This window comes from Pedobacter sp. UYEF25 (assembly GCF_054061655.1).
Genome location: NZ_JBSSEL010000010.1, coordinates 1 through 174,033, shown reverse-complemented (window position 1 = coordinate 174,033; position 174,033 = coordinate 1). Strand labels below are relative to the sequence as shown.

Genomic DNA, 174,033 nt, shown 5'->3' with positions numbered 1-174,033 from the left:
ACCTGAGGAGCGGAGGCCGTTAGAAGGCCCTGTTCCAAAGGAAATCTTTTGATCTTTCTTTAAAAAAAGGTAATATTAATCATAGGAGGATTTCCATTTCTATCGCTAACGCGTACATGATCCATAAAGAAATACCTTTTCTAGAAATTAATTTCCGCTGTCTACCAAGTTAACTTCAAAGCGGTACCATCATCCTGTCCCTTACGTAAATGATTTAAAAACCCCCAAATCTAAAATGAAATTATTATAAACTATTTAGCGGAGGCGCTTAGGATATTATAATCCTTTCGCTATCAATCAATTCCACCTGCTTTCCCATTTTCTTTTGGATCACTCCGAAATGATCGAGCTCGTCTGAACTTACAAGCGATATCGCATCGCCATGCACCTCTGCACGTCCGGTTCTGCCAATTCGGTGGATGTAGTCTTTTGGGGAGCGTGGCAATTCATAATTAATTACGAAAGGCAACGAACTAATGTCTATTCCCCTTGCCATTAAATCGGTTGATACCAAGACACGAAGCTTGCCTGATTTAAAATGAGCCAAAGATTCTGTTCTAGCACCCTGACTTTTTTTGCTGTGAATTGCCTTCGCGTCAATGTTGTTTTTTTTCAACTTATTCACAATCGCATCCACTTGATGCGTGGAAGATGCAAATATCAACACCTTTTTCATCTCATGGTGATTGATCAAATAACGCAAAAACGGTCCCTTTTTCTCGTTTGAAACAATATAGGCCGCTTGTTTAATTAAGTCGAGCGATACTTCTTCTGCCTCAATTTTAATGACAACGGGCTCTTTTAAAAGCAGCCTATTAATTCCCTGTAAATCTTTGCTTAGCGTCGCAGAGAACAAAATATTCTGACGATCTATTGGGAGAAGACTTATAATTTTATCTACTTCTTCTTTAAATCCTAAATTTAGCATTTTGTCTGCCTCATCTAATACTAAAGTTTCAATAGCAGAAAGCGAAACTGCATTTGAATCTAGTAAATCCAATAACCTACCGGGAGTAGCAACAAGTACATTAATGCCTTGCATTGCCATCATTTGTGGGTTTATGGAAACGCCGCCGTATACTGCCAACGTTTTTATTGGTTGCAGAAGATTTTTACCAAATGTCTTAAACACATCTTTCACCTGCTCTGCCAGTTCACGGGTAGGCACAATAACCAACACATTTGCCTGGCGATCTTTTATCAACGGTTTTTCCTGCAAGTTCATTAAAATGGGCAAAACGTAACCTGCAGTTTTTCCTGAGCCGGTTTTTGCGATGCCTAAAACATCTTTTCTATTTAAAATTGCAGGTATACATTCTTCTTGGATTGGGGTAGGTTCTATAAAATTTTGATCAGTTAACGTTTTTAATAAAACAGAAGAAAGACCTAATGAACTAAAGGGCATAGATTATTTTTTTTGTAAAAATAGCAAAATAGGTTTGATATGTCTCGCAAATGCCCTCGGATGATCTACTTCTAAACGAGAGAGTCTTTTCAACTTGTTTGCTAGATCTATTTAAACATACACCATGGCATTTGCTTTAAACTTCATCTTGATAATGATAGCCAAAACAGAATATTTAACAACGATTTTGGAGGTACTGATTCTCGCCATAGCTTTGCGACTGAAAAATGAAAGGTATTCAGTTTATAACAGCCTGTAAAATAAGTGATTATTCCCTATTTTGTGAGTGGATTTTAACCTTTTTGCCTTAAGCAACTCGAGGTAATTGATAAAAATGAATTGAGTAGCTTAATTGGGGAGATGGTAAAATAACTTGGGGAAATGGAGGTTCGGTAACTGATAGTTTAATTCAATTTTTGGAAATCGTTTGTTTCTGGTACTGATGCAGACGGGAATTGGTTAATTAAAGTTGGCAGACATGATCCAATACTCCCTTCGACTATAGGTCTAATTAGACTAAGAAAAATTACTGCGAACTGTGAATAAATTAAAGCTTTTCCAACCACATCAGGCCTCCTTATCCAAAAATAGTAAGTAATCTAGCCAAATTAAATTAAGAATAGTCTTTTGGTCCTCATCCAATTCTAAACGATCAATTAATTGTTCATATATTTCTTCATGATAAAGCTTTTCTATGAGCGCATATATTGATGAGCATTACACAAGGTTCTATATAGATCAAATTTCAATTGCTATTGAGTTGTATCTGTTGGTGCCGCTGTTTTTTCGTCAGCTTTTTTTGCAAAAGGATTAGTACCAAACCTAAAACCCAGCGTGACGTATAATCCAGGCAGCCAAACTTTCTCGTGGAGGCTATCAAAATTTAGGTTTTCTTTAATAATTTGCCCTTCCTTGTACTTTCCCATTAGTTTATATTTCTGCCTCATCACGATACCGCTGCCCAGAATTACATTATCGCCGATAATCAACGAAAGGCCTGTTTGTCCGGATAACTCAAATCCTGCGCTTAGGCCGAAACCTGCCGTAAATCCTAAATCAAAATCTCTAGGCTCAGCATGAAAAGGGTAAGTAAAATTTATGGTCGCGGAAATATTTTCCCAAGGTTTAGGACCATTATCATTCTCTTTGGTCACGGTAAATTTATTGGCCACACTGGTATCAGCAGAGGAGTAATAATGGTCAGTTTTGCTGATCAATGACGGAGAATAAGTTAATCCATAGTGAACTAGCCAACGGGATTTTTCGGGGGTTTTTAAAACGAAAGTCCATTTGCCGTCCTCTACCTGTTCGCCTTTTTTATCAACTTTAGTTACGGTTAGAGTGATAACTTGATTGTTTTTTAAAGGCGAATAGGGTATTGGAAAAATTTGTTCTGTTTCAGCTATTGAACTTTTAAGCGCAGCGATACATTTAGAATCAGTTAAGGTACTCATCAAAGTATTTGCTTTGTCAACGTATTTTTTAATTGAGTCCTCCGATATCGCAGTTTCTAATATATTTTTGATTAGGTCAAAAGCCTTTCCACAATTTGCCGTAGATTCTTCTCCACCTACATTTTTCAGCGGCGGGGTAATATTTTGAACAAACTGCCATTCAATTTTGTACCTAAACTGTTTGGAACAGTTTATAAGTTGGATTTGTTTTTCATTGATTAAAATAGTTCGTTCAAATCCTTTCTTTATCGAAAGATCTATTTTGACCTGTGTCATAGCTATATGAGAAATTAGAAGGCCTAGTGCGGTTAGTATTATTTTCATTTTCAAGTTTTTAAAATTTTAATAAATTTGATAACGTTAAATGCTGGAATTTCTACCGTTAGCATTGATTGGGAGTTGAAAAAGGTTATAGAGTCAAATTTTCTCAATTCGTCCTGTATATATTTTGTTTTATTTAGGGATTTTATAGATTTATATCCACGAGCCAAGCAGCCCGTAATCAATGCGGTTGCACTAGAAGTGCCAAATGATTTTTCAAATTCTTCTTCACCAAAATAATATTCAGAACACATACACGTGTTAACGCCTATCCAAAAGTCTGATTTTATATAGGCTGTGCGATCAAAATAATGACCTGCAACAGAAATCACACCTGTATATGCAGCAGGGTAGAAAAATGGAAATCTGTTATCTCTGTTACCAGTCGCGCAAATCACCATACATCCTTTTCCTGCAAGTTCATCAATTTTCTCAATCAATAGTTTTGCTTTCGAAAAAACCTCATCAGACCTTGTATAACTTATATTTATGAGTTGAACCCCAACTGAGTCCATCTCCTTCAAAGCTGCCAAGAACATTTCGGGCGTCGCAGCGTCAGGTGGTAATGTGTAAGAATAAATTTTTTCAATCCCTGGCGCTACGCCAATAATTCCGTTCTCTGGATCGTCTCCTGCAATAATACAAGCCATCGTGGTTGCATGATTCGGATTTCCATCTATGGAAATCGGAATGCCTTTATTTAAGTTTAAAACCTTTCCTTTTAAAGCAAAGTGTTTTTCATCAACCCCAGTATCTATTATTCCAATTTTTAAACCCTCTTGCATCGGCAATTCCCACAGTTCCCCCAAATGAAAATCCATAAAAATCTTTGGAATTTTATCATGATATTTTACCAATTCAGGCGGAATATCCCCGTCGAGTTCAGAAACAAAGTTATCTGAAATAGTAGTGCCATTTTCACCAATATGCCATTTCCCCAATTCGTTCTCTATTACGGCCACACTTTCAAAAACCGCATCTTTATGCAACACGCCTACAACATTCTCTTTGTTAGCGAAATCGGTTGCCGGACCGATGCGCAGATTTAGTTTATTTACGTTGACTTTAAAAGTGGCCATAATTCGGTGCATAGTTATTGATGGGGTATTTTTTGCGTGATAGAGACTTCAGTGGGAAATTAAGTTCGTTTCCTGATCCAGTCTAAAAATTGCATCACATTGTTTGCATAATTTTCTGCCCTTAAGCCCGCGCCATTGTAAGCTTTCACAGTATTAAATAAATCATTCGGGTGTGCGGCCCATTTACTTTTTAACTCTTTTATTACTTTATCTAGGCAATGGTCTATTTGGTACCATTGTTTCTCCATGAAAAATATTTCGTCGGTTTGGATGTATTGTAAATCATATTGGAACAATCCATATCCGGCATACACCCATTGCTTCGGGCCGTAGCCACGCAGGGCCCGGGATTTATTGGCTTCGGCTATCAGCATATCGGCTTTGGCCTGGCCATATTTTGCGGTAAAAGCAGCGGTGTTTTTTGGGAAAGCGGAACGTGTTCCATTGGCATCTCCAGAGGCGTCAAACACACATAACCCCAATACTTCCTCTGGCGTATGTTCTTTTGTCCAGTCATAAAAATAAATCGCGGTTTCTTGGCATGCAATGGCGTATAAAAGTTCCTTGGTAAAGGGAGTGCCTTCTGTTGCGGCAGCACATTGATCGCCATAATGTAACTCCAGCCAATCTGCGGTTAAAAAACATCTTTCACGGCTAAGCGGCAGGTCATGCGGTGTTGATTGTGGCAGAGGGATAGTCGCCTTGCCAGTTGACATAGGCCTTGAATTTGGCTGCGGGGATATAGGATTCTCTGCACTTATAATTGCAAGTCCGCCGCCCCAATAATAATTGCCATCTTTGTCTATATACCAAGTGCCTAATGTGTTTTTTTCATCTCTTACGCTCATAAATTGAAAACCCTTATACACAACCCCGCTCACATTTCCCTTTTCAGCAAAATCGTTTATCGGCGTTCTCCTCCGATTCAGTTTACCGACTATAACTTTTAATTGTGCCATAATTATCCGACAGCCTCCAGTTCTGAATTAGGGTTAGGTGATGGGTTTTTAGTTGTAGATGCAGCATCACCCGAACTTGGTGTTTGATTGGAGGACTGCGCCGCGTTTATTTTTGTACCTGTTCCCCGCAAACTAATCAGTTTACTTAGTAAGTCGAACCAAAAAGGTGCACCAAGCATAATTGCTAGAGCGGTAATAATCCATCCAAAAAAAGTTTCCCACCCGCCAGACTGGTTGGGGCTATAAAGAAACCACTTATCTCCAACTTTTTGTTTAATGTATTCACTGCGCTCTTTTAAAAAACTAATGCGATTGTATTCTAGCAGAGGGGCTGAAATTTTTTCCAGAGCTTTTTTATTTTTTTGAATGGAAAGCCGAATAGAATCACTGCTGTTACTTAAACGACTGAAACTGGCAATTTGGTCACTGTCATTAGTGCTGATTTTTAAAGATGCTTTTTCTGATGATATTGCCTCCAATAAACTACTAGATTGACTTAATGCCTTTTTTACGTTAAAAATATCAGTATTTGTTGTTGATAGTTGTTGCGCTAATCTTGCAAGCCTATTTTTAAAATCAGGGCATTTCATGCTGTCTTCCCACATGTTTAGTGTGTCTTTCCAAGGTTTCCCCAGGCCGAGAATATTATTTGCTTCTTCTGCATCTCCCGCTACCAATTTGTAAGTAGAATCTAGCAAACTGCTGTCTTTCCCGACAATTTTGCTTGGGTCTAACTTCTGATAGTTCGCAATGGCCATTGATACCATTTGTTCTCGCGCCGGTTTGTTTTTGGTAAGGATTCGTTTAATTGCTATGGTGTCCACATTTCCAAAATACGCGAGTCCAAAACCAATGAAGAAGAGAACAATCCGAGTATATCTTTTAAACCAGCCTTGGGCACGTTCCATGGTATCGTCAAACCATTGTTCTAATTTGGTTTGAAACACTGCCACATCTGCGCCAGAGTCTTCCCAGAGAGATTTAAGAAAGCTTGCGGTACTTTCATTTATTGCAATCGTACCTTTTTTATTAAGGTCGGAAACCGTTTCGAGCGCTTTAATGGCAGGGTTGGCCATATCTGGTTTTGCTATTTCGATTTTATGTATCGTTCCATTAATAATAGAATGATGTATGGCCTGGAGACTTTGCGATGCTGGCAGGTCCAGTCCTTTAAGCAAATCGAGGATGACCTTTGAAAAATTTGCAGAACTGATGTAGGCCGGCTTGCTGTACCAATTGTCTTCTGCTAGATATTTTATTAATGGGTGAGCGTAAAACCACGGAGCAACTGTCTTCCCCCTCATTAAACTCATAAGATTAAAAATATGGAGAAACCCATAGATCCTATCTAAATAGGGGATGTCTTTGGTGGTTTTTCCATCTTCCAGCATCCTTATAATTGCTTTTTCCAAAATCTTGGCCCGGAAGGCAAACCGTGTGGCAATTATCTCCTGAAGAATGGTCGCCATCAGGCTATAGAGCAGGAATACGAATATTAGTCCAATAAAAACATCTAAAGAGATATTACTAAACATAAATCAGATTTTAATTTCTAAATGCAACAGTGAGTTTACCAACACCTGCATATTTTTGGTATGGAAAAATTGAAATTTAGCGCGTTTGTATCCCAAATATAGAATTGGTCAACGCACAAAAAAATAGCTAGTTTTCACTATTTTTTAAAAGAAATGGATTGTAGAAAACGACTACTTAAGACGTTAGGCAAGAGCAATGTAGGTGTTAGATTCTGTGCCATAATAAAGAGAAAATATTTCCCAGTTTTCGTCTGATACTCAGGCTTCCCGAATCTTATATATGATAAATGTTTTTATAACACCTGATGAAAACTAAGCCATACCTCAAGGAATCAATTTATCAACAATGTTCATTCCCAACTTTCGGTAACTTTCGAATTGCTCTTCATCAAAAAACTGATCTGCAGTTGTTTGATGCGGATACGTTGGGTTTCTCTTTTTATACTCCTGCAGGTCGATACTTTCTTTTATGGTGGTTGATGCCTTAATATAGATCAGAATCCCTTCCTTATCTACATTCTCCGGGTACGTAATTTTTCCAATCGTGTAGTTTTTTTTAGAAAAAAATTCTTTGTTTACTACTGTGATATCTTCTATTTCATCAAACGTGATCTCGACGCCAAAATCGATTCTGCATCTTCTTACCGCATTAGCTAGTCCTTCGCACAGAAGACTTTCATCCTGTTCAGCATCTGATAGAATGATGTACTTGCATCTCCTTCGAACCAGTTCATACAAACCCATATTGTCGAAGTGCCCGCCGTCAGACAGGCACACGAAATTTTTGCAAGTATCTGCGTTACCTGTCAAATCTGAAATTAGGTAACCTAACCCAAATTCTGGATCGGCTTTTTGCCATTTAGACATTCTTGGGTTACCCATCCACCAACCAAGCCTAATGTTAAAAACGGATAGCAAAAATGCAGTAAGGGGAGAGGTATGATAGCCCATGTTTGGGTTAGCGGCCGCCCCAGATATTGCCATGGCAGTACCAAGGTTCGGACCTCCTGGTTCGCTGTATTTGTCTGTTGGGCGGTAAGCATAGTCATAAGACTTAGCCATGGCGTTTGCAGATTCTCGGGTACGACTGAAATCAAACCCTGAGAATTTAGGTGAAAAAATAAAAGATTCTGCTTTTCTGTCTTGGCGGTCTAGTACTGTATTGCTGCTGGCACTCATTGTGGCATTGATTATTGGATAGGGTCCAAAATAATCGTATTCGTTTAACAGCGTTGCTAATGGCAGGTCATCATTATTATCAAAACCAGTAAATGGATTGGCGGAACGCTGACGCTCTAGGCGGATTCTTGTTGCTCCTAAAAAAGCCCTAACCAACCGATTTCTGTAAAATAGATGCAATGAGAATTGGTTTACGCCAATCTGCCTGGCGAGAATAAAAGTTATTATTCCCAATGCGAGAGTGAGCAATAGAACGGTTAAATATTGATCCATGCCAAACCGTATGCAAACAAATGTAAATAAAGTTTCTACTAGCTGTGGCAGAATGGTCATCAAAGCAAAAACAAATAAGTATGGCGCAATAAATGTCAATATTTCTTTTGCTCCGACAGCTTTGCTTTTCCCATTTTCTTTGCCTGAAGTACTTCCACTAAATGCATATTTTATACCCAGTAACAGTGTTGCGCCCCAGCCAAGTACAAAAAAATTCTGAATTTTAGGCCAGTTTACTCCCAGCTCACTAATAAACTCTATTCCCATCATAGAAATTCCGAATAGTACGATCCAAATCAAGCAAATGCGATGTATCAAGCCGCCTATTCTTCCCCACCACTCTCTGCGCTCATCTGGGAAATTAATCCCAAGGAAAGCCATTCGTAGAACAACTGTAATGCTAAAAACTTCAATAATTAAAGGTGGCAGAAAAATGAAACAAAGCTTTTCGCCATATTCATCAATATAATGTATGTCTGTAAGTGGATTAGCCAAAATAACCGCGATGTGCCCAACAGCTGCAAGTAAGGCGCCCCCGATTGCCACGGCAACCCCGCTGAGCAACGTGGCGAGAATGTATTCCCCATAAAGTCGCTCACCTTTATATCCGAAACTTCGATCATATCTACCGAATAAGGCTATTAATAAAAGTGCTATAAATGCAGTGCCCATTAACCAGTAGAAGTAAGCGAACGTGGTGGAGAAATCTTTAAAGATTGCCAGATTTTTAGGTTGTGCATTGCCGAAAACCCAGGCGCTAAAAGCAAGTGCAGCAATGCAGGCAGTCGCAATTAGGAATTGACTAAGTCTGTTCTTTACCGAAGCCTTAATACTAATGTTTGGAAACCGTTCTTTATGATAACACTGCATGCCTAGGCCAGCAAAAATAGCAGCCAATAGTAGCACGATGCTGCCGACAGTATTGAAAACTGTTTTGGGAGTAAAAAATACAGAGTCGAGAAGCTTGATTCTAGTTAAGTACTCCCAACTCATAAATGTAGTTTTCCCCAAAGCAATCAGCGTTAGAAACAAAAACAAAATGACCAGTTGATTTATGAGCATATTTCTCATAAAAGTCATTCCAACCGTCCAAGAATCTGCAGACATAATACCCGTTCTTGGCGTAAGGTAATTGCTGTACATCCTTAACCAACGAATTGGCAAGACCTCATCTGCAAGCGGATCTGACGATTTTTTTGGGTCCAAGCGGTCACTAACTTTAATTACAGAACGGTTCCTAGCTATCCAAGATACCAGCCAGCTTCCAATATATCCTCCTCCAGATACCGTAGAGAGATAGTCGAATTTACCGAGTAATCCTTTTTTAGCAAGACCCTGCAGCACGCCAAGGTTAAATGTAGCAGAACGGATTCCACCACCAGAAAATGCCAAAGCCCATAAATCCATTTTTTCTGCACTTTGCAACACATCTTTTCCATATTTGTGTTCGTAATCGTTATCTGGAACATGGTTTGTTTTTAAATCGGGATCTGTGGGTTGCTTCGTTATCTGTTCAAGGATAACTGAACTTGAAGGTTTATTAAGCGCAAATCGAAAGATATTCTCAAAATTATTCCCCTTGTTTTTTTTGCTAGATTCTTCAGAGTTTTTTGTTACTTCAGTTAGAGCGATTTCGCCGTTCAGTGTTAATGTAAATAGCTGATCGCTGTTTTGAATCTCATTTTTACGGCAAATTCTTGATTTATAAATTTCAAGCAACTCGCAATTGAATATTTGTAGAAACGAAAGAGGAACTTTTTCGATCCGCAATTTGCTGATCAGTTTTTTCTCATCTATCAAAAACTCGCTAGCCCTAGATTTGATGATATTGCGACTTGCTTCCAGCTTATCGTATACTACCATATCATCTGGGGAAATAATCTTACAAAGTTCATCGGCACTCGCCACATTCCATATTTGGAGAAAACGTTGTTGTTTGGCATCCAACTTTGCTGCTACATTTTCTGCTGTCAGCACAATCTGAATTGGCAGATATTGTAAGGCGTCTGCAAGCTTAATTCGTTCCTCGTTATGCGCGTAAAGTAGTTTCCTTATCGCATTGCGCCACTGTTCGGGTCCAGGAAAATACCTACTTAATGAAAAGTTTTGTTGAAAGATAGATAGGTTTTCTTTTTTGTTAATCCATTTAATTAGATGTAAACAACGATCGTAACAGTATTGGTTGGTCAAATCTTCGTTTGATAAGGGTTCGACACTAATCCAACTAATTTTGGTGCCATTGTCTTTAAAATATTGGAGGGCAATGATGTTTTTGTGATGAATCACAAACTCATGGAATAGATCATCTCCAGTAGATTGACTTACATTTTCGTGGCTGTTTTTTTTTATGCGAAGAAGGCTGTCCTGGATCAATTCAATTAGTGACACAGCACGAGAGGTTAAATCTAAAATGGCGTCCATTGATGATTATAAATATTTCTCTATATACTTGAATTTGTTAAATGCTGTTGTTATGGTGGGCTAAGAAGTATGCATTAATGTTTTAGTCATGATTAGCTTAACTAAATTTAGATGGTTGTAATAAAATAGTCAATAGTTAATTGTAACTAATTTTGTAAGAAAAATTACATTATAAATTGCGTTTTTTAAGTCAGAATGTCGTCGCTGTTCTTTGCCAAAATGGGTTAAGATCCAAATTAATCGTTAAGATTTTAAATATTCAAACTATTCATCTGGCGGTTTATTAAACTAATATATTTAATTGTTTTAACGAACCCGACACTAGGTGTCTGGACAGATTATTTCAACAGCGAAAGTTTAATACCACTTCTTAGACTATTCCAAAACGGTATTTTTTTGAATAAGTAAAATTCTCGAATCAGTCTATATTGCTGGTTCAAAATGATCGATAGAGATTTAAATTTTATTTTTTTTGAGTTGAAATTTAGGATCTCTAAATCGTTGTCAGTATTTTCTTCAGCGGCGCCATATCCTCGCTTACCATAATATCCAAAATCTTCGCACAATGCTGTGTTGTCCTAATGCTCGTAGGCCCAAGAATCTTCGAAACACTTTCGATCGGCGCATCATTCAAAAGTATTAATGTTGTGGCAAAAGTACGTCGTGCAATATGCGGGGTCAGTTTTCTGTGTATTCCGCACAAATCGCCGATCTCTTTCAGACATTCGTTCATCTTCTGGTTGCTGGGAACGGGAATAGCATGCCTTTGTTGAGGCAGGCCTTATCACTTACATATCTATCTATGGGCTCAACTGCCCTAGGCAGTAGGGAAGCAGAAGATCTTGTCCTGGTTTCTGCCTATTCGTAAATATCCAGCCCTCGTCATCAATCCCCGTTCTGATATTCTCCTGTTTCAGTTTGAAAACGTCCACATAAGCTAAACCAGTAAAACAGCAGAAGATAAAAACACCCGAACCTGTTTCAATCTTCCTGACAAGAGTTCTTTTCCGATAATGTTCGCCAGCTCTTCTTTGTTTAGGTAAAAACGATCAATGTTCTTGGTTTTGGCCCTATATGCTATAAAGCGCGATTTATCTATCCATTCATTCTCCAGACAGATCCTAAGGATTTTTCCGAGATTCTTGATATTCTTTACCACATAGCTGTTTGCGCAATTTTTATCCGACCTTAGATAATGGTCAAATCCATTAACAAAAGTTTGGTCGATGGATTTGATATCCATGTCTGCTGCACCATATTTCACCCGGATGAAAGTTTTCAGGTGTGTCTCCAGCACCCGATAACGGTTCAGTGTGCCACGGACACAATCTTTTCCCACCAGCTGTTCCAATTTGTCGTCATGATCGGTAACTGCTTCGAGAAGGGTATAGGAATTTGAAAGCGTACCCAGATAACTGGACTTGATTGCATCTGCAGTAATTGGCAGACCCATATTGAAACACGCTAATCTGCACAATAAATTCAATTCTGCGCTTGATCGAGATGGGTGTTCATCGCTTTGAGCGCTTTTTTGCAACCGACGGCCCGACCGCCATTAGCATTCGATCGTTTGGGGTGGCAGTCTCAATTGTTTACCAATTAGGAAGGATTTCCTTGACGGCAATCCTCAGATTGATCGCACGTTTCCAGTTACATGGTTTTTTTTCTTCTCAGATTGAAAGCAGGTTAAAAGTCTCACAATTAAAGTATTTACGGATTGAAAGAAAGATAGCCGAGTATTTATTAGAATTCTATGCTTCCTTCACATCGTAAACGAGTACTTTATCCCACAAATGACTGTAATTCTCAATAAACTTTAAGTGGATAGGGTGCGTTTGATAGAAGGCTTGACCTTCAACATCGCTAAAAAACATCAGCTCAGAAACGTCCCAGCTATTGTCTACCACATCACGCTTTTCTGTGCTGGCTGAAACACCAACATGTAATTCGCGTACGGTTGGTATTGTGGAGAGTGATTTTACTCCTTCTATCAATTGAGTAAGATCTTTTTCTGAATTTGGATTCTTTAGCCAAAAAAATACATGGTGTACTATTGGATATTTATCTTTCATACGTTTTATCAGTAAGGTGCTTGCGAACGGAATATTTTAAATAGTGGTGGCGTTGCTACAAATTTCACATTAACCAAGGGTTAAATCTATGAAAAAAGCGTGTGTTTTATTAATTTAATTGTACTTCGGTATCATGTAATACATTGATAAAATAACATTTTCCAGATTTAATCGAACTGGCGTTGAAAAACTAATACATATATAATATATTGCTCGTGCTGAGTTTTGTATTCTATTTCTCAAGTTCAAAAATCCGGTTTTTCTACATTTCTACAAGGAGCCAGCCAACGGTAATTCAAAAAAAAAGATAAAATGAGCAATTTCTCTGGGACAATTTTTCGGCTTTTTTAAAATGTATATGCTAAAATTAGTTTTCATAATCTCTCGATTTTAGTTAACAAATGTAGCTTTGCTTCTAAAAATATACAAGATGGTAAGTTTATAACAACCTGTTAAATAGGTGATTATGTGATATTCGGTGAGCCAGTTAACCTTTTTGCCATACTCACCGAATCACTCACCAAAGTTTTGTGAAAACAAGTGAATTTTGGCATTCTCCCAAAAACAAAAACCCTGCTGATCTTACGATTGCAGGGTTTTATACATTTTGATAGTGATATATGTGATCCCGCTGGGATTTACACCTAGTGTAAAAATCAGGGTTTGCAATATTTAGAGTGGCTTTTTTAATTCGACTCCCCGAATGACGCGCCTTTTATTTAATAGGTAATAGCTGCAAATGCTATATTTAAATATAAGAATTTATTTCAGAAACATCAAACAGAATTAATATTCATGTATCACAGACTTCTAATATGGCTATAATTGGAGAGAGGAGAATCGAACCCTCAAGCCAGCATTTTGGAAAGCTGATGTAACTTTGGCCTACACTCCCCTAAATTTTCTTGAGCTGGTATTTATGCCAATATCTCCCCTAACGGCTCACACCAGATTTTTTCGCAAATAGTTTTATATTCTACATTCATAATTCTTTGTTTTTAATACTAATTCTAATATTTCATGGAGCATAAATTAAACACCACCCTAAAAACCCAATGAAGTAAATGGTCTAAACATACTTCAATCCCCAATATCTTTACTGATTTTAATTCAGCGTTTGAACATGGCTTGGCTGCTCGTGATTTGCCAGCTGATCTTTCCAGCTTGTCAGAACAAATGTAAGGATTCATGTTTTATTTATTGAGCAATTCTCGCTGAATTTAAAAAATCGATTTTTGTATATAGTATGTAGATATTGCAATTCATTAGTAAAGGAAACTTAAATTAGTCATTAAGGTTTCTGCTGATAATTGGCTAATTTAGCGAACGCTCTTGTTAATTCTAAGGGACGATGCTAAGAATCCTAATATGCCGACTATACAATTCACTACACCACAAGTCTTAAAGGAGGATAACAATCCAATTGCTATAGCGAACAAAGGTTTCCCCTACAGGGATATTGCTGATCCCAGACGACTGGAAGAACTTGTTTATAGTATTTTCGGTGCCAAGATTGGCAATGGAGCTTTAGTAGATTTTGATAAGGTAAGTTTGATGTCGGGAGTGCGGGACATGGGAAAGGATTGTGCACTGTTTAAGGATGACATACTTAGAGGCGTAATACAATGTAAGAAATATCAAAAGAGCATTAGCAAAACAGATTTTGGCGAAGAGATCATAAAATATGTACTCTACAGTTTACTTGAACCTCAGCTGATTCCAGAAGCAAAGGATTTCACCTACTATATCGCTGCTACGGGTGGATTTGTTAGAGACTGCAGCGATCTAATAGATGAATTTAATATCAGGATCTGCAATGTGCCGGATCTTGACAGTTGGATACAAAAGCTTCTGCTCAATCCTACACTCAGCGGTCTGAAAAACGTCAATGTGGTCAGTAAAGTAAAGGATATTTTAAAGCAGATCAAAGTATTGAAGATCCATTCTCAGGATCTTGATGCTTACCTGATGGAGCCATGCTGTAAGAATTTGATACCACTTTTTTTCGAAGTACGTACAGTTACGGATAATTCAAAAATTGATGCACTGAGGTCAGACCTTTCGAGCTATTTTGAGAAGCATGTAGACGAGGCCGAGATCAGAGATGCACTCGGTAGAGGTTCTTCTGCACTTTCCCATCAGCGCAATGAATTCGATGATATACCCGATTCGCATATCCAAAGAGCGGAAACTGCAGAATTATTGCAGTGGATCAAATCTGAACCTCAAAAGGATAAATCCGGTAAAGAGCTCAATCTTTGTGTGTTGTCAGGTAATGCTGGAATGGGAAAGACTGTGATTTTAAAGGATCTTTACGAACAGCTTAAAGGAGAAGGTACTGCTGTCTTAGGGTTAAAGGCTGACCGTTTATATGCTGCAAGTATTCCACAGCTTCAGGGACTAATAGGTATTCCACTTCCACTGTTTGAATTTATCGAACAATGTAAACAGCAGTTCGGGAAAACGGTAATCATTATCGACCAGATCGATGCTCTTTCGCAGACAATGTCCTCTGACCGGAATTTTCTAACTGTTTATAAATCCCTGATTGATAACTATGCCCACGATTCTAGCGTTCGGATTGTTTTTTCGGTACGAATTTTTGATCTGTATTATGACCCCTCACTCAGGCAATATAAAAATATCAAGACTGTTTCTGTAAAACCGTTGCACGAAGAACAGGTGTTGAAACAGTTGGAGAAGATTGGCGTTTATCAGGGACGGATTTCTGGAAAATTGATGGAGCTACTCAGAACGCCTAATCACCTGAATATTTTCTCCAGGATCGTTGGAGACTTACCAACAGATGAGGGTATCATTTCTATACAAGGGTTGTACATTGAGCTATGGCGGCAAAAAATTCTTTCTATGCCTTCTGGTTCTGGACTGGAAATCAAGGTGGTAAAAAAACTACTTTATAAAATTGCTAAGGAGATGTTCAAGGTACAGCGTATCTCTCTGAATGTACACCTGTTTGATGAGGACAGCAGAGAAATAAACTACCTGGAAAGCCAGCGTCTTTTAAAAAGGGTAGGGCAGCAAATTCAGTTTTTTCATCAGACTTTTTACGATTTTATATTTGCCAAAAGGTTTGTCGAAAAAGGTGATGACCTTATCAGTTATATCAAGTCGCAGGAGCAAAGCATCTTTGTGCGCTCGGCGGTTAAAATGATCACTGGCTATCTCCGTGATTACGATTTTGATAGTTACATCACTATACTTAAGGAACTTTTAGAAGATACAGAAATTTTCTTCCATTTCAAACACATGATTTTGTTAACGCTTGCATCACTGGAATCTCCAGAAAAGGATGAAGTCGATCTGGTCGAGCGAGGGCTGTCGAAGTCATTTCTGCTCAGGGGACTATTTTTTCAGCATGTTCGGTCTGTTGTTTGGTTTGATGAACTGTTGGCTCGTGGACTGATGGACCTACTTCTTACACCGTTGGACAAGAGAAAGTATGTTTTTGATGACCTGGATGAAAATCCTGTTGAGAGGGATGCACAGATTGAATTTGCCCATTGGGCTGCAACGCGCCTACTGATCGCCCATCTTAACAATAGTAATCCGCTAGCCTGGAAGTTTGCAGAAAGGGTTACCGATCAGGCACTTTTAAGGAATCTGGCTTTTGGGCTTAATCTTTGGGGACATACCGGTGCACTGAATTTATTTGAGCGGTGCGAGAAATTTCTTGATAGAGATCAGTTTGGCTATTATTCGGTGCTAGAACAAATGTCGAATATTCATCCCCAGCTAGTCATTGATAAAATGAAGGTTCTGATGCAGACCAAAGATACAGTTGAACCTGAGGAACAGAGGGAACACGAATCGGTACTCAAAAAACTTGCAGAAGCGAAGCCGGAAAAGCTCATTGATATACTGTACCCAGTAGTTTCAGCAAAATTCAATAAACAAAATATTCTTGAAGATACATTGATCTTTGATTATGTATTTGACCGGATTGATTTAAGGGAAGAGAATCATTTGCAGGGGAGAGAATTTCGTTATAGGCTGCTAGCGATCTGTTTGCGTAAGGCTGCTGCGAAAAGCGATCCGGAATTTGTTGCTTTTTTAAAGAAACATGGAAGATCAAAGCAAAAAGCGGTGCTGAGACTGATCGTATTTGCTGTGAAGTCTAATGAGCACAAATATGCGTCACACGTATATAGTCTGTTCCTTTACCTCCAAGAGTGTGGTCAAATCAAAGTGAGAGATGATTTTGGGGTGGAGTTCCGAGAATTGTTAGAAACCGCGTTTCCCATGTTGGATGTTAATATGCAGGATTATATATGTAATGCTATACTTAATCTGAAGGTTCGTGATGAAGTGTGGATAGACAAGGGCTTTGAAAAACCGCTCCGTAGAGGGAAGTTTGGGCTTAGCAAGTATGTCTACCTCTGTCGTGTGCCCAGAGAAAAGATTTTAAGAGAACCTTCACTCAAAAGGTCGTTTCAGGAACTTGAACGTAAATTTGGAGTTTACCGGGATATTTCTAACTTGGGAAACGTTATGGCGGGTGTGGTCAGACGGCCTCTACCAACAAAGGCTTATCAAAAGATGTCTAAAAAAGAATGGATAAAATCGTTTAGAAGATACGACAGAGAACGAGAAAGATTTTCAGGTGATTATCTGAAAGGTGGATTGGAAGAGCATTCCTGGGGATTTCGGGATGCTGCAAAGTCCTCCTCTGCCGATATGATTCTCGATATCATAGAAACGGTAATCGGTGATGATTCCATTCCAGTTGAGTATGCTATTTTAGGACTATTGGGGATTAGTGAGCAGGCTTTGGATCATAATCGCTGTTTACATTTGCTAAAAAGGATCGTGGCTGAACGGGATTATAAAGACTGTTTTTGGGCGTGTGTGGACATCGCTGGAAACCTTGTTGGTAGCGAAGAGGAAGATCCTTCACTCATTGATCTTCTCCAAAATGCCGCTTTTGATGTCAAAGAAAAAGAATTTGAATCGGAACTAGTGGAGTCCGATGTCGGCGGATTGGTAATGCGTGGTATTAATACTGTTTATGGAAGGGCAGCGAGAAGTCTTGTGGAAGTGAAAGACAAACGTTTTGCCGACCAGGTATTTGGTACGCTTGAACGTATTTTCGAGGATGGCCCTAAGGAATCCAAGGCCGCAGTACTTTATCGGTATGCCTCTTTGAATCATTTAGATCAAGTACGTTCGTTTGAGCTTTTTCTAAAGACATTAATCGACGAGGAAGATATTTTCGTGCTTGCTTCATCTATTTGGTCGCTTCAGTATATGGGCAACCATGATTTTGGAAGACTCAAACCTGTGTTTCAGAAACTAGCAGTTGCGAAAAACTTGTGCAGGGATGATAGCCAGTTTTTGGTTTCCATTCTATATTTTTCCCATCTTTATGATAGGGTAGGCGCCAAGGAATTGCTATTGACCACAATAGGGAACAATACCTACGCGGGTGATTGGTTAATTAATCTGATTGTTAAACATATTTATCATGATGATGACTCCAAAACGAAATCTGTCGGTTTATTAGAAGTTTTTTTTGCTACTAATCATCCGTCCGCCCCCGCCGTATCAGATCTGAACTTTGTTCATGCGGACCATTTAAGAATTGAAGATGTTTCTGGGTTTTTAAGACATTACATCGGTTCAACTACCTTTAAATTGGGTACATATCTGATCAAATACCTGACTGCACAGTGTAGCAGAGAGCCATTTATGTCTGTGGAACTGTTCCACATGGCAATGAAAAGAAGAACCGATTCTGATTGGGAAAAAGGTGTTTTCAGGGAAGATGATGATATAACAAAGTTCATAGTCGGCGCATTTAATTCTATTCGGGGAAATGACAAAAAGAGCAAAGAGATGCGAAGAATTCTGTTACAGTCGTTCGATATGGCTTTAATGGATTATAAACGAAGGGGGAAGATCGAAGAAATACTGGAAGAGCTGGTGTAACCACAAGATATAGCTGCATCTTCAAAATACACAATCATCTGCAAATTCGTCGATTTGTAGTTTCCTTTTTTGGCAAATGGTTTTTTGGTTAGATTCCAAATATACTCTCCAACTTTTGTAGCGACACCATCCCGTATTTTTTCGAGAAAGGATTTTGCTGATATAGGGGCTGTAAATGCGAGGGTTAAAATATCGAGAGTATTTTAATGTAAGTTCTAAAAGTAGAAAAAAATTTATGTTATCGTATTTTTCTCAGGATGTATTAATTTTCACCATAATCAGCTCAGCAGCTGTCAGTTTTCTTAAAATACATCATAGATAAAAACGATTAATTATGGTTTATTAAGTGTTAGATTTGAGTAGAAAGTAACATTATAGTTTATGTAAAGAGAGCTAATTCCCGACGCCATGCCCAACAAATATTTCAAACCGCACGAAGCCTTTAACCTCAGCCCACATTCCTATGATATCGGAGTTTTTACCGGGCTTAAAAACGGCTTTTAAGATAATCTTTTTATAAAAAAGCTGTTCACTTTATCAGAACGGAATTACGCCGAGTATTACCAATATCATCTAACCTTTTTTTTAGAAAAAGAGCCAGAGGGAGAGGAAGAGTTTTTCTCTTTTGTATGGCAGATCGTGTTGAGACGTATAAATTATATTGAGCATAAGAATCCATTTAATTCAAGCCATGCCTCGGATATGGAGATATTGGACAAGCTTACGAGTTTTCAAAAATATCTTCGCTCGATTGACCAGTGGCATACCCAAAAGACTCTACCTGAAATTATTGCAGATCAGGTCGAACTTATCAGGAGACAGCAATCGGAGATTGCAGATTTAAAGGCAGAACTAAAAGAAGCCCGCCAATGGGATGGCGAAATCAATATCAGGGACGGGCAGGCTCTGGCCATATTGGATCTTTGCCTGCAGATGCAGAAGCTGAAAGCTCCCGATGGGAGCGAACTGTTGATCACCCCTGCACAAAATACCTGGGCCAAGATGATCAGCAAGTATTTCAGGGAGTATGACAAGGAAAACGTAGGCCAGGTCAAAGAAATCAAGATAGATAAATTACGGTATTATCTGAGAGGTCTCGATCCAAAAGATCCCTTAAAAAGAGAGAACGAGATCCCCGAAAAACACAGACTTTACACCATAACCTCTGCAAAGAAGCGGAAATAATTTTTTTTTAGCATTTCAACAGGTATAAACGAAACCGTTTCCCATCAATCTTACAATTGATGTTTTTATTGCGCTCTTCAACCAGATCCAAACCACCCCAATTTACCACGCCGTTTTCGTGGTAACATGAAGTTAGTTCCATACTGTTCTTTTGTTCCAAAACAAAGAATATGGAAATCGTCAATCAGCAAGCGCTTAGCAGCTACATCCGAGATGCACTGCGGGAAGAATTAAAACAACATTTCAAAACAGCTAGCGGTTCCAACCCGGAACTGGAGGAACGTCTATTGTCCAAACAGGAACTAGCTACCGAACTCGGGGTGTCTCTTGTCACTTTATCCGACTGGATGAAAAAAGGGCTACCTTTTTTACGCCTGCACAGGCGTGTGTATTTCAAGAAGAGTGAAGTACTCAAGATCATGCAACAGGAAATCACCCATGAAATTTAAGGAGGAAACAATTATGAACCTAGAGATCATCACAAAGGAAGATTTAAAACAATTAAAGACTGAGATGCTGGACGAGATCAGGCAGCTGATCAAACCTGAAGACAGGGAGCGAAAACAATGGCTTAAGAGCGCAGACGTACGCAAGCTGCTGAGTATCTCACCGGGCACCCTGCAAAACCTGCGCATCAACGGTACGCTGAGGTTTACCAAGATAGGCGGTATGATGTATTATAAAATGGCAGACATCAGTAGATTGTTAGAGGGAGGTAAGCCATGACCGAACTTAGCATTAAGAACAAGACAGCAGACTATGGTAAAAGGATCAGACGCATGGGTGTCGACAAGAGGATAATTGCCACCCATATCAGTCTGTTTACCGCACTTTTTGTATGCTGGCAACATAGTGGCTATACCAGTCCGTTTGCCGTTACCCGTAAAAAACTGATGGCCTATAGCCGCATTGCATCAACCGCTACCTATCACAAATGCATCCGGGAATTGGATGAATTCGGGTACATCCGATACAGGCCGTCCTATCATCCAAAGCTTGGAAGCCTTGTCTATTGGCCACTGAAATAGCCGGCTCAGTAGACCATTAAAAAAAAATTAGAAATGCAGCAAAGTATTATATCAGAAAACAGAAAACCCTTTTCAACAGAAATAAAAGAGTCGGAAATCACAGAAGAAACGCTCAGTCTTTTGGCACATCAAACTTATGCGATTGTTAGGGAGCAAGTTTGTGTTTTTGTTACACAAAAACCTTTTTCGCCCTGCGAAAAAGAACTTGTCTTTTTACTCCCGGTGGTCGCAAAAAGTAGGAAAAGGAAAATGTATGGAACCTCGGGAAACGAAAATAGATCTGCCCAAAAAAATGGGAGGTAGGCCTGTAAAGAAAATCAAGAAAGAAACCGGCATCAGGATCCGCCTCACCAAGACCGAGGATTTTATGATCCGGGAAAAGGCCAAGAAAGCTGGGATGAGGGTAAGCGAATGGTGTCGGCAATCTGCAAAATCAGCAAGGATAACCCCGAGGTTGAGTGCCGAAGATCTTCAACAGTTCAGGGTACTTTCCGGTATGGCGAACAATCTGAACCAGCTCACCAAACTTGCGCACCAGCAGGGGATATTATTGTTGCAAAAGAAATGTAGGGAACTGATTGCCGAGATAGATGCTCTGATCAAAAAGTTAATTAAAGAATGATAGGGAAAATAGTGATCGGGAAAAGCTTTGGCGGGTGCGTGAGGTATGTGGTGGAGAAAAAAGATGCTATACTGCTACATATTGATGGGTTAAGGATGGACAAAATTTCCAGTACGATACAGGACTTCAATATTCAGCGAATGGCCAATCCAGAACTTTCAAAAGCGGTCGGGCATATCTCCTTGAACTGGAGTGAAAGAGATCTCCATCTACTCAGTCCGGAAAAGATGTTGGATATGGCAATGGAATACCTAAAACTGATGGCGATCAAAGATACCCAGCTACTTATCGTTCAGCACACGGACAACCATCATCCGCATTTACATATTATCTATAACAGGGTTGACAATAATGGAAAAACCATTTCAGATCAGTTCCAGTTCAAGAAGAACGTGGCGGCCTGCAAAACCATCACGATGAAACACGGGCTGTTCATCGCCAGCGACAAATCACAGGTAAACAGGAAAGCGCTCAAGGGAACCGATAGGGAAAAGTATAGAATCTTTGATCAGGTGAAAAGAATTAAAACCACAAGTAGAAACTGGAACAACTTTGAGCAGCAGCTGTCCAAAGTTGGAATTACATTGTCATTTAAATACAAAGGGCAAACGGATGTAGTTCAGGGAATCTCTTTTCGCTCAGGGGAATTCAATTTCAAGGGCTCAGATCTTGACAGATCATTAAGTTTTGGAAAGATTGATGGGTATTTCAATCAGCTTGATACAATTCAGAGCGAGACAAAAAATATGGGGAGAGAAGTCAAATCAGGTTATATAGAAACCCCATCGTCTAATTGGAGCAAAGAACCATCTACAGAAAACTTATTGGAGACTCTATTGGAACCCGGCTATTCTCCGATAGTGGCAGATCCCGAACCAAGGCCAAAGAGAAAAAAGAAGAAGGGTAAAGAACAGGAAAGAAATATGGGTATGCGAAGATAAAATTAACACGAAAATACAATGGAAAAAACGGAAGAAAAACTGGAACACATCGAGCAGCTCCTAGAGCTTTTTATTAGCCGATCGAAAACACAGCAGGAACAGCTCGAGTTGATTATCGGCAGGGAGATTCCCAATTATGAAAAACAGCTGTCCAAGATCTTAGAGGTATTGGCAGATCAGGAACAGATTGAAAATCTTGAAAAGATAAACAAACAGCTTCAGCTATTGGTAAAAAATGTACCCGCCATTCCCAAAGTTATTCCGGTGAGGCACCACCACAATTTTGATCTCAGATCAAGGCCGTATTTTATAGGAGCGGCAATTGTTTTCATAACGATGGCACTCGCATTCGGTGGGCTACTTTTTCTTGGCTTTGATAGAAAAGAATTGACCAGAGAGGCAGAAAAGTTCAGGGTGGTCAGGGGAAGTGATCCTTTAATGGCACTTGCCATCGATTCATTGTATCTGCAGGATAGAGAATCGCTTATGGAAAAGGCAGAAAAAGAGATTCTTGAACGGGAACAGCTGCTGACGGCACAGGCAAAAGAACTAAAAGCAAGAACGGACTATGAAAAAGCAAAAGGCGATACAAAGAAACTTAGGCATAAAGTTCCAAAGAAATAGTTTTTAGGATAAGTGCTGCCGATGTGTATTTTCGGCCTTCTAATCCCTACCCGCAGGCCACATCATCTCGCTCTCACCGTCTACCACAGTTGTTTGAGGAGAAAATCCCGAGAAGATAAATATGCTGTTTATTTATTCTTGTTATTTATCTTAACCTCGTAAGCAAGACTGATTTCATCCATCCAATATCTAACATGGCTCTGGTGATGTTTTTTAAGGATCAGCATCTTAAAGTTTTTCTCTGAAAAATAGTGTACCATAAAAGCATCTTCAACCGAGGCCAAAAGGTAGAATTTTTTGGGTTCTTTAACGGAAACTGCAAAGTAAAAGACTTGCAGATCGTGTGCGAATGCGAACTCTTTTTTGCCGATCCGAAATTTTAACTCCAGTTGGTAAAAATCTTTTAGTTCGGTTAGCGTAAACAAAAGACTGGGCAGTTCGTTTCCAAAGCAACATAGCTCCATGTCATTCTTTCTTGGTCTGGCTCCAAGGTTTTTCAATCCATAACTGTAATAATAATGGGTAAAATTTTGGGCCATTAATTCAGGAAGTGCACTGTTAAATAAATTGAAGATGTGCCTGATCTTTTCCGCATACTGCTTATTTTCATCTGTTAGCCATCTGATCGAACCGGAAAAGTAAACCATGTCCAAGCTGCAATTTTCTAGCATCTCCATGCAAATTTGGCCCAAGCGAATCTGAGCATTGCTTGAGTCAACGGAAAAAAGATTATCATTCCACGATAGGAACGACTTTATACCTTTTGTAGTTCTGTTTAAAGAGGCCACATAGGGCATTAGAAATGGAAGATGATTGGAGTGGTAACTTTTTAACGAGGTATTGATAAGACAGAACCCGGTCACATTTTGATCTCCGATCCGTACCGATATACTTTCATCAACTTCGGGAAGTGGTTCCCTCTGACTGATCCCAGCTGGAATCTCCGGTAGCCTGATGCCCGGTTTATAAAAGTATGCGTACTTTTTTTTACGATTTATGGTAAGTCCTGACCGATCGTGGATCACATCAAGATATTTAGATTTTCCGGTATTGCTGTCGAAAAAGTTTGGCCAATAATAATAGTCAAAGTCGAAGCCATCCCTATAAAACAAGAGATCATCCAGAAGAAGATAGGCATACCTGCTCAGGTAATCTTCATCGGTATCTACGTTGCAGGTGATCAACAGCTCAGTCTCTGTAATTCTAATGTGAACGATTGCCTCATCTTCCTCCTTACCGATTTTGATGCTGTAAGTCAGGATCTCATTGACGAATGAGATCTTTTTTTTAATTACCAAAAGATACGGTCTTTCTGGTCTTCTGATCTCGGAATGGGCATCCACAGTTTTTTTTAGGAGGATACGTGAATCCTTTTCAAATGGAAGTTTAAAGAAACGGTTTTTAGGGATATGGATGGGCTTATTCAAAACATACCTCGCTCTCTGTCAATCTATATTCCACAGCTTCAAATTCTGCAATTTTTGCTTCGCAGAGCACCTTCGTCAATTCAAGAAAAGCGTACGCCCTTGAAAGAAGTTTATCTGCATCATCTTGTTCAACATTGAAAGAATCATGATAACGGGCATGCGAGTAACTTTTCAACAGGATGTTGAAGAGTCTGATGTCCTCTTTGGTGTTTCTAAAGACCTCAGAGGGAAGTGGAGAAAAGCAGGAGCAGAGATCCAGTTGCCTTCCCAGGTGGTGTATGTCAGACCGGTATGCCAGATTTACCCGAACAAGTGCTATTGTGCACTGTTCGATAACCTGATGGATCATGAATAAACTTACCGCAAAATGCTTGTTTTTGAAACATGCTTCCGCACCTTCCAAAAACCCGATTGCCAATGTAATCCGGTGGCTATAATGTTTTTTTGCTTTTTCTAAGGTTTGGGAAGGATCAAAGGGAAATTTAGGTGATAAATTCACGATTCCATTTGCGCTGTAAAGTTGCTGCGCTTGGTTTAAGACAGAGATGAAAAACCGATTGTTTTTGGCGACGCAGTTATCAATGGTCTCCATACCGTGGGAGAGTATGGTAATCTTTCCAGAAGTAAATTTAGTGTTGCAAAAATCCTGCGCCTCATGTTCATTGCGGGTCGGACTTTCCATAACCATGAGCAGGAAGTAGTGGCAGGTGTTCTGTGAATGGTCTGGATGAAAGCAGCCCGTAGTGCTGACCGATTCTGCAATTTTGCCAAAGCAATAAATCTTCATTGGCTTGAATTTTTCAATCAAAAGCTCTATTAAATCGATGAGTTGTTCTGGTTCGCCCGGGATTGTTGACATGTTACTTCGTTCCATAATGATCTGAATTACATATGCCCAAAGTTCCATATCAGTTTAGAGGTAGCGAACCATAGGCGGTTGTTAATTACAAAGCTTGGGTTGTTTTTTACGATCGGGAAATTTTAGATATATTTGGAATATGGAAACCTCAGAAAAAAATACTCGGATGCATTTGGGACGCAAAGTTAGTCGATTAAGAGAATTAAGAGGTATGAAGCAAGATACTTTAGCCTTAGAATTAGGCGTTAGTCAACAATCTGTTAGCAAACTTGAACAAAGTGAGTTAATAGAAGATTCCACATTGGAGAAAATTGCTTTAGTTTTAGGAGTTCCCGCTGATTCGATTCGAAATTTCGATGAAGAAAAAATGATTTACAATATTCAGAATAATTACGAGAACTCAAATAATAATGGCGCAAATGTTGGTTATCAAGTGACCTTCAATCCACTTGAAAAAGTGATAGAATTGTATGAAGAAAACAAAAAACTTTATGAAAAACTGTTGGCAAGTGAAAAGGAAAAGGTTGAAATTCTGAGGTCCAAATAGTTATAAGTTGCCAAAGTGAGCCTCCTACAGTAAGCCTTTATTTTATCCGAAATCTATTTTGTGATCTTTTATAGTGTTCGTTTTTGGTGACAACATGCTTTTTTTGCTGATAGCATTAGTAGATTTGGCAAAGAATTTCTAAGTTCCGCAATCCCGAAATCTCTAGGTTGAAGAGCATCCTGCAAATATTTTACTTGTACTGATCAATTGTTTGAAAGTGCGATAGCACACAAGTAATTAAATCAATACTCAATTCCAAATGACAAATATTTAAAAATATTAGGCAATTATACAGGTTTTGGTTAATTTTGTATGATGTTAAAGGAGATCAATAAGAGGGTAGTGGTGGTGCACTGGAAAAGGTTTGCAGGAACAGATATAGATGTATTCTCAAGTCTAAAGGGATTTTGCGACAGCTACCCTGCCTATAATTACCACACTCTGAACAACTATCTTTCTAAAAAGAAAATTCCCTTTGAAAATGAGGAGATCAGAATTGAAAGACAGCCATTGATCCGGCAGGTTAAAAGGCCTGATTTACCGAGGGTATTGTTCTGGGACTTTGATTTTGAAAAACTCGATTGGAATAGGAGTTATGAGACCATTATAGAAAGGGTACTTGATAAGGGTAGCGATAGAGACTGGGAGGAGATGATCAGCTTTTATGGAAGAGAAAATGTAATCAAAGCACTTAAAAAGGACATCCCTTTTCTTTCTGACCTCACAACCGACGCCGTGTGCGAATATTTTCAGTTAAGTAAAACAGCGCTCAAATGTTACACAAAGAAACAGTTAAGGCAGGGACACTGGATTTAATCCACGAGCTGATGAAAGACCAGCAGCTAAATTCATTTTATCTTGTCGGCGGTACGGCATTATCTTTAAAGATGGGGCATAGACAATCCATTGATATCGATTTGTTCAGTTCTGCAGATTTTGATGGTGATGAACTGGCCGCCTACTTAAAAAACAATTATGGCGCCGATGTAAAACGCCACAAAAGCAATTACGCCAGTGGAAGTATCGGAGAAGTAGATTTTGATTTCATCAGCCACAAGTATCCTTCTATAAGGCCAATTGAAACCATAGATGGGATAAGGATGATGTCCAATGCCGATATTGCTGCAATGAAGATAAATGCGATCGTGAATAGCGGACAAAGAATCAAGGATTTTATCGATATACACTATCTATTGAAGGAAATGTCATTCAAAGATGTGTTAATGTACTATTGCCAGAAATATCCGGATGTCGATCCAAGTACTGCTAGATCATCTTTGTTATATCATGAGGATATAGACTTTACCGTTCCGATTATGCTGATGGATAGAAAGTTGAAATGGAAGGATGTAAGGGACAATATTTTGAGGGAGGTACAAAAATATGATAACTTGCAGGCGGACCGTGAAACAGGCCTTGAAATGAAAAAAGTGAAAAAGAGCCAAAAAAAAGTTGAATGTCCGTAAAGTTACCCATAATTAAAAACAGCTGCTACCATCAGCCTATCGAACAACCTCTTTCCAAAATATCTCCTGTTGAGCTTATAGACAAATTCGTTGAGATAAAGCTGTAGGTACTTCCCCTTTATCTTGTGGTAGGTGCCCAAGAAATTCCTTTTGGCATTGGAGATCGCGATATGCACCCATTTCAGGGTGGTGGCGGTCACCTCTTTGGTAGATTTTTCGGTTACATGTGCCTCTATATCCTTTTCTATGTCGATATAGGTACTGGCCTTGTCGCTGAGTACGATGCTTTTCTCATCGATGTTCTCCCTTATCGTGTTGTTGATCTCATCTGCGTCTTTTGCGCCCAGCACCTTCATCTTGAAATATCGGCAATGGCTGCTCGTTTTTCCAGTTTCTATATCCTCCAATGGTGTCGATTCTGCCATTACCGCCACATCTCGTTGCCTCTGCGAGCCTTTTCCCCGTTTTAGCGGCTGGTTCGGATTTTTTCTTTCCACCTCAAAGTGTCCCTCGTCAAATTCTATCATATCATCCAGAGTGTACATATCGTCGCGCTTTCCCATCGCCGCACGTAGCTTATGTACCATCTCCCAGACCGGCCGGTAGCGCTTGTGTCCCATCTGCCGCTGTATCTCCAATGTGGAGAAGCCCTTTTTGGTCGCGCTTATAAAGAGCATGGCAATGTACCATTTCCTGAACGGAATGTTGCTCGCCTCCATTACGTACCGCTACGGAGGGTGGTCCTTGTCTTGCAAGCCTTGCACTGGTACTGTTCTTTGTTATGCAGCCAATAATGGGTCGTGCCCGAACATTTTTTGCAGACAACACCTGTCTTATCCCTAACTTGCTTGAAATGAGTCCTGCAACTCTGCTCGTCCGGAAATTTATCGCTGAATTCTAATAGTGTCATAGCATAAATATAAGCATTTTTTACCCCTTAGGAAAGATTACGGACATTCAAAAAAAAAGGTAGGGATCAGGGAATGGGGCTTTAATTTTAGTAAACCTTAAAAAGGCAAATTTGGGTTAAACATTCGACTTATCCGATAAATTTATATAATACATTTTCAGGCTGATCATGGAACATTTCCGATCGAAACCATCGGTCACATTTCGTGCCTCAAAGAAACCGATGCCCTTCGGGTGCCACGGGCCGCTCCATAGCGGCATGGGCAGTTCCGATCTGAAACTTTTTTAGTTGCTCGGATCAATTGCCTACATTGCATTCCGGCCATCCATCCTTTGAAAAAAAAATCTAATCAAAACAGATAAGAAGCATTCCTCGAAATTCCTTTTGGCTTTTTTGCCGAGGCAAAGCTAAATCCCTCCGGCGGTCAAGGCCGAGCCCTTCGGGTCTGGACAAATAAATCTCCGCCCGTCGCTGCGCTCTGGCTGGTATTTTTTTTGCCTCAGAGTCTTGCCCTGCTCGGCCCACCGCATTTTTCTTGCCTCTACAAAAAGCCAATGGAGAGATGTGCCCAATAAATTTTTTATATACACAGGCAACATTTAATTTATACGCGGGGTTTCAGATCCAATGTCTATAATGAAAGTCAGATAAATCAAGTTTATTTTAAGAATTTGTTAGTAGATTTCTCCCTTGATCATTTACTTCGATTTTTTAACAATAAAGTAAAAGACATTTCTCACGAAAACCACAGTTTTATGAGAATAAAGATTTTTTTTCGTTGATGCTAAACTTGGGCAGATAAAAAAAATTTTAGATGCGTTTTGCCTATATTTGCGCCCATGAAAATGTCTATGGTCGGATTATTGTTGAGCAGCTATTTTTTGGCCGGTAGCATAATTTTTCCTCTGAGTGACTTTTCTTTGATTCGGGATCTGCCGGGAATGTACCGTTCTTACAGCGAAGTCCGCTCGGGGCATCCCGACATCTTTGATTTTGTTGGCGACTATCTGCTGCATGGCAAGGAAATTTTCGGCAACAATGCCCATGATGCCCAGCCCAAGAACCCGAGTGCCTTGCAGTTTCAGCACCAACCGACCCTCTCTATCTATTACTCAAAGTATATCCCCAGACATTTTTCTGATCTGGACACTCCACTTTTTCAAGAACCCCACTATCGCATCACGTACTATCTTTCAGAGTACCAGTGCGAGCACTTCAGGCCTCCTATAGTTTAATCGAATTCATCCGATTTTTATTTCTCCATTTTTAACGTTGGCCAATGCTATGCGCTGGCTACACCATATAACTATATCCATGAAAAGAATCTTCATGTTGATGTTCCTTGTGCTAATTGTACAGGGTGTATCAGCTCAAAACACCTTCCGTGCGAAGGTAATCAATGACCAGACCAAGGCTGTGCTAAATGGTGCAACGGTCACCATCCCCGATTTAAATATCGTATCAAGCACCGATACAAGTGGCCTGATAGTCATCTATAATATTCCCGATGGCAAATTTGAGATCGAAATTACCTACCTCGGTTTTGCGAAAAATGAACACGTATACAGCTTTCCCTTGCAAGATCCACGGAAGATACTTCTCATTAGCCTTGGATCTGCCGCAGGTGAGCTGGCAGAGGTGACCGTGCAGACTACGCGAACCAACCAGAACATTCGAGATATCCCTACGCGCATTGAAGCACTCCCGTTGGAAGAACTAGACGAGAAAAGCACTATGAGACCAGGGGACATCAAGATGCTCTTGGGCGAATCCACTGGCATCCATGTCCAACAGACCTCCGCCGTCAGCGGCAACGCGAACTTTCGGATTCAAGGTCTGGATAGCCGTTATACGCAGCTGTTGCAAGATGGTATGCCGCTATATGCGGGTTTTTCCGGTAATCTTAGCTTGTTACAGATAAGTCCGCTTGATCTAAGGCAAGTAGAATTTATCAAAGGTTCATCATCAACTTTATATGGCGGTGGTGCCATTGCGGGCTTGATCAATCTGATCAGCAAAGTACCCGAAAAAGACCCGGAATTAACTTTTTTACTGAATGGTACCAGCGCTAAAGGTGCCGACGCGAGTGGGTATTATAGCCAGAAATGGAAGCATATCGGTACTACCATTTTCGGCTCCTATAATTACAATGGGGCTTTTGATCCTGCGAATACGGGGTTGACCGCCATACCCCAGACCAAACGGTTCACCATTAACCCAAAAGTCTTCCTATATCTGGACAAGAATAATTCAGCTTGGTTCGGGCTGAACACAACTGTTGAAGATCGTTTTGGTGGCGACATGCGGGTGATCTATGGGAATGCCGACAATTTGCATCAGTATTTTGAGCTTAATAAGACTTATCGCTTTTCTACGCAATTGTCGTTCACACATAAGATCGATGAAGAAAGCAAGATCAACTTTAAAAATACAGTCGGCTATTTCGACCGCACGTTGGGCGGGCCGATATTTGATTTTAAAGGCAGGCAACTTTCCTCATTCAGTGAACTGAACTATGTGCGGAATGGCGAAAAGGCATCCTGGGCATTGGGAGCAAACTTGATTACCGATCACTTTACAGCGCAACCTCCGCAAAATAATCTGAGCTACAGCCAGACCACCGCTGGGGTATTCGCACAGAATACCTATAAGGCCAATAAATGGTTCTCATTAGAGAGCGGCCTTCGTCTGGATGGTAATTCGCCTGCACCTTCAAGACCGTCCTCTGGAATTTTTGTCCTACCGAGAATTAATGCGCTTTTTAAGATTGCTGATCATTTGAGTAGCCGGTTGGGTGGCGGCCTAGGCTACAAGATGCCTACCTTATTTAATGATGAAAGCGAACGGGATGGCTATCAGTATATAGAACCTTTAAATATCGGTAACACTCAGGCAGAACAGTCTTATGGCCTGAACGGAGACCTTAATTACCGCGCTCCACTGGGCGACGACGCATTCGTTAGTATCAACCAACTGTTTTTCTCGACACGGGTAAACAGACCGCTCATACTACAGAACAATATTTTATTCAATGCTCCCGGTTATTTGAGCACTCAAGGCGCTGAAACGAATGTTAAGTTGGTGATGGACGAACTGGTCTTTTATCTGGGATATACCTATACAGATACCAGAACACATTTTGATGGGATGAGTATGCGGCAAACATTGACTCCCAAAAATCAGTTGAGCTTCGATGCAACATACGAGATTGAGGGTAGCTTCCGTTTTGGAGCGGAAAGTTTTTACACAAGCAAACAGTTGTTATCGGATGGCACTACGGGAAGGGGTTTTATAACATTTGGCCTGTTGGTTCAAAAGATGTTCAAACATCTGGATATTTTCTTGAACGCAGAAAATCTGACCGATCAACGCCAGACCAAATGGGGCAGTATCTACACAGGGAGCCTAGCTGATCCGAAATTTAAGGATATATACGCCCCTTTGGACGGAATTGTTGTAAATGCGGGGATCAGGATCAAATTGCTGGACAAATATTATCACTAAAATGGGACCCGAATGCAACGCATCCGGGTCATGGTCAACGAAGGTTGCCTGAATTAAGTTAGCCCTGGCGTTTACAGGGCTAACTCTTGCAGGTTTAAAGAAATCTATTTTCTATTGAACTTTCGACTATATACGAATAGACTAAATGGCCGGCAAGTAACGTTTCCAATTAGGTTAAAAGTATGGTAGCCTTTAAGCGGTGCGAACTGGAATCTGAACGATGATGTTAAGTTTGTTTTAAATTATTCTAAATTTGTTTTTGGGGAAGTGGTAGAAGCGAAGCAGACTGTATAAAAAGCGATTATTTCATAGCGGGGGTTCAGTTTTAGGAAAACAATACACGTAAGATATGACAGGCTCTTTTATCGAAAAGATGAAGGCTAAAGTAAAGAGGATGAAGCAGGATACACTCGCCCTTTATTATGCTTACCAACATCCTGCCACACCTTTTACGGCAAAATTGCTCATCGGCATCACTATCGGGTATCTATTAAGTCCAATTGATTTGATTCCCGATTTTATCCCTGTTATTGGGTTGCTAGATGACCTGCTCATTGTTCCATTTCTTATAGTGGTGTCAGTCCGTTTAATACCTAAGGAAATCTGGTTGGAAAGCAAGCTAAAAGCAGCGCAGTCTCCAATAATTTTGAATAAAAAGAACTGGCTTTTTGCAAGTCTTATTGTTGCCATTTGGCTTGCAGTATTGTTCTTCTTTTTCTGTCTTTTTAAGAATCGACATTTAGGAACTAAAAAGGGAATTTGAAATTCTCGTTATTCCCTCGGTCGCTGTCGCAGAACTCTACTAATGTCAATGTTCGCTTTTACAAGTGTGCGAAAATTCGTAAATTAAAGGTATGCAAGGCAGAAAGGATTATACCAAAAAACTCTTCATCAGCTTCCAGTTGTCGAACCGGATTCCAGGGGGGAATAAATAATTTGTTCTTTATATTTTTTGCTCTAACGGGTTGCCCTATTTTTTTCTTGACCTTGTAAACAAGACTGATTTTTTCCGGCCAATGTATAGCGTGGCTCAGGAAATGTTTTTTAAGAATAAGCATCTCAAAGTTTCTCTCTGAAAAATGGTGCAACCAGTTAAGATCTTTATAGCAACATCAATTTATTGGAAAGATTATATTAAAAGTTGTGCCTTCTCCAATTTCCGATTGAATATTAATTTTTATTTGATGGTACATCGCAATACTTTTTACAATGGCTAAACCTAATCCGTATCCCACATCCCCTTCGAGGTTTGTTTTCGTGAAACGGTCAAAAATAAATGGCAAATCCGACTTCGGAATTCCGATGCCTGTATCAATAATGTTTATCTGATACTCTCCGGTATTTAAGTAACTGTCATTTATATAAATCTCCCCCTCCACACGGTTAAACTTTATGGCATTATGAACCAGATTAAAAAGCATTTGAAACAACAGGTCTTTATTGACCGCTTCTAATATTGCCTCAGGCGACACATTCAGGACAATCTGTATGTGCTTTTCTTCAAGTCTATGACTAATCTCTTCTATGATTTCGTTGAATAGCAGTAGCGGTTTAACCTTTTCTTTTCTAATATACTGCTCGTTTTCAATTCTCGAAATCAATAATAGTGACTTCGTGATATTTTTCAACCTGTCTACCGTTTTCATCAGATCTATGATAGCCATTGACGAATGCTCATCAAGTGTTTCGTCTGCAAGCAGGTTTTCTATTTTAGTCTGTAGAATACTAATTGGTGTCATCAATTCATGAGAAGCATTTGAAGTAAATTCCCTCTCCTTGTTAAAGGCCTCATTGATCTGGTTCATCAAAACGAGCAGGGATTCATCCAAGTACTTAAAGTCGGTTGTACTGGTTTGAACCTGTTTCTGCCCATCTTTAAAGGGGAATCTTCTGTTTAATAATTTGGTGCTTATAATTTTTGCGAGCGGACGGATCAGTACACGGATAAAAGTAAGGTCAATTAATATGGTCAGGCCAATCAGGGTTATCAACACATATAAGGTAAAACGTTGTAAGAGTTTGTTGTATTGACTGATACTTGCAGTCGTTTTACCGATCTCTAACAGGTAATTTTTATTCTTGTTTTTAAAGGTATAGCTCAATACCCTGTAGTTTAAGGTATCGCTTTCTATAAGCCGCTTTGAATTTTTGATGGTATCTATTTTTAGATTCTCTTTAACAGGTAATAAGGCTATAAATTCTTCTTTAAGCATGGTATAACTCCCATAACTGTCCTCATCTAGGAGGTAGTAGTCCGCACCTTTTTGTTTTATAATATTGAGGACTTTTTTTCGCTGCTGCTTTAGCGTATAGTTGGTGTATTCTGAAGCGATTTGTTTGACAAGAAATGGCAATGCCAGAACAAATAATAATACAATTACCAGTTTTGATCCGGTAATCAAAAGAGTAAGTTTAGTAGATAGTTTCATCTGCTTATTTTTTGACTCGGTAACCTACACCACGTACGGTTTCCAGCCATTCGGTGCTCGCCCATAGATTTAGTTTCTTGCGGATGTTCTTTATATGTGCATCAATATAATTTGAATCGTAATCATCATTCACAAAGGTGCCCCAAATGTGCTCACTCAACTGAGCACGTGTCAGCACCCGATTTTTATGAAGTAAAAGATAACTCAGCAGATCAAACTCCTTACGCGAAAGTTCAATCTTCTCTTCCTTAAATATGATGATTCTTTTTTGAAAATCTATATTGAATTCACCAATAGGCAATAAATCTTCAGTGATGTTAAATTTCCTTCGGGCAATGGCCTGCATTCTGGATTGCAACTCTAAAAGGTAGAAGGGTTTTGCCAGGTAGTCATCTGCACCAAGATCCAGTCCGATAACCCTGTCTTTTAAGTTCGTTCTTGCAGTTATAATGATATAGGCGGCATCGGGGTTACTTAATTTAGCCCTTTTCAAGATTTCCAATCCATCCCCATCAGGTAAAGTCAAATCTATTAATATAAAATCGTATTTGTTTAGTTCTAGTTGTTCCAGCCCGGCCCTAAAGGTATGCGCAACGTCACATAGATAAAATGCTTTTTTTAAGAAGGCTTCCATTTCATAAGCCAGTGTTTTTTCATCCTCAACGATTAATACTTTCATAGAAGTTGGACTAAAACTGATAGTAAAATGCTAAACCAAAGAACGACTGTTGATGCTTTAACTCCGTTTCAGCCTTAGCCCCCAAAACAGAAAGCTGGTAATTGATTTCTGCAATATAATTTGCCCGGCTTAGGCTAAGTGGGAGTTTAAAATTATAAGATAAAAGATTGAAGCTGTTAGAGGCAACAGTAGCTGTGGTTGTTGAATTCGAACTCCCAGAGGAAATAGGACTTTTACCTTTTCCATTAGCTTTGTCACGTTTGCCCTTTTCTATAGTATAAGTTTCATAAAAATGCCGGGTACCTGCTACCAGTTCAATTGCAGGTTCTAAATAAAATGAATTTTTCTCATTAAACAAGGTGCCAATGCTAATCTCCTTGGAATGGCTGAGACTTATAAAGACATCATTTTGCTGACCAAAAGCATAATCGGCACTAAGCGAGCTTTTGAGCCAGGGCCAAGCATATATTACGGACGCGTTTACATTATTCTCATTCGCAGCCTGTAATAAAGGTGAATTCGCAGGAAAAAAAGAACGTGTATAAGCTACACCCATAGTTAGCTTATCATTAAAGTCGCGATCAAAACCAGCGCCAATATCTGTCTCGGATAAACCTGGTCCATAATTTAATAGTTTATAGGAGCCCGCAGAAATATAGAGACCGAAAGGAAATCTAACTGTCGCATTAAACAGCACATAAGGGAGTTTTTCATTGGTGGCCTGCCCATAGTAACTTACGTTGCTGCTGTAGAGTGTAGCTAAAGTTATTGTCGTTTTTTTAATACTATCTTCTTGCGCCCGGACCTTAAAGGAAGTTATACAGATAAGGAGGAGTAGGGGTGTGAATCTCATTGGTTACGCACTATGGTCTTTTAATTTTTGGACGAATAATCTTAATAGGCCTTACTTTAATATTGGGCTTAACTACAACAATGGGTCTTGTTTGTTTACGTGCTTTAGGTACTTTTTTGATGTCTGGTTTATCCGGTTTTTGATTAGGTTTTTCCTTACTGTTAGATTTATCTTTGTCCTTTTTTTTATCCTGCTGTTGGTGCTTGGCAGTATCAGTACGAAATGCAAAATCTTTCTCTAGAGAGTTGGTAACGGTTTTCATTTTGGTAGGAACCTTCGCCCGAACTATGGGAGATAGCAGCAAAATAAAGATGCCGGTTAATAATGTCCTAAAAATGAATGATCTGTCCATTAGGTAAATATAAAGAAGTTTGTCATATAAAAGTAGTAACGTGCTATTGAGCTATTGCTATGTATCAATATAATCCTAGCAAATATCAGTATTGGAGATGAATTTAAGATGAAATTTTGGGGTCAAATAAACTCAGAATTTCATGTTGAATTCATGTTCGCTCTTCAATTTTGAGTAATGAAAATGTTAATATTTACTAAAATCTAAAATTATGAAAAAGAGAATTATGTATTCTGGCTTAGCCTTGTTTTTTACCGGCTTAGCAATCCTTATCGGATGCAAAAAAGACAACAACAGTTCAGCCAGCGGAACAACTAAAGTGGAGATCAGAATGACTGATGCTCCTGGGAACTTTGACAAGATTAACCTCAACGTTAAAGAAATCGTGCTATTTTCGAGTGGTAAACCTTATACGTTTGCTGCTAAAACGAGCATTTTTAATATTCTCGACTTCAGAATTGGTAGCAACAATCCTGATATTTTGGTAGCTTCAGGAGAAATGCCAATTGGTGAGATCTCGGAAATAAGATTGGTATTGAACGATTCAGGCAATACCATTGTTGTTGGTGGCGTTTCACAGACACTCACTACTCCAAGCGGACAATCTTCTGGCTGGAAAATCAAACTTAACGCGAACCCAACATTAGTACCCGGTGTCACCTATTCATTATTACTCGATTTTGATGCGGCAAAATCTATTGTAAGTACCGGAAATGGAAAGTATTTGCTTAAGCCTGTTGTAAGGGGCATCACTGCAGCTACAACTGGTCTAATATCTGGAACTGTAGCACCCTTGTTGAGCCATCCAGAAGTACTGGTAATTGCGGGAACTGGTACAGTAGGCACAATTGCAGATCCTTTGAGTGGAAAATTTACCGTTGGTGGACTTGCATCAGGTAGCTATTCTGTGAAGTTTGCTCCAGTTGTGGGCTATAAAGACAGTACTGTTACGAATGTTAATGTGACTCTTGGTCAAAACACTAGCTTAGGTCTCATTACGCTTAAACAATAAGTAAAACGATCTAATTATTCATTTAATAAAATAACCCTTTATAATTATGAAAAAAATATTTTTAACTCTTTTAGTTGCAATTGGATTTATTTCCTTAAAATCCTCTGCACAAGTGAGTATAAATGCAAATATCGGATCACAGCCTTTATGGGGTCCTGTGGGTTACGATCATGTAGATTATTATTATCTCCCTGATGTGGAAAGCTATTATTCTGTGCCCAAAAGACAGTTTGTCTATTTGGATAATGGTAGGTGGAATTTTTCAAGATCGCTGCCTTCCAGATACAGAGGATATGATCTGTATAATGGGTATAAGGTAGTCATTAATTCAAGGGATGCTTATCATAATTTTGATAATGATAGGGTTCGCTACGGAAAATACAAGAAAGTAAAAAGGCAAAAGGCGATCAAATATAGTGATGATCCACGCTACTATGTAGTTAAAGGGCACCCTCACGGAATGCCACCAGGACAAGCTAAAAAGATATATTCAAAAGGAAATGGTGCAGGAAATTGGAAGGGTAATGGAGGTAAAAAAGGTAATGGAGGCGGAAAGGGTAATGGAAAAGGGAAACATTAATCATGTCCATTAAGCATTAAGGGTGTCATCTGATAAGGGTGGCACCCTTTTTATGATCAGCGATTATTTTACTAAACCATCACCACTAGATTTATTGATTGACAACTCTAAAATTATAGACCATTTTATTTTTTGAGATGAAAATTTCTGTAACTGCGCTTGTAAAGTCGAGGTGAAAGAATTTAAAAACTCCGAAAGGAGCCTTTAAATTCTTTTTTTTCTGTCGGCCTAGAGCGAAAGATTTAGCAGCTTTCGATCCAGTTCCTTTATTTGTGAATGCTACCGATAATTTGATGTTACAAACATAGGATAGCGCTGCAAACAAATTTATAGATAAATATAAAGCAATTAGCTAAATTAATTTACCTGATATCACCATTCACTGATGCTGTAAATTAAGTTGATACTAGCGATATTAAATTGATTATTAATTCTAGAAGGGAAAGTAAACTGATTTTTGTTTTCAGTTTACTTTTTTCCTTAACTTGCAGTCTGATTTAACGTTCCCAAATGAAGAGAGGTTCAAGGAAATTAATAAAAGCGTTTATCCCTGAATTTTTAAAACGTATTATTCACAGTTTGGGTAATTATCCAAGTTACACGCCATCCCATGGAAACATTGTTTGGGGAGACTTTGATCGCGTAAAACCGCTAAGTAATAAGTTTGGTTTTGATAGAGGCGGAGCTGTAGATCGATATTACATCGAAAAGTTTTTAGTTGAACAATCAGCATTAATTAAAGGTAATGTTTTAGAGGTTGCAGACAATTCATACAGTCTAAAATTTGGAGGAGCGAGAATCATCACAAGCGATATACTCCATATTAACAAAGACGCTCCGGGTGCGACATACATTGCAGATTTGGGACAGGAAAACTCGATGCCATCAAATCACTTTGATTGTATAATTTTAACCCAAACCTTACAGTTTATTTATGACTATAAATTAGCTTTAAAGAATTGTTATAGGATGTTAAAAAAAGGGGGTACATTATTATTAACCGTACCTGGCATAAGTCCAATTGAGTTAGGCGAGTGGCATAAATTTTGGTTGTGGTCCTTTAATGAGGCATCAATACAAAAAATTTGCTTAGAATTATTTCTTGAAGAAAATTACTCGATAAATAGTTTTGGTAATGTTTATGCGGCAATTTGCTTTTTGCATGGTATCGGTTTAACAGAAGTTGATAAAACAAAACTTGACGTTCGCGACCAAGCTTACGACGTTATACTCACTTTGCGGTTGACAAAATCGATATGAATTTTCGATCTCTTTTATCAGATTTTTTCAAGAAAAAATCGGCAAAAAGCGCTGTATTAATGTATCATCGAATCGCTGATGTTTCTTCAGATCCTTGGGAACTTGCCGTAAGTCCATCAAATTTTGAAGAACAACTGAAGGTATTAAAAAAGTATAAGGTTATGACTGTTGATAACCTGAACGAAAATATATCCAAGAATAAACATACAGAACGAGGTCTTGCTATCACTTTTGATGATGGATATAGAGATAATTATTTGATAGCTAAACCTTTGTTAGAAAAGTACAATTTTGCTGCTATGTTTTTTATAACAACAGCAAAAATTGGTGTTCAATCAGAGTTTTGGTGGGACACTTTACAGAGAATTTGTTTTGAAACTCCGCAACTTCCTTTGAGTTTAACTACTAAAACTGATAAGGAAGTTTTTTGGGCAATTGTAGAGAAAGAAAATGAGACTAATCGACTTGATTTATATTACAAACTTTGTGAGTTGTTTAAAAATTTACCGGCGAAAAAACATCAAGATTGGATAGAATATCTTGAGAAATGGTCAGGTAATTTTACGCATCGTTCGGCCTATTTTACAATGAATGAAGAGGAGCTTTTAACGCTTTATGAAAATTCTTTATTCTCTTTAGGCGCTCATACAGCAACTCACCCGTTTTTACCGAATTTTTCTGAGAACTATCAGGAAGAGGAAATTGCTAATAGCTTGAATACTCTAAATAAACTGACTAATAAAAACATTAATTATTTTGCATATCCACATGGAGGTTGTGATGAAAAAACTCTGCAGATTCTCCAAAGATTGGACATTAGATTGGGGTTCACTACTCATCCACAATGTGTTACAGGTAATGTCGAAAAGTTTAAAATACCACGTTTTCAAATAAAAAACTGGAATGGGAATACATTTGAACAACATCTTAAAAACTGGTTAAAGAATTAATATTAATGGCAAATAACGAACTTCAAAGTGAGGAGGTAATTAATTGGGAATGGGAAATAAGCCCTGCGAAAAGCTGGTTTAAAATTGGATTAAAAGATTTATACAACTTTAGGGGTTTAATCTTGCGATTTGTTAAAAGGGATCTTATCGCAAATTATCAGCAGACTATTATTGGACCGATCTGGATATTTTTACAACCTTTATTTACAACCTTAATCTACTTGGTGGTTTTCGGTAATTTCGCAAATGTTTCTACTGATGGTATTCCTAAAATATTATTTTATCTATCCGGTACTATTATTTGGACATTCTTTTTCGATAATATTTCGGGTACCATGTACACCTTTATTTCAAATGCACACATTTTTAATAAAATTTACTTTCCTAGACTAGTTGTGCCAGTTAGCAATATTATCACCCAAAGTGTTAGACTTTCTATTCAAATGGTATTGTTTATCATTATTTTTCTAGTCTATGTTATTTTTTATGACATGTTTCAGTTCTCTTATTCCTTGCTACTTATTCCCTTTTTAGTGATTTTGACAGCTGGATTTGCATTAGGTTCTGGTTTGTTAATAGCTGTTTTTACTGCTCGATATAGAGATATCGATACATTTTTTCAGTATATATTACGCTTAGGGATGTTTATCACGCCTGTTGTATTTCCAAGCACTATTGTTCCAGAAAAGTATCAACTGCTTTTCTGGTTAAATCCATTAACTCCTATTATAGAGACATTCAGAACGATATTTTTTCATCAAAACGACATTCAGTACCATTTTTTGGTTATTGCTACGACAGAAACTGTTGTACTGTTGCTATTGGGTCTCGTTTTATTTAAAAGACGTGAGGTAGAAGTTATGGATATTATTTAAAGAATCAGGATGAGCAACATTATATTGAAAGCAGAAAATTTATCTAAACGCTATAAATTAGGTGTAATTGGTACTCGTTCTTTTAAAGAAGATTTACAAGATATTTGGAAAAAAGCTTTTAAGATTAGGAAAGAGAAGGATTTAAAAAATTATGATTTCGATTCATCACAGAAAAATGAATTTTGGGCTTTAAAAGATATTAATTTCGAAATAGTGCAAGGTGATGTTATAGGTTTCGTTGGTAAAAACGGAGCTGGTAAATCAACCTTATTAAAAATATTATCACGTATAACGTTACCAACTACCGGAACAATAAAGGGTATTGGCCGTATTGCGAGCTTACTGGAGGTAGGTACAGGTTTTCATGCAGAATTAACCGGACGAGAAAATATATTTTTGAATGGTCAGATTTTAGGGATGCACAAACAAGAGATTTTGTTGAAATTCGATGAAATTGTTGCATTTTCCGGGATAGAGAAATTTTTAGATACCCCGGTAAAACGTTATTCGAGCGGAATGTATGTAAGGCTCGCGTTTGCAATTGCAGCACACTTAGATCCAGAAATTTTAATAATCGATGAAGTTTTAGCTGTTGGTGATGCTGAATTTCAAAAAAAGTGTTTAGGCAAGATGAAACAAGTTTCGGAGGAAGAAGGTAGAACGGTGCTTTTTGTGAGTCATAACGCCCAAGCCTTAAAAAGTTTATGTACTACGGCCATTCATTTAGATAAGGGCAAATTATTAGGGATTGGGAAGACGCAACAAATTATTAACAATTACTTAAAAAGCGAGCAGAACAACAATCTAGAGAGGATATATGATGATCCAGATCTCGCTCCTGGTTATGATAGCATTCGTATTAAGAGGTTAAGTATGGTGCCACAATACGTCACTCGCGAGAAGATAATTGACATTAGAACCCCACTGTTGGTTGACTTCGAATTTTGGCACCTTCCATCAGAAATAATTGATTTGGGCGTAAGTTTATCACTGAACACGGTAATGGGTGAATGTATTTTTGATGTCGACTCCATATCTAAGCAGTATAAGAAAGGAATAATTAAAGGGAAATGCCTTATTCCTGGCAATCTTTTAAATAATGGATCCTATACAATTAGTTTGTTTTTTATAAAGAATACGAGTTCTACCATTTTCGAATTTGAAGAATGTTTATCGTTCGATGTCGAGGATTTTAGAGCATATACAGCATGGTATGGAGATTGGCCAGGAGTAATAAGACCACAGTTTAAAGTTCAATTAGAGCAAGAGGAGCTATAGTATGAAAAATTTTATGCCATATCAAATTCTGCATATTCAAATTAAAGATATTCATCAGATTGTTCCTTTAAATAGCAATTGTTATCTAGTTATTTGGTTCAACAGTATTCCACTGGGGCATATCTGGATTGATGGAGAACAGCGTGAAGAAAAATTTAAAAACTTGCTAAATTTGACAATAGATGCTGTACAAGGAACTGTAGGTTTTTATATTGATAGTAAAAAATTAAGTCAATCGAATTGGCGTTTGCATTTCACTGAAAATAATGTCGAAAAGCTTAATCAAGAGTTTAACAAGATATTTTATACTGTTAATGCACAAGAGAGCGATCACAAACTATCGGTTGTGGTATGCACCCGGAACCGGCCGAGGGCAATTGAAGAATGTATAAGGGCGTTGTTGAATTCTAATGATAAAGATTTTGAATTGATAGTAATTGATAATGCACCGGACGACGACCTAACGGAGGAGGTTGTTAAGAAATATCCAGCAGTAAAATACTTAAAAGAGCTACGAAAAGGATTGGACATTGCACGGAATACTGGGGCGAGACATGCGATGTATGAAATTGTTGCTTACACTGATGATGATGTATTAGTTGATATAAATTGGACAAAGCAATTAAAATCACTATTTGTTAACCCTAAAACAATGGCTATAACTGGCTTAGTAATCCCAGTTTCTTTAGATACCAAGGCTCAATATATTTTCGAAAAAGAATGGGGATTTAACAATGGTTATCTACCTAAATTATTTGATGAACATTATTTTGCTGCCCACGTTGATGATGGCGTGCCGGTTTGGGATATTGGTGCAGGCGCAAATATGGCCTTTAGACGAGAGGTTTTTAATTATGTTGGTTGGTTTGATGAGCGATTAGATGTAGGTGCTTCTGGGTGTAGTGGCGATTCTGAATTTTGGTATAGAATTTTGGCTGATGGTTTTCATTGTCAGTATTACCCTCAATTATTTGTATTCCATCAACATCGAGAGGAAATGACATCGCTAAAAAGACAGATTTTTAGTTATATGCGAGGCCAGGTAAGCTCTGTATTAGTGCAATATGAAAATTATCATAATTATGGAGATTTAATTAGAATAAAAAAAATATTGCCAAACTATTATTTTAAGAAAATTTTAGGCGACATTAGACATCTAAGACCGAATTCATTCCTAAATACCATTAATGAAATTAGAGGTTGTATCTCTGGCTGGCTTTTTTTTAGAAGAAATAGAAATTTAATAAGAGAAGGTAACATCCTCTACCTTAAATCATTAAAAGAGGACGTTTTAACTAATGAAAACTCATTAGTTTCGATCATTGTACCTTGTTATAACCATGCACAGTACTTAACTATTGCTATAGAGAGTGTTCTTCGACAGTCCTATAAAAATTACGAAATTATTGTTATTGATGATGGGTCTACAGACCATACCTCAACAGTTTGTAGTAATTATCCTCAAGTAAAGTATATTAGAGCAAACAGGTTAGGTTTGTCGGGAGCAAGAAATCTAGGAGTTTATCATGCAAAAGGTGAATTTTTAGTATTTTTAGATGCTGACGATTATTTATATCCCGATGCGCTAAAGGTTAATCTTGGTTACTTTGTTTTCAATAAAAAAGCAGTATTTGTATCTGGTTCCCATGATAGAGTTAATAATAATGGCGAATTGTTGGATACCGCTGCACAAATCGAAAAGTGGGCTGATAATTATGAAGGCCTCCTTCATGGCAATTATATAGCTATGGAAGGTACAATAATGTACAGAAGTGCCCTTTTCTATACTTTTTACTTCGACCCTTTACTAAAAGCTTGCGAAGATTATGATATTAATTTAAACATCACCCGACATTTTCCTTCAATTACACACAGCGAAAAAATTGCTGCATATCGAATTCATGATCATAATATGTCGGCAGATAAAAAACTTATGCAAAATAACGTAATCAAAGTCTTAGAGCGCCAGAAGGGATATCTCAGAGGTGATAGTGAAATAGAAGCATACAATAAGGGTCTGTACAATTGGAAACACTATTATTCAAGGTAAACGACAGATATAGAACAAATCCTAACATTATGCTTCCACGTATACCTAAAACACCGCCAAAGATTGACTCTCTACCAAAAAATATTGAGAGGCCAGTATGGTCTGTAATGATACCTAGTTACAATTGTATTAATTTTCTGCGCGAAACGATAGAAAGTGTTCTTGAACAGGCCGAATGCGCTGCAACAATGCAGATTGAAGTTGTAGATGATTATAGTAATGATGGCGATGTTGGGGCCTTGGTTCATGAATTAGGAAAGGGCAGGGTCAGTTTTTACAAGCAACCGAAAAATGTTGGTAGTCTAAGAAACTTTGAAACATGTATAAAAAGAGCTAAAGGTAAATATGTACATATTTTACATGGAGACGATTTAATAAAACCGGGGTTTTATCAAGAAATCGGTAAACTTTTTGATGCATATCCAGAAGCTGGTGCAGCATTTACGGGTTGTTCTGACATTAATGAAAAAGGAGATTGGCTCTGGGATGGAACCCAAATATGTTTAAACCCGGGTTTGATTGACAATTGGCTAAGCCGAATTGCTACCGGACAGCTTTTGCAAACGCCATGTATTGTTGTGAAACGTGAAGTTTATGAAAAACTAGGTGGTTTTTTTGCAGTTCATTATGCCGAAGATTGGGAAATGTGGACACGAATAGCTGCATATTATCCAACTGCATACTCGCCTTTAAAACTTGCATCTTATCGAGTACATTCTAATAATATTACTAGTAACTCATTAAAAACAGGGCAGAATTTAAAGGATATATCAACGGTAATTAACATTATACAAGATTACTTACCAAAAGACCAGAGAGCAGCACTTAGAAAAACGGCAAGAATGAATTATGCAATTTATGCTGCTATACTTTCAGATAGAATCTATCACGCTCAAAGAGACCCATCAGCGGCATTAGTGCAGGTTTGGGAAGCATTTAAATTATATCCTTGTAAACGAACCTTAAAAAAACTAATCAAAATATTGGTCAAAAGATCCATTGCTTATAAAAGCTAGGTTATTTTATATAGTTATCTATATAATTTAATACTTCAACATCGATATGCCCATCAAATTTTCTAGCATAAAATTTCTTAGACTTTAATATCTGTTCTGCATCTTTAATAGTTAATACATCTGGTCTGTGTGCAACTGTTTTAAATTTGATAAACCTAAGATAGTTGTTAACTATTTCATCTTTATGCAAAGAATTTAACAAGATAGTTTGAAAGATAATTTCATCCGCACCCCAGGTAAAGAAAAAAAATTTCTCAACTTTTTTATTGATTTTTAAATATTCAATAACGTATTTAGCATGTAAGGGTGTAATACTTAACCATTGAGATAAACCATAAGGTCTTAGTTGAGCGGGAATTTTCTTGTTGGGAAGTATCTTATTCACTAAATATTCTAATCTATACTTAAATGGGAAATTATAATTGCTAAAATCATATTTCTTTAGTCGAGGCAATGCTTCCTTCCATTGCTCAGTTATGCAAAGATATTTCATATAACTAACACCTTGATTAGCTTTAAAAAAATCTGTTATGTGTTGAGAATTCTTCAACGGATAATCTTGACCGCTCAGTAAGTTGATGTGGCTATACGGAATATTTGTATCTAATATTTCTTGCATACTACTCAATGTGGCCTTAACCATGCTAAATGCTCCCCATGTTATTTTACATCTTTCTTTAATGAAAAAAACATTTGGTATTGATGACAAACTAATAAATTGATCTAGATTGACTTTTTTATCAACATGAATATAAACGTCAGCATCTATATTGCTTATAGCGCATATTAAACGTTTAAGTTGTGATGGATTTATATGGGCAAGGATAAGGTGGGAGAGCCTCATTAAATTTAGCGTCTATATAAAAATTATGAATGCTAAAATACAGGTATTTATCATACCGTCAAATTGTTAATTCGATGTATAGCCTCGATGATAATTAAACTTACTTTGTAGATTAGGTGAATGTGTTGCTATCGCTGCGTTACTAAAGTTGAATGCAAAAATTTAAATGCTCCGAAAGGAGCATCTAAATTAATTTTTTTTCTGCTGGCCCGGAGCGAAAGGTTTCGCAGACTTTGATCCAGTTCCTTTCTTTGCTTGTCCAGGGGGCACTTTGCCGCTATTCCCTGATCTTCTTGCTGTGTAACATGAACTAGTTAACATCAATGCCACTACGCCAAATATCAAATAAATCTTTTTTATACTATTCATAAATGAATACTGTGCTAATAACGTGCCAAAAAGGTGCCCCATATTTGTTTAACTACACAAGGTGCATTTCATAATTTCTATCTTTTCTTAAGAGATTTCAGTCATTTTTGAAAATGGTAGGTATTTCTCCCTAATTAAATCCATACCCTTGCTTGTTTTCGATTCTGTAGAGCTATTGGCTTTGGTATGTTGGGCTACAAACTTTCCCATGAGCGGAGCCATGTCCTCACTTACTTTTTTGTCCAATACTTTAGCATATAACTGTGTTGTGCGTATATTGGTATGTCCAAGCATTTTAGACACACTTTCGATAGGCACTCCGTTCGACAAAGTCACGGTCGTCCCAAAAGTCCGTTTGGCTATCCTATTGCCCAATGTTTTATTGATTCCTGAAATAGCTGCAATTTCAACGAGGTATTCGTTCATCTTTTGATTGCTGGAAATTGGTAACGCCCTGTCGTTGCTCAGGCAGTAAGGGTGAGCTTTGTATTTATCCAGAATGCTTGCCGCTATCGGCAGCAACGGAATTGCCGCTCTTGTATTGGTTTTTTTTCTGTAGATAAATATCCAGCGTTCCCCATCAACCCCAATGCCAATTTCTGCCAGTTTAAGTTTTTGAACGTCCGCATAGGAAAGCCCGGTATAACAACTGAACAGAAAAAAGTCACGTACCTGCGATAACCTTTCGGTGGTAAACTGTTTTTCTGTAACCTTTTTTAATTCATCTGCGGTAAGGTATTCTCTTAGGACAGGCTTGGATTTTAATGTATGCCCGAAGAAGGGGTCAGTGCTTATCCACCTATATTGTCGGCAGATGCTAACTATCTTTTTGAGGTTTTTAACATGTTTGTTTGCGGTATTGGTATCATTTTCCTTAACGGTATGGAGGTAGAAGTCAAAACCATCTATAAACTCATGGTCTATGCGCTTTACGTTAAGGTCTGTCCTGTTGTATTTGTAGGCTATGTAATTAGTTACGTGTCTTTCCAACACTTCAAACCTCCTAAGCGTCCCTGGAGCATATTCTTCTTGCTCCACCAATGCTCTCATTTTCACATTGTGGTTTTTAATGGCTTCGAGAATGGTATGTGTTTTTTCTTCTTTCCCCAGATAATAGCATTTAACACTATCAGCCGTTATTTCTTTCCCGTCGGCACTTAGTGAGGTATGGGCTGCATAAACCTCGGCTTTTATATTATCCAGATGTGCATTTAGGATTTTAACATCTTCCTTTGTGCCGATGACTTTTCCTGCCCTTGCATTCCACCGCTCCGGTTCGCAATTTCTGCTTGTAGACATTTCCGCACGAATGCCGTCCACGGTAATTCTTAAAAAAATAAAGTAAGCAGCTCCTTTTGAGTAGTTTTTTGGCTTTTTCAAAAAGAAAAGTACGCTAAAATTAGTTTTCATAACGATAACATTAAGGTTAAACACCCGAGCCCGATTTTCGGGCAAGAGCTGCATCGCCATTAAAAACAGTTAATTGACGATGCAAATTTAGCTTTGCAGTTTTATTTTAACAAGATGTTCAGCTAATGAACTAGCTTACTTTCAATGTCTTGATTCGAATTCGGGGAGTTTGGTAATATAAAGAACGACGCCCCTAATGACGCACATTTTATTTGCGATCGGGTGCATAATTTGATATTTTCCTAAAAGCAAAAACCCTGCAATCATTTGATTTGCAGGGTTTTATTTCTCTTTGATATTGTTTCTTGTGATCCCGCTGGGATTCGAACCCAGGACCACTACATTAAAAGTGTAATGCTCTACCAGCTGAGCTACGGAATCATTCCTCTTGTTTAAGGAGGGGCAAATATAGAAATTATTATCGTTTTTAGCCAAAAAAAAAATTAAAATAATACTCCCATTTTTCTACAGGATTTAATCCTCGTTTAACGCGCTGAAAAACAAATGAAAAGCCTTGTTTATACTAGAATTACACATAATATTAATCACTACAAATGTAGTAAGCCAAAAATATATTGTAGAATGAAAATACCGCTGCTAGGTTAATTTTTGAAATTTAAATTTAAGCGTTATACTAAAAATCCACCTCCTAATAAATCATTCCCTTCGTAAAAAACAGCAGATTGACCTGGCGCAATTGCAGACACGTTATGGTCAAAAACTACACGCACGTTCCCTTTTTCTTGTACAATTGTACTCAACATTCCAGCATCTTTATAACGTATTTTCGTAATCACATCATCCATCGGCTCCTCAATAGTCGCATATTTAACTAGGTTCACGTTACGGACCATGGCTTCTTTTCGCTCCAATTCATCTGCCTTGCCCAACATGACGGTATTGCTTTCAGGCATAATCTTGGTCACATACATTGGCTCGCCAAACGCAAGGCCCAAACCTTTTCTCTGACCGATCGTATAGAAGGGATAACCCTTATGCTGACCTACAATCAGCCCATTGCTCAAGATAAAATTACCTCCAGCTACACGGTCTTCTAAGTCCTCCACTTTATGTTTTAAGAATGATCTGTAGTCATTGTCGGGCACAAAACAGATTTCATAACTTTCTGATTTTTTTGCCAACGCTTCCTGCCCCATGTCTAAAGCCATTTGACGGATTTCTGATTTGGAGAAATTACCCAACGGAAATTTAGTACGCGCCAAATTTTCTTGACTCACGCCCCAGAGCACGTAAGATTGATCTTTATTCTCGTCTTTTCCTTTGGAAATGACATGGCGTTCATTTTCCAACTTTCTTATGTTGGCATAGTGCCCAGTGGCAATAAATTCACAATCGAGTTTATTAGCGCGTTTTAGCAAAGCTTCCCACTTAATGTGTGTATTGCATAAAACACAAGGGTTTGGTGTTCTTCCTGCTAAGTACTCATCCACAAAATTATCGATCACAAAATCTCCAAATTCGCTGCGAATATCTAAAATATAGTGGGGGAAACCGTAGTTTACCGCTAGCGTTCGCGCGTCATTAATGCTGTCCAATGAGCAACATCCAGTTTCTTTACTGCTTCCACCAGAAGTTTCATAGTCCCAAGTTTTCATGGTTAATCCTATAACTTCATAGCCTTCCTCATGCAACATAACCGCTGCCACAGAACTGTCTACTCCACCACTCATTGCCACTAAAATTCTACCTTTTTTACTCATTACGATTTAATCTGCCGCAAAAATAGCTTTTATTTACTTCAATTTTTGGCGATGGAGGTCAACTACTTGTAAAAACAAGGTCGATGACTATATGAAGTTAATCGTTTTAGTTTTGATGAATGCGACAATAGCAATTATTTTTATACCTTAGAATATTCAAATCAAAAAGCTCATCCAACGAAAAAAATATGATGAAAAAACTAATTTTACCGGCTTCTGTGCTACTGATGCTCGCCACTATTTCTGTTTCTGCTCAACAAAATCTGGTGCAGTATGTTAAGCCCATTATTGGCACAGAGAAAATGGGACATACCTATCCAGGAGCCGCAGTTCCCTTTGGATCCGTACAGTTAAGTCCTGAGACAGATAGTATTAGTTATGAAATTAATGGAAAGTACAATGGTAGGGTATACGATTACTGTGCGGGTTATCGGTATGAGGATAAAACAATTACGGGCTTCAGTCATACGCATTTTAGCGGCACTGGTCATTCGGATCTTGGCGATTTCTTAATTATGCCTACACAGGGAAAGCTACAGCTAAATCCCGGCACGGCAGACAATCCAAAAAGTGGTTACCGATCTGCATTCTCGCACAGCAACGAGGTAGTGGAGGCAGGATATTATAAGGTGAAGTTGGACGATGATAACATCACTGCCGAACTTACCACGACGACTAGGGTTGGAATGCACCAATATACTTTTCCAAAATCGGATCAATCTCATATTATTTTTGACTTGACCGCAGGCATCTATAATTATAAAGGTAAAGATGTTTGGACTTATGTAAGGGTTGTAAATGATACTTTGGTAACAGGTTACCGCCAAACAACAGGTTGGGCGCGGACCAGAACGGTTTATTTTGCAATGAGTTTTTCAAAACCCTTTAAGAGCTACGGACAGAAAAATTATGATGAGAAACAAGCATACCATGGATTTTGGGGGAAATTCGATCAGACGAAAAATTTTCCTGAAATCGCTGGTAAAGACTTAAAAATGTATTTCGATTTTAATACTTCCGCGGAGGAAAAAATTAAGATAAAATTTGCCATGTCTCCCGTTAGTCAGGCCAATGCATTAACAAATTTACGGACTGAAATAAATGGTTGGGATTTCGACAAAGTAAAAGCGCAGGCGCAAGCGAGTTGGAATAAAGAATTGAACAAAATCCAGGTAAAAACGTCAGAAGATAATAAAATCAATTTTTACACGGCCATGTACCATGCTTTCATAAATCCGACTACCTATATGGATTTGAATGGGCAGTACAAGGGCTTGGATCAAGATGTGCACCAAGCGGAAGGTTTCACCAATTACACCACATTTTCTCTTTGGGATACGTATCGTGCACTTCATCCGTTTTTTAACATCATCCAACCCTCTAGAAATAGCGACATGGTAAAATCTATGTTGGCGCATTATGATCAGAGTAGTATGCATATGTTGCCTATTTGGAGCCACTATGCCAATGAAAATTGGTGCATGAGCGGCTATCACAGCGTGTCGGTTATTGCGGATGCAATTGTTAAAGGCACCTTTACGGGCGACGCCAATAAAGCGCTCGATGCCTGTGTGGCAACTGCGACGCATAGGGATTATGAAGGGATTGGCTATTATATGGATATGGGTTATATTCCGGCGGAAAAAAGTGGCGTTTCGGTCTCTAACACATTAGAATATTCCTATGACGATTGGGCGATTGCACAACTTGCCAAAAAATTGAATAGAATGGATGTTTATGCCACATTTATTAAACGATCTAACAATTGGAAAAATAATTTCGACAAGAAATCAGGTTTTATGCGGCCAAAATTAGCGGATGGAACATTTAAAAAAGATTTTGACCCATTGGCTACTAACGGACAAGGATTTATTGAGGGTAATAGTTGGAATTATAGCTTTTTTGCTCCTCAAGATCCCGCCGGCCTGGTAGAATTGATGGGAGGGAAGAAAAAGTTCGCAAGCCGGTTGGACACATTATTCACTATGCATTTGCCAGATTCTTTTTTTGCAGAGACAGAAGACATCACGAGAGAGGGAATTATTGGTGGATACGTACATGGAAATGAACCTGCCCACCACGTTGCATATTTTTACAATTGGACTGATCAGCCTTATAAAACGCAGGCAGAGGTAAGGCATATTTTAAATATGCAATATAAACCAACGGCAGACGGTCTCGGTGGAAATGATGATTGCGGACAAATGAGCGCTTGGTATATGTTTTCTTCACTCGGTTTTTATCCTGTAGCTCCCGGATCTGATGAATATTCGCTTGGTAGTCCTTCCGTTGATAATGCTTCCTTACAGTTAGAAAATGGCAAAAAATTCACTGTGCAGGCTGTTAATCAAAGTGATAAAAATGTGTACGTTGACAAGGTAACCATTAATGGAAAAGAAATTAAAAACCATATTTTAAAGCATTCAGACATTGTTAGTGGCGGTAAGTTGGTTTTCTATATGTCTTCGAAGCCAAAGAAATAGTATTTTTTTTTTAAAAACTCTTTGGCAATGTGCCAAGGAGTTTTTGTTTTTTAAGGCCTTTGGTGTTTTTCTGAAGATTCCTTTTTTGCCTCTACCTTTTTTGCGTCTTTGGCAGAGATTACTTTTTCATCAGAGGTCTTGGCACCAACTTTTTCAGTAATTTCGGCTCGAGTGCTTTCCTGCTTTTTTTTAACCTTGTTTATCATAGTATTCTAATTTTGTGGTCAATTATTCAAAATAACCTTTTAAACAGCTGTTAGTTTTAGAGAGAAGGTTGTTTGTAGTAAAAATTTTAGCGTTTTTTAAACAATTTTTAGTAACGGTGAGTTTCTAAAACAACTTCATAAAAACTCTAGTAAAATTATAGCTATAACGCTGTTTAGAAAATTTTTATGGTCGGCTAACTTATTTTGGGCGCTATGCTCCTTTTTTTTGATCTAGACTTTGCATCAATTGATCATACAAATCATCGCTATTGACTTTCTTAGGTGCAAGCTTTTTAATGGTAGCGCGTTTGCCCTTTGCTTTCGCTTTAATTATCTTTAGAAGTTCAACACTATATTCATCTTTGTAGCTGCTTAAATCAAAAGCGCCACTGTACTGCTTAATTAATGCTAGTCCAACATCCATTTCTTTTTTCGTTACAGATAAATCGTCCGGTACAGAAAGCTCAGAGGTATCGCGAACTTCCTGCGCGAATCTTATTTTCGTGATGACAATCACATTCTCTTTTGGATGGATGACACAGAGGTTTTCTGAATTACGCAAAACAAACCTTGCCAAACCGGCTTTGCCCGACTTTACTAATGCTTTTAACAATAAGGCATAAGCCTTTTTTCCTTGCTTTTCGGGCTGGCTATAATAAGAAGTCTCATAGTAGATTGGATTAATCTCCGTAATGTCGACAAAATTTTCAATCTCTATCGTTTTGTTTTTTTCAGGCGCTGCTTCCTCAAAATCATGTTTGTCTAAAACTACGTATCTGTCTTTCAGGTAGTAACCTTTTACAATTTTATCAAATGGTACCTCCTTATGGGTATTTTCATTTACCCTTAAGTACTTAATTTTCGCATGATCTTTTTCATCGAGCATGTCAAAATCCAAATTACTTTGCTGAACTGCAGAGAACAATTTAATCGGAATATTAACAAGTCCGAAACCGATAGAGCCATTCCATATAGACCTCATATTTACGCTATTTTAGAGCTAACAATGTGTGATTTAAAAATGTTTTTCTATTTAAAGAGAAAAAGTGCTGAAGGTCATCAAACTTTTGGTAGAGGTCTGTGTTCTTAAACCAAAGAATTACCTAAACAAGACTATGAAAATTGCTTATATATCAACTTTTCCCCCTCGCGAATGCGGTCTGGCAACTTTTAATCAAAATTTAGTGAAAGCAATAGGTTTAAACGAAAATTACGATGCAAGTAAAAGTTTTATCGTAGCCATGAATGAATCTGACGACTTAAAAGAACACCAATATCCCGAAGAAGTTAAATTTGTTATTAGACAGCAAAATCAACAAGACTATATAGCTGCTGCAGAATTTATAAACAACTCTGACGTAGATACCTGTATCATCCAACATGAGTTTGGGATTTACGGCGGCACAAGCGGGGTTTTTCTGCTTTCGCTGATAAACAAGTTGACAAAGCCTTTCATTACTATTTTGCATACCGTTTTAAAAGAACCAGATTTTATGCAAGAAACTATCCTAAAAGAGATTGCGGGTAAATCGTCAAAAGTGGTGGTAATGAGTAAAAAGGCGGTTTTGTTTCTAAAGAGCATTTATAAAATACCTGCTGAGCGTATTAAAATTATTGAGCATGGTGTTCCAAATTTAGAACCTTCTAAAAACAATCCACTTTTGCAAAGTACTTTGTTTAAAGGTCGTAAAGTGCTATTTACTTTTGGGCTGATTAGCAAAAACAAAGGTTTGGAAACCGTTATTAAAGCGCTGCCAGAGATTGTATCGAAACATCCCGACGTATTGTACATTATTTTAGGAAATACGCATCCTGGTGTGGTGAAACAAAGTGGGGAGAAATATAGAGATAGCTTGCAAAAGCTTGCGATAGATTTAGGCGTGGAGAAGAATTTGTCCTTTGTGAAGAAATTTGTTTCTGAACCCGAGTTGTACGAGTATTTAACTGCAGCGGATTTATACATTACACCTTATTTAAATGAAGCTCAAATTACAAGTGGAACGCTTTCTTATGCAGTTGGCGCAGGTGCTGCAGTTGTATCTACGCCTTATTGGCATGCACAAGAATTACTTGCAGAGGGGAGAGGTAAGCTTTTCGATTTTAAGGACTACCACCAGCTTTCTGAAATTGTCAACAATATTTTAGCCCATGAAGAAGCACATAAAGCATTAAAAGACAACGCTTATAAATACGGCTTAAAGTTAAGGTGGCCTTCTATCGGAAATACTTTTATTAAGGTTTTGCAAGAAGCAGCCGATCTTGGCCAGATAAATAAGCGTAAAACTCCGCCGATTATTGATGTGGATGCGATGCCGACTCTGAATTTAAGCCATGTAGAACTGCTTACAGACGATACCGGAATTGTACAACATGCAAAATTTGGTATTCCAAATTGGAAAGAAGGATATTGTATTGATGACAATGCAAGGGCTTTAATTTTCTGTATTATGGCAAATAACCAACTTAAAGATAAGGTTTCGATGAAGTTGATGCCCAAATACTTGAGTTTTATAGAATTTATGCAGACGCCAGACGGTGGATTTAGGAATTTCTTATCTTATGATCGAAAATATCTAGACGAAGTTGGTTCTGAGGATTCATTCGGTAGAGCGATTTGGTCGCTAGGGTTTTTGATTAGCAATGGCCCAAACAATTCTTACAAAGAATTTGGTAGAGAATTATTTTGGCATTCGTACCCTAATTTTGATAAGCTTACTCATCTTCGGGGAAAAGCAAATACCATGATTGGAATTGCTTATTATCTTAAAACACAGAGCGATGACGAATTATTAGTGCCTCAAATTAATCGCTTGGCAGATTCCATCAAGCTCGCTTATCGGCAAAATTCAGAAAAGAATTGGAACTGGTTTGAGGATATATTAACGTATGACAATGCGATTTTACCGCTGTCTTTGCTCTGTCATTATCAAGCTACAGGGAATAAAGAATCTTATGACATCGCTTTCGAAAGTATAGATTTCTTAGATTCTTTCTCTTTTGCGCAAGGATACTTGAGTTTAATCGGCAATGCAGGTTGGATGAAAAAACATGGTAAAAACCCGATTTATGACCAGCAAGCCATTGATACCATGGCAATGCTGTTGATGTATAGCAAGGCTTATGAGATTACTAAAAAAGCAAAATACTTAGATTACCTACACACCAGTTATCAGTGGTTTTTAGGGAATAATAGTTTACATGTTCCTTTATACGATCGCGAAACAAACGGCTGCGCTGATGGCTTGCAAGCGAACAGCTTAAATAGGAATCAAGGCGCTGAGAGCACTTTAGCCTACTTTATTTCTTATATGGCTGTGCTAAATGCAGCTGAAAAAGAATCTGAAACACTTAATTCATCGACTTTTGATGCCAATAAATCTATTAGAAATTTATAGACGGCTACACGAACTGCCAATAACTTTTTAGTTTGGCGCATAAAAATAGATTTAAACAACATTGAAGCACGTTAGTAATTGATAAAATGTGTAAAACTTATTTCTAATTTTTAAGTTAAATTCCTTGTTAATTCGTCCTAAATACGTATTATTGGAAAAAATAAATCTTATAAACCTTTAAAACATCAATCAGAGATGGAAAAATTTTCAAAAATTAAAGCTGTAGTAGCATCTGTTGAAGCAGATGTAGAAAAATTCTACAATGCAGGTAATGCAGCTGCCGGCACTCGTGTACGTAAAGCAATGCAAGACTTAAAAGTTTTGGCACAAGAAATTCGTTCAGAAGTTACCGATAAGAAAAACACTGACAAATAATTTACTGGATTGACAGCGAGAAGGTTTCAGGCAACTGGAGCCTTTTTTTTTATTAAAATCATATCAGAAACGAAAAATAAATGCCTACTAAATTAAAATGTTACGATTTTAAACGGAAGTTTGGATTTATAAAACGCAGTAAAACTTTCTACATTGTTTATCAATGATTTTCATTTTTATACTCATTGCCCTTACTACAGTAGTGGTATTGATGCTCAATGTTCGATCGTTGGGCAAATCTCCAGAAGGGGGTAGGAAAAAAAGAATTCAGGCGCTACCCAACTATAGAAATGGAGCAATAGAAAACTTAGCCATCACACCAATGCAGATGAAAGGTGTTGGTTTTGGTAAAATGCTGTTTAAATTTTTATTTTCTAAACGGCCAAATGCCTTCCCAATTAGTGAGTTGCCTCATACAAAGCCAAATATTAATGGTTACACCAACGCTGCATCCCCAGAAATTATCTGGTTTGGACACAGTTCTTACCTCATTAAAATTAATGGAAAACGTATTTTGGTCGATCCTGTATTTAGCGCCCGCGCTTCTCCTTTTAGTTTTATGGGACCAAAAGCTTTTTTGGGAACTGAGGTTGTGCAAGCATCTCAAATAAGCAACATAGATATATTATTGATTACGCACGACCACTTTGACCATTTAGATTACGAAACTGTTTCTATAATCCATCCAAATGTTAAAAAAATTATAACTTCTTTAGGTGTCGGAGCTCACCTTATCCACTGGGGAATTCCAGCCAACAAAATCATCGAATTGGCTTGGAACGAGCAAAGCTTAATTGATGGATTAAATTTTACGGCAGTTTCAGCCCGTCATTTTAGTGGCAGAAAGTTTAAGCGTAGTCAGACGGTGTGGTCAGCATTTGTGCTAAAAACTTCCGAATACAATCTTTTCCTTGGTGGCGATTCTGGTTATGAAACGCATTTTAAAGAAATCGGAAAATCTTTTGGTCCATTCGACATCGCTTTGTTGGAGTGTGGGCAATACAATGAATACTGGCCATACATCCACATGTTTCCAGAACAGACTGTACAAGCTGCAAAAGACCTACGAGCTAAGGTGTTAATGCCGGTACATTGGGGGAAATTTAGTTTGGCCATGCATCCTTGGGATGAACCGATAAAACGCATTTTGGTAGAAGCGGAAAAACAAAATGTTCCACTAACTACTCCTAAGATTGGGGAAACAGTAGTTTTAGATCTTGTGTTGCCGACAGAACAATGGTGGATAGATATTTAAAAACTATTGGTAAATTAACATGTTTATTTATTAAAATTTTAGCCAATGAAAACTGATCCAGTAGAAATTTTTCAAACTTTAAAGGCTTCATTATATTCATACCAAACCCGCGGCTATACTGTGCATGAGGATTCAGATCGCGTTTATGAACTTTATAGTGAAAAAAACCGAATAGCTGATAATAAGAAAATAACCGAATTTTTTTTCACAGGATTATATGTGGAAAGGGAAGATGTGGTTCTTAAATTTAATGCAAGTGAATTTAATGCATCAGAACACGGCCTTATAGTTTTCGACGGCCACACAAGTGGATTTAAATTGGAATATCTCGACAACGAAAGAAAACAGAAAATTACAGCCTTCATAGAGATTTTACATGCTCATTTTAAAAAAAAGCAATGGGTTTAACGCTTTAGATATTGTTAATGGAGGTTAGCGAATGGAAAAATCAGGTTAAAAAAAACTTAGAGGAAAGAGGAATTTTGTTTTTTGAGGTTACGGACTCAATATTTTACTTAATCGCCTTACAAAATTTCAAAATAGTTATTAATTTAATTGGTATTAAAGATCGTTTTTCGCCTCAGCAAATTATCGATCTCGAAAATCGGGAAGAATTTAAGTCCTGCAGGTTTGTTCGGCTTTGGGAGGATGTTTGGACGCTAAAGCCAACGCTTGTCATCGATCGATTTTGTTCTTTTTGCAAATTGAATACATCCATACATGGCAGAAAAACCCACTTTGAGCGAATCTCAAAACCAGTTGCAGAAGCTTTCTTAAATGTAAATCATCTTCAAGGTTATGCTTCTTCCAGATTCAAGTATGGATTATTTTTGCAACAGCAACTAGTCGCAGTAGCTACCTTTTCTTCCACCAGAAAAATGAATTACGGGGAAGAATACCTTTCGATAGAACTTATCCGTTTCGCTGTAAAAAGCGGTTGCTCTGTGATTGGGGGTTTATCCAAATTAATTATGGGACATTATCGTCTGCATCCCACAACAGACATTATGACCTATATAGACCGAGATTGGGGTAAAGGATTGGCTTTTGAACAGTTAGGTTTTAAGCAGGTTGATGCAACAGCACCTCAGTTTTTCAGATTGTCAGAAGATTTTCAAAGAAATAAAGCTTCATCATCTTTAATTAACGGAGATGTATTCAATGCTGGGAGCATCAAAATGATTTTAAAATTTGAAAATGACTACGTATAATTCAATTGTTATTTTAGGGGCCACTGCCACTGGTAAAACCAAACTTGCAGTGGAAATTGCGTCAAAGTTAAACGGCGAAATCATTAGCGTGGACAGTCGGCAGGTTTTTAAAGGTATGGACATTGGCACTGGCAAAGATCTAAATGAATACAAGAACAACGGAAAGGCAATTCCCTATCATTTGATCGACATACGGTTGGCAGGTGAAAAATATCATGTAGATTTTTTTAAAACTGATTGCTACATTGCATTCTCAGAAATCACTTCGAGAGGTAAACTGCCTATCATTTGTGGCGGTACCGGTATGTATTTACACAGTATTTTGGTAGATCAGCCTTTCACAGCAGTTCCAGTTGATGCGCTGTTGAGGCAAGAGTTGATTGAGTTAGACATAAACCCACTCAGACAAAAATTTTTAAATTTAAAGGATGATCGATTAAAACACACAGACTTATCTTCTAAAAAGAGGTTGATTAGGGCGATAGAAATTGCCATCTTTTTACAAAATCATCATTTACCCGAAGTTCAAAAAATCGATATTACCCCGATAATCTTTGGACTAAAAAGCGAATTGCTTCAAACCCGAGCCGCTATAAAGTCGCGTTTAGACATTCGTCTGCTTAATGGTTTAGTGGAAGAGGTTGAAGCGTTATTGGCAAATGGCATCCCGCTAGAAACACTTTACTTTTACGGGTTAGAGTATAAGTTCATCGCACAACATTTAAGTGGGATGCTAAATTTCGAGGAATTGCGATCTAAACTGTACACTTCCATTTGTCAGTATGCTAAAAGACAGAATACATTTTTTCGAAAGATGGAAAAGGCCGGCATAGTGATACATTGGTTAGATGCAGCATTGCCACCCAGTACGTTACACGATTTGGTACTTGAAAAATTTTATCATGGCAATATAATAAATCAATCGATTGATTAATAAAATCGATTTTTGGCACATAGTTTGCAAATGAGGTTGTAATCAATACACACACTTATATTACAATAATCATGAAAAAAACAGTTACAAAAATTTTAACTTCAGCTGCGTTTGCAGTTGCAGTATTGTTCACCACAAATGCAAATGCTCAGTCTAAGAACTTCGGGATTGGTTTAAATGCGGGAATCCCTACAGAAAATGGTGGTCAGTTTGCTATTGGAGGAGACCTTAGGTATCAATTTAATATTGATGAACAGTTGTCCATCCCAATTACTGCTGGATATACAAATCTTTCTTATAAGTATGACAGAAACGATGCAAATAGCGGTTATGTAAGTACAAGTAGTATTAAATCATATTTCGGATATATTCCAGTCAAAGTTGGCGCAAAATATTTCTTCGATAAATCCGGTTCTGGCATTTATGGTTTAGGAGAATTAGGTGCGGCTTTTGGCACTGATACAGGTAGCGGCACCTCTTTCGTGTATTCGCCTGCCATTGGTTATTCTTGGAACAATGGAATTGATTTGGCAGCTAAGTACGAAGGATTAGCTCGCGACAGTAGAACTAGCGGATATTTTGGTCTTCGTTTAGCCTACGGTTTCAAATTATAATCTCAAAAAAAAATTGGATTTCTAGCGCTTTTTATCTGTAGTCTAAACATAAAGTTAACATTATTAAAACCAAGTTTAGGTGCAATTCGTATATAGTTCGAAAATCCTTATTATTAATTATTTAATTAAACATTTATTATGAAAACATTTACTAAATTTTTTACAGTTGCTGCAGTAGCTGCGACATTTTTCACCGCATCTAATGTTAAAGCCCAAGAAACTATGACCATGCCTATGGACAATGGTATGGCTTTCAAAGTAGGTGTTGGCGTTTCTGGAGGTATATTCTCAGACAAATCTCAATTTAAAAATGCTTATGGTGCAGATTTAAGATTACAATGGGATTTGATGAAAAATGTAGCAATTACCGCTAGCGGTGGCTATACCAAATTGATGGGTAGAAACAATTCTATCGATGTAGATTTTATTCCAGCAATTGGTGGTGTAAAGGTGTTCGCGATTGACAGGTTCTATTTACAAGGAAACGCAGGTGCTGGCTTCGCAATCCAAACAGGCGCAAAAACCAATTTTATTTATGGTGGTGGTATTGGGTACGAATGGAAAAATGGATTTGAACTAGGTGCAAGATATGAAGGTTACACCAACGACAGTGGATCTTCTACTTATTTCCCTAAAACTGGTCAATATGCATTACGTTTAGGTTACAATTTAAAATTATAATTTTAAAGAAATAATTTATGAGGCCTCGCAATTTGCGGGGCTTTTTTTATTCTATTAAAAATTTAATCTGTATTTTGAGCAAAATATGATAAATGAAAGATAAAATATTTGCACTGGGATTGCTTACTTTCTTTTTTGCTTGCAATCAATCAGAAAAAAAACAAGCTGATGTACAGGATTCCTCTGAAAAGAATAGTGTGTCGTTGATTAACAATGTCGAAATGAAGGACGTTAAAAAGGCTTCTATTTTTAAGGCATACTTGGCTTTAAAAAATGCTTTGGTTCAAACAAACGTAACAGAGACTGCCAGAGCAGCAAAGAAATTGGAGCCTTTGTTACAAACTTATGAGGGTTGTGAGAAGAACGCGAAAATGGCTGGCGACATTGCAAAAAGTGATAATATTGAGGTTCAACGGGCCACATTTACCAATTTGAGCACCGATTTAATTGCGCTACTTAAAAACGCGGATCTTACGAACGGAACAATTTACGTGCAACATTGTCCAATGGCTAATAAAGGGGATGGTGGAGATTGGTTATCAGACAATAAGACGGTGAAAAATCCATATTATGGAGATAAGATGTTAAATTGTGGCGCTGTGGTTGAAGAAATTCACTCTAAATAATTCGTTCCTGTATAGTGCTTCAGTGGCAGCAAAAGTTGAGTAAAACTTTCGTTTCACTTACTTTTTAAGTAATTTTTTTTCTAATTTACAACGATTAAATCATAACACAAATATATGTCAGAAATTGCAGAAATAAAGGTTGATGGTAAACAAATAGAACTTCCAGTTATTACCGGAACGGAGGGTGAAAAAGCGATAGATATTTCGAAATTAAGAGGCTCAACTGGCGTAATTACATTGGATCCGGGATTTAAAAACACTGGGTCGACGGAGAGTAAAATTACCTTTTTAGATGGTGAAAAGGGAATCCTAAAATATCGGGGATATTCTATAGAGGAACTCGCTGCGAAAGCTAGTTTTGTAGAGGTTTCTTATCTGATTATTTATGGAGATCTTCCGACACAAACTCAATTAGAGGATTTTCAAAAACACATTAGTCAGCATACTTTGATTCACGAGGATATGAAGAAATTTTTTGATGGCTATCCATCTAAATCTCATCCAATGGGTCAATTGGGATCATTAATTTTCTCGTTATCAACGTTTTATCCTGAGTGTTTAGATCCAAATCAAAGTGAAGAGCAGCAAAATGAAACCATCATAAAGTTGTTGGCAAAATTTCCTACAATTGTTTCATTTATTTATAAAAAGTCTTTAGGTCATCCGCTTATTTATCCCAAAAATAAATATGATTACGTTACGAACTTCCTTTGGATGACTTTTGGCCAGCGTACCGAGGAGTACGAAGTAAATCCTGTGGTAGTCAATGCGATGAATAAATTACTTATTTTGCACGCAGATCACGAGCAGAATTGTTCTGCATCTACGGTACGCATAGTTGGCTCTTCTGAATGTAATTTATATGCTTCCATTGCCGCTGGGATTGCTGCACTCTGGGGTCCATTGCACGGAGGGGCAAATCAAGCGGTAATAGAAATGCTAGAATTGATTAGGGCCGACGGCGGAGATACTGAAAAATGGATTAACAAAGCGAAAGACAAAGACGATTCTTTCAAAATGATGGGTTTTGGCCATAGGGTTTATAAAAATTTTGATCCTAGAGCAAAAATCATTAAAAAGGCTTGTGATGACATCTTAGAAAACCTCGGTATAAACGATCCTATATTAGCGATTGCGAAAAAATTGGAAGCTGCCGCACTAACAGACCAGTATTTCATCGATCGGAAATTATATCCTAACGTAGATTTCTATTCAGGAATTATCTACAGAGCGCTTGGTTTTCCTTCGGAAATGTTTACGGTGTTGTTTGCGCTAGGCCGTTTACCAGGATGGATTGCCCAGTGGAAAGAAATGAAAGAGAATAAAGAGCCTATCGGCCGCCCACGCCAAGTTTATGTTGGTGAGATCTCTAGAGATTTCATTGAATTAAAAGACAGATAATTTTTAACTTAAAGAAAAGGCCTTTTGAAATTCAAAAGGCCTTTTCTTTTTTAAAGCCTAGAATCCGGATCAAAACTAATCTTTAGCTAAGGTGTATTATAGGTTTGAATATCCGGTTTTTCATGGTGTGAGCGGGCATTTACAGAAATAACAAGCTTAATGGTATTTGGCATCTTTATTTTCTTAATTACCAATAAATCATTTTAGAAATGCCATTTTTTAGGGGTCAATTTTCTAAATTTAAGGATCAATGGATTAAAAGTTAAAATATCAACACTATAAATTAAAAAAAAATGAAAGCGAGTGTAATATTTGTTACAGCTGCGATTTTGAGTTATTACACTCTGCAGCCTGAAAAACAAAAAGCGCCAGATCACATCATTATCGTGGTCGAAGAAAACCACGGTTACGACCAGGTTATTGGATCTAAAAATGCACCATACCTCAACCAACTTGCAAAGGAAGGCGCTCTTTTTACAGATGCGCATGGCGTAACACATCCGAGTCAGCCGAATTATCTCGCTTTATTTTCTGGAAGTACCCAAGGCGTTTTCAATGACGATTGCAATGAACAGATGACTTATCACACGCCAAATTTAGGAGCAGCACTATTAAAAACCGGTCATACGTTTAAGGGCTTCTCACAAGGAATTCCAGAAGTCGGATTTAAAGGTTGCTACTATCTCAAAAGCAAATTGACAAAAATGACTTTGTACGCCAGAAAACATTGTCCTTGGGTGAATTGGCAGGGGATAGGCCTAAACAATATTCCAGACTCGCTTAGTGTGTCGATGACCTCTTTTCCAAAAGATTTTAACAAACTGCCAACAGTATCTTTTGTGATACCGGATATGGATCATGACATGCATAATATTGGCGCTCCGGGAGATGCAGCAGCAATTTTTAGATCAGATAGCTGGTTGAAAGAAAACCTTAATGCGTATGCAAAATGGGCTAAACTGCACAATAGCTTGCTCATCGTTACTTTTGACGAGGACGATTTTAAAACGATTAATCATATTCCTACAATTATAGTTGGCGAAAACGTGATTCCGGGAAAATACGACCAGAAATTAAATCATTACAATGTGTTGCATACCATAGAATCATTCTATAAGCTACCTATGGAAGACAGTACAAAGGCTAATGTGATAACTGATGTTTGGGCAAAATGAGGAGGCAGCAATTTGCGCGTGCTGAAGAAATTCCCCAGGTCCTTTTTAAAGCTATATTATGAAGAGAGATGTTGATAAACCGAGTTTTAATTTTTTTTCATATCCAGTAGTGTTCTACATATTCCTTTGTTTTTGTATATTTTTGTAGCATGAATTTTTCGTCAAAATTGCTTGAAGATGCAGTTGGAGAGTTTGCTAAGCTGCCCGGAATCGGTCAGAAAACAGCTTTAAGACTTGTGCTTCATTTATTGAACAGAGACCAAATTGAAGTTGATCAATTCGGTAATGCCATAATCCATCTCAAACAAAACATTAAACAATGTGCAATTTGCAATAACATTTCGGATTTTGAGATTTGCGAAATTTGTACTTCTAAGAAGCGTGATCGAAGTTTGGTGTGTGTAGTAGAAGACACAAGAGACGTAATGGCTATTGAAAATACAGGTCAATATTTAGGTCTCTATCACGTCTTGGGGGGATTAATCTCGCCAATGGATGGCGTCGGACCAGCAGATTTGTTTATCGAAAGTTTAATACAGAGAGTAGGAGAAGCCGAGATTAAGGAAGTTATTTTGGCTTTAAGCCCAAATATGGAAGGTGATACGACACTCTTCTACTTATATAAAAAACTGAAAGATTTTGATTTGACCATTTCTACAATCGCGCGCGGCATCGCCTTTGGCGGCGAATTAGAATATACCGATGAAATTACACTCGGCAGATCTATTGTAACCAGAGTGCCTTACGAAAGTACATTGATGAACTAAATGGCAAAATTACTTACGCTCTTCTGTGTGCTTTCGGTAGCTAGCATGCTGGCCCACGGTCAGGTTAAAATTCATTCACACAATGATTATGCACATCAAAAGCCTTTTTTTGATGCGGTAAAGAACAAGGTTTTTTCTATTGAAGCCGATATTTTTGTTGTAGGCGACTCGTTATTTGTTGCGCACAGCAGATCTGAAATTAAACCCGGCAACTCTTTACAAAGAATGTATTTAGACCCTATAGCTGCTTTATCAAAAACAGACCAGTTTTACAGTTTTCAATTGATGATAGACGTAAAGGATAAATGGGAATTAGCTTATCCAAGGTTGTTAAAAGCGCTTAAGCCTTATGAGCATTCGTTTTTAAGGGGCCGCAAAAAAGTAAGTGTTTCCATTAGCGGCAATAGGCCGACTAAGAATACTTTTCATAACTATCCAGCATTCATTCACTTTGACGGCTTACCTAATATCGTTTATGCTGCAAGAGACCTAAAGAAAATTTCGATGCTGAGTGATAATTTTGAAACCTACTCTAAATGGAATGGGATAGGCGCAATTTCTGCGACCGATAAAGCTACATTAGGTTTGCTTATCGATAATGCGCATAAAATAGGGAAGCCTTTTCGATTTTGGGGTACACCTGATACGGCATCTTGTTGGAAATTATTGCATAGCCTAGGAGCCGATATCATCAATACGGACAAAGTATTTGAAGCGACCGCTTTTTTTAAAATACAAAACTAGTGTTGCGCAAATTACTATGCTAACTTGAATTATTGAGGACTTAAAATGAAATTAAAAGATAAAGTTATTGTTATTACGGGAGCATCCAGCGGGATTGGAAAAGCTTGCGCAGAGGAGTTTGCAAAGCGTGGTGCCAATTTAGTTCTGGCCGCGCGACAATACGTTACGCTCTGCAACATTACTGCAGATTTAGAAGCTAAGTATCAAATCAGGGCTATTGCCGTACAAACAGACGTGAGTATTGAGAGTGATTGTGAATTGTTAATTAAGCATGCTTTAGTTTCCTTTGGAAAAATCGATGTATTGGTTAACAACGCAGGACTTTCCATGCGTGCATTGTTTGCGGATTTAGATTTAGAAGTACTAAAGAAACTGATGGACGTTAATTTCTGGGGAACCGTATATTGTACAAAGTATGCGCTATCAGAAATCTTAAAAACAAAAGGAACGATAGTTGGTGTGTCTTCAATTGCGGGTTTTAGGGGATTGCCTGGTAGAACTGGATATTCGGCCTCTAAATTTGCAATGAATGGTTTTATGGAGTCGCTGCGCACGGAGTTGTTAAAAACTGGTGCACATGTCCTGATCGCTTGTCCGGGATTTACCACATCTAACATAAGATCTGCTGCTTTGGCTAAAGATGGAGACGCGCATGGAGAAACGAGCATGGACGAGGAAAAGATGATGACTTCTGAGGAAGTTGCGATTATTATTGCTAATGGAATTGAGCAAAATAAGCGTACTTTAATTATGACTGGGCAAGGAAAATTAGCGGTTTGGATGAATAAATTGTTTCCTGCGTTTGTAGATAGGAAAGTTTTTAATTTGTTCGCTAAAGAAAAAAATCCACTTATTAAAAACTAAAGATTTTTTTTTACGTAAGTATCGACACTTAAGTAAATCCTAAAAAAATGTATAAATTCTTGTGCTTGGTCTCTATCAGCTTTATTTCAATTGCTGTATTTGCGCAAGTGAAAAAAGTGAAAAACATAAACTACGCGGCAAACGGTAGCGAAGCAAATACCCTAAACATCTATTATAAAAACGACGGGATTAAAGACAAACCGGTGTTGGTATTTATTCATGGGGGTTCTTGGAGTGCTGGAAAAAAAGAAACATATTGGTGGTTGGGTAGAAACTTTGCCCGCAAAGGCGTTGTTGCCGTAATCATTAATTATCCTTTAGCACCGAATGTCCAATATGAAAGAATGGGAGACGATTGTGCCCTTGCTGTTAAATGGGTGAAGGAACACATAACGGCGTTTCAAGCAAGTCCTGATAAAATTTTTGTAATGGGTCATTCTGCCGGAGGCCATTTAGCAGAACTGATTAATGCTGATCCAAAATACTTTCAGCATGCAGGAATTAAGAATCCAATTAAAGGTGTTATTTTAGACGATCCTTTTGGATTGGACCTCCATCAATATTTAACAGAGAGTAAAAAAGATGATTTTTATTTCGACTTTATCCGAACATTTACAACAACACCAAGTGTGTGGACACTTGCATCGCCAATGCATTATGCAGATGATGTAAAAAACCCACATTTGCTTTTTTATGGTGGAAAAACCTATGAAGCAATAAGAATACAAACCCCAGTATTTTATGAGAAATTAAAAGCAAACGGGATAGATGTAACAATTAAACAAATTAAAGGTAAAAGTCACATTCCTATGATTAGTCAAATGATTTTTGGATGTAACGTTTTATACACAGATATCCTAGCGTTTATAGATCGCATCGCCACTTAAGACAATAAAAATTAAGTTTTTCTAAGGTTAAAATAATTCTTGGTGCGAAAACTTAACTTTGAAGGCAAACTTAGCCACCTACCTTCGCGTAGCATTCCCTACTTTCTGGGATACATGTGTCTTTTGAAATTTTGTTTACCGGCATAGCCAGCTAAGCGAAATATCGTAATATATATTAGTCGACAGGGATGATTTTGTTCAATTTGCTATGGTCCAAAATCATCTTTCCGGCTGCGTTGTGGAAATACATCTTTTCAAATTTCTTATTCATTTCTATCTGTTCGTCCTGATAGCTCGTTCTAGAATGTACAGTCTGTGAAAAAGTTTCATCAAACGCCTTTAACAACACAAACACCTCTACTTCTGCTAGTTGCAAATCTTGTATTGATTTTTGGTAGAATGGGCTGTCTTCTGTAATTGGATGAACTATAGTCCAGTTTAAGGAAAGTATGCTCACTTTATCTCGTTCTAGCGGCAGTGGATAAAACCGTCTGGAATTTTTTCCCTCAACGATCTCATTGTAAGAAAGCACCATTTGAACTTCTATGTCTATTAATTGATTTTTTCTAAGATTTACGAGCCGGCACATCAAACCAAGTGTGTTTTGATAAGGTGCAATAACCATAACGTTGCTAAAAGCAACCTTCGAAGTTGGCCGGCTAAAACGACCATAAAGCAATCCTGTTGCAAGTGCGAAGGCAAGAAGTCCCAACAAACTTTCCAGTGCGGCTAAAATACTTGTGATGAAACCTTGGGGAGAAATATGACCGTAGCCCACTGTAGAAATTGTTTGGGCCGAAAAAAAGAACGCATCGAAGAATTGGTCTACCCGTGTAGTGCCGTTAGCACCGTTTAAATTTTCTATCCCAGCCAGATTATATGCGAAGGCAAAAAGAACATTTACGATTAAATAAACCACGAGTATAATAAAGAAAAACCTTTTCCAACTCATCGTAACTAAACCAGTGTACGTGTCTCCAACTTTAAACCATGGCAGACCAACACGTTCTATATTTGCGCTACCGTCTTCGTTTAAAATACGTTCGTTTTTTATGACCGGATTTGAGCTGAAACCAAGGTCATCATGAAATTGTAGTTTTCTTTTAAAGAAAGCCATTTGTATTGAAAAGATTTGGAATTATAAAAAACTATATTAATATTTGCCTCATACAAACATGAGCAATAAAAACTTAAATAACAATTGGTGGTGGCATAACGAAATTCGTTAGGCAGATTCTATTGTTGTTTTTTTAAAATATTTTAAATACAAACGTAAAGGATTGCCGCAAAGCAGTCCTTTTTTTTATTGCCTTTTTTTTGGTAATAAGTTATGGATTGATCCATTATCAATCAAAATTTCGATAAATTGAAAATTAGTATTAGAGAAAAATATGAAGAAAATATTAAATCATTTGTTCGAAAATAAAAGTTTTAGTAGGGAAGGAGCGAAGGCCATTTTGGTTTCAATGGCGCATGGCGAATTTAACGCCTCTCAGATTGCTGCATTTCTTACTGCCTATGCCATGCGAAACATCACTGTGGATGAGTTGCAGGGTTTTAGAGATGCCATGTTAGACTTATGTTTACGAGTAGATTTAAATGGTTTTGAACTTATAGATCTTTGTGGAACTGGCGGGGATGGAAAAGACACGTTTAACATTTCTACGCTTGCATCTTTTGTAGTTGCAGGTGCAGGTTATAAGGTGGCTAAGCACGGTAATTATGGCGTATCTTCTGGATGTGGATCTTCAAACGTGATGGAATATTTAGGTTATTGTTTTACTAGTGACGAAAGGAAATTGCAACTCGATTTAGAAAAATCTGGCATCTGTTTTCTTCACGCGCCCTTGTTTAATCCGGCGATGAAAATTGTAGCACCAATTAGAAAGGAATTGGGTATTAAAACTTTTTTTAACATGTTGGGACCGATGGTAAATCCTTGTCAACCGAAATTTCAAATGGTTGGCGTGTTTAGTTTAGAGCTTGCTAGGTTATACGCCTATCTTTATCAGGATTTAGAGCGGCAGTATACCATCTTACATGCGCTAGAAGGTTATGATGAAATCTCTTTAACCTGTGACGTGAAAACATTTACCAATACTGGCGAAAGTATCTTATCACTGGCAGAAATGGGTTTTAGTAAGGTCTCGGAACGGGACATTAAGGGCGGCGACACCGTAGAATCTTCTGCTAAAATATTTATGGATGTTCTAAATGGTACCGGCACTACCGTACAAAATAATGTAGTGCTAAGTAACGCTGCGCTAGCCATCAGAACCATAAAACCAAATGAAAGTTTTGCAGATTGTTACTATGAAGCAGAAAATTCATTGTTAGGTAAAAAAGCGCTTAACAGTTTTAAAACATTACTTAACTAATGCAATCTGTCCTAAAAATTAAAGTTTGTGGTATGAAATATGCCTCAAATATTGCAGCATTAGCTGATCTGAAACCAGATTATTTAGGTTTTATTTTTTACGATAAATCGCCGCGCAACGTTTCAGATGTATCCTCCGAATTGATTAGATACATTCCAAAAGAGATTAAAACTGTGGGCGTTTTTGTAGATGAAAATTTGGAAAATGTAATGCGTAAAGTCGCTGACTTGGACTTGTCAGCTGTTCAATTACACGGTAGGGAATCTTCTGAATATTGTCTAGCGTTAAAAAATCATTTTTCATCGTTAGAAATTATCAAGGCTTTTGGTGTAGATAACGCCTTTGAATTTGCAATGTTAGAAAGTTATGAAGAAGCAGTTGATTTCTTTTTGTTTGATACAAAGACAAGCATGCATGGAGGATCTGGAAAGCAATTTGATTGGACTATACTGGAGCATTATAAACTCAACAAGCCTTACTTTTTAAGTGGAGGCATAGATAGCTGCCATGTACCTGATATTTTAAATGTGGATGACGAACGATTAGTGGCTGTAGATGTAAACAGCAAATTTGAAGTTGAACCTGGCTTAAAAAACATAGCTAAACTCGAAGAGTTTTTTACCTTAATAAGATAGTCTTCTCATATGGCTTTAGGGAGAAAAGACGAGCGTTAGTGCAATAAAAATCATAAAAAAAAGTTAGCCAGAAACACTGGTGTTTTAATTATTAATATGAAGTATCAAGTAAACGAAAAAGGATATTATGGCGATTTTGGAGGCGCATATATTCCCGAAATGCTTTATCCAAATGTAGAAGAACTTCGACAGAATTATTTAAAGATTATTGCCGACGTAGATTTTCAAAAAGAATTTCATCAATTGATGAAAGATTATGTTGGCAGACCCTCTCCTCTGTTTTTAGCTAAGCGCTATTCGGAGCGATACGGCGCGAATATTTTTTTAAAAAGAGAAGATCTAAATCATACAGGAGCCCATAAAATAAACAACACTGTCGGACAGATTTTATTGGCTGAGAAGCTCGGTAAAAAAAGAATTATTGCCGAAACCGGTGCGGGTCAACATGGCGTTGCTACCGCTACTGTTTGTGCGCTACGAAATTTGGAATGTGTAATTTACATGGGCAGTGTTGATATAGAAAGGCAAGCGCCAAACGTAGCTAGAATGAAAATGCTGGGCGCAACCGTTATTCCTGCTATTTCCGGAAGCAAAACCTTAAAAGATGCTACTAATGAGGCGATGCGAGACTGGATTAATAATCCGGTAGATACCCATTATATCATCGGCTCTGTGGTTGGTCCACATCCATATCCCGATATGGTAGCGATTTTTCAATCTATTATATCCGAGGAAACGAAAAAACAGCTTTTAGAACAAACAGGAAACGATAAACCTGACTATGTTTTGGCTTGTGTTGGAGGAGGAAGTAACGCAATGGGTATGTTTTACCATTTTATGGACGATGAAAACGTGAAGCTTATTGCGGTAGAGGCTGCAGGAAGAGGAGTGAGTAGTGGATTTTCTGCTGCGACAACATTTCTTGGCAAAGAAGGTGTGCTTCATGGCAGCAGAAGTATTTTAATGCAGACGCCTGATGGACAAGTGGTTGAACCACACTCTGTTTCGGCAGGGTTAGATTATCCTGGAATTGGACCGCAGCATGCACATTTATTTAAAACCGGACGAGGGAAATACGTGTCTATCACCGATGATGAAAGTTTAGAAGCAGGTTTGTTGTGCGCGCAGTTAGAAGGAATTATCCCTGCGATTGAAAGTGCCCATGCATTGGCCTACTTAGAAAAAATGGAGTTTAAAGGCAATGAAAATGTTGTTATTTGTCTCTCTGGGCGAGGCGATAAAGACTTGGACACGTACATTAACTATTTTAATTTGTAATTAGATTTGAGATTTGAGACGTTAGAAAGTTCTCACATCTCATATCTCACATCTCCCCACATGAATAGAATTAAACAACTTTTCGAAAAGAAAAAAAATATCCTATCAATCTACTATACTGCTGGCTATCCCAACACAGAAGATACCGTGCACATTGCCGAGTTGCTAGAGCAGTTTGGAGCTGATATGCTTGAGATTGGGTTTCCATACTCTGATCCCGTTGCAGATGGACCTGTCATCCAAGCTAGTAGTAAGCAGTCTCTAGATCAGGGTATGACTTTAGAGTTGCTTTTTACACAGCTTAAAGACCTACGCAAAACAGTAACTATTCCGGTATTACTTATGGGATATGTAAACCCAGTATTGCAGTTTGGTGTAGAACAGTTTTGTAAAGCTTGCGCTGATGTTGGCGTAAACGGCTGCATTGTTCCTGACTTACCAATAGTAGAATATGAGGAGTTTTACAGACAAGATTTTGAAAAATACAACTTGAGTAATATTTTCTTAATTACACCACAAACCGCAGACGAGAGAATTAGGAAAATTGATGGGTTATCGAATGGATTCATCTATCTGTTATCGTCATCGGCAACAACAGGGAAAAATTTAGAAGTTGGCGACGTTACAGAGAATTATTTCAAGCGAATTAAAGACATGCAACTAGCAAATAAAACAATGATTGGATTTGGAATAAGTGATAGAGAAACTTTTAATAAAGCTTGTAAATATGCAAACGGTGCCATTATCGGAACTGCTTTTGTTAAAGCAATTGCAGATGGAAATCTCGAAGAAAGTGTGTGCAACTTTATGAAAGAATTTACAGAAAAAGTTGAATATTAGTTCGCAAGCATACGTAAACTTGTCTTGATGTTAGATTCCTTGAATTTTAAAATATCTAAAACTTATTTTAAAATTAATGATGGGATTAAATAGAATAAACTTAAAGAGGCCGTCAAACTTCGCTGGACTTATTTGCCGATTAGAGTTTTTGTATTCTAATATTACGATAGAAGACTTCTGCACCTTCCGATTGGAGTAAAATTCTACCTTTTAAGATACTCATTTGATCCCCTTGGTTAACTAAAGTTCCGTTTACTAAAAACTGAAATTTACCGCTGTTCGAAATCACTTCCACCACATTCCACTCTCCGTGCTTTCGCTCTGCATCTTTCATTTTGGGAACGCGCTCGTAGTCTCTGGGCGTTGTTTTTTTGCCGTTAACAGAAACGGTTACTTGGTCAATTAACCATAAATCACCTACGTCGCCTTCCTGAATTTGGCACTCAATAGATTTTGGCCATATTTTATTGTTTGGCTCTACGTTAAAACAGATTCCTGCATCTCTCTTATCGTTTTCCCGTGGAGGATATTTATTGTTGCCCCACTTGAATTCGATAGAAAGGTGGAAATTTTTATATGCTATTTTGGTTGCAACATAGCCAAATTCCTCGCCAGATACGTGAAGCAAGCCATCCTCAATCTTAAAAACTTCATTCGGATCGTTGTTTACACCCTGTTCTTTTATGAAGGAAGTCCATCCTTTTAAATCTTTACCATTAAAAATGGTTTTCATGTTGTTATTCTGCGCATAAATGCATGAACATGACAAGAGAAATATCAGAATCATATAGGTCTTCATAATACAATATGATGTAAATCTCAACAACCTTTTCGGTAAGATTAAGTAGTTAATCTATTTATTGTCTCTGTGCCAAGGGTCTTACTTTGGAAGGTTCGGCAATATTAGCCGCCTCAAGTCCTTCCGGGGCCGGATCGTTGTTCACAAATTTTAATACTAGAAATCCAACGATTCCCGAAAATACTGATGCCACTAGGATCGCAAATTTTGCCTCCAAAATATATTCGACATCAGAAAAAGACAACAGCGCTATAAAAATTGACATGGTAAAGCCGATACCAGCCAACATACCGAGTCCTAAAATATGCTTCCAATTTGCCATGGAGGGTAGGTTTGCAAACTTTAACTTAACAGCCAACCAACTAAATAAGGAGACTCCAACGGTCTTACCAATGAATAATCCACCGATAATACCGAAACCAAGTGGCGAAAATAAACCGGTGATCATTTCTTTTTGGAAAGTTATATTTGTATTTGCAAGTGCAAAAATTGGCATAATGAGGTAATTCACCGGAATAGTAAGTGCATGTTCTAGGCATTCTAACGGAGATTCATCCGCGGTGGTATTTGTTGGGATTGTAAACGCCAACAAAACCCCCGCAACCGTAGCGTGAATACCTGAATGATGAATGAAGTACCATAAAAATACCCCGGGAATAAGGTAAAATACAAGTTTCTTTACGCCAAAATAGTTCATTAAACTAAGCAGTACCACAATTCCGCCGGCCATAAGCAAATACTCGAAATGAATCTGATTTGTGTAGAAAATGGCAATTACCAAAATAGCACCTAAATCATCTACAATTGCTAAAGCAGCTAAAAATATTTTTAAACTTGCTGGAACACTTTTTCCAAGCATCGCAATAATGGCTAAAGCAAACGCTATATCTGTCGCCATCGGTATTCCCCATCCAGAGGCTGTAATAGTACCCTCGTTAAATAAGAAATAGATCATTGCCGGAACAATCATTCCGCCTAGTGCAGCAAATATTGGCAAAGCCGCTTTTTTTGCAGATGATAATTCCCCCTCTATAAGCTCTCTTTTGATCTCTAGGCCGACCAATAGAAAGAATATAGCCATCAAAGCGTCGTTTATCCAGGCCAGAACACTGTAGTTAATTTGACCAAAACCAAGCTTCAGTTCTAAAAAATTGGCAAAGCTATCCTTTGAAGAGGTATTTGCAATAACCAAAGAAATGGCCACACAAATTAATAATATAAAGCCACCAACCTGCCCAGACTTAAAAAAACGTTTGAATACTTCTAAATTGATTATCCTCTCCATTGTCCGTAAAAATATAAAAATTTGTAGGAGTTGACCGTTGTAGTTTGTAAAATGTCCTAATTGGTATAAATTTAACTTTTTTTTGTTAGGCAGATTTATTGTGTAGCACTATTATAAATAGTGGTATTATCAACTTACAATGCGGCTCATAGAACAGGTATATCTAGTCGTTCTCCTCTAAAATACCTTTTCCTTGACGAATAATTTCTACAAAACCATTTGTAAAATCGACTATGGTAGATGGTTCATTGTCACCAAAACCACCATCGATTACCAAATCAACTAAATCTTCAAATTTTTCATGAATTAGTTCTGGATCTGTAGAATACTCAATCAATTCATCATCATCTCTAATAGATGTTGAAAGAATAGGGTTTCCCAATTCTCTTACAATACAGCGTGCGATCGCATTGTCTGGTACCCTAATTCCGACAGTTTTTTTCTTACTACTCAATAACTTTGGAACGTTGTTATTTGCATTAAAAATAAATGTAAATGGTCCAGGTAATGTTTTTTTAAGGATTCTAAAAGTGGTATTGTCTATAGGTTTAATGTAGTCAGAGATGTGACTTAAGTCGTAGCAAATAAAAGATAAGTTTGCTTTATCTGGCTTGACGCCACGGATTTTGCACACTTTCTCGATGGCTTTTTGGTTTGTGATGTCGCAACCTAACCCATAAATGGTGTCTGTTGGATAGATGATTACGCCGCCTCTTTTTAACACGTCTACCACTTGCTCTATTGCTTTGGGGTTTGGGTTTTCAGGATAAATTTTAATCAGCATGACAGAAAATAAGTGACATAAAAAACACAGGAAGTTAAGCTGCTTGGTTGCATTCGGTAAGATAATTCTTTTTTATAAAGTTTTGTGATTTAATACACTAAACATCGCTTCAGCTTTTAGTAGGCATTCATCATACTCTCTTTCCGCTTCGCTTAAAAATGTAATGGCGCTACCAACCTGCACAGAAAGATATTTGGCGGTCGAATTATATAGGATTGTCCTGATGACCACATTAAAATCGAAGTTATTATCCGGTGTAATGTAGCCTATCGATCCGGAAAAGATACCGCGTTTTGTGCTTTCATATTTTTCTATTAATTCCATTGCCCGCAATTTTGGAGCGCCAGTCATAGAACCCATTGGGAAAGTGTTTTTGAAAATATCGATAAAGTCTTTTTTTTCGTCAAAACTGCCAGTAACCGTAGAAATCATTTGGTGTACTTGCGGAAAACTGTAGACTGCAAAAAGCTCTTCAACCTCAATGCTTCCTTTTTTGCAGATTTTTGTTAAATCATTGCGAGTCAAATCTACAATCATTACGTTTTCCGCCTTTTCTTTAATGTTTGTTTGTAAGTCTGATATAGCTTTATTGTCTTCAATTATATTTTTATAGCGTCTGGCGGTGCCTTTTATAGGCTGTGCAATTAGTTTATCTATCCGTTTGCAAAGAAACCTTTCAGGCGAAGCCGATAAAATAAATTTGTCGTAGATTTTAAAATATCCTGAAAACGGATTTGGAGAAAGTTGGTTCAAACGGGTAAAACAGTCCGCTGGATTTATGCTTGCATTTTCTGCAAAAAACTCCTGACAAAAATTTATTTCGTAGATATTCCCCTTTATGATATGCTCCCGCAAATTTTCAACGGTTTCTATATACTTGTGCTTTGCCAATCTACATTCTAATTCAATCTGCTTCTCATAAATCTTTGGTGATGAACTGAGCTTATTGATGTCGTCAATTATTTTCTCATCGCCCAAAACTACGTCAAGTTGCCCATCCTTAAATACAATTAAGTATTTTGGAAGGAAGAAATATAGGGTTGGAAATTTTAGTCGATCTACATTGTTAGATTCAAGTTTTTCTACTTCATTCTTCAAATCATAGCTAAGCAACCCGAACAACCAATTGTTGTTTAAGTCATTGAATTCCTCCAGCTTTTTAAACGACTGGCAAGAACTATCGATACATTCTTTTTGAACGCCACAAGCAATGGCGAAATCAAATTCGCTGTATTGATCTTGATAACCATTCGAATCTAAAAAACAACAAACTTCAAACTGGTTAGCCCAAAGCAATGCCTTCTCTTTAAATACAGAAATGTTCATTGGATTTATCAAAACGATAAAAGGTTATTCATTTAAGTTTACATGTTTTAGATTTCTACTAAATTATAATGGCGGAAAAAGGAATAAAAAAATCTCGTTGGAATACAACGAGATTTACATCGATCTTTATATGAAACTATTTCAATTCTAAAGTTTGTGCTCTATCTGGCCCAACAGAAAGGTATTTAATTGGAACTTTCAGCTCGTTTTCTAAGAAAGAAATGTAACTATTTAGTGCTTCGGGTATTTCATTAATCTGAGTAATTTTCGTAATATCGGTTTTCCAACCTTTCACTTTCCTCAATACCGGAGTTGGCGCGATAGAAATAATATCGTAAGGCATATAATCTATTGTTTTTCCATCGTACTCATAATGCGTACACACATAAATATCGTCGAAACTATCCAATACATCGGCCTTCATCATAATCAACTCCGTTACGCCATTGAGCATAATGGCATATTTAAGTGCCGGTAAATCTATCCATCCGCATCTTCGAGCTCTGCCTGTTGTTGCGCCAAATTCATGGCCAATCTGCCTCAAGCTTTCACCCACTTCATCGTTTAATTCTGTAGGGAAGGGGCCGCCGCCAACGCGCGTACAATAAGCCTTAAAAATACCAAAAACATCCCCTATGTTATTTGGCGCAACACCTAAACCGGTACATGCGCCTGCTGCAGTGGTGTTGCTTGAAGTAACAAAAGGGTAAGAGCCAAAATCTACATCAAGTAAAGTTCCTTGTGCGCCTTCTGCCAATACATCCTTTCCCTCGTTCAAATATTGGTTAACAAAATGTTCACTATCTACGTGAGGAATGGTCTTTAGAAATTCGATCGCTTCGAAAAAAGCAGCTTCTCTATCTTTTAAATCATAGTCAAAATCAAAGTGCGATAGAATTTCACTGTGTTTTTCTACCAGTTTTTCATAACGCTCTTTAAAATCAGGAAGTGTAGTGTCTCCAACGCGCAAACCATTTCTTCCGGTTTTATCCATGTACGTTGGTCCGATCCCTTTTAGCGTCGATCCAATTTTATTTTTGCCCATTTTTGCTTCGTTGGCTGCATCCAACATTTGGTGAGTTGGCAAAATTAGATGCGCTTTGCGGGCAATTACCAGTTTTCCGTCAGCAACAGGATCGTGCCCTGCTTTTTTAAGGTTGTCCAGCTCTCTCTTTAAAATAATTGGATCTATAACTACGCCGTTACCGATTAAATTCATCGTCTTAGGATTGAATATTCCGGACGGGATGGTGTTCAATACGAATTTTTTACCCTCAAATTCTAACGTATGACCAGCATTTGGACCGCCCTGAAAGCGTGCAATAAGATCGTATTTCGGGCTTAAAACATCAACAATTTTTCCTTTTCCTTCATCGCCCCATTGTAGGCCTAGAAGTACATCGACTTTCTTCATTAATTTAAAAAATTATCTAAAATAGGTTTAGTGGATTAAGATTTGGCTTCCTCTGCGCTTCGTTTCACTTTTTGTGCCATGCTGCAATCAGAACAAAAACCATATAAATTGAGAGAGTGGTGTTTCACATCAAATTTTAATAGATCTCCTACCATGGTTTGAATTTGATGGATGCGTGGGTCGCAAAATTCCACTACTTTTCCGCACTCTATGCAAATTACGTGGTCGTGCTGTCGGTACCCGTAAGATTTTTCGAACTGCGCCATGTTTTTTCCAAACTGATGTTTGGTTACCAAATCACAGGAAACAAGTAATTCTAACGTATTGTAAACCGTAGCTCTACTCACTCGATATTTTTGGTTTTTCATGTGGATATAAAGTGTTTCCACATCAAAATGATCGTTTCTAGAATAAATTTCCTCTAAAATTGCAAAACGCTCAGGCGTTTTCCTGAGACTCTTATTTTCTAAATAAGCCTCAAATATTTTTCTAACAAGTTCGTTCGTTTTCTGTTCAGACATGCCTTTTTCCTTCAGATCAAAGGTAAGGAAATTGTTTGAGTTTAGACCGAAAGTTATCTGGTACAAATATAAATTAGGGAGAACACCTAAGCTTAAATACTTTTATAAATTCTTTCGGCTCATTTGGCGATATAACAATCCTTTTGCCATCGTTTAAGTAAAGGAGTATAAGTGTATCTTTTCGTGTAACAAACCAGGTCATTTTACCTATCGACGCGTTGACGAAATGCCCGGTAAAACAAAATAGCCCACCATTTCCAAAGGTTCTGATAGTCCCGGCGATACTGCTTATGCCAATTTGCTGTAAACTTTTTATGTTTTCCTTCTTTATGTGAACTTTGGAGAATATGCGCTCAACCAAAATCTCATTATCGGTAATCGTATAACGCAATGGCATAAGTAAAAGACAGATAATATAAATCCCAAAAACCAATGGCAATACAAAAAATACCGAATTGGCCGCTTCAAACCAGATAAATTGAGAGCCTATAATAAAGCTAAATAACAAAGTTATTGCAATGGTAATTATCCTAGCACCAATTCCTAAGGACGCTTTATAGCTTGTCCTATGAATTACCATTGTCCATAAACATTAATTTAAATTTTTAGATATTGAGTGTTTTTCCACTTGCTAGCGTTAACGACTGTAATGACATCCTTTTTGGCTTTTTTGCCAAAAAGATACAATTGAAGGCGTGTTAAAACGCCCGAATAATTTTGAAGCTTGTTTTTATCGAACAAAATTTAATCTTAAGCATCAAACCTTGTTACTGCGGTAATGCCCTTAATTTCCAAAATATTATTTATTAAACTTTCTAAATGTTCCGTATCGTTTACATAAACCATGATGGATCCCTCAAAAATTCCCTCGTTGCTATCTACGGTAATGGACCTAATATTTACATTAAAATCGGTTGAAATGACGCGAGTAATGTTGTTTATCAATCCCACTTCGTCGATGCCAAAAATCTGAAGACCAGTTAAAAAAGTAAGCTCTTGTTGTTTGTTCCACTTTGCCTTAACGATTCTGTAGCCATAATTGGCCATTAATTGAGCTGCATTAGGGCAATTTGTTCTATGGATCTTAATGCCTTCACTTACAGTTATAAATCCAAAAACATCGTCGCCGGGTATTGGATTGCAACAAGGAGATAGTTTGTAATCTATTTTTTGTAAATCTTCGCCAATCAGTAAGATATCAGATTCGGAGGACTTTATTTTCTTCTTTACGCCGTCTACCGATAAATTTTCGGGTCTTTCAGAACTGCGGTTTTCGATTTCTTTTTCAATGGAGAGGTACTCTTTAATGTCTTTAAGTTCTATTTTACTCTCTGCAACTTGAATAAACAGCTCTTGGGTAGAATTAAGTTTAAAGAAGTAACTGAGTTTTTGTAGATTATCGGTATTGTAGGTAATTTTCAAAGATTTCAGTTTTCTTTCTAAAATTTCTTTACCATTTTCAGCAATTTTTCGTTTTTCTTCTTTAAGAGATGATTTTATTTTAGATTTTGCCTTTGCAGTAACCACAATATTTAGCCAATCCTCTTTCGGTGTCTGCTTGCTAGAGGTAATAATTTCTACTTGATCTCCGTTTTGTAACTTATGAGAGAGGGGTACCAGCTTGTGGTTAACCTTCGCACCAATACAAGTTGCTCCAACATCGGTATGAATTTCAAAAGCGAAATCTAGGGCAGTGGCGCCAGATGGCAATTGTATAAGCGCTCCTTTTGGCGTAAAAATAAAAATTTCATCAGAAAAAAGGTTCATTTTAAAATCGTCCAGGAAATCAAAAGCATTTGCCTCTGGATTGCTCAGCATTTCCCGGACTTTTTGTATCCATTGGTCTAACCCATTGTCGTTTGATGATTCTTTGTATTTCCAATGTGCAGCAAAACCCTTCTCCGCAATTTCGTTCATGCGTCGAGTTCTAATCTGTACCTCAACCCATTGTCCTCTTGGGCCCATAACGGTGGTATGTAAACTTTCGTAACCGTTCCCTTTCGGTGATGAAACCCAATCTCTCAACCTATCGGGATTCGGGCGGTATAAATCGGTTACAATAGAATATGCTTTCCAACAATCTGCTTTTTCATTCTCTGGCTGACTGTCTAAAATTATGCGAATGGCAAAAAGATCATAGACTTCTTCAAAAGGTATGTTCTTCTTTTTCATTTTATTCCAAATAGAGTGAATGGATTTTGGCCTGCCATACATATCTGCTTTTAAACCCTGTTCGCCCATTATTTCAGAAATTGGCTCCACAAATCTTTTTATAAATAGCGCGCGTTCGGCTTTTTTTTCATTCAATTTTCTCGCCACAAACTTATAAGTATCTGGTTCCAAGTATTTCATTGAAAGATCTTCAAGTTCTGATTTAATGGCGTATAAACCGAGCCGGTGAGCCAACGGTGCATACAGATAGATTGTTTCTGAAGCAATTTTCAACTGCTTATGCGGTGGCATAAAATCCATCGTACGCATATTATGTAACCTATCAGCAAGTTTTATTAAAATTACCCTAACATCATCTGCCAAAGTAAGTAACATTTTTCTAAAATTTTCTGCTTGCAAAGAACTGTTTGTGTCAAAAACTCCCGCTATTTTAGTAAGGCCGTCTATAATTTTTGCGGTTTTTTTACCAAATTCTCTCTCTATGTCATCAAGCGTCATCTGCGTATCTTCCACCACATCGTGCAGCAGCGCGCAAACAATAGACGTAGTTCCTAATCCAATTTCTTCTGCAGCAATCTGGGCAACTGCAATTGGATGGTAGATATATGGCTCGCCAGATTTTCTCCGCATATCCTTATGACTTTCGAGTGCTAAATCAAACGCTTTTCTTAGTTCTTTTTTATCACCATGCTGGGTAGTAGGCTTACACGCCCTCAGCAACGCCCTATATCGCTTTAAAATTTCTTTCTTTTCTGCCTCTAGATCAATCAATAACTCCGTTTTCATTTGTTTTTTTTGCGTAAAAAATGCAGAAAATATTCTAATAATATTTATATTGGATTCATATTAAGCGAATGTATGAAATAAGCCCTAATTTTGCTGCAGTATAAATTTATGAATTTTAAAAAATTAATTTTTCTGTTTAGTGTAATCATTTCCGTTTTTGCCGCGCAAGCTCAGCAAACTGTTGATCCCATCTTTCCCGCAAAAGGCAAAAACGATAGTATCCGAGTTGCTTCTACAAATGACAACGGAATTATGATTCCTTGGATTTTGCTAAATGACGTAAACATTAATGCCAACAGGATCTTTAGAAGTGCCCAAGAGAAATTAGCTTTTGATAGATTGCGGTATAATGTTTTAAAAGTAATGCCGTATGCGCTATACGCAAAGAGGAGATATGAAAAATTAGAAAGTGATTTGTCTCATTCTCCAGAAAAGCGGGAGCAAAAGGTTTTGGTAAAAGCCTGTGATCAAGAGATTAAAAATATGTTTAATCGGGAGATAAAGGATTTGACAATTACGCAGGGTCAAATTCTAACGAAATTGATCGATCGAGAAGTTGGCAGAACTACTTTCGACATTGTTAAACAAACAAAAGGTGGATTTGCTGCGTTCTCCTACCAATTAATTGCTAGAGTAGTGGGACATAATTTAAAGGCAACTTATAATAAAGATGAAGATCGGGATATTGAAGCAATCATTCAATCTTCTGGATATTATCAATAAAAGAAAAGATGAATCAGACGCTTCCAAATATCTATTCCTTTAAGGTTAAACTCATCGACGGACAAGAAAAACCACTTTCTGCTTACAGAGATAAGGTGTTGCTAATTGTAAATACTGCATCAGAATGTGGATTTACCTGTCAATTTAAAGACTTGCAACAATTAAAAAAAGAAATTAACAACGACGATTTTGAGATACTGGCTTTTCCGAGTAATGATTTTGGGAAGCAAGAACCCTTGGATGGCATAGAGATTTTAAATTTCTGCGAACGAAACTATGGGGTTTCTTTTCCTGTATTTGAGAAGATTTTTGTACGGGGCGCTCATGCCCATCCACTTTATCAGTTTTTAATCAGCAAAAAACAAAACAATAAATTTAATGTGAAACCGAGGTGGAATTTCCACAAATACCTCATCAATAGAAAAGGGGAGTTGGAAGATTTTTTCTATCCTTTTACCACGCCACAAAACGGGAAGTTAAAAAAGAAAATCATCCGCCTGTTGGCGAAAAATACCGATAAAATTTAATGAAATTAGATATTTTAGTAATTGCGGTGCATCCAGACGATGCTGAGTTAGGCTGCTCTGGAACCATTTTAAAACACACCGCACTTGGGAAGAAAGTTGGTTTGATAGACCTTACACGTGGCGAACTTGGAACCAGAGGAACTGCAGAAACTAGGGAAGAAGAAGCCAGGGCGTCTACAGAAATTTTAGGTTTGCAAGTGCGCGAAAATCTTGGTTTTAAAGATGGCTTTTTTACCAACGATGAGCAACATAGATTAGAAGTTTTAAAGGTAATTAGAAAATATCAGCCAGAGATTATTATTGGTAACGCCCTAACAGATAGGCATCCTGATCATGGTAGGGCGGGGGATTTAGTTAATGACGCCATTTTTCTTTCTGGATTGCAGAAAATAGAAACCTTTCTTCACGGAGAGAAACAATCGCCGCATAGACCGCGTTTATTCCTGCAGTTTATTCAAGATACCTACATTAAGCCAGATATTATTGTTGATATTTCTGAATATATTGATAAAAAGGTTGACAGTATTAAGGCTTTTAAGACGCAATTCTATGTTCCAAGCGCAAGCATTGATGGTCCAGAAACTTACATTTCTTCACCAGAATTTTTCGACAGCGTTTTGGGTAGAGCAAGGGAATTTGGAAAGAGTATTGGCGCCAAATATGGAGAGGGTTTTACCTCGAGAAAATTACTGGGAGTGAACAGTCTTTTCGATCTGAAATAAACTTGACATGGTGGTTGGTAGTAGGTGTTGAGCGCAAATTTGTATATTTGCAAAGATGACTTCTTAGCTCAGCTGGTAGAGCAACAGACTCTTAATCTGTGGGTCCATGGTTCGAACCCCTGAGGGGTCACTAAAATAAAAAAGCCTTGTAAAATTTAATTTTTACAGGGGTTTTTTTTCTTTAAATTGTTTATGCAACCCAGGTTTAATACCATTAAGTATGGAAAAGGTGATTCTCGTACTTTAACGACATCTAACGTTAAAATGAGTCAAAGCTTAAGGTAAAATAGAGCATATTTAAAATTATCGAATTATATTAAGGCATGAAACCTAATGTCTTTTATATCAGCGTCTTATTTATTTCAACTTTATATTTTAGGTCGAATGCCCAAGAAAAAATAAATGTCGGATTCGAAAAGTTAGGCATCTCAGGCGGCGCAGTTGGATGGGACTTCACCCTCAATAATCGAAATACCTATCGAATAGGGTTAGATAGCGTCATAAAAAAAACTGGCAAATATTCGTTATGTATCGACGCCGCAAATGAACCTATCCATGCAAACGCGGTAAAAGGAAGCATTATCCATAAATTAAATGGCGACGTACTTTCCTTAGTTGGAGCCATCAAAACTGAAAATGTATTGGACGGCTTTGCTGGATTATGGATCCGAGTTGATAACGGGGAAGACCAATTGGCTATCGAAACCATGGAAAGTCAAAATTTGAACGGAACACACGATTGGAAAGAATATGTGGTGCAAATCCCTTATGATAAAACAAATGCGACGGGCATAAAATTTGGCACGTTACTTATCGGAAAAGGTAACGCGTGGTTTGATGATCTAAAACTTTATGTTGATGGAGTTCCTATAGACAAGGTAAAGCCAACGCCAATTGCATTAATAAGTGATAGTTTATTTGATCAAACATCTAAAATTGACACTATACTAAATACTACCAGGAACATTAAATATTTAACTGTTACAGGAAAGCTGTGGAGTTTCTTAAAATACCATCATCCTGCTGTAACTGCAGGGAATTTTAATTGGGATCAGAAATTATTCAAACTTATTCCTACTATATTGAAATTAGAGAATGACACATCTTTTAAAGTGATTGAAGGTTGGGTGGAGTCCTTAAGCAATGTTAAAGATACTTCGAAAATTAATAAAAAAAAGGCAGAAGTGTTTTTAGAGCCTGACTATGGAGATTTATTTACCACCGAATTGTTTCCCGAAATCATTAACTTTTCATATTTACTTATTAAAAATGCAAAAAAAAGCCCCATTTCTCAATGAGACTCTCTAATATGCTAATTTTTTACTCTATGCGTCAATTTTGGCATATTTTGCATTGCGCTCTATAAATTCTCTACGTGGTGCAACTTCATCGCCCATAAGCATGGAAAACGTATGATCGCATTCTGCAGCGTTTTCTATGGTTGCTTGCAACAAAGTACGCGTGGCCGGGTTAAGTGTGGTTTCCCAAAGTTGGTCCGCATTCATTTCCCCCAAACCTTTGTACCGCTGAATGTGGACACTTTCTTCCTTACCTGCACCTTTTAAACGTTGGACGGCAGCATCGCGTTCTTTATCGTTCCAGCAATATTCAAAATCTTTACCCTTTTTAACCTGATACAATGGTGGGGAAGCAATGTAAACATATCCAGCCTCTATCAAAGCACGCATATACCGATAAAAAAATGTTAAGATAAGTGTTGTAATGTGCGAGCCATCAATATCTGCATCCGTCATGATTACGATTTTGTGGTAGCGTAGTTTTGAGATATTCAAAACCTTGTTATCTTCTTCGGTACCAATGCTGACACCCAAGGCGGTAAACATATTTTTAATCTCATCATTCTCATAAATCTTATGCTCCATGGCTTTTTCCACATTCAAAATTTTACCTTTTAAAGGTAAAATGGCCTGAATGTTTCTATCGCGTCCTTGCTTAGCAGTTCCACCCGCCGAATCTCCCTCAACAAGGTAGATCTCACATTTTACCGGATCGCTGTCAGAACAATCTGCCAATTTTCCGGGCAATCCAGAACCGCCCATAACGCTTTTGCGCTGAACCATTTCTCTAGCTTTCCTGGCGGCTGCACGAGCAGTAGCCGCTAAGATCACTTTGCCGATAATCATTCTGGCTTCTTTTGGGTTTTCTTCCAAATAAGCACCAAGTGCCTCGCCTACAGCTATATCTACTGCGCCAGATACTTCACTATTTCCGAGTTTTGTCTTTGTCTGCCCCTCAAATTGTGGTTCTTGAACCTTAACAGAAACTACAGCGGTGAGACCTTCACGAAAGTCATCACCTGTGATTTCCATTTTTAGGTTTTTTAACAAACCAGACTTATCTGCATAAGATTTTAAAGTTCGTGTTAAACCTCTTCTAAAACCTGCAATGTGCGTTCCACCCTCATGTGTATTAATGTTATTTACATACGAATGCACATTTTCGGCATAACTGTCGTTGTATTGGAAAGCCAATTCTACGGGTACACCATTTTTTATGCCGTCTATGTAAATGGGCTCGGGTAAAAATGACGCACGAGTACCATCTAAAAATGTAACAAATTCTTTCAAACCTCCATCAGAATGGAAAATCTCTTTGGCAAATTCTCCTTTTTCATCCGGTTCACGTTCATCTGTGAGACTTAACGTAATGCCTTTATTTAAGAAAGCCAGCTCTCTTAACCTACCGGCCAGAGTATCATACTTATATTCTGTTGTTTGAGTAAAGATGCTGGCATCTGGTGTAAAGGTTACAATGGTACCGCGCTTATCAGTCACGCCGATTTCTTTCACATCGAAAAGTGGTTTGCCAATGCTATATTCCTGCAACCATATTTTTCCTTCACGATGCACTTCTGCGCGCAAGTGTGTTGAAAGCGCGTTGACGCAACTTACCCCAACACCGTGAAGACCTCCTGAAACTTTGTAGGTGTCTTTATCAAACTTACCACCAGCGTGTAAAACCGTCATTACGATTTCTAAAGCAGATTTATTTTCCTTTTTCGTAATTCCTGTCGGTATTCCACGACCATTATCTTCAACTCTTATGGAATTGTCTTTTAAAATGATTACATCAATTGTATCGGCATGACCCGCAAGCGCCTCATCTATAGAGTTATCTACAACTTCATAAACCAAATGGTGCAAACCCTTTACGCCTGTGTCTCCAATATACATCGAAGGGCGCTTTCGAACCGCTTCTAAACCTTCTAAAACCTGTATATTATCTGCCGAATAATTTGACTTTGATTCTTGTTCTTCGCTCATTTTTTAATTAAAAACTATAAGTATCAAAAATAAGCAAAATATGCCATTTTACCGAATGTGTTGGTAAGTTTTGACCTAATAAATACGTGAATTTAACCCATTGAAACCTTATTAGATGGGGAAAATTAAGATCGATCGAAATAGGTTTGAAATCGACATTTAAACCTCCTGAATTTTGATCGGTAGCCCTTAAAATTCCGCATTTTTCGGATATCTTGGGAAGGCAATTACGTCGCGTATATTAGTCATACCTGTAACAAAAAGCACTAAACGCTCAAAACCTAAGCCAAAGCCTGCATGCGGTGCTGTGCCGAACCTTCGGGTATCTAAATACCACCACAGTTCTTCTTCAGAAATATTCAATTCCCGCATCCTCTCTGTAAGCATTTCCAAGCGTTCTTCACGTTGAGATCCGCCGATCATTTCACCAATTCCCGGAAATAAGATGTCCATTGCTGCAACAGTTTTTCTTCCTTGTTCATCAGGTTCATTCTGTCGCATATAGAATGACTTGATGTCTGCTGGATAATCCGTTAGAATTACAGGTTTTTTAAAATGTTTTTCGACCAAGAACCTTTCATGCTCACTCTGCAAATCTGCGCCCCATTCATCTATCAAGTATTTAAACTGCTTTTTCTGATTTGGTTTAGAAGATCTTAAAATTGCAATCGCTTCCGTATAGGTAAGCCGCTCAAAGTCATTGTCCAGACAAAACTGAAGCTTATCCAATAGAGTGAGTTCTGATCGTTCGTTTTGGGGTTTTTGCTTCTCTTCTTCCAGCAAACGATTGTTTAGAAAAAATAGTTCCTCCCCACAGTGTTCTTTGGCATAGCTGATGACATACTTCATCATATCTTCCGCAAGTTGCATGTTGTCTTCCAGATCTGCAAAAGCAACTTCCGGTTCAATCATCCAAAACTCCGCAAGATGACGTGTGGTATTGCTATTTTCTGCCCGAAAAGTTGGCCCGAAGGTATAGATTTCCCCAAATGCCATTGCAGCAAGCTCTCCTTCTAATTGACCTGATACGGTTAAATTTGTCGCTCTACCGAAGAAATCTTCTGAGAAATCTACCGCTCCATCTGCACTACGGCGTGTTTTATCAAAATTCAACGTAGTAACTTTAAACATTTCACCCGCGCCTTCCGCATCACTTGCGGTAATAATTGGTGTATGCATCAACACAAATCCTTTGTCATTAAAAAATTTATTAATGGCGAAGGATAAGGCATGCCTTACTTTAAAAACTGCATTGAATGTATTTGTCCTGAAACGAAGGTGGGCAATTTCTCTTAAAAATTCTAAACTATGTTTTTTGGGTTGTAAAGGAAACTTTTCTGCGTTGCTATCGCCTAAAATCTCCAGTGCACTCACTTTAATTTCCACCGTTTGTCCTTTACCCAAAGAGGCGATCAAAGTTCCTGTCGCTGAAATTGCAGCACCTGTAGTGATTCGTTTTATTAAGCTTTCAGGGAAAAGATCAAGGGCGATAACCAGTTGAATGTTAGACAAACAAGACCCATCATTTAAAGCTATGAATTGGTTATTACGAAACGTTTTTACCCAGCCCATAACCGTAACTGTAGCGTTCAGGTCTTCACTAACTAATAAATCTTTAATCTTTCTTCTTTGCAACATTGTTTTTTATATTTTCGGACAAAAGTACAAATCAACAACGATAACCAGAAAAGAGATTAAAAAACTTATGTTAAATCTTCTCCTACTTAGAAGTTTTTAACAACAAAACTCCGTGCGGCGGAATACTTGATTTTGATATTGCAGTAAACTTCCCAATATCTTTTTGTCTCCATACATCTCTACAGTTTAATTCTTTAACGTCGTTCATCTGATCCAAATTTATAGGAATTGTCTGATAGTGATCTGAAAGATTAAAGACGCCAATCGCTTTTGTGCCATCGCTTAAATCTTTAATCCATATTTGATACGCTGGCGTTTTAATTACCTGCCTTGCAGCCAACCCAAGTTCATCCTGGTTGATGGCCAATACTTCATCATTTGTTAACAGATTAAGTGTAAAATTATCCAGCTGACCCATGTCGCATCCGATTAGTAATGGCGCGGCCTGCATAGCCCATAAGCTAATGTGTGTGTATTGTTCATCAGGAGTTAGACGCGTATTGTGCAAATTTGGACCCCAGCCCACTTTACCAACCACCAGCATATCTGGATCGTTAAAATGACCAGGCTCCGCGTCCTTCACCATATTTTCTTGATTAAAACCAATGCCAGACATGCTGCTCCAAGTATCCACAATGTCACCCGTTGTTCGCCAGCTATTTCCACCAACGCTTGCACCCCATTTCCATACATCGCCCCAACCGTATTGACAAAGACTAAATATAATGTCTCGGTTTGCCACATCTAGGGCTGTACGCATTAATTGATATGGTTTTTTTAATGTTGGTAAATCTGGATTCGGACCGGTTATGTCTGAATACGAACACCAATCGTATTTTAAATAGTCAATTCCCCAGTTTGCATAAGTCTTAGCGTCTTGCATTTCGTGCTGATAGCTTCCCAAGTAGCCACCACAGGTTTTTGGTCCGGGCGAAGAATAAATGCCAATTTTTAAGCCTAATGCATGAACGCTATCCGCCAATGCTTTCATATCTGGAAATTTTTCATTCGCGACTATTTCTCCATCCGATGCACGCGCTTCGGCTTCCCAACCATCATCTATGTTTATGTATCCCCAACCATGCCTACTCAATTTATCAGCCATTTGTTTGGCAGAAATCATTACTTTTTCCGAGCTCACGCTAAGTCCCCAAGCATTCCAACTATTCCAACCAAGTGTAGGTGTTAGGCCAATTAAGTTCCCCACTTTAATTTTTAAGGTTTTATCAACTGAACCAAGCTCGTTTTTAACGGATAATGTAACTGCATATTCACCATCCTTTGGGGTTACGCCTGAGATAATACCAGTTTCTTTATCCAAACTCAATCCTGCTGGCAAATTCGCCGCTTCGTAAATTAAAGGAAGTTTGCCCGTCGCAGGTATTTTAAATAAAAATGCATTACCAGCTTTCGCTCCATAAACGGAGGCACCATTTATTTTTGGCTGCAAGCTTACTTTTGGGGTTAAAATATAAGGAGTAAGTATAGTTGCCGTTAGTGTCTTTCCCGAAGTTAGTTCCTTAAAAGCATAAGTTAAGACGTAAGATTTTGCCATAGGCATATTTTCTTTGAACGTAAATTTAAAGGGTTTGCGTTGCGATGTCTGTACAGAAACAAGGCGTTCTGCGTATTTTTTATGGCTTTCAGGATCAGTAAAACTTATAGAAAGTTGACCTCTGTACGTTTTATTCGTCGTTGGAGCAACAGTTATGGTCTGCGAGAAATTATTGCTTCCCGTTAACACCATATCTCCACCTAAATCAATTTTCAGCTCATCTGTAACGTCTATCATACGAATGAAGAAGCCGCTCCCTGTAATCCCTCCCGCGCCGCCGCTATCGTATACACGCACAGCCAACAAATTTTCTTCATCCCAATATAGCGCAGGGTTGTTTGCCGCTATTTTGTAAATCCTTCTGCCATATAAACCGCGTTTTATATCGTCACCGCCGCCGTTGCCGTTTTTCCCAATTAATTGTCCGTTTAAGTAAACTTCATCTCCATCGTCTATATCTCCTAAACTCAACATTACACTGTCTTTTAAGAAGGCCTTCTGTTTCATTACAGATGGCAATCGAAAATGAATTCGATACCAGCCAAAACCATCGTAATTTGCATGTCCCTGCATTTCCCAACTTTCTCCAAGCGCTATGCTTTGCCAAGATGTGTCATCGAATGTTTTCATGTTATACGCACTACTGTCACCGGTTGTAAATTTCCAACCGGTTGAAAGGTTGACAACTTGTGCCTTGGCACAAACTACAAAGGCTGTGAGAATGATTAGAATAGAAAAGGTTTTTCTCATAATTTTTTTCTTAAAAGCGCCCCCAATGTAGTAAAAAAAATTAATTGTTAGCCTGCTTTTTAATCGAGTAATGACTGTGGTGTGGCTATAATTTATGCCTGATTAGTCTGTATAACCATTTTTGCCTGGATTATTTTTAAGCAATTGTTGATAAAATTTTGACAAGCTTAGATGCTATTTTTCCTATTTTTGGAATCGATTTTTACTTCCATCTGGAGAAATTACCCCATTTACCATGTACCTCATTTTTGATACCGAAACAACCGGATTGCCACGTAATTACAACGCTCCAATCTCTGATGTAGAGAATTGGCCTCGTTGTATCCAAATTGCATGGCAGTTGCATGATGAAATGGGTAGGTTGGTAGCGCATGAAAGTTATTTAGTAAAGCCCAAAGGTTTTAACATTCCTTACGATGCGGAAAGAATACACGGTATTTCTACCGAACTGGCAGAGGAAAGCGGAATCGTTATTGAAGAAGTTTTAGAGAAATTTCAGCGTATCCTATTAAAAACTAAGTTTATTGTTGGCCAGAATTTAGGGTTTGACGTAAACATTATGGGCGCCGAGTTTTTCCGCTTTGGCATAAACCAAAACTTAACTGAAATCCCTTTATTAGATACCTGTACAGAAATAACCGCGGGACTGTTAAAACTGCCTGGTGGTAGAGGTGGCAGATTTAAATTACCAACACTTACAGAACTTCATCAATACCTGTTTGGTGTTCCATTTAACGAGGCACATAATGCAACAGCAGATGTAGAGGCTACATCAAAATGCTTTTTTGAACTGATTAGGATTGGCAGCTTTTCAAAAGAGCAGTTATTGGTCGATGCGGAATATTTCCCTAAGTTTAAAGAGACAAATCCTGAGCAAATTAAAAGTTTTGGTGTTAAACACATCAATTTAAAAATCGCATCTGATGAAATTAGGAAACGTTTATACAAAAGCGAAGGCGCAGGTATTTCAAAAGAGGACATCGCCGAAAATAAACAAGAGTTGGTTTCGGCCGATTTTTCCCATCTTCATAACCATACACAGTTTTCTGTGCTACAAAGTACCATAAGCATCAGCGATTTGATTAATGCAGCGGCAGATTTGAAAATGCCAGCCGTTGCAATTACCGATCACGCAAACATGATGGGTGCTTTTCATTTTGTTGCACAAACAATAAACCACAATAAAGCAGTCGAAGAGAAAAATGCAGCTTTGATTGGAGACGGAAAAGAGCCGACAGAAAGTCCTTTGAAGCCGATTGTCGGCGTAGAATTCTTTGTTTGTGATGATCATTTAGATAGAAGTCATAAAGACGACGGCTATCAAATGGTATTTTTAGCCAAAAATAAAAAGGGCTACCATAACTTGGCCAAAATGTCTTCTATCGCCTATACCAAAGGCTTCTATTATGTCCCAAGAATAGACAGAAAAATCGTCGAAATCTATAAAGATGACATCATTGTTCTTTCTGGAAATTTATACGGCGAAATTTCTAGCAAGCTCTTAAATCTAGGCGAAAAACAGGCCGAGGATGCTTTACAATGGTGGAAGCAAACCTTTGAAGATGATTTTTATGTTGAATTGATGCGTCATCAACAAGAAGATGAAGATAGGATAAATAAAGACCTTATCGCGTTGGCAAAAAAACATCAGGTTAAATTAGTTGCCACCAACAATACGTACTACATCAATAAAAAAGATGCAAACGCACACGATATTTTACTTTGTGTAAAGGATGGGGAGAAGCAAGGTACACCAATAGGTAGGGGGCGTGGCTTTAGATTCGGACTTCCAAACCAAGAATATTATTTTAAATCGGCAGAAGAGATGAAAAATCTTTTTGCAGACTTACCTGAAGCAATTTTTAACATCAAAGAAATTGTAGACAAGATTGAAACTTATAAATTAGCTAGGGAAGTATTACTTCCAAAATTTGACATTCCAGAAGCATTTTTGGTTATTGATGATGCATCAGACGGTGGAAAAAGAGGAGAAAACAAATTTTTAAGTCATTTAACGTATGAAGGGGCAGCTAAGCGATACGATGCCATTACCCAAGAGATTAAAGATCGGTTAGATTTTGAATTGGCAACCATTGAAAAAACCGGTTACCCGGGATATTTTTTAATTGTGCAAGATTTCATCGCCGAAGCGCGCCGTAGAGATGTATCAGTTGGGCCGGGTCGTGGGTCTGCAGCAGGCTCTGTTGTGGCTTACTGCCTTGGAATTACAAACATAGATCCACTGAAATACGATCTACTATTTGAGCGTTTTTTGAATCCGGATCGTGTATCGATGCCCGATATCGATATTGATTTCGATGATGAGGGAAGAGGTCGGGTGATGGACTATGTAATTAATAAGTACGGTTCTAGTCAGGTAGCACAAATCATCACTTATGGTACTATGGCGGCAAAGTCTTCCATTAGAGATACAGCTAGAGTGTTAGATTTGCCTCTATTTGAGGCTGATAAGATTGCCAAGCTCATCCCAAACATGAAGCTTGCAAAAATTTTTACTTTAGATGAAAAACAACTAAAAGATGCCCTTAGAGCTGATGAATATGAAAAAGTTGTAGAGTTAAAATCACTGCTTCTCAAAAATGATTTAACCGCAGAAACCATTCAGCAAGCTCAAATTTTAGAGGGCTCATTAAGAAATACTGGTATTCATGCATGTGGCGTAATAATCACACCGAGTGACATTACCAATTTTGTACCTGTTGCAACAGCAAAAGATTCTGATTTATACGTTACCCAATTCGACAACTCGGTTGTAGAAAGCGCGGGTTTGTTAAAAATGGACTTTCTTGGCCTAAAGACGCTTACTTTAATTAAGGACACCGTTAAATTGGTTAAGAAGCGACATGACATTTTGTTAGATCCAGACGAATTTCCGATTGATGACTTGCTGACATATGAGCTTTTTCAGCGTGGAGAAACCATCGGTATTTTTCAGTACGAAAGTCCTGGGATGCAGAAATACATGAAAGAGTTGAAACCGACCGTTTTTGATGATTTGATTGCCATGAATGCGCTTTATAGACCGGGACCAATGGAATACATCCCGAGTTTTGTACGCAGGAAAAACGGTGAGGAACCTATAAAATATGATTTAGATGCTTGTGAAGAATTCTTAAAAGAAACTTATGGCATTACCGTTTATCAAGAGCAAGTGATGCTTTTATCACAAAAGCTCGCGGATTTTACTAAGGGTGAGGCCGATGTGTTGCGTAAAGCAATGGGTAAAAAACAAAAATCAGTTTTAGATAAGATGAAGCCAAAATTTATCGACCAAGCTGAACGGAAAGGCCATGCAAAAGATGCATTAGAGAAAATTTGGAAAGATTGGGAGGCGTTTGCTGCCTATGCCTTTAATAAATCCCACTCCACTTGTTATGCTTGGATCGCTTATCAAACCGCCTATTTAAAAGCCCATTATCCTGCAGAATATATGGCGGCAGTTCTGAGCAATAACATGAGCGACATAAAGCAAGTGGCATTTTTTATGGAGGAATGCCGACAAATGGGTGTTGTGGTTCTTGGACCGGATGTGAATGAAAGCGATCTTAAATTTTCAGTAAATGCAAAGGGGGAAGTCCGATTTGGAATGTCGGCGGTTAAAGGCGTTGGCGAGAAGGCTGTAGAAAGCATTGTAGATGAGCGGGTTAAAAATGGGAATTTTGCGAGTGTATATGATTTTGCAAAACGTTCTAATACTAGGGTTGTGAACAAAAAGGCCTACGAAAGTTTTGTTTACAGTGGTGCATTAGATGCCTTTGGAGGACATAGAGCTCAGTATTTTTACATCGGGCCCAACGATAAAATGAATGGTATAGAAAAAATAATTAAGTATGCGAATGATTTTCAAGCGAATGAAAGTACTTCGCAAGCTTCACTTTTTGGTGGCTCAAAGGCTGATATGATTCTCGAACCAAGTTTACCTGTTTCGCCAGAATGGGCACTGATAGACCGCCTAAAATATGAAAAAGATGCAATTGGAATTTTTCTATCTGGTCACCCATTAGATAACTACAAATTAGAACTTGAGTTATTTTGCACGCATAACGTAAAAAATCTCGCCACCATTAACAAAGTGCGTATGGGCGACAGCAATGAAGAAGTGTTGGCAGATTTTGAGCCCCTAAAGAATAGAGATATTTGTGTGGGTGGACTCGTAGTAGCCGCTTCGCAACGTGTTACTAAAAACGGAAAGCCTTTTGGCACCTTTGTTTTTGAAGACTTCAATGACAGTTGCGAGTTGGCACTTTTTGGAGAGGACTTTATTAAATTTAAATCATTTTTAACAGAAGGATATTTTCTGCAGATTAGAGGAAGGGTAGGTGAGCGCTTTGGAAAAGCTGGCGATTGGGAATTTAAGATAGGCTCTATTGCCTTACTTTCTGATTTGCGAGACAAATTGGCTAAATGCATTACCATTCAAGTTCCATTGGATAAGGTTGATGATCTACTAATGGAGGAAATCGAAATTTTAGTAGAAGACAACAGGGCGACGACAGAACATCAAAATTGTGCACTGAATTTTCTGGTATTCGACTTAGAAAAAAATATTAGGGTAGAACTGCCTTCAAAAAGCATCAAAATAAACCCCAACAATAAATTTTTAGAACAATTGAAGGAGTTACATGTTGTAAATTATAAGTTAAATTAAAACAATAATAAGGGATCTTCTTTATTGAAAACTTTAAAGATTAGACGCCGTCAAATATCGATAAAGGACGCTTAGCGATGCGCTCTCAAAAAAGTGTCAAATTGGCATAGAGGAAGGCTTGGCATTACTATTGAATTACTACATTTGGATAATAAAAGATAAATTATGGCAATAGAAATTACAGATGCAAACTTCGAGGAAGTTGTATTGAAATCAGATAAACCGGTATTGGTAGATTTTTGGGCAGAATGGTGCGGCCCTTGTCGCATGGTTGGTCCTGTGGTAGAAGAGTTGGCTAAAGACTTCGATGGTCAGGCCATTGTAGGTAAAGTTAACGTTGACAACAATCCGCAAATTTCAATGCAATTTGGAATCAGAAACATTCCTGCCTTATTGTTTTTTAAAGGTGGAGAAGTGGTAGATAAACAAGTTGGCGCAGTACCTAAATCAGTTTTAGCTGAAAAACTTAATAAACAGTTGGTTTAGTTTTAAATTAATTATTATAAAATTTACGCCCAGCTCGATGATCTTGCTGGGCTTTTTTTGATTGTCTTTTTATAAAAATACTATGAATTATTTACCGAAAAAGAAAATTAAAATCAGTGCCTTTTCAATACTCCTGCTGATGGGCGCCGGTTCTTTGAATGTTGCCTGTGCTCAAAATCCAGTGGAAACTAAACCCGCCACGGCAGATTTTAAACCTGCTTTCGATGGGCAGACACGTGCTAAAGGCGTTGTAACTAAAACTCCAATCAAGGTAGAAGTAATCAATAGTGCTTTGAAATCGCCTTGGGGATTATCTATTATGCCAGATGGAAGGTTTTTAATTTCTCAGAAGCAGGGGACAATGGTTATTTTAAGCGCAGATGGAACTGCTCAAAAGACGATAGAAGGTTTGCCTAAAGTGAATGCAGATGGTCAGGGAGGATTATTAGATGTGGCAATAGATCCAAAATTTGCTCAAAATAGGATGATTTACTGGACATTTTCAGAGCCACAGGATGATGAATCTGTGTTGTTAGCTGTTGCGAAGGGTAAATTGTCAGCTGACGAAACCGTTGTTGAGGATCAAAAGATTATTTATAGAGCAACGCCATCTTACAAAGGTAAGTTGCAATACGGTTCTAGAATTGTATTCGATAAAATCGGGAATTTATTTGTAAGTACGGGAGAACGTTCTGGTGCTGATATTCGTATGCAAGCACAATCCTTGGATTCTTCGTTGGGCAAGGTAATTCATATTACTCCTGATGGTAAAGCTGTGCCAAACGGTCCATTTGCCGGGATGGCAAATACTAGGTCAGAGATCTACGCCTATGGTTTTCGGAATCCTGATGGTTTTGCAATCAATCCACAAACTGGAGATTTATGGGAAGCGGAGTTTGGCCCCAAGGGAGGAGATGAGGTAAATATCATTAAACCAGGTAAAAACTATGGATGGCCAGTAATCACTTATGGAACAGAATATAGCGGCAAAATGGTTGGTGAAGGCATTACACAGAAAGCCGGAATGGAACAACCTATTTATTATTGGAATCCGAGTATTTCTCCAGGTTGTATGGCTTTCTACGACAGTAATAAAATTCCTGAATGGAAAGGAAACCTATTTATGGGCGCGCTTGGCGGTCAGCACATTGCCCGGCTAGTGATTAAAAACGATAAAGTAGTGGGAGAGGAGCGTTTATTAGTTGATCAAAACGAGCGCTTTAGAGATATGGCAGAGGGAAAAGATGGAGCACTCTATACTGTAACAGATGGCGGAAAATTGTATAAGATATCCAAAAAATAATTATCCTAAATAAAATTTAGCTCCTTGCAGAAATGTCAAGGAGTTTTTTTTGCGCAATTTTTACTCCCTTACGCTATTCCGAATTCGAAAAGTTAATTATTATTTTGTCAAAACAGAATCAAATTGCGAACTCAAAAATCTAGCTTCATCATTTATATAGCCACATTACATTTTTAAATCAACTGATTCAGCTACTAATTATCCCTTCCAAATATTATTTCTTCTGTCACTGTCTGGCAGTTTATGTTCTGGATCTGCAATGACAGACTCTACAGGTTGTGTAGTTGGAAGATGAACGGTGTGAGTGCCGCTCTGCATCCAAGTTTCTACAGGTAATTTCAAAACTGTTTTACTTCCATCTTTTAAAATTACTTCAAGCGTGACTGGCAAAGCCATCTGTTGCAAATTTGCCAAAGTAATGTCGACTCCTTTTGTAACATCCTTATCCGTATATACAACAGATTGAACCGCCACATCAAATTCCCAATTGTTATAAAACCATTCTTTCCAAAACCAGGAAAGATCTTCGCCGCCTTCACTTTCCATCATTCTAAAAAAATCATCAGGTGACGGATGTTTAAAAGCCCAACGTGCTATGTATTTTTTAAAAGCATAGTCAAACCGATCTTTTCCTAGTATTTCTTCGCGCAGCAGCACAAGACCAAATGCCGGCTTAAAGTAAACCAAAGGATGGCGGTATTTCTCAGTGAGCATATCTGCTCTTGCCATCATGTTGGGTGCATCTTTATCCTTTAATAATGGGATAATCTCATCTGCTGGATTTCCCTTGCCAGGCGCATATTCTCCATCTCTTTTTGGCGCATACTCGCCTTTGTTAAAATCATCTGCAGCATAAATGTCTATAAAAGTATTAAAACCTTCATCCATAAATGCATAGCGTCGTTCGTTGCTACCAACAATCATAGGAAACCAATTATGTCCAATTTCATGTGCCGTAACCCAATAAAGTTCATCGCCTTTGTCTTTCCATCCGTCAAATACAATTCCGGGATATTCCATTCCGCCTGCAATACCAGCTTCATTTATGGCGACAGGATAGGGATAAATAAACCATTTATCGGAAAAATACTCCATCGATTTCTTTAAATATTCTGTAGCCCTAGTCCACGCGTCGATCCCCGCACTTTCTACCGGATAAACCGACATCGCCAATGCTGTTTTGCCATTAGGTAAATTTACTTTTGCGGCGTCCCAGATATAGGCTTTTGAAGCGCCAAAAGCAACATCTCGGGTGTTTAACATTTTAAAATGCCAGTTTCTGGTTCCCTTCAGTTCCAATTTATTTTCGCTAATTACGTCCTGTGCCGAACGAATCATTACAGTTTTATCACTCTGCTTAGCGTTTGCGAAACGAGCTGATTGCTGAGTTGACAGCACTTCTTTTTCATTTTGTAAGTCCCCCGCTCCGGCAACAATCACCCCGTTAGGAACATTAACTGTATAGTCGAAATCGCCATATTCACAATAAAATTCGCCGCTTCCTAGAAATGGCAGTGTATCCCATCCGTGTAGATCGTCAAAGACACACATCCGTGGATACCATTGTGCTATTTCGTATATTTTTCCATTTTTAGTATCAAAAAAGTCGGTTCTTCCACCAAATGCACCGGGAATCACATAGCTGTAATCTATATGAATGTCTATCTTTTCTTTCGACGATAAAATTTCCGGTAAGCGAATCTGCATCCTAGTATCATTAACCACATAATCTGCCTTAAACTTTTTTCCTCTGTACGTCAGGTTGACTGTTGTAAATTGATAGCCATTTGTGTGGGTGTTTTCTGAAGCACTGAAATTTTTGGCTGCTTCTAAATAGAAGTTAGTACGTGCATCGGCACGGTACATATTTTGTCCTATTTCTAACCAAAGTGATGAAAGTCCATTTGGACTGTTATTTGTATAATGTATGGTTTCGATACCGGTTAGCGAGTTTTCTAGAGTATCAATAGCTGCACTAAGCTGATAATCTGCCCTATTCTGCCAGTACTCACTGCCCGGCGCTCCGTCCGCAGATCGAAACTCGTTCCCGTTCTTTGTATATGCATTTTGTGCAAACAGATTTAATGGATTGTAAATCGATTTCTCTTTAGTGATTTGCGCTGATATAGAGAAACAAATGCAGGTTAACGCCGATAAAACAGTGATTTTTTTGAATGTCATGTGATTTGGGTTTGCAAATCCAAGTCTTTTATTTAGTATAAAGGTTGATATTGCTCGCGCTAAAGTAGTTGAAATTTAGTAAAGTATTCTTCGAAAGTTCAAGATCTTAATTCAAAATATAAAGAATTTGATATAAAAATAAGATTTTGAATCCACCAGCATTTACTTGCAATTTCAGATAACCTTTGTTCTCGAAATTTAAATTTTATTGTTTAACATCGCACTTATGAAAAAACAACTTTTATTTTTTTTCTGCTCCTCCTTCCTGTTCGTAAATTTTTCGTTTGGCCAAGCTGCCGATTCTGTTAGACTGCAATTAATAATGGGCGAGAAATGGTGGGGCGGGTTAAGTTCGCAGGGCTATAAAATGCCTTATGATCTCAATTCGGATGAAAGTTATGACTTGTGGGGAAACAATTATGAAAACCAAGCAGAATCATTTTTGCTGTCTAACAAAGGCAGATATATTTGGAGTGAACAACCTATAAAATACATTTTTAAGGAAGGCGTACTTACGGTGACGACGAGAGTGGGTAAAATCACCGCAGGCAAGGTTGGTGTCAATTTAAGAGACGTTTATCAGTTTGCTGTTAAAAAAATATTCCCGCCCAGTGGAAAAATCCCGTCTGAAATGCTTTTTATCAGACCTCAATTCAATACTTGGATCGAACTACAATACAATCAAAACGAGGTCGATATCTTAAATTATGCAAAGCAAATAGTCGACAATGGATATGCTCCTGGGGTGTTGATGTTGGACGACACCTGGCAGGAAAATTATGGAGTTTGGGATTTTTCTCCACGACGGTTTAAAGATCCAAAGGCAATGATGGAAAAACTTCATACCATGGGTTTCAAGGTAATGTTATGGGTTTGTCCATTTATTAGTGCCGATTCAAAGGAGTTTCGAGCACTGGAAGAAAAGGGTTTACTCTTAAAAAATAGGGAAAAAGCTGTGCGCAATGGTGACGAAGACAAAAGTTATGCAGCAATAATTCGTTGGTGGAATGGCGCAAGCGCCTGTTTAGATTTAAGTAATCCGCAGGCAGAAAAATGGTTTAAAGGCAAACTAGACTACTTACAAACCGCTTACAATGTAGATGGTTTTAAATTTGATGCTGGCGATGCTAGGTTTTACAGCAATGTTTCCTCATTTATTCCAGGCGTTCCAAACGACCAGACTACCAATTTTGCGAAAATTGGTTTAGCTTATCCGCTAAACGAATATCGCGCATCTTGGAAAATGGCAGGCTTGCCTTTGGCTCAACGGCTCAGTGATAAGGGACATAGTTGGGCTGATTTACAAAAGTTAATCCCAGAAATAAGTTCACAGAGTTTGATGGGCTACGCATATACTTGCCCTGATTTAATAGGTGGAGGCCAATTTTCTTCCTTCACAGAAGGCGCTAAAATAGATGGAGAGTTAATTGTAAGATCGGCACAAGTTCATGCGCTAATGCCAATGATGCAGTTTTCTGTTGCCCCCTGGCGCGTCCTTTCAAAAAAGAATCAAAAATTGTGTTTAGAAGCGGCTAAGTTACATGAAAAAATGGGCCCCTTAATTTTAGAGTTGGCTAAAAATGCTTCAATAACTGGCGAACCGATCGTTAGTCCGATGGCTTTGGCATTTCCGGACAATGGATATGAAGAAATTAAAGATCAATTTATGCTCGGCAAAAATATTTTAGTAGCGCCTGCGGTAGAAAAACAGCATAGACGAAAGGTAATTTTACCTAAGGGCACGTGGAAAAGTGATAAAGGCGAGATTATTAAAGGTGATAAAACCATACAAATTGAGGTACCGCTCGATCGACTTCCTTACTTTTCGAAGGTAAAATAATAAAAAATTGTTGTAGGAGTTTTCCATCAATTGTGATCTTCCCAGCAAGATTAAAAAAAAGGAATTAGAAAAGTAAACTTTTAACTAGTTGTGGGCGCTATCAAATGTTCTAACAACCACTTTGTTTGAACTTGGCTTTACGCTTCTTAGATACGAGTAAATTGCGCCTAAATCGGTCTCTGTCATGCCAGAAAAAACCGTCCAAGGCATTACAGTGTTGTTTACTGTCATTCCTACTTTTGGAGATTTATAATCCTTATCCTCAAAAATCTTAAAACGTTTAATGAAATTTTCTTTACTCCATAAACCAATACCATTTTTTTCGTCACTTGTAATATTCGGTGCTCTTAAGGTGCCAGAGGGCAAGTTAAATTCCATTCCACCACCAAATTCGGTTCCCGCAATTACCTTACCTTTATCTGATTTACTGTGGCATTCTACACAACCCGCGGCGTTTACTAAGTAACCACCATATCTTACAGCATCTGTTGAAGCAGGGCGTTTTTGAAATGAAGCCGGTTTTGGAATCGTTTTAGTTATAAAGTTTACGGGAAAGTTAAGTTTGGTGGTAGGCACTTCTTTATTTATAGGAGCTAACGACCTAACGTAAGCTATAATACACAAAATATCCTCTTTATCCATTCTACCAAACCTTTCGTAGCCCATCAATGGAAAAAGTGCTCTTCCATCGCTTGTTTCTCCAGTGGTAACGGCTCTAAGAATTTCACCGTCAGTCCAGTTCGACAGTCCATGTGGAGTAATATTTGAAGCGAAAATTTTTCCCGGAAAACCCATTTTTTCATCGAACATTTCGCCACCACCACCTAGGCTTTTTGGAAGGATGGGGCCTGCATAGTTTGTCCAATCTCTGGTACTGTGACAGTCCATACAAGCAGTTACATGGTTAGCCAAGTATCTACCTCGCTCAAGTCTTTCGTTCGTACGCGCAATTTGTATTTGTTGCGCAGGCCCAGTGTTTGGCAGCGCAAAGTTAACGTAAGTTCCGGCGGCGATTACGGCTACTAAGACAAAAAGTAGCAAGAAACCAATTGTCTTTAGTATTTTCATCGACATTTAGATTTGGTTAAATAAACTTCCGAAGAAAAAATCGAATTTGCAACACAGAATTGAAAAATACTTAAAAGTAGGTATAACAAATAATTTTTAAGTCGTTGATAATTAAACATTTAAATTTTATTCATTCAGTTATATTGGCAAATTTAGCCAAAAGCATATATGGAATATAAGCACTTAAACTGCTCTAATATTTGTTGAACGAATACTTAGATTTAATGAAAGATGAGATAGGTTTCATCAAAGAAAGTTGCGCAATTAGGAAAACGATTTGGACAATCCCTTGGATAGCCTGAAAAAAATGTCATTTTATGTCTGGTGGAATTACCCCAAATTAGTCACTTTTAATGGAAACAAAGTATTACTCTTTCTGCTGAAACAATTTCAAGGTCCTCGTGTTCTAACAATGCAATTCTACGGCAGGTTTATTTAGGCCATTAGTGAAAAATATATATTTTTAACTCAATAAAATATTTTTCATTCTTTCCCGCAGATCCAGAAGCGATTAAAAGGGCATAATTAAGTCCCATTAATGCCTTACCAGTGGTTTATGAACCTGGTGAATAAAACTTAAGTTTTACCACTTACTATCAAAGCTCGTATGCATGGCAATTATATCTGTTATCGTCTAGTTTTCTGTTAGATTAAAAGACCGTTCGTTTTCGTCTACAATTACATTGCTAAAAATAAAAATAATGAATAAATTTTCAAAAATCGAATTTGCCATTTTAACTATGATCATCGCGATCATTTTTATTTCTGAGTATTATTACATAGTCCTCAAAGATCATGAACGAGCCATTTTCATCGGCTTGTGGCCGCCCACTATGATTGGTTTACTTATTTATTTTAATACTAAAAAGAAAGATTAATATGGAAAACTTAGACCTGATCATCCTCACAGTAATAGTGAGCGTATTGTATATTGGATTTGCGGTTGCACTTTTTTCTGTTCAGATAAAGCAGCAGCACTCAAAAAAGAAATGAACTGCCACTCACTCAATCGTATAAATTAACCCAAACACATGTATACACTTTCAATTTTTGCCCAGCTAATCATAGCTATTTCCATCGCGTACGTTTGGATTATTCGTTACGACAACCTCGTCGTGGAATTTAAAGAATACGGTCTCTCAAACTTGACTAGAAATTTTGTAGGAGCTACGAAAATAGCATTATCGACACTTTTAGTCGCTGGCATTTGGTACCCAAAACTGGTATTAATTCCTGCACTCTTAATGGCAGGTTTAATGTTGTGTGCTCAAGTAGCGCACATAAAGGTGAATCATCCACTATCTAAGTATATCCCGTCTTTTATATTGCTATTGCTTTCGTTATTCGCGGCATGGGTTCATTTTGGAACAACAAATTAAGATGTTGCTAAACTTTTTAACGCTGGTATCTGCTTTTTCATTTCTTTATTACGGATTGACTTTTTTCACTAAGTCGGGTATGAAAGAGGAATTTGAACGCTACAAATTGGAGAAATTCAGAAATTTGATTGGATGTTTACAGTTGCTTGGCGGCTTTGGATTATTGATTGGCTTGATATGGCAACCGGCTTTAAGCATTTCGTCAGGAGGCCTCGCTACGCTCATGTTAATTGGATTTGGTGTACGTATCAAAATGAAAGATGGGTTTTTAGAATCTCTGCCGTCTTTTGCTTTTATGATCATCAATGGCTACATCTGTTTTACTTCTATCGGACTGTAGTTGTTCAAAACAGGCGTAAATATTCCTTGAATTTACAGCTATAATACCCGTTTTTTTAGGATAAAAAATTCTTGTCATTTTATAAAAGTAGATCTGTGTATAATTATTTCTTTTTGAGATAGATACCTGTTGGGATATGAAACGTTTGGTATTTTAGAATAGCCAAATTTTTTTGATGGCGATTGAGATTTGATCCCATTTATTAAAAAGTATAGAATAGTTAGAATCGCAATAAAACAAAATAAGCCGCTCCAAAACTTGAAGCGGCTTTTAACGTGGGCCCACCTGGGCTCGAACCAGGGACCAAAAGATTATGAGTCTTCTACTCTAACCAGCTGAGCTATAGGCCCTGCAAAATTTACTTATTTTTGCGATTGCAATGTTACGAAATTACATGCGATAATTGAAAATATTTTTCACTTAAAACCAAAAAAAATCGCTTTAAACTCACCTTCAATGGATTAAAAAATAATTATTTTCAATTATTTAATGACAATCGGTAATTTTAAAAAGTAATTTTTTAAGAAAAAAAATTAGAGAATTCTTTCTTCATTTTTGATGTGGCTATTTCTATAGTCATAAAAAAAAATCTGTAGTCAGCACTAAATACTACAACTCAGTTTAATTTGTTAATCGATGGATATGATCCGACTTCGCTCACAGACAACAATATTCATCAATAAGGTTGCTCGTTCACAATCGTTCGTTTTTTTTTTTTACAGGCCTGTAAGCATTGATGACTTTTATCCATACCTTTCGGGCACACGTGACTAGTATGTTTTAAGAAAGTTACGACCGGAAATATTTAAACAAATTTCGGTTTGAATAATTAACTGGCTCACAAGATCGCATAAAACATCCAAAAAATAGTAGCTAATACGCGCGCGCTGTCGGCACTAAACAGACCGTAAGTTTAAGTATTTATATACTAAAAAAGGGCATCCGGCAAGCAACTTGCAGCCAGAAATGCCCTATATTATAATTATTTTTTTTTAATTAGGCTGCAAGCACTTTGCTAACCAAATCTGCAGCTTCTTTTAACGCAATCGCAGAATAAACTTTTAGGCCAGAATTATCTATCAATGCCTTAGCTTCCTCGGCATTCGTACCTTGTAGTCTACAAATAATAGGCACAGGGATGTCTCCAATTTCGTTGTAGGCATCTATAACTCCTTGCGCCACACGATCGCACCGGACAATGCCACCAAAAATATTTATTAGAATTGCTTTAACGTTTGGATCCTTTAAAATAATATTGAAGGCTGCTTTAACTGTTTGAGCATTTGCGGTTCCACCCACGTCTAAGAAATTTGCAGGCTCGCCACCGGCGAGTTTTATAATGTCCATTGTTGCCATCGCCAATCCCGCTCCATTAACCATGCAGCCAACATTTCCATCTAAATTAACGAAGTTTAGGTTGCTTGCGCTTGCTTCAACTTCCATCGGATCTTCTTCTGTAACATCTCTCATGGCCGCATAATCTGGATGCCGAAACAATGCGTTCTCATCTAGATTAACTTTTGCATCTACGGCAATCACCTGATCGTCGCTAGTTTTTAATACAGGATTAATTTCAAACATAGAAGAATCTGTCGCGTCGTATGCTTTGTACAAAGAGGTAATAAATTTCACCATGTCTTTGTGTGCAGCACCGGTAAGCCCTAAATTAAACGCGATTTTCCTAGACTGAAAACTTTGTAAACCAACTTTTGGGTCGATTTCTTCCTTAAAAATTAGATGTGGAGTGTGTTCGGCTACTTCTTCAATATCCATTCCCCCTTCTGTACTATACATTATAATGTTACGACCTTTTGCGCGGTCTAACAGTACACTCACATAAAATTCTTTGGTTGCTGAGGCTCCAGGATAATACACGTCTTGAGCAACCAAAATTTTGCTAACCAATTTTCCCTGAGGACCGGTTTGCGGCGTCACCAACTGCATGCCGATAATATCTGTCGCACGTTGTTTAACTTCATCCAAATTTTTAGCCAGCTTAACACCACCACCTTTTCCACGGCCACCAGCATGAATTTGCGCTTTTATCACAACCCAGTCAGAATTATAATCTATTTTAAGTTGCTTTGCAGCTTCAATTGCTTGTTCTGGTGTATCGGCAACTATTCCTTCTTGAATCTTTACGCCGAAACTTTTTAAAATTTGCTTACCCTGATATTCGTGAATGTTCATTTGCTAGAATTTGCTCAAATCTACAATTTCAAAGCCTCTTAACAAATAGATTTGCGGTTTATTTACTCAAAAAGATGGTCATTGTTGATTTTGATTTTTACCTACCTATGGTGGATTCAATAAAACGATATTGTTTTAGGGCATATTGATGAAGGAAATTTAGCGCTTACGAAACTATAACTTAACTTAAAAGCTTCCTCTAATAAAAAGCCCTATAAGAATCAATCCCACGAAAAGCAGCAATAATCTAGAAAAATATTCTCTGATGTACAAACCTGTCATTATCAAAAGCTCGTCATCCGAATTGCTTTTAATGAGCCCACTTCCGGTTCTTGCCTTATAAAATACCTGCTTATCGGTACCGTTATTCAAACTCCATTCAGAAATCCAATTCCTTCGATACAAAAATTTATATTCGTCTCCGTTTGTAAATTTAACCGTCGCATTTAAAGAAATAAGGTTAAAAGAAATTACCGCAAGTACCTGATTTCTATTGTCTACAAGCAAACTCTCTGCTTTACTAAAACCTTGTGTTTTAAAAAGATATATTCCTGTTTGCGTTGTGGCAATAGCCGAATTATGCCAAGACTCGAAATTAAGGGCATATTTCAGCATTCCTTGACTTACCACTTGGTATTTACTATCAAATGCGTCCTTATTCCAATTAAAGTCGTAATTCATTAAAATTCCTTCCGTTATATCGTTACGATCTTTGTATTGTTTTTTTGTTACATCGATTAAATGAAACGTATATCTATTTGACGTTTAAAAGATAATAATACCACATCCTGAGGAAAAAATTATTTCCGAGTCTTAAAAATTGGGTTTAAGTACGTATTTATTGTAGAACCTAAAAATATGCTCTGAAGCCTCTTCAGCAGTATCTACCAAACGAAATAGGTTTAAATCTTCTTCGTGTATGTTATGCTCTGTTTTTAGCATCACATTTTTGATCCAGTCTATTAAGCCTGTCCAATAATCTTTACCAACCAAAATAATAGGGAAGCGCGCAATTTTTCCTGTCTGAATTAGTGTAAGTGCCTCGAACAGCTCATCCATGGTTCCAAATCCTCCGGGTAATACCACAAAGCCTTGGCTATATTTCATAAACATAACCTTGCGGATAAAAAAATAATCAAATTCCAATAGTTTGTTATGGTCAATGTATTTATTGTGGAATTGTTCGAACGGAAGCTCTATATTAAGACCAACAGACTTTCCACCATTGGTATAGGCGCCTTTATTTCCTGCCTCCATAATTCCAGGACCACCACCGGTAATCACTCCGTAACCTCGTTCGGTAAGTAATTTACCGCATTGTTCTGCTATTTTATAGTATTGGTGAGTTTCTGGTGTACGTGCTGAACCGAAAATGGTCACACACGGACCAATTTTGGCTAGTTTTTCGAAGCCGTCTACAAACTCGGCCATTATTTTAAAAATTTGCCAAGAGTCAGTCACTTTTATCTCTTGCCAATCCTTATTTTCAAACGCACTTCTAATTTTTTCTTCACTCGTCATCTAATCGTGTTTAAATTTTAATATTTCGTCTGTTCCAAAGATCTTTTGCCTGTGAACCAAAGTAGTAAAAAGGTAATTAGTCCGTTTAAAACAATAAGTTCAAATCCCAGTGCATAGTTAAACCATTTTACAGAATGTGCAGCTAAAACATAACAAAAAATTGGAGATAACAAACAGATGTATGGTACTATACTGTCTTGAACAGCCCTTTTTGTTAACATTCCAAACATAAACAAACCCAACAAGGGTCCGTAAGTGTAGCCTGCAGCGGTAAAGATAGCATTAACCACAGAATCATCATTTATAATTTTGAAAACCAAAATTACAACGACCATTATTACAGAAAATCCAGCATGTACCCAATGTCTTTTAGTCACTAGCTTTGGGTCGTTTTGATTTTCGTTCTTATCAAAATGTAAAAAATCTAAACAAAACGACGTAGTTAAAGCGGTAAGCGCAGAATCTGTAGTTGCAAAAGTGGCGGCAGTAAGGCCAAGCATAAATATAATTCCGGGAATGATGTTCAGGTGCCTCAGCGCAATTTCCGGATATAGGTTGTCGGGAGTTTTTAGGGCAGTTACGTCTATTCCGTTTTTTGTAGCATATAAATAGAGTAAAGCACCGACGCTTAAAAAGAAAATATTCATTATCACAAATACTCCGGTAAACGTAAACATATTTTTTTGCGCCTCCTTAACCGTTTTCATGCTGAGGTTTTTTTGCATCAAATCTTGGTCTAGGCCTACCATAGCAACGGTAACAAAAATGCCGCCCAAAAATTGCTTAACAAAGTGTAATTTATTTCCCAGGAAGTTATCCCAGAAGAATATTTTAGAATAGCTGCTATTCTTAACCGCTTCAAAAGTTCCTGCAACGTCTAAATTTAAAGATTTAGCAATGAAAACGATGGATAAGATCACGGACATTAATAAGAAAACAGTCTGCAAAGTGTCTGTTATGATAATTGTTTTTAGCCCACCTTTATGGGTATAAGCCCAAATGAGAGTTAAACAAATAACTATCGTGATCCAAAAAGGAACATTCCACGAATCAAAAATAAATTTCTGCAATACAATGGCAACTAAGTAAAGCCTAAATGCCGATCCAACTGTTCTGGAAATTAAGAATATCATTGCGCCAGATTTATAACTGTATTTACCCAACCTCCGATCCAAATAAGTATAAATTGAAACGAGATTTAGTCTATAATAAAGCGGCAAAAGAAATGTTGCAACAATAATAAAACCCACGGCATTACCCAAAATAAACTGAAAATAGCCAAAATCACTCTTTCCAACGGCCCCCGGCACTGAAATAAATGTTACGCCGGATAGGGCGGTACCGATCATCCCAAATGCGACCAAATACCATTTAGAGTTTTTATTGGCAATGAAAAAGGAAGAATTATCAGAACTGTTTCTAGAGGTTAAATAGGATACTGCAATAAGGACAAAGAAGTAACCTATAAGAAAAGACAAAAGTACAAACGGACTCATAAAGTATGATTTTGCCGTTAAATGTAACAAAACGAATTCTAAAAAGATATTTTTAAAATTTTTGGTCGGTACTAATGTGGTTGTGAATAATCTGATCTTTACCGAAATAGAAAAATCAAAGAGTTGAATCAGTTTTCCCGGTGTTAAGGTTTACCTCACTTCCGCTTTAAAAGACGCATACCAAATAAAGGGGTGATCCAGACGGAAGCAATATTCAAATTTCATCGAATGTTAACGCAATCATATTGCTAATTCTATAACTTAATGCCGTTAATACTGAGATCTATCGAACATCTATACGTATTGACAATCATCAATAATGGTTTTTTAAGGGTCTAATTGCCTATTTACATCAATAAAGGCATTTGCTAATTTTTAATAAAACACGTATCTTTGCGCCACATATAATTTATTTTAAATCACTTTAATATTATTCAAGAATGTATTTAAGTTTAGAAAAGAAAGCCGAAATTTTTCAGACCCACGGCGAGGTAGCAACCAACACTGGTTCTGCGGAAGGTCAAGTTGCGTTGTTTACATACCGTATTGCGCATTTAACGGAGCATTTAAAGAAAAACCGCAAGGATTTTTCTACTCAGTTAGCGCTGCAAAAAATGGTAGGTAAGCGTCGTGGTATTTTAGCTTATCTTTACAAGAAAGATATAGAGCGCTACCGTGCCATCATCAAAGCTTTATCGCTGAGAGATATCATTAAGTCGGTGTAAATATCAAAAAAAATTAAAGCCATTCTACTTTAGAATGGCTTTTTAGCTACAAGAAACAAATCAAAATAAACAAGGCATGTCGAAAGAGGAAAATGTGCCACAACCTTAATTAAATGAATGTAATTAAAAAATCGTTAGACTTAGGAGACGGTAGAACGATAGAAATCGAAACCGGAAAGTTAGCTAAACAAGCTGATGGCTCGGTAGTTGTAAAAATGGGCAATACCATGTTGCTAGCAACAGTCGTGTCTTCAATTGGTTCAAAACCGGGAACTGATTTTTTACCGTTATCGGTAGATTATCAAGAAAAGTATGCTGCTACAGGCAGAATTCCTGGAGGTTTTTTACGTAGAGAAGCAAGATTATCTGATTATGAGGTATTGATCTCTCGTTTGGTAGATAGGGCTTTGCGTCCGATGTTTCCTAGCGATTACCACTCTGACACGCAGGTGATGATTTCTTTAATTTCTGCCGATACTAACATTATGCCAGATTGTTTGGCAGGTTTGGCCGCTTCGGCAGCATTAGCTGTTTCCGACATTCCTTTCAACGGTCCGATTTCTGAAGTTAGGGTTGCAAAAATCGATGGAAAATTGGTGATAAATCCTTATGCAAGCGATTTAGAGCGTGCGACTTTAGAATTTATTGTGGCAGGTTCTGCTAACGATATAGGCATGGTTGAAGGAGAATGTGACGAGATTCAAGAAGAGGAAATGATCGAGGCGATGAAATTTGCCCACGATGCAATTAAAAAACAGTGTGCTTTACAAGCAGAATTAACCGAAGCTACGGGCAAAACGGTTAAGCGCGAATACAATCACGAAGATCACGATTGTGATTTAAAAGCAAAGGTTTACGCAGATACGTATGATAAAGTTTATGCAGTTGCTAAGTCTGGTTTAGGAAAAGACGAACGTTCTGCAGGATTTACTGCCATTATTAACGAGTTTTTTGAAGCGATGCCAGAAGGTACGCCAGATTTAACAAAGGCAATGGCGAAACATTATTTCCATGATGTACAATATGATGCAGTTCGAACTCTATTGTTAGACGAAGGCATTAGATTGGATGGTCGGGCTACAAATGAAATAAGACCTATCTGGAGTGAAGTTGGTTATTTACCTGCTGCACACGGATCGGCTGTTTTTACCCGTGGAGAAACACAGTCGTTAACTTCTGTTACTTTAGGTAGCAAAAGCGATGAGCAAATGATTGATGGTGCTTTTTTTAACGGTTACAACAAATTTCTGCTTCACTATAATTTCCCAGGTTTTTCTACAGGAGAAGTTAGACCAAACCGCGGTGCGGGACGTAGAGAAATTGGACATGGTAATTTGGCCATGCGTTCTTTGAAGAAAGTATTGCCAAAGGGAGATGAAAACCCTTATACCATTCGTATTGTTTCTGATATCTTAGAATCAAATGGTTCTTCTTCTATGGCAACTGTTTGCGCAGGTACTTTGGCATTGATGGATGCAGGCATCAAAATTAAAGCACCAGTTTCTGGCATCGCCATGGGTATGATTTCTGATGAGAAGACAGGTAAATACGCTATTCTGTCTGATATTTTGGGCGATGAAGATCATTTAGGGGATATGGATTTTAAGGTAACCGGTACCGAGAATGGTATAGTTGCTTGTCAAATGGACTTAAAAATTAACGGTTTATCTTACGAGGTTTTAGGAAAAGCACTTCATCAAGCTAAAGAAGGCAGGTTGCACATTCTTGGCGAAATGAAGAAAACAATAAGTTCTCCTAATGAAGATTATAAGCCACACGCACCGAGAATTGTATCCCTTACAATCGACAAAGAATTTATCGGAGCAATTATAGGCCCTGGAGGTAAAATTATCCAAGAAATGCAACGTGAAACCGGAGCAACTGTTTCTATTGAAGAGGTGGACAATAAAGGTATTGTGGAGATTTTTGCGGATAATAAAGCAGCAATTGATGCAGTTGTAACAAGAATTAGAAACATTGTTGCTAAACCAGAGATTGGCGAGATTTACCAAGGTAAAGTGAAGTCTATTATGCCTTTTGGTGCATTTGTAGAAGTTATGCCAGGTAAAGACGGTTTACTGCACATTTCCGAAATTTCATGGGATCGTTTAGAAACTATGGATGGCGTGTTTAAGGAAGGTGATAAAATCGAAGTTAAATTATTAGATGTTGACAAGCAGGGTAAAATGAAACTTTCGAGAAAAGTTTTATTGCCAAGACCAGAAAAGCCAGCTACACCACAAGCTTAAACCATTAAATCTCCGTCGGAGAATTTAAATATTTTTAACCCTTTCAGTAAAAACTGAAAGGGTTTTTTATGGCTTTTTGTGTTGTTTAACAATGATTTTGTAACTTGCGTAGCTAGCCGAAATAAAAGGAGAAATGCAACGTTAAGCGCCCACGGCAGATTATGCTAGGGCGAAGTTAGACTTATAAAACAGGATGAAAATTAGGTTACTGAACCAAACTAAATCGCAATCACCAACGGACCTGAAGAGAGATATTTAAATTACATTAAAAATAAGATAATAATAAATGCAACACCTGATAGCTCCTTCCTTACTGTCTGCAGATTTCGGCAATTTACAGCAAGACTTAGAAATGATAAATGAAAGCGATGCTGATTGGTTTCATTTTGACGTAATGGATGGGGTATTTGTACCAAATATATCTTTTGGTTTCCCCATTTTAAAGGTGGTTAAGAAATATGCAAAAAAACCAATCGATGTACATCTGATGATTGCAAACGCAGACAATTATATAGAAGAATTTGCGAATGCCGGTGCAGATTCAATCACCGTGCACTATGAAGCATGCGCGCACTTACATAGAACTGTTGAGGTCATAAAGAATGCAGGTTGCAGAGCTAGCGTAGCCCTAAATCCGCACACGCCTGTAAATCTACTCCAAGACATTATTGGAGAGCTAGATATGGTACTAATTATGTCCGTAAATCCTGGATTTGGTGGTCAAAGATTCATTCAGAATACCTATAAAAAAGTGAGCGATTTAAAAGCTTTAATGAAGGGAACTAATGAACGTTTGGTTATTGAAGTTGATGGCGGTATTGGTTTGGAAAACATGGCTCCTCTGCTTAGCGCAGGCGTAAATGCATTTGTGTCTGGCAATTCGATCTTTGCGTCCCAAAATCCCACCGAAACGATTGCTAAAATGAAGAATTTTTCTGGAAATACACAGCGCATTTAAACTCATCTCTTTCAGCTTTCTACTAGAAATTAAAGTCGTTAATGCTGGATCTCGCAGAATGAATTAAATTAAAAATTTTAAATATGCGCAGAGCAACGCTATTTGTTCTTTTCTTAACTTTGTCATTCGGGTTGGCAAATGCACAGATCGCGGTCAGAATTTCCGGACTTGTGGTTGATTCTAGTGGACACCCACTTTCCCAAGTTACTGTTACTATGCTTGGCCAGTTCTCTTCTTCTGTCACCGACAACCAAGGTAATTTCTCTGTTCATTCTACTAAAAAGAATTTTAGCATCAAATTTTCCCTTCTTGGTTACAATCCAAAAACAGTAAACTTTACTCAAAATACATTGTCAAATATAGTTGTAAATACAACTTTGTCCGTTAATGTAAGTGAGCTAGAGCAGGTTAACATCACTGATAAGAGAAATCAGTTAACTAATGCATCTATTATAAATATCTCTGACGTTGGAGCAATTCCGCTATTGTCAGGCAATTTTGAGAGTATGTTAAAAACCTTGCCAGGTGTTTCTACAAACAATGAATTAAGCGCACAATACAGCGTTCGCGGAGGCAACTTTGATGAAAACTTAGTTTACCTGAACGGCATAGAAATAAATCGTCCTATATTGGTTAGGAATGGGCAGCAAGAAGGATTAAGTTTTATAAACTCAGATCTGGTTAGCAATGCAAAATTCTCTGCAGGTGGTTTTGAATCTAAATATGGCGACAAATTATCTTCAGTTTTGGATGTAAAATATGACAAGCCGGATAGCGATCAATTTCTACTAGGTTTGAGCTTTTTAAATAGCGCCATTTCTAACAAAATGAGATTTAAGAACAGTTTTTTGCTTGTAGGCTTGCGTTATAAAAATAATGCTAGCGTACTATTAAGAAATGAAGAAAAAGGAAATTATAAACCAAATTTTGGAGATGGACAATTCCTCTATCAGTACGACTTTTCTCCCAAATTTAATCTTGCAATTTTTACAACCTTGAATCTTGGGAGATTTCAATTAAATCCTATAAGTAAAGAGACAACTTTTAGCACATTAGGAACTAAATTTAGACTCGCAGTAGATTATGATGGAAAAGAAATAGATGACTATAAAACTTTGGGAACAGCTTTAACAGCGACTTACTCTCCCCAGTCTAATTTGGCTATTAAATTTATTAATAGTTTTTTTAAGACCTTGGAGCGAGAGAATTATAATATTTTGGGTAGTTATTATTTAAATAACGACGAAGAAACTCCCCCGTCAGACGGATCTATAAAACCACTGAGTTATAGGGGAATTTACTTCGATTTTGCAAATAATAACTTAAGTACTTCCGTATTCAGCTCGGAAATTAAAGTGGACCAAAATTTTGGCAGTCATGTATTCTCTTGGGGAATAGGCGCACAAACTAGCAATTCGAAAGATAGATTAAATGAGTTTAATTATGTGGATTCTACAAACAGCACAGCGAAGCCAAAAGTCGAAAATGTGGTTAACGCAACTAACAACTTAATGTTGAATAATCTAAATGGTTATATTCAAGACAGTTATGCAATTTCTAATTTCACAGATTTACAGCTTGGTGTAAGGGGAAGTTACAATTCGTTAAGTCAACAGTTTTTAATTAGCCCAAGGTTGTTGTTAGCCTATCGTCCTAGTGGGGAAAATAAGATTTTAAGATTTAGCGCCGGGGTATTTCAACAACCGCCATCATATCGAACGATAAGGGACGTAAATGGGACTTTAAACCTTCATCAAAGAGCGCAGCGCTCTTACAATCTCTCGTTAGGATATGAATACGCGTTCGATGCGCTTGGCACCCGCCTAAAATTTGTTTCAGAAAGCTATTTCAAATATTCAGATCAACTTATCCCTTATAAAATAGACAACTTGCAAATTAAGTATTTAGCAAATAAAGTGTCTAAGGGTGTGGCTTACGGCACTGATTTTAGCATAGGAGGTGAGTTTGTTAAAGACATGATTTCTTATTTTAGACTTTCACTCATGCATGCGAATGAAAATTTAAGGAGCGACCAAAATGATCTAAATGGTAAGCCAGTATATCTCGGATACATTAAACGGCCGACAGACCAAAGGGTGAATTTTTCTGTTTTCTTTCAGGATAAACTTTTAACTAACCCAAGTTATAAAGTTCATGTAAATGCGGTCTACGGATCCAGATTACCAATTGGTCCACCGCAGGGTTCTAAATATTTAGATAATTTTTTCATTCCTGCCTACAGACGGGTGGACATTGGCTTTTCAAAAGATTTTTTAGATGAAGCTTCTAAAGAAAAACCAAAATTTTTATCTAAAAACTTCAGTTCGGTCATTTTGTTTTGTGAAATTTTCAACCTATTAAATATTGATAACACAGTTTCTTACCTTTGGTTAAAAGATGCAAAGGGCACGCAGTACGCAATCCCAAATTTTTTAACAGACAGGCAAATTAATATTAAGTTAATTGTTCGATTTAGGGACAAAAGCAATACAACTCGATAGCTTTTGCCAAAACGATAATAATTTGAGGTATTCTCGCTAAATTTTTGTAAAAAATTAATTTTTTACCAACGGATTAATTTCTAGGAACTAATCAAAAAAATTACCTTTGCGGCATAAACTTTATAGAAAATGACACATAATTTTGGAGCAGGACCTTGCATTTTGCCGCAAGAAGTTTTTAAACAGGCGGCGAGTGCCGTGTTAGATTTCACTGATGGGTTGTCGGTTCTAGAAATCTCTCATCGCTCGGCAGAATTCGAAGCTGTTATTGAGGAAGCAGGCAAGTTGATAAAAGAGTTAATGAATGTACCGGACGGTTATTCTATACTTTTCTTGCAAGGTGGTGCAAGTTTACAATTTGCCATGGTCCCTCTAAATTTATTGGGAGATGGGCAGACTGCATCTTACTTGGATACTGGCGTTTGGTCTAGCAAGGCAATTAAAGAAGCAAAAATAATTGGTAATGTACATGTAGTAGCCTCTTCCAAGGACGAGAATTATAACTTTATACCAAAGGATTTTGAAATCCCATCAGATAGCGCATACGTTCATTTCACCTCTAATAATACCATATATGGAACAGAGTTTGTAAGATTTCCTGACACTGAGGTGCCTTTAGTGTGTGATATGTCGTCTGATATTTTGAGCAGTGTAATTGATGTATCGAAATTCGGAATTATCTACGCTGGCGCTCAAAAAAACATTGGTCCTGCTGGGTTAACAATTGCTATTGTGAAGAATGATTTATTAGGCAAAATAGATAGAAAAATTCCTTCTATGCTAAATTATAAAGCGCATGCAGACGCAGATTCTATGTACAACACACCCCCTGTTTTTTCAATTTATGTGGCCATGTTAAATTTAAGGTGGTTGAAAGCAAAAGGCGGAGTTGCGGAAATAGAGAAAGAAAACAAGCAAAAATCTGAAGCACTTTATAGAGAAATCGATAGAAATCCCTTATTTAAAGGAACTTGTACCATAGAAGACAGAAGCAGAATGAATGTATGTTTCGTTATGGATAATCCAGAATTAGAAAAACCATTTCTTAAATACGCAGAATCTGAAGGAATTGTTGGAATAAAGGGGCATAGGAGTGTAGGTGGTTTTAGAGCTTCCCTGTACAATGCATTGCCCATTACAAGTGTGCATGCTTTAATTGATGCAATGCAGGAGTTTGAAGAGAAATATCCTACAAAACAATAAATTATTAGATAATATTTAGGCGCCTAACTTTAAGTTCATGATTAAAATATTGGCCAATGATGGCATAGACCCGATAGGGCAGGAGTTGTTAGAGAAAGCAGGGTTTTCAGTGGATACAGAAACAATTCCTCAAGAAAAACTAGCTATGGCATTGTTAAACTACGATGCAATAACTGTTAGAAGTGCGACCAAGATTAGAAAAGATTTAATTGATGCTTGTCCGAATATAAAATTAATTGGCCGCGGCGGTGTTGGTATGGATAATATTGATGTGGATTATGCGCGAAGTAAAGGTATTAATGTGGTTAACACGCCTGCTGCGTCTTCTTTGTCTGTAGCAGAATTGGTTTTTTCTCATCTTTTTACGGGAATCAGGTTTTTGCAAGATGCAAATAGAAAAATGCCAACAGAGGGTGCCACCCACTTTAATGCGTTAAAAAAAGCGTACGCAAAAGGAACCGAATTGAGTGGGAAAACCATTGGTATCATTGGATTTGGTAGAATAGGACGCGCCACTGCAAAAGTTGCCCTTGGTTTGGGCATGAATGTAATTGCATACGATTTACATCCGATAGAAACAGAAATAGAATTGAATTTTCAGGGAGGAAAGTCCATAAAAATTCCGATCAAAACTATTTCCTTAGAGGAGGTTATTCGCCAGTCAGACTTTATCAGTTTACATACACCATTCGCTTCAAAACCTATTTTAGGTAAAGACGAGTTTGAAAAAATGAAAAAGGGTGTTGGTGTTGTGAATTGTTCTAGAGGAGGAACCATTGACGAAGAAGCATTAATTGCTGCAATTGACAATGGAACGGTTGCATTCGCTGGATTGGACGTTTTTAACAATGAACCAACTCCATTGGCAGGTATTTTAACCCATTCGAAAATCTCTCTAACGCCACACATTGGTGCTTCTACAAATGAGGCTCAAGAAAGAATTGGAACCGAGTTGGCTACACTAATTATAGAACATTTTAAAAAATAGGATACTATTTTAATTAGATTTTAGGCCAGCTTCATTGCTGGCCTTTTTGTTTTCAAATTTCATTATCCCAAATGTTAATCCCGCACCTATAATTATTCCTAGCGCCGTCATCCAAATCCCGCTCATAGAAGTCGTATTAATTGACAATTGATCTTGAAGTTTCTTTTGCTGGTCCTGTAGTTTTTTTACGGTGTGCATGTAGCCGATCATTCTCCCCTCGTATTCGCCCGCCTCACTAACCTTTTGTTGATTTTGCAAATCTTTATACTCCATCAGCGATTTTATTTCTCTAAATATTTGGTTATCATCTAATACCACTGTTCTTAAAATATCATTTGATTTTCGAAGGTCTTTTTTAGTTTGAAGACCAAAAATTCCAGAACGCTCTTTTAAACTCTCATCATACTGCCCAAATTTCAAACTTCTTTGATTAAGAAGGCTATTTATTTTTACCCTCTGAGTTTTATAAGACGAGGAGTCATTTTGACTGTATGTTTGCTTTGAGACCAATAAAATAAAGGCAATTAATAATATTTTTCTCACCATCGTATTTGTTGTTTTTCCGAATTATAAATATGGGATTTTTTTTAACAAAGACTCATAAATCAGACATTTTGTCTATATAAACATTTTATATCAGTCAAAATGACGTGATTTAATGATAATTTTGCATTGGTATATAAGTTGATTACTAATCTTCAAAAAACAACAATAAAAAATTATCGATATGACTCTTGCAAATTTTAATCAAAAAGCGCGCGCTAATGCGCCTTATTTTAACAACGGTTTAGAATCATTGTTCAATGATTTAGAGACGAAAAATAGTATAAAAGATAAAGTTCCTTCGGTTAATATCAGCGAAAAAGATGGATGCTTTTTGCTGGACTTGGCGGCACCAGGATTGAGAAAGGAAGATTTTCTAATTAAACTCAAGAAGAATATTTTGACGGTGACTTTTGATGGAAAAGAAGAAAAGAGGAGCGATGATCAGAAGTTTAGCCGAAAAGAATTTTGTTTTAATAGCTTTTCTAGATCATTTAACTTACCCGAAAATGCAGATGTTGATAAAATTTCAGCTGCTTATCTTGATGGCATCTTGACGATAAAAATCGGCAAGCAAGATGAGAAGTTAATACAAAAGGAAATAGCTGTTTCATAATAAATTTTTCATAATGGTTTAAGTTTAGGTTTGGTTTAATAAGAGCGGTGCCGGATGGCACCGCTCTTATTTTTGTGATTCTAAAACACCTCTTAAAATCATTTTGCTTACTTTTGCGCCATGATACCACGCGAGATTTTAGATACCAAGCGCAAAGCATTAAAAATAAATTTAGATCTTAACATTTACGGAACTTTTGCAGAAATTGGTGCGGGGCAAGAAGTGTCTAGAAATTTTTTTAACGCAGGTGCGGCCTCTGGAACAGTAGCAAAAAGTATGTCGGCTTATGATATGGCCTTTAGCGACGCCATTTACGGAGCGGAAGAATCTGGTAGATACGTAAGTCAAAACCGCGTACTTCGCATGTTAGACCATGAATTTGGACTTTTAATAGAGCGTCTTTCTGGAGAAAAATACGAAAGTCGGACTTTTTTTGCATTCGCAAACACAGTAACCACCTTAAATTATAAGCGTACGAATGAGCCACACGGATGGGTAGGGATTCGGTTTCAGACAGAACCCGCGGGTGCGCCCAACGAAATATTTTTTCACATAAGGCTGTTGGATACCGATGTAAATATGCAACAAACCGTACTGGGAATAGTCGGAGTAAATTTAATTTATGCGGCATACTACTATTCAAATGATCCTAAGACGATGGTTGAATCGCTTGCCGATAATTTAAATATCGGATCCGTTGAAATTGATTTAATATCTGTAAAAGGCCCAAAATTTGGTGTCGTTAATAATATTTTACTAAATCTTTATCTCATTGCAAAAGACTTTTCTGCTGCTGCCATATTTGACATGGATGCGCATCCGCGCCAAGCGAAAGATCTGTTGTATAAAAAAGACATCATGATTTTAAGAACAAAGTTTGGACAGAAATCAAATCCAAACTTTAATCTTTTTAATAAGGCTACCGAGCAGTTTATTAAAACTAATGATGTGGAGGATGGCAACCTTAGTTTGATGATAGAGATTTTGCTCACCAACTTACTCACAGATCAGAAAGAAGGCACGGAAGAATTAGATTTAGAATTGGTGGCTAAGAGAACACTTGATATGTGTAACACAGGAAATTTGGTTATTGTATCGAACTTTGCGAGACAAAATAGGTTGGCCATGTATTTGGAAAAATGCAAGCCTCATAGCGTCGGTATTGCGACAAATATTAACAACTTAAAATTTGTATTTAATTCGAAAAACTTCGGAGACAATTATTCGGGAAAGTTATTAAGCTATGTAAACGACATGTTTAGCAAAAATGTAAGGTTGTTTGCCTATCCATTTTTAGATAAAAAAACCAATACCGTCATCACCACTAAAAACATGCCTGTTTCAGACGATGCAAAGCCTTTATTTGATTTTTTAATTATGAACCATTACATTACTGATGTAAAAGATTACAAAGAAGATGAAGTAAACACCGTTTAATTATAGGTTACGCCAGCAAGACCACCTGTTCAGTTTACGGTTATTTTAGAGATGGTATAACCACTTAAAACTAGAAAACTTCAAAATTTAAGCGCTTCAACAACCTAAAATTTTATAAAAAAGCTAAAAAGAGAAAGGGATTTATATCCATAAATCCCTTTCTTTAAAACCAAACAAACTAATCTATATAAGATTATATAAACTGAATACCTTAAGAACCCTAAAGCGCAATAAAAGTTTTAAAACATTTAAATAATTTCAATAAATAATTTTCACGGCTCAATGTTTGGCTCGGCTCGTCATCTTTGTAGTACAGTAAATTAATAATCATGTTTATTTGATTTTTTTAGGGATATTTGCCATTTACATTAATTGAAATAGGTGTCTTTAGAAAAATTAAAACTCAGTAAACCGTTAAACGCGGCCATGTTAGATCTTGGATTTTTAACGCCAAAAGAAATTCAATCAAAAACAATTTCAAGAATGTTGGGTGGGCAAGACGTAGTTGGCATTGCACCTTTGGGTGCAGGTAAAACCACTGCATACTTACTTGCAACATTAATGAAATTGAAATATGCTTTCGAAGAGGCTCCGCGAGCTTTAATATTGGTTCCCGATACAGATCATATGGAAGAAGTATTGAATCAGTTCCACCTGCTTAATCGCAATAAAACGATTCGCATTTTAGGTATTGATCACAACGACACTCTCGCAAATCAAATGAATTTAATTACAGATGGTGTAGATATTATCGTTGCGGTGCCGGATAGGGCGCGAGCACTTTATCTTAAGTTAGCTTTAAACACCAATAAAATACAGTTCTTCATTGTGGATGACGCTCAACTGATGATTAAAAAGGGTTTCCAGCTGCCAATTACAGAGCTTGCAAATAGTGCCTATAAATCTCAACACCTACTTTTTACCGAGGTATTACATAATAAAATTGAGAAAATGATGGCGCCGTTTATGAAAATGCCTGCCATTATAGAAATAGATGAAATTGAAGAAAAAGAAATATTGACGCATCCCATGTCACTTTATAAATTGCCGGACTTTAAGAATAAATTAGCATTTGCTTCTTTTTTACTTAATGATGAAGACGTTTTTGATAAAGTTGTATTATTTGTAGAAACAAAACTTACTGCTCAGAAAGTTTTTGATGCATTGCATAAAAAAGAGTATTCTACTGTCGCAATTTACAAACCACTGTTGAATGCGGATTACGGTTTTGATGATGTGGAAGAGTTTAAGAACAATAACGAGTCCCGTATTTTAATTGTGGCGCAAGAACGTTTAGAAAACTTAGATACTTCTGGTATTCCATTTGTAATCCATCTAGAAGTGCCCGAGAAAATAGAATTATTTACCAATAGGGTAGTTAAAACCGAAGAAGGAGAAAGCAATTTTATAACATTTGCTAACGATATAGAACTTGCAAATATTAAACGAATAGAGCAAGCACTAGGTAAAAAGATGGAACTGTTAGAAATTCCCCAAGATTTTTCTTTCTTGAATTTAAGAAAAACGAAAGCTAAGGTTAAGGTTTCGGAAGTTGGCGATGAAGAAAATACAGCTCATCAAGAAAAAAAAGCTAAAAATACGAAGACTTACAATTATAGTGCGGGCCAGAAAGCCAAGATGACTTTTAAAAATAAAAAGGGCTAAAATTATTGATTAATACAATTTGAACTTGAAAAAATTAAACTAATTTTTACGTTCCCCTGCGGGTAAATATGTAGGTGTTTTGGGTTTGGTTTTTTCGCCAACATTCGTTAGTCAAAACCTAGCTTAATTAAAAGAGTCGGGTTAGTATTGCTATTTATTTTTTAATTTTTCTATAATCTTTAAAAGCGCTTTTCTATTTTTGGCTTCGTGATAAAATTTAGGTAATCTTTCCAGAAGTGTGAAGTGCGTTCGGTTTGAATGTGCTCTCAATTCAGCCGAAATATATTGCTCTAAATGGAGTAGATGTTGTTGGTTAAAGGCCCAGAATATTTCATTTTTAAAAGAAGCTAAATACCATAAATTTACTTCAAAATAAAGATTTGAAGCGGTTTTAAAATTTGCGTTGATGCGATATGTATTTATCTCTGTACTGCTATTTTTATTATAGTTACAAGATGCGCAGAACAAACGAGCTTGCTTTTCCTCATAATTTACGTAGGCGAACGCTTTCTTACAACATTTAGGGCAAACGACGGCTACTTGCTTTTGGAAATCTATTAAGCGTAAATTCAGATCATTAAAACGGGTTTGCTTCATTTTTAATAAATAATAAATCGACAGTTAAAAGCTTAACCGTCTATAATCAAAATGATTTAAATATTTTCATCTGTGTATACCGATTTGAAAAGATCTTAAAATTAAAAATTAGGTACCTCTATAATTTCAGTTTGATAAATAATGCTAATTACTAAAAAAGTCACCTGCATCATCGGAAATCTTATTGTTTTTTTCCTTGACTTTCTACTACAGCTTTATCAGTTTTCTTTAGACATAGTTTCTTTGTAATATGCGTTGAGGTGTAATTCACATAATATATCATCTGGTTTTTTTAAAAAAATTATGCACTAAAATGATTTTATCTTTTGCGTCAACCGGCCAAATCATTTCAATATTATCGCCTTTAGATGGATCCAGATGAGCTTGTATGCTGCGCCGGATTTCTGACTATCATCTTCAAATCTTAACAGGACACTAAACTGCTGTGAACTTAGGGTAGTTTCTTTTGGATTTTTCAGCCACTTGACATCAATTCTTAAAATTTTATCTACTAAATTAGTTAACAGTAATTTGTCATCACAATTTCTTACCAATCCGCCCCTGTATCCACCGATCAATTGAATTGTTCCTCTAGTTTCAGTCTTACCGCTCATATCTAGCGGATTTAGAACAAGCATTGCTTTCAAATCCTTCATATCTTCACTGCTACCCCAATTCTTCTAAAAAACCTCTTTAACTTTTCTGATGCTTGAAGATTACAAAATATTATTACCGCTAAAATACTAGGGTTTTAGAAATTATTCATTTAATGTTGTAGTTAATTTTATTTTTTTAATCGCAACTAATGTCAACCAATATCTGATAACGTTTTCCATTTGCCTCCTCATAACCTTTGTTATCCAACGGAAACCATAAGTTGAATTGGTCCTGTTTATCTTTAAGGAAAAATCGTGTAGCATTTTTTTCAGTGATACTATTGTCATCAGTTTTAGCTTCTAAATCCATATTTTTGTATAGTTCAAAAAGCGTATTTATTAGTTTGTTTAATACGTATGGTTTATTAAGTAAATCACCTGCTTGTGAATAAAATTTACTACCACAGGTTACATACCCGTTAGCATCAAACTGTATTTTTGTTGAGACTTTTCCATTAGGATAAAAAAGCGTTTCAGATGCGTTATTAGCTTGTTCAATAGGTAGTCTTTTAAACATTAATTGATTGTTAGAATAAAAGTGGTCTTCACTACCATCTAAAAATCTGGTTTCCATTTTCGATCCATTTTCAAAAAATTTTTGATACCCTTTTTGTGGTTTCCTTTCACCGTTCTCATATAAGTCAATAGATTTGAGTTTTCCATTTTCATAAAATTTTGAGCACTTTCCATTCTTTTTTCCATCAACATAAAAACTACTTTCTTTTATTTTTCCATTTTCGTAATACCAATTTTTAATAGTCCAATTGCCTTCAAAACCTAGCTTTCCGTTTGGGTAATAATTCTTCTCACTTACTTTTTTGCCCCAATTATTATACTCTGTTACTACTTTACCTCCATTTTTGTTATAACGTGAATACATTACAGGGGTTAAAGTATTGGCAGGTTTAACAAAATTTTGAATTTCTTCATTTAAATTTCCCTGTACTTCATCGTAATTTATTAAATAATTCTCGTTGAGTTCAGTGAAATTTTCCATTTCAGATACTATTTTATTGTTTTCATAAGTTGTAAGGTTATTTAAATAGTCGTTTGCACAGTCCCCTTCAAATACTATTTTCTCATTTTCATCTTTGTAAGCAAATGTACCATTGCAACTTATTGGTCGTAAAGGCAATAGAAAATTTGGTTTATTTAAGGAGTAATTAATCTGAAAAAAAACTTTCTTAGATTTTGGATCCAAATATTGTATTTGGGTTGTCGTTTCAGTTATCTTATTTCTAGCAACATAAAAATCTGCTTTGTCCTTATCGCCTATCTGGACGCCGCCCGATATAAATATATATTTGCCAGAAGGTGGTTTCGCAAAAGTAGTAATATATTGATAAATATTTTTAGCGTAAACGTCTTTGGATAAGGCAGTGGTTGATATAATCTTTTTCTGATTATCTAAATAAATTATAAATGGCTCGCGAGTTGTCCCATAAAAACTATTAAATTCATATAAGTTACCTAAATAGAAAGGTATCTCCAACCATTTAGGGTGTTTTTTTTCAATGGAAGCTCTAAGAGTTTTACTTTCTAGGCCGTTTTTTGGAAATGACTTTGATGCGGGATTGAAATAGTTATTCAAATTAATAATAACTAAGTTAATCTCGTTCATGTTGGAGAGTTTTACCAAACTATCTAATCTTTGTAAATGATAATTTTGAAGTTCATCGCTATTGCTCCAAGTTACTATAACAGAAGGTTTATTCTGCAATTTTGCAATTGCATCGAAGAGCTTAACTTCCTGATTATTGGAGGTATTTATAACTTTGATTTCCTTGTTAATAGGTAAGTCTATATTATACATAGGCAATACCAACGTTGGATATCTATTGTTAAAGGTCTGAACTTGTGCGTAAGCCTTTGTTAACAGGGCTAGAAAACCAATTAAACAGAATGAGAGCGCTTTAATTTTTAAATTTTTCATTAGATTAATATTGAGTCATAACCTATTTTAGGATATTAGTTAGAGATATTCGCTTTTTATCATCCAAATAAAATGGGTCTAACTATTTTTTTTCGAAACCAATATCGTCTGGGCCTAAAAAATGCCCATCTCGTTCCGTATTCATATCAAAATTATACACAAATAAAAAAAGCAGCAATACCTAAAGGTGGTGATTTAAAGTTTTTTTTATTTCTAGAAGTTTGAATATAGCCTCTTGCTTGGTAAAGGAGATTTTAAAATATGACCGGATAAAAAAAGGTTTTAAATTGCCAAAAAACACGACAATTAACCATATTATAGTTTTAAGCAAGGATTTAAAACAAAATTTTCTAATGTTTTTCAGCCGAGATATTTCCCTAAAACAGGTTATTTTTCTAAACTGAAAACAGAAGAAGCCTATCTAATACCTTTAGGTCAGAGCACCTTATAAGTAGCCGCAACTTCCAATCGTTATATGCATAATGTAGAATCTCCCCGATAAAATATAATTACAAATGTACTTACTCGTTATTGACAGAGCTGGATAATAAAATTTTTAAAAGGATGTTTTAAGGGACCATAATTGTAAATTATCAACGCACCAAACTAAATTTTGAGCATGTTTTTCAAAATATTTTCTACAAAAAAAAAGGTTCCGATTTTCATCGGAACCTGCTACATAATTTATTTAATTACTAGTAGATTGTAAACTCTACACGACGGTTTTGTTGGCGACCTTCTGCAGTTTTGTTTGTTGCAATCGGTTGATCTGGTCCGTAACCTGTAGCTTCAATTCTTGATGCGTTGGCACCTTGAGAAACTAAATAAGCTTTAACAGATTCTGCTCTATCTTTAGAAAGACGTAAGTTTAATTCTCTAGAACCTGTAATGTCTGTGTGACCAGCCAATTTTAAACTAAAGTCTTTTTCCATCAATAAGGCAGCTACTCTATTTAGCGTAGTGTAAGATTTTGAACGAATTGTAGATTTACCTAAATCGAATTCAAGGTTTTTAATAGCTTCATCAACAACCCTACGATCGGCCTCTGTTACAACAACTTTTGTTTCCTTGATGATTTGTGGTTTTGGAGCGGCCAAAGGACATCCTGATCCGTCTACAACTATACCAGCGGGAGTGCCAGGACATTTGTCAAATTTGTTAGCTACACCATCATTATCATCATCACCCAGGTCTTTAGCATATTGGGCTCTATCGCGTGCTGCGTTCTCTTCCGCAGAAGACAATGCTCTACGCAACTCCGAACTTTCTGCGGCAGATTTTTTACGCAAATCTGCGATGGCGCTGTAATTTTGCAATTGAGGTTTATCTGCGCTTCCTAAGGCAAATTCTACACCTCCGTGTCCATAAGAAAATTCATATTTACCAATACTAGCTGGAGATTTAACAAAGTTGACATCATAACCAAAATCTAGATTGACACCCTTAGCAACGCCGATTTTAAATCCGACACCAGTAGGTATAAAAAATCCCTCTCTGCCATTAAAGTCGCCGGTAATACCGGTTACATTGGTGCTAAAATCGGACGACATATAACCAGCACCAGCTTTTACGTAAGGAATTAGATAAGCATTCTCATTTCTTCCGCTAAAATTGGCCACATTTAACACAGCAGTTAATGCGCCAGACCATTGAATATTTTGTTCAGTTTCTCCAGGAGTTGCAGCTGTTTTAATTTTTCCTCGCAAAAAATCCGCTTGAATTCCCAAGGATGGAAGAATTTGCTTTTTTACAAATGCTCCGTAACCAATGCTGTTAAACTCTTCCGCTCTAACACTACTGCTACCAAATATGGTATTGTAACTTAATATACCTCCGTGCGCTCCAACACTCCAAGTGCGGAACTCTTGTGGTGAAAATCTGCCTGAAGTCGGGGTGGAATCCTGGGCAAACACTTGTGAAGATAAGCCTAAAAGCGCTATCAACATCGTCGATTTTGTAAGGGTAAGTTTCATTTCTATATCTATTTAAGGCAGCAATTTGCGCTGTCAAGGTCCGTATGCTAAAAAACCTTGCCAATATTCTGCAATCACTCAATTTCTACTTTAAATAGCAGCCGATTTGACAATAATAGCGTTTGCCGGGCGGAAAAGGACTATTGTTAACTAAAATGTGTATATTATTTGGTACATCCGGTTTACCTTGGACATAATAAATAACCTTTAACATTTTTACGAATGTGATGAAGGCGCCGCATTACATTAAAGTGAGTTTTGATACCATATCCCACAACACAATTCCGGCAGAAATCGAAATATTGAAAGAGTGCTTGGTTCCAAATTGTGGTATTTCTATACAATCTTCAATGTTGTCCATCACTGCCTCGCTAACCCCATCTACCTCATTGCCAAAAATTAACGCATATTTTCCGTTTATTTCTGGATGAAATAAGTTCAACATTGTACTGCCTGAAGCCTGTTCGATGGCTAAAATTTTATAATTATTGCCTTTTAAGAATTCAATTGCCTGCAAAGTAGAAGGGAAGTACTGCCAGTTTACAGATTTTGTAGCTCCTAATGCAGCCTTTTCAATTTCACGATGGGGAGGCTGCGCAGTTATTCCGCAAAGTAAAATTTCCTCGATTGAAAAAGCGTCTGATGTTCTAAATATAGATCCGACATTATGCATGCTTCTCACATTATCTAAAACCACTACAATTGGAAGTTTGGCCTGATCTTTAAAACTAGCCACATCAGGTCTATTTAAGTCGCCTAACTTTAATTTTTTCATTTAGAAGTCAAATGGAACTACGTAGTTTAATTAAAGTATTCTTGGTCCATTTCCAATATGACTTACATAAACATCTGTAGAATATCCGATACGGTCTTTGTAGAAATCAGCTAACTTTATTGTAAAATCATGTTCGAAACCTTTTTCTAAAAGTGCAATTGCGCAACCTCCAAATCCTGCACCAGTCATTCTTGCGCCGATTACATGGTCATATCCGCTGCAAAATTCGACAACAGTATCTAATTCTTTACCACTCACTTCATACAAATCTCTCAAAGAATCATGAGAAGCGTACATTAATCGTCCAAATTCCTCTAAATAACCTGCATTTAATGCTTTTGCTGCAAGAGAAACTCTATCATTTTCTTTAACAACATGGGTTGCCCTATTTAAAATGGTTTGATCGGTAATCAAATGATTGTGCAAGAGAAATTTTTCTGCCGTTAGCTCGCACAAGTTATTTAACGTAATCTCTTGGTTTAACAATTTTAATGCTGTCTGGCATTCATCTACTCGTTGATTATATTTTGAATCTGCAAGTTCTCTAGGTTTATTCGTATTTATAATGGCTAGCACATAGTTGCCTAGATTTATATCTACCATCTTATTTTTCAACGTATCGCAATCTAACAGAATCGCTTTATTTTCCTCTCCAAAAGTTACGGCAAACTGATCCATAATACCAGAATTTACCCCAATAAAATTATTTTCTACCCTTTTTGCAATCTTCACCAAGTCTAACTTTTCATATCCCAATTTGAAAAATTCATTCAGTGCAAAAGCGGTGGCAATCTCTATCGAGGCTGAAGAAGAGAGCCCTGATCCAATTGGAATATTTCCATGATAAAGAAAATCTACGCCATCGATCTGTCTTCCATCTTTCAAAAATTCGTTTATCACACCGAGCGGATAGTTAAACCAACGGCCACCATCTTTTTCGTGCAGCACATTACTTTCAACTTCGGCTTGAGCTTCAAAATTTAAACTTTTAAATCTACACTTGCCTGAATTATTTGGAGCAATCGCAACCCATGTGCCTAGCGTTATAGCACATGGCAGCACTAACCCCCCATTATAATCTATATGTTCTCCAATTAGATTCACACGCCCAGGTGTAAAATATATTGCTGATGCATCGGTACTATATTGCTCTTTAAATTTTTCTATTAGTGTATTTTTCATTTGGTTAAATGAGATGAAAACAAGTTTAAATAGTATTTTTGTCGCTTGACATTAAGATTGCTAAGTTACAATTTATGACAGTAAACCAAATACCAACAGGTAAATTTATTGATGGCGAAGAGATTATAGCCGTAGAATTAAAGAATAAAAAAGGCACCTATGTTAAGATTTTTAATTATGGAACCATCATAAGTCATTTTGAAGTTATAAATGGAAGTGGAGCAAAACAAGACATTGTTTTGGGTTTTGATGATGTTTCAGGATATTTTGATAAAGATTATTTAGCCAATGGCGCTTATTTTGGTTCTGTTATTGGAAGATATGCGAACAGAATTAAAGATGGAAAATTTAATGTGAACGGCATAGTTTATGAAGTGTCAAAAAATGCTGATGGAAATATGCTGCACGGTGGGGTGGAGGGCTTTGACAAAAAACTATGGGAGATTACCCAAACAGAGTCTGAAACTAAGGCGTCTGTCACGTTCGAATATGAAAGTGAAGATGGAGAGGAGGGATTTCCGGGGAACTTGTGGGTAAGCCTAAATGTGGAACTTACTGAAAATAACGAGTTGATTTTAAGTTACGAAGCTAAGACAGACCAAACGACACCCATAAACTTAACACATCACGATTATTTTAATTTGTCGACAAATGTCGGAAGCATTGCTAAACATGTTCAACAAATTTTTGCATCAAAATACTTAGAGCAAGACGATACATTTGCCGCAACTGGGAACCTTGCAGAAGTAAAAGGCACTCCGTTTGATTTTTTATCGCTGAAGGAGATCGGGGCAAATTGGAATAATGCGCTGGGTTACGACCATACTTTTGTTTTAGATAAGGTGTACGGCGATCTAACTTTGGCAAGTAAAACTGTAGAGAGGGACAGTGGCTTAATGTTAAGCGTGTACACAACAGAACCTGTTGTTCATTTTTACACAGCAAAGTATTTAGACGTAAAAAAGGCTAAACTTGGAAAAAATTATAGTGCTTTCGATGCATTTTGTATAGAGACCCAGCATCATCCGAATGCAGTTAATGTTCCAAATTTTCCGTCAACTGTGTTAGCGCCTGAATCGCTTTATAGCCAAACAACCATTTATAAAGTCAGCCAAACTCATTGAATTTTTTGCCACCAAATAAAATTAATTAAAATACTTTGGGCTATTATACAATATTTAGCCGCGCAAACTGTTAGTTATTTTCGATGTTTAAAACCCTTCTATTATTTTTTTGTGTTATTTTTTTATTTAGTGGTTGCTCCTCTGTTTATATGCCAAATGTGCCAAATACGCCAATGTTGAGTAAACAGGGAGAATTTAGTGGAGGCGCACACACTTCTTTAAAAGGAAATGCGAGTGTTAATGGCGCCTATGCTGTATCAGATCACATCGGTATTTTAATTAGCGGTTCTACGATGAATAACAGTAGAAGAGCAAAAGATTTTAACCATAGATTGATTGAAGTTGGAGGTGGATATTTTACAACATTCGGTGATGAAAACAAGCGTATTTTAGAAATATATGCAGGAGTAGGGAAGGGCAGTAGCGACATTACATATAGAAAATATACCGATGAGGTGCTAACGAGCAGCGAAGTTCAAAAAGTAGCTTATAGAAAATCTTTCTTGCAAGTAAATTACAGCAGTAAAAAATCGGGCACATTAAAGTTGCTTGGAGCGAAATTCCCGCTCAGCTATGGTACTGCCTTAAGGGTAAGCCAAATAACAATGGATAGATTTTTTATAAATGGCCTTGTACAACCAAAGGAAGACAACGTATTTTTCGAACCAATTTTTTTCACCAGAATGGCTCTGAACAGTACACTTCAGTTGCAATATACAACCAGTAGCAATATTGGTTTGAAAAGCCGGGATTATTTAACTGCAGGAAATTCGATCTTTACAATTGGGCTAATTTTTAACGTTGGGGGGAAGAACCCATAACGTTTAGGGCTTTTGTCTTATTTTGAAAGCGTAAGAACAGTAATATAGAGGCGGTCAATAAGCCAAAGGTTAAGCCGTACCAAATGCCATTTACGCCTAATTGAAAATGAAATCCCAGTAAGTAGCCGATGGGCATCCCCACTACCCAATATGCAAAAAAAGTAATCAATGTTGGAATGTTAACATCACCCAAACCTCTCAAAACCCCTAATCCAATTACTTGTGTGCCGTCGAAAAGCTGGAAAAATCCTGCAATAATTAATAGGTGCCCAGCTATATTTATCACAGCAGTATCATTACTGATTATGTAAGGCAATTGCTTGTTAAACAGGACGAAAATAAGTGCTGTGCAGCACATAAAAGCAATAATGATGTGATAACTTCCTATGGCTGAATGCCTTAAATCTACAAATCGTCTTTTGCCAAAATTATTTCCCGTCTTGATGGTGGCTGCCGAAGCGACACCACTTGCAATCATATATGTCATAGCGGCAAGGCTCATTGCAATTTGATGAGCTGCCTGCTCAACATCTCCAATTGAGCCAATTAACAATGCTGCACCACTAAAGGCACTAATTTCAAATGTATACTGTAAAGCAACCGGCGCCCCAATCTTTATAATTTTCTTTACCCTTAATTTATTTACAAACCTAAATTTAAAACCAAGTAAATATGTTTTAAAGTGCTTTGAGCGAAGTACATATATACTCATAGTCACCGCCATTAAAATCCGATCTATTAGCGTACTAAGACCCACACCGGAAACACCCATTGGCTTAATCCCCAACATGCCCTTTACGAAAATTATTCCTAAAATAATATTGATTACGTTGCCCCAAATAGAAATAAACATCGCCTGTTTGGTAAAGCCAAGCCCTTCTGCAAATTGTTTAAACGTTTGAAAAAACAATAATGGGATGATAGATAACGATAAAAAGTTTAAATAGGGCTTGGCATAAAGAACAACTGACGGGGTCTGATTTAAATGATCGATTATGGCAAAAACGCCAAATCGAACGGATGCGTAGAGAAAAATGCCTATAATTAAATTAATAAGTAAGCTGTTTGCCAACAATTTCCCACAATCCTTGCGCCTTAAACGCCCACTTTCTTGTGCAATTAACGGCGTTAAACCATAAGAAATTCCTAAGCCAAGAACTAGTATTAAGATGAATATACTATTTACTAAAGACACCGCCGCAAGCTGTTCCGTATTTGTAAAATGTCCCACAATTACACTATCTGCAACCTGAACCAACGTATGACCAAGTTGAGAACCGACAATTGGTAAGGCCAAGTGTAAATTTTCTTTATAATAGGGCTTATATTTTAGATAGATTTTTTTTAGCATACTGGCTCGAAATTACTTTGAGTTTACTAAGTTTTAAAATTAATTTACGGCCGTAAAATATTCTTCTTTTTCTAATCCGTTGGCTTTTATCACGTTAGCAACGATAAGATTTACTAAAATTTTTTGCGCTTTCTTGTGTGAGCATCGCAGAAGTTTACTAAACTCTTTAAGCGTAATTTTCCCGTGATCAACTAAAAAACCCATCAACTTTTTTTCGTTATCTGAGTAGGAGATATGAACTCCACTTATTTTTTGGGACTGTTTTAACACTTCTAGCGAAACCTTGCTTGCAAGCAGCGATTTATCTGCAACCCTAATAAATGCCCAATATTTTTGTTGTTCATCCATTGCGTAGTGTGGTTTCTCCTTACTCTCTAAAACGGTTGCTATTAATACTAGTTTTTCATCTACATAAATCTCTTCAAAACTACAGGCTATAATGGGTTTGCAAAATTTACCGGCTGCCGTTAAAATCATATATTTTTCTTCATCCTCTGCCTTAACGCCTGCAATTGTGCCGTTGTCTGAAACGCCTATCAGTAAACTACCTCCCTTATTATTGGCAAATGCCACCAACGTTTTTGCAATTTTAGGAGAACTGCTAATCGTTTTTTTAAAGTCGATTGTATCATTTTCTCCTTCAAGTATCAATTTTTTTATGTTCATAGGTTGAAGGATATTAAATGGATACTTTTTGACTTTCTCCGGCAAACTTATTGCGTAAATATACTTCATTCATCACCGATGCACATAAAACTCCATCTTTATCGAATAGTAAAATTGGATAACTTTTTACAAATTTTCCCGTTGTCTTTAAACTGTTTTCTGCATCTGTGATCATCTCTTCTGTAATCTTTAACGTAAAATACAATGCAGTTGTGCCCGGTTTTAAATATTGAATAGATGCACTCTTGAGCCAAACGCGAACTTTAAATCCTCTACGCTGCATCAGTTGATCAAACAAAACCGCGTAAAAAGGATCAGTTGCGGAAAAAATAGAGCCTCCAAAAATAGAGCCGTTGTAGTTTCTATTTAATAAGCTATTGCTGATCTTTACATCCACGCCTAAAAATCCACGATGAAATTTTATAATCCATATCCGCTGAAACAGTAGTGGAGGGTATAAATTCAATGCCCATCTTAAAGTCTTTTCTGAAACAATCATCTAAATAAAAGCTGCTAATTGACACGTTTATGCATATTGGTATAAAGATATAGGATGTAAAAATACTATAATGTAAAAATTAGCTTAATTATGAAATAAAAAATAAAACTTAAAGTCCTATTCAAACGTATATACTACAAAACAAAAACATAATTTAAAAAACTCAAGAAATGAAAAAGAAATTTTTAAATGTTGCGATGGGTGTGGCGGTTGTTGCCATGGCTGCTGCATGTAACTCTCAGAAAAAGGATGCTAGCACAATGGATAGCAACACAATGAGTTCTACTACCATGACAGACACAACTAAAATGGCGTCTACCGAACAAGGTGTTGAAGTTGGTGGAGCAATGATGGTTCCATCTAAAAACATTGTTGAAAATGCAGTAAATTCTAAGGATCACACAACATTAGTTGCCGCCGTTAAGGCTGCAGGTTTGGTTGAAACTTTGAGCGGTACAGGTCCATTTACAGTATTTGCACCAACTAACGAAGCTTTTGATAAAATTCCAAAAGCCACTTTAGAGGGATTAATGAAACCAGCGATGAAAGCTGATTTGACAAAAATTTTGACTTACCACGTAGTTTCTGGCGCACTTAAAGCAGCAGATTTGAAAGATGGTATGGAGTTAACAACTGTACAAGGTGAGAAACTTAAGGTTTCTGTAAAAGACGGTAAAGTGATGATTAATGGAGCTACTGTAACTATCCCAGACATTATGGATAGCAATGGTGTAACACACGTAATCGACCAAGTATTGATGCCAAAATAAGGTAATTCAAATTGGTTAAAAGCCTCTTTTCGTTTAATCGAAAAGAGGCTTTTTATTTTTATAAAAAATTACTAGTTTGGGCTCCGTTAACTGACAACCAAATGCGCGATAAAGCCAAGCAAAATCGAAATGTTATTTTTTTAGTGATTGTGGCAGCACTAGGCTATTTTGTAGATATTTATGACCTAGTTTTATTTTCTGTTGTTAGGGTACAAAGTTTAACGAGCATAGGAGTTAGTGCGGCGAATTTAAGATCGGAAGGCATCCACATTATCAATTATCAAATGTTCGGCCTCCTTTTAGGCGGGATTTTGTGGGGTATTTTAGGAGATAGATTAGGTCGTATAAAAGTGCTGTTTGGATCTATTTTATTATACTCTCTGGCCAACATTGCAAATGGATTCGCCACCACAGTAGAGAGTTACTCCTGGATACGCTTTTTTGCAGGGGTTGGATTAGCAGGAGAATTGGGTGCCGGCATAACCCTTGTGGCTGAACGATGGACAAAAATAAAAGAGGTTACGGCACTATGATTGTCGCAGGCGTTGGGTTATTCGGCGCGGCGGTAGCTGCTACGGTTGCTGAAAATTTTACTTGGCAAACTTCATATTTTGTTGGCGGATGTATGGGCCTTGTTCTATTAGTGCTTAGATTGGGAACATTCGAATCAGGAATGTTTAAAGACATTATCAAAAATGAGCACGTAAAAAAAGGAGACATTTTCATGCTTTTCTCTGATAAGAAAAGATTTTTAAAATATTTGTATTGTATTCTTATCGGCGTCCCGTTATGGTTTGTAGTTGGTGTGTTAATCACTCTATGTCGAGAATTTGGAATGGAACTTGGCGCAAAAGAAACACTAGATGCGGGTAAAGGCATTATGTTTACGTATTTTGGCATTGCAATCGGTGATGTAGTGACTGGCTTCCTTGCCCAAATTCTGAAATCTAGAAAAAAAACAGTTTTTATCTTCCACATTATTAGTGTGATAAGTGTGGTTGTGTACCTTAATAGTTACGGGTTAACTTCCAATACGTTCATTTGGCTTTGTTTATTTATGGGTTTTTCTGTGGGTTATTGGGCTACATTTGTAACCATTGCAGCAGAACAGTTTGGTACCAACATCCGTGCAACTGTAACAACCACTGCACCGAATTTTGTTAGAGGAGCGCTTATTCCTATTAATTTGCTTTTTGTTTTTCTAGCTCAAAAATATAGCAACATTACCGCTGCCTATATTGTAATGGGATTGCTTACCGCAATAGCCATGTTTGCTTTAAGTAAATTGAAAGAGAGCTTTAATAAAGACTTAGATTATTTGGAGATAAGTTAATTTATCGACCTGTCAATTTATTGTATAATAGAAAGAAAACTTAACTTAACACCTCAAATTGGGCTAGGTTTGTACAAAATGTGGATGAATGGATGATTTTAAAGATAAGGTTGCAGAAAAATACAAAGCGATACAAAACGAGATTTGTAATGCGCTTGAATTGGCAGATGGAGATGGGATTTTTAAAGATGAGAATTGGGAAAGGGAGGGTGGTGGCGGAGGCTGCACGAGAATCATGCAAAATGGTAAAGTAATAGAAAAAGGCGGAGTTAATTTTTCTGCAGTTCATGGCACTTTACCTGAAGCTATGAAAAAAGCATTTGGGGTCACTCAAGATGAATTTTTTGCAACAGGCGTTTCGATCGTTATCCACCCAAAAAGTCCGATGGTACCAATTATTCATATGAACATTAGGTATTTTGAGTTAGATGACAATATGCGTTGGTTTGGAGGTGGAATCGACCTAACACCGCATTATATTGTAGAGAAACAAGCAAAATATTTTCACCAACAACTAAAGTCAACTTGTGATCTTTTTCACCATGATTTTTATCCAAAATTTAAAAAACAGGCTGACGACTATTTTTTCATCAAACATAGAAACGAAACTAGAGGTATTGGGGGAATATTTTATGATAGATTGAAACCAGAAAATACAGCTCTTTCTTGGGAAGAGATTTTAGAATTTTCCGTATCCGTCGGAAAAACTTTCGCACCCGTTTACACGGAACTTATTAATCTTAATAAGAGCACTGAATTTACGGAGGCGCAAAAAAACTGGCAATTCCAACGGAGAAGTCGTTATGTAGAATTTAATTTGGTATATGATTCAGGCACAAAATTTGGATTGGAAACCAATGGCAGAATTGAATCAATTTTAATGAGTCTGCCGCCTCAGGCAAATTGGATTTACAATTTCGAACCAAAGAGGGATTCTGAAGAATATAAAACTTTACAGCTTTTAAAAAAGGGAATTGATTGGGCATAACTTCTATATTTTAGTCAACCCAATTTGATGATACTATTTGTCTTATAATTAATATTATGTTAAGTTGATTGTTTAATACTTGTATTTTCAAATAGGTCGAATCACTTTTATGTTATATACAGCTACTGAATTGGGATGATACCTTATCGCTCTAAATTGTTATGGTTCAAAATTCCCGCAATTTTGCTTTAAGTGCCTGAACTTTGTCTAGTTCGTTTTTTCTGGTGTAAATATCAATGAGCAGTTGGACACATTTTTTATTGTTTGGATCTATCTCATTCGCATGTTCCAAGGCAATTTCTGCTCGGTTAATAAAAGACTTATATTTTTCGCTTTTATCTTGATCGTTACTGGTTAGTTCATTATTTCCTAATTCTATAAATGCAAGTCCAAGTTGATACATTGCATCAAAATAATTTGGATCTTTTTCTAAGGCCTGATTGTATGAGAGGATGGCCTTTGATTTGCTCCCTGCAGACTGCTGTAAATAGCCAGTCAGATAATACAATAATTTATCTCCCTGTTTTGCTTGTATCTGGCCATCAATAAGAACAAGGGCTTTCGGATAATCCTCATTATCTATCAGTAGATTGATGTAATCATTCGTTAAAACACTATTTTGAGGGTTAAGTGTTAATCCTGTCTCTAACGTGGTTACCGCAGTTTTATCGTCGAATTTGGCAGCGTAAATCTGCGCCATTTTTTGATAAACGGCTGGATTTTTAATCCCATTTTCTGCAGCTCGTTTAAAATAAGTCATTGCATCGTCGTACATCTGTAAATTTATGGCGCAAATCGCCGTATTTAAAGCGAGTGTGGTATCGGCAGGAAAATGATCACTAACTTCCTTTAAATTGGTTAAAGCAGATTTAAAATCGTTGTCAACAAAGTACTGATTGCCTATGTCTTGCTTCTTGATTAACAAATTATGGTCAGAAGCTCTTATTAACCCAGAATTATCATCATATCGATCTAATTTTTTTGCTTGTTTAACAGCATCAACTGCGGTGTTGTAAAAATTTTGCGATGCGTTTCCATCTGTTTCAATAATTGAAGCATATGAATTTAAGTAAGATTTGATTGCCCAAGTTTCTGCCCAATCTTTGGTTTTTTTATCTTTTTCAGCAGATTCGATTGCTTTAAGTCCCTCCTTAATGGGATCAAGTTGTTTCTTTCTATCGTCTTTATTTACGATTGATAGCTGTAATTTACCCACCGCATTCCTTGCAATTAGTATTTGAGTCTTTTGTGCAAACGCATTTACAGAAATAAAAATGATTATGGATAAAAAAACTGTTGCAATTTTTCTCATGAAGGCCTAACGTTAAACTTAATTTTTGTAAAAATATACAAAAAAAAAGAGCCCAAAAATTAATTAGAGCTCTTTTTTACAATTCCAAATTTTTATTACTGCTTAGCTGCGCCAGCTTCCTCTATTTTTTTCTTGGTAGCTTCGTAGTTTTTTGTATCATTTTTAAAGAAATAAATGGTTTTTAAACCATCTAAAGCCGAAAGATTTTTTGGATCCAACTCAGTGGCCTTCAAATAAAATGGCATCGCCTTGTCAACTAAACCATCGCGTTCTGCCTTAGCCTTTGTGTATTCTGCTTTTTTCTTTATTTGATCTATATTCCCAAGGTCAGTTTGTTTTTTATACGCTTGTTGCAAGTATACATTCCCTAGGGCTGCTTGATAAAGCGCGTTTTTTGGATCTTTTTCAACCAACTTTAACAGAGAAGATTCAGCTTTGTCTATTTCTCCTTTCCTAATATAAATATCTGCTTCGGTTGTAATAAATCCTATATTATCAGGAAATTTCGCCTTTGCATCCGCTACTGTGGCCAACGCGGCAACAGTATCCTTCTGATTTTTAAGCTGAATATTTAATATGTCATTGTAAATGCCTTCACTCTGAGGATTATTCATCGCTAACAAACGCTTAGAAAGCTCTATCGCTTTAGGATAATTATCTAATGCCTTAGCCATAATACTGGCGTTTAGAACAGATGAGGTGTCATTCGGATTTATTTCTTGGGCTCTGTAGAACTTATCAAACGCCCGTTGAAAATCCTTTTTGTTGTAAGCTATAATTGCAGCATTCGTAGTGGCAATTGATACATTCTTTTCGCTATCGGAAATAAGCGTTTTTAATTCTCCTTTTGTATCTAATTTCTTTGCTTGTACAATGGCATCTTCGGCAAGTTTCAAGTTTGCGTCCGCGTTTGCGTTATCCAAAGTATCTGATATTGCGATGGAAGATGTTATCAATGCCTTGTAAGTCCAAGCCTCAGGAGATTCTTTCGTTTTCTCATTTTCAGTAGCTGTAACTGCGTGTGCTAGTGCTTCCTTAAGCGAAGCTAATTTTCTATCAAGCGGCAAATTTCGACCAACCGCTTGGAACACATCGTAACCTTTTTTCGCATCGGAGATTTCCCCCTTTTGGGCAAAAGCAAAACTCACGACAATAGCAAAACAGATGCTTAAAATTAATTTTCTCATAGTGTTATTCTGTTGTTTATTTGTTTAATTATTCTTCAGCATTTTTGTCCTCTTCAATATTGTCTTCATCATCGCCATCTGCATCTTCAGTAGGTGTTTCGAGCACATCTACATCAGCTGCCGCAATTGCGTCAGAATCAGTTTCTGCATCTTCTTCATGATCTATCTTTGTAACGGAAGCAATTTCATCCTCACCTTTTAACGTAATCAACCGAACGCCTTGTGTTGCTCTACCCATTACCCTCAAGTCTGCAACAGCAATTCGGATAACAATCCCCGATTTGTTGATAATCATCAAATCCTCTTGATTCGTTACGCCTTTTATGGCAACTAGTGATCCAGTTTTTTCAGTAATGTTTATCGTTTTTACACCTTTTCCACCCCTATTTGTCACTCGATAATCATCTATGTCGGTACGTTTTCCGTAACCTTTTTCTGATACCACCAAAACTGTCGTCTCCGAATCATTAACAGCAATCATGCCAATAACCTCATCTTGCTCACTGGCCAACCTCACTCCTCTTACGCCTGTGGCAGTCCTGCCCATGGGTCTAACAGTACTTTCGTTAAATCTAATGGCTCTTCCAGATTTCAGTGCCATAACAATTTCGCTTTCTCCCGTAGTTAAGCAAGCTTCTAATAACATATCGTCCTCATTTATATTTATGGCGTTTATACCATTAACACGCGGACGGGAATAGGCCTCTAAAGAAGTCTTTTTAATAACTCCTTTCTTAGTACACATAATAATAAAGTTATTTTCTAAATAGTCTTTATCCTTCAGATTTTTTACTTTTATATAAGCCTTAATATTTTCTTCTTTCGGTATTTGAATGATGTTTTGAATTGCTCTTCCCTTACTAGTTCGAGATCCTTCAGGAATTTCATAAACCCTTAGCCAGAAACATCGACCAGCTTCTGTAAAGAACAGCATATAATTATGATTGGAGGCGATAAGCATGTGCTCTATAAAGTCCTCATTTCTAGAAGTACTGCCTTTAGCACCCTTTCCACCCCTACCCTGTGCCCTAAATTCTGTTGCAGGCGTACGCTTTACATAACCCTCACGAGAAATCGTGATGACCACTTCTTCGTCTTCGATAAAATCCTCCATGCTCATGTCTTCAGCAGAATGAATAATAGAAGTTCTTCGTGCATCGCCATATTTCTCTCTGATCTCTAATAGCTCACCCTTTATAATCTCCATTCTCAAGCCTTCGTCGCTTAAAATAGATTTTAAATATTCGATGGTTTTCATCAGTTCTGCATACTCTTCTTTAATCTTATCACGCTCTAATCCGGTTAAACGACGCAAAGTCATATCCAAAATGGCCCTAGCTTGGATGTCACTCAACGCAAACTGGGCGATCAAGCCAACTCTTGCATCTTCTGGTGTATTAGATGCCCTAATTAATTTAATAACCTCATCAATATGATCTAGAGCAATTAAATATCCTTCTAAAATGTGTGCACGCTTTTGGGCTTCGGCAAGCTCATATTTGGTACGGCGTGTAACCACCTCATGCCTGTGCTCTACAAAATGAAAAATTAAATCTTTTAGATTGAGCATTTGCGGCCTGCCCTTTACTAAAGCAATATTATTTACGCTGAATGAAGTTTGCAGCGCAGTATATTTGTATAAATTATTTAATACAATCGCAGCATTCGCATCGCGTTTTATCTCATAAACTATCCTAATGCCATCTTTATTCGATTCATCTTTTATGTTGGAAATGCCTTCGAGCTTTTTGTCACCTACCAACTCTGCGGTACGCTCAATCATCTGCGCCTTATTTACTTGATAAGGTATCTCTGTAACAATAATAACTTCTCTATCTTTTACATTTTCGATCTCGGCCTTTCCGCGCATTACAATGCGGCCTCTTCCAGTCTCAAAAGCTTCTTTAACACCGGTATATCCGTAAATAATCCCTCCTGTTGGAAAATCTGGTGCCTTCACAAACTTCATCAACTCCTCTATCGTAATGTCTCTATTGTCGATAAAGTTAACGGTCGCGTCTATCACTTCAGTTAGATTGTGCGGAGCCATATTTGTGGCCATACCCACTGCAATACCTGAGGCTCCATTCACTAATAAATTTGGGATCTTGGCTGGCAGCACCGTAGGCTCCTGCAGTGTATCATCAAAGTTAAATTGGTAATCTACGGTCTCTTTGTTAATATCGGCGAGCATTTCTTCTGCAATTTTTGAAAAACGTGCTTCGGTATAACGCATTGCCGCAGGCGAATCGCCATCTATGTGCCCAAAGTTTCCCTGGCCATCTACCATCGGGTAACGTAAGCTCCAATCTTGGGCCATACGTACCATGGTAAAATAGACAGAAGCATCGCCATGTGGATGATACTTTCCTAAAACCTCACCTACAATCCGGGCAGATTTTTTATGCGGTTTAGAACTGCTTAATCCTAAATCAAGCATGCCATATAATACTCGGCGATGTACAGGTTTTAAGCCATCTCTTACATCGGGCAAAGCCCTAGATACAATAACCGACATTGAGTAATCTATGTAAGCAGATTTCATCTGCTCCTCAATATTGATTTGAATTATTTTGTCGTTCTGTGGATTTTCTAAATCTTCTGCCATAAATATTTTTATCGTTATTAAAAAACGATTTTAAAAAGCTAATAGTTTAACCTTGCGAATTTAACAAAAATCTACTTAAATATGCCATTGTTGATAAGTTTTGAGTGGTCAAAAAGTTGGTCTACTAACCGATTTTGGTCCTTATGTTCTCATAAAAGCAAGAATTAATCAATACTTTTACTATCTTATTTTTGCACATGCCGTCAAAACAAAAATCTGCCTTAAGCTTTATTTTCATCACCGTTTTGGTAGATTGTATTGGCTTTGGAGTGATCATACCCATCATTCCCAAATTAATAGAAACCTTAATTCACGGCGATTTGAATGCCGCCTCGAAATACGGCGGTTGGTTGTTGTTTTCTTACGCAGTTATGCAATTTTTCTTTGCACCTTTTTTTGGCGCTCTAAGCGATAAATTTGGGCGACGACCAGTGTTACTTATCTCTTTATTTGGCATGGGCTTAGACTATTTATTTTTGGCCTTTGCTCCTACCATTTTTTGGCTTTTTATAGGTCGGATTGTTTCCGGGATTACCGGTGCAAGTATTACTACCGCTTCGGCCTATATTGCAGATGTTTCTACACCCGAAAAGCGGGCTCAAAATTTCGGCTTAATTGGCGCAGCTTTTGGATTGGGATTTATCATCGGCCCAGTAATTAGCGGCTTAACGGTGGGGTACGGATTAAGGGTTCCATTTATGATTGCCGCCAGTCTATCTTTATTAAATTGGTTGTATGGGTATTTTATCCTCCCAGAAAGCTTGACAAAGGAGAATCGACGCCCATTTGAGTGGAAACGCGCAAACCCATGGGGAGCACTAAAGAAAGTGAGCCGATATAAAGCACTTATCGGACTGCTTTTTTCGATTTTACTGTTGTACATCGCTGCACAAGCTACCCAATCCACCTGGACTTATTACACCATGCAGAAGTTTAAATGGGACGAAAAGTTAGTGGCTTATTCGCTGGGTTTTGTGGGACTAACAGTAGCAATTGTACAAGGAGGATTGATTAGAATTATTATTCCCAAACTTGGAAACAAAAAGTCCATCTTTATCGGTATGGTATTGTATGCGATAGCTTTTATGCTATTTGCACTTGCCAACCAGGGGTGGATGATGTTTGCGTTTATGATTCCTTATGCGCTCGCAGGAATTAGCGGCCCAGCGCTGCAAGGACTTATTTCAAACCAAATTGCAGCAAATGAGCAAGGCGAACTTCAAGGCATTATGGCTGGTTTGATGAGTGTATCGTCTATTATCGGGCCTATACTTATGACAGGACTCTTTGCTTATTTTACATCCAAAACCACGTCCATTTATTTGCCCGGAGCGCCATTTATAATGGCATGCATTCTTACCTGTATCGCTTTGGTAATCTGTTACCGATCGCTAAAGAAACACCATTAAATTTTTTAGAAGCAATTTCAATTAAACATTAGTCATCTGTCTTAACTATAACTTCATTATTTGTTTAGCAACTTACCCCTTACCTATTTTATTTATTTGGGTGGTAGCTCCTTTCGTAGCTGTACTTTGCGCAAAAAAAAACCACGCTAAATGCCGTAATTACATTTCCCAAAAACTAGTCTTTAAATTAAAAAAATAGCGCAAATACGTGGCGCGAAAAACAAAGCACAGTATTGCTTTTACCTAAGATGATGGCGTTTCCCCGCATGTTAAAGACCTAACTCTCCAAGATTTCCTTTATTTTATAATAGTCCAACTGCTCGTCTGGCTGGATAAGAAGCCCTCTTATACCAGCACCTTCCCCTGCTTCCACATCTCTAGGCTTATCGCCAATCATAATGGATTGATTGGGATCGATTTCGAACATGTCAATGGCATCCAATAGCATTTTAGAGCCAGGCTTTCTGCACTGGCAAGGGGCACTAACGGTTGGATGATGTGGACAATAATAAACCGCTGTGATCTCGGCGCCTTTTTTTAAGAACGCATTCCTCAGCATTTGGTGCATAATTGCGAGCTCTTCTTCGGAATACCTCTTTAAAGCAATTCCCCCTTGGTTGGTGATGACAATAAGTAGGTAGCCTTCATCGAAAAACCGTTTTAAGATGGGTATCTGAAACTCCAATACTTGGAAATCCTCCACCCTGCAGATGTAGTCATATATCTCGTGGTTTAAAACCCCATCGCGGTCTAGAAAAATGGCTTTATTCATAGTGTTCTTATCAGCAGCGCACTTAACTTGCTTTGCTTAGGATTAGTGGTTGCAAAAATGGCTAAAAAAAACCTGAAACAAAAAAGAAGATTTCCGCTACCTTTTAGAGCATTCTAAAATCAATATCGCTAGAAATCAAACAGGTAACCGTTCTATGGAAATTAAATTTGCAAGGAAGGCGCTACAACCCTATATTTGCAGCAAATCAAAGGAAAATATTTTCCTTAATCTTGATTCCGTAGCTCAGCTGGTAGAGCATTACACTTTTAATGTAGTGGTCCTGGGTTCGAATCCCAGCGGGATCACTTGATGGGATAGACTAGAAAAATCTAGTTCTATCCCATTTTTGTTTCTACACAACTCTTTGTTTATCAATGCAATAAGTGCAACTCCAGGATTGGTTTTAGTGGTTCGATAAGTACAGTTATCAAATACCAATTTTTGCGGATAAATGGCGTTCACAAATTTTCTTTGAAAAGAAACTGGTTGTTTTGAGTATTCTGTTACAATTTTTAAAGAGGCTTCAATCATGTGTTTTACCGTCTCAGGCACATTTGTACGATCGGTAACCAATTCCATGAGGTCATTTTCAAGGTTTTTTATCTTTTCTTCATTCTCAAACTTCATTAGCCTGTAGTCCCCTGCTTCCAATTCTTCATTTAGAAGCAGCTCTCTAAGCTTAGTTGTTCTTTTATTTAGCACAGCAATCTGCGACAATATCTGCTTCCTTAAATCATTCTTTCCAGACATTCTTTCTTTGTAGTAATAGTGGATAAAACTAACATAAACGTCCTCCATTCCCGCTAGGGGCTTATATTTTTCAATATCCTTTATAAATGCCTTGTTTAGCATTGTGGCACTTATCCGATAACCACAGATTGAATTGCAGTGATAATAGAAATAATATTTAGTTCTGCCCTTTGAAGGACTTCCAGTTAAGGTTTTATTACACCTAGGGCAGGCTAGGAAGCCACGTAAAGGCAGTTCGTCCAACGATGCAATGCTTGTTGAATGGACCGGCTTTTTTTGTGTTATAACTTCCTGTACCCTGTTGAATAGGCTTTCCGAAATCAATGGATTATGTTGCCCTTGAACAAAATAACCTTCTTCATCCTTATTCTTAGGGACATATATTTTACCACAGTAAACAGGATTTTTCAATGCTGACCAAAAGTTATTGCGACTGGTTTTTAATCCCTGTTTATTCACAGTTCGCAACATTTCAGCTTGGCTATATCCTCCTTCAGCCAGCTTTTCAAATGCCCAGCGCATAATTTTTGCTTCTGGTTCATACAATGCGATGTATTTACGTCCGTCTTCCGTAATCTTGTTTGCATATCCTTTAGGTGCGACACCCATAAAACGCCCTTCTTTTTTCGCCCTACGCATACCATTGATCACGTTTATAGCCCTTCGATCATTATCTACTTCAGGTGTAGCTAAATAAATAGCCAGCATAATCTTACTTTCTGGAATTGACATATCCAAAGGCTGCTCTATGGCTTGTGGTTCTATCCCTAGTTTTTTAAGGGTGGAAATCATTTGATAAGCATCACTCGTATTTCTGCTAAACCTGTCCCATTTGGTAAAGAGGATAATATCTGTCTGATTGCCTTTCTGCTTTTTAATCCTAATGAGCAGCTTTTTCCACTCTGGTCGATTGAATGTTTTGGCAGAATGGTCTTCATAGATAACCTGTCCAATTTTTAAATTATGGTAGTCGCAATACTTTCTTAACCGTTCGTCCTGATCCCTTTGTGAGTAGCCTTTATCTGATTGCTCATCTGTACTTACCCGTATATATAAATCTGCTATCTTCATATTATTTCATGTATTCTTCTACCACTAATTTAGCGATTTTATCCATAAATTCCAAGATTTCACGTACTTGTTCTCGGTTAAAAACCAGTCCTTTACGCTTAAAAACCTCCAGTGCTTCATCAATAGAAATGATACCTTTAAAATCTTTTACTTTACTCATAGGCGATACTTGAAATACAAGTATCAGCTTATTCAAAATTAGTAATACTCTAGTAGGGAGTTTTGATATTTTCAAAGCAGCCAATTTTTTTTTGATTCTTATGTACTAGACAAAAATAATTAATCTATATATGTTGCCTACTGATATGCTTAACTTTATAAAACATTAACACCCTTACATAGCCCAACGGATGGGACAACCAAAAAAACAAAACGAGCAGATGCTTTTGGACGGATTACAACCAAAAAATGATAAATATGTTTGCGGTGACCACATTGAAGATACTTCAATTCAAGAATTCATAAATAAATATAGTAAAGAAGGAACTTGCAGCTATTGCGGTGCCGAAACTCAGGTTGCATTTGTAAAGGATGTAATTTATTTCATCAAGGCAGGTATTTTCGCTTTCTATGGAAATCCTGATGATGAAGGTGTTGGCTATGATTCGAGCGATGGAGGTTATATTGGTGCTTCGATTTTTGATACAGACGACATGTTTGAAGACGCAAACCTAAACGTTAATGTTAATCAATTGTATAAGGATATATATCATGCTTTTGGTCTTAATAATTGGTGCGAACAAGACCCATACGCTGACCGCGAAAACGTTGACCTTAATTTTAAATGGGAAAATTTTAAAATGGCGGTTAAAAGTGAATCTCCTTATGTCTTTCAAAAGCCAAAAGAACTTGATGCAGATTTCAATGAATTACCAGTTGAAGAAATACTGAACGATATTGGTCTTAGGATTGATGCCCTTAATCTGTTCAAGTGGCTGGAGCCAGGCACGTCATTTTACAGATGTCGCCAACATACCATTTTAGAAACCTTAAATACCGCAAGCCAACTAACATCTCCCCCCGATCAATTTGCAACGCTTCCGAACCGAATGAGTCCTGCCGGTATCTCCATGTTCTATTGCGCATTTGAAAAATGGACATGCCATTTGGAAACTGTAAATCACTCAGATACTGCAAAGGAACTTGTTACTACAGGAGTGTTCCAAAACAAGGAGCGTCTTTACTTATTAGACTTGACTAACTTGCCTGATTTACCTAGCAAGTTTGACACACAAAGAAGAAAACATTTTTATTCCATTTTGTTTCTTCATCAGTTCGTTAGCGATCTTAGCCGACCTATTAACAGAGACGCACCCAAGGATTTTGACTATCTCCCTACTCAGATTATTACAGATTACTTCAGGTACACATATGCAGAGTACACGGGTGCATGTATAGATGGGATTTTGTACCCAAGTTCCAGAACAGGAAATACTAATGCCTGTGTATTATTCTATGATCATAAACAATCGCTCAATGCGCTTGAATTTGTTAATGGTATGTTGGTTGTTGAACATACATAAGACAATATTTGATGCCAACTAAGAAATTTATGCGATTCAATATGGCAAAAATAGCAGATTTTGATCATGACTCTTGTGAACCAGATTACAAAGAAAGAATCTAAACAATCAAAGGTAAAATAATCACACATTTTGCGATGTTCGAACAGAATATCGAAGCTTTATTGGTTGCTGAATTTTCTGCAGATGGTGCAGCGTAACACTATGTAGTCAGTCTTTTATATTCCACAGAATATGCAGTAGCTTGTGCGGGATCTTTTTCCAAGGTTACATTCTCATCATTGCGAAACTCGGCATTGTCACTCCAATTGTATGACCCTGTTACTACAAGCTGATTATCTATAACGCAAAACTTATTATGCATCAATCCGCCTCTTTTGCCGCGCTTTATCATATCGTGGGGCAGCTGTGTGATGTCAACACCATGCTTTTTATTGATGCCATCATCAAATATCGCAACCCTGACATCTACGCCCTCAGCGTGTTTTTCTACTAACTTTTTAAATAGCGTATCATTAGTAAACCATGCCATAACTACTCTGATAGAAACCTTCGCACCATCCAATGCCGTTAAAATTTTATTCTGTATATCCTGAAAATGTGCCTCATTGACCACTGCTGTACTTTTGTCAATAACTCCGCCTTGTATGATAAAAATATCCTCCTTCAAAACAACGCTGAATTTTTCAGGGTTTAAGGCCTTATTCAAGCCTTCCAAGTTTTGTTCTGATTTTTCTAGATTATTAAAAACCTCGGCAAGCAAATCCCTTAGTTCATTTTTTCCTGATAGTGCTTTTAACCTATTGACAACATATTCTGTTCTTGATGGCCTTTGGCCATTTCTTTTTCCAATATTCGGTAGCCCTAAATCATCATAGACATCTCTAAATCCATAATTATTAAATAATTTAATTAGTTCACGTCCAGTTCGTGATCCAGTTACATAGTCTTTAAGTTCTTCAGTTGCAAAAGGTGAAATTGTCATAAGTGCCTGTTAGAAATAATTGATTATCAAAGCTAAGTATTTAACAGCTTTTAAATCGACTTGCTTTACAATAATCAGCCCAAAAACCAACACCCCTATCACTTCAATTACGGAAAACCATTGCGTATTTCTGTAGTACTTTACGGAATCTTTCTGACGGAATTAGGCAAAGCTCATCAATTATCGTTGTAGTAACTTCAGGAAAAAAGCGGGCACCCGTTGTAAATTCAGAGTTATCAATAGAAAACAATTCTAATGCTGTTCCATTAGGCAAACGGAAAAACAAATAATGACCGAGTGCCCAGCTTTCGTTAGCACCTTTGTAATTAAGGTGAAAAGTATTGTATTGATATTTGGCTTCCGATTCACCTTCCAATCCAGGCTCCCATTGTTCCAGATCATCCCAAAAACCACTTCCACCCAAATAATCATAATTATCTTTATAGGGTTCAAATAATGCGATCTGCCCAGTTGAAGATAAGGTAATCAATCTCTTATATAGTGCTGCTAAAATTGCAGGATCAAAATCGCCATAATAGTCGTTCCTGTCTTCTAAATACTCGAATTGCTTATATAAGCTGATAAAAAGAAAGCCTATATCATTCAATGTTAGCCTTTCAGGATCAATTTTTCCAGCAATCGCTGATATCAACTCATAACTTGGTGTAATGTGGTAGGCTTGAAAGTGCCGTTTTGCATCCAGCAACAACAGTTCATATTTGTTCGCAGAAAAATGTTGCTCAATTAAATCAGGAAATCGTATAAGTTGTACTTTCAATTCCTGACCTTCGATAACTACAATTTTATAATGTTTTTGAGCGCGAATCTGCTCCAGCCAAACACGTGCATTATTGCTAAGATAAGATGATACCAAAATAACCAAATAATTCGGTTGTTCGGCATCTGCCCAGGCAATTTTGGAGTTTAATTGTTCTGGAGGCACTCCATTTGTATAATGTTTGCATTCAAAAAACCAGCGGGTAACTTGTGGTGCTAATGGGGTTTCCAAATGTAAGGCTCCTTCTATGTCACGCCCATTATCGGCTCCACCTTGTCGCCAAGTTAACTGGCGATATCCTAATTTCAACAAAAGATCAAAACATAATCGTTCAAATTCGACAGGATTGAGTTGTTCAAATTGAACATCGTTTGCAGTATAAATCATATTGTATTTTTAATGGTAATTGCCAGTAAACTTAATCAAGTCATTAAAAAAGTCTTCTTCATGTTGGCCATAAATCTCCCCCTACTGAATTCTCCCAGATTATATTTTAAACGTTTTCTTCTCTCGGCTCTGTTCAGCCCAGGGTATTGATCCTTTGTCTGGCCTATCAAACGTTTAAAAGTTTTATGCTTGTTTATTGCCGTGCGTTTGTAGTTATTTTCTATGTAGTGTTCAAATATTCCTTTGCAGTGCAAATAGATATACTTATCCCTAGTTTTGTTATAAACTAACCTTTCCAGCGCCTTATCCCAACTTTGTTCAGTCAACAGGCTATCATAAAATTCACCAAAATCTTCCATTAGATCTCCCGCTTTAATTTTCTCTTTTGGCCCAATATATCCCCAATAAGGAGCAGGAATCCCGACATCAATCATTTCCCATATACTGCTGCCCCAGCACGTGGCTAATGTTACGATTAATTGATTTTTAGTTTTAATATTTATTAATCTACAATAATCCTGCAGTTCCTTCCAGAGAACATGATCACCATTTTTTAAGCCAAGGCCATGTTCTGATCCATGGATTTCAAAATGTAAAATTGGAAGCAAATCATCATAAAGAACATTATTACAAATGATATCTAGCACTTCGACTAGTTCTTTTTTAGATGAAGGATTATAAAAATACTTGCCATGCCCATTCTGGTCACAGCGCCTTGCTATAATGTCATCGTACAAAATAGTACCTGTTTGTTTTTCTTCATCAGCTAGCGATTGAATAACCACTATTCCATTGTAATTTATCCTAAAGGCTGGAGCGTCGTCTTTCATTAATTTAAGATTAACAACAAAATGCAAATAAAAATAAAGTTGTAATAAACGAAGCTATATAAATAACATAAAAACATGTGGTTATCACAAGAACTCTAAAGTCAGTTAGGAATGGCTTTTTTCCGTTCATCGCTTCCAAGTATTTTTCCTTTTTTGTACCAGAAAACTTTGAATAGGTTTCAGCAATAAATTCAAAGGCGTTTGCAGTATCTTTTTGAGCAAACAGAACAGATTTGTTATACTGATCAATAACACTGTCATATAATCTTTTCTTACCTACTTCGTCTGCTTGCTCATAAAGGGGAATCAAATTGGAGAGATCGTCCTCAAATCCTTGGTGAACTATTTGGAGAAGCTGCAGAAAAGTTTCGTTCCCTTCTAAATAGGTTTCTGTATCCATAGTCTGATCTCTGGAAAGTGAAATATCAATGCCGCGATTTGTATGGTTTAGTAGAACAAAATAATATAAAAATGAACCTCTGTAAGCGATGCCTCCAGTGACAGAAACGGAAAGAAGCAATAGGATTGCACGTAAGTATTCTGGTTGTAATGCACTTTTAACATTAGCTATGTTGTTTGCAATTACAGAGATACCACCTATTGCGACTCCAATTACCCAAAGTGTTACACTATCGGACTTTTCAAAAACATACTTCAACAGTTCAATATTCTGCTTATTTGATTCTTTAAAAATGTCTCTGATTAAATCGAACGGTCTTTGCATGGATAATAGTTTAATATTCGAAGATATGAAATCCAAAGCTTTACTTGACTCTATTTGAATTACCACTACTATTTCTCCCTACTAGAGTATTCTCCCTCTCCACCTTCCCCACCTTTGGCTTAACAAAAATTTAAGCCATGAAAGAACAACAACTAGAAGTACTTCAAGAACGCAGTGCCAACATCCGAAAAATTGGAACACCAAATGTAAAAGGTCGAAAATACAAGGGTAATCCTCACATGAAGTTGAAAAAGGTAAAGACCGAACCGAGGCAAAAAATCCGGCAATTGCTACGATCATCCATCCCACTAGAAGACCTACAAGCTTTAAAAAATATCCAGCAAACTTCCGCCCTACATAAATAGATCAATCAAATTTAATCTCACCATTTAACAGAGGTTCAACAGCATCTTCGAGGGTGGCTTTTTTGGCAAATGTGGGTTCGCAGCAAGATGGATTTTTGTAGACAAAAACATCTTGCCATCCTTACGGCTGGGGCAATCACTCGGAACTCGTGATGCCTTACAATTTTAGAATAAGCGCCAATGTCAAGACCTAAAAAAGCAGAACAAGAACAATTTCGACACTTGATCAGAGTGCGTGTAAATGATGCGGTTTATGATCGATTGAGCAAGCTACAAAAACAATCAGATTGCCGTAGCATTTGCGAAATGGCAAGAAAGGTTCTATCAGGAGAGCGTATTAACTTATTTCACAGAGAAGCATCTTTAAACGGGCCAATGGAAGAGTTGGCATTGATCAGAAAAGAATTGAAAGCAATCGGCATAAACATCAATCAACAGACCCATCATTTCCATATTAGTGAAAATTCCAATGAAAGAGCATTCTTTGTTAGTAAGACGGCTACTTTGTACAAAGGTGTAGATATCAAGGTTGACCACTTGCTCCTTATCGTAACCAAACTTGCAGAAAAATGGTTGCCAAAATAGAAAGCGGAAAAAGTATCAGAGGCATACTGCATTATAACGAGGATAAAGTAAAGCTTGGCGAAGCTAAACTTGTCATGGCTAGTGGCTTTGCAGGTGATATTGAAAAAATGAATCTAGTACAAAAGTTAAAAAGATTCGAGCACCTAACCATGTTGAATGCAGCCGTCAAGACAAACGCACTTCATATTTCCCTGAATTTCGCTTCTTCGGACAAATTAGAAAGTCAGAAATTACAACAGGTTGCCGCTGATTACATGGAGCGTATCGGATTTGGTGACCAGCCATTTTTGGTGTATAGGCACTATGATGCCAATCACCCACACATCCATATTGCCACCACAAATATCCAGCGGAACGGTGAACGAATTGACATTCACGGTATCGGTTACAAGTTATCCGAACCTGCAAGAAAAGAGCTGGAAATTAAATACGGCCTAATTAAAGCTGAAGGACGGGAAATGCAGCCGAAAAGAGGGATAAGACCTGCTATATATGGAGCAAAACCCACAAAACAAAGCATTAGCAATATCGTTACTGGCGTTATGCGGCAATACCGTTATACAACATTTGCAGAATATAAAGCCATACTGGACCATTTCAATATCAAAGCAGACCGCGGCGCAGAACATACACAGATGTTCGATAAAAGAGGATTAATTTATGCCATAATGGATAATAATGGCAAATCAATTGGAATCCCAGTAAAAGCCAGCCAGATCTATTGTAAACCTACGATGGGTGAATTGGATAAACAATACAAACGGAACTTAGAAAAACGCAAGCCTTTTAAAACATCGTTAAAAAACGAAATAGACAAATTATTTTTCAAATACGGGAACTTTACCAAGGAATTGCTGACAAAGGAACTAGCAAAGTCAAACATCAGTGTAACATTCCGAACAAGCGACCAAGGGCAGCTTTATGGCATAACCTTTATAGACCACCAAAACAAAACCGTATTTAATGGCAGTGACCTGGGTAAATCCTATAGTGCAAAAGCATTGTCTGAGCGATTTGAAAAAGCGGAATTGAACCCTCAAAAACTGGAAACCACAAAACCTGTTTTTCAGCATCAAAAGGATAATCCGTCTAAAATCTATTTAAAAGTTCCTGAACCAATAAATTTCTTGGGCATTGCATTGGCTAAATCACGATCCGAAAGTGGCATAGCTGTGCCTAAAAGAAGAAAGAAACGGAAAAAAGGAAAAATTATTGAGCAAAACCAGCAGTTCACATTATAATTCACATACCAATAACATTAAATAATAGTTATTATGAATACCGGAGAAGATACACAAGGACTACGCAAGATCATCGATTTTAGTCGCCTAATTAGTGTTTTTATATTGGCGATACATTTTTATCTTACCTGCTACGGCGCATTCAAGCATTGGGGACTTACAGCTGATATTACAGACCGCATACTTGCAAACCTAACCAAGATTAGCTGGTTCAATGGCATGCTCAAACCCAAGCTTGGAGCCTTTTTATTTTTGATTGTTTCTCTGATTGGCGCCAAAGGCAAAAAGGATGAAAAAATCAATAGCCAGAGCATAGTCGCCTACTTTATAACTGGGTTGATTTGCTACAGCATCGCCTTTCTTTCGCTTTACTTGAATACTGGCTACAGTATAATTTCAGCCTTGTATATCGGACTTACTATAATAGGTTATTTATTAATCTTGACAGGTGGTACAAGGCTTTCAAGATTGCTTAAGCTCAATCTAAACAAGGATATTTTCAATACCGAAAATGAAACATTTCCGCAGGAAGAGCGGCTATTAGAAAATGAACACTCGATAAACTTACCCACCAAATACAAACTCAAGGGGAAAATACGAGATGGCTGGATCAATTGTGTAAATCCCTACAGAAGTATTTTAGTATCAGGTTCTGCGGGATCTGGCAAAACTTATTTTGTGATTAGACATATTATAGATCAGCATCTGCGAAAAGGGTTTTCTATGTTTTTATACGATTTTAAATTTGATGACTTAACCAGAATGGCCTATAATAAACTCCTTAGATATCACAAAAATTATAAGGTAAAACCAAAGTTCTATGTTATTGACTTAGAAAATCCAAAACACCGGTGTAATCCGATTGACCCCCTAGATATGACTGATATTACGGATGCTACTGAAGCCAGTCGAACGATTATGCTTGGACTGAATAAGGAATGGCTGAAAAAAAGCGGTGACTTCTTTGTAGAAAGTCCGATTAACTTCTTAACGGCAGTCATCTGGTATTTGCGCAAATATCAGGATGGTAAATATTGCACCCTACCTCACGTAATAGAACTAATGATGACGGAATACGACCATCTGTTTGCGATTTTAGAAACCGAACCGGAAATAAGAGTTTTAATCAACCCATTTATTTCGGCATGGCAACAGGGAGCAAAAGCACAATTGGAAGGTCAGATTGCAAGTGCGAAGATCGGACTGGCTAGACTATCATCCCCACAACTTTACTATGTACTTTCTGGTAATGATTTTACTTTGGATATTAATGACCCGAAAGCACCAAAAATTGTTTGCATGGGCAATAATCCACAAAAAATAGAAACCTATGGTGCAGTTTTATCCTTGTACGTTAGCAGATTATTAAAGTTGGTTAACAAAAAAGATAGGATGAAATCTAGTCTGATTTTTGATGAGTTTCCGACACTAGTAGCCACTGGGATTATTTCAACAATCAGTACAGGAAGAAGCAATCTAGTTTCCTGTACAATGGGCATCCAGTCAATCGAACAGGTAAAAAAGGAATATGGTTCAGAATTTGCCGAGATCATAGCTGGAATATCTGGTAATATCATTAGTGGTCAGGTTACGGGTAATAGTGCTAAAAAGCTATCTGAAACCTTTGGTAAGATTATGCAGGACAGGGAAAGCGTAAGTATAAACAGTAGCGATACTTCTATTTCTAAATCTACACAAATGGAGTCTGCTATTCCTGCATCCAAGATTGCTACATTATCATCCGGGGAATTTGTAGGCATTGTAGCAGATAGTCCGCATGAAAAAATCAGACTCAAAATGTTTCATGGTGAGATTCAGAATAATCATGAGGCAATTATCCAAGAGGAAGCCTCTTATGTGCCTTTACCAGTAATTAGAAAAATAACACCGATGGATCTGCGAGAGAATTACAATAGAATAAAAAAAGATGTGGTGACTATTGTAGCGGATGAATTAAACAAATTGGAAAAAATCGAAAAAGACAAAAACACTAAAGCAGAGAAAGATAGAAAAAGAAACATCCAACCAAGTAGACCAAGAAAATCAACACCAAAACGGGTTAACAAGACGCCCTTAATTAAAAAAATGGATCAAGATCAAACTGTTTCATTGTAACCTTTTGTAGGAACTATAGCGTTCGTTTTCATTTTCTAAATACTAAAATAAATGACTGCTCGTTATTATTGTTCGGTTTAAATTGCATTTTCTGCCTCCGTATGGCATTAAAAACCAAATGTTTAATCAATATGATAAAAGTCGGACACGATAAAAAGGAACTCGTTGTAAGTATTTTAGTCGAATCTTTTGAATCAAATCTAAGTGTAAATTACATAGCTGGTGCCAATAATGGAAAATCAAAAAGGATTAAATCGTTAATGGAATATTCCTTTGAAATCTGCCGCCTATTTGGAGACGTCTACATGTCAGATGACGGTTCTGGCTGTGCTCTTGTTTTATATCCCGATAAAAAGAAAACAACCCTTAAATTAATTATGCTGGATATTTTTCTGTTATTTAAATGTATTGGGCTCCTTAATATCCGTAAAGCTATTTCAAGGGAACAAAATATAAAAAAAATTCAGCCGAAGGAGCCGATGACCTACCTTTGGTTTCTTGGCGTAAATCCTTCATCACAGCATTTGGGTATAGGTAGCAAACTTTTACAAGAAGTAATATTAGATTCTGAAGAAAGGAGTTTACCTATCTACCTTGAAACCTCTACAGTTAACAATCTATCTTGGTATAAGCAATTTAGCTTTCAAATTTATGATCAGCTCGAATTTACATATAGCTTGTATTTTCTAAAACGTAATGTATTCAAATAACAAAGGAAGCCGATGCTTGTATTTAATTCAGAGATGCACATTGTTACATTAATTTTTGTAATACTGGAATTAGTAATGTTTGGCATACAATTAGGTTATTACCTTAACAAGCCATCTGATAAACCTCGTTTTTGGTATTTGATCCTTCTCTTTTTACTCTTAATATACAACATCACTGGCGGACTTTTCCCCGATCCAGATATAAAATGTATTCCGTTAAGTTTACAAAACATCATAGCTTATGGTAGCGGTTTTTTAATGGCTTCCTATTTTCCATTTTATTTTTACAAAGCTTTTCAATTAAGATTACTACGTTTCCATGCCATTTATGGCGTTCCACTTTTTTTAATGCTCCCATACATCTTATTTTTTGTGATATACTATGCTTTTACAAGGGATATGGAGAAGGCAATCACATACGGGTTAATTATTCCTTTTATTTATTCAATTGTAATTTTGTGGGCAATATTAAGAGCTATAAAATTACATCTGAAGGAATCTCAAGGTGGACTTATCACAACCAAGACTGAAGTAATCGCAGTTTACTGCGCAGTATTACCATGGGTTTTAATGACAGCCTTTGCCTATTTTCACGTCACACAATGGATTGAAGTTTTAACAACCAACCTAGGTTTTATTTTGATTTCAGTAATTTTTATAGCACATTCGGTGAAACGCTCACGAATACAAATTGAAGAGTTAAAAAAATTGGACATAAGGATAATTTCAGAGGAAGTTTTTGTAACTAACATTAACAACTATGGTTTTTCTACTCGTGAAATTGAAGTAATCCGATTGATTCGTCAGGGATATAGCAAACAGGAAATAGGAGAAAAACTTTTCATTGCGACCTCCACCGTATCCAGACACGTACAGAACATCCATGATAAAGCTGATGTTAGAAGTAGACTTGAGCTTATGCGAAAATTGGAGTTGGAAGCAGCTTCCTAAAAAAATGTAATAATTGGTTGCTTGGGGCTGCGCTATTCTAGTTCAGCTCATTTTTGTGTCAAAAATCCAGTAAGTCTTTGGGACTAAGATCTAAGCCGACCGATAAAGATACTATAGTGGTTAATGCCAGATCGACCTGTCCTGTAGAAATACGTTGTACCTGACTATATTCAAGACCTGCACGATTGGCAAGTTGTCTCAACGATGGCTTGGTGTTGTTGCGAATACCATAATCCTGAAGCAGCACCAAAAGATGCTGCCCGAATTTCAGTTTTGTTTCCTCTTTCCAATCCATCCCCGAAACTGCCACATATTGGAATAAGTATTGACGTATGAACATACGTCAATACAAAAATTATTTTTAAATCCACCATTTTCATCATCATTATTTTCTAAGAATAATCGATTTATATAGGGTCTGAGCAATCTTTTTCAAAGAATACTTTTAAAAATGTATATAGAATGAGTTGTTTTATGTAGTTGATTTTAGCGTTTATGACACACATTTGTCTCAGGCATTTCTAAAAAATGGGAATCAACTTAAACCAAATATCCAGAGGCTTATGAAAATAAATTTTACTAATTCCTTTCCCAATGTGACCTAATTATTGCCAGTTAACAGGCAGGGAAGATTTATTTAATTATACCTAACTATGCGCAAAAACACATTTAAAATGCTATTCCGTGACCTGAAAAACAGGTTAAAATTGATTAGTGGTCGTGAAAAAAGCCTAATTGAAAAGTTCAATGAAGTAATTGGTTTAATCGCAGTTTTCCACAAGGAATTGAACGATCAAATGCGAAAAATTCCATTTAAGGATAAATTTGACGAAATCTACTATCACAAGTTTGAGAAGCCAGATTACATGGCCCTCAAGATTTATTATACTTTACTCTTTAAATTCCAGTGCAGCTTGCCTGTTGCCGTTCCAGAACTGAGAAAATCTTGCTATTTAGAAAAATTAAAGGAGCTTGATAACTGGTTCCGTGATCATCGTTTTTTATATGACTATTACCGTATGGGTTACACTGATCTGGATGAAGTATTATTTATCAGGGGTGCTGAAGTAACCCTACCCTATCTACAGGATATTCCCGAATTGGATAAGTCAATATCAACCGCTGGCGATTATATTTTTTCCATGTTTATTGCGCACGAAGAACTACAGGAGTATCTATTGACCGAGTTGTTGAAACTTGATCAACGTAATCCAGAATTTTCATCAATTACCAGTCCTAAAAAATATTTGGACTGGACTGGCGAGATCATAAATCTGGTAGAGCTTGGTTATGCGATTTGGCTATCTGGCCAATTGGGTTCAGGCAAAACCGGTTTGCAGGAAATTTTTAAATGGCTGGAAGCAAGTTTCGGCTTAGAGATTGGTATTCCTGCCAACCGCTTTCGGGAAATTAAGCGGAGAAAGAGGTTGAGCCGTACCCGATTTATAGATTTTTGTAAAACCGGGCTATTGAATTATATGGAAGAAGATGATACTTTTCATCCAGATGATGAAAAAGATAAACCTAAATTTAATTGACCATCAATGGGTTAAGAGATATAATTCTCTAATAGAGATATCTCCGTTTGCATCCTTTGAACCTTTGCTTTTGTAATTCCTGTCGTAATGTAGCGGCAGGACAAAAGCAAAAAATTATGATTTTAAAATCGTTTTCGTGGCAACATTTCATCCTTGCCACACTGGTTCTCGGGGTCATCTGGTATGTAGGTATTTGGTTGTATTATCACAGAAAGGGAAAAAGCCCACTAGATGGTGAAAATTCTTCGACACCCTTCCCGCACAGATGGCAACAGCACGTCGATGAACTAAGCTCGTCTGATGACTTAATCGGTCAGCCAACTTTGGAGCCTGGTGTACAGGTAGTCGAAGCAGCAGACTTTAGTTTTGCGGACAAATCTGATACTGTCAAACTCGCTGACAAAGTACGTCAACTTGGCTTGGTTCCAGATGTGTTACAGGAAATAAAAGCGATTTGTGCAATACTAGAGGAGAAGGATGGAAACAAAGAGGATTTCTTTGCCATGTTTGAAATGGTTAAAGTCAAGTATCCTCAAATTATCAATTATCCAGCCACTAAAGAGTTAAATCAGTTTATCCGTGAGCATGTGCCTTTCCACCTATCAGCCGAAGAGTTAGAAGGTTTATGGAATTAGATAAACTTCATTTAAAGACAATTAACCCATTCATTCATCTTTTCAAATTATTTAATGACTAAGAATCAATTCAAATTCAATGGCAGCGGATTAAGTAAACGCCGTGTAATCTTCGGAAAATTTCTGCTGATGCTAACGGTTGTACTCTGCTGTAATATATTATACAGCTCCATTGTTTGGGCGCAGGATGGCGTGGCTGGAATAAACGAAGCCACCAATAAAGTAAAGAGCTACTTTGATGCAGGCTGTAATCTCATGTATGCCATTGGTGCAGTTCTGGGCGTAATCGGCGCTATTAAGGTATTTCAAAAATGGAATGCAGGTGAGCCTGATACGAGCAAAGTGGCAGCTGCATGGTTTGGTTCCTGCATCTTTTTGGTAATAGTTGCTACCGTATTGCGATCCTTCTTTGGAATATAACGTGAATTAAGAAAACAGGCTGGCGGACGGTAAAGTCTGCACAAGAATGGCACAGCTGTTCCGTCAACCTGTTTTTTAAACAAAAAATCTACTACTATGAGTTTAATCTATCAAATCAATAAAGGTATCGGCAAACCCATCATTTTTAAGGGATTGCAGGGACAATACATTGCCTGGTTAGCCATCGGGCTTGTTGCATTGTTAATTGGGTTTACCATCTGCTACATTTCAGGGCTAACACTTTTTATACTTCTGCCGCTAGTACTGGCATTGGGCTTAGGACTCTTTATTACCGTTAGCCACTTATCCAAAAAATACGGCGTACATGGCCTCGGTAAGTTTATAGCAAAACGCGGATTGCCCAAATACCTAAAATTCAAATCCAGAAAAGTATTTACAGGTTTGCGAATAGAGCATACCAATTTAGAAAGGCAGGTTCGCTCATGATGGACATCGAAAAAATACTACCTATATGGAAAGTTGAACACGATTGCCTAGTATCCATGTCAGGCGACCTTACCGTCTGTTTTAGAGTGGACCTACCAGAAACAGGCACAATGGCAGGTACTCATTTTGATACCGCACAACAGGCATTTGTAAAAGCAATTAGGGTATTACCAGCTGGCGTAGTGTTCCATAAGGCTGATTATTTTTTTAAAGCGACTGTTAAGCCTGATTTTGAAAAGGCATCAGATAGTCTACTGTCCTTTGCCTCCGAAAAACACTTTAATGAGCGTTCCTATTTAGACCATGAATGCTATCTATTTCTGACCTTATTACCACTGAACCGAAAACTATCGTCATCAGCCTACAGCAATATTCTTCGAAAATCTATTGCACCTGTAAAACGCAAAGATGAAATAGCCATCAAAAACTTCGAATCGGCTTGCGGTTCTTTCCAGCGTATCTTGTCAGATAGTGGTTTATTTTGTTTAACGAGGTTAGGCGACGATGAACTGGCAGGCACTGCAAACCGTCCGGGTATTATAGAAAAATACCTGTTTCTGCTTGGTAAAAAGCAACAACCTATTATTCGGGATGTTCATTTAAAAGATGAAATCCGCATTGGTGATAAGCATTGCCAGCTGTATACACTTTCGGATGCGGAGGATTTGCCATCATTCTGTGGCACTCGTATTGATTTCGATTCCTATTCTACCGATAGAACGAAGTATAGTATTGGTTTTGCTTCCCCTTTGGGCTTATTTTTAGACTGCAACCATGTCTATAACCAGTTGATCTTCACTGGCGATCCACAAAAGACAATCAAGAAACTGGAAGCAAAGAAACTGCGTCTGCAATCTTTATCTGCCTATTCAAGGGAAAATGCGGTGTCACGTGATGCCTGCAATGATTTTCTGAACGAAGCAGTTGCTACACAGAAGCTACCAGTGAAAGCGCATTTCAATGTACTCTGCTGGACTGATAACCCCGCAGAACTTGGTGAGCTGAAAAATAAAGTTGGTTCTGCGATGGCAAAAATGAATGCAGGCTGCAAGCAAGAAACGGACGGAGCGCCACAGGTATGGTTTGCCTGTATGCCAGGTAATGAAGGTGATTTTCCAATGAACGATACCTTCGACACTTTTGCTGAGCAGGCTTGCTGTTTTCTGAATATGGAAACCAATTACAGAAGTTCCCTATCGCCCTTTGGAATCAGGCTTGGCGACCGCCAATCAGGAGTTCCAATTCATGTGGATATTTCAGACGAGCCACGTAGATTAGGCTGGACTACCAACCGAAATAAGTTTATTATCGGCCCAAGTGGCAGCGGTAAAAGCTTTTTCACTAATCATCTGGTACGTTCCTACTATGAACAGGATGCACATGTGGTCATCGTGGATATTGGGCATAGTTATAAGGGACTTTGCGAGTTAGTTGGTGGTTATTATTTTACCTATAGCGAGGAAAATCCGATCTGTTTTAATCCTTTTTATATTGGCGAGGGTGATGTACTAGATACCGAAAAGAAAGAGAGTATTAAGACTTTGCTTTTAGCACTTTGGAAGAATGAGAACGAAAGCTATACCAGAGCGGAATATGTGGCGATAAGTAATGCGTTGACCTTATATTACGAGCACCTGTCAATTCATCCGTCAATTTTTCCCTGTTTCAATTCCTTTTATGATTTTCTGATGCAAGAATATTTAGAGGTTTTGGAAAATGGAAAAGTGAATCCCAAAGATTTCAATATCGACAACTTTTTGTATGTGCTTAACCCATATTACAAGGGTGGTGAGTTTGACTTCCTGTTGAACGCCACAGCAAACATTGATATGTTAAATGAACGTTTTATCGTATTTGAAATTGATACGATCAAATCACATCCAATATTATTTCCTGTGGTCACGCTAATTATTATGGAAATGTTCATTGCCAAGTTGCGCAAGCTTAAGGGGGTGCGTAAAGTTTTGTTACTAGAGGAAGTATGGAAAAGTATTTCCAAAGGGGGCATGGCTGAATACATTCAGTACGCCTATAAAACCTTTAGAAAATTCTTTGGGGAGCCGATTGTAGTTACCCAGGAGATAGAGGATATTATTTCTTCGCCAATTGTGAAACAGGCAATTATTAATAATTCAGATTGTAAGATCCTTTTAGACCAAAGCAAATATCAGAACAAATTTGATGCCCTGCAGGAACTGTTGGGATTGACCGATCATGACAAGTCACTTATCCTTTCAATGAATAAGGCGAATGATCCCAAACTTAAATATAAAGAGGTTTTCATCTCTCTGGGAGGACATTCAAAAGTCTATCGAACAGAAGTTAGCTTGATTGAATATTTGGCCTACACCACCGAAGAACTTGAAAAGCAAAAGGTACAGGAATATGCCGCCAAGTACGGCTCCGTTGCCCGTGGCATCGCCGTACTTGCGGCGGAGCTTCTCAATGGAAAAAAGATTTTTTAACTATTAAAACAATATCAATTATGGAAACAACATTCAAAAATCAATCGAAAAACAATTTATTATTTGCGCTTGCTGTAATGCTCCTTATCGCATTCAATGGTTGCGGCCGCTTAGCTCCAAGCTTTTCAGGAACGTATGTTAACAATGCAGGAAGCAAGGTCAGTGTTGCCTATGATACATTAATCGTGGAGCAGATGAATGCTGAAAACTACAACATCCATCGTAAAACTCGATTTAGCCTGATCGATGATAAAGGTAGAACTGGAAGACCACAGTATGAGACTGAAGAATGGACTGCGATTTATGACCCTAAAACATTGATAATGACCGAGCGCCGTAATGGCAAGCTGATCACTTTTGACATTGAAAAAGGCACTATGACCGTAAGTAAGCGCAAATACAAACGGATTAAATAACAGGAATATGAACTTATTAAAATATATGAGTAGAATAATAAAGACCTATATGGTGGTACTACCATTGAGTGCAACCGTTCTGCTGACCGTATTACCCACAGGGGCAAATGCGCAGCTGGCCATTGCCGAAGTAATCAAGGCAGGCATAAAAAAAGTGGTCAAAGCCATTGACCTTAAAGTTCAACGGCTTCAAAATCAAACCATCTGGCTGCAAAATGCACAGAAAGTAATCGAAAACCAGCTCAACAAACTAAAACTTGGCGAAATCTCCGAATGGACTGATCGCCAAAGAAAATTGTATTCCGGTTATTATGATGACCTGGTACGGGTAAAGTCGGTTATTAGCACTTACAAACGCGTTCGCGATCTGGTAAGTACTCAGAGCGCTATTGTTCAGGAATATAAATGGGCATCGGGACTGTTTAAAAAGGATAAGCATTTCAATACAAGCGAATTGCTGCACATGGAAGAAATTTACGAAGGCATCCTAAAGGAAAGCGTGAAGAATTTAGACCAAGTTTTTGTTGTTACCAGTTCGTTTAAAACACAAATGAGCGATGCCAAACGACTGGAACTCATTGATGAAGCTGCAAAAAAGATTGAACAGAATTTTTCTGACCTAAGAGCATTCAACGATCAGAACATTGTTCTTTCAATTCAGCGTTCAAAGTCCATTTTAGAAACCAAACAGCTAAAGGAGGTTTATGAAATTAATTAAAAATACGCTATTCGTGTTAATAGTTTCAGTATTAATGTTTACAAGTATCGCACCTGCTAGTGCCCAGACTTTTGCAGAATGGTTTTCGCAGAAAAAAACACAGAAGAAATACCTACTTCAACAAATTGCAGCATTACAAGTTTACATAAGTTATGCAAAAAAAGGCTATGAGATTGTGGGTTCTGGACTACAAACAGTTAGGGATATAACAGGTGGTGAATTTGGCTTGCATAATGCGTTTATAACGGAGCTTAAAAAAGTCAGTCCAACTATACGAAATGATGTCAGAGTAGCAGAAATAATCGAAACGCAGGCCAGTATCGTTAGAGCTTTTAATGCAATAAAAAACCACAAAAGCTTCAGCAAAGACCAGTTGATTTATGTGAGTGAAGTTTCAGACGGAATAATCACAGAATGTTATACCGATTTAGAGGAACTGCTATTGGTCATCACTTCGGGTAAATTGGAAATGAAAGATGATGAACGACTAAAGCGACTGAATGATATCTATGAAAGAATGCTTGACAAATCCAGTTTTACCCAATCGTTCTGTGGTGATGCAACACTTATGATCCGCCAAAAGGAAATGGAGCAACATACCATAGATAATTTAAGGAGGTATTATGAAATCGATTAAAATTGTGTTGTTTACCTGCTTGCTGTTTATTTCGGGTTTGCAATTCTCCTTTGGTCAAAGTACCGAAGTACAACAGTTGATCTTGAACGTGGAAAAGTTATCGCAGCTGAAGAACATACTAAGGGATATGAAAACGGGATACACCATAATTTCTACAGGCTATAATTCAGTAAAAAACATTGCTCAGGGTAATTTTTCGCTGCATGATTTGTTCTTGAACGGTCTTTGGTTAGTTAGTCCTGAAGTTAGAAAGTATTACAAAATCACAGAAATTATCCGCTATCAAAAGGATCTGATTTCGGAGTATAAATCTGCATTTAAACGCTTTTCATCTGGTGGCACCTTCAACGGTTCTGAACTTAATTATCTATCGAAAGTTTACAGTAAACTCTTTGATGAAAGCTTGGATAATCTTGACCAATTAGCAATGGTGATTACTTCAAATAAGTTGCGTATGAGTGATGATGAACGGATGCAGGCCATTGATAAAATCTTTGCTGACACAGAAGACAAGCTCATTTTTCTTCGAGATTTCAATCGAAAGACCAGTATCCTACACGTCCAGCGGCAGCATGAAAAAGCGGAACTCAATGGTTTAGGTAACTATTTTAAACCCAATTAAATTTATGAAAACAACATTTTTAATGGCTGTATTTCTAACAGTCTTAGCTATGCTTTTGCCTACTATTCTCTTGGCGCATGACATCACGCAAAATATCAAAGGGCTACAACCTGTGTTGAATAATGTATACGATGAGATGCTTCCACTTTGCAGTAAGCTTATAGGTGTGGCACGTGGTATCGCTGGGTTTGGGGCATTATGGTATATCGCCAGCCGAGTATGGCGGCATATTGCCAATGCCGAACCAGTCGATTTCTATCCGCTATTGCGTCCATTTGCACTCGGGCTTGCAATCGTACTTTTCCCGATGGTAATTGGCGTATTGAACGGAATATTACAACCAGTGGTCTCGGCAACAGGAAGTATGGTAAAAAACAGCGACAAAGCGATAGTAGCCTTGCTGAAACAGAAAGAAGCAGCAGTTAAACAGAGCAAACAATGGCAGATGTATGTAGGTGAAAGCGGTAATGGAAATGATGACCGTTGGTATCGCTACACTCACCCTAAAGACCCTGAACGTACCGAAGAAGGCATGTTCGAGGGTTTGGGAAATGACATCAAATTTCAGATGGATAGAATGTCTTACAACTTTCGCAACAATATAAAGCAATGGATGAGTGAAGTGTTACAGGTTTTGTTTGCCGCCGCAGCCCTCTGTATCAATACCATCCGAACTTTTTACCTGATAGTTCTCGCCATACTTGGTCCAATAGTATTCGGTTTTGCAGTCTTTGATGGTTTTCAGCATACCCTCACAGTCTGGCTTGCACGCTACATTAACATATTTATGTGGTTGCCGGTAGCAAATATATTCGGAACGATACTGGGGAAAATTCAGGAAAATATGCTGAAAATAGATATTTCACAAATCGGTGCAGCTGGCGATACCTTCTTTAGTCCTAGCGATAGCGCATATCTAGTTTTTATGGTGATAGGCATCGTGGGTTATTTCACTGTTCCGAATGTTGCTAATTATATCGTCCATGCGGGAGGCGGAAATGCCATGCTTCAAAAAGTTAATTCGCTGGTGGTTGGTGGTGCCAGTTCGGGTATGTCCGCCGGCAAATCAGCGGCTGGAATGGTTGCAGACCGTTTCGACAATAGCCGTTCCAATATGTCACAAGGAATGGTAGAAGCATCAAGTAATGATTATTTCAAAGACAAAATAAAAGGCTAAAATATGTTTAAGCAACTAAAAAATATTGATACTGCTTTTCAGCATATCAAAAAATTCAGTATTGTATTTCTAATCTCTTGTCTTTTGCTTACTGGCACCGTAATTTTCTTGTGCTTCAATGAAATGCAAAAGGCAGATAATCGAATGTTGATCCTGTACAATGGCAAAGTATTGGAAGCCTTCTCATCTGAAAGAAAACAGAATTTACCAGTAGAGCTTCGTGACCATATCAGGACTTTTCACAAGTATTTCTTTACGCTTGATCCTGATGAGAAATCAATTACAGCAGGTATTACCAAAGCTTTGTATTTGGCTGATAATTCAGCAAAACAGGCATATGATAATCTGCGGGAAGCTGGCTATTACAACAACCTAATTTCGGCTAATATTTCTCAAGAGATCGAGATCGATAGCATTAAGTTGGCAATTGAAGCACCTTATACATTTACCTGCTACGCTACCCAAAAACTAATCCGCTCCAGTTCAACCGTACTTCGAAAGCTGGTTACTCGTGGGAATATTAGGGTACTTAATACCCAAACTGACAATAACCCACATGGCTTTCTAATAACCGGGTGGGAAACATTGGTAAATACCGACACAAACCCTAAAAATTCGACGCCATGAGATTATTCAACAACAAAAGCAACGGCCTAACGACACGTCAGGAACACAATGCGGGCAGGATTGCGGATAAAATATTAAAAGCACAACGTCATACAGCCGATTACTTGAACAGAAAAACGGCACTATTGTCGCCAAAAATATGGCTGATGTTATTGGTCATATTCTGTGCTGCTTTTGGAAGCTATTCACTGTTCCTGCTGATTCAAGCATTTTATTAATTATTAACCATAAAAATTACAAATGACACAACAGAAAAAACAACGAGTCGATCAGCAAACTTTGATGCTGGTCTTATTTCCTATCATGGTATTTCTATCGGCGATTCTATTCTATGTACTAGGTGGAGGCAAACCAGAGCCAATGGAAGTAGTAAAATCTGAGGGTATTAATACCCATCTTCCCCAAGCGCAACTGGTTAAGGAACCAGCGGATAAAATGGCCTATTATGATATGGCTAGACAGGATTCCATACACAATGATACGTTAAGTTTAAGCACAGCTGCCGAAAATCTTGGTTTCACAAATAGAGAAAATGCGCAGACTCAAAAAATCAATGAAAAATTGACTGCCATTAATCATGTATTATCTACCCCTGAGGTCTTTCCAGAACATTATGCACCCAATAACTTAGCAGGAAATAACGCTGCGCCAATAACCAAAGATGTGGACAGATTGGAAACATTGATGAAGAACATGCAGCAAAATGGAAATGATGATCCAGAAATGGCACAACTGGGTTTTATGATGGATAAATTGCTTGCTCTTCAAAATCCTGAGCTTGCCAAAACATTGTTTAAGAAACCAGAAAATGATAAGCAAGACAGCACATTTGCAGCTATACCTGCGATTATTTCGGTACATCAAAAAGTTAAGCAGGGTTCGGTTGTAGAACTTCGCTTGCAAGATACTTTAATTATCAACGCACAGGTTATCCCAAAAGGTCACCTCATTTATGGCCTTGCCAGTTTCAGCAACCAAAGACTGAACTTAGAGGTCAAAAACATCCGTTTAGGTACTTCCATCATCCCTGTAAACATTACTGTATTCGATCGGAGGGACGGAATGGAGGGTATCAATGCGCCAGAAGCAATGTTAAATGATGCAGTAAAAGGTGGCATCACTGATGCAGCTGGAAGTATCGGAATAACAGGTTTTGATTTGACCACACAAATTGCGGGTGCTGGCATAGATGCCGCCAAGACTTTACTTACTAAAAAGGTAAATAAGGTCAAACAAAACTTAAAGGCAGGCTATCCACTACTTCTTCGTGACAACACCAAAAAGAAACGTTTAAATAATCACTAAAAAAAATCAAAACATGAACAGAAATTCATTAGAAAATTTTAAAATAGAAGCATCTGGACTAAAAGTCCCAGAAAAAATGAAGGTTGCCGCAGAATCCATGATGGAACAAGGCATAGAAAAATTTGCCATTCATGGACAGGTTCCCGCTGATAAGGGCATGATGGATTTGACCATACACCTGAAAAAATCTGGCCAATCGGATTATTACTACTTCAACAAATTTGATGTTGCACATAGTAAGGCTAAGCCATTGGAAAAGGGACACCAATACATGGTTATCACACCAGATGATAAGGGTAAAAATCTGATTCGCAAGTTCGATAGCGCTGCACAGGCAATGGACTTTTTCAGAGGACAGACCAAGTCATCTGAGCTTGCAACTGGCAAGGTAACGGATAAGGACTTGCAATACAGGGATACCCTTGCCACCATGAAAGATGGAAAGATAGATTTTGTCAAAAAAGAGTTTCAACAAACTTTCTATAGCCCTGTGATGAAAAACTCCCATTACATCGACCGTGGCAAAGGTTATACCGTGGAACAAGCAGCAAACATGCTACAAGGTCGTTCTGCTTATCGTGACGATATGGTTAGCCGTGCAGGTGTACAGTATAAGGCATGGAGCATCTACCAATTCGATCAGGCAAAGGACAAATACGGCAATTATACCATTAAACAGTTTGGTGAAGGTTATGGCTTTGACTTAAAAAAAGAACTTTCCACCTACGGAATAAAAGAAATGGATAAAAAGGAAACAGCTGAAAAACTCATTACCGATATACAGAATGGCAACAAACCTATGATTAATGCTATTGGTTCCGATGGTGAAGAAAAGAAATTGAAAATTGAAGCAGTGCCACGTTATACCAACCTAAACTTTTTTGAGCTAAGCGGCAAACCAGTGAAGCGTGAGGATTATCGCAAAGATCAAGATTTGGGAAAAGAAACTGGTAAGGATAAATCAAAAAGTAAAAGCAAAGAGCAAGAAAGCGAAATATCCATTTAAACTTTTATTCAGTAATATAATATCTAAGCCTGTCGAAATTTTCGGCAGGCTTTTTTTTGCTCTAGTGCGCCGCAGTTATCAAAAAAAATCACTATTTTTATAGTAGAGGCTTTATCGTCAAACACAACGTTTTAGACGTTAACTATATCAGAAGTTATATCAAGACCTTTATAACTAGCTGGCAAATCTTATCTTTAGAAATTATTAAAAGTAAATGGTGCTAAATCAAATCGGATTTCTTGTAAATGAAGGATTATATTATCCTGCTATATTAAATGGGGTTGGTAAGAGTAGCAATCCATTGCAGCCATTATTTGAAGGACTTACTAATGCGTTTGAAGCAATTGCCCAATTACATAGTGATTCAAGGAATGAAACCGTAAAAGTTAAGGTCTATTATGATGCCGATCTTTTCGACGACAGGATTATGAGCAAACTAGTGATAGAGGATACTGGTATTGGTTTTAATGATGAAGAATTCAAAAGATTTTTGACCTTTCAGGATAACCGAAAAGGATATAATAATCGAGGGTCGGGCCGCTTACAGCTAATCCATTTTTTTTCTACGGTTCAGTACAAAAGTATTTATAAAAATGATGGCGAATTTAAGCAACGCGAGTTCCACTTAAGTAAATCCGCACCCTTTCTTAAAGAGAATGCAATCGCTTATTTAGATTCATATGGAAAAAGTGTATCGAAAGAAACCTCTACAAGTCTAACTTTGAGCAGTCTTATTGCAGATAAGGACAAGGTGAGCTATAACATGACCCTTGTAAATTATAAAGATATTATCCTTTCAAGATATATTCAATATTTCTGTGCGCACCGCGAAGCGCTGCCTAAAATTGTTTTAGAAGCATATAAAGGTGGGGATATTGAAGAGACTCTTGAGATAACCAGCGAGGATATTCCGGCCGTTGATTCAACCGATTATTTTGATTTAAACTTTCAGAGCCACAAAGGGGGTAGTTTCAGCCAACAAGATAAAACCGAAACCTTTACGGTGCAGGCATTTAAAATCCAAAAAAACAAATTACCCAAAAATATAATGACCTTAACTAGTAAAGGTGAGATCGTTGATGAAAAAGACTTCAGGATGTCGCTCAATGTTCTGGGAACTGAAGACCATTTAGATCATCATCGTTTTTTGTTTTTGGTTTCAAGCCCATACATCAATGATCGGGATGGAGATATGCGGGGGCAATTACGTATTCCACGTCGTAAGGATGAACTGATCATTTTCGATGAGGATTTTATTTTCATGGACGATATTGAAACAAAAGCGAATGATAAAATACTATCCATGTATGCCCAATTAGCCCAGAAGGCAGAAGAAAAAGAGAAACGAGTTGCTGATCTGCGTGAGATGTTTTTGTTAAATGACGATTATCTCAAAAATCTAAATATATCAATTAACGATACCGAGGAGAAAATTCTCGAAAAGGTCTATGCACAAGAATCGAAGATGGCGGCCAAGAAAGATGCAGAATTGAAAAAGCGCTTCGATGAACTGGTAAATTTAAACCCTACCGCTGCCGACTACGACATAGATCTCAATAAGATTGCGACAACTTTAGTTAAGGAAATCCCCCATCAGAATCGTGCAGCACTTACCCATTATGTTGCCCGTCGAAAACTAGTCTTGGAGCTTTTCGACAAAGTACTAAAAAGACAATTGCAAATGCAACAACTCGGTAGAAATGAAGATGAAAAATTATTGCATTCACTATTGTTCGCACAACGTACTTCATCGGCGGATCAGAGTGATCTATGGATATTGAACGAAGACTTTATTCTTTTTGAAGGTGTATCTGAAGCAGAGCTAAAAAATGTAACCATAGGTGGGCAAAAAATATTCAAGGAAATCTTCACGGCCGATGAAGAAAAATTTATTAATGCAAATAAAGAAAAAAGACTCAGCAAAAGACCTGATGTATTGCTTTTTCCAGCGGAAGAAAAGTGTATTATCCTAGAATTCAAAACGCCTGGAACCAATGTGGCTGACCATTTGGCTGAAATCAACTATTATGCTTCGTTAATTCTTAACCTGACCAAACCAGAATTTCCATTTAAGATGTTCTTTGGTTATCTCATTGGTGAGACGCTTGAACCTTTGGATATTCGATTCAACGATTCAGATTTTATCAATGCCGCACATTTTAATTTTTCATATAGGCCTCATAAAAGAATCATTGGAGAATTTAAAAATTTCGAAGGGGCATTGTACACGGAAGTATTAAAATATTCAACATTACTTGAAAGGGCTTCTAAGCGAAATAAGGTGTTGATTGACAAGCTTTTCGAACAAAATGATGATAATCCTCCATTTTAGATAGTAAAAATATGCTGATTACTACAAATCTATTTCTCGATACAAAATATATCGCAAGGATTAAACTGAATTTTAAGCACACAAACCATTTGAAAGATATTACAAATTCAATTGTTAAGGATAATTGTAGATAACCTACTTAGTAAACCACATCGGATAAGTGCTCTGATCAAGCCGCTTCGTTTCATTCTTCCACTCAGCCGCTTTCCGGAATTTCGCAAGAGTGGCCTCCGTTCCTACAGCCACACTTGCCGGCCCTTGCTTAACTTCTGACAACTTTTTACACTTATTTTCAAATAGCTCTGATCAAGCCGCTTCGTTTCATTCTTCCACTCAGCCGCTTTCCAGAATTTTGCAAGAGTGGCATCCGTTAACTACTGCCACACTTGCTTGCCGTTGCTTAACTTTCCTATAACTTTTTACACTTATTTTCAAATAGCTCTGCTCAAGCCGCGTCGTTCCATTCTTCCACTCAGCCGCTTTCCAGGATTTTGCAAGAATGGCCTCCGTTCCTACAGCCACACTTGCCTGCCATTGCTTAATTTCTTATAACTTTTGTCACGATTGGATATGGCTGGTTTGGGCTGTTTGCGCCGAAAGTTCTGATTCGCAGTATCGTCAGAAAAGACCAAGCCCTGCGGGTTTGCTCGAAAAAAATCTTCCCTGCTCGCTGCGCTCACGAGGTTTTTTTTTCGGCAAAGTCTTGTCTGCCATCCCTGCTCAATCAGATGAGGTTGCTTAACAAAAAGCCAGAAATGGCTCCTGCCGAAAGGTAGTAAGCAGGGTAAACAACTTAATTCTTTAAAAATGGAAACGAAAGCAAAAGAAAACAGCCAGGTAAATCCAAACACCGTTAAAACAGACAAAACCCAGAGATTTGTAGCGGGAAATCCTGTAAATGCAGAATCTAACAAGTCAGCGCAAGAAAAAGAACAACCAAAACCCGAAACAGCTAACCCGCAGGACGAAGTAAAAACTGAAATACCAACTACCATTAAAGAACGGGAATCCTCAAAGGCAGAGCCGACCAAAAAGGAAATCAAAGCAAATTTTGGAGAAGTAAAACCTGCTTTGAATTTAGAGCAGACCCTTAAAAAAATCAAAGATCTAAACCGTTTATCAAATCAAAGGGAAAAATTAATCGGAACAATTGATGAACTGGAAGCCTTCGAGATTAAACAGGAGGATGAAGCCGAAGAAACCAGTTTAAATCATTTTCAGCGTTGCGAGTTGAAAATTACCGATGATAACGGCAATACGTTCAGTACCAAAAATCCATTTATCATTAATGAAGTGTCCAATAGTATTAAATCACTTTGCACCGATAAATTAGCAGAAGTTGAGGGACAAATTTCTTTAAATCTTTAAATCATTTGCGCCCCTAATTATCGGGGGCGCTTATTTTCACATTTAAAACCACAATCATGTTAGAAGCATTTATGGAATTTTTAGACGGGATGTATTGGGAGGGCTATGCAGAAGAGTTTGAGAATAACAACCCGACCGACTTTTATAATCAGTTAAGAGATTTTAACACCAATTACAGCATACCAATATGAAATACGAAACATTATTTATCATGTTTTGTGTGGCAGTCCATGACGACCATACCAGTATTATATAGATTGTTAACGAAATAGAAACACAATCGAAGCTTAGTTTAACCGATACTGCAAATGTTAATATACTGGAAACCGAAATCTTATCATCAAAAATTAAAAACCTTAAAAAATTGAATTATGGCACACAATCTTAATTATAATGAACAGACAGGAAAATATAGTTTTATGTCTGTTAAACAACCCGCATGGCACAATCTAGGGCAAATAATAGAACATTACCCGACAAGTGCCGAAGCACTAGAATATGCAGGACTTAATTTTCAAGTTGCAAAAAGCCCTAATACACACGTATTGCCCAGTGGTATAGAAATCATTTCTGATAATTCATTTTTTACCTACCGAACAGATAATGAATCAGTTTTGGGCGATAAGGTCGGCAAGGATTATGAAGTTGTGCAGAATACAGAAGCATTTAGCTTTTTTGATAGCATAGTTGGTAATCAGAATGGTATAAAATATGAAACCGCTGGCGCACTCGGCAACGGTTCAGTAATTTTCATTACCGCTAAACTACCCGATTATATCCGTATAGGCCGTGAAGATTTAATAGAGCAATATTTAATGCTAACGTCTTCGCACGATGGTTTAGGCAGTATCTGCCTATCTTTTACTCCTATACGTGTCGTTTGCCAAAATACTTTGAACGCAGCTTTAAAAAACCATACTAATTCTATTAAGATACGCCACACCGCAAGCGCAAACGATAAGTTGAAACAGGCACACAAAATGTTGGGCATTACCAATATGCTATCGGTTGAAATGGAAGCAATTTATAATAGATGGTCAAAGGTGCGCATTAGCGATAAAGATGTAAAACGCCTTATTCAAATGGCAATGGCACCAAATAAGGAAGTATTAGAAAAATTGCGCACAGGTCAAAACGAAGCTTTATCGACCAATTATAACAACATCATCGACCAAGTTTATGAATATGCACAGGTTGCACCAAGCCAACAGATTGAAACCACCAAAGGAACTGTTTTTGGAGCTTACAATGCGGTAACTGGTTACTTTCAAAACGTCCGTAACTTTAAGGATGAAGAAAGCAAATTTAAATCCATTATGACTGGAACGGCATTATCAAGGACACAAACCGCATTTGATTTATGCACAGAGTTCACCAAATTCGGAGCAAGCGCACTAAACTAAAGTTTCAATCAAGGGGGAGAAATCCCAATGCCATTAAGTTAAGGACTTGAAGGCTTTACTTTTACAGGAAATCATTGTTGCATTATGCCTGTAAACATTAAAATCATTAACGACCTAA

Annotated in this window: 152 protein-coding genes, 4 tRNA genes and 2 pseudogenes; 96 read left to right on the top strand and 62 right to left on the bottom strand. The window is 37.4% G+C overall.

Translation table 11 applies throughout. The features are described 5' to 3' along the window. Nucleotides 1-268: 268 nt before the first annotated feature. The 9 genes from ACVWYG_RS11485 to ACVWYG_RS11445 form a co-directional block, all read right to left on the bottom strand. Nucleotides 269-1,405: a DEAD/DEAH box helicase gene (locus tag ACVWYG_RS11485; RefSeq protein WP_457270358.1), complete on the bottom strand. Its 1,137-nt coding sequence runs from the start codon at nucleotides 1,403-1,405 to the stop codon at nucleotides 269-271. A gap of 752 nt (nucleotides 1,406-2,157) precedes the next feature. Further along, complete coding sequence (locus ACVWYG_RS11480) at nucleotides 2,158-3,183, bottom strand: hypothetical protein (protein ID WP_457270357.1); 1,026 nt, start codon at nucleotides 3,181-3,183, stop codon at nucleotides 2,158-2,160. A 2-nt stretch (nucleotides 3,184-3,185) separates the two neighbouring features. Next, entirely contained in the window at nucleotides 3,186-4,271 is a 1,086-nt protein-coding gene (locus tag ACVWYG_RS11475) for a S8 family peptidase (RefSeq protein ID WP_457270356.1), read from the bottom strand. A 47-nt stretch (nucleotides 4,272-4,318) separates the two neighbouring features. After that, nucleotides 4,319-5,218 (bottom strand): hypothetical protein, encoded by a 900-nt coding sequence (locus ACVWYG_RS11470; RefSeq protein WP_457270355.1) that lies wholly within the window; start codon nucleotides 5,216-5,218, stop codon nucleotides 4,319-4,321. A 2-nt stretch (nucleotides 5,219-5,220) separates the two neighbouring features. Further along, complete coding sequence (locus ACVWYG_RS11465; RefSeq protein WP_457270354.1) at nucleotides 5,221-6,753, bottom strand: hypothetical protein; 1,533 nt, start codon at nucleotides 6,751-6,753, stop codon at nucleotides 5,221-5,223. Nucleotides 6,754-7,077: 324 nt separating this feature from the next. Continuing rightward, nucleotides 7,078-10,626, bottom strand: a complete 3,549-nt coding sequence (locus ACVWYG_RS11460; RefSeq protein ID WP_457270353.1) for a patatin-like phospholipase family protein — start codon at nucleotides 10,624-10,626, stop codon at nucleotides 7,078-7,080. Between the two features lie 493 nt (nucleotides 10,627-11,119). Continuing rightward, a complete protein-coding gene (locus ACVWYG_RS11455; protein ID WP_457270352.1) occupies nucleotides 11,120-11,359 on the bottom strand; it encodes a tyrosine-type recombinase/integrase in 240 nt (79 codons plus the stop codon). 204 nt (nucleotides 11,360-11,563) lie between these two features. Next, nucleotides 11,564-12,079 (bottom strand): phage integrase SAM-like domain-containing protein, encoded by a 516-nt coding sequence (locus ACVWYG_RS11450; RefSeq protein ID WP_457270351.1) that lies wholly within the window; start codon nucleotides 12,077-12,079, stop codon nucleotides 11,564-11,566. A 298-nt stretch (nucleotides 12,080-12,377) separates the two neighbouring features. Then, entirely contained in the window at nucleotides 12,378-12,698 is a 321-nt protein-coding gene (locus ACVWYG_RS11445; protein WP_457270350.1) for a Dabb family protein, read from the bottom strand. Nucleotides 12,699-14,066: 1,368 nt separating this feature from the next. On the opposite strand from ACVWYG_RS11445, the gene ACVWYG_RS11440 reads away from it, so the two are divergent. From ACVWYG_RS11440 to ACVWYG_RS11400, 9 genes are all read left to right on the top strand, one after another. Next, nucleotides 14,067-18,644 (top strand): NACHT domain-containing protein, encoded by a 4,578-nt coding sequence (locus tag ACVWYG_RS11440; RefSeq protein ID WP_457270349.1) that lies wholly within the window; start codon nucleotides 14,067-14,069, stop codon nucleotides 18,642-18,644. A gap of 702 nt (nucleotides 18,645-19,346) precedes the next feature. Further along, nucleotides 19,347-19,829 (top strand): hypothetical protein, encoded by a 483-nt coding sequence (locus ACVWYG_RS11435; protein WP_457270348.1) that lies wholly within the window; start codon nucleotides 19,347-19,349, stop codon nucleotides 19,827-19,829. A 170-nt stretch (nucleotides 19,830-19,999) separates the two neighbouring features. Continuing rightward, on the top strand, nucleotides 20,000-20,278 hold the full coding sequence (locus ACVWYG_RS11430; protein WP_457270347.1) for a helix-turn-helix domain-containing protein: 279 nt from the start codon (nucleotides 20,000-20,002) through the stop codon (nucleotides 20,276-20,278). Between the two features lie 13 nt (nucleotides 20,279-20,291). Then, entirely contained in the window at nucleotides 20,292-20,555 is a 264-nt protein-coding gene (locus tag ACVWYG_RS11425) for a helix-turn-helix domain-containing protein (protein WP_457270363.1), read from the top strand. Beyond that, a complete protein-coding gene (locus tag ACVWYG_RS11420) occupies nucleotides 20,552-20,857 on the top strand; it encodes a hypothetical protein (RefSeq protein WP_457270346.1) in 306 nt (101 codons plus the stop codon). Before ACVWYG_RS11425 ends, ACVWYG_RS11420 begins: the two co-directional genes overlap by 4 nt. A gap of 33 nt (nucleotides 20,858-20,890) precedes the next feature. Further along, nucleotides 20,891-21,160 carry a hypothetical protein gene (locus ACVWYG_RS11415; protein WP_457270345.1) on the top strand — a complete coding sequence of 90 codons (270 nt, stop codon included), beginning with the start codon at nucleotides 20,891-20,893 and terminating at the stop codon, nucleotides 21,158-21,160. Next, nucleotides 21,111-21,479 carry a plasmid mobilization protein gene (locus tag ACVWYG_RS11410; protein WP_457270344.1) on the top strand — a complete coding sequence of 123 codons (369 nt, stop codon included), beginning with the start codon at nucleotides 21,111-21,113 and terminating at the stop codon, nucleotides 21,477-21,479. Before ACVWYG_RS11415 ends, ACVWYG_RS11410 begins: the two co-directional genes overlap by 50 nt. Beyond that, nucleotides 21,476-22,420, top strand: a complete 945-nt coding sequence (locus ACVWYG_RS11405) for a relaxase/mobilization nuclease domain-containing protein (protein WP_457270343.1) — start codon at nucleotides 21,476-21,478, stop codon at nucleotides 22,418-22,420. The genes ACVWYG_RS11410 and ACVWYG_RS11405 overlap by 4 nt, the downstream gene beginning before the upstream one ends. An 18-nt stretch (nucleotides 22,421-22,438) precedes the next feature. Continuing rightward, entirely contained in the window at nucleotides 22,439-23,044 is a 606-nt protein-coding gene (locus ACVWYG_RS11400) for a hypothetical protein (RefSeq protein ID WP_457270342.1), read from the top strand. A 128-nt stretch (nucleotides 23,045-23,172) separates the two neighbouring features. Here ACVWYG_RS11400 and ACVWYG_RS11395 read toward each other — a convergent pair whose 3' ends face one another. Both ACVWYG_RS11395 and ACVWYG_RS11390 read right to left on the bottom strand, forming a co-directional pair. After that, nucleotides 23,173-24,342 carry a hypothetical protein gene (locus ACVWYG_RS11395; protein ID WP_457270341.1) on the bottom strand — a complete coding sequence of 390 codons (1,170 nt, stop codon included), beginning with the start codon at nucleotides 24,340-24,342 and terminating at the stop codon, nucleotides 23,173-23,175. A 121-nt stretch (nucleotides 24,343-24,463) separates the two neighbouring features. Beyond that, nucleotides 24,464-25,378 carry a HEPN domain-containing protein gene (locus ACVWYG_RS11390; RefSeq protein ID WP_457270340.1) on the bottom strand — a complete coding sequence of 305 codons (915 nt, stop codon included), beginning with the start codon at nucleotides 25,376-25,378 and terminating at the stop codon, nucleotides 24,464-24,466. 91 nt (nucleotides 25,379-25,469) lie between these two features. Here ACVWYG_RS11390 and ACVWYG_RS11385 point away from each other — a divergent pair, with 91 nt between their 5' ends. The 3 genes from ACVWYG_RS11385 (at nucleotide 25,470) to ACVWYG_RS11375 (ending at nucleotide 27,343) form a co-directional block, all read left to right on the top strand. Then, the gene (locus tag ACVWYG_RS11385) at nucleotides 25,470-25,877 is read left to right on the top strand and encodes a helix-turn-helix domain-containing protein (protein ID WP_457270339.1); all 408 of its coding nucleotides are present in this window, start codon (nucleotides 25,470-25,472) and stop codon (nucleotides 25,875-25,877) included. 312 nt (nucleotides 25,878-26,189) lie between these two features. Continuing rightward, nucleotides 26,190-26,693: a DUF6922 domain-containing protein gene (locus ACVWYG_RS11380; RefSeq protein ID WP_457270338.1), complete on the top strand. Its 504-nt coding sequence runs from the start codon at nucleotides 26,190-26,192 to the stop codon at nucleotides 26,691-26,693. Continuing rightward, nucleotides 26,651-27,343, top strand: a complete 693-nt coding sequence (locus ACVWYG_RS11375; RefSeq protein ID WP_457270337.1) for a nucleotidyl transferase AbiEii/AbiGii toxin family protein — start codon at nucleotides 26,651-26,653, stop codon at nucleotides 27,341-27,343. Before ACVWYG_RS11380 ends, ACVWYG_RS11375 begins: the two co-directional genes overlap by 43 nt. A 2-nt stretch (nucleotides 27,344-27,345) precedes the next feature. Here ACVWYG_RS11375 and ACVWYG_RS11370 read toward each other — a convergent pair. Then, a pseudogene (locus ACVWYG_RS11370) lies at nucleotides 27,346-28,253 on the bottom strand (IS1595 family transposase). Between the two features lie 839 nt (nucleotides 28,254-29,092). Here ACVWYG_RS11370 and ACVWYG_RS11365 point away from each other — a divergent pair. From ACVWYG_RS11365 to ACVWYG_RS11355, 3 genes are all read left to right on the top strand, one after another. Then, a complete protein-coding gene (locus ACVWYG_RS11365) occupies nucleotides 29,093-29,488 on the top strand; it encodes a hypothetical protein (protein ID WP_457270336.1) in 396 nt (131 codons plus the stop codon). A gap of 49 nt (nucleotides 29,489-29,537) precedes the next feature. Beyond that, nucleotides 29,538-31,757, top strand: a complete 2,220-nt coding sequence (locus tag ACVWYG_RS11360; RefSeq protein WP_457270335.1) for a TonB-dependent receptor — start codon at nucleotides 29,538-29,540, stop codon at nucleotides 31,755-31,757. A gap of 349 nt (nucleotides 31,758-32,106) precedes the next feature. Next, nucleotides 32,107-32,520 (top strand): YkvA family protein, encoded by a 414-nt coding sequence (locus ACVWYG_RS11355; RefSeq protein WP_457270334.1) that lies wholly within the window; start codon nucleotides 32,107-32,109, stop codon nucleotides 32,518-32,520. Nucleotides 32,521-32,869: 349 nt separating this feature from the next. On the opposite strand, the gene ACVWYG_RS11350 is transcribed toward ACVWYG_RS11355, so the two are convergent. From ACVWYG_RS11350 to ACVWYG_RS11335, 4 genes are read right to left on the bottom strand one after another with little or no spacing between them, the layout of a single operon-like run. Next, a complete protein-coding gene (locus ACVWYG_RS11350; RefSeq protein WP_457270333.1) occupies nucleotides 32,870-34,186 on the bottom strand; it encodes a sensor histidine kinase in 1,317 nt (438 codons plus the stop codon). 4 nt (nucleotides 34,187-34,190) lie between these two features. Continuing rightward, nucleotides 34,191-34,865, bottom strand: coding sequence for a response regulator transcription factor (locus ACVWYG_RS11345; RefSeq protein WP_457270332.1), 675 nt, complete (start codon nucleotides 34,863-34,865; stop codon nucleotides 34,191-34,193). A gap of 10 nt (nucleotides 34,866-34,875) precedes the next feature. Then, nucleotides 34,876-35,718 (bottom strand): hypothetical protein, encoded by an 843-nt coding sequence (locus tag ACVWYG_RS11340; RefSeq protein WP_457270331.1) that lies wholly within the window; start codon nucleotides 35,716-35,718, stop codon nucleotides 34,876-34,878. 10 nt (nucleotides 35,719-35,728) lie between these two features. Then, a complete protein-coding gene (locus ACVWYG_RS11335; protein ID WP_457270330.1) occupies nucleotides 35,729-35,980 on the bottom strand; it encodes a hypothetical protein in 252 nt (83 codons plus the stop codon). 301 nt (nucleotides 35,981-36,281) lie between these two features. On the opposite strand from ACVWYG_RS11335, the gene ACVWYG_RS11330 reads away from it, so the two are divergent. The 8 genes from ACVWYG_RS11330 (at nucleotide 36,282) to ACVWYG_RS11295 (ending at nucleotide 45,091) form a co-directional block, all read left to right on the top strand. After that, nucleotides 36,282-37,082 carry a DUF4382 domain-containing protein gene (locus ACVWYG_RS11330; RefSeq protein WP_457270329.1) on the top strand — a complete coding sequence of 267 codons (801 nt, stop codon included), beginning with the start codon at nucleotides 36,282-36,284 and terminating at the stop codon, nucleotides 37,080-37,082. Nucleotides 37,083-37,128: 46 nt separating this feature from the next. Beyond that, a complete protein-coding gene (locus ACVWYG_RS11325) occupies nucleotides 37,129-37,662 on the top strand; it encodes a hypothetical protein (RefSeq protein ID WP_457270328.1) in 534 nt (177 codons plus the stop codon). Nucleotides 37,663-38,172: 510 nt separating this feature from the next. Next, on the top strand, nucleotides 38,173-38,922 hold the full coding sequence (locus ACVWYG_RS11320) for a class I SAM-dependent methyltransferase (RefSeq protein ID WP_457270327.1): 750 nt from the start codon (nucleotides 38,173-38,175) through the stop codon (nucleotides 38,920-38,922). Further along, nucleotides 38,919-39,872 carry a polysaccharide deacetylase family protein gene (locus ACVWYG_RS11315; RefSeq protein ID WP_457270326.1) on the top strand — a complete coding sequence of 318 codons (954 nt, stop codon included), beginning with the start codon at nucleotides 38,919-38,921 and terminating at the stop codon, nucleotides 39,870-39,872. Before ACVWYG_RS11320 ends, ACVWYG_RS11315 begins: the two co-directional genes overlap by 4 nt. Nucleotides 39,873-39,877: 5 nt before the next feature. Beyond that, nucleotides 39,878-40,747: an ABC transporter permease gene (locus ACVWYG_RS11310; protein ID WP_457270325.1), complete on the top strand. Its 870-nt coding sequence runs from the start codon at nucleotides 39,878-39,880 to the stop codon at nucleotides 40,745-40,747. Nucleotides 40,748-40,756: 9 nt separating this feature from the next. Continuing rightward, the gene (locus ACVWYG_RS11305) at nucleotides 40,757-42,025 is read left to right on the top strand and encodes an ABC transporter ATP-binding protein (RefSeq protein WP_457270324.1); all 1,269 of its coding nucleotides are present in this window, start codon (nucleotides 40,757-40,759) and stop codon (nucleotides 42,023-42,025) included. A gap of 1 nt (nucleotide 42,026) precedes the next feature. Beyond that, on the top strand, nucleotides 42,027-44,075 hold the full coding sequence (locus ACVWYG_RS11300) for a glycosyltransferase (RefSeq protein WP_457270323.1): 2,049 nt from the start codon (nucleotides 42,027-42,029) through the stop codon (nucleotides 44,073-44,075). A 29-nt stretch (nucleotides 44,076-44,104) separates the two neighbouring features. Beyond that, complete coding sequence (locus ACVWYG_RS11295; protein ID WP_457270322.1) at nucleotides 44,105-45,091, top strand: glycosyltransferase family 2 protein; 987 nt, start codon at nucleotides 44,105-44,107, stop codon at nucleotides 45,089-45,091. Between the two features lies 1 nt (nucleotide 45,092). On the opposite strand, the gene ACVWYG_RS11290 is transcribed toward ACVWYG_RS11295, so the two are convergent. The 4 genes from ACVWYG_RS11290 to mnmA all read right to left on the bottom strand — a co-directional run bounded on the left by ACVWYG_RS11290 (nucleotide 45,093) and on the right by mnmA (nucleotide 49,435). After that, nucleotides 45,093-45,935, bottom strand: a complete 843-nt coding sequence (locus ACVWYG_RS11290) for a beta-1,6-N-acetylglucosaminyltransferase (protein WP_457270321.1) — start codon at nucleotides 45,933-45,935, stop codon at nucleotides 45,093-45,095. A gap of 456 nt (nucleotides 45,936-46,391) precedes the next feature. Further along, nucleotides 46,392-47,714, bottom strand: a complete 1,323-nt coding sequence (locus ACVWYG_RS11285) for a site-specific integrase (RefSeq protein WP_457270320.1) — start codon at nucleotides 47,712-47,714, stop codon at nucleotides 46,392-46,394. Nucleotides 47,715-48,022: 308 nt separating this feature from the next. Continuing rightward, nucleotides 48,023-48,095, bottom strand: a tRNA-Lys gene (locus ACVWYG_RS11280). Between the two features lie 248 nt (nucleotides 48,096-48,343). Beyond that, nucleotides 48,344-49,435, bottom strand: a complete 1,092-nt coding sequence (gene mnmA / locus ACVWYG_RS11275) for a tRNA 2-thiouridine(34) synthase MnmA (RefSeq protein ID WP_457270319.1) — start codon at nucleotides 49,433-49,435, stop codon at nucleotides 48,344-48,346. A 191-nt stretch (nucleotides 49,436-49,626) separates the two neighbouring features. Here mnmA and ACVWYG_RS11270 point away from each other — a divergent pair, with 191 nt between their 5' ends. Further along, nucleotides 49,627-51,918 (top strand): GH92 family glycosyl hydrolase, encoded by a 2,292-nt coding sequence (locus tag ACVWYG_RS11270; protein WP_457270362.1) that lies wholly within the window; start codon nucleotides 49,627-49,629, stop codon nucleotides 51,916-51,918. Between the two features lie 50 nt (nucleotides 51,919-51,968). On the opposite strand, the gene ACVWYG_RS11265 is transcribed toward ACVWYG_RS11270, so the two are convergent. Further along, nucleotides 51,969-52,124 carry a hypothetical protein gene (locus tag ACVWYG_RS11265; RefSeq protein WP_457270318.1) on the bottom strand — a complete coding sequence of 52 codons (156 nt, stop codon included), beginning with the start codon at nucleotides 52,122-52,124 and terminating at the stop codon, nucleotides 51,969-51,971. Nucleotides 52,125-52,335: 211 nt separating this feature from the next. Then, nucleotides 52,336-53,106 (bottom strand): non-homologous end joining protein Ku, encoded by a 771-nt coding sequence (ku, locus tag ACVWYG_RS11260; protein WP_457270317.1) that lies wholly within the window; start codon nucleotides 53,104-53,106, stop codon nucleotides 52,336-52,338. Between the two features lie 133 nt (nucleotides 53,107-53,239). Between ku and ACVWYG_RS11255 the strand changes: the two genes are divergently transcribed. The 15 genes from ACVWYG_RS11255 (at nucleotide 53,240) to ACVWYG_RS11185 (ending at nucleotide 67,053) form a co-directional block, all read left to right on the top strand. Beyond that, nucleotides 53,240-55,519 (top strand): glycosyltransferase, encoded by a 2,280-nt coding sequence (locus ACVWYG_RS11255; protein ID WP_457270316.1) that lies wholly within the window; start codon nucleotides 53,240-53,242, stop codon nucleotides 55,517-55,519. 195 nt (nucleotides 55,520-55,714) lie between these two features. Next, nucleotides 55,715-55,894: a histone H1 gene (locus ACVWYG_RS11250; protein WP_457270315.1), complete on the top strand. Its 180-nt coding sequence runs from the start codon at nucleotides 55,715-55,717 to the stop codon at nucleotides 55,892-55,894. Between the two features lie 163 nt (nucleotides 55,895-56,057). Next, nucleotides 56,058-57,149: an MBL fold metallo-hydrolase gene (locus tag ACVWYG_RS11245; protein ID WP_457270314.1), complete on the top strand. Its 1,092-nt coding sequence runs from the start codon at nucleotides 56,058-56,060 to the stop codon at nucleotides 57,147-57,149. A gap of 45 nt (nucleotides 57,150-57,194) precedes the next feature. Beyond that, nucleotides 57,195-57,557 (top strand): hypothetical protein, encoded by a 363-nt coding sequence (locus ACVWYG_RS11240; protein ID WP_457270313.1) that lies wholly within the window; start codon nucleotides 57,195-57,197, stop codon nucleotides 57,555-57,557. A 17-nt stretch (nucleotides 57,558-57,574) separates the two neighbouring features. Further along, nucleotides 57,575-58,360, top strand: coding sequence for a hypothetical protein (locus tag ACVWYG_RS11235; RefSeq protein WP_457270312.1), 786 nt, complete (start codon nucleotides 57,575-57,577; stop codon nucleotides 58,358-58,360). Further along, nucleotides 58,347-59,294 carry a tRNA (adenosine(37)-N6)-dimethylallyltransferase MiaA gene (gene miaA / locus ACVWYG_RS11230; RefSeq protein ID WP_457270311.1) on the top strand — a complete coding sequence of 316 codons (948 nt, stop codon included), beginning with the start codon at nucleotides 58,347-58,349 and terminating at the stop codon, nucleotides 59,292-59,294. Before ACVWYG_RS11235 ends, miaA begins: the two co-directional genes overlap by 14 nt. A gap of 71 nt (nucleotides 59,295-59,365) precedes the next feature. After that, nucleotides 59,366-59,908, top strand: a complete 543-nt coding sequence (locus ACVWYG_RS11225) for a hypothetical protein (RefSeq protein WP_457270310.1) — start codon at nucleotides 59,366-59,368, stop codon at nucleotides 59,906-59,908. Between the two features lie 138 nt (nucleotides 59,909-60,046). Next, complete coding sequence (locus tag ACVWYG_RS11220) at nucleotides 60,047-60,589, top strand: hypothetical protein (RefSeq protein ID WP_457270309.1); 543 nt, start codon at nucleotides 60,047-60,049, stop codon at nucleotides 60,587-60,589. 92 nt (nucleotides 60,590-60,681) lie between these two features. Next, entirely contained in the window at nucleotides 60,682-61,215 is a 534-nt protein-coding gene (locus tag ACVWYG_RS11215) for a DUF3347 domain-containing protein (protein WP_457270308.1), read from the top strand. Between the two features lie 114 nt (nucleotides 61,216-61,329). Further along, nucleotides 61,330-62,616 carry a citrate synthase gene (locus tag ACVWYG_RS11210; protein ID WP_457270307.1) on the top strand — a complete coding sequence of 429 codons (1,287 nt, stop codon included), beginning with the start codon at nucleotides 61,330-61,332 and terminating at the stop codon, nucleotides 62,614-62,616. Between the two features lie 293 nt (nucleotides 62,617-62,909). Continuing rightward, entirely contained in the window at nucleotides 62,910-63,791 is an 882-nt protein-coding gene (locus tag ACVWYG_RS11205; RefSeq protein ID WP_457270306.1) for an alkaline phosphatase family protein, read from the top strand. A 149-nt stretch (nucleotides 63,792-63,940) separates the two neighbouring features. Continuing rightward, nucleotides 63,941-64,558 carry a recombination mediator RecR gene (gene recR / locus ACVWYG_RS11200; RefSeq protein WP_457270305.1) on the top strand — a complete coding sequence of 206 codons (618 nt, stop codon included), beginning with the start codon at nucleotides 63,941-63,943 and terminating at the stop codon, nucleotides 64,556-64,558. Next, nucleotides 64,559-65,302, top strand: coding sequence for a hypothetical protein (locus tag ACVWYG_RS11195; protein WP_457270304.1), 744 nt, complete (start codon nucleotides 64,559-64,561; stop codon nucleotides 65,300-65,302). A 45-nt stretch (nucleotides 65,303-65,347) separates the two neighbouring features. After that, nucleotides 65,348-66,166, top strand: coding sequence for an SDR family oxidoreductase (locus ACVWYG_RS11190; RefSeq protein WP_457270303.1), 819 nt, complete (start codon nucleotides 65,348-65,350; stop codon nucleotides 66,164-66,166). Between the two features lie 47 nt (nucleotides 66,167-66,213). Further along, the gene (locus ACVWYG_RS11185; protein WP_457270302.1) at nucleotides 66,214-67,053 is read left to right on the top strand and encodes an alpha/beta hydrolase; all 840 of its coding nucleotides are present in this window, start codon (nucleotides 66,214-66,216) and stop codon (nucleotides 67,051-67,053) included. Nucleotides 67,054-67,228: 175 nt separating this feature from the next. On the opposite strand, the gene ACVWYG_RS11180 is transcribed toward ACVWYG_RS11185, so the two are convergent. After that, on the bottom strand, nucleotides 67,229-68,170 hold the full coding sequence (locus ACVWYG_RS11180; RefSeq protein ID WP_457270301.1) for an ion channel: 942 nt from the start codon (nucleotides 68,168-68,170) through the stop codon (nucleotides 67,229-67,231). A 274-nt stretch (nucleotides 68,171-68,444) separates the two neighbouring features. Here ACVWYG_RS11180 and trpD point away from each other — a divergent pair, with 274 nt between their 5' ends. The 4 genes from trpD to trpA all read left to right on the top strand — a co-directional run bounded on the left by trpD (nucleotide 68,445) and on the right by trpA (nucleotide 72,184). Further along, the gene (gene trpD, locus ACVWYG_RS11175) at nucleotides 68,445-69,431 is read left to right on the top strand and encodes an anthranilate phosphoribosyltransferase (protein WP_457270300.1); all 987 of its coding nucleotides are present in this window, start codon (nucleotides 68,445-68,447) and stop codon (nucleotides 69,429-69,431) included. 32 nt (nucleotides 69,432-69,463) lie between these two features. Then, nucleotides 69,464-70,066 carry a phosphoribosylanthranilate isomerase gene (locus ACVWYG_RS11170; protein ID WP_457270299.1) on the top strand — a complete coding sequence of 201 codons (603 nt, stop codon included), beginning with the start codon at nucleotides 69,464-69,466 and terminating at the stop codon, nucleotides 70,064-70,066. Nucleotides 70,067-70,162: 96 nt separating this feature from the next. Beyond that, on the top strand, nucleotides 70,163-71,344 hold the full coding sequence (trpB, locus tag ACVWYG_RS11165) for a tryptophan synthase subunit beta (RefSeq protein WP_457270298.1): 1,182 nt from the start codon (nucleotides 70,163-70,165) through the stop codon (nucleotides 71,342-71,344). Between the two features lie 60 nt (nucleotides 71,345-71,404). Continuing rightward, the gene (gene trpA, locus ACVWYG_RS11160; protein WP_457270297.1) at nucleotides 71,405-72,184 is read left to right on the top strand and encodes a tryptophan synthase subunit alpha; all 780 of its coding nucleotides are present in this window, start codon (nucleotides 71,405-71,407) and stop codon (nucleotides 72,182-72,184) included. A gap of 139 nt (nucleotides 72,185-72,323) precedes the next feature. Here trpA and ACVWYG_RS11155 read toward each other — a convergent pair whose 3' ends face one another. The 8 genes from ACVWYG_RS11155 to ACVWYG_RS11120 form a co-directional block, all read right to left on the bottom strand. Next, the gene (locus ACVWYG_RS11155) at nucleotides 72,324-72,917 is read right to left on the bottom strand and encodes a 3-keto-disaccharide hydrolase (RefSeq protein WP_457270296.1); all 594 of its coding nucleotides are present in this window, start codon (nucleotides 72,915-72,917) and stop codon (nucleotides 72,324-72,326) included. A 124-nt stretch (nucleotides 72,918-73,041) separates the two neighbouring features. Beyond that, nucleotides 73,042-74,268, bottom strand: coding sequence for a Na+/H+ antiporter NhaA (gene nhaA / locus ACVWYG_RS11150; RefSeq protein ID WP_457270295.1), 1,227 nt, complete (start codon nucleotides 74,266-74,268; stop codon nucleotides 73,042-73,044). A 163-nt stretch (nucleotides 74,269-74,431) separates the two neighbouring features. Then, the gene (locus ACVWYG_RS11145) at nucleotides 74,432-75,052 is read right to left on the bottom strand and encodes an L-threonylcarbamoyladenylate synthase (RefSeq protein WP_457270294.1); all 621 of its coding nucleotides are present in this window, start codon (nucleotides 75,050-75,052) and stop codon (nucleotides 74,432-74,434) included. A gap of 72 nt (nucleotides 75,053-75,124) precedes the next feature. Next, nucleotides 75,125-76,378, bottom strand: a complete 1,254-nt coding sequence (locus ACVWYG_RS11140; RefSeq protein WP_457270293.1) for an anthranilate synthase component I family protein — start codon at nucleotides 76,376-76,378, stop codon at nucleotides 75,125-75,127. Nucleotides 76,379-76,514: 136 nt separating this feature from the next. After that, nucleotides 76,515-77,792, bottom strand: coding sequence for an adenylosuccinate synthase (locus tag ACVWYG_RS11135; RefSeq protein WP_457270292.1), 1,278 nt, complete (start codon nucleotides 77,790-77,792; stop codon nucleotides 76,515-76,517). 35 nt (nucleotides 77,793-77,827) lie between these two features. Beyond that, nucleotides 77,828-78,313, bottom strand: coding sequence for a Fur family transcriptional regulator (locus ACVWYG_RS11130; protein WP_457270291.1), 486 nt, complete (start codon nucleotides 78,311-78,313; stop codon nucleotides 77,828-77,830). Nucleotides 78,314-78,386: 73 nt separating this feature from the next. Continuing rightward, complete coding sequence (locus ACVWYG_RS11125; RefSeq protein WP_457270290.1) at nucleotides 78,387-78,893, bottom strand: PH domain-containing protein; 507 nt, start codon at nucleotides 78,891-78,893, stop codon at nucleotides 78,387-78,389. 170 nt (nucleotides 78,894-79,063) lie between these two features. Next, the gene (locus ACVWYG_RS11120) at nucleotides 79,064-81,271 is read right to left on the bottom strand and encodes a RelA/SpoT family protein (RefSeq protein ID WP_457270289.1); all 2,208 of its coding nucleotides are present in this window, start codon (nucleotides 81,269-81,271) and stop codon (nucleotides 79,064-79,066) included. Between the two features lie 108 nt (nucleotides 81,272-81,379). Here ACVWYG_RS11120 and ACVWYG_RS11115 point away from each other — a divergent pair, with 108 nt between their 5' ends. The 5 genes from ACVWYG_RS11115 (at nucleotide 81,380) to ACVWYG_RS11095 (ending at nucleotide 84,541) form a co-directional block, all read left to right on the top strand. Next, nucleotides 81,380-81,994, top strand: a complete 615-nt coding sequence (locus tag ACVWYG_RS11115) for a DUF4294 domain-containing protein (protein ID WP_457270288.1) — start codon at nucleotides 81,380-81,382, stop codon at nucleotides 81,992-81,994. 8 nt (nucleotides 81,995-82,002) lie between these two features. Beyond that, nucleotides 82,003-82,521, top strand: a complete 519-nt coding sequence (locus tag ACVWYG_RS11110; protein WP_457270287.1) for a glutathione peroxidase — start codon at nucleotides 82,003-82,005, stop codon at nucleotides 82,519-82,521. Further along, on the top strand, nucleotides 82,521-83,243 hold the full coding sequence (gene bshB1, locus ACVWYG_RS11105; protein WP_457270286.1) for a bacillithiol biosynthesis deacetylase BshB1: 723 nt from the start codon (nucleotides 82,521-82,523) through the stop codon (nucleotides 83,241-83,243). Before ACVWYG_RS11110 ends, bshB1 begins: the two co-directional genes overlap by 1 nt. A gap of 57 nt (nucleotides 83,244-83,300) precedes the next feature. Then, nucleotides 83,301-83,373: transfer RNA gene (locus tag ACVWYG_RS11100), tRNA-Lys, on the top strand. Between the two features lie 193 nt (nucleotides 83,374-83,566). Then, entirely contained in the window at nucleotides 83,567-84,541 is a 975-nt protein-coding gene (locus ACVWYG_RS11095; RefSeq protein WP_457270285.1) for a hypothetical protein, read from the top strand. Nucleotides 84,542-84,568: 27 nt separating this feature from the next. Here ACVWYG_RS11095 and gyrB read toward each other — a convergent pair whose 3' ends face one another. The 3 genes from gyrB to ACVWYG_RS11080 form a co-directional block, all read right to left on the bottom strand. Further along, nucleotides 84,569-86,527 (bottom strand): DNA topoisomerase (ATP-hydrolyzing) subunit B, encoded by a 1,959-nt coding sequence (gyrB, locus tag ACVWYG_RS11090; protein WP_457270284.1) that lies wholly within the window; start codon nucleotides 86,525-86,527, stop codon nucleotides 84,569-84,571. 189 nt (nucleotides 86,528-86,716) lie between these two features. Further along, nucleotides 86,717-88,165, bottom strand: coding sequence for an asparagine--tRNA ligase (gene asnS / locus ACVWYG_RS11085; protein WP_457270283.1), 1,449 nt, complete (start codon nucleotides 88,163-88,165; stop codon nucleotides 86,717-86,719). Nucleotides 88,166-88,247: 82 nt separating this feature from the next. Next, nucleotides 88,248-90,470, bottom strand: a complete 2,223-nt coding sequence (locus ACVWYG_RS11080) for a putative Ig domain-containing protein (RefSeq protein WP_457270282.1) — start codon at nucleotides 90,468-90,470, stop codon at nucleotides 88,248-88,250. A gap of 235 nt (nucleotides 90,471-90,705) precedes the next feature. On the opposite strand from ACVWYG_RS11080, the gene dnaE reads away from it, so the two are divergent. From dnaE to ACVWYG_RS11065, 3 genes are all read left to right on the top strand, one after another. Next, entirely contained in the window at nucleotides 90,706-95,139 is a 4,434-nt protein-coding gene (dnaE, locus tag ACVWYG_RS11075) for a DNA polymerase III subunit alpha (protein ID WP_457270281.1), read from the top strand. 165 nt (nucleotides 95,140-95,304) lie between these two features. Next, the gene (gene trxA, locus ACVWYG_RS11070) at nucleotides 95,305-95,625 is read left to right on the top strand and encodes a thioredoxin (RefSeq protein ID WP_457270280.1); all 321 of its coding nucleotides are present in this window, start codon (nucleotides 95,305-95,307) and stop codon (nucleotides 95,623-95,625) included. Nucleotides 95,626-95,707: 82 nt separating this feature from the next. Continuing rightward, nucleotides 95,708-96,928, top strand: a complete 1,221-nt coding sequence (locus ACVWYG_RS11065; RefSeq protein WP_457270279.1) for a PQQ-dependent sugar dehydrogenase — start codon at nucleotides 95,708-95,710, stop codon at nucleotides 96,926-96,928. Between the two features lie 198 nt (nucleotides 96,929-97,126). Here the strand turns inward: ACVWYG_RS11065 and ACVWYG_RS11060 are convergent, their stop codons facing one another. Further along, nucleotides 97,127-99,109, bottom strand: coding sequence for a M1 family metallopeptidase (locus ACVWYG_RS11060; RefSeq protein WP_457270278.1), 1,983 nt, complete (start codon nucleotides 99,107-99,109; stop codon nucleotides 97,127-97,129). Between the two features lie 226 nt (nucleotides 99,110-99,335). On the opposite strand from ACVWYG_RS11060, the gene ACVWYG_RS11055 reads away from it, so the two are divergent. Then, nucleotides 99,336-100,949, top strand: coding sequence for a glycoside hydrolase family 31 protein (locus tag ACVWYG_RS11055; protein ID WP_457270277.1), 1,614 nt, complete (start codon nucleotides 99,336-99,338; stop codon nucleotides 100,947-100,949). Nucleotides 100,950-101,033: 84 nt separating this feature from the next. Here the strand turns inward: ACVWYG_RS11055 and ACVWYG_RS11050 are convergent, their stop codons facing one another. Beyond that, nucleotides 101,034-102,017, bottom strand: coding sequence for a c-type cytochrome (locus ACVWYG_RS11050; RefSeq protein ID WP_457270276.1), 984 nt, complete (start codon nucleotides 102,015-102,017; stop codon nucleotides 101,034-101,036). A 701-nt stretch (nucleotides 102,018-102,718) separates the two neighbouring features. Between ACVWYG_RS11050 and ACVWYG_RS11045 the strand changes: the two genes are divergently transcribed. The 3 genes from ACVWYG_RS11045 to ACVWYG_RS11035 all read left to right on the top strand — a co-directional run bounded on the left by ACVWYG_RS11045 (nucleotide 102,719) and on the right by ACVWYG_RS11035 (nucleotide 103,736). Further along, on the top strand, nucleotides 102,719-102,895 hold the full coding sequence (locus tag ACVWYG_RS11045) for a hypothetical protein (protein ID WP_457270275.1): 177 nt from the start codon (nucleotides 102,719-102,721) through the stop codon (nucleotides 102,893-102,895). A gap of 153 nt (nucleotides 102,896-103,048) precedes the next feature. Further along, a complete protein-coding gene (locus ACVWYG_RS11040) occupies nucleotides 103,049-103,396 on the top strand; it encodes a DoxX family protein (protein WP_457270274.1) in 348 nt (115 codons plus the stop codon). A 1-nt stretch (nucleotide 103,397) separates the two neighbouring features. Continuing rightward, entirely contained in the window at nucleotides 103,398-103,736 is a 339-nt protein-coding gene (locus tag ACVWYG_RS11035) for a DoxX family protein (protein ID WP_457270273.1), read from the top strand. Between the two features lie 276 nt (nucleotides 103,737-104,012). Here the strand turns inward: ACVWYG_RS11035 and ACVWYG_RS11030 are convergent. From ACVWYG_RS11030 to ACVWYG_RS11010, 5 genes are all read right to left on the bottom strand, one after another. After that, a tRNA-Ile gene (locus ACVWYG_RS11030) sits at nucleotides 104,013-104,086 on the bottom strand. A 646-nt stretch (nucleotides 104,087-104,732) separates the two neighbouring features. Beyond that, on the bottom strand, nucleotides 104,733-105,926 hold the full coding sequence (sucC, locus tag ACVWYG_RS11025; RefSeq protein WP_457270272.1) for an ADP-forming succinate--CoA ligase subunit beta: 1,194 nt from the start codon (nucleotides 105,924-105,926) through the stop codon (nucleotides 104,733-104,735). A gap of 186 nt (nucleotides 105,927-106,112) precedes the next feature. Further along, nucleotides 106,113-106,607: a hypothetical protein gene (locus ACVWYG_RS11020; protein ID WP_457270271.1), complete on the bottom strand. Its 495-nt coding sequence runs from the start codon at nucleotides 106,605-106,607 to the stop codon at nucleotides 106,113-106,115. Nucleotides 106,608-106,739: 132 nt separating this feature from the next. Then, entirely contained in the window at nucleotides 106,740-107,447 is a 708-nt protein-coding gene (locus ACVWYG_RS11015; RefSeq protein WP_457270270.1) for an LOG family protein, read from the bottom strand. A 17-nt stretch (nucleotides 107,448-107,464) separates the two neighbouring features. Beyond that, complete coding sequence (locus ACVWYG_RS11010; protein ID WP_457270269.1) at nucleotides 107,465-108,943, bottom strand: sodium:solute symporter; 1,479 nt, start codon at nucleotides 108,941-108,943, stop codon at nucleotides 107,465-107,467. Between the two features lie 440 nt (nucleotides 108,944-109,383). Between ACVWYG_RS11010 and rpsO the strand changes: the two genes are divergently transcribed. The 6 genes from rpsO (at nucleotide 109,384) to ACVWYG_RS10980 (ending at nucleotide 117,567) form a co-directional block, all read left to right on the top strand. Then, nucleotides 109,384-109,668, top strand: coding sequence for a 30S ribosomal protein S15 (gene rpsO, locus ACVWYG_RS11005; protein WP_457270268.1), 285 nt, complete (start codon nucleotides 109,384-109,386; stop codon nucleotides 109,666-109,668). 113 nt (nucleotides 109,669-109,781) lie between these two features. Further along, nucleotides 109,782-111,917 carry a polyribonucleotide nucleotidyltransferase gene (pnp, locus tag ACVWYG_RS11000; RefSeq protein ID WP_457270267.1) on the top strand — a complete coding sequence of 712 codons (2,136 nt, stop codon included), beginning with the start codon at nucleotides 109,782-109,784 and terminating at the stop codon, nucleotides 111,915-111,917. A 286-nt stretch (nucleotides 111,918-112,203) separates the two neighbouring features. Next, nucleotides 112,204-112,875: a ribulose-phosphate 3-epimerase gene (gene rpe, locus ACVWYG_RS10995; protein WP_457270266.1), complete on the top strand. Its 672-nt coding sequence runs from the start codon at nucleotides 112,204-112,206 to the stop codon at nucleotides 112,873-112,875. Nucleotides 112,876-112,958: 83 nt separating this feature from the next. Further along, nucleotides 112,959-115,376 carry a TonB-dependent receptor gene (locus tag ACVWYG_RS10990; protein ID WP_457270265.1) on the top strand — a complete coding sequence of 806 codons (2,418 nt, stop codon included), beginning with the start codon at nucleotides 112,959-112,961 and terminating at the stop codon, nucleotides 115,374-115,376. A gap of 129 nt (nucleotides 115,377-115,505) precedes the next feature. Beyond that, nucleotides 115,506-116,579 (top strand): 3-phosphoserine/phosphohydroxythreonine transaminase, encoded by a 1,074-nt coding sequence (gene serC / locus ACVWYG_RS10985; RefSeq protein WP_457270264.1) that lies wholly within the window; start codon nucleotides 115,506-115,508, stop codon nucleotides 116,577-116,579. Nucleotides 116,580-116,616: 37 nt separating this feature from the next. Further along, entirely contained in the window at nucleotides 116,617-117,567 is a 951-nt protein-coding gene (locus ACVWYG_RS10980) for a D-2-hydroxyacid dehydrogenase (RefSeq protein ID WP_457270263.1), read from the top strand. Between the two features lie 9 nt (nucleotides 117,568-117,576). Here ACVWYG_RS10980 and ACVWYG_RS10975 read toward each other — a convergent pair whose 3' ends face one another. Continuing rightward, nucleotides 117,577-118,113: a hypothetical protein gene (locus ACVWYG_RS10975; RefSeq protein WP_457270262.1), complete on the bottom strand. Its 537-nt coding sequence runs from the start codon at nucleotides 118,111-118,113 to the stop codon at nucleotides 117,577-117,579. 181 nt (nucleotides 118,114-118,294) lie between these two features. On the opposite strand from ACVWYG_RS10975, the gene ACVWYG_RS10970 reads away from it, so the two are divergent. From ACVWYG_RS10970 to ACVWYG_RS10960, 3 genes are all read left to right on the top strand, one after another. Then, a complete protein-coding gene (locus tag ACVWYG_RS10970; RefSeq protein ID WP_457270261.1) occupies nucleotides 118,295-118,726 on the top strand; it encodes an Hsp20/alpha crystallin family protein in 432 nt (143 codons plus the stop codon). A 123-nt stretch (nucleotides 118,727-118,849) separates the two neighbouring features. After that, nucleotides 118,850-120,163 (top strand): nicotinamide mononucleotide adenylyltransferase, encoded by a 1,314-nt coding sequence (locus ACVWYG_RS10965; RefSeq protein ID WP_457270361.1) that lies wholly within the window; start codon nucleotides 118,850-118,852, stop codon nucleotides 120,161-120,163. Between the two features lie 381 nt (nucleotides 120,164-120,544). Beyond that, complete coding sequence (locus tag ACVWYG_RS10960) at nucleotides 120,545-121,828, top strand: DEAD/DEAH box helicase (protein ID WP_457270260.1); 1,284 nt, start codon at nucleotides 120,545-120,547, stop codon at nucleotides 121,826-121,828. Between the two features lie 150 nt (nucleotides 121,829-121,978). Here the strand turns inward: ACVWYG_RS10960 and ACVWYG_RS10955 are convergent, their stop codons facing one another. From ACVWYG_RS10955 to ACVWYG_RS10930, 6 genes are all read right to left on the bottom strand, one after another. Further along, on the bottom strand, nucleotides 121,979-122,425 hold the full coding sequence (locus ACVWYG_RS10955; protein WP_457270259.1) for a hypothetical protein: 447 nt from the start codon (nucleotides 122,423-122,425) through the stop codon (nucleotides 121,979-121,981). A 344-nt stretch (nucleotides 122,426-122,769) separates the two neighbouring features. Then, the gene (locus ACVWYG_RS10950) at nucleotides 122,770-123,081 is read right to left on the bottom strand and encodes a hypothetical protein (protein ID WP_457270258.1); all 312 of its coding nucleotides are present in this window, start codon (nucleotides 123,079-123,081) and stop codon (nucleotides 122,770-122,772) included. Nucleotides 123,082-123,217: 136 nt separating this feature from the next. Then, entirely contained in the window at nucleotides 123,218-125,014 is a 1,797-nt protein-coding gene (locus tag ACVWYG_RS10945) for a toxin-antitoxin system YwqK family antitoxin (RefSeq protein ID WP_457270257.1), read from the bottom strand. Nucleotides 125,015-125,709: 695 nt separating this feature from the next. Next, nucleotides 125,710-126,987, bottom strand: a complete 1,278-nt coding sequence (locus tag ACVWYG_RS10940) for an OmpA family protein (protein ID WP_457270256.1) — start codon at nucleotides 126,985-126,987, stop codon at nucleotides 125,710-125,712. A 241-nt stretch (nucleotides 126,988-127,228) separates the two neighbouring features. Then, nucleotides 127,229-127,762: an RNA methyltransferase gene (locus tag ACVWYG_RS10935; protein ID WP_457270255.1), complete on the bottom strand. Its 534-nt coding sequence runs from the start codon at nucleotides 127,760-127,762 to the stop codon at nucleotides 127,229-127,231. Nucleotides 127,763-127,792: 30 nt separating this feature from the next. Next, nucleotides 127,793-128,944 (bottom strand): galactokinase, encoded by a 1,152-nt coding sequence (locus tag ACVWYG_RS10930; protein WP_457270254.1) that lies wholly within the window; start codon nucleotides 128,942-128,944, stop codon nucleotides 127,793-127,795. A 74-nt stretch (nucleotides 128,945-129,018) separates the two neighbouring features. Between ACVWYG_RS10930 and ACVWYG_RS10925 the strand changes: the two genes are divergently transcribed. Further along, nucleotides 129,019-130,068, top strand: a complete 1,050-nt coding sequence (locus ACVWYG_RS10925) for an aldose epimerase family protein (RefSeq protein ID WP_457270253.1) — start codon at nucleotides 129,019-129,021, stop codon at nucleotides 130,066-130,068. Between the two features lie 173 nt (nucleotides 130,069-130,241). Further along, nucleotides 130,242-130,889: a hypothetical protein gene (locus ACVWYG_RS10920; protein ID WP_457270252.1), complete on the top strand. Its 648-nt coding sequence runs from the start codon at nucleotides 130,242-130,244 to the stop codon at nucleotides 130,887-130,889. On the opposite strand, the gene ACVWYG_RS10915 is transcribed toward ACVWYG_RS10920, so the two are convergent. The 3 genes from ACVWYG_RS10915 to ACVWYG_RS10905 are packed head-to-tail and all read right to left on the bottom strand — an operon-like array spanning nucleotide 130,864 to nucleotide 133,405. Then, on the bottom strand, nucleotides 130,864-132,240 hold the full coding sequence (locus ACVWYG_RS10915; protein ID WP_457270251.1) for an MATE family efflux transporter: 1,377 nt from the start codon (nucleotides 132,238-132,240) through the stop codon (nucleotides 130,864-130,866). The genes ACVWYG_RS10920 and ACVWYG_RS10915 overlap by 26 nt on opposite strands. 39 nt (nucleotides 132,241-132,279) lie before the next feature. Further along, nucleotides 132,280-132,906 (bottom strand): AlbA family DNA-binding domain-containing protein, encoded by a 627-nt coding sequence (locus tag ACVWYG_RS10910; protein ID WP_457270250.1) that lies wholly within the window; start codon nucleotides 132,904-132,906, stop codon nucleotides 132,280-132,282. A 13-nt stretch (nucleotides 132,907-132,919) separates the two neighbouring features. Beyond that, on the bottom strand, nucleotides 132,920-133,405 hold the full coding sequence (locus ACVWYG_RS10905) for a DUF4442 domain-containing protein (RefSeq protein ID WP_457270249.1): 486 nt from the start codon (nucleotides 133,403-133,405) through the stop codon (nucleotides 132,920-132,922). A 170-nt stretch (nucleotides 133,406-133,575) separates the two neighbouring features. Here ACVWYG_RS10905 and ACVWYG_RS10900 point away from each other — a divergent pair, with 170 nt between their 5' ends. The 3 genes and pseudogenes from ACVWYG_RS10900 (at nucleotide 133,576) to hemF (ending at nucleotide 136,496) form a co-directional block, all read left to right on the top strand. Continuing rightward, nucleotides 133,576-134,175 carry a fasciclin domain-containing protein gene (locus tag ACVWYG_RS10900; protein WP_457270248.1) on the top strand — a complete coding sequence of 200 codons (600 nt, stop codon included), beginning with the start codon at nucleotides 133,576-133,578 and terminating at the stop codon, nucleotides 134,173-134,175. 101 nt (nucleotides 134,176-134,276) lie between these two features. Next, a pseudogene (locus ACVWYG_RS10895) lies at nucleotides 134,277-135,508 on the top strand (MFS transporter). A gap of 88 nt (nucleotides 135,509-135,596) precedes the next feature. Beyond that, the gene (gene hemF, locus ACVWYG_RS10890) at nucleotides 135,597-136,496 is read left to right on the top strand and encodes an oxygen-dependent coproporphyrinogen oxidase (protein ID WP_457270247.1); all 900 of its coding nucleotides are present in this window, start codon (nucleotides 135,597-135,599) and stop codon (nucleotides 136,494-136,496) included. Nucleotides 136,497-136,662: 166 nt separating this feature from the next. Here hemF and ACVWYG_RS10885 read toward each other — a convergent pair whose 3' ends face one another. From ACVWYG_RS10885 to gyrA, 3 genes are all read right to left on the bottom strand, one after another. Continuing rightward, nucleotides 136,663-137,808: a tetratricopeptide repeat protein gene (locus ACVWYG_RS10885; RefSeq protein ID WP_457270246.1), complete on the bottom strand. Its 1,146-nt coding sequence runs from the start codon at nucleotides 137,806-137,808 to the stop codon at nucleotides 136,663-136,665. 95 nt (nucleotides 137,809-137,903) lie between these two features. Then, nucleotides 137,904-138,995, bottom strand: a complete 1,092-nt coding sequence (locus tag ACVWYG_RS10880) for a tetratricopeptide repeat protein (protein WP_457270245.1) — start codon at nucleotides 138,993-138,995, stop codon at nucleotides 137,904-137,906. 28 nt (nucleotides 138,996-139,023) lie between these two features. Then, complete coding sequence (gene gyrA, locus ACVWYG_RS10875) at nucleotides 139,024-141,603, bottom strand: DNA gyrase subunit A (RefSeq protein ID WP_457270244.1); 2,580 nt, start codon at nucleotides 141,601-141,603, stop codon at nucleotides 139,024-139,026. 197 nt (nucleotides 141,604-141,800) lie between these two features. Between gyrA and ACVWYG_RS10870 the strand changes: the two genes are divergently transcribed. Beyond that, nucleotides 141,801-143,012, top strand: coding sequence for a TCR/Tet family MFS transporter (locus ACVWYG_RS10870; RefSeq protein WP_457270243.1), 1,212 nt, complete (start codon nucleotides 141,801-141,803; stop codon nucleotides 143,010-143,012). 277 nt (nucleotides 143,013-143,289) lie between these two features. Here ACVWYG_RS10870 and ACVWYG_RS10865 read toward each other — a convergent pair whose 3' ends face one another. Further along, nucleotides 143,290-143,784, bottom strand: coding sequence for a D-glycero-alpha-D-manno-heptose-1,7-bisphosphate 7-phosphatase (locus ACVWYG_RS10865; protein ID WP_457270242.1), 495 nt, complete (start codon nucleotides 143,782-143,784; stop codon nucleotides 143,290-143,292). A gap of 232 nt (nucleotides 143,785-144,016) precedes the next feature. Between ACVWYG_RS10865 and ACVWYG_RS10860 the strand changes: the two genes are divergently transcribed. Beyond that, a tRNA-Lys gene (locus ACVWYG_RS10860) sits at nucleotides 144,017-144,089 on the top strand. On the opposite strand, the gene ACVWYG_RS10855 is transcribed toward ACVWYG_RS10860, so the two are convergent. Beyond that, nucleotides 144,043-145,605 carry a recombinase family protein gene (locus ACVWYG_RS10855; protein ID WP_457270360.1) on the bottom strand — a complete coding sequence of 521 codons (1,563 nt, stop codon included), beginning with the start codon at nucleotides 145,603-145,605 and terminating at the stop codon, nucleotides 144,043-144,045. The two genes, ACVWYG_RS10860 and ACVWYG_RS10855, sit on opposite strands and share 47 nt — an antisense overlap. A gap of 1 nt (nucleotide 145,606) precedes the next feature. Beyond that, nucleotides 145,607-145,765, bottom strand: coding sequence for a hypothetical protein (locus ACVWYG_RS10850; RefSeq protein ID WP_457270241.1), 159 nt, complete (start codon nucleotides 145,763-145,765; stop codon nucleotides 145,607-145,609). Between the two features lie 190 nt (nucleotides 145,766-145,955). Between ACVWYG_RS10850 and ACVWYG_RS10845 the strand changes: the two genes are divergently transcribed. Then, complete coding sequence (locus ACVWYG_RS10845) at nucleotides 145,956-147,128, top strand: HEPN-associated N-terminal domain-containing protein (RefSeq protein ID WP_457270240.1); 1,173 nt, start codon at nucleotides 145,956-145,958, stop codon at nucleotides 147,126-147,128. Between the two features lie 202 nt (nucleotides 147,129-147,330). Here ACVWYG_RS10845 and ACVWYG_RS10840 read toward each other — a convergent pair whose 3' ends face one another. From ACVWYG_RS10840 to ACVWYG_RS10825, 4 genes are all read right to left on the bottom strand, one after another. Next, a complete protein-coding gene (locus tag ACVWYG_RS10840) occupies nucleotides 147,331-148,113 on the bottom strand; it encodes a phospholipase D-like domain-containing protein (protein WP_457270239.1) in 783 nt (260 codons plus the stop codon). Nucleotides 148,114-148,216: 103 nt separating this feature from the next. Beyond that, nucleotides 148,217-149,278 (bottom strand): restriction endonuclease, encoded by a 1,062-nt coding sequence (locus tag ACVWYG_RS10835; RefSeq protein ID WP_457270238.1) that lies wholly within the window; start codon nucleotides 149,276-149,278, stop codon nucleotides 148,217-148,219. Nucleotides 149,279-149,313: 35 nt separating this feature from the next. Next, nucleotides 149,314-150,108, bottom strand: a complete 795-nt coding sequence (locus tag ACVWYG_RS10830) for a hypothetical protein (RefSeq protein ID WP_457270237.1) — start codon at nucleotides 150,106-150,108, stop codon at nucleotides 149,314-149,316. 10 nt (nucleotides 150,109-150,118) lie between these two features. Continuing rightward, a complete protein-coding gene (locus ACVWYG_RS10825; protein WP_457270236.1) occupies nucleotides 150,119-150,832 on the bottom strand; it encodes a hypothetical protein in 714 nt (237 codons plus the stop codon). A gap of 137 nt (nucleotides 150,833-150,969) precedes the next feature. Here ACVWYG_RS10825 and ACVWYG_RS10820 point away from each other — a divergent pair, with 137 nt between their 5' ends. The 6 genes from ACVWYG_RS10820 (at nucleotide 150,970) to ACVWYG_RS10795 (ending at nucleotide 156,799) form a co-directional block, all read left to right on the top strand. After that, nucleotides 150,970-151,197, top strand: a complete 228-nt coding sequence (locus tag ACVWYG_RS10820) for a hypothetical protein (protein WP_457270235.1) — start codon at nucleotides 150,970-150,972, stop codon at nucleotides 151,195-151,197. A gap of 180 nt (nucleotides 151,198-151,377) precedes the next feature. Further along, complete coding sequence (locus tag ACVWYG_RS10815; protein ID WP_457270234.1) at nucleotides 151,378-151,782, top strand: mobilization protein; 405 nt, start codon at nucleotides 151,378-151,380, stop codon at nucleotides 151,780-151,782. Then, nucleotides 151,767-153,023 carry a relaxase/mobilization nuclease domain-containing protein gene (locus ACVWYG_RS10810; protein WP_457270233.1) on the top strand — a complete coding sequence of 419 codons (1,257 nt, stop codon included), beginning with the start codon at nucleotides 151,767-151,769 and terminating at the stop codon, nucleotides 153,021-153,023. Before ACVWYG_RS10815 ends, ACVWYG_RS10810 begins: the two co-directional genes overlap by 16 nt. 33 nt (nucleotides 153,024-153,056) lie before the next feature. Further along, complete coding sequence (gene mobC, locus ACVWYG_RS10805; RefSeq protein WP_457270232.1) at nucleotides 153,057-155,138, top strand: conjugal transfer protein MobC; 2,082 nt, start codon at nucleotides 153,057-153,059, stop codon at nucleotides 155,136-155,138. A 101-nt stretch (nucleotides 155,139-155,239) separates the two neighbouring features. Next, on the top strand, nucleotides 155,240-155,848 hold the full coding sequence (locus ACVWYG_RS10800; RefSeq protein ID WP_457270231.1) for a GNAT family N-acetyltransferase: 609 nt from the start codon (nucleotides 155,240-155,242) through the stop codon (nucleotides 155,846-155,848). A gap of 12 nt (nucleotides 155,849-155,860) precedes the next feature. Beyond that, nucleotides 155,861-156,799, top strand: coding sequence for a response regulator transcription factor (locus ACVWYG_RS10795; protein ID WP_457270230.1), 939 nt, complete (start codon nucleotides 155,861-155,863; stop codon nucleotides 156,797-156,799). A gap of 58 nt (nucleotides 156,800-156,857) precedes the next feature. Here ACVWYG_RS10795 and ACVWYG_RS10790 read toward each other — a convergent pair whose 3' ends face one another. Next, nucleotides 156,858-157,139, bottom strand: coding sequence for a helix-turn-helix domain-containing protein (locus ACVWYG_RS10790; protein WP_457270229.1), 282 nt, complete (start codon nucleotides 157,137-157,139; stop codon nucleotides 156,858-156,860). 313 nt (nucleotides 157,140-157,452) lie between these two features. Here ACVWYG_RS10790 and ACVWYG_RS10785 point away from each other — a divergent pair, with 313 nt between their 5' ends. From ACVWYG_RS10785 to ACVWYG_RS10700, 18 genes are all read left to right on the top strand, one after another. Continuing rightward, entirely contained in the window at nucleotides 157,453-158,337 is an 885-nt protein-coding gene (locus ACVWYG_RS10785) for an RteC domain-containing protein (protein ID WP_457270228.1), read from the top strand. A 116-nt stretch (nucleotides 158,338-158,453) separates the two neighbouring features. Further along, a complete protein-coding gene (locus ACVWYG_RS10780) occupies nucleotides 158,454-158,972 on the top strand; it encodes a hypothetical protein (protein WP_457270227.1) in 519 nt (172 codons plus the stop codon). Nucleotides 158,973-159,101: 129 nt separating this feature from the next. Next, nucleotides 159,102-159,392 carry a DUF4134 domain-containing protein gene (locus ACVWYG_RS10775; protein WP_457270359.1) on the top strand — a complete coding sequence of 97 codons (291 nt, stop codon included), beginning with the start codon at nucleotides 159,102-159,104 and terminating at the stop codon, nucleotides 159,390-159,392. Nucleotides 159,393-159,488: 96 nt separating this feature from the next. Further along, the gene (locus ACVWYG_RS10770) at nucleotides 159,489-159,839 is read left to right on the top strand and encodes a DUF4133 domain-containing protein (RefSeq protein WP_457270226.1); all 351 of its coding nucleotides are present in this window, start codon (nucleotides 159,489-159,491) and stop codon (nucleotides 159,837-159,839) included. Beyond that, complete coding sequence (locus ACVWYG_RS10765; RefSeq protein ID WP_457270225.1) at nucleotides 159,836-162,304, top strand: TraG family conjugative transposon ATPase; 2,469 nt, start codon at nucleotides 159,836-159,838, stop codon at nucleotides 162,302-162,304. Before ACVWYG_RS10770 ends, ACVWYG_RS10765 begins: the two co-directional genes overlap by 4 nt. 20 nt (nucleotides 162,305-162,324) lie before the next feature. Next, nucleotides 162,325-162,720 carry a hypothetical protein gene (locus ACVWYG_RS10760; protein WP_457270224.1) on the top strand — a complete coding sequence of 132 codons (396 nt, stop codon included), beginning with the start codon at nucleotides 162,325-162,327 and terminating at the stop codon, nucleotides 162,718-162,720. 25 nt (nucleotides 162,721-162,745) lie between these two features. Next, nucleotides 162,746-163,438 (top strand): conjugal transfer protein TraI, encoded by a 693-nt coding sequence (locus ACVWYG_RS10755; RefSeq protein WP_457270223.1) that lies wholly within the window; start codon nucleotides 162,746-162,748, stop codon nucleotides 163,436-163,438. Next, nucleotides 163,425-164,075 carry a hypothetical protein gene (locus tag ACVWYG_RS10750; RefSeq protein ID WP_457270222.1) on the top strand — a complete coding sequence of 217 codons (651 nt, stop codon included), beginning with the start codon at nucleotides 163,425-163,427 and terminating at the stop codon, nucleotides 164,073-164,075. The genes ACVWYG_RS10755 and ACVWYG_RS10750 overlap by 14 nt, the downstream gene beginning before the upstream one ends. Further along, entirely contained in the window at nucleotides 164,062-164,697 is a 636-nt protein-coding gene (locus ACVWYG_RS10745; protein WP_457270221.1) for a TerB family tellurite resistance protein, read from the top strand. Before ACVWYG_RS10750 ends, ACVWYG_RS10745 begins: the two co-directional genes overlap by 14 nt. Nucleotides 164,698-164,701: 4 nt before the next feature. Beyond that, complete coding sequence (gene traJ / locus ACVWYG_RS10740; protein WP_457270220.1) at nucleotides 164,702-165,874, top strand: conjugative transposon protein TraJ; 1,173 nt, start codon at nucleotides 164,702-164,704, stop codon at nucleotides 165,872-165,874. 3 nt (nucleotides 165,875-165,877) lie between these two features. Then, entirely contained in the window at nucleotides 165,878-166,501 is a 624-nt protein-coding gene (traK, locus tag ACVWYG_RS10735; protein ID WP_457270219.1) for a conjugative transposon protein TraK, read from the top strand. Then, nucleotides 166,498-166,719 carry a hypothetical protein gene (locus ACVWYG_RS10730; protein WP_457270218.1) on the top strand — a complete coding sequence of 74 codons (222 nt, stop codon included), beginning with the start codon at nucleotides 166,498-166,500 and terminating at the stop codon, nucleotides 166,717-166,719. Before traK ends, ACVWYG_RS10730 begins: the two co-directional genes overlap by 4 nt. 22 nt (nucleotides 166,720-166,741) lie before the next feature. Then, the gene (gene traM / locus ACVWYG_RS10725; protein ID WP_457270217.1) at nucleotides 166,742-167,806 is read left to right on the top strand and encodes a conjugative transposon protein TraM; all 1,065 of its coding nucleotides are present in this window, start codon (nucleotides 166,742-166,744) and stop codon (nucleotides 167,804-167,806) included. A 13-nt stretch (nucleotides 167,807-167,819) separates the two neighbouring features. Further along, entirely contained in the window at nucleotides 167,820-168,812 is a 993-nt protein-coding gene (locus ACVWYG_RS10720; RefSeq protein ID WP_457270216.1) for a hypothetical protein, read from the top strand. Between the two features lie 214 nt (nucleotides 168,813-169,026). After that, the gene (locus ACVWYG_RS10715) at nucleotides 169,027-171,144 is read left to right on the top strand and encodes an ATP-binding protein (RefSeq protein ID WP_457270215.1); all 2,118 of its coding nucleotides are present in this window, start codon (nucleotides 169,027-169,029) and stop codon (nucleotides 171,142-171,144) included. 807 nt (nucleotides 171,145-171,951) lie between these two features. Then, a complete protein-coding gene (locus ACVWYG_RS10710; protein WP_457270214.1) occupies nucleotides 171,952-172,512 on the top strand; it encodes a hypothetical protein in 561 nt (186 codons plus the stop codon). Between the two features lie 56 nt (nucleotides 172,513-172,568). After that, the gene (locus tag ACVWYG_RS10705) at nucleotides 172,569-172,703 is read left to right on the top strand and encodes a hypothetical protein (protein WP_457270213.1); all 135 of its coding nucleotides are present in this window, start codon (nucleotides 172,569-172,571) and stop codon (nucleotides 172,701-172,703) included. 180 nt (nucleotides 172,704-172,883) lie between these two features. Beyond that, nucleotides 172,884-173,915 (top strand): DUF932 domain-containing protein, encoded by a 1,032-nt coding sequence (locus tag ACVWYG_RS10700; RefSeq protein ID WP_457270212.1) that lies wholly within the window; start codon nucleotides 172,884-172,886, stop codon nucleotides 173,913-173,915. Nucleotides 173,916-174,033 lie beyond the last annotated feature (118 nt).

Bases quoted from the DNA above. Each gene is read 5' to 3' on its own strand.
- ACVWYG_RS10840 (WP_457270239.1), bottom strand. From the start codon at position 148,113: ATGACAATTTCACCTTTTGCAACTGAAGAACTTAAAGACTATGTAACT.
- ACVWYG_RS11340 (WP_457270331.1), bottom strand. From the start codon at position 35,718: ATGAGATTCACACCCCTACTCCTCCTTATCTGTATAACTTCCTTTAAG.
- ACVWYG_RS10940 (WP_457270256.1), bottom strand. From the start codon at position 126,987: ATGAAACTTACCCTTACAAAATCGACGATGTTGATAGCGCTTTTAGGC.
- ACVWYG_RS11315 (WP_457270326.1), top strand. From the start codon at position 38,919: ATGAATTTTCGATCTCTTTTATCAGATTTTTTCAAGAAAAAATCGGCA.
- ACVWYG_RS10825 (WP_457270236.1), bottom strand. From the start codon at position 150,832: ATGCAAAGACCGTTCGATTTAATCAGAGACATTTTTAAAGAATCAAAT.
- ACVWYG_RS10720 (WP_457270216.1), top strand. From the start codon at position 167,820: ATGAACAGAAATTCATTAGAAAATTTTAAAATAGAAGCATCTGGACTA.
- bshB1 (WP_457270286.1), top strand. From the start codon at position 82,521: ATGAAATTAGATATTTTAGTAATTGCGGTGCATCCAGACGATGCTGAG.
- ACVWYG_RS10955 (WP_457270259.1), bottom strand. From the start codon at position 122,425: ATGAAGCAAACCCGTTTTAATGATCTGAATTTACGCTTAATAGATTTC.
- ACVWYG_RS11345 (WP_457270332.1), bottom strand. From the start codon at position 34,865: ATGAAAGTATTAATCGTTGAGGATGAAAAAACACTGGCTTATGAAATG.
- ACVWYG_RS10990 (WP_457270265.1), top strand. From the start codon at position 112,959: ATGCGCAGAGCAACGCTATTTGTTCTTTTCTTAACTTTGTCATTCGGG.
- pnp (WP_457270267.1), top strand. From the start codon at position 109,782: ATGAATGTAATTAAAAAATCGTTAGACTTAGGAGACGGTAGAACGATA.
- ACVWYG_RS11225 (WP_457270310.1), top strand. From the start codon at position 59,366: ATGAAAAAAACAGTTACAAAAATTTTAACTTCAGCTGCGTTTGCAGTT.
- ACVWYG_RS11360 (WP_457270335.1), top strand. From the start codon at position 29,538: ATGCGCTGGCTACACCATATAACTATATCCATGAAAAGAATCTTCATG.
- ACVWYG_RS11435 (WP_457270348.1), top strand. From the start codon at position 19,347: ATGGAGATATTGGACAAGCTTACGAGTTTTCAAAAATATCTTCGCTCG.
- ACVWYG_RS11095 (WP_457270285.1), top strand. From the start codon at position 83,567: ATGAAACCTAATGTCTTTTATATCAGCGTCTTATTTATTTCAACTTTA.
- gyrA (WP_457270244.1), bottom strand. From the start codon at position 141,603: ATGGCAGAAGATTTAGAAAATCCACAGAACGACAAAATAATTCAAATC.
- ACVWYG_RS10800 (WP_457270231.1), top strand. From the start codon at position 155,240: ATGGCATTAAAAACCAAATGTTTAATCAATATGATAAAAGTCGGACAC.
- ACVWYG_RS10975 (WP_457270262.1), bottom strand. From the start codon at position 118,113: ATGGTGAGAAAAATATTATTAATTGCCTTTATTTTATTGGTCTCAAAG.
- ACVWYG_RS10880 (WP_457270245.1), bottom strand. From the start codon at position 138,995: ATGAGAAAATTAATTTTAAGCATCTGTTTTGCTATTGTCGTGAGTTTT.
- ACVWYG_RS11445 (WP_457270350.1), bottom strand. From the start codon at position 12,698: ATGAAAGATAAATATCCAATAGTACACCATGTATTTTTTTGGCTAAAG.
- ACVWYG_RS11065 (WP_457270279.1), top strand. From the start codon at position 95,708: ATGAATTATTTACCGAAAAAGAAAATTAAAATCAGTGCCTTTTCAATA.
- ACVWYG_RS11380 (WP_457270338.1), top strand. From the start codon at position 26,190: ATGATGTTAAAGGAGATCAATAAGAGGGTAGTGGTGGTGCACTGGAAA.
- ACVWYG_RS11115 (WP_457270288.1), top strand. From the start codon at position 81,380: ATGAATTTTAAAAAATTAATTTTTCTGTTTAGTGTAATCATTTCCGTT.
- ACVWYG_RS10930 (WP_457270254.1), bottom strand. From the start codon at position 128,944: ATGAAAAATACACTAATAGAAAAATTTAAAGAGCAATATAGTACCGAT.
- ACVWYG_RS11385 (WP_457270339.1), top strand. From the start codon at position 25,470: ATGGAAACCTCAGAAAAAAATACTCGGATGCATTTGGGACGCAAAGTT.
- ACVWYG_RS10785 (WP_457270228.1), top strand. From the start codon at position 157,453: ATGCGCAAAAACACATTTAAAATGCTATTCCGTGACCTGAAAAACAGG.
- ACVWYG_RS11170 (WP_457270299.1), top strand. From the start codon at position 69,464: ATGAAATATGCCTCAAATATTGCAGCATTAGCTGATCTGAAACCAGAT.
- ACVWYG_RS10765 (WP_457270225.1), top strand. From the start codon at position 159,836: ATGATGGACATCGAAAAAATACTACCTATATGGAAAGTTGAACACGAT.
- ACVWYG_RS11265 (WP_457270318.1), bottom strand. From the start codon at position 52,124: ATGATAAACAAGGTTAAAAAAAAGCAGGAAAGCACTCGAGCCGAAATT.
- ACVWYG_RS11255 (WP_457270316.1), top strand. From the start codon at position 53,240: ATGAAAATTGCTTATATATCAACTTTTCCCCCTCGCGAATGCGGTCTG.
- trpB (WP_457270298.1), top strand. From the start codon at position 70,163: ATGAAGTATCAAGTAAACGAAAAAGGATATTATGGCGATTTTGGAGGC.
- ACVWYG_RS10820 (WP_457270235.1), top strand. From the start codon at position 150,970: ATGAAAGAACAACAACTAGAAGTACTTCAAGAACGCAGTGCCAACATC.
- ACVWYG_RS11020 (WP_457270271.1), bottom strand. From the start codon at position 106,607: ATGAATTACGACTTTAATTGGAATAAGGACGCATTTGATAGTAAATAC.
- trpA (WP_457270297.1), top strand. From the start codon at position 71,405: ATGAATAGAATTAAACAACTTTTCGAAAAGAAAAAAAATATCCTATCA.
- ACVWYG_RS11155 (WP_457270296.1), bottom strand. From the start codon at position 72,917: ATGAAAACCATTTTTAATGGTAAAGATTTAAAAGGATGGACTTCCTTC.
- ACVWYG_RS10780 (WP_457270227.1), top strand. From the start codon at position 158,454: ATGATTTTAAAATCGTTTTCGTGGCAACATTTCATCCTTGCCACACTG.
- ACVWYG_RS11330 (WP_457270329.1), top strand. From the start codon at position 36,282: ATGAAAAAGAGAATTATGTATTCTGGCTTAGCCTTGTTTTTTACCGGC.
- ku (WP_457270317.1), bottom strand. From the start codon at position 53,106: ATGAGGTCTATATGGAATGGCTCTATCGGTTTCGGACTTGTTAATATT.
- ACVWYG_RS10910 (WP_457270250.1), bottom strand. From the start codon at position 132,906: ATGAACATAAAAAAATTGATACTTGAAGGAGAAAATGATACAATCGAC.
- ACVWYG_RS10745 (WP_457270221.1), top strand. From the start codon at position 164,062: ATGAAATCGATTAAAATTGTGTTGTTTACCTGCTTGCTGTTTATTTCG.
- ACVWYG_RS11305 (WP_457270324.1), top strand. From the start codon at position 40,757: ATGAGCAACATTATATTGAAAGCAGAAAATTTATCTAAACGCTATAAA.
- ACVWYG_RS11390 (WP_457270340.1), bottom strand. From the start codon at position 25,378: ATGGAACTTTGGGCATATGTAATTCAGATCATTATGGAACGAAGTAAC.
- ACVWYG_RS11245 (WP_457270314.1), top strand. From the start codon at position 56,058: ATGATTTTCATTTTTATACTCATTGCCCTTACTACAGTAGTGGTATTG.
- ACVWYG_RS11460 (WP_457270353.1), bottom strand. From the start codon at position 10,626: ATGGACGCCATTTTAGATTTAACCTCTCGTGCTGTGTCACTAATTGAA.
- ACVWYG_RS11195 (WP_457270304.1), top strand. From the start codon at position 64,559: ATGGCAAAATTACTTACGCTCTTCTGTGTGCTTTCGGTAGCTAGCATG.
- ACVWYG_RS11110 (WP_457270287.1), top strand. From the start codon at position 82,003: ATGAATCAGACGCTTCCAAATATCTATTCCTTTAAGGTTAAACTCATC.
- ACVWYG_RS11470 (WP_457270355.1), bottom strand. From the start codon at position 5,218: ATGGCACAATTAAAAGTTATAGTCGGTAAACTGAATCGGAGGAGAACG.
- ACVWYG_RS10885 (WP_457270246.1), bottom strand. From the start codon at position 137,808: ATGAGAAAAATTGCAACAGTTTTTTTATCCATAATCATTTTTATTTCT.
- ACVWYG_RS11060 (WP_457270278.1), bottom strand. From the start codon at position 99,109: ATGACATTCAAAAAAATCACTGTTTTATCGGCGTTAACCTGCATTTGT.
- ACVWYG_RS11010 (WP_457270269.1), bottom strand. From the start codon at position 108,943: ATGAGTCCGTTTGTACTTTTGTCTTTTCTTATAGGTTACTTCTTTGTC.
- ACVWYG_RS11310 (WP_457270325.1), top strand. From the start codon at position 39,878: ATGGCAAATAACGAACTTCAAAGTGAGGAGGTAATTAATTGGGAATGG.
- ACVWYG_RS11045 (WP_457270275.1), top strand. From the start codon at position 102,719: ATGAATAAATTTTCAAAAATCGAATTTGCCATTTTAACTATGATCATC.
- ACVWYG_RS11140 (WP_457270293.1), bottom strand. From the start codon at position 76,378: ATGAACATTTCTGTATTTAAAGAGAAGGCATTGCTTTGGGCTAACCAG.
- ACVWYG_RS11450 (WP_457270351.1), bottom strand. From the start codon at position 12,079: ATGGGTCTGCCAATTACTGCAGATGCAATCAAGTCCAGTTATCTGGGT.
- ACVWYG_RS11325 (WP_457270328.1), top strand. From the start codon at position 37,129: ATGAAAAAAATATTTTTAACTCTTTTAGTTGCAATTGGATTTATTTCC.
- ACVWYG_RS11050 (WP_457270276.1), bottom strand. From the start codon at position 102,017: ATGAAAATACTAAAGACAATTGGTTTCTTGCTACTTTTTGTCTTAGTA.
- ACVWYG_RS10700 (WP_457270212.1), top strand. From the start codon at position 172,884: ATGGCACACAATCTTAATTATAATGAACAGACAGGAAAATATAGTTTT.
- ACVWYG_RS10790 (WP_457270229.1), bottom strand. From the start codon at position 157,139: ATGTTCATACGTCAATACTTATTCCAATATGTGGCAGTTTCGGGGATG.
- ACVWYG_RS11320 (WP_457270327.1), top strand. From the start codon at position 38,173: ATGAAGAGAGGTTCAAGGAAATTAATAAAAGCGTTTATCCCTGAATTT.
- ACVWYG_RS11125 (WP_457270290.1), bottom strand. From the start codon at position 78,893: ATGGTAATTCATAGGACAAGCTATAAAGCGTCCTTAGGAATTGGTGCT.
- ACVWYG_RS11365 (WP_457270336.1), top strand. From the start codon at position 29,093: ATGAAAATGTCTATGGTCGGATTATTGTTGAGCAGCTATTTTTTGGCC.
- ACVWYG_RS11215 (WP_457270308.1), top strand. From the start codon at position 60,682: ATGAAAGATAAAATATTTGCACTGGGATTGCTTACTTTCTTTTTTGCT.
- ACVWYG_RS11145 (WP_457270294.1), bottom strand. From the start codon at position 75,052: ATGCTGATTAAAATTTATCCTGAAAACCCAAACCCCAAAGCAATAGAG.
- ACVWYG_RS11055 (WP_457270277.1), top strand. From the start codon at position 99,336: ATGAAAAAACAACTTTTATTTTTTTTCTGCTCCTCCTTCCTGTTCGTA.
- ACVWYG_RS10715 (WP_457270215.1), top strand. From the start codon at position 169,027: ATGGTGCTAAATCAAATCGGATTTCTTGTAAATGAAGGATTATATTAT.
- ACVWYG_RS11240 (WP_457270313.1), top strand. From the start codon at position 57,195: ATGAAAACTGATCCAGTAGAAATTTTTCAAACTTTAAAGGCTTCATTA.
- ACVWYG_RS10730 (WP_457270218.1), top strand. From the start codon at position 166,498: ATGAGATTATTCAACAACAAAAGCAACGGCCTAACGACACGTCAGGAA.
- ACVWYG_RS11420 (WP_457270346.1), top strand. From the start codon at position 20,552: ATGACCGAACTTAGCATTAAGAACAAGACAGCAGACTATGGTAAAAGG.
- trxA (WP_457270280.1), top strand. From the start codon at position 95,305: ATGGCAATAGAAATTACAGATGCAAACTTCGAGGAAGTTGTATTGAAA.
- ACVWYG_RS10795 (WP_457270230.1), top strand. From the start codon at position 155,861: ATGCTTGTATTTAATTCAGAGATGCACATTGTTACATTAATTTTTGTA.
- ACVWYG_RS11190 (WP_457270303.1), top strand. From the start codon at position 65,348: ATGAAATTAAAAGATAAAGTTATTGTTATTACGGGAGCATCCAGCGGG.
- ACVWYG_RS10850 (WP_457270241.1), bottom strand. From the start codon at position 145,765: ATGAGTAAAGTAAAAGATTTTAAAGGTATCATTTCTATTGATGAAGCA.
- ACVWYG_RS10755 (WP_457270223.1), top strand. From the start codon at position 162,746: ATGAGTAGAATAATAAAGACCTATATGGTGGTACTACCATTGAGTGCA.
- ACVWYG_RS10705 (WP_457270213.1), top strand. From the start codon at position 172,569: ATGTTAGAAGCATTTATGGAATTTTTAGACGGGATGTATTGGGAGGGC.
- dnaE (WP_457270281.1), top strand. From the start codon at position 90,706: ATGTACCTCATTTTTGATACCGAAACAACCGGATTGCCACGTAATTAC.
- ACVWYG_RS11290 (WP_457270321.1), bottom strand. From the start codon at position 45,935: ATGAGGCTCTCCCACCTTATCCTTGCCCATATAAATCCATCACAACTT.
- hemF (WP_457270247.1), top strand. From the start codon at position 135,597: ATGGATGATTTTAAAGATAAGGTTGCAGAAAAATACAAAGCGATACAA.
- ACVWYG_RS11300 (WP_457270323.1), top strand. From the start codon at position 42,027: ATGAAAAATTTTATGCCATATCAAATTCTGCATATTCAAATTAAAGAT.
- ACVWYG_RS11335 (WP_457270330.1), bottom strand. From the start codon at position 35,980: ATGAAAACCGTTACCAACTCTCTAGAGAAAGATTTTGCATTTCGTACT.
- rpe (WP_457270266.1), top strand. From the start codon at position 112,204: ATGCAACACCTGATAGCTCCTTCCTTACTGTCTGCAGATTTCGGCAAT.
- ACVWYG_RS11035 (WP_457270273.1), top strand. From the start codon at position 103,398: ATGTTGCTAAACTTTTTAACGCTGGTATCTGCTTTTTCATTTCTTTAT.
- ACVWYG_RS11205 (WP_457270306.1), top strand. From the start codon at position 62,910: ATGAAAGCGAGTGTAATATTTGTTACAGCTGCGATTTTGAGTTATTAC.
- ACVWYG_RS11440 (WP_457270349.1), top strand. From the start codon at position 14,067: ATGCCGACTATACAATTCACTACACCACAAGTCTTAAAGGAGGATAAC.
- ACVWYG_RS11465 (WP_457270354.1), bottom strand. From the start codon at position 6,753: ATGTTTAGTAATATCTCTTTAGATGTTTTTATTGGACTAATATTCGTA.
- ACVWYG_RS10870 (WP_457270243.1), top strand. From the start codon at position 141,801: ATGCCGTCAAAACAAAAATCTGCCTTAAGCTTTATTTTCATCACCGTT.
- ACVWYG_RS10945 (WP_457270257.1), bottom strand. From the start codon at position 125,014: ATGAAAAATTTAAAAATTAAAGCGCTCTCATTCTGTTTAATTGGTTTT.
- ACVWYG_RS11375 (WP_457270337.1), top strand. From the start codon at position 26,651: ATGTTACACAAAGAAACAGTTAAGGCAGGGACACTGGATTTAATCCAC.
- ACVWYG_RS11210 (WP_457270307.1), top strand. From the start codon at position 61,330: ATGTCAGAAATTGCAGAAATAAAGGTTGATGGTAAACAAATAGAACTT.
- traJ (WP_457270220.1), top strand. From the start codon at position 164,702: ATGAAAACAACATTTTTAATGGCTGTATTTCTAACAGTCTTAGCTATG.
- ACVWYG_RS10905 (WP_457270249.1), bottom strand. From the start codon at position 133,405: ATGATTGTTTCAGAAAAGACTTTAAGATGGGCATTGAATTTATACCCT.
- ACVWYG_RS10835 (WP_457270238.1), bottom strand. From the start codon at position 149,278: ATGATTTATACTGCAAACGATGTTCAATTTGAACAACTCAATCCTGTC.
- ACVWYG_RS10900 (WP_457270248.1), top strand. From the start codon at position 133,576: ATGAAAAAGAAATTTTTAAATGTTGCGATGGGTGTGGCGGTTGTTGCC.
- ACVWYG_RS11235 (WP_457270312.1), top strand. From the start codon at position 57,575: ATGGAGGTTAGCGAATGGAAAAATCAGGTTAAAAAAAACTTAGAGGAA.
- ACVWYG_RS10830 (WP_457270237.1), bottom strand. From the start codon at position 150,108: ATGAAAGACGACGCTCCAGCCTTTAGGATAAATTACAATGGAATAGTG.
- ACVWYG_RS11250 (WP_457270315.1), top strand. From the start codon at position 55,715: ATGGAAAAATTTTCAAAAATTAAAGCTGTAGTAGCATCTGTTGAAGCA.
- ACVWYG_RS10865 (WP_457270242.1), bottom strand. From the start codon at position 143,784: ATGAATAAAGCCATTTTTCTAGACCGCGATGGGGTTTTAAACCACGAG.
- nhaA (WP_457270295.1), bottom strand. From the start codon at position 74,268: ATGGAGAGGATAATCAATTTAGAAGTATTCAAACGTTTTTTTAAGTCT.
- sucC (WP_457270272.1), bottom strand. From the start codon at position 105,926: ATGAACATTCACGAATATCAGGGTAAGCAAATTTTAAAAAGTTTCGGC.
- ACVWYG_RS11350 (WP_457270333.1), bottom strand. From the start codon at position 34,186: ATGAAACTATCTACTAAACTTACTCTTTTGATTACCGGATCAAAACTG.
- ACVWYG_RS10855 (WP_457270360.1), bottom strand. From the start codon at position 145,605: ATGAAGATAGCAGATTTATATATACGGGTAAGTACAGATGAGCAATCA.
- ACVWYG_RS10915 (WP_457270251.1), bottom strand. From the start codon at position 132,240: ATGCTAAAAAAAATCTATCTAAAATATAAGCCCTATTATAAAGAAAAT.
- recR (WP_457270305.1), top strand. From the start codon at position 63,941: ATGAATTTTTCGTCAAAATTGCTTGAAGATGCAGTTGGAGAGTTTGCT.
- asnS (WP_457270283.1), bottom strand. From the start codon at position 88,165: ATGTTGCAAAGAAGAAAGATTAAAGATTTATTAGTTAGTGAAGACCTG.
- ACVWYG_RS11220 (WP_457270309.1), top strand. From the start codon at position 60,047: ATGAAAACATTTACTAAATTTTTTACAGTTGCTGCAGTAGCTGCGACA.
- ACVWYG_RS11455 (WP_457270352.1), bottom strand. From the start codon at position 11,359: ATGAACGAATGTCTGAAAGAGATCGGCGATTTGTGCGGAATACACAGA.
- ACVWYG_RS11270 (WP_457270362.1), top strand. From the start codon at position 49,627: ATGAAAAAACTAATTTTACCGGCTTCTGTGCTACTGATGCTCGCCACT.
- ACVWYG_RS10775 (WP_457270359.1), top strand. From the start codon at position 159,102: ATGCTAACGGTTGTACTCTGCTGTAATATATTATACAGCTCCATTGTT.
- ACVWYG_RS10815 (WP_457270234.1), top strand. From the start codon at position 151,378: ATGTCAAGACCTAAAAAAGCAGAACAAGAACAATTTCGACACTTGATC.
- ACVWYG_RS10810 (WP_457270233.1), top strand. From the start codon at position 151,767: ATGGTTGCCAAAATAGAAAGCGGAAAAAGTATCAGAGGCATACTGCAT.
- ACVWYG_RS11475 (WP_457270356.1), bottom strand. From the start codon at position 4,271: ATGCACCGAATTATGGCCACTTTTAAAGTCAACGTAAATAAACTAAAT.
- ACVWYG_RS11480 (WP_457270357.1), bottom strand. From the start codon at position 3,183: ATGAAAATAATACTAACCGCACTAGGCCTTCTAATTTCTCATATAGCT.
- ACVWYG_RS11120 (WP_457270289.1), bottom strand. From the start codon at position 81,271: ATGAAAACGGAGTTATTGATTGATCTAGAGGCAGAAAAGAAAGAAATT.
- ACVWYG_RS10710 (WP_457270214.1), top strand. From the start codon at position 171,952: ATGGAAACGAAAGCAAAAGAAAACAGCCAGGTAAATCCAAACACCGTT.
- ACVWYG_RS10760 (WP_457270224.1), top strand. From the start codon at position 162,325: ATGGAAACAACATTCAAAAATCAATCGAAAAACAATTTATTATTTGCG.
- ACVWYG_RS11040 (WP_457270274.1), top strand. From the start codon at position 103,049: ATGTATACACTTTCAATTTTTGCCCAGCTAATCATAGCTATTTCCATC.
- rpsO (WP_457270268.1), top strand. From the start codon at position 109,384: ATGTATTTAAGTTTAGAAAAGAAAGCCGAAATTTTTCAGACCCACGGC.
- ACVWYG_RS11295 (WP_457270322.1), top strand. From the start codon at position 44,105: ATGCTTCCACGTATACCTAAAACACCGCCAAAGATTGACTCTCTACCA.
- ACVWYG_RS11410 (WP_457270344.1), top strand. From the start codon at position 21,111: ATGGAACCTCGGGAAACGAAAATAGATCTGCCCAAAAAAATGGGAGGT.
- ACVWYG_RS11015 (WP_457270270.1), bottom strand. From the start codon at position 107,447: ATGACGAGTGAAGAAAAAATTAGAAGTGCGTTTGAAAATAAGGATTGG.
- ACVWYG_RS10925 (WP_457270253.1), top strand. From the start codon at position 129,019: ATGACAGTAAACCAAATACCAACAGGTAAATTTATTGATGGCGAAGAG.
- ACVWYG_RS11355 (WP_457270334.1), top strand. From the start codon at position 32,107: ATGACAGGCTCTTTTATCGAAAAGATGAAGGCTAAAGTAAAGAGGATG.
- ACVWYG_RS11135 (WP_457270292.1), bottom strand. From the start codon at position 77,792: ATGAAGAAAGTCGATGTACTTCTAGGCCTACAATGGGGCGATGAAGGA.
- ACVWYG_RS11400 (WP_457270342.1), top strand. From the start codon at position 22,439: ATGGAAAAAACGGAAGAAAAACTGGAACACATCGAGCAGCTCCTAGAG.
- ACVWYG_RS11080 (WP_457270282.1), bottom strand. From the start codon at position 90,470: ATGAGAAAAACCTTTTCTATTCTAATCATTCTCACAGCCTTTGTAGTT.
- traK (WP_457270219.1), top strand. From the start codon at position 165,878: ATGTTTAAGCAACTAAAAAATATTGATACTGCTTTTCAGCATATCAAA.
- ACVWYG_RS10980 (WP_457270263.1), top strand. From the start codon at position 116,617: ATGATTAAAATATTGGCCAATGATGGCATAGACCCGATAGGGCAGGAG.
- ACVWYG_RS11405 (WP_457270343.1), top strand. From the start codon at position 21,476: ATGATAGGGAAAATAGTGATCGGGAAAAGCTTTGGCGGGTGCGTGAGG.
- ACVWYG_RS11185 (WP_457270302.1), top strand. From the start codon at position 66,214: ATGTATAAATTCTTGTGCTTGGTCTCTATCAGCTTTATTTCAATTGCT.
- serC (WP_457270264.1), top strand. From the start codon at position 115,506: ATGACACATAATTTTGGAGCAGGACCTTGCATTTTGCCGCAAGAAGTT.
- ACVWYG_RS11430 (WP_457270347.1), top strand. From the start codon at position 20,000: ATGGAAATCGTCAATCAGCAAGCGCTTAGCAGCTACATCCGAGATGCA.
- ACVWYG_RS11285 (WP_457270320.1), bottom strand. From the start codon at position 47,714: ATGAAAACTAATTTTAGCGTACTTTTCTTTTTGAAAAAGCCAAAAAAC.
- trpD (WP_457270300.1), top strand. From the start codon at position 68,445: ATGAAGAAAATATTAAATCATTTGTTCGAAAATAAAAGTTTTAGTAGG.
- ACVWYG_RS10920 (WP_457270252.1), top strand. From the start codon at position 130,242: ATGTTGAGTAAACAGGGAGAATTTAGTGGAGGCGCACACACTTCTTTA.
- ACVWYG_RS10970 (WP_457270261.1), top strand. From the start codon at position 118,295: ATGACTCTTGCAAATTTTAATCAAAAAGCGCGCGCTAATGCGCCTTAT.
- ACVWYG_RS10950 (WP_457270258.1), bottom strand. From the start codon at position 123,081: ATGAAGGATTTGAAAGCAATGCTTGTTCTAAATCCGCTAGATATGAGC.
- ACVWYG_RS11415 (WP_457270345.1), top strand. From the start codon at position 20,891: ATGCAGCAAAGTATTATATCAGAAAACAGAAAACCCTTTTCAACAGAA.
- ACVWYG_RS10845 (WP_457270240.1), top strand. From the start codon at position 145,956: ATGGGACAACCAAAAAAACAAAACGAGCAGATGCTTTTGGACGGATTA.
- ACVWYG_RS10770 (WP_457270226.1), top strand. From the start codon at position 159,489: ATGAGTTTAATCTATCAAATCAATAAAGGTATCGGCAAACCCATCATT.
- mobC (WP_457270232.1), top strand. From the start codon at position 153,057: ATGAATACCGGAGAAGATACACAAGGACTACGCAAGATCATCGATTTT.
- gyrB (WP_457270284.1), bottom strand. From the start codon at position 86,527: ATGAGCGAAGAACAAGAATCAAAGTCAAATTATTCGGCAGATAATATA.
- ACVWYG_RS11130 (WP_457270291.1), bottom strand. From the start codon at position 78,313: ATGTCTGAACAGAAAACGAACGAACTTGTTAGAAAAATATTTGAGGCT.
- ACVWYG_RS11485 (WP_457270358.1), bottom strand. From the start codon at position 1,405: ATGCCCTTTAGTTCATTAGGTCTTTCTTCTGTTTTATTAAAAACGTTA.
- traM (WP_457270217.1), top strand. From the start codon at position 166,742: ATGACACAACAGAAAAAACAACGAGTCGATCAGCAAACTTTGATGCTG.
- ACVWYG_RS10935 (WP_457270255.1), bottom strand. From the start codon at position 127,762: ATGAAAAAATTAAAGTTAGGCGACTTAAATAGACCTGATGTGGCTAGT.
- mnmA (WP_457270319.1), bottom strand. From the start codon at position 49,435: ATGAGTAAAAAAGGTAGAATTTTAGTGGCAATGAGTGGTGGAGTAGAC.
- ACVWYG_RS11425 (WP_457270363.1), top strand. From the start codon at position 20,292: ATGAACCTAGAGATCATCACAAAGGAAGATTTAAAACAATTAAAGACT.
- ACVWYG_RS11180 (WP_457270301.1), bottom strand. From the start codon at position 68,170: ATGGCTTTCTTTAAAAGAAAACTACAATTTCATGATGACCTTGGTTTC.
- ACVWYG_RS10750 (WP_457270222.1), top strand. From the start codon at position 163,425: ATGAAATTAATTAAAAATACGCTATTCGTGTTAATAGTTTCAGTATTA.
- miaA (WP_457270311.1), top strand. From the start codon at position 58,347: ATGACTACGTATAATTCAATTGTTATTTTAGGGGCCACTGCCACTGGT.